Raw genomic sequence first — 225000 nt, forward strand, 5'->3', positions numbered from 1 at the left:
CCAGGCGGCGGCTGCGGCGGGCCTTTCGCGGGGCCTCGTCGCCGGTGTCGGCGTCTTGAGTGACGACCGCCGACATTTCAGCGGGCCACGTGCTTGCGGTTGCAGACGGCGGACACCAGGCGCGAGCAGACCGACTCGAGCGTGTCGACCAGCTCGGTGGTGCGGCTCTGCAGCCAGGCGTGGATCAGCAGCGAGGGGATGGCGACCATCAAGCCGAAGGCGGTGCAGTTCATCGCCTCGGAAATGCCGGCCGACAGCAGGTCGGCCTTTTCGGCCGGGTCCGCATTGCCCAGCGCGGCGAAGGCGCCGATCAGGCCGAGCACGGTGCCGAGCAGACCCAGCAGCGTGGACATGTTGGAGAACGTGGCCAGGTAGTGCGTGCGGCGCTCAATGGCGGGCAGCACTTCCATCAAGCCTTCTTCAGTGGCGATCTCGACTTCGGAGCGACGATTGTCGATGCGGGCCTGGGCGAAGCCGGTTTGGATCAGCTTGCCGATGGCGGTATCGGAGCCGGCGGCGAGGGCTTCGGCCTGGGCCAGGTCACCGGACTTGAGCAACGGCGCCACGCGCGCCCACAGCGAACGATTCTCGGACTCGGTCTTGCGCAGGAAGATCATGCGCTCGACCGCAACGGCCACCGCCATCGCCAGCACCAGCGCGATCGGATACATAAACGCGCCGCCACCTTGAAAGAACCGGATGACGTGATTGAAAAACTCCATGGCGACGCTAGCCTCTGTGGTGGTGGGTCAATCGCGGCGCAGGCCGGCACGGCGATACGCTGCAATCGCCTCGTCGGTGATCACGCGTTGGCGGAATGCTTCGGTGTCCAAGGGCTCCAGGCTTTCCTGGCGATGCGTGGGGCGCGCATTCAGCGTGGCCGGTTGGTCGGCTTGCCACGGCATCAGCACCAAACCGACCGGCGCTTCCTGCTCACCGATGATCTGTGTGCCGGCATGGGCAGTTGCGGGTGCGGGAGCGTCGGCGGCATGCAGTGGCGCTGCGCCGAGCGCACTGGCAGCGACGATGATCACAACGGAACCGCTGCGGATCATCGACATCATGGCGTTGTGCCGGCGGCCGCGACGGCTGCAGCAGCGGTGCGCTGCGTGCTCGACGCTTCGAGTTCCTTGATCCACACCGCGACCATCAGATTGCGGTCGCCGCTGAGCCGCTGATACTCGCGGTACTCGCGCAGCGCATCCTGCGGTCGATGCAGCGATACGTCGTACAAGATGCCCAGATTCAAATGCGCGGCCGCGTAGTCGCTGCGGGCGGCAATCGCGCGTCGATAGGCGTCTTCGGCGCCCGTGTGATTGCGTGCTTCGCGGTAAAGCGAGCCAAGCCAGGTCCAAGCCACGGCATTGGCAGGGTTGGCCGCTACTGCCTTGGCAAAGCTGGCCAATGCCGTGTCGCGCTTGCGGCCTTGCGCATACAGGATGCCGAGCGCCGTCAACGGACCCGAGAATTCAGGATAGTCGTTGGCCAGCGACTGGAATGCGGCTTGAGCTTCCGCGACCTGCTGCTGCTTCATCAATTGCAATGCGGCGTCGAAGCGCGCGTTGGCGTCGCGCGTGTCGCGTGCAACGGCGGCTTTGGCGGCCGGGATGCTGCGGACCACGGCCGGCGGAGCGCTCGCGCGAGCGGCCGTGCTACCGGGCGGCTTGTGCGCGGCGGGGCCACTGCAAGCGACGATCAGCAAGATCAGCGACCACAGCGCCAATGGAGTGCGCAGGCGCACGAAACTAGAGCAGAGAGTCATACAGAGCATCACGTTGGTCGTTCTTGCCATAGCGGCCGGGCGCCAGTTCCATCAGCGCGCTGGCGCTGCGCCGAATCCAGTCGTTCCAGACGCCTTGGCGCATCCGGCCCAGATTGGCTTCATGCGCCTGGATTGCTTTGACTTCGAAAGGATCAGCCTGTTCTTCGAGCAGCAGCTCGTACTCGGCCAAGGCCTCGCCGCTGAGTGTTCTCGGACGCGTGGATTCCAGAATCGCGCGGCCGAAATCGCGATAGACGCTGCCGAGTTCAAACGTGGCGGCGGTCGTTACATCGGCAAACCCGTAGCGGGCCGCCTCGTCGAGACGTGCGATCGCCGCTTCGGTTGCCTGCTTGCGCTGCATCAGCGTCTTGTCCAGCGGCAGCGCCAGTGCGATCTGTCTGGCGCTCTTTGCTTGCTTGCGGCCCAGGTCGAGGCTCGCTTGCGCCGCCAGTAGACGGGACCGATCACTGCTCGCATTGCCGGCCTGGCGATCACGACTGACGATCTGCTCAAGCCAGCTTTGCTGGCGCTGCGGATCGTGCGTGATGTTGCCGGCGATATCCGCCAGTCGACGCCGCGCTTGTTGCGCTTGATCAAGCGGCGCGCTTGCATCGGCCAGAAACCGTTCGTACGCCTGCTGGCTCATGATCGGCTGGTTCGCGCCGTCGTAGAGTAGTGCTGCTGACCATGCGGCGTCGCGACGCTGAGCCGGCGTCCCGGTGTCGCGCTGCGCGAGCCGCATGTAGGCATCGGCTGCGAGCTTGGGCTTGCCATCCTGCTGATAGGCGTCCGCGAGTCGACGGTCGACATCGCCGATCAAGCGGTGTTGCGGATCGCGTTGACGGAAGCCTTCGAGTACATCGGCTGCCGATGCCCATTGCTTCAGCGCCGCATAGCATGCAGCTGCGTCGTAGTCGGCATTGGCGCGGATCGCGGTCTGCGGCGCCACCTTGCCGACCCGAACGAAGTGAGCCGCAGCGGCCGCGTCGTTGCCGGCATCGCGCGCTTGCTCGGCCTGGCGGTAGATCGCCGCGGCCAGTTGGTCGCGAGCGAGCATCGCCTCCGACGTGTCGTCCGGGCCGGAACTCAGCAGCGCGGTGTAATCGCGCTCGGCTTGCGCATAGTCGCCCTGAGCGAAATGCGCATCGGCGACCACGGCCAGATCGTAGCGGCGCAGTTCGGGGCTCAGACCTTTTCCGTCGTCGAGCGCGCGTTGTGCAACGGCCGCTGCTTGTGGGTAGTTCTTCAAGGCCATCAAGTCCTGCGCTGCTTGCGTCAGCACCGGCCCCGATTGCGGATGATCGCGATAACGGTCGGCCAGCTTGAGACTGGCGGCAATCGAGCGCTGGCGCGCTGCGTTGAGCGCGGCGGGTGCCGACTCGCGTTCAAGCCGCTGGTAGGCCTGCACGGCAGCGAACGCCGCTTCTGCGGATCGTGCATGAGGTCGCTGCTGATAGGCGGCGTTCTCATACTGCTGCGCCGCTGCGGCGATGCGCCCGCTGTCATACAGGCAATCGGCTTGCAGCAGCGATCGCTCGCCGGCTTTCGGGTCATCGGGGAACCATTCAAGCGCCAGCCGGTATCGATCGGCCGCTGCCAAAAAGGCAGCGCTGCGCGTCGGATCGTCTGGTGGTAGCTGCTGGGCAACCGCCTGGTAATGCTGCGCGATCTCGTCGATCTGCGACTGTACCTGTGCGAGCACGTCGGCACGCGGCGGCCCTCGCCAGTAGTCGCTGTCCGGCGCGTAACGGCGGACGTACTGCTCCTTGGCTTGCAGCATCAGCTCACTGAAGCCGCCCTGCTGGTAGCTGGCAATGATGCGGCTTTGAAACTCCGGTGCTTGCGGGCTACGCGGATGACGTTGCAGGTAGGCGATATAGACGCCGGCAGCATCGGTGTAACGCTGGTGCTCGACCAAGTGACGCGCCAGGCCGTCGTAGATCAGCCGTGCGTAGCGTGGCTCTCCGTTGCGGCCATAGTGATCGTTGACGGCTGGGCCACCGCCCAAGGCTGCAAAACTGCGGTACGTGAGTCGCAGCGCATCGCCGACCACATCGCGGCGGCGTGCAGTGACGTGCTCCAACGCTTGGCGGGCGTCGTCGAGTTCACCCGGCGGCAATTCGCGGTCGAGAATGCCGGCGAACACCGGCAGTGCCTGCGGATACTGCGCTTGCTGGTACAGCGACCAACCGAGCTTGAACTCGGCCGTCTCGAAGAAGGGTGTCTTGCTTCCCAGCGCCAACACGCCGCGATAGGCGCGTTCGGCTTCGGCATAGCGCCCGCGCGAATACAGCAGTTCGGCGGCGCGGAATCCGCCGTCGCCGGTCAACGCCGATTGAGGAAAGCGCTCCATCAGTTGTTGCAGGCGGCTGATCGATGCATCGCCATCGCCGAGCACTTGGTACGCATGTGCGAGCTGATACAGCGTGCGATCGTTGCCGGGGTCCTGCGGCGTTTCCTTCAGCAGTTGCTCGTACAACGCGACCGCGCGGCGGACGTCGCGCGCGTCGTAAGGCCCGGCTTCGACGCGCTGCAGTCGTAGATACGCCGCGCGTCGCATCGCTTCGGCTCGTCGGACGGTATCGACGGCCGGCAAGGCGACGATCCGCTCGTAGTGCTCGATGGCCTGGTTCAGGTCCGGCGCGACCGGATCGGACGGCTCGACCCGCAGGATGCTCGGCGTCTTGACGATCGCCCAGCCGTTCTTTTGCAGGCCGTTGTCTTCGGCCACGGAACCGACTGTCGCGGGCTCTTCTGCGCCGTATGCAAAGCCCGGCGCCAGCATGATCGCCGACCACAGCATCGGCGCACCGATGACGATGCGCTTCATGGCGTGGCGCCGGCTGCGATGGTGGTCGGCTTGTCGTGCAGGCGCGCCATCGCGAAATGCGCTTCCACCAGGTAGCGCTCGGTTTGTTCGAGCAGCAGCGCAAGCTGGGCTTGGGCCAGTGCGTTCAACGCGGCGCGCTGCGGTTGCTCCAGCGAGGCGATGCGCTGCTGCAGCGCGGCGCTGTCGCTGTGGTTGCGCAGTGTGTGGCGCAGTTGGTGCAAGCGGTGGCAGTTGTCCAACTGCTGACGGAAATCGGCGTCTTCCAGCAGACGCTCGACGTAGAAATGGGCTGGCGCTGCCGGCGGTGCGGTCAGCCACCAGCGCGGCTCCGGCAGCGCTGCATACCACGCGTCCCAGCCATCGCCGGTGTCGCGCTCGCGCTCGACCAGCCAACGCAGCATGGCGCCGCTGGCGACATGCTGCTGCGCGCTCTGCAGATGGCCGCGCAGGCTTTCGAGCTGGTCGATCGCGTACTGTGTGCGTTGCTGGGCCTGGCGATGCGCGCCGAGGCGCTCCAGCGCATAAGGGACGGCGAGCATGCTTTCCTGCACGGCGGCTTGCGTCGGGTCGCGCCCGATCAGTTCGGTCCATGGCACGAGTGCGCGCCGCAGTGCATCGGTATTTTTGGTGTCGGCGTCGGCTTGGGTATCGGCATTGCCGATTTGAGCCCAGCCCAAGCCCAGCAGCGCGGTTTCGGAGTACGGGCCGGGGCTGCGCACGCGACGAAACGCAGCATCGGCCTGCGACGGCTGGCCGCTGGCGAGCAGCTGGTAACCGAGCGCAGCATTGGCCTTGTCGCGAACCGCCAGCGCTTCCGGCGACCCGCTGGCCGTATCGGCGGCCAGTTGGCCGATGCTGGCGATATCGCCGCTGGTGATGGCGCTCTGATAGCGCTGCAGCGTCGCCGACGCCGCCTCGACGTGGCCGGGTCGGCCCGACTGCAGCTGCTGCAGGGCTTGATCGAGCCGCAGCCGATACGGCTCGGGCATCGATGTGCCTTCGCGGCTTTGTCTTGCATACAGCGGCAGCGCGACCGACAGCGGCTCGCCGACGCCGAGCAGCAGATCGTAGGCACCCAGTTCGGGGTCGTCGCTGCTGCCGGCTTGCGGTGTCCAGCGCCGCACGACGATTTGGGGCTCGCGTGACCAGCCTTGCGGACTCAGTGCAATCTCGACGGCCTGCGTTCCGGCGGCCTGTTCGAACGACTGCGTGATCCGCGACCGCCGTCGCGGCGTCCCGGGACGATCCTGTGCGTAGCGGCCGACATACTCGGCGTACAGCTGATGAGGCCCCTGCGTGAGTTCGACGACCGCAACACGGTGCAGGGCCTGCCCGAGCATTGCCTGGCTTTCAGCGTCGCCGTAGCGGTAACGGATCGGCGCTTGGCGGTCGACCTGCAGCGTGATCTGCAGCAACTGCAGACCGGGCTGACGATTGTCGATATAGAAACGCGTCGCAGCCTCGGAGGTTGCGGTCGCATCCGGCGAGGCTGCTGCCGCGAGTACATCGGCGACCAATGACGGCGGCAGTTGCAACGGGGCAACCGCCGCTTCCGCTGAGCCGATCGCCGCTGTCAGCAGCACGGTGAGTCCGGCGAATCGTCGAATCAGATTGAGCAGCGTCTGCATATAACGTTGCCGCGGTGGCCCCCAGGCTTGAACGGGCTGTAGGCCCGAACACGGCGCTCAGCGGCGCCAGATGAAAGTGGGAGGACCACCGTTAGTCCCGGGTCGCCATGCCAGCGGCAGCAAGTGCCGAGCGACGGTGACGGGTCGGGCGACGCAACCATCGTGCCGACGCAAGGGCTGCAATCAAGCGCTGTCTAGCACGGCCATCAGCCGTTGTCGGCGGCATCGTTAATGGCATATAGATTGCTTTTTATTGTGACAGCCGCGTCATCGCGGCAACGCCATTTCAGTGGCGTGGGACCAACGGCGGTCCCGCCTGACAAAGACGTCCACCTGTACTTCGAGCGGTTTCGGAGTCGGTGGATTTTTTTTGTCTCGCGGAAACGCCGGCCTTGACGCTCGACAGGACCAACACAAATGCCGATGGCATCGAAAACTAGAGAAGGGAACCTCGCATGAATGCATTTCGCCTTGCCCTGATACCGACGATGATTGCCGCAACGTTCGGTACGGCCCGCGCTGCCGTCGAGGACACGCGCTTCTATGTCGCGCCCATGTTCTCGTATGCGCTGGAGGACGATGATCGCCACGCCGACGACGGAATGGGCGGCACGCTGGCCATCGGCGCGATGCTGACTGAGACCATCTCGCTCGAGTTGCGCGGTTATTACCTCAACTATGGCGAAACCGATACCGTCGCCTGCGGCGCGTTCAATGCGAACACCTGCAAGCTCAGCGACTCGAAGAAGAACAACTATTTCGGCGGTGCGGGCGTCAATTTCTACCTTGCGCCCAGCGGTAGTGGCCCGTATCTGCATGCAGACGTCACGGCCGGCACCAACACCGCGTTCAACGCGGGCCTGGGCTGGGACCTTGCATTCAGCCCCGGCGGCTGGGGTCTGCGCGCCGAAGCGCTGTATCACGTGCAGAAAAGCGAAGATGCCGGCAACGGCACGCATGACTTCAACGAGCCGCTGTTCAACATCGGCTTGAGAATTCCGTTCGGGTCGGCGCCGCCGGCGCCGCCACCGCCGCCGGAGCCGGTTCAGATCGTCCCGCCGCCACTGCCGCCGCCGCCGCAGTGCAGCGACGGCATCGACAACGACGGCGACGGACAGATCGACTATCCGTCCGACAAGGGTTGCACCGACGCCAACGACAACGACGAATACAACCCGATCTGCAAGGCGCCCGAAGCCGGTCAGCCGATGACGCTCGAAGGTTGCGCTGCCGGTGACACCATCGTGTTGCAGGGTGTGACGTTCGAGTTCGACAAGGCGCGCCTGACGCCCAATGCCAAGGTGATTCTCGACGGCGTGGCCTCCGCGCTGGAAGGGCGTCCCGATATCAAGATCGAAATCGGCGGCCACACCGATGCCAAGGGCTCCGATGCGTACAACTTGAAGCTGTCGGATCGTCGCGCTGCGTCGGTCGTGCAGTATCTGGTCGGGAAGGGCATTTCACCGGCGCGGATGACGTCGCGTGGTTACGGTGAAGCGATTCCGGTTGCTGACAATGCCACCGACGAGGGTCGCGAGTTGAACCGTCGTGTTGAATTGAAGGTGACCGAATCCAGTGGCAGCGTGATGGTGGCGCCGACCGTTCGGACCGCTGAAAACGCAGCGCCGCTGCCGGCAGAAAGCGTTGTGGCGCCGGTCGCCACAGCCGAACCGGATGCAGCGGTCGCCGCTGGCAGCACCGTGACGATCAAGGATTTTGCGTACTCGCCGGAGACCTTGACCGTCGCCGTCGGCACCACGGTGACGTGGATCAACGACGACGGCTCCAATCACTTCGTCGCATTCCCGGACGAGAAGAGCGGTCGTCTGAAGATGGGGGCGCTCTACACGCGCACCTTCGACAGCCCGGGTGTCTATGAGTACGTCTGCACGCTGCATCCGACGATGAAGGGCAAGATCGTCGTCCAATGACGAGCAGGCCGCGCTAGCGGGTCATGGTCGACCCGCTGCTGCATCCGACCCAGCCCTAGCAACGCAAGTTGCCAGGGCTTTTTGTTGCCCGCCGATGTCGCTCATCGGTAGCCTGAGCCGGTGACACGGATGAAAAAGCCGGCTTGCGCCGGCCTGATTTTCTGAGGCTGCGTTGCGGACTGCGATCAGCTTGGGCTGTAGCCGGCACCGTCGAAGAAGCGGTCGGCGCCGAGCTCGATCGTGTGATCAGGGCTCAGCGTGTGGATGCCGGTATGCTGACCTTCGCTCTTCAGATCGACGGCGGGACAGGGCATGCCGAACTGGGCTGCGGCAGCCCGGTACAAGTCCGGCCGATAGCTCGCGCGCGCGAGCGCATCACCATCGATACCGGGCGGTAGTTGGTTCCAGCGACGCATCTGACCGACGAACCAAAGCGCATGAGAAACCCATGGAAACGTCGCTGCACCAGCATGAAACACCAAGCCTGCGTTTTCGGGCTTGCCTGGTGCGCCTACCGCTAGACTTTCGTGCACGGTCTCCGGCGTGGCTTCGACATAGTGGCCTTCAACGATCAAGCGTGCGGCTTCACTGCGATTGGCGGGCTGATCGAGCCACTGCGCGGCACGAATCAGCGCGGCGATCAGTGCCAGATGCGTTTGAGGATGCGCCTCGGCCCATGCGCGGGTGACGCCGAGCACTTTTTCCGGGCTGTTGTTCCAGATTTGATATTTGTTCAGCACCACGCGGCCAATGCCGGCGGCTTGCGCGACCGCGCCCCAAGGAGCGCCGACGCAGAAGCCGTCGATACTGCCGTCGCGTAGCGCCCGGACCATCTGCGGTGGCGGGATCACGACCAATTGCAGATCGCGGTCGGGGTCGATATCGCAGCCTGCAAGCCAATAGCGCAGCTCGTAGTGGTGGGGCGAAAACGGGAACACATGGGCAAATACCCGAGGCGGCGCACCCGCGGCGCGATCGGCTTCGAGTACCCGCTTGAGTCGCTCGCCGACGGATATCGGTGTCAGTTCGTCGAGTTGCAAGCGCCAGTACAGTGACTGCGAAACCGCGATCGCGTTGCCGTTCAGATTCAACGACAGCGCGGTCATCATCGGCACGCCCACGCCGTCGATACCTGCGGTGGCGGCAATCGGCATCGGCGCCAGCATGTGGGCCGCGTCGAGCAGGCCCGCCGCGACTTTGTCCCGGATGCTGGCCCACGACGCTTCGACCGACAGCGTAACGTTCAGCCCCTGTTCTTCGAAGAACCCCTTTTCCTTGGCGACGATCAACGGTGCCGCGTCGATCAGCGGAACCAGGCCCAGTTTGATGTCGTTCTTTTCGAGTGCCATGACGGTCTAGAGAAGTTCAGCCGCTGCTATCAGCGTGCGCGCTGCATCGCCGAGTTTCAGGTTGCGATCCATCGCCATCCGTCGGAGTAGTTCGTAAGCGCCGTTTTCATCCAGATTCCGGCGTTTCATCAGCAGACCCTTCGCCTTTTCGATATCGCGGCGATCCGCCAGTTTGCTGCGGGTTTCTTCGAGTTCGTTGCGCAGCGCCTGGAATTCTTCGAAACGGGCGATGGCCACGTCGATGATCGGCTTGAGCCGCGCGGGGTTCATGCCGTCGACCACGTACGACGAGACGCCGGCTTGCAGTGCCTTGCGTATCGTCTCCGGTTCGCTGTGACTGGCGAACAGCACGATTGGCCTGGGGCGATCGCGTGTGACTTGGCCTAATGATTCGAGCGTGTCGCGTCCGGGTACGTCGACATCGACCAGGATCACATCGGGTTGATGCCGCTTGACCGCAGCCGCCAAGTCCGATGTCGACGTGCTGAATCCCACGACTTCGTGGCCGAGCAGGCGTAACGGCGCTTCGGTGGCCGCACGCCGTTCCGGCTCGTCGTCGACGAGCATTACGCGCATGACGTTGAAGTCCTGGGTTGATGCACCGGTGCGATCCCTCGCTTTGTGACCTAGCATTGCAAACGAATGTGCTTGCAATGGTGTTTGTCATAAAGCCGCAGGATTCATGCCACGAGGGATCAACGCGCGAGTTGCCAGATCGCGTTCGACAGCCTCGCCAAAACGCGATGCGAGCCTAAGTGTTGCTGCGCGCCGCCATCCGATCGACAGCGACGGCAACACCGCGCAGCCAAGCGGTGTGCAGCACGCCAGCGACGAAGTTGCCGACCAGTGGCCAGCGTGAGTCGAACTCGATCTGGTAATCGAGTTGCGTGCCGCCGGGCACTTCACTGAATTCCATCTGACCGACGTGGTTTTTGAAGGGCCCGCCGCTGGTCACGCGATACTCGATCCGCTGCGGCGGGTCGAAGGCGGTGATCGTCTCCTGGAAACGGATCGTGCCGATGCGCATCTCACGTACCGATCCGATGCCACCCGGTTCTTCGGTTTCGCCGCGGCGCAATACCTTGCAGCGTGCCGGCCACCACAGGCGTCCAAAGTTGTCGTGGTCAGCGAAGTGACGGAACACCACGACGCGAGGAGCGGCGAAGAACTGTTGAAGCTTGATGTTTTGCTGTGCCATCCGCCGAAAGGTCCGTATTGCTGCCCAATATCAGAAAGAGGATAACGGCTCGCCAGTACTGACTTCCTGGTGACGTGGATCGCGCGATTTGCGCGACAGACTCAGCGTATGGATCTGCGGCGTTCCCGCCGCGCGGTCGGCGAAGAAATACTTGAGGCTGTGCCACACCGTCGGGAATGCGATTTCGTCCCAGGGTATCTCGGCCTCGGTCATCAGCCGCGTCTCGCTGCTTTCGGGCGTCGGTCCATGGTGAGGGGAGCGCATGCGGCCGCGGTGCACCATGTAGACCTGCGATACGTATGGCACGTCGATGACGGCGAGCAGCGAGTGGACGTCGACGTCGGCCTGGGACTCTTCCATCGCTTCACGGGCGGCGCCTTGCGCTGTCGTTTCGTCGAGCTCCATGAAGCCGGCCGGGAACGTCCACAGTCCGCGTCGCGGCTCGATGTTGCGCCGGCACATCAGGATGCGTCCGTCTTCCCATTCGGGCACCACGCCGACGATGACGCGCGGGTTGAAGTACTGGATGTGCGAGCAGGCGGGACAGATCGCCCGCGGCAGATGGTCGCCGTCGGGAACGCGATGTTCGACTGCGTGACCGCAGTTGTTGCAGAAATTGGCCGTCATGGTCGATCGTTGCCGTCGTAATGGAGCGGTCCGTGGCGTGGACGCCGCCGTAGCGTGAGCCGCCATTGTGCATCACGTCGCCGTCTGAACGGGGGTGTCGCCCCGGAGCGCATACCGGGCCGTGCAACTGCGTATGCTGCGGCCGGAGCATGGCAGACAGTAGAATCGGCCGCGCAGCCGCCTAGATAGGCGGAGCGTCCATACAAGGGAGGAGTGCATGTCGAAGACGATCATCTCGCTGGGCTTGGCCATGATGTTGGCCGTACCCGCCACCGCTTGGGCCCAGGAGGAGGTCGCACCGTCTGAAGCCGATAGCAGCGCCGACGCCTCGGCCGCTGAAGGCAGCACCAGCGATGCCATGGCGGAAGGGGCGGACGAGGCCTCGGCAGCAACCGACGCCGACACCAGCAGCGACGCGAGCGCCGATGCCGGCAGCGAGATGAGCGCGGAGGCTAGCGCCGATTCCAGCGCCGACGCGGGTGGCGAGGACACCTCGGGCTCCGATACCGCGAGCAGCGACGGCAGCTCGTACTCCGACACCTCAGATGAAAGCGGATCGAGCGATGACGGCGACAGTGGCGACGGGCTGCGCTTCTACGTCGGCGCCGAGCGCGCCGAAACCACGCTCGACCTCTCGGGCGAGACCCTTCAGAACCGTTACGGCCGGGACCAGCTTGACGGTGGCTCGTACCTGGGTCGTGTCGGCGTGCGCATCGCCGAGGGCATCAGCATCGAGGGCATCGGAAGCTTTGCGCCTGACGACGACAAGGGCGGCCGCGACGCCAAGTTCACGCAGATTTATGGCGCCTATCTGGTGACGACCGGCACCGTGATGGAAACGGTCGAGGTCAGTGGTCGGGTCGGGTACGCCTTGGTTCGCGCGGAGAACGCCACGGCCGACGAAAAGTTCGACAACGTCAGCTACGGCGTCGAGATGGCGCTGCCGCTCAGGGTGTTCTCCGATTCGCTGCCCAATGTGCGTCTGGTCGGCGGCGGCACGGTGTACTCGCAAGAGCGGCAGGCCCGGATCTACGGCTGGCACTACGGCCTGCGCTACGACTTCGGTTTTTGACCGCAAGCCGTTGCTGGCGACCCGGTGGGCGGCTATGATCGCCGCCCACTTGCCTGAGTGGCGGAATCGGTAGACGCAGCGGACTCAAAATCCGCCGAGGTAGCCCCTCGTGAGAGTTCGAGTCTCTCCTTAGGCACCAAGCTGCACCCGCAGCCCTGCAGACACTCTGCATCAGGGCCGCAGCATCCAACCCCGCATCGCGGGGTTTTTTGTTTTCGCGCATCGCACTGTGATGGCGGCGTTAGAATCGCCGGCCTTTGTTGGTGAGAGTCCGATGCGCCGTTCCGACTTCAGTTACGACCTGCCCCCCGAGTTGATCGCGCAAACGCCTGCGGGCCAGCGCAGCGGCAGCCGCTTGCTCGACGTCGGGTTGGATGGCGACGCGCCTCTGGCCGACCTCCGCATGACCGACCTGCCGGACCTGCTCGACCCGCGCGATCTGTTGATCTTCAACGACACGCGGGTGATCCCGGCGCGCTTGTTCGGCCGCAAGCCGACCGGCGGGCGCGTGCAGATGCTGGTCGAACGCGTGCTCGGTGAGCACGAGATGCTGGCCCAGATCGGCGCGTCGAAGACGCCCAAGCCGGGCGGCACGATCCTGATTGATCTGCCCGACGGCCGGATCGCCGAGCTGGTGATGATCGGCCGTGACGACGATTTGTTTCATCTGCGCCTGAGCAGCGGTGGCACCGTGATGCAACTGCTCGACACGGCGGGCCGCTTGCCGCTGCCGCCGTACATCACGCACAGCCCCGGCAGCGAAGACGCCGAGCGTTATCAAACGCTGTTCGCCGCCAAGCCAGGCGCGGTGGCCGCGCCGACCGCGGGTCTGCACTTCGACGATGCCTTGCTGCAGCGTTTGCGCGAGCGCGGGTTGCGCATCGAAACGCTGACGCTTCATGTCGGCGCCGGCACGTTCCAGCCGATGCGAGTCGATGATCTGAGCGAGCACCGGATGCATGCCGAGCGGTATGAGATTCCGCCCGCGCTGGCCGATGCCATCGCGCAGACCCGCGCCAACGGCGGTCGCGTGGTCGCCGTCGGCACCACGGTGGCGCGCGCGCTCGAATCCGCTGCCACGGCGCCGGGCATCGTTGCCGTGGGCGAGGGCGAGACGCGGTTGTTCATCACGCCCGGCTATCGTTTCCGCATCGTCGACCGGCTGGTGACCAACTTCCATCTTCCGGAAAGCACCTTGCTGATGCTGGTCAGCGCGTTCGCCGGCTACGAGCGCATCTTCGATGCGTATCGCCATGCGGTTGCGCAGCGTTACCGCTTCTTCAGCTATGGCGATGCGATGTTGCTCACCCGCGCCGAGCCGGCGCATCCGACGGAGTAGGATATGAGTATTTACGACTACCAAGCGGTCGACATCAGCGGCCAGCCTCGGTCGCTGGCGGACTATCGCGGCAAACTGCTGCTGATCGTCAACGTCGCCAGCAAGTGCGGGCTCACGCCGCAGTACGAGGGGCTGGAGGCGCTGTACCAGCGCCATCGTCAGCAGGGCTTGGAGATTCTGGGCTTCCCTTGCGATCAGTTCGGGCATCAGGAGCCCGGCACGGAAGCCGAGATTGCCGAGTTCTGCTCGGTCAACTACGGCGTCAGCTTTCCGCTGTTTGGCAAGATCGAGGTCAACGGCGAGCAGGCGCATCCGTTGTATCGCTACTTGCGTCAGCAACAGCCTGGCCGCTTCGACGACAGCGTGCCCAACGCCGAGCGCCTGCTGGCGCATCTGCGCAAGACCTATCCTGAGCTGCTGGGGACTGATGCGGTGAAGTGGAACTTCACCAAGTTTCTCGTCAGCCGTGACGGTGTGGTGCAGGCCCGCTTCGAGCCCGTGGTGACGCCGGCTGAACTGGAAAGCGAGATCGCGGCGCGTCTGTAGCGCAGCGCCAACCATCGGTGACGCTGCCGCGGGCCTGACGGCCGGCGGCAGCGTCGATACTGGTGTCAATCGATGTCGAAATCGTCGCCGACGCGCTTGCGCAGTTCACGCATTTCTTTGTAGCGCTCGACATCTCGCCAGTCGCGCGCACGCGTCGCCGGCATAACCTCGACCGGTTCGACGGTCACTTCGTCGTCGAGCACCTCGGCATCTTCGACGAACTCGTCAAAACTTTTTGCAGGTTCCGCCTGGGGTTTCGGTTTCGGCTTTCGGGCCATCTCGGTCTCTCAAAAACAGTCGCCATTGGAATGCGCTCAGCGAGCGCGCGGCGCCTATTTAGCAGGGTTTTTTGCGAGCGGGAAGAGTCTGCCGATCCGCCCGTCGGAACGACCGTCCTGACGCGCTGCGGCAAGCGTCCAGCGCGCGCGCCGTCGCAGGGCCGCCATCAGCGCCAGCCCGAGCGAGACCATCACGTTCCAGCTGCCGCCGCCCCCGCCGCCGCCATCATTGCCGGTGTCGGTCGTGACGCGACCTTCAGGGCCGCAGACGTTGGAGCCGTACACGCTGATCCGGTAGGGCAGCGCTTGCTGCAGTTGTGCGAAGTTGACGGCGACGATGTGGTAGGTGCCGATCTGCGGATTGCTGAAGCAGACGCGTTCGATTCCGCTGGCGGTCTCACCGCCGATCAAGGTGTCCGGATCTTCGCAGTTGGCGGCGGTGCCGCTGGTGCAGAAAAAACCCTGGGCTTCGTCGTCTTCGGGATCGATGCCGACGGTGATCTCGTACTGCGGTGGCACATCGCGCTTCACCAGCAAGTCGACGTCGTCGGTTGAATCCGTTTCGACGACCAGAAAGCGCGGACCGCTGCGCGCGACATCGACATGCCAAGCCTGGAATTCGTCGTATAGGTTGCTGGACGGCGAGGCGAAGCCGGCTTGGATGTCGGCGCCCAGCGGGATCGCGGCGATCTCGTCCTGATAGTCGCGTGTGGTGCTGTAGCCCCCATCCGCCGTCAGGGTGAAGCGGAACTGCACGTAGCGATGGCCGCTCAAGCCTGGCGGTACGGTGACCGGCAGATCGACGGTCGTCCGGCCGCCGCGATCCAGGGTCGCCACCAGCGCTGGCGTCGCGCCGCCGCCGACCTCCACGCCGTTGTCGGCGCTGCCGCTGATGCGCACGTTGCGGGCCGGCTGCCAGAGGTTGCGGATGGTCAGGCGCAGCGTCGTGGTTTCGCCGGGGTCGAGCACGCCGTTGCCCGCGGCGTCGACGACGACCGATTCGATCACCAGCGACGGTCGCGGCGCGAGGTCCAGCGCCGCATCGGCATCGACGCGGCCGCCGACGGTCAGGCGCTTGGCGTTGCTGCCGTTGACGCCGCTTTCGATCAGCCGTGCCTTGACCTCGTCGACGGTCGCCTGCGGATACTGGCTGCGGATCAGCGCCGCGATGCCGGCTACGTAAGGCGCCGAAAACGACGTACCCGAAATGCCATTGAGCGTGTAGTCGTTACCGACGAAGGTCGTGACGATCTGTAGTCCCGGCGCGGCGACGTCGGCGCTCAGCGGACCGTACTGGCTGAAGCTGGTGATCTGGCCCTGACGGCTGATCAAGGCCACCGATACGATGTTGTCGGCGTCGTAGTGCGCCGGGTAGTTCAGTTGGCCGCGGTCGATATTGGAATCGTCGTTGCCGGCCGATGCCACATACAGAATGTCGCGGGCACCCAGGTCGCGGATCGCTTCCAGCTCGGTCCGCGAAAAACCGGGCCCGCCGAAGCTGGCGTTGACGATCGATGCACCATTGTCGCGCGCGTATTCCAGCGCTGCGACGTGCGTGACGACGTCGTAGTCGAAGCGCAGCGGCATGATCCCGACGTTCCAGGCGGCCCCGGCGACACCGATGTTGTTGTCGCCGACCGCGCCGATGCAGCCGGCGACGGCCGTCCCGTGAAAGTCGTCGGCACTGGATGGATTCGGGTCGTTGTCATCGTCAGCCGCGTCGTAGCCAGCGACGATGTTCGCGGCCAGGTCGTCATGCGTGGTCTCGACGCCGTCGTCGACGACGGCGACGACCACTGAGCGCTGGCCGGTCCGGTCGGGGCGTCCGTCCTCGTCGGCGTCCCATGCCTGGGTCATGTTCAGATCGGCGCCCGGCACGCCGGCTTGTCCGCCCGTGACGAAATTCGCCTGCCCGGTGTTGCGCAAGCCCCATTGCCGGTCGAACAGCGGGTCATTGGGCACGTAGGCCGATTTGCGCCGCAGGAAGTTGGGCTCCGCGTACGCCACGCGCGGGTCGCGCTGCAGCAGTTCGATGGCCTGGGCGACCGTGGTCATCGACGGCAGGCGCAGCAGTTCGATGCGGCCCTGGTGCAAGCGTCGCTGCACGCCGACGCCCAATTCGCTGCGCAGCGCGGGGCCGGCGACATCGTCGCGGTAGCGCACCAACACTTCGCCTTCCCGGTAGTCGGCGCGCGGCTGTCGCGCCGTGGCGGGCGTGACCACGACGGCGGTCAGCAGTCCGAGCAAGGCTATCGCGGTCGGGTTGTTCATGGCGGGCATCGAGGGGTAGATGGCCCAGCATACGGCCGCGATGATGAAGCTGATTCAGTGCGTCACGGGGGCTGTTATCTGGCGCGGGCTGTCGCTATACTGCGCGCCCCTCGATGGGGCGGTAGCTCAGCTGGGAGAGCGTCGCGTTCGCAATGCGAAGGTCGGGAGTTCGATCCTCCTCCGCTCCACCAATCGAGGCCTTAATTCTTGTACGCGGTCATCAAAAGGCCCCGCCTCCGGCGGGGCCTTTTGCGTTGGCGCGGCGGCAGGCTCATCCGCACAGAGTAGGCCGCCGCCTGGCCGTCTCCGCATAGTGGCTCCGTCGATCTTGGACGGGGGCGTACCGATGGCGGGCAAAGCGGACTGGAATCCAATCGTGTGGTCGTATCTGCTGTGCATCGGCGCCGGCGCTGCCGTGCTCGCCTATGCCGGCCTGCCGCAGCCTTGGGATGCGCTCGTGGCGGACCTGGTGGCGACGCTGGTGATCTTCGCGTTCAGCCTGCGCTACCGGAACTCCAGCTTCTACGACGCCTATTGGAGCGTGATTCCGCCGCTGCTGGCCGTGTACTGGATGGCCATGCATGCGCCGGCACTGGACAGCCCGCGTGCGATGTTGGTGATGGTGCTGGTATGGCTGTGGGCCATCCGGCTGACGACGAACTGGGCCGTGCACTGGGGCGGTTTGTCGCATGAGGACTGGCGCTATCCGATCGTCCGCGCACGCGCTGGCAAGGCCGCGGTGCTGGCCGACTTGTTCGGCATTCATCTGTTTCCGACCGTGCAGGTGTTTCTCGGCTGCCTGCCGATCTACGCAGTGATGTCGCGCGCCGACGTGCCGCTCAATGCGCTCGATGCGCTGGCCGCGATCGTCACGATCGGCGCCATCGCAATCGAAACCCTGGCTGACCTTCAGTTGCATGCGTTCATCGCCAAGCGCCGGCCGGGAGAATTCATTACCACCGGCCTGTGGGCGTGGTCGCGCCATCCGAACTATTTCGGTGAGCTGTCGTTCTGGTGGGGCTTGATGCTGTTTGGCCTGGCGGTAGCGCCCGATCAGTGGACCTGGATCGTGCCCGGCGCGCTGGCGATGACCGGCATGTTCGTGTTTGCCAGCATTCCATTCATGGACCAGCGCAGCATCGAACGCCGGCCGGCGTATCGCGAGCATATGCAGCGCGTGTCGGCGCTGGTGCCGCTTCCGCCGAAGCGGCCGCATTCCAGCGGGGAGCGTCGCGCATGAGCGGCCAGTGGAATCGCTTTGCCGCGATGCTGATGCGCGATTTGTTATTGATCGCCTTCACCGGCTGGTTGTGGCGGCTGGCGATCGAACACGGCGCACCTGAGGCGGCGGGCGGCTATGCGCTGCATGTGGCGACGGCGCTGATGACGGTGATCGCCGCGTATCTGGTACACGAATGGGGTCATCTGATCGGCGCCTGGATCAGTGGCAGCCGCTTCTTTCTGCCGGCGCACATCGCCGCCAGCCCGTTTCTGTTTCGCTTCGACAATGTGCGCAATACCCGCCGCCATTTCGTGTGGATGGTCTGGGGCGGCTTCGTGTCGAGCATCGCGCTGGTGATCTTGCTGGTGGCGCTGCTGCCGCGCGGACTGCTGGCAGCGCAGATCGCGCTGGGCATGACGGCGCTCGGCGTGATCGCGACCTTTGTGATCGAAGTGCCCGAGTTTTGGCGCGTCTATCGCGGCGCGCCGCTGCCGGACGGCGCTGCGTTCGTATCGCCGCCCGAGGTCTGATTGCCGGGCAGCGGCGGGTACGCGTCCCGCCCGTAAACCCAGACCGTCTGGTAGCCATCGCTGTCGTCCGGGGCAACCAGCACTTCAGCCTGAAAGCCGCGCTGACCCGCTTGGTGAGCGCTGTCGATCGCCGCTGTCAGCGCGGCGTGTTTCGAGCCGTCGTCGTAGGGCCCGTAATGTCGGAACTCATACAACACGACCCACTGGTCGTGGTCGCGTGTGACGAAGTATTGGGCTCGCATCGCCATTTCCCTGAAGACCGGGTTGCGACGGTAGCGATGCGGCGCTGAACCGCCGCTGCAGCCTGCCGCTAGTGGGCTGGGGTCGCAGGCGCCGGTGTTGTGGTTGGCGGCGCTGCGTTCTGCGGGAACTGGCTTTCGTCCAGCGGCAGCAGCTTCAAAAAGAACACCTTTTCGGGCGCATCGTCACTGCGCAGATAGATCACCGCGACCACCAGCAGATGCAGCGCGATCGTGAACGCGATGCCGATCAGCGGCAGCTTGCGATTGCGCGGCAGCGGCGTGTGCATCGCCTGCGAGCGCAGCAGCGGCGGCAGATGGTCCCAGCGCGGGTCCGGCTTGTTGCGAGAGTCGTTCACGGGCAGGGCGCGTGGGGGGCAGGCGTCGATTATCGGCGATCGTTGGCGATCAGCGCGCGCGCGGCGCCAGTCGACGCACGGCGGGCGATTCGCGGCCCGGGTTGAACTGGTTGACGGGGTGCGCCGATGCATAGCCGATCGACACGCCACTGATCAGCTTGTACTGCGCCGGCACGTCGAATGCTTCGCGGACCGGCCCGGCCCAGGTCGCAAGCGCCCCTTGCGCGCAGGTGGCCAGACCGTGCGCCTGTGCCGACAGCATCAGCGTCTGCAGGAAGATGCCGGTGTCGAGCACCGCGAATTCCTTCAGCCCCGCATGCGCGAACAGGAAGATTGCGGTTGGCGCGCCGAAGAACTCGAAGTTGCGGCGCATCTGGCGATCGCGCGCGGCATGGTCGTGCCGGTCGATGCCGAGCACCTGGTACAGGCCGCGCCCGGTGTCGCGACGCCGCGGTTGCAGGTCGGCCGGGTAGGCGAGCTGCGTGTTGAAGTCACCGTCGGGCAGTCCGCGCCGCGTCAGCAGTAGCCGCAGCTTGCCGGCCCATCCGCCGTTGAGCGCCGCAGTGCCGCGGTCGTAGCGGTCGCACAAGGCAGCGGCGATCTGGTCGCGAACGGCACCCGACGCCACCGCGATCCGATACGGCTGGGTGTTGGACCAGCTCGGCGCCTGATTGGCATCGGCCAGCACGGCATCCAGCACCGCCTCGGGAATCGGCCGTGAGTCAAAGTCGCGGACACTGCGGCGTTGGCGCAGCAGCGCGGAAAAGTCGTCAGGGGTCATGCGGCGCTCGTGCTGTTCTGGGAAGGTGTTGTCGAACCTGCGCGCAGGTTAAGTCAATCGCAGGCTGCTAACACCCTCCATGCTGGACCGGCTCAAAGTGGCCGACCCGGTGCCGCGATCGAGCCAGCGGCCGCAGCGCGCGCGATTGACCCCGCAACTCCATCTTCACGCGTCGCCGGGTTCCTGCATCCAAGCTGGGATGTCTCGCTGCCCGTGCAACACGCGCCAAACGGCGACGTGATCTGACCGCTCGACAAAGAAGACGAGGTAGAGGGGTAGTGCGTCAGCGGCCAGGAGCGCAAGCCTGACGGATTCAATTCATTCGCATGGCGAGTTGATCCAGGCGCAGGATGACGTCCGATGTGCGAGTAGGCCTGCTCCGGGGCGTCGATGAAGCCCAGCGCGGCAGACTCGGCGTGTTCGGTCATGTCGTACGCGAGTGCATCCTCGACGTCCCGCTGGGCCTGCTCGTACGGGACGACCAGCTGTGTGTTTTGGCGGTCGCCTTGGCCGTGCCGCTTGCCGGCTCGCGCAAGCCTTCGAAGTAGGTCTCGGTCAACGGCGCCGCGGGCGCTGACGATGCGCCCGCGCGCAGCAAGTTGCGTAGCTGGAGCCGGTCCTGATCGCGGCGGATGAGTTCGCGCCCGTATTTGCTGCTGGTGCCGTAGCCGCGCAGGCTGACCTGCTCGTCGACGAAGGTCTTGAGGCTGTCGGGCAGGGAAAAGTCATCGTGCTCATGCGGGCAGCTTGATGACTTGGCAAAAACGGGCAAAACGGTCTTGCAGCAGGCCTGGCTCGGTGTTCGGGATGGCGGCACACGACAATGGCATTGGGGGCAACTCTGCGGCGGGCCGCTGAGTTGCCCCCAAAGTTGCCCCCAGTTGCCCTCGGCTTGCAAAGGATTCCGACGCACGTCGGCGGACTCCGGGCAATAAAAAACCCCGCGTTTCGGCGGGGTTAGTAGACTTCTACGGATGTTGCCGTACTGGTGTTTGGTGGAGGCGGGGGGAATTGAACCCCCGTCCGCCAATGCTCCGCCTTCGGTTCTACATGCTTAGCCTAGTCTTTGGTTTTCATCCCCAGCTCCCGAACAGGCACGGATCGCTGGAACCTATCCCCTTGGGGTTTTCGAGCATCGGCGAAGGGCGCGCGTCAGCCTTATTCGGTAAGAGTCGACGTTTGATTCCGGAGTACCGACACTGCCGGGTCAAACGCTCACCGGAGTTTAGGCGGCGAGGGCGTAGTTGGAGTCGTTCGCAACTAGCTTTTTTGCAAACCGTTTAACGAGCAGATTTGCAGCTCGGCATGCCCCTCGGGTTTTGCGATCGACGTCGAAACCATGTCGCCCCCGTTGAGTCTCGATAAGACTACCACGTTGCCGCCGAGTTCCCGAGCCTTTAGCGGCTGCGCATGATCCGGTCTTTCTGGCGATTCCAGTCGCGCTCCTTGATGTCGGCGCGCTTGTCGTGCTGCTTCTTGCCCTTGGCCAAGCCGATCTGGATCTTGGCGAAGCCACGCGTCCAGTGCAGGTCGAGTGGCACCAGCGTATAGCCGGCGCGCTCGACCTTGCCGATCAGCTGCGACAGTTCGCGCTGGTTCAGCAGCAGCTTGCGCGAGCGCAGCGGGTCGGTGACGACATGGGTGGACGCCGACAGCAGCGGTGAGAACTGCGCGCCGATCAGCCAGGCTTCACCCTTCTTCAGCACCACGTAGGCCTCGGCGATGTTGCCGTGGCCGGCACGCAGGCTTTTGACCTCCCAGCCGACCAGCATCAAGCCGGCCTCGTAGGTTTCTTCGATGAAGTAGTCGTGCCGCGCGCGCCGGTTGACGGCGATCAGGCGGTCGGCGTCCTTCTCGTCTTTCTTCTTGCTCATCGGACGATTATAGGCCGGCGCCGGGCAGTGCCGTTGTCATGCGGCTAAGCCTTACACTCCAGCGGTGAATATCCGCGAAAGCAGCTACGGCTATTGGAGTTCGGCGCGCGCCTTTGTGTGGGTCGCGTCCGGCGCCTGCATCGGCATCGGCAACATCGCGCGTCTGCCGTACTTGATGGGCCAGTACGGCGGCTGGGTGTTTTTGCTGGTGTATCTGGCGGCGCTGCTGGTCATGGGCCTGCCGCTGCTGGTGGCCGAATGGGCGCTGGGCCGCTGGATGCGCGACGACATCGTCAGCGGCTTTCGGCGGCTCGCCGAAGTGGCGGACACGATGCGCTGGTGGCGTCTGGCCGGCGTCGCGGCGCTGATCGGCGCGGCGATGATCCTGTCGTACTACAGCGTCGTCGCCGGTTGGAGCTTGGGCTATGTGTTCCGCGCGGCCAGTGGCTCACTGGTGCCGCTGGCCGGTGACGGGGCCGCCGCGACGCGACGCTTCCTCGACCTTGCGCAAGACCCGGAGCGTTCGCTGGCCTGGCACACGCTGTTCATGGTCACCACCTGCGCCGTCGTCGCGCAGGGCTTTCGCGAAGGCATGGAGCGTGCGGCTGGCTACTTCATGCCGGCGGCGTTCGTGGCGCTGGTGGCGATCGTGCTGGTTGCCGGCCGCTACGGCGATACGCCTGCCGCCGCCGAATACATGTTCGTCGGCGATCCGTCCAAGCTCGGCTGGCGCGGCGTGCTCGAAGCGCTGCAGCAGGCGTTTTTCACGCTGGCGCTGGGCTTCGGGTCGATGATGACGCTCGGCGCTTACCTGCCGGCGAGCCTGCCGCTGGGCCGGCTTGCGCTGACCGTGATCCTGCTCGACACCTTGTTCAGCCTGTTGTGCGGCTTGGTGCTGCTGGCTTTCGTGCTCGGCGCCGGGCTCAAGCCGTCGCCCGGCTTGGGCATGATCTTCCAGACCTTGCCGCAAGCGCTGCCGAGCGGCTGGCTTGGCATTGCGATCGCCACGCCGTTCTATATCGTGATCTTCGTCGTCACGCTGTTGGCCGCCGCGGCGCTGCTGGAGCCGCTGACGCGCTACTTGATGGAAAGCCGCCGGCTGACGCGCGTGTTTGCGGCAACCACGTCGGCCGTTGTGGTCTGGTATCTGGGCCTGGGCTCGCTGCTGTCGTTCAGCATGCTGGCCGAACTGCGCCTGCTGGGGCAAAACTTCTTTGAATGGATGCAGTGGCTCAGTGCCACGCTAATCGCGCCCTTGTCCGGGCTTCTGCTGTGCGTGCTGATCGGTCACGGATTGCCGGCCGAGTTGGCGCGCGCGGTGGCCGGGCCGCGCGAGCAACGCTGGACCGGGCTCTGGGTGTTCATGCTCAGTTACCCGGCCCGGATCGCGGTGCTGGCGATCCTGCTGTATGCGCTCGGCGCCTTCGACTGGCTCGCCGGCTTGTGGTCGGCCTGAGCTGCGCGACGCCGACCTGCCCCTTTTTTGAGAGATTGGCTGGATGAGAAAGCTGGAACGCTCGGCGCTGATGCCGTTTGCCGCCGACGACTTGTATGCCCTCGTGGCCGACGTGGCGGCTTATCCGACGTTTCTGCCCGGCTGCGTGTCGGCGCAGATCGAAAGCGACGAAATCGATGCCGACGGGCAGCGGCTGGTGCGGGCCCGCGTCGGCTTTCGGGTCAGCGCCTTGTCCGACAGCTTCGCCACTGAGAACCGGATGCAGCCGGGCCGGCGCATCCAGATGCGCTTGGTCCAAGGCCCATTTCGGCAACTGGAAGGCGTCTGGGAGTTCATCGTGCTCGACGAGCGTGCCTGCAAGGTGTCGCTGGCGCTGACCGTGGATTTCGCCAACCGGCTGATGGAAGCGACGCTGGCGCCGTGGATGGACCGCGCCGTCAACGGCATCATCGAGGCGTTTCGGCAGCGTGCCGAGCAGCGTCTGGTTCGAGGCTGAACCGATGCCACCGATCGACGTGTCCGTGGTTTACGCGGGCGAGAACGACGTCGTGCGTGTCGCCCTCGTGTTGCCGGATGGCGCCTGTCTGGGTGATGCGCTGGCCGCCTCAGGCTTGGTGGAGCGTTACGCGCTGGGCGATGTCACCGGTCGAACCGGTGTCTACGGCCGCCTGCGCGGCAACGATGAGCCGCTGCAGCAGGGGGATCGCGTCGAGATCTATCGGCCGCTGCGGGCCGATCCGAAGGTGTCGCGACGCCAGCGGGCGAAACGCCGCCCGCGTTGACGGCGAGCGTCGCCCAAGCGGGCGCGCTGCCAAGCCAGGCCTACGGCGTGCCGCCCGGCACCGGCCGCTGCGAATCGCCCATCGGCGGCGGATCGTTGGCGCGAATGGCCTCGATGCGGTCACGCTTTTTTTCGGACTCGACGAAGTTGAGGTCCGGCTTGGCAAGCTCGTCGGTTTTGTTGGACGCCACTTGATCAACACCTTCCATCTTCACCAGATGGTTGGCGGTGTCGAAGTACAGGCTGACGGTGCGCGTCGTGACGTCGCCGCGTGGCGACTTGTAGTAGCCGAAGTAGTCCCAGCGGTCGTCGCGGAACGGGTTGCCGGCCACCGGCGTGCCCATCACGTACTTGACCTGCTCGCGCGTCATGCCGACCTGCAGCTTGGCCAGATCGCGCTGGTCGATGACGTTGCCCTGACGCGTCGGCAGCCGGTACAGCAGGGAGCAGGCGGAGAGACTCAGGGCCAGAAGGCCGAGCAGCAGAATGCGCATGAGGGGACGGAGGCTCGTTGTTTGCAACAGATATAGTTGCTGGAAGACTGCAACAAGACTGCGATAATACCGAATCGTTCAAGGCGGCGGGCGTCCGACGCTCCAGCATCACCGCCCCAGCCCCAGGAGTTGTCGAGTGGAATCGTCCGATCTCAGAAGCGTCGGCCTCAAAGTCACGCTACCGCGCCTCAAGATCCTCGAGATGCTGGAGAAAAGCCCCACGCGGCACCTGTCGGCCGAAGACATCTACCGCAAGCTGATGGACGGCGGCGAAGACATCGGCCTGGCCACGGTGTATCGCGTGCTGACGCAGTTCGAATCGGCCGGCTTGGTCACGCGCCACCATTTCGAGGGCGGCCACGCGGTGTTCGAGCTGGAGCGTGGGCAGCATCACGACCATCTGGTGTGCATGAACTGCGGTCGCGTCGAGGAGTTTGAAGACGAGACCATCGAGAAGCGTCAGCGCGACCGCGCCCGCGAGTTGGGCTTCAAGATGACCGAGCACAGCCTGATCATCTACGGTGAGTGCCAGCGCGAAAACTGCCCGAATCTGAAGGCGCTGCGGCCGCTGCGTTAGCTGTCGCCGCCGACCGCGCGGCCCGGCCTAGTCAGGGCTTGGCGGCGCGCTGCAGCAATTCCCGCGCGGTGGCCTGGGTCTGGGCCGTGATCTCGACGCCGCCCATCATCCGCGCCAGTTCCTGCACCCGGTCGCCGTCGTCGAGCGGCCGCACGCGGGTGAAGGTCTTGCCGGCCTTGACCTCTTTGGCGATGCCATGGTGCGCCACGCCTTGTGCCGCGACTTGCGCCAGATGCGTCACGCACAGCACCTGACGGTCGGCGCCGAGCGCGCGTAGCTGCTGGCCGACGATCTCGGCGACGCCGCCGCCGATGCCGGCATCGACTTCGTCGAAGATCATCGTTGCCGCGCCGGCCGCATGGCGCCCGGCCACCTGGATCGCCAGCGACAGCCGCGACAGTTCGCCGCCGGAGGCGACCTTGGCGATCGGCCGTGGCGGCTGACCGGGGTTGGCCGAAAAGTCGAAGCGCACCTCGTCGGCGCCGTGAACGCGCGGCGCACACTGTGCGTCGTGTTCGACGGCGATCACGAATTCGGCGTTGGCCATGCCCAAGCCGCGCACACCACGCGTGACGTTCTCGGCCAGCTTGGCGGCAGCCTTGTGCCGCTGCTTGCTCAACTTGAGCGCGGCAGCGCGCCACTGCGCTTCGACGTCGCGTTGCTGCGCCAGCAGCCGATCGGCGCCGCCGGCCGCCAGCTCGGCCTCTTCGAGCTCGGTGCGCAGCGTCGCGGCGCGCTCAGGCAGTTCGTCGGCGCGAAGCCGGTGTTTGCGCGCCAGGTCGTGAATGTCCGACAGCCGCTGTTCGACCTGCCGCAGTTGGTCCGGGTCGAGTTCGAGCCGGTCGAGCAGGCGCTGCAGCGCTTGGGCGGATTCGCGCAATTGGTTCTGCGCGTTGCCGACGCTGCCTTCGATGTCGCCGAAGCCCGCATCGACGCTGGACAATGCGCCAAGCAGTTGGCTGGCGCTCGACAACTGGTCATAGGCGCTGGCTTCGCCGCCGTACAGCAGTTCGAGCGCGCGGCCACCGTCTTCGAGCAGGCGGCCAGCATTGGCCAGACGCCGATGGTCGGCGTCGAGTTGCTCGAGTTCGCCGGGCTGCAGGCCCAGCGCGTCGAGCTCGCGAATCTGGTGGCGCAGATAGTCGAGCTGCGCCGGGTCGCGCGTCGCCGCGCGGCCGAGCTTGTCGATCTGCGCGGCCAGTTGCTGCCATTGCCGCGCCAGCTCGGCGACCTTGCCGAGGTCGCCGGCATAGTCGCCGTAGCCGTCGAGCAGGCTGCGCTGCGTGTCGGCGCGCACCAGCGTCTGGCTCTGGTTCTGGCCAAAGACCTCGATCAGCGTCTCGCCGATGTCGCGTAGCGCCGCGGCCGACACCGGCGCATTGTTGACGAACGCACGCGTACGGCCTTCGGCGTAGACCACGCGGCGCAGCACGCAGGCGTCGGGGCTGTCGGTGTCGAGCAGTTCTTGTGCTTGCAGCCAATCGCGGGCGGTCGGTGCGTCGCGCAACGAGAATTCGGCGCTGATCTCGGCGCGCTCCTGGCCGCTGCGGACCAACGAGGCTTCAGCACGCGTGCCGATGGCCAGGCCGATGGCGTCGATCAGGATCGACTTGCCGGCGCCGGTCTCGCCGGTGAGCACGGTGAAGCCGGGCCCGAACTCGAGGTCCAGAGCATCGATGATCGCGAGGTTCTTGATCGAAAGGCCGAGCAGCATGGGGCGTCAGAGTACGAGGGAAAGGAGGCTTGCCGGCATTGTAGGGCGGCGACCCTCGCCGCCGCGCGACATCAGCGTTCGATGACCGCTTCCTGGCCGCGGCCCCAGCGCAGTTTGTTGCGCAAGATCGCAAAGTAGCTGTAGCCGACCGGATGGATCAGCCGCAGCGGCGCGTCGCCGCGCGTGACTTCCACCGCATCGCCGACCGCCAGCGACTCGCTGATCTGGCCGTCGATCGTCATCGTCGCCTGCAGGCTGGTGGTCGGCATCTGTTCGTCGCCGCCGACGACCAGCCGCACGCGCTGCTCGCCGCCGACGACGATCGGCCGGTCGGACAGCGTATGCGGGCAGATCGGTACCAGGGCCATGGCCTGCAGGCTAGGGTGCATCAGCGGGCCGCCGCCCGACAGCGCGTAGGCGGTCGAACCGGTCGGGGAGCAGATGATCATGCCGTCGGCGCGATGGAGGCTGATGAAGTCGTCGTCCATCCAGCTTTCGAATTCGAGCATGCGGATCGACGCCTGATTGCGCAGCACGACGTCGTTGATCGCGATTCGCGGCGGTGCTGCGTCGGCCGTGGACCCGCCGGCGCGCAGCACGCGCGCGCTGAGCACCATCCGGTCTTCGGTTTCATATTCACCCTGGATCACGGCCGCCAGCGATTCGGCCAGGTGCTCGGGCAGCAAGTCGGCCATGAAGCCGAGCCGGCCCTGATTGACGCCGAGCAGCGGCACCGCGGCCGGTGCCATCGAACGGCCTGCGTCGAGCAGCGTGCCGTCGCCGCCGACGACGACGACCAGGTCGACCGACCGCGCCAGTTCGTCGCGGGACACGCGACGACCGGCCGGCGCATCGGAGAGCGCCGGGTTATCTTCGACCAGCACCTCGCAGCCCTGGCTGCGCAACACTTGGCAAAGGCTGGCCAAGGTCGGCAGATGTGGCTCGCGGCGCTTGCCGATCACTCCGATGCTGCGAAATGGCGTCATGGTGGCAAAGCTCGCTCGGGAAGCCGCTACACGATACAGGATGCCAACTTCGGCAGCGCTGCTCGGATTGCCTCACACGAGCCTGTCTTGACAGCATTTTTTGCAGTCACTAGCGTCAATCATCGTCACAGGAATCCCCATGGCCGAGCCGCTGGAACAACGTGCCGCCGATCTGCTGAAGCTGCTGGTCGAGCGCTATATCGCCGACGGGCAGCCGGTTGGCTCGCGGACGCTGTCGCGCGCGGCCAGCCTGAATCTGTCGCCGGCGACGATCCGCAACGTGATGGCCGACCTCGACGAACTGGGCCTGGTCGTGTCGCCGCACACGTCGGCCGGCCGCGTACCGACCACGCGCGGCTACCGCTACTTCGTCGACGCGCTGCTGGCGCCCGAGCCGCTGTCCGACGCCGAACGCAGCCGTATCGCCGAAGACCTGCTGCCGCACGGACGCAGCCCGCAAGACATGGTGCAAGCCGCGTCGGCGTTGCTGTCGCGGCTGTCGAAGATGGCCGGCGTGGTCACCACGCCGCGGCGCAATCTGGCGATCCTGCGACGCATTCAGTTCATGCCGCTGTCCGATCGCCGCGTGCTGGTGATCCTGGTCGTCAACCAGAGCGAAGTGCAAAACCGCATCGTCGCCACCGAGCGTGCCTACGGCGCCGATGAACTGGAGCGCTACGCCAACGTGCTCAACGAGCATTTCGCCGGCCGCGATCTGGTCAGTCTGCGCACTGCGCTATGGCAGGACGCCAACGACACCCAGGCGCGCGTCAATCAGACGCTGAAAGATGCGGTGTTCATGGCCGAACAAGCGTTCAAGGGCGATCGCCCCAGTGGCGGCGACTATGTGTACGCCGGCAGCGGCAATTTGCTCGGCTTTCAGGAGCTGGCCGACGTCGGCCGGCTGCGTGGCTTGTTCGACGCGCTCGACCGCAAGCGCGACCTGCTGCAGCTGTTCGACTCCTGCCTGGCCGCCGAAGGCCTGCAGATCTTCATTGGCGAGGAGAGCGGCTACCGCGTGCTCGACGAAGTGAGCGTCGTTACCGCGCCGTACTTCGTCGACGGCCAGATTGCCGGCGTGCTCGGTGTGATCGGCCCGACGCGGATGGCCTACAGCCGCATCATTCCGCTGGTCGCCGAGACGGCGCGCCAACTGACGGCTGGCCTCGACAACTAGGCGCTCGGCGTCGCGCTGCAGGGAAAGCCGCAGTTCAGCGGCGGCCGATAAGGTCGATCCACCCACCGTGAATATCGGCACCGCGATACGCGCGGTGCGCCGGTGGGCGACACGGATGTCGTTCAATGGAATCAAGCTCCGCAAGCAAGCCGCGCACGACCGTGTGGCCGGGCCGCTCGTATCCGCTCGGTGCCACCTGGGACGGCGAGGGCGTCAACTTCGCACTTTTCTCGGCGCATGCAGAAGCTGTCGACCTGTGTCTGTTCGATGCCACCGGCCAGCACGAGGTCGCTCGCGTGCGTCTGCCCGAGTACAGCGATCAGATCTGGCACGGCTACCTGCCGGATGCGCGTCCCGGCCAGCTCTATGGCTACCGCGTGCAGGGTCCCTACAACCCCGAGGCCGGCCATCGCTTCAACGCGCACAAGTTGCTGCTCGACCCGTATGCCAAGTCGATCGCCGGCGAACTGACCTGGGTCGATGCCCACTTCGGCTACAAGATCGGCCACGCCAAGGACGATCTGTCGTTCGATAAACGCGACAACGCGCGGCACATGCCCAAGTGCCGTGTGGTCGATACCTCGTTCACTTGGGGAGAAGAGCGCCGTCCGCGCACACCCTGGGAAGAAACGGTGATCATGGAAACCCACGTCAAGGGTTTCACCCAGCGTCATCCGGGCGTCGACTCGGCACGGCGCGGTACGTTTGCCGGTCTGGTCGCACCGCCGGTGCTCGATCATCTGGTGCGCAGCGGCATCACTTCGGTCGAACTGCTGCCGATCCACCATTTTCTGAATGATCGACATCTGACGCAGCGCGGGCTGACCAACTACTGGGGCTACAACTCGATCGGCTTTTTTGCGCCGGATCCGCGATTTCTGTCGAGCGGACAGATCGAGGAATTCAAGACCACGGTCAAGCGGCTGCATGGTGCCGGCATCGAAGTGATTCTCGACGTGGTCTACAACCACACGGCCGAAGGCAATCAGATGGGGCCGACGCTGTCGCTGCGCGGTATCGATAACGCCAGTTATTACCGGCTGGCTGACGATCCGCGCTATTACATGGATTACACCGGCACCGGCAATATGCTCAACGTCGACCATCCGCGCGTGCTGCAGATGGTCATGGACTCGCTGCGCTACTGGGCCGGCGAGATGCACGTCGATGGGTTTCGTTTTGATTTGTGTTCGACGCTGGCACGCGAGCACGGCAACTTCGATCCCGGCGCTGCGTTTCTCGATGCCGTGCGCCAAGACCCGCTGCTGAACACGGTCAAGATGATCGCCGAGCCTTGGGATATGGGGCCTTACGGCTACCAGGTTGGCGGCTTTCCGCCCGGCTGGGCTGAATGGAACGGGGCGTTCCGCGACACGGTGCGGCGCTTCTGGAAGGGCGACGGCGACCTGCTGGCGGAAATGGGCAACCGCGTCACCGGTAGTTCCGATCTCTACGATCGCAACGGCCGCAGGCCGTGGGCGTCGATCAACTTCGTCACGGCGCATGACGGATTTACGCTGCAAGACTTGGTCTCGTACAACGACAAGCACAACGATGCCAACGGCGAACACAATCGCGACGGCTCCGATGACAACTTGTCGTGGAACTGCGGCGTCGAAGGGCCCACCGATGATGCGTCCATCGTCGCGCTGCGCGACCGTCTCAAGCGAAACCACTTGGCGACACTGATTCTGTCGCTGGGTGTGCCGATGTTGCTCGCCGGTGACGAGATGGGCCGCAGTCAGAACGGCAACAACAACGCCTATTGCCAGGACAACGAGCTGTCGTGGACGCAGTGGGAAGACCTGCGTCCCGAAGACTTGCGCCTGCAGGAATTCGTGCGGCGCGTGATCGCTCTGCGACGCCAGCACCGGGTCTTCTCGCGCCCCGGCTTCTTTCGGGGCCGTCGTATGGCGGCGGACGGACTCAAGGACATTACCTGGCTCGCCCCTAGCGGCGACGAACAGACCGAGCAGGATTGGAATAACGGCATGGCGCGCTGCTTTGGCTGGGTCCTCGGCGGCGCCGCCGGCGAGTACTACACCACGGGCGGGCAGCGCGACATCGACGACACCTTCATGGTGCTGATGAACGCGCACCACGAAGCGGTCGACTTCTGTATGCCCAAGATGACCGCGCATCTGCGCTGGGAACTGTTGATCGACACCGCCCTCGATAGCGGCTTCGCCGAGCAGCCGACGTTCTTTGATTCCACGGATTGCTTCACGATCCAAGGCCGCTCGATGGCCTTGCTGATCAATCGCGCCCAAGCAGCCGATGCGAGCCAGATCACGATCGCCGACACGCTCGAGATGTCCGCGCCGCTGACCGATGTACCTGCCAATGATGAGCAGTCCGTTCCGGTCGAGCCGGCCGTCGCAGTGCGAAGCAGCCGGAGCCCACCATGAAGCGCCAGCGGCATTTGCCGTTTGGCGCTGAATGCGTCGCCGACGGCGTCCGCTTTCGTCTGTGGGCACCCGGCGTCGAGCACGCCGAGCTGGTCATCGACGAAGGCCCGACGCTGGCGATGGATCGCGACGCTGATGGATTCTTCGAGATCAGCACCGATCAAGCTCAAGCGGGAACGCGCTATCGCTATCGCGTCGACGACACGCCAGTGCCCGATCCGGCCTCGCGGTACCAGCCTCTGGGTGTGAACGGGTCAAGCGAGGTTGTCGACAGCGGCGCCTTCGACTGGCAGGACGCGGATTGGCGCGGCCGCGCGTGGCACGAGTCGGTGATCTACGAGCTGCATGTCGGCACGTTTGCCCGCAGCGGTACCTTCGACGGCGTGATCGAGCATTTCGACCATCTGTTGTCGCTGGGCGTCAACACGATCGAGCTGATGCCGGTAGCCGAATGCCCGGGCCGCTGGAACTGGGGGTATGACGGCGTGCTGCTGTTTGCCGTTGAAGAGCGCTACGGTGGCCCGGATGCGCTCAAGCGCATGGTGCAGGCCGCGCACCAGCGAGGGCTGTCGGTGCTGCTCGACGTGGTTTACAACCACTTCGGTCCGGACGGCAATCATTTATCGCGTTACGCCCCGGCCTTTTTCACCGAGCGTCACCGCACGCCCTGGGGTGCTGCGATCAACTTCGACGGCCAGCATTCATCGATCGTTCGTTCTTTCTTTATCGAGAACGCGCTGTACTGGCTACAGGAATACCATCTCGATGGCTTGCGCTTGGACGCGGTACACGCGATCCATGACGACAGTGACCCGGATATCGTCGTTGAACTGGGCCGGCGCATCCGCGAGGACATCACGGACCGACCGATACACCTAATTCTCGAAAACGACCGGAACCGCAGCAGCGTGCTCGGCCACGGGCGTGGCGGCAACGGGCCCTACGATGCGCAGTGGAACGATGACTTTCATCACGTGTTGCGCGTGGCGCTGGCCCATACGCAAGGTGGTTACTACGACGACTACCGCGGTACCGGGCTGATGCCGCAGCGCCATCTGGCGCGCGTGCTCGCTGAAGGTTTCGCCTATCAGGGCCAGTCATCGGCGCATCGCGATGGTGCGTCGCGCGGCGAGCCCAGCGACGCCTTACCGCCGACGGCGTTCATATCGTTCATCCAGAACCACGATCAGGTTGGCAATCACGCCTATGGCTGGCGCTTGAGCCAGTTTGCCGGCTGCGAAGCGATCCGCGCCGGCGCTGCCGTGTTGTTGCTGTCGCCACAGATTCCGATGCTGTGGATGGGGCAGGAATGGAACAGCGAGCGGCCGTTTCCGTTCTTCTGCGATTTCACCGGCGATCTGGCCGACGCGGTGCGCAAGGGCCGCATCGAGGAGTTCCGCTCGTTCCCGGAGTTTCAAGACCCGGAAGCCGTGAAGCGAATTCCGGACCCGTTGGCGCTCAGCACATTTGCCAGTGCCTTGCTGGACTGGAACGAACCGGCCCGCAGCGCCGACTGGCTGGCGTTGTATCGGCAGTTGATCGGGCTGCGCCGCGAGCACATCGTGCCGCGCTTGGCAGTCGGCGGCGGCAGCGGTACGGCGCAGGTCAGTGATCAGGGGCTGGTTAGCGTCCAATGGCGCTTTGCCGACGGCAGTCTGCTGCAATTTGTTGTCAATCTGTCGGACCAGCCGGTTGCGGCCGACACCGGTTCGGTGCTCGGGCGTTGCGTCTATGCCACAGCGCCGCTGTCCGGTGACCTCGTGCCGCCGTGGTACGTCGCGCTGCAGGTCCTCGACCAGGAAGGGGCCGTCGGATGAGCCCGCCGCCGTTGCCGCGCGCCACGTATCGCGTTCAGCTGCATGCCGACTTCGGTTTCGACGACGCCGCGGTGCTGGCGCCGTATCTGGCGGATCTGGGCTTTTCTCACCTGTACGTGTCGCCGGTGATGGCGGCGCGTCCCGGCTCGACGCATGGCTACGACATCGTCGACCACAACCGCTTCAACCCCGAACTCGGCGGCGAAGCCGGCTTCGACCGGCTGGTCGCCGCACTGCGTGAGCAGGGCCTGGGTCTGGTGCTCGACATCGTGCCCAACCATGTCGGCATCGGGCCGGACAACGCCGCCTGGATGGACGTACTCGAATGGGGGCCGCAGTCGCCGCATGCGGCCGACTTCGATATCGATTGGCAGTCGAGCCGGCGCAATTTGCAGGGCAAGGTGCTGTTGCCGGTGCTGGGTAACGCATTCGGCGTCGAGCTGGAATCGGGCCATATCGAGCTGCGGCTCGATGCGGCGGAAGGCTCGATCAGCGCGTGGTATCACGACAGCCGTCTGCCGATTTCGCCGATGGATTACGCGCCGCTGCTGCAGGACGCACTGGCATCGGCGCAGGGTGAAGGTACGCGGCGCCTGGCCAATCTGGTACGGGATTTCGATGCACTGCGCGAGCATCCCGGCAGCATCGCCGCGCGCCGCGACACGGCGGCATCGCTGCGCGAGCAACTGGTAGAACTGCTCGCCGACGAACCCGAGCTGATCGATGCAATCGGTCGGGGGCTGCGTCGGGTCGGCGGTGATGTCGGTGATGCCGACCGTTGGCAGCGGCTCGGCGAGTTGCTCGACCGGCAGGCCTATCGTCCGGCGTTCTGGCGCGTGTCGTCCGACGAGATCAACTACCGGCGCTTCTTCGACATCAACGATCTTGCCGGTTTGCGCGTTGAGCGCGCCGAGCTGTTCGAGGCCATGCACCGTCTCGTGCTCGCCCGTGTTCGCTCCGGGGATGTCCAAGGTTTGCGCGTCGACCATATCGACGGCTTGTACGACCCCCGCCAGTACTGCGAGCGGCTGGCCCAAGCCTGCGTCGCGGCGCCGGTGCCGACCTGGATTTTGCTGGAGAAAATCCTCGCCCCGCATGAAGAGCTACCCGGCGACTGGCCGGTGGCCGGCACCACTGGGTATGAGGCCTTGAACTTGATCGGCGGCTTGTTCGTCGACCCGGCATCGGAGCGTGCGCTGACGACGATCTACCGCCGCATCAGTGGCGAACGTCGCGAGTTCGACGCCGTTCTGTATGAGTCCAAGAAGCACATCGTGCAGAACAATCTGGCCAGCGAAATGGGCGTACTGGCCAATGCCGTGCAGACGCTGAGCGCCAGCCAATGGCGATCGCGCGACTTCAGCTATGCCGCGATCCGCAAGGCCCTCGAAGAGTTGGTCGCGCGCTTTCCGGTCTATCGCAGCTATCTGGATCCGACGCATCCGCTGTCGATGGCCGACCGCCGCCATATCGAATGGGCGGTGGGGCTTGCGCGCAAGCACGCCGGACCGGTCGATACCTCGGTCTACGACTTCATTGCCTCGATCCTGACCGGTGAGCTGGCCGAGCCCGGCACCCGCTATCCAGCGGAGCCGGTGCGGCAGGCGGCGATGCGGTTCCAGCAATTGTCCGGTCCGGCGATGGCCAAGGGCCTGGAAGACACCAGCTTTTATCGTTACCTGCGATTGCTGGTCCATAACGAAGTCGGCGGCGATCCGCGGCGCTACGCCGTGTCACCGGCCGCCTTCCACAAGGCCAATGTGCAGCGCCAGCTGCAGCATCCGTTGGCGATGCTGGCGGCCAGCACGCACGACACCAAGCGCGGCGAAGACGCACGGACGCGGATCGCCTGCCTCAGTTCAGTGCCGCGGCGCTGGGCGCAGCATCTGGCGCTGTGGTCGCGACTCAATCGGCGGCTGCTGGCCAAGCTCGATGGCGAGCCGGCGCCCGACGCCAATCACCAGTACTACCTGTACCAGACGCTGATCGGTGCATGGCCTGCCGACCTGGATATCGACGATGCGCCCGCGCTGGCGGCCCTGGCCGCACGCGTCGAGGGCGCCGTGATCAAGGCTGTGCGCGAAGGCAAGCAGCGCAGCAGCTGGACGCACCCGGACGCCGACTACGAGCAGGCCGTCGGGCGCTTCGTCCACGGCATGCTGGCGCCGGGTGCGCGCAATCTGTTCCTGGCCGACTTCCAGACGTTTCTGCGCCCACTGGCATGGTGGGGCGCGCTGACCTCGTTGTCGCAGACGTTGCTGCGGCTGACGATGCCGGGCGTGCCCGACATCTATCGCGGCGCCGAGGGCTGGGAGCTGTCGATGGTCGACCCGGACAACCGACGCCCGGTCGATTACGCCGCGCTGCGAGCGGCCGCCGTCGATGTCGCCGCGATCGCGGGTGATCCGGATGCGGTCGCCGCACTGCTGCCGCACTGGGCCGACGGCCGCGTCAAGCTGCACTTGATCCGGAGCGTGTTGCGGCTGCGTCGTGAGCAGCCCGCGTTGTTCAGCGAGGGCCTGTATCAAGCGGTGGACATCAGCGGCGATCGGCCAGAGCGCGTGTTGGCCTATCAGCGCCGGCATGGCGAGCACGAACTGCTGGTGGTCGCACCGCGGCTGTGGCCGCAGTGGGCCCCGGAGTTGCCGCAATCGGCAGAGGCAGCCAGTGCCGCGCTGGCGGGACTGACGATCGATCTGGCTCCGGGCCGCTATCGCGACGTCATCGCCGGTCGGTCACTCGACGTCGGCAGCGCCGGCCCCGTATCGGTGGCGGAATTGCTGACGTACTTCCCGGTCGGCTTGCTGCTACGAGGCTGAAGCTCGTTACAATCGCGCGCCTTTGCAGCGCCCCGGCACCCCGGCGACCCTTGGGTGCGCGGTGCCTGCGCCCTTGAATGCCGGGCCCACGCCCCCAGTTCAGCCCCACGACTGTTGAAGTCACGCGTCTTTCACCCGATCCCCGAACCCAGACATGACGGCAAGCCCCGAAGCCCCGAACGAAGAAACCCTGTCCGCGACCGACGCTGGCGCCGACCTGCAGCCGCCCGATCCAGCCACGTTGGCGGCACAGATCGAAGAGCTGCGCGCCCAGGCGCAGGCCGCCAAGGAAGGGCATCTGCGGGCACTGGCCGAACTGGACAACGTGCGCAAGCGCGCCGAGCGCGAGATCAGCTCGGCGGCCAAGTTCGGCGCTGAAAAGCTGCTGTCGGAGCTGCTTGGCATTGCCGACTCGGTCGAGTTGGGCCTGAACGCGGCGCAAGCGCCGGACGTGCAGGTCAAGACCATCGTCGAGGGTCTGGACCTGACGCGGCGCCAGCTGATCGCGCTGCTCGAAAAGCAGGGCGTCAGCCAACTCGACCCCAAAGGGCAGCCGTTCAACCCGGATTTCCACGAAGCCGTGAGCATGGTGCCGTCGGCCGAGGTCGCCCCGAATCACGTTCTGAACGTGATGCAGAAGGGTTACAAGCTGCACGAGCGCTTGCTGCGCCCGGCCATGGTCATCGTCGCCCGGGCACCGTAAACCGATGCTCCGGTGGCCCCGTCGGCGCGCGCTGGCGTTGGCTTGACCGGCATCAATCCGGCGAGGCGCCGGTATCAACGTCCTCTTGAAAGCCGCGACAACAGCAATAGATAGGCTTGCAGTCGTCGGCGTCAAACAAACCGTCACGCGAACCGTCACGCACACAGCACCGCATTTTCCGGAGTATTTCAATGGCAAAGATCATCGGCATCGACCTCGGCACCACGAACTCGTGTGTCGCCATCATGGAAGGCAACAGCGTCAAGGTCATCGAGAACAGCGAGGGTGAGCGCACCACGCCGTCGATCGTCGCCTATGCCGATGACGGTCAGATCATCGTCGGCCGCGCTGCCAAGCGTCAGGCCGTGACCAATCCGCACAATACGGTCTATGCGGTCAAGCGCCTGATCGGTCGCCGCTTTGAAGACAACGTGGTGCAGAAGGACATCAACATGGTGCCCTACAAGATCGTCAAGGCCGGCAACGGCGACGCTTGGGTCGAAGTCAAGGGCAAGAAGCTTTCGGCGCCGGAAATCTCCGCGCAGACGCTGTTGAAGATGAAGAAGACCGCTGAAGACTATCTGGGCGAAACGGTCACCGAAGCGGTGATCACGGTGCCGGCCTACTTCAACGACAGCCAGCGTCAGGCGACCAAGGACGCCGGCAAGATCGCCGGCCTGGACGTCAAGCGCATCATCAACGAGCCGACCGCCGCCGCACTGGCGTTCGGCCTGGATAAGGTCAAGGGCGATCGCAAGATTGCCGTGTACGACCTGGGCGGCGGTACGTTCGACGTGTCGATCATCGAAATCGCCGAAGTCGACGGCGAGCACCAGTTCGAAGTGCTGTCCACCAATGGCGACACCTTCCTCGGTGGCGAGGACTTCGACATGCGTGTCATCGAGTACATCGCCGACGAGTTCAAGAAGGAGCAGGGCATCGACCTGCGCAAGGACCCGCTTGCGCTGCAGCGTCTAAAGGAAGCGGCCGAAAAGGCCAAGATCGAGCTGTCGAGCACGACGCAGACCGACATCAACCTGCCGTACGTGACCGCTGACGCGACCGGCCCGAAGCATCTCAACCTGAAGCTGACCCGCGCCAAGCTCGAGTCGCTGGTGGATGAGTTGATCGCCAAGACCATTGAGCCCTGCAAGATCGCGCTCAAGGACGCCGGCCTGAAGTCGTCCGACATCCAGGAAGTGATCCTGGTCGGCGGCCAGACGCGCATGCCCAAAGTTCAGGATGCGGTCAAGGATTTCTTCGGCCGCGAACCGCGCCGCGACGTCAACCCCGACGAAGCGGTCGCCGTCGGCGCCGCGATTCAGGGCGCCGTGCTGTCGGGTGACGTCAAGGACGTGCTGCTGCTCGACGTCACCCCGCTGAGCCTGGGTATCGAAACCCTGGGCGGCAAGATGACCAAGCTGATCGAGAAGAACACGACGATCCCGACCCGCAAGTCCGAAACCTTCACCACGGCCGACGACAACCAGACCGCGGTGACGATCCAGGTCTACCAGGGCGAGCGCGAAGTGGCTTCGGCCAACAAGATGCTGGGTCGCTTCGACCTGACCGACATCCCGCCGGCCAGCCGCGGCATGCCGCAGATCGAAGTCACGTTCGACATCGACGCCAACGGCATCCTGAACGTGTCGGCCAAGGACAAGGCGACGGGCAAGAGCCAAAGCATCGTCATCAAGGCCAACTCCGGCCTGTCGGACGCCGAGATCCAGCAGATGATCAAGGACGCCGAAGCGCACGCCGAAGAAGACAAGAAGTTCAATGAGCTGATCGGTGCGCGCAATCAGGCCGACCAGCTGATCCATGGCGTCGAAAAGTCGCTCAAGGATCTGGCCGCCGACGTGCAGGCCGACGAGAAGACCAAGATCGAAGCGGCGATCGTCGAACTGCGTGAAGCGATCAAGACCGGCGACAAGGAGGCGATCGACGCCAAGAGCGCCGCGCTGTCCGAAGCGGCGTCCAAGCTGGCTGAGCGTGCTTACGCCAAGGCCGGTGCGGCAGAAGGCGGGGCCGGCAGCTCGCCCAACGCCAAGAACGCGAACGCGAAGGACGGCGACGTCGTCGACGCCGAATTCACCGAAGTCAACGACGACAAAAAGTAAGTCGTCATCCGTGAACGAGAGACGGGCGAGCAATCGCCCGTCTCTTTTTGCGTATTCGAGCCCGGTCCTTGCGTGCCAAGGAGCGGCGCCATTGCCCCTTACTTCCCGGATGTGCTGGTTCCATGAGCAAGCGCGACTACTACGAGGTCCTCGGCGTTAGCCGGCAGGCCACCGACGACGAACTCAAGAAGGCTTACCGCCGGCTGGCGATGAAGCTGCACCCGGACCGCAATCCGGGCGATGCCAGCGCCGAAGAGAAGTTCAAGGAAGCCAACGAGGCCTACGAAGTCCTCACTGACCCCAACAAGCGCGTTTTGTACGACGAGCATGGCCATGAGGGCCTGCAGCGCGGCGGCGCTGGCGGCGGCTTCGGTGAAGGCGGGTTTGGCGACATCTTCGGCGACGTGTTCAGCGACATCTTCGGCGGTGGCGGTGGCCGCCGCAGCGGCCCGCGCCGCGGCTCGGACCTGCGCTACATGATGGAACTGTCGTTGGAGCAGGCGGTGTTCGGCTCTGCTGAGACGATCCGCATTCCGACGCTCGACGACTGCGCGACCTGCAATGGCCACGGCACCGCCGACGGCAAGGCGCCACCCAAGTGCAGCACCTGCGGCGGCTCAGGCCAGGTCCGTGTCCAGCAGGGCTTTTTCGTGCTGCAGCAGACCTGCCCGCACTGCCGCGGCCGCGGCACCCAGATCACCGATCCGTGCCGCAGCTGTCGCGGCGCCGGCAAGCTGCGCCGCGAGAAGACGCTCGAGGTCAAGATTCCGGCGGGCGTCGATACCGGCGACCGTATTCGTCTGACGGGCGAGGGCGAAGCCGGCGAGCGCGGCGCACCGCCGGGCGATTTGTACGTGCAGGTCAACGTTAAACCCCACGAATTCTTCGAGCGCGACGGTAGCGATCTGTACTGCACGGTGCCGATCGACTTCGTCACGGCGGCGCTCGGCGGCGAGCTCGACGTGCCGACGCTCGGCGGCAAGGCTCAGCTCAAGCTCCCGGAGGAAACGCAGACCGGCAAGGTGTTCCGCTTGCGAGGCAAGGGCGTCAAGTCGGTTCGCGGTGGAGCGGTCGGCGACCTGCTGTGCACCGTCGTCGTCGAGACGCCGGTGCGTCTGAACAAGCGCCAGCGCGAATTGCTGCGCGAGTTCGGCGCGTCCTTGCAGGGGGACAGCGGCGGCGGACACAACCCCGAGGCGGCCGGCTGGCTTGACCGCGCCAAGAAATTCTTCGGCGCCGACTGATCGGGTTTCTGCAGCCCTGCTGCCCGCGCTGTGGAGCAAATAGCCCACAGCCGCGCGATCTTTGTCGTTAGCGGTCATCATGTGACGGTAGCTTGTTGCGGCCGACGGTCGGCGCTGCTCGCCGTGCGGCATTGATGCCAGGGTGTTTCCACTTTAAGTTAGCGACCAACGTCACGTCTGCGTAAATGCGCGGCCGATCGAATCGATAGGGATCGAATGAGCGAGTTGGAGCAGGGCAGTCTCCAGTACTTCCACAGCCGGGCGTCATTCAGTTTGTGGCTGCCGCTGCTGCGTTCGATGGCCGACGAGCTCAATGCGCAGATGCCGGCTGAAGACCTGCGTTCGTTCTTTTTCGCGATCGGCGGCCGAATCGCAGCGGCCGATCCTTTGCCGGTCGGAACCTCGCTGGCCGATCTCGAACGCAGTGCCAACGACTTCTTCTCCCGCTACGGCTGGGGCTGGGTCAAGATTCGCGACCTGCACGCGGCGCTCGAATTCGTCCACGCTTGCGCGCCGCTGCGCCAGGCATTCGGCGATGCCTCGATGAGCTGGGCACCCGCGCTGTTCGAGGGCATCTACGCAGCCTGGCTCAAGCGCATCGGCGCCAGCAGCCAGCTCGAGTTGCATCAGGTTGGCGGGCTCGAGGGCTCGGTCGACGTGATGCGCTTCCGTCTGGCCCACCCCAGTTACTTCGTCTAGGCCCACCGCCAGCCCATCGCCATGGCCGACCGCAGCGACGACATCAAGCAGCTGTTCTCGCATTTGGGATTAAACCCTGGCGACTACCAGGAACTGCGCGACCGCAATGCGGCCACCCGCAGCGAGACCCGGCAGCCGACCGTTGCACCGGCAGCACCGCCGGCCCCGCCGGTCGCCCCGCCGACGCGGCAGATGCCCACGGTCAAGATCGCGCCGGTGGCTGCAGACCCGCAGCCCGCGGTCGAGCCGGTAGCGGCGCGCTCCGCGCCGGCGGCAGCTGAGGTTCCGGCGCCTGTTCCGGTTACGGTGGCGCCTGCGGTTGCCGCTGCGGTAGACGGCAGCACGCGCTGGTCTCTGCTGCGCGCCGCCGTCGAAACGCCGACCCGGGTCGCGCAGATCGACCGGGCTCCGGCGCCACCCGAGTCGGCACCGACGCGCCGGCTGTTCGACGAGCTGAGCCGGCGCCCGGCCGGCGATGCGATCGACCAATTGGCCGACGCTGCCCGTCGTCGCTGGCATGATGCCGCTGCGCCTGTGACCCCGACGGCAGCCCCGGCGCCTGCACCGGCGGCATCGCAACCGGTCGTGGCCGCGACGGTTGCCGCGCCGACAATCCCGCAGTTCGAGCCTGCCGAACCGTTGGTTGAGGGCGAGTTGCTCGACACGTTTCGTCGATTGGTGGCGCCGCCCGCCGTGGTGCCGCCCAAGCCGGCGCGGCTGCACTTCAAGTACTCGGGCGAATCGGCGGCAGCGCGCCCCCGGCAGCCGCGCGAGGAGAATCTGGACGACGTCTTCAGCCGGATTTCCGATCCGCGTCCTCCGCGCTGACCCCGCTCGGCGCCGTTGCCCGTGACCGCAGCTTCTACGGTGATCGCCGTCGTCTCCCCGAAAGGCGGCGTCGGCAAAACGACGCTGGTCGCCAATCTGGCGATGGCGCTGGTCGACCGCGAGCGCCCGGTATTGGCGGTCGACCTCGACCCTCAAAATGCGTTGCGGCTGCATCTGCGGATGCCGGTCGATGACAGCGGCGGCTTGGCCGTGAACGGTTTGGCGCGTCGTCCGCTGGCCGATGCCGAATTCCTCAGCCCTTATGGCATGCAGGTGTTGCCCTACGGCTCGCTGTCCGAGGCGCACCGGCGCGAGTTCGAGCGCGCGCTTGACGGCGATCCGCTGTGGCTGGCCAGACAGCTGGCGTCCGTCCCGCTGCCGGAGCGCACGATCACCTTGATCGACACGCCACCCGGCGGATCGGTTTATCTGCAGCAGGCACTGCTGGCAGCGGATGTGGCGGTGATGGTGATGCTGCCCGACGCAGCGTCGTTCGTGACGATCGCGAGCATGGAGCGTTGGCTCGACGAATACTGCCGCCCGCGTCCCGCGTTTGGCGGTGCGCATTATTTGGTGAACCGGATGAATGCCGCGCGCCCGCTGTGCCGCGACGTGCTGTCGGCGCTACAGCGCGAGCTGGGGCCCCGGCTGATGCCGTCCGTGATCCGCTTCGACGCCACGGTCGAGGAGGCGATGGCCTGCCAGTCACCAGTGTCGCGCTATGCACCCGACGCCATGGCCGCGCGTGATGTCGGCGATGCCGCCGACTGGCTGCTGGCGAGGATCGCCTGATGTCGATGAGCGGCAATCTCGATCGCAACATCGAGCGCCTGGTCGAGCGTCCGCTGTGGGAGCACCCGTGGGCGATGTGGGGGGTGTTGCTGGTCTGCGTGCTGCCGGCCTACGTCGTCGTCACGGTGCCGCTGTCGCTGACCTGGCAGGCGCTGTTCGGCGTGTCGATGTTTCTGGCCGCGACCTGGCTCAACCGGATCGAAGGCCGGTTGATCTCGCTGATGATGATGGGCATCTCGGTGCTGGTATCGACGCGCTACATGTACTGGCGCCTGACCGAGTCGGTCGGCTTCAGCTCGCGCGACTTCATCGACACGTTTTTCGCGATCGGCCTGATTCTCGCCGAGGCGTATGCGTTCGTCGTGCTGGTGCTGGGTTACTTCCAGGTGCTGTGGCCGTTGCAGCGCAAACCCAGCCCGATGCCGGCTTCGCCGACGCAGTGGCCGACCGTCGATATCTACATCCCGACCTACAACGAGCCGCTCAAGGTCGTGCGGCCGACCGTGCTGGCGGCGCTGGCGATGGACTGGCCCAAGGACCGCTTCAACGTCTACGTGCTCGACGACGGACGTCGTCAGGAGTTCAAGGACTTCTGTGCCGCGGTCGGTGCCACGCACATCACCCGTAACGACTCCAAGCATGCCAAGGCGGGCAACTTGAACCGGGCCATGGAGAAGACCCACGGCGAGTACATCGCGATCTTCGACTGCGATCACGTGCCGACGCGCTCGTTCCTGCAGATCACGCTGGGCTGGTTTCTGCGCGACCCGAAGCTGGGCATGCTGCAGACGCCGCACCACTTTTTCTCGCCTGACCCGTTCGAACGCAACCTCGGCACGTTCCGCCGCGTGCCCAACGAAGGTGAGCTGTTCTACGGCCTGCTGCAGGACGGCAATGACTTCTGGAACGCGACGTTCTTCTGCGGGTCCTGCGCCGTGCTGCGCCGGACCGCGCTCAAGGAAGTCGGCGGCATCGCGGTGGAAACCGTCACCGAGGACGCGCACACCTCGCTGAAGATGCACCGCCGTGGCTGGAACACCGCCTACATCAACCTGGCCCAAGCCGCGGGACTGGCCACCGAATCGTTGTCGGCGCACGTCGGCCAGCGCATCCGTTGGGCGCGCGGCATGGCGCAGATCTTTCGCGTCGACAACCCGATCCTGAAGCGCGGCCTCAAATGGGGCCAGCGTCTGTGCTACACCAATGCGATGCTGCACTTCTTCTACGGCTTGCCGCGACTGGTGTTCTTGACCGCGCCGCTGTCGTACCTGTTCTTCCAGGCGCACATCATCCAAGCCGGCGCATTGCTGATCCTGGCCTACGCCGGGCCGCACATCATGCACGCCAACCTGACCAACTCGCGCTTGCAGGGGCCGTTCCGCCACTCGTTCTGGGCCGAGGTCTACGAGACGGTGCTGGCCACCTACATTCTGGTGCCGACGCTGCTGGCCTTGATCAACCCCAAGCTGGGTACGTTCAACGTCACCGCCAAGGGCGGCTTGGTGTCGCATGAGTATTTCGATCGCGACATCGCCAAGCCGTATGTGACGATTCTGGTGCTGAACATCATCGGCATCGCCGTCGGCATGATGCGGCTGCTGTTCTGGAACACCCACGAGATCGACACCGTCGTGCTGAATCTGCTGTGGACGACCTACAACATCATCATTGTCGGCGCCGCGCTGTCGGTGGCCTGGGAATCGCGCCAGATTCGCCAGGCGATCCGTGTTTCCACCGATATCAGCGCGCGCGTGCGCGTGCCGGGCGGCCCCGAAATCGGGGCAACGACGATCGATTTGTCAGAAGGCGGGACGGCACTCAACCTTGTTCAGCCGCTGCATCTGCCGCTGGATTCGGTGGTGCAGGTGGCGCTGGCGCCCGAGTACAAGACCGTGTGGATCGACGCGACCGTCACGCGCTCGACCGGCGATGTACTGGCGGTGCAGTTCGCGGAAATGAATCTGCGGCAGGAAAGTCAGCTGATCTATGCGATCTTCGGACGCGCCGATGCCTGGGTCCACTGGGCCGAGAATCGTCCGATGGACGACATGCAGAATTCGTTCAAGCAGGTTTTGACGCTGGGCGTGGTGGGGACGTTAAGGATGGCCAACGTGGGTTTTGCAACAGCGGGAAGCGAAATGAAACAGCTGCTCAAGAAACTGGTCCGCTCGGCGCGGCCGCGCAAGGCGATCGGCGCCGGTCTGCTGATCGGCCTGGCCTGCGGCAGTGCAGGGTTCAGCCCTGACAGCCGCGCGCAGGACAGCAGCCGGATCGACGCGATCGCGCCGATCAACAGCAGCGCGCCGATCGTCAGTGCCACGCGCACCGAACTGCGCAGCCTCAGCTTCAAGGACCTGGGCGTGCAGAAGCCGATCCGGCTGCGCGGCGTGCAGGGCGAGTTCGCGATCCCATTGTCGGTGCGCGACGACGAGGTGGTGTCGCGGGCCAAGCTCAAGCTCAAGTTCGCGCATTCGCCGGCGCTGTTGTTCAACAGCTCGCACTTGAATGTGCTGGTCAACAGCGAGTTGGTCGGCACGATCCGCATCAATGAGCAGACGGCGGCCGGCGCCGAACGCGAAATCGACATCGATCCACGCCTGTTCGTGCAGTACAACCAGATCGGCCTGCAGGCGATCATGTCGTACACGCTCGATTGCCAGAATCCGGTCGACTCGACGCTGTGGAGCATCGTCAGCAACACCTCGACGCTGGAACTCGAAGTGCAGCCGCTGGCGCTGGCGAACGACCTGAAGACGCTGCCGCAGCCGTTCTTCGACCCGCGTGACTCGCGTCCGCTGACATTGCCGTTCGTGTTCACATCGCCACCGGGTTTGGCCGAGCTTGAAGCCGCCGGCGTGATCGCGTCATGGTTCGGTTCGATCGCGACCTATCGCGCGGTCAGCTTCCCGGTCTACGTCAACCAGCTGCCGACCGGGCATGCCGTGGTGATCTCCAGCAACGGCGCGCTGCCCGACGGTTTGTCCGTTCCCGGCGGTGGTGGCGGTGCCAAGGTCAGCATGCTGGACAACCCGCGCGGCCGCGGCGCCAAGTTGCTGGTGGTGTCGGGTAACGACGGTGCGTCGCTGAACATGGCGGCGCGTGCGCTGACGCTGAGCACGCAGGCACTGGCCGGCGATAGCGTCGCCGTACGCGAGTTTGCCGAGCCGGAGCCGCGCAAGCCCTACGATGCCCCGCGCTGGATTCCGACCGATCGCCCGGTACAGGTCGGTGAGCTGGTCGAGTCGTATGCGCTGGAATCCACCGGCCTGTATCCGGAGCCGATCAGCGTGCCGTTCCACGCGCCGCCCGATCTGTTCACGTGGCGCGGCGAAGGCATGAAGCTCAAGCTCAAGTACCGCTACACGCCGACGGTCGGCTCCAAGTCCACGCTGAACATCAATAGCAACGGCGAGTTCGTTTCGGCCGTCGCCTTGTCGTCGACCGGCGAAGATCAAGCAGCGGCCGACCGCATCAATCTGCCGTTTGTGGGAACGACGACCTCGATCAACAGCGCCACCGTCTACGTGCCCGACTACAAGTTCGGCGCCGACAACGGCCTGCAGTTCCAGTACTACTTCGAACGCAAGAAGGAAGGCCCCTGCAAGGACGTCGTGCTCGACAACTTGCGTGGCTCGATCGACAAGGATTCGACGATCGACCTGTCAGCCTATCCGCACTTCACGTATCTGCCGGAGTTGTCGCTGTTTGCCAACGGCGGCTTTCCGTTCAGCAAGTACGCTGATCTGTCGCAGACCGGCATCATCCTGGCCGACCAGATGGGTGCCAAGGACGCCGAAGCGTTCCTGATCGTGATGGGTCACATCGGCAAGGCGACGGGCTACCCGGCGCATCGCTTCAAGCTCGGGCATGCCGCCGACGCCGACGCACTGTCGGATCGCGACATCCTGGTGCTCGGCAGCGGCAGCAGCCAGCCGATGCTCGATATGTGGGCCGAGCAGATGCCGATGACCTTTACCGGTGGCGTCACCCGTCTGCGCGTGATCGGCCCGGTCGAGCGCTTGCGCGCCCGGTGGGAAGGTCGCGACGTCGACGCTGCGATCGGCCACGCCGGCAACGTGATTCTGCAGGCCGGCCAGTCGCTGGCGGCGATGATGAGCTTCCAGTCGCCGATGGACTCCGACCGCACCGTGGTCGTGCTGACCGCGGGTGATGGCGAGCGTCTGGCCAAAATGGCCGGCATGCTGGCCGATACCGGCAAGACGCAGTTCGTCCGCGGCGATCTGGTGCTGCTCAATGACGACGAGATCAACCACTACGTGATGGGCAGCCAGTACACGGTGGGCCATTTGCCGTTCTTCACCGCGCTGCGCTGGTGGTTCGCCCAGCAGCCGGTCGTGCTGGCGTTCGTTGCCTTGCTGGCGGCCTTGCTGGTCGCGGTCGTCATGTATCGCACGCTGCGGCGCATGGCCGTGGTCCGCAAGAACGGCGGCGGACACTGATCGCAGCGAGCGGATACGGGCACGACAGCAGGCATTGCCGGTGAAGGGCTTGGTCGGGATCACCGGGGCGCTGCTGCTGACCCTCGTCGTTGGCCTGGGCTGGCTGTGGCAGCGAGCGCATGCGCCGTGGACGCAGTGGCAGGCCTACGCCGAGCACTTTATCCAGCCCGACGGCCGCGTCGTCGACATCACAGCCGGCCGGCGCAGCACGTCCGAAGGGCAGGCGTACTCGCTGTTCTTCGCGCTGGTCGCCAACGACCGTGCGCGCTTCGACCAGATTCTCAACTGGACGCGCGACAACCTGTGCGACGGCGACTTCGCCAAGCGGCTGCCGGCCTGGTTATGGGGGCAGCGCGACGACGGTAGCTGGGGCGTGCTCGACCCGAACGCCGCCGCCGATGCCGACTTGTGGATCGCGTACACACTGCTGCAAGCGGCGCGTATCTGGCAGGACCCGGCGCTGGCCCAGACCGCGCGTTTGCTGTTGTGGCAGATCAAGGCGCAGGAAGTGGTCGTGATGGGCGCCAGCGGCAAGTTGATGTTGCCGGCGCCGCTGGGTTTCGTGCTCGACGGCTCTCGCTGGAAGCTCAACCCCAGCTACTACCCGCGCTTCCAGTTCCAGGGTTTGGCCAGCGACGATCCCGAAGGACCCTGGCTCGAGCTGTGGCAGAACTACGAACGACTGCTGCCACAGATCGCGCCGCGCGGCGTGGTGCCCGACTGGTTCGTACTCGACGAGGCCGGCCGCGTGATGCCCGACGTGACCGCTCCCAACCTTGGCAGCTATGACGCGATCCGCGCTTATCTGTGGCCGGCGCTGTCGGTGGCGATCGACGCTGCGGGCTTGCAGCGCTACGGCGGCTATCTCGATGCGATTCGCGCAGGCGGCCTGCCGCCCGAGAAGATCGACATCGTCACGGGTGCCGTCAGCGGCACGCCGCCGGTGGGCTTCAGCGCCGCCGTGTTGCCTTGGCTCAAAGGCTTGAGTGAAGATGCTGCGGTACAAAATCAACTGCAGGAACTGCAAAAGCGGCGACATGCAGGTCTGCTGGGGCAGCCCGCCCATTACTACGACCAAGTGCTCGCGCTGTTCGGCGAAGGCGGGTTCGACGGGCGTTACCGATTCGATGCGGATGGGCGCCTGATACTCAGATGGGAGAGGCTATGGTTCGGGCGGTGAATTCGACGGCCGCACGGCGGCGTGCGTTGCTGACGGCGCTGTGGCTGTCGGCCTCGCCGTGGATGCTGCCGTCACTCGCGTACGCCCAGGCCTCCACCGATCAGCTGGTGACGCAGGCCCAGTACTGGGAAGACAAAGGTCGTTACGACCTGGCGCGCGAAGCTTGGCTCAAGCTGCTGCGGGTGGCACCGGACAATGCCGATGCACTCGGCGGACTGGCGATCTCCGAAGCCCAGAGCGGGCGGGGTGCCGCCGCCCAGGTGTATCTCGACCGGCTGCGTGAAAAGCATCCGGGCTCTCCGAACCTGCGCAAGATCGAAGACGCGATCCGCACCGGCAGCTACGACCAAGAAAAGTTGCAGGGGCCTCGCGCACTGGGCCGCGACGGCAAGTTCGACGAAGCCGTGGCCGCGTATCGCCAAGTGTTCAGCGACCAGATTCCGGACGGTCGCCTCGGCCTCGAGTACTACCAGACGCTGGCCGGCGCCAAAGATGGCTGGCAGCCGGCGCGCGACGGTCTCGAAAAGCTGGTCAAGGCCAACCCGGATGAACCGCTTTACCAGCTCGCGCTGGCCCAGCACCTGACGTATCGCGAAGAAACGCGCCGCGACGGTATTGCCAGCCTGGCCCGGCTCAGCACGCAGGCCAGCGTCGCGACACCGGCCGAACAGGCTTGGGCTCAAGCCCTGATCTGGCTCGGCGCCAAGCCGGCTGACGAGCGCCTCTATCAGGCGTATCTGGCGCAGCACAAGAACGCGCAGGTCAGCGCCAAGCTCGACACGCTGCGCAGCGGCCAAGCGTCAGCGGCGGCACCGTCTGGGTATCCCGGCCGCGCCGAGCAGGCCAAGGCGATGACCGCCGAGCAGTTGCGCGCCCAACAGGTGCAGCAGGCTTACGACCAGCTCAACAGTGGCGACATCGCGCAAGCCTCGTCGGCGTTCGAACAGCTGTTTGCCGCCTATCCCGACAGCGACGATGCGGTCGGAGGCCTTGGCATCGTGCGCTTGCGGCAAGAGCGTTACAGCGAAGCGCGCCAGTACCTTCAGCAAGCGACATCGATGGCGCCCAAGCGCGCCAGCCGTTGGAAGGAAGCACTCGGCAGCGCACGCTTCTGGGAGCAGGTACGCGCAGCGCAGGCCGCGCGTACCGCTGGAGACACCGCAGGTGCCGAGACGATGCTGCGCCGCGCGATCGCCGCCGATCCGGGCATCGCCGCCAAGGAAACCTCGGTCAAGGTGTCGTTGGCGGACTTGCTCGCCGAGAACGGGGACGCCGACGCGGCCGACACTGTATACCGCGAGGTACTCGCCAGCCGGCCCGACGACGTCGGCGCGATGCGCGGATTGATCGCCACGCTGGTCAAGCGCAACCGGCTGCCGGAAGCCCTGAACCTGGCCGACCGTCTGCCACCGCAGCAGCGCGACGAACTCGGCAACCTCGGCGCGCTCAAGGGCCAGTACCTGCGCGAGCAGGCCAAGCTCGCGACCGATGCCAAGGACGATGCCCAAGCTGAATCACTGCTCAAACAAGCGCTGCTGGAAGACCCGGAAAGCCCGTGGACGCGGCTGGAACTGTCACGGATCTACCAGCGCCAGCACCGCACCCGCGACGCCAACACGCTGATCGACGGCCTGCTGACCGGCGGCAAGGCGATGCCGGACGCGCTGTACATCAAGGCACTGCTGGTCGCCGAACAGGAAAGCTGGCTCGAAGGGCTGCAGATTCTCGAACAAGTGCCGTACGAGCAGCGCACGCAGCCAATGGCCGACCTGCAGCGTCGCCTCTGGGTGCGCTACCAGACGACGCGCGCCGGCGTGTTGACCCGCTACGGTCGGCCTCAGGACGCGGCGGCGATCCTGGCTCAGGTCGAGCCCTACGCGCAGGACACGCCCGAGATGCTCGGCGCGATGGCCACTGGGCTTGCCGACATCGGCCAGGACGGCCGCGCACTCAACTACATCCGCCAGGCGCTGTCGCGGCAGGCAACACCGGACCTCGGTCTGCGGCTGCAGTACGCCGGCTTGCTGTTCAAGCTGCGCCAGGACGCCGAGTTCGAAGTGGTGATGGAAGAGCTGGTCAAGTACCGCAACCTAAGCGAACAGCAGTCGCTGGACTTGGCTAATTTGCGCATCGCCTATCGGCTGCGCCAGGCCGACCTGGTCCGCGAGGAAGGCAATCTGGCGCGGGCCTACGAGTATCTGGAGCCGCTGCTGCGGGTCAACCCGAACGACCCGCGCCTGGTGATGGCACTGGCGCGGCTGTACAACGACGCCAAGGAATACGACAAGGCGGCCGAGCTGTATCGCCGCGCACTGCAGACCGACCCGAACAACCTTGACGCCTACAAGGGCGCCATCGGCGCGGCGCTGTCGCTGAACCAGCCCGAACAGGCGCAGACCCTGCTCGACGATGCGATCCGGCTCGATCCGCAGAACCCGAGGCTGTACGCGCTGGCCGCGCGCGCCGCGCGTGCCCGTGGCGAAGACGGTCGCGCATTGCAGCTATACCAGCAGGCACTGCGGCTCGACCAGGAACGCGGCGGCGATTCGGAATTTGGCGACGGCCGCTACACACCCAAGCTGTATCTGCTCGATCCGGCCAGCAGTCCGGTCAACGCGCCGTCCTATGGGCAGCCTGCGGCGCCGGGCTACGCGCCGCCGACGCCGGATGCCTACCCACTGCAGCCGCCGGCGACGATGATGCCGCGGCGGATCGGATCAGCTGCGCCGACCGGCCGCCGCGTTGCGGCGGCGACGACGGTCAAAGTGTCGCGTCCACTGAGCGACCGGCATCCCGCTGCCGGTTTGAGCCGCGCGCAATGGCGTGTGGCACTGCTGCAGGCAGCGCAGCGCGCCGGCTGGCGCGTGACGCCGGCGACGATGGCGCGAGCTGCCCGCGCCGGCGTCTCGCGCGGTGCGCGCGCGATCAAGGTGTCGACGCCGCCCGAGCGCGGTGTCGTCGCCGCGCCGCCTCCCGCTGTACCGCCGGCCGCCACGGCCGCGCCGGGCTGGGTGCAGACCGCACCGGACCGCTACAGCTTCAGCATCCAGCCGCCGGCTCAGCCCGCGTCGACGTCGACGCTGCAAGCGCCGCCCGCGACGCTGCCGTCTTATGTGCCTCGAGCCCTGTCGCCGAGCATGCAGCTGAGCACGCCACCGCGCGCTGGCACCGCACCGCGGACCACGCTGCGCCAGGACGTGATTCGCGACATGAGCGACATCACCGGCGAGCCGGTGACCACGCAACTGCTACCGGGCGCCGCACCGGCCGTCGCGCCATCGCTACAGACGATCCCGCCGTCAGCCGTGGCGCCGGCCGTTCCGCCGCCCGCCTATCCGGGCGCCGCGCTGCGCGCCCAGCAGCAGATGCAGCCAGCAGCGCCGGGCATCAGCACGCAGCCGTATCCGTACACCTATCCGCAAGTTGGCGGGTCGGCACCCCCGGTCACAACGGCGCCGCCGGGCGTCGGCGCGACCGAGGCTGAATACCAGCGCCAGGGCTGGCGCGTGCTGCCCGGCAATCCGGCCGGCAGCGCGCCGTCGGTGCCGGTCTATGCCGCGCCGCCGGTCGCTGCGCCGGCACCGCAGGCGCCGATGCCGGCCTACGTTCCGGCGCCGATCCAGCCGATGATGGCGGCGCCGACGATGCCGGGCCTGCAGCTGCGCGCCGACCCCGTGTTGTCGACGCCCGATTTCGTGCTGTCGCGCCGTCGACCGAGCGCCGACCGGCCCAACGAAGTGCTGCGCGAGATTGCCGACATCAATGCCAAGCGCAGCGCCTATGCGTCGTTCGGCTTGAATCCGCGCAGTCGCGACGGTCAGCCCGGCCTTGACCGACTGACCGATCTGGAAACGCCGGTCGAGTTCAGCGTGGCCGGTGTCGAGGCGGGCCGGTTTCGAGTTCGCGCGGTACCGGTGTTGCTCGACGCCGGCTCGGTGTCGGGCTCGCGGCTGCCGCTGTTCGGCGCGCTGGGCGCGGTCGATCCCGACGTCGTCGATTACACCGGCAACCGCTACGAGCAGAGCGAGTCCGGCGTAGCACTCGGCGTGGCGTACCAGATCGGTGACTTCCGCGCCGACTTCGGCTCGTCGCCGCTCGGCTTTCCGGTCGAAACGCTGGTGGGCGGGATCAACTGGCAGCCGAAGATGGACCGTCTGAGCCTGAAGATCGACCTGTCGCGTCGCTCGATCGCCGACAGCTTGCTGTCGTATGCCGGTACCGTGGACCCGGCAACCGGCAACACCTGGGGCGGCGTGGCCAAGACGGGTGGTCGGCTCGACGTGGCCTACGACTTGGGCCAGTTCGGGATTTATGCCGACGGCAGTTACCACGTGATCGACGGCGAGAACGTGGCGCGCAACAGCGTCTACGAGATCGGCGGCGGCTTTTACGCGCGTGCGCTCGAGCGCCGCGACATGCGCATTACTTACGGCATCAACCTGACGACCTTTTTCTACGACAAGAACCTGCGCTATTTCACCTACGGGCATGGTGGCTACTTCAGTCCACAGAGCTACTTCGCGGTCGCCGTTCCGGTGGAATGGTCAGGCGGCCGTAACCGCTTCTCGTATCGGCTGAGCGCCGCGCTGGGCATTCAGTCGTTCCGCGAAGACGGTAGCGCCGCGTTCCCGAATGATCCGGACCTGCAGGCGAGGATCGAGACGCTGGCGACCGACCGGCCCGATGACTCGACCATCGTCACGGGTTTCAGCGGCCAAAGTTCGACCGGCATTGGCTTCAACTTTGGCGGCGCATTCGAATACTTGCTGGCGCCGAATCTGATCGCCGGCGCGCGCTTCGGTGTCGACAATGCTCGCGATTACGAAGAGTCGCAGGCGCTGGGCTACATCCGCTTCTCGTTCTTCGGGCAGCGCTCGGTATCGTCACCGCCCGCGCCCCTGTTGCCGTACTACGACTTCGGAGATCCGACGCTATGAACGTCGCCCGTCCGCTAACGAGCCTGATGCTCGCCGTGAGCCTGAGCGCCTGTGCGATCGGTGAAGTCGGTCCCGGCGAGCCGCGACCCGGCGCTCCGTTCGTCGCTGCCACGGCCGACGCCGGTCCCGCGTATGCACCGGGTGGCGTCGACAGCACGGCGCGCAAGAGTCTGGCGGCCGGCGATGTCGCCGGTGCCGAGGCCGGCTTCGGCCAGGCGGTCAGCGTCAATCCGTTTGATCCGATCGCCTTGAACAACCTGGCCGTGGCCAAGACCGAGGCCGGGCAGTTCCACGAAGCGCTGGAGCTGTTGCAGCGTGCCGAGCGCTTGGCACCGCAGAACACCGAGGTCGCCGCCAATCTCGCCCGACTGCGCAGCTGGAACCAGAATTACGCGATGCAGGACGGTCGCACGCTCGGCTCGACCGACACTGTTGGTGGCCTGGTTGAGTTCAAGAACCTGCCGCCGCCGCCGCCGGCGTTGTGGGATACGCGAACCAGCGCCGAAAAGTAGCGCCGGCAATAGCGCGTCGCCGCCTCGATTGAGCGGCTGAGGTAACGGATCTCGCGAGCGACGCGTCCGTCACGGCCCTGGTGAAGGCCGCCTGTTAGACCGAGCGTCGGCCTTACGAGAACGCGCCACGATCAAGCAGGACGCTCGGCACGTGATCGATCAGCGGCCCGAGGATTCAACTCGGGAGGTGTGATCGAGGTGGCGCGGCGCCCCGATGCCGGCGACCGTGCCTGGTTCTAGTCTTCGAAGCGCATCGACAAATCGACCGCCCGCAGGTGCTTGGTTAGGCTGCCGATCGCGATCCGGTCGACGCCGGCTTCGGCATAGGGACGCAGGTTCTGCAGCGTCGCGCCGCCGGAGTATTCGATCAGCGTCACGCCGCCGGCCGCGCGATGCGCGCGGGTCAGCCGTACCGCCTCGCGCAACATGTCGTGGTCAAAGTCGTCGACCAGCAACAGATCGACGTTCTCGGCGATCGCGATCCGGGCTTCGTCCAGCGTCTCGGCTTCGGTCATCAGCGGCACACCGGCATTTAGCGCGCGCGCTTGGGCGATGGCCGCCGCGATGCCGCCGGCCGCCGCGATGTGGTTTTCCTTGATCAGAATGCCGTCATACAAGCCGATGCGGTGGTTGTGGCCACCGCCGCACAGCACCGCGTACTTCTGCGCGCGGCGCAGGCCGGGCAGGGTTTTGCGCGTGTCGACGATGCGCGCACCCGTGCCGGCCACAGCGTCGACGTAGGCACTGACCGTGGTCGCGGTGCCCGACAGCGTCTGCAGAAAGTTCAGCGCGCTGCGCTCGCCGGTCAGCAGCGCACGTGCGGGGCCGTGCAGCGTGAACAGGCGCTGGTCGGCGACGACGCGATCGCCCTCGTCGACCTGCCATTGGATCTGTACGCGCGGGTCGACTTGGCGAAACACTTCGTCGACCCAGGCGCGACCGCAGATCACGGCGGGTTCGCGCGCAATGACGCGGGCGCGGCCCACGGTCTGTTCATCAACCAACCTCGCCGTAACGTCGCCACTACCGATGTCTTCGGCCAAGGCGTGCGCGACGCTGTCGGCGATGCCCTCGGGCAACGGGAACCGGATGCTCATCGGACGCGTCTCCGCTCAGGCTGCCAGCAGGAATTCGAGCAGCGCCATCTGCGCCCACAGCCGGTTCTCGGCTTCGTCGAAGATCACCGACTGAGGTCCGTCGATCACCTCGGCGGCGACTTCTTCGCCGCGATGCGCCGGCAGGCAGTGCATGAACAGCGCATCGGGAGCAGCGCGACGCATCAGGGCTGCATCGACCTGATAGTTCGCGAAGTCACGTAGCCGGCGTTGCGTCTCCGCTTCCTGGCCCATGCTGGTCCAGGTGTCGGTGACGACCAGATCGGCGCCGGCGGCGGCATCGGCCGCGCTACTGCAGATCTGCACTGCCGCGCCAGCAGCAGCCACCAGATCGGTCTTGGGCTCGTAGCCGACCGGCGTGGCGATGCGCAGCGTGAACCCGAACAGCGTCGCGGCCTGGATAAACGAATGGCAGACATTGTTGCCGTCGCCGATCCAGGCGGCCGTGCGGCCCGCGATCGTGCCGCGATGCTCGATCCAGGTCTGCATGTCGGCGAGCAACTGACACGGATGATGCAGATCCGACAAGCCGTTGATGACCGGCACGCGCGAGTACGCCGCCATTTCGGCCTGGTCGGCCTGTGAATCGTTGCGGATCATGATCGCGCTGCACATCCGCGACAGCACGCGTGCGGTGTCGGCAATCGGCTCGTCGCGGCCGAGCTGCGTGACGCCCGAATGCAAAAACAGCGCGTGGCCACCGAAGCGCGCCATGCCCGATTCGAAGCTGACGCGCGTTCGCGTCGAGTTCTTGCTGAAGATCATCGCCAGCGTCTTGCCGACGAACGGGCGGTAGCCCGGGTCGGGCTGCGCGCGCAGGGCGCTGGCGCGGTGCACCACCGCAAGCGCTTCGGCAGGGGACAGGTCGGTCAATTGCAGGAAATGGCGCGTCATGGCGATCAAACGGTGGTGTTGCGGCCTCGACTGGGGTCGAGGCTGAAAATGAAACGGGCCGCGCAGTGAGCGCGGCCCGCGGGTGCAAATGGTCGGGTGTCAGTTCAGACGATCACACGCGACCATGGTCAAGCGTGGCGATCAGCCGAGATTCTTCTCGACGAAATCCCAGTTGACCAGCGCCCAGAAGTGCTCGACATAGTTCGGGCGCGCGTTGCGGTAGTCGACGTAGTAGGCGTGCTCCCAGACGTCGCAGGTCAGCAGCGGCGTCTTGCCTTCGGTCAGCGGCGTCTGCGCATTGGACGTGCTGGTGATCGCCAGCGTGCCGTCGGCGTTCTTGACCAGCCAAGCCCAGCCCGAGCCGAAGGTGCCGATCGCGGTTTCGGTGAACTGCTTCTTGAAGTCTTCGACGCCACCAAATGCCTTGACCAGCGCATCGGTCAGCTTCTTGCCGGGGGCGCCCTGATTCGGCGTCAGGCAGTTCCAGAAGAACGTGTGGTTCCACACCTGCGCGGCGTTGTTGAAGATCTTGCCCGAGGACTTCTTGACGATGTCTTCCAGCGACATGTTCTCGAACTCGGTGCCGGCAATCAGCTTGTTGCCGTTGTCGACGTACGCCTTGTGGTGCTTGCCATAGTGAAATTCGAGCGTTTCAGCCGACATGTGCGGCTGCAGGGCATCTTTGGCGTAAGGCAGTTCGGGGAGGGTGAGGGCCATGTGGGTTCCTTGTCTTGCGGGTGCCGGATATGCCGGACGGCTGGCTCGATGACGCGGCCATTGGATCGCGTGGGCGGCCAAGATAAGCCGCAGTTCCGACAGATTCAATATTGCCGGCCTGTGCGCGTCGCCACCCGAGCGCGGTTTACGCGACTGAGTTTGCGGCGCGGTGACCGTCCGGGGAATGAATCTTGCTGCCTGCCCTGCAGGAAAAACCGGGCCGCGTATAATCCGCGGCTGCCAAACCGCCCACTCATCACCGGAGGGTGCCCATGGATGCTCTCGAACGCATCAAGAAGCAAGTGACCGACAACCCCATCATCATCTACATGAAGGGGACGCCCGACTTTCCTCAGTGCGGCTTCTCGGCGCGTACCGTACAGGCGCTCAACGCGTGCGATGTCGAATACGCGTACGTCAACATCTACGAAGACGAAGAGATCTACCGCGCGCTGCCCAAGTTCGCCAACTGGCCGACGTTCCCGCAGCTGTACGTCAAGGGTGAGTTGGTCGGTGGCTGCGACATCACGCTCGACCTGTATCAGTCCGGCGAGTTGGCCAAGATGCTGCAGGAAGCGGCGACCAAAAAAGCAGCCTGAGCCTTCCGGTCTGTGCCGATACGATGCCCGCGCAAGCGGGCATCGTCGTTTTGGCGGCCTATCCGCTCGACCGTACGCCTGGGTTTTGAATCGTGCTGAGCGGGGCCCGGTGCTACAATCGAGATCGAATCTCGGCGCGTCCGATTGTCGTCGCGCCATCCTTGCGATGCAGAACAATACGGAGCCCGGATTGGTTATGAGCGCGTCTTACCGTCACATCAAAGTCCCCACCAGTGGTGAGAAGATCACCTACGTCGACGGCAAGCTCTCGATGCCCGACCAGCCCATCGTCGGCTACGTGGAGGGCGACGGCATCGGCCCGGACATCACGCGCGCCTGCTTGCGCATCTGGGATGCGGCGGTCGAGAAGGCCTATGGCGGCAAGCGCAAGATCCACTGGTGCGAAGTGTTTCTCGGCGAAAAGGCGGCCGGTCTGTACGACGGCAACTACTGCCCTGACGAAACCATCGAAGCCCTGCGTGACTTGGTGGTGTCGATCAAGGGTCCGCTGACGACGCCGGTCGGCGGCGGCTTCCGCAGCTTGAACGTCGCGCTGCGTCAGGATCTGGACCTTTACGCTTGCGTGCGCCCGGTGCGTCACTATGCCGGCGTGCCGAGCCCGCTGAAGAATCCGGGCAAGGTCGACGTGGTGATCTTCCGCGAGAACACCGAAGACGTTTACACCGGTATCGAGTTCAAGTCGGGCTCGCCCGAAAACGAGAAGCTCGCCAAGTTCCTGCGTGAGGAGCTCAAAGCGAAGTTCTTCGAGGGCGCGGGCCTGGGCGTCAAGCCGATCTCGGCGTTCGGCACCAAGCGCCTGGTCCGCAAGGCGATTCAGTACGCGATCGACAATGGCCGCGAGTCGGTGACGCTGGTCCACAAGGGCAACATCATGAAGTTCACGGAAGGCGCCTTCCGGAACTGGGGCTACGAAGTCGCCCGTGAAGAATTCGGCAACGTCACGATCACCGAAGAGCAGCTGTACAGCGAGTACAAGGGCAAGCAGCCGGAAGGCAAGATCGTCATCAAGGATCGCATCGCGGACATCATGTTCCAGATGATGCTGCTGCGCCCCGAAGAGTTCGACGTGCTGGCCACGATGAACCTCAATGGCGACTATCTGTCCGATGCGATCGCGGCCGAAGTCGGCGGCGTCGGCATCGCCCCGGGCGCCAACATCGGCGACGGCGTGGCCGTGTTCGAAGCCACGCACGGCACCGCACCCAAGTACGCAGGCCTGAACAAGGTCAATCCCGGCAGCTTGTTGTTCTCGGGCGTGATGATGCTCGAGTACATGGGCTGGTCCGAGGCGGCCGACCTGATCACGCTGGTGTATCCGGAAGTGGTCAGCGACGGCATTGTCACCTATGACTTCGCCCGCCAGATCGACGGCGCCAAGGAAGTCAGCACCTCGGCCTTCGCCGACGCACTGATCGAGCGCATGCAGGGCGGCGTCGATCTGAACGCCAAGCGCAAGGCCCAGCAGGAGCAGCTGATCAAGGAGCGCAAGCAGCGCGAAATCCGCCGCTTGCTGCAGCCGACCGAGGAGATGATCTCGACCGGCCGCGTTCCGCATACGGTCGGCGACTTGATGACCCGTGCGCTGATCACCGTGTCCGAGGATGAGACCATCGAAACGGTGATGGGCGTCATGGCCGATAACAGCGTCAGCTCGGTGGTCGTCGACCCGAATGCGGCTGGCCAGTGGGGCATCCTGACGCGTCGCGACATCGTCACCAAGGTCGTGCAGGGCAACAAGAACCCGGCCACGGCCAAGGTCAAGGATCTGGCCTCCCGACCGGTGGTGTCGGTGCCGGCCGAAACCACGATCCGCGATGCGGCCGCGATGCTGTCGGCCAAGAACTTCAGCCGCCTGCCGATCTCGCAGGGCGACCGCATTATCGGCATCGTCACCGAGACCGACCTGTTCAATGCGATCAAAAAGTTCGGCTGGACGGCTGAATAAGCGTCCGCTGACGCCGTAACGTCGTAATCGAGGGGCGGCCCTGAGCCGCCCCTTTTTTGTTTCAGCTGGAGGCTAGCGTATGGGCGTAACGCTGTTGATCGTCGGAGACGAGATCCTGTCCGGCAAGCGCCAGGACCGTCACTTGGCCAAAGTGCGCGAGTTGCTGCAGGCGCGCGGCATCGAGCTGGCCGAAGTGCGCATCGTCGGCGATGACGAGGAGCGGATCGCGCAAACCGTGTCTCAGCTGCACGCGCGCGGTGATACGGTGCTGAGCTGCGGCGGCATCGGTGCCACGCCCGACGATCGCACACGACAGGCGGTGGCACGCGCGTTCGGCTTGGCGGTGGTGCGGCATCCGGAAGGCGAGGCGCTGATCGTCAACGAATACGGCGACAAGGCCTATCCCAACCGGGTGCTGATGGCCGATTTCCCGGCCGGTGCGGCGCTGATCCCGAACCCGGTCAATCGTGTCGCCGGATTTTCGATCAATGGGGTCTACTGCGTGCCCGGCTTTCCGGAGATGGCGTGGCCGATGCTGGAATGGGTGCTCGACACCCAGTTGCCGCATCTGCATTCCGCCACGCCGCCGGTCGAGTACAGCTTGCGTGCCACGGGCACCAGCGCGGAGGGCGACCTGCTCGACTTAATGGAGCAAGTACTGCGCGACTTCCCGGGGGTGTCGCTGTCGAGCCTGCCGTCACGCGGCGATGCTTCCCGGCCGCGCCACATCGAATTCGGCATCAAGGGGCCGGCGGCGATCGCGGCGCCGGCCTTTGTCTGGTTCCGCCAGCAGCTGGTCGACGGCTATCCGGTCGAGGTTGCCGATCTGCGCGCGCCTTGAGCGCTGTCAGGTCACAACGCTGGGCGCCTTGCGGCCGGTCAGCTCGCTGATGCGAACCAGTGAGTCGGCGATGTCGGCCAGGGCCGCGAGGGCGTCGCCCGTTGCCCAGCCGAGCCGGTCGGGTGCCGTTTCGTAGCGCTCGAGATACAAGCGCAGCGTGGCGCCCTGCGTACCGGTGCCGGACAGTCGCACGATGATCCGCGCGGCATCGCCGAACACCACGCGCAAGCCTTGGTTGCGCGCCTCGCTGCCGTCGACCGGATCGAGATAGCCAAAGGAATCTGCCTGGCTCACGGTCCAGTCGCCGAACTGGCGGCCCACCAGCGCCGGCAGCGCCGTCGTCAGCGCGGTCATGACCGCGTTGGCGTTGTCCACCGGCAGTTCGTCGTAGTCGTGGCGCGCGTAGTAGTGGCGGCCGTACTGCTTCCAATGCGCCTCGGCGATCTGCTGGACCGACAGACCGGTAACCGCCAGCACGTTGAGCCAGGCGAGCACGGCCCAGACGCCGTCCTTCTCGCGTACGTGATTGGAACTGGTGCCGAAGCTTTCCTCACCGCACAGCGTGATGCGGCCGGAGTCGAGCAGGTTGGCAAAGAACTTCCAGCCGGTCGGTGTTTCGTAGCAGTCCAGTCCACGACCTTGCGCCACCTTGTCCAGCGCCCGACAGGTCGGCATCGACCGCGCCACGCCGGCCAAGCCCTGCCGATAGCCGGGCAGCTTGTCGAGGTGTGCCGCCAGCATCGCCAGCGAATCGCCGGGCGAGATGAAGATGCCGCGACCGAGAATCATGTTGCGGTCGCCATCGCCGTCGGAGGCGCCGCCCAGATCCGGCGCTGCCTCGGCGTACATCAGATCAACCAAGGGCTTGGCGTAAATCAGGTTGGGGTCGGGATGGCCGCCGCCGAAATCCTCCAGCGGCGTGGCATTGATCACGCTGCTGGCCGGCGCGCCGAGCTGCTCGACGAACAGCCGCTGGGCGTAGGGGCCGGTGACCGCGTGCATCGCGTCGAAGCTGAGCCGGTGGCCCTTCTTGAACCAGTCACGGATGCGGTCGAAGTCGAACAGGGACTGCATCAGGCGGGCGTACTCGTCGACGCAGTCGACGACCTCGACCGTCATCGTATCGACCGTCTGCGTGCCGCGGCGGTCGAGATCGACGTCGACGTTTTCGATGATCCGGTACTTGGTGATCGCCTTGCTGGCCGCGTAGATGCGGTCGGTCAGCGCTTCGCCGGCCTGACCGCCGCCAAAGATATTGAACTTGATGCCGAAATCGCCGTCTTCACCCGCGGGGTTATGGCTGGCAGTGAAGACAAAGCCGCCGGCGGCACCGGTCTGGCGGATCAGGTGGCTCGACGCGGGCGTCGACAGAATGCCGCCTTGGCCGACGATCACCTTGGACACGCCGTTGGCGGCGGCCATCGCGATGGCCGTCTGGATCGCCGTGCGGTTGTGATAACGCCCGTCGCCGCCCATGACCAGCGTCTTGCCCTTCAGCGAGGGCTCGACGTCGAAGATCGATTGCAGAAAGTTTTCCAGGTAGTGCGGCTGCTGGAACACCACCACCTTCTTGCGCAGGCCGGCCGTACCGGATTTCTGGTCGGGGTAGGGTTTGGTGGCGATCTCGCGGACAGACATGGGCTCTCGATGGACGGACCTTGGGGCCGGGCACTGTAGCCCGTGCCACCGCGCCATTGGAAGCCGCCAAATCAACACTTGAAAGCGACCGTTGAGGCCTTATAGTCCCGCAATGCCAGTGACTTCCCATCCCGACGCCGGCTCCTTCCACAGCGGAGCCCAGACCCGGCGCCTCGCGCAGCTGCTCGATCTGTACGAGCGCAACTATCGGTTGATCGAACGCCTGATTCCGGAGCTCGAGATCCCGTTCGACGAAGCCGTTTCCAAATCGGCCTCGGATTTCCCGCTGCACCTGACCGTCCGCGAGCGCGACCGCTATACGGTCACGTTCAAGCTCACCTACGAATTCGTCGATGCCGACGGCGTACGCCGCCAGCCCGACATCTGGGTGCGGGTGTATCGCGACGCGACGATGGCCGAGGCGCTGGAATGCAGTCATCGCCCGCCTTGGCAGGCCGAAGACGATGCTGATCCGAAGGCCTGGCAGTTCCTGAACGAGCAGTGGCGCCGCAACCTGATGCTCGGCAAGTGGCTGGAGTATCTGCTGGCCCATGGTCACGGCTTCACGCTGACAGCGCGCCCGCGCCAGCGGGGAAAAAGCGCCGGCGCCGCTGCGGCCGCGGCCGCCGGCTGACCGCCGGCGACCGGCATCCGCTTTAACCGGCGTCGATCAGCGCCAGGATTTCATCGGTCCGAGCCTGCATCAGCGCCGCGTCTCCCCGTGACTCGACGTTGAGCCTCAACACCGGCTCGGTATTGGAGCCGCGCAGGTTGAACCGCCAGCGGCCGAAGTCCAGCGAAATGCCGTCGGTCCGGTCGATCGCGTTGGCCTGGGGCGCGTAGGCCGCTTCGACGCGCGCGATCATCGCCTTGACGTCGGCGACCTTGCGGTTGATCTCGCCGCTGGCCGGAAACGCCGCCATCCGCTCCTCGACCAGAGCCGACAATGGCTTGCCCGTTTCGCAGATCAGTGCCGCGACCAGCAGCCACGGAATGTTGCCGTTGTCGCAGTAAGCGAAGTCGCGGAAATAGTGGTGGGCACTCATCTCGCCGCCGTAGATCGCGTTTTCCAAGCGCATGCGCTCCTTGATGAACGCATGGCCGGTCTTGGACATCACCGGCTCGCCACCGACGGCCCGGACCATGTCCACCGTGTTCCAGCTCAGCCTCGGGTCGTGGATGATCTTGCCGCCCGGTTGCTGGCGCAGCAGCGCGACCGCGAGCAGGCCGACGATGTAATAGCCCTCGATGAAGCGGCCGTGCTCGTCGAATAGAAAGCAGCGGTCGAAATCACCATCCCAGGCCACACCGAAGTCGGCGCCATGCGCTTTGACGGCATCGGCAGTCGGCGCGCGCATTTCGGGCAGCAGCGGGTTGGGGATGCCGTTCGGAAAGTCCCCGTCCGGCGTGTGATGGACCTTGATGAACTCGAACGGCAGCTGGGGTTCGAGCGCATCGACCACCGCGCCGGCCACGCCGTTGCCGGCATTGACGACGATCTTGAGCGGCTTGAGCTTGGCCACGTCCACATAGCCGAGCAGGTGCCGAACGTAAGCAGGGCGATAGTCGACCGGCGTCATCAGCGGCTCGCCGACCGGGCAGCGTGCATCCGATGCGGCGACCTGGGCTTCGATTTCGCGAAGGCCGGTGTCGCCGGACACCGGGATCGCGCCACCCCGCACCAGCTTCATGCCGTTGTAGTCCATCGGATTGTGGCTGGCGGTGACCTCGATGCCTCCGTCGACCCCCGGCTGCTGCGCGGCCCAATAGACCTCTTCGGTGCCGCACAAGCCCAGGTCCAGCACTTCGACACCGCGCGCATTGAAGCCGTGCGCCAGCGCCTTGAGCAACGGCAGTGACGAATGACGGATGTCGCGGCCCAGCGCGATGCGCTTGGGAGCGAAGCGCTCGGCGTAGGCGATGCCGAGACGATACGCAAGATCGGGGTTGAGTTCGTCCGGAACGCGGCCGCGGATGTCGTAGGCTTTGAAAGCGGGCAGATGCGAGGTCATGGTGATGGTGTGGATAGGTTCGGCGCCATGCTATGCGAGCGCGCTACGGCCGGGTACTGTCTCCAGCTTGCGACAGCCCCGCGCCCGCAGTGGCGCCGACCTCGGTACGGACCCCAATTGATGATCTATCAACTCGATTCCTTGCAGCCGCAATGCCTCGGTGACAACTTCGTTGCCGACAGCGCGCAACTGATCGGCAACGTCGTGCTCGAACGCGGCGCCAGTGTCTGGTTCAACGTGGTCATCCGGGCTGACAACGATGAGATTCGCATCGGCGAGAACAGCAACGTTCAAGACGGTGCGGTGCTGCATACCGATCCCGGTATCAAGCTGCACATCGGCCGCGACGTGACGGTCGGCCATCTGGCCATGCTGCATGGTTGCAGCGTTGGCGATGGCTCGCTGATCGGTATGAAATCGGTGCTGCTCAACGGCGCCCGGATCGGGCGTAACTGTTTGGTCGGCGCCAACAGTCTGATCACCGAGAACAAGCAGTTTCCCGACGGCGTGATGATTCTCGGCGCACCGGCGAAAGTCGTGCGCGAGCTGACGCCTCAGGAAATCATCGGGCTGCAGGCGCCGTCGAAGATCTACGTCGCCAACGCGCAGCGCTATCTGAAAGGGCTACGGCCGCTGTAGCCGACGTGGCCCCGAGTGGATGCCGGGCAAGCGCTCCGGCATGGCTGCCGGCGGAGTGTGCTACTGGCGTTCCTTGGGGAAGGTGTAGGCCAGCAGCCGGCCGCGGCCCGGTGCCAGATCTCGCCAGTGCATCAAGTCGAAGTCGATGCGCGCGATCGCGCAGGTCGGCATGTCGTCGAAGTCGCAGCGCGCCAACTGATGGCAGAAGTCGCTGATTCCGGGGTTGTGACCAAACAGCACCGCGTTGGAATGCTGATCGTCCAAGCTGCGGACCACGGCCAGCAGTGCGTCTGCATCGGCGTCGTAGATGCGCTGATCGAACCGGATTGACGCGGGTGGCTGCCCGAGCGCCTCGGCAAAGATCCGCGCCGTGCTCGTGGTGCGTACCGCTGGGCTGGCGACCAACTGCACGTTGATCTCGCCGTCGAGCAAGTGCACCAGTCGCTGCGCCATCAGCGGCGCATCGCGACGCCCGCGGTCGTTCAAGGGGCGGTCGAAGTCGGACAGGGCTGCGTTGTCCCAAGATGATTTGGCGTGTCGTACCAGCGTCAGCGAGCGCATGCAGCCTGTCACGAAGTCGGGTTCAGATAGATATCGTAACGCGCTTGCGTGCCGCTCAACTGATGCGCCGGCTTGAGTCCTCCCAGCCATCCGGCCTTGGCGTCGCGCTTGATCGCCACGCGCCGCGCGCCGCTGGCCAATGCAGCCTGCAGCAGTTGGTCGGCGTCGGCGTCTCCGCCGGTCAGTGCCCGCAGCATCTGCATCGCTTTCTGCGGCAGTGCGCGCTTGCCGTCGTCGGGGTACATCGGGTCCAGATGGACAGCGTCGATCGGTGGGTGGTCCGAATGCTGTCCGGCTTGTCGGAGCCATGGCAAGGCATCGGACTCCACGATACGGACGCGCTGCGCAGCTTGGCTGAGGTGCGGCAGCTGCAAGGCGCGCTCGCGGGCGTCGCGCAGCAGTGCTGCGATCATCGGTTGGCGTTCAACCAGCGTGACCGTCGCACCAAGTGCGGCGAGCGTAAATCCATCGCGACCCAGTCCCGCCGTCGCGTCGACGATCTGCAGGTCGGGCTTCTTGTGCAGTCCCAAGGCACGCGGCAGCAGTTGCTTACGTCCGGCTTGAATCCGGCGCCGTATGTCGGCTGAGTCCCAATCCAGGCTCATCGGCTCCCAGTCGCTGCGGTGCAATGCACACAGCGACAGGCGCCCGTCGAGGGTCTGCAGTGCAAACGAAAAACCCCGGGTGTCGCCACCCGAGGTCGTTGTCGCTGCAATGGCACTGGGGCCGGAGCGGCCCTGGCGATCAGGCAAGCTTGCCGGCGTCGAAGATCGTGGTCATGCGCTGGGCCAGCATCAGGTCGCCGTCGACCGACAGCTTGCCCGTCATGAACGCGGTCATGCCATTGAGCTCACCGCTCATCAGCGCGACAAAATCGTCGTCTTCCATCGTGATGGTCACATCGGCGGCGGCGGCGTTGCCTTCGTGCGTCTCGCAGCTGCCGTTGGCGATCACCACGTACATCGGCGTGGAGATGTTGAACTGGATCGTGCAGTCGGTACCGGACGCCGCGTCGGCATCGAAGGCGGCGGGCATCTTTTTGATCAGGTCGGTTGCGGCGCTCATGGTTCGTCTCAGGGTTGAAATTCAGGTCCGCCGGATACTACGGAGCGCGCCGGGCCGCGGCAACCGTCTGTTGGGATGACCCGCGGACGAGCCGTCGAGCGCAGACGATACAATGGAGGCGATCTCCGACGAGCCCCAAGATGAGCCACGCTGCCGAAGTGTTTCGCAAGGATTACCGTCTGCCCGCATTCCTGGTCGATCAAGTCGACTTGGCGTTCGATATCCGCGAGCGCACCACGGTTCAAGCGCGCTTGCAGCTGCGCCGCAATCCAGCCGTCGCGATCGCAGACGAGCCGCTGGTCCTCGATGGGCGTGGCTTCGACTTGCTCGAAGTGGCGGTCGACGACCGTCGACTCGGCGTGGGCGACTACCAGCGCACTGACGACCGGCTGCAGATCGCGGTCGTGCCGGATCGGTTCACGCTGCGCATCGTCACGCAGCTCGACCCGGAACAGAACACCACGCTAGAAGGCCTGTATCGCTCGGGCTCGATGCTGTGCACGCAGTGCGAGGCTCGCGGGTTTTCGCGGATCACGTACTACCCGGACCGGCCCGACGTGCTGTCGCGCTTCAGCGTTCGTGTCGAGGCCGATGCACAACGCTTTCCGGTACTGCTGTCCAATGGCAACCCCGTCGAGTCTGGCGCTCTGCCGGACGGACGCCATTACACGGTCTGGGACGATCCGTTCCTGAAGCCCTGCTATTTGTTCGCGCTGGTCGCCGGTGATCTGGCCTGCATCGAGGATCACTACACCACGGCCTCGGGCCGCGACGTGGCGTTGCGCTTTTATGTCGATCACGGCAACGAGGCTCGGGTCCCGCATGCGATGGCCTCGCTGAAGCGCGCGATGCGCTGGGACGAGCAGGTGTACGGTCTGGAGTACGACCTCGACCTGTACATGGTCGTTGCCGCCCGCGACTTCAACATGGGCGCGATGGAGAACAAGGGGCTGAACCTGTTCAATGCGCGCTACGTGCTGGCATCGCCTCAGACCGCGACCGACGCCGACTACGACGGCATCGAGTCCGTCATCGCTCACGAGTACTTCCACAACTGGACTGGAAACCGGGTCACGTGCCGCGACTGGTTCCAGTTGTCGCTGAAGGAGGGCCTGACGGTGTTCCGCGATCAGTGCTTCTCGCAGGACCTGAACGGTGAAGCGGTGCATCGTATCCAGAGCGTACGGCAGCTTCGCACGGTCCAGTTTCCGGAAGACGCCGGCCCGATGGCTCATCCGGTGCGCCCGGACTCCTACGTCGAGATCAACAACTTCTACACGGCGACCGTCTACGAGAAGGGCGCCGAGATCGTCCGCATGATTCAGACGCTGCTCGGCCGCGATACCTTCATCGCCGGCGTGCAGCGTTACTTGCGTGAACATGACGGTTCGGCTGCGACGATCGAAGACTTCCTGGCCGCGCACGAGGCCGAATCGGGACGCAACCTCGACGGCTTCCGGCGCTGGTATTCGCAGCCCGGAACGCCGCTGGTGACGATCACCGACGAGTACGACGCGCGCAGCCGCGTGTATCGCCTGCGGCTCAAGCAGTCTCATGCTCCGTCGCCGAACGGCGCTCCCAAGCAGATGGTGCCGATCCCGATCCGGTTTGCGCTGCGCGACCACGATGGTCGTCGGATCAGCGTTTCGCCGCAGCCGCCGCTGCTGCCGGCGCCCGATCTGATTCTGCTTGAGGACGAGGAGGCTGTGCTGAACGTGCCGGACATCGGCTCATCACCGAACCCGTCGTTCCTGCTGGGATTCTCGGCGCCGGTTCGCCTGCAGTTTGCGTACACATCCGACCAGTTGGTCAGCTTGCTGCTCGACGAGGAAGACGGCTTTGCGCGCTGGGAAGCGGCGCAGCGGCTGATGCTGAACGCATTCTTCGAACTGCAGGCATCGGGCCCTGGTGACGACACCCGTGCCTTGCTCGACGCGCTGCAGCGGCTCGCAGCCCGGCCGGTCGAAGACCGCGCATTGCTGGCCGAACTGCTGCGCATGCCGTCGGAGAGCTATCTGGCATCGCAAGTGCAGCCGCTGGACGCGGCGCGACTGACGTCGGCGCGTGACGCACTGCGGCTGCGGATCGCACAGGCACTGACCGGACCGCTGTCGGTCTGGAGTGCGGCTGCGCCTGAGGAACCGGGCGCCAGCAACGCGGCGCGGCGCGCGCTCGCCAATGTGTCGCTTTGGTATTTGATGTCGACACGCGTCAATCGGGTGCTCGACATCGGCCTGAAGCAGGCGGCATCGCCGAACATGACGGTTGCCTTCGGCGCTCTGACGGCGCTCAATGACATCGACTGTCCGCAGCGGGAAGCGGCGATGGACGCTTTTCTGCAACGCTTCCGACACGAGCCTTTGGTGCTCGACAAATGGTTTGCGCTGCAGGCCGGCTCGGCAATCGGGCAGGGAGTCGAGCGCGTCCGCTCCCTGCTGCAACATCCCGACTTCACGCCCAACCCGAACCGGCTACGGGCGGTCCTCGGTACGTTCTGGCGTGAGAATCTGCGCGCCTATCATCGTGCCGACGGTGCGGGATACCGCTTGCTGGGGGATCAGATCGCACACTTGGACCGCAGCAACCCGCAGATCGCGGCGCGGCTTTGTGACGGTCTGCTGGGCTGGAAAGACATCGTCCCGCCACAAAATCAGCTGTTGCGCGCCGTACTGGTGGATCTGTCGCAACAGCCGCTGTCAGCCGATGTGGGGGAGAAGATCGGCAAGGCCCTGCTGTAACCGCGAGGTCATATGACAGCGGCGCCTGTCAAAAAACCGTAATGGCTTGCAATTAGCATCGGGCGACTTCTTAAATAGTACATGAGCATGCCCAACAAGCAGATCCTCGTTGTAGAAGACGAGGCGCCGATCCGCGAAATGCTCAAGTTCGCGTTGGAACGCGCCGATTTTCGGGTGTCACTGGCGGGTAACGCTGCCGAAGGGCGCCTGCGTATTGCCGACCAGCAGCCTGACCTGATCTTGATGGACTGGATGATGCCCGGAGTTTCGGGCGTCGAATTTGCCCGCGAGCTGAAGAACGGCGCAACGACCCGCGATGTGCCGATCATCATGGTCACGGCCCGGGCCGAAGAAGAAGACAAGGTGCGCGGCTTGAACACCGGCTGTGACGACTATGTGTCCAAGCCATTCTCGTTCCCCGAGTTGATGGCCCGCATCAATGCGGTGCTGCGGCGCTCGACGCCGGGCGGTGAAGAGGAAACCTTGTCGGTCGCCGGCCTCGAAGTGAATGCCGCCAGCCAGCGCGTGACCGCGCGCGGCGAGCCGGTCAAGCTCGGCCCGACCGAGTATCGTCTGCTGCACTTTTTCTTGAGCCATCAGGACCGCGTCTACACCCGCGAACAGGTTCTTGACCGGGTCTGGGGCCAGAGCGTCTACGTCGAAGAGCGTACCGTCGACGTGCATATCCGCCGTCTGCGCAAGGCGCTGGAGCCGCATGGGTTCGATGGGATGATCCAGACCGTGCGGGGCACGGGCTACCGCTTTTCCGAGAAGGTTTGAGGTCGGATGGCGAACGAGCCGGCGACGCAGACGACGGCTCGGGCCGCCGCCGAGCCGCGTCCGGCGGACGTTTCCCGCAGCAGCAAGCGCCGGCCATTCCGATCGGTGGTCTGGCGGCGCGAACTCACCAAGTTACTGATTCTGGTGGCCGTCGGAGCGCTGCTTGGCAGCTTCTTCGGCCGCAGCTTGCTTGGCTGCACGCTGGCATTGAGCGCTTACCTGGCCGTTCATTTGCGGTATCTGCGCAGCCTGCGGCAGTGGTTGGCCGCGCCCAAGCTCAATCCGCTACCCGAGCCGAGCGGCATTTGGGGTGAGGTGTTCGAAGCGCTGCTGGCCTTGGAGCGCCGTAACCGCAAGCGCAAGAAAAAACTGGCCGAGATCTTGGCGGAATTCCAAGCGTCGACCGCGGCTCTGCCCGACGGCGCGGTGGTGCTGGGCGAGCACGGCATCATCTTGTGGTTCAACCGGGCAGCGCAGGCGATGCTGGGCTTGCGGCCCAGTCACGACGTCGGCATCCGCGTCGCCAATCTGATCCGTCATCCGACCTTTACGCAGTACATCGCCAGCGAAACCTACGAGGGCGAAGCGGAAGTCCCGTCGCCGATCAACCGTGCGGTTTCGTTGGCGCTGCGGATCATCCCCTACGGCAATAACCAGAGACTGATGATCGTGCGCGACGTGTCCGAGATCCGCCGGCTGGAAACCGCGCGACGCGACTTTGTGTCCAACGCGTCGCACGAACTGCGCACGCCGCTGACCGTGTTGCGCGGTTATCTCGACATGCTCGACCCCGAAACGCGGGAAGGCCGCGGCTTGGCCGCGTGGCGCATGCCGGTGTCGGAGATGCGCCAGCAAGCTGCCCGGATGGAGTCGCTGATCAACGACATGCTCAAGTTGGCGCGACTGGAGTCGGACGTCTACGAGCACAAGCAGGAGCTGCTCGATGCGTCGGCGCTGCTGCACCGCGCGGTCGAGGAAGGCCGTGCGATGTCGGCCGGGCAGCACCGCTTCGAAGCCAGCATTCAGCCCGGCTTGAAGCTGTACGGACGTGAAACCGAAGCGCTGAGCATCTTTTCGAACCTGATCACCAATGCCGTGCGCTATACGCCGGCCGGCGGCTCGATCCGGGTCAACTGGTGGGACGACGACGACGGCGCTCATCTGTCGGTGGCCGACAGCGGCATCGGCATCGCCGAGGACGACATCCCACGGCTGACTGAGCGCTTCTACCGCGTCGATGTCGGTCGTTCGCGTGCCAGCGGCGGCACCGGCTTGGGCTTGTCGATCGTCAAGCACGCTCTGGAGCGGCACGAGGGCACGCTGCGGATCGAAAGCGAGCTGGGTGTCGGGACGACGTTCTTCTGCGACTTCCCGCCGCATCGCGCTCATCGTGACGAATCAAGTCCGGCGCTTGGCGCACGCGCGTCATAGTCACGCGACGATCCGCAGCGGATTTCCTTAGACTGTCGATTCGCGGGTCTGCCGCGCGCCACATCGGCGCCGGGACCTGTCGTTCCGATCCCGACATTCGAGAACCATGCAAAGACGAGATTTTTTGCGCACGGCCGCCGCGCTGTCGGCCGCCGGCCTCGGCGCTCCCGCTGCTTTTCTGAGCTTGACGGCCGATGCGGCCGACCTGAAGCGGCTCGGTAAGGCGGAGACCTTCAGCTACGCCGCGCTCAAGGGACAGGCGCGTGCGTTATCCCAGCAGCCCTACAAGTCGCACGCTGGCGAGTTGCCCAAAGAGGTCGCCGCGCTGGACTGGGATCAATACCAGGCGCTGCAGTTCCGCAATGACCATGCGCTGTGGGGCGAGGAGGCGCTGCGGTTCAAGGCCAAGTTCTTTCATCTCGGGCTGTTCTTCAAGAGCCCGGTCAAGATGTACGAAATCGAGAACGGCCAAGCCACCGAGATCGCCTATGACCCGGCGATGTTCGATTACGGCAAGAGCGGCGTGAACGGCAAGAAGCTGCCCAAGGATCTCGGTTTTGCCGGCTTCCGGTTGAACTTCCACACCGACGACACCCGCGATGTCGCCGCGTTTCTGGGGGCCAGCTACTTCCGTGCGGTCGGTGGCGAATGGCAGTACGGTCTGTCGGCGCGCGGCCTGGCCATCGACTGTGGCGCTCCGACGCCCGAAGAGTTCCCGAACTTCACGTCGTACTGGCTCGAGCGCCCTGCCAAGGGCAGCAACACGCTGACGATCTACGCGCTGCTCGATTCGCCGAGCACCACGGGCGCCTATCGCTTTCTGCTAACGCCGGGCGGCACGCTGGTGATGGACATCGACGCGGCCCTGTATCCGCGCAAGACCATCGACCGTCTCGGTATCGCGCCGTGCACCAGCATGTACCAGACCGGCGAGAACGACCGCCGCATGGCCAACGACTGGCGCCCCGAAATCCACGATTCCGACGGTCTGTGCATGAACACCGGCGCCGGCGAGTGGATCTGGCGCCCGATCGCCAATCCGCGCAACCTGCGATTCAACGCCTACCAGGACGAGAATCCGCGCGGTTTCGGCCTGCTGCAGCGTGACCGCAACTTCGACCACTATCAGGACGACGGCGTGTTCTACGACCGGCGGCCGAGTCTTTGGGTCGAACCCAAGGCGGGCTGGGGCAAGGGCTCGGTGCAGCTGGTTGAAATCCCGACCAACGACGAAACCTTCGACAACATCGTCGCGTTCTGGAACCCGGCCAAGAAGCCGCAACCGGGCGAGGAACTGCTGTTCGGCTATCGGCTGCATTGGGGTGCACGGATGCCGAGCAGCCCGCCGTCGGCGATCTGCGTTGCAACGCGGACGGGCCTGGGCGGTGTCGTCGGCCGCCCGCGCCAGTATTTCTCTTGGCGTTTCGCGGTCGATTTCGCCGGCGGCGACCTGCCGTTGATCAGCGGCAAGGCCAAGGTCGAAGCGGTCATCAGCGTGTCGCGCGGCAAGGTTGAGATCACGTCGGCGCGCCCGCTGGACGACATCCGTGGCTACCGCGCGATGTTCGACCTCGTACCGCCGGATGACAGCACCACGCCGATCGACATCCGCCTGTATTTGGCGGCCAATGGCCAGCCGATGACCGAAACCTGGCTCTACCAGTACACGCCGCCGCCGAAGGAAGATCGCAAGCTGGTTTGATCGGCGTTGTCGCCAACCAAAATGCCGCCCTAAGGCGGCATTTTGGTTGTGACGATCCTCGGTGCCGGCTCGGTCAGCGGATGTACACCGGCCCGTGCAATTCGGTGCCGAGCGTCTGTCCGGCCTCGTTGGCCAGCTGTGGCGACACGATCACCGTATAGCGTCCTGGTTTGAGATTCTTGAACAGCAGCATGCGGCGGTTGCTGTTAAGCACCCACTGTCCCGGCGGCGTGCTGCCGTTGCTCGCCAGCAGACGGATCGTGGCATCTCCTCGCAGATCGACATCGGCTGCCATCGGCGAATCAAACAGCAAGCCGACGATGCGCTCGTTGGCCGCCTGACCTGCATAGATCAAATTCAGACGCCCGGCGCGACGCTGTTGTGGCCACCACTGCGTCAGGGCATCGGCTTGCGGCGCGACACGAGCAGCGGGCCGCGGCGCAGCTGCTGCCGGCTCGACATCGGCGGTTTGCGGCGCCGTCGGCGCCGGAGCGGCTTCCGGCTCGCTGACTTCGGCCGGTTCGGCGACATCGGCCGGTGTAGCGCCAGCGCCGATGACGGGATCAGGACGGGGACGGGGCAGCGCGGCGGATGCGACGCTCACAGCCTCGGTGGCCGCGGGCGCCGTTGCCGGCACGGATTCTGTTTCGATTGCATCGGCCGGCGCGGGCTCGGCTGCCGGTTCCGGTGCCGGCCCTGTGTCCTGCGCGCTGGCGGTATCGGTTTCGTCGGTGGGAGCCGTGTCAGCGGCGGGTGCCTCGCTGCTCGATGAAGCCGGTGCCAGCACCGGGTCGGGCTGGGGGCGCGGCAGGTTGGTCGGCACGTAGGCCGTCATCGCTGCAGGGGCCGGCGCGGGCGGCTCGGCCGGTGCGGGCGTTTCGGCAATGACCGGCGCATCGGCCGCTTCGCCGTTGCCGGCGCTCTCGGGTTCGTCGGTCGGCATCGGGAAGTCCGATGCTCCTTCGATCTCGACGCTGGAATCACCGGTGTCGGGCGCGGCGACGGCGGGCTTGGGCGGTGAGACCGAGTCCGGCGGTGTGGCGATGTCGCTGGCCACCATGCCAGCGTCGGCCGCAACAGCCGGCGCTTCGAGCGAGGCCGGCTCGCCGGACTTCATCTGCTGGAGCCCCCAATAGGAACCCGCTGCGATCACGGCCGCGATACCGGCGATCGCGACAACCTTGTTGCTCATTCCAGACTCCGCATCTTGTTGGATTAATCGGGGCCACGCGGGCCTGCCGCGAGCGAAACACTATTGGCCAGCGACGCGCGAGGCGTCAATTGCCATATGGACGAGGTCGGGTGATCCCGGCTTTGCATTTGCTCAAGCGCGGACAACGCTCTGGCCGCCGCGCCAGTGCGGCGACCGGAACCTCACAGCGATAATGGTCGTCTTGATGATTCGATTCCGCGTCATTTTCCTTTTCTCAACTGATCTTCTGGAGCTGTCATGAGCGATCGTCTGCTGGATTTCACCCAATCGCCGCTGGGCAAGCAGATTGCCGGCTTCCTCGGCATGCCGACGCCGCCGAAGCTGCGCCGTGCCAAGGCCGGCTACGCCGCTCAGCCGTTGCAAGGCAAGACCGTGCTGCTCGGCGGCGGATCGGCCGCGCAGTTGTCGTCGGCGCTGGTGCAGGCGCTGAACCAGATGGGCGCGACGATCACCGTCAGCTCCGAGCTGCCGGGCCTGGCGCCGGTCAAAAAGGCCGCGACGGACGCCAAAGTCCCGCTGAAGACCGAAACGGTCGGCGAGGGCGCGTATGCCTACGTGTTCGATGCCAGCGGCATTGAAGGCACCGACGGCCTGCGTCAGTTGTACGACTTCCTGCAGCCGCGCATTTCCAAGCTGGCCGCTAACGGCCGCGTGCTGCTGCTGAGCCGCGCTGCCGCCGACGCCGGCTCGGTTGCCGGTTACACCGCCTCCATGGCGTTGCGCGGCTTCACCAAGTCGCTCGGCAAGGAAATCGGCAAGAAGGGGGCGACGGTCAACCTGATCGAGGTCGGCGCCGGTGCTGAGCCGACGATTGAAGGCGCGCTGCGTTTCCTGCTGACCGAGCACTCGGCGTATGTCGACGCGCAGTTCCTGGCGCTGACCAAGCCCGCCAAGGGCGCCGTGGTCGACCAGTTCGTGTCGCCGCTGTCTGGCAAGGTTGCTGTTGTCACCGGTGCGGCGCGCGGTATCGGCGCGTCGATTGCCGAGACGTTGGCACGTGAAGGCGCGACCGTGATCGGCGTTGACCGTCCGGCTGAAGAGGGCGCGCTGGGCCTGACGATGTCGCGTATCGGCGGTCGTGGCCTGGCTCTCGACGTGACGGCGCCCGACGCTGGCGAGCGCCTCGCCACCGAGGTGGGCAAGATCGACATCGTCGTGCACAACGCGGGCGTCACCCGCGACAAGATGCTGCGCAACATGCCGACCCATTGGTGGGATCAGGTGCTCGAGATCAACCTCGGCGCGATCATGCGGATCAACGAGCGCCTGTTCAAAGGTGCGCTCAACGAAGGCGCGCGCATCATCTGCATCTCGTCGATCGGCGGCATCTCCGGCAACGCGGGCCAGACCAATTACGGCGCCACCAAGGCCGGCATCATCGGCTACGTCGAAGCGCTGGCACCGCAGATGGCCAAGAACGGCGGCGCGATCAACGCCGTGGCGCCGGGCTTCATCGAGACCCAGATGACCGCCGCGATGCCGGCCGTTCCGCGCGAAGTGGGCCGTCGTCTGGCCTCGCTGAACCAGGGCGGCCAGCCGGTTGACATCGCGGAAGCCGTCACGTTCTTTGCCAGCCCCTTGGCGGCCGGCGTGAATGGGCGCACGCTACGCGTCTGTGGACAGAATTTCATGGGTGCTTGATGGAACCCGTCGCCTCAGCGCGAACGACGAAACGCTTACCGCTGGTCAAGATTGCCGAGTCCAAGTTGCCGACGCCGTTTGCGGAATTCCGCATCACGGTGTTCCGGGCAGCCGACGACAAAGAGCATGTCATTGTCTCGCTCGGTGATCTCGCCAACGGCGAACCGCCACTGGTACGCGTCCACTCGGAATGTCTGACCGGCGACGCGCTGTTCTCGCTGCGCTGCGACTGCGGCTTCCAGCTGCAGTCGGCCTTGGCCACGATTGCTGAGGCGGGCCGCGGCGCCGTGCTGTATCTGCGACAGGAAGGGCGCGGCATCGGTCTTGGCAACAAGATCCGCGCCTACGCGCTACAGGATCACGGCCGCGATACGGTGGAAGCCAATCATCAGCTTGGTTTTCCGGCTGATGCACGCGAATACGGCTTGGCCGTCGATCTTCTGCACTTCCTCGGCGTGCAGAAGATCAAGCTGATGACCAATAACCCGCTGAAGGTCGATGCCCTGGTTACGCATGGCATCGAGGTCACCGAGCGCGTGCCGGTGCAGTCCGGGCTCAATCCGCACAACGAAAGCTATCTGCGGACCAAGGCCGACAAAATGGGGCATTGGCTGACGCTGCCGTGACCGACGAGTTGCCTCCGCCGGGCGGCTCGCCGCCCGCTCGTCGCGGCGGCCTGCTGCGCGAACTGGGCTCGTTGACCGTCTCGACGTACCGGCTCACGCAGAGTCTGAGTCCTCTGCTCAAGCAACTCGGCACTGATCGCGATACCACGCGCGAGGAGTTGTCGGCGTCGATCGACGTGATCTTCGATGCGCTGTATCGCCATCCGTTGCTGCGCTCGACGGAGAAAATCACGTCCTACCTGCGGCAGCGACGGCTGATTCCAAACGAGGAATCGACCGAGGAGCTGATCCGCTTCGTCGTGGCGCAGGGCGTCGCGCGCAGCCCGGTCCAGGTGCCGGACACGATCGTCAATGAGTTCTGGCGATTCTTCGACGAACTGTTCCAGAGCCCGGAGCTCAAGGGCTTGGGCGAGTTGTCGCTCGACATGATCCGGCTGGTGGTGCGGACCTACGAGCCGCTGCTGGTCGAGATCGTCAACGTCCTGAAGGCGGGGCGGCGCTACAACGAATTTCAGGTGCGCGAGCTGATGCTGCGTGCCGCTACGGTCCGCAGCGACGTGGCCATCGTCAAGCGCCAGATCCGTGCGCTGCGCTACATCAAGCCGTTCTTCAGCACCGACGCCAAAGACTTCAAGGCCCAGGCCCAGATCATCGCCAGTATGGTCCGGGAGTTTGGGCCGTTCTTCGTCAAGATGGCGCAAGTCGCTGCGGCCAACGCCGACTTTCTTCCCGAGGAAATTGCGCGCGAGCTGGCCGTGTTCCACGAAGATGTCCCGCCGATGAGCGAGGACGAGGTCGTCGCCGCCTTCATGGAGTGTTACGGCCGTCCGCCGTACGAGCTGTACATGGACTTCGACGCATCCCGGCCGATCAAATCCGGATCGATCGGCAGCGTCTACGTGGCCAAGAAGCCGTTCCTCGATAACGGGCTCGAAGTCCTGCGGCCGGTGGTCATCAAGGTGGGGCGCCACAACATCGATCGAGAGTTCGCGATCGGCAAGATGGTGCTGGGCCTGGCGATCATGTCGAGCCAGTACTGGGCGCCGCACAGCAAACTCACGCCGTTTCTGCGCGCGATGCAGGAGCAGGTCGACGAGTTCGTCGCCGGCTTCATGGAAGAGCTGGACTTCGAGCAAGAAGCGCAGAATCACGCCCGCTTCTACGACCGCAGCTTGCGCAGCGGCTTGTGGAAGGTGCCGGAGCTTTACGGCCATACCCATCGCATCATCGAGATGGAGTATCTGTCCGATGCCACTGGCCTGACGCGCGCGCTGCGCCGCATGAACCGCCGTGATCGTCGTCGCTTCCAGATGCGTCTGGCCGAGCGGCTGCTGTATGCGGTGCTGTATCACGGGCTGATCTACGGCGAAATTCACGGCGATCTGCATCCGGGCAATGTCATGGTCGGATCGGACGGCGCGCTGCACCTGATCGACTGGGGCAATGTCGTCAAGCTCGACGGCAAGGTGGGCGCGGTCTGGGACTATCTGGCCGCCGCCGTGCTCGCCGATACCGAACTGCTGACCGACACGCTGATCGAAATGTCGACGCACCCCGAAGCCAACCGTGAGCGCCGCGGCGAGATTCGCGCCGCGCTTGACGAGACGCTGTCGCGCAAGGGCGTCACCCCACTAACGCGCCGCAACTTTATCGTCGAGCTTCAGCGAGGCGGACTCGACGGCTTGTACCGCCGCGGCCAGACCGTGCTGCACTTGATGGCCAACACCCAGCAGGCGGGCCTGGTCTTGCGCCGCGACTATCTGCATTTGTCGCGCGCCCTGTTCGCGGCGGCCGGCAGCATCGGCAGCCTGTACGAAAACGATCCCAAGAAGCTGCTGGCCCGCGATATGGCGATGTCGTTGGCGCGGCTACCGCTGCGCGCCAGCCAGGACTGGCTGCGGCACGAGGCGCGCGGCATCGCGGCGACGCTGGCGGGCCGGATCCCGATGCCACGCCGGCTGCGCGCGCGGCTTGAACAACCTCCCGTTGTGCCTCGCCCGGAGCCGGTGACGCCGCGCGTGCTGTTCCCGCTGCCGACCCGGCCGGGTGACGCTGCGGGCCGCGCCATGCCGGGCGAACATGACATCTCGCGGCGCGCTGCAGCGACGTCGCAGCCCCCATCCAAAAAGCCGCGCCGGCCGCGGCCTAGTCGAGGCGAAGCATCCTGATGAGCGGTTTGTATACGTTGGCGCGAACGGCGCTGTTTTCGATCGACGCCGAGCGCGCCCACGATCTGACGTTGGAATTGTTCCGTCGTGCGCCTCAACTGGCGACCGCGCCGTTCGCGCGAGCGGCCGTCGATGACCCGGTCGAATTACTCGGCCTCGAATTTCGCAATCGAGTCGGTCTTGCAGCCGGGCTCGATAAAAACGGTGCGTGCCTGCGCGCCTGGGACCGCCTGGGCTTCGGCTTCGTCGAAGTCGGTACGGTGACGCCGCGACCCCAGCCTGGCAATCCGAAACCCCGCATGTTCCGGCTTCCGGAACATCAGGCACTGATCAACCGGCTCGGCTTCAACAACCTCGGCGTCGACGCTTTGCTGCGCAACGTCGACGAAGCGGACTTTGGTGGTGTGCTCGGCATCAACATCGGCAAGAACGCGACCACGCCGATCGAGAATGCGGTCGATGACTACCGTTTATGCCTGCAGAAGGTCTACGCCGCTGCCGACTACGTGACGGTCAACATCTCATCGCCCAACACCAAGAATCTGCGTGACTTGCAGGATGAGTCGCGGCTGCATGCCTTGCTGTCGGATCTGGTCGCCACGGCAGCCGGGTTGGCGCAGCGCCATGGCAAGCGCGTGCCGTTGCTGGTCAAGATCGCGCCCGATGTCAGCATCGAGCAACTCGACGGAGTCGTGACCGCCGCGCGCGAGGCGGGCGTCGATGGGCTGATTGCGACCAACACCACGATTGACCGTGCTGCGGTGCAGGGCAGCGAACATGCGTCCGAGGCGGGAGGCCTGTCCGGTGCGCCGTTGCGGACCGCATCGACGGAAACGCTCAGGAGGCTGCGTCATCGCGTTGGTTCCGACTTCGTACTGGTTGGTGTCGGTGGCGTGATGTCAGGTGCCGACGCGAGAGCCAAGCGCGAGGCGGGGGCCGATCTGGTGCAGCTCTACACCGGTTTCATTTATCGGGGTCCGTCCTTGATCGCGGAAGCGGCGCGCGCACTCAAGAGCTGATCCAGGTATCGGATTGAAGGGTGCTACGGCCCGCCTTACAGTGGGCCCGTGTCTTGCAGGGGCGATCGGCGGGATTCGCGGTCGTATGGGAACAAACATTAGAAGGCCGCGATTCAGTGGCCGCAAAAAGGGATTGACCAATGAACAAGCTTGCAATCGGAATGCTGCTGTCCTGCGTGTCCGGGCTTTTATCGCCGTTGGCATGGGCTGATGAACCGGCAGCGTCAAAACCGTCGGTCAGTGCAATGGGGCTGTTTGAATTGCCGGACAACGCGCGCGATTCCGATGACGGCGTGGGCGGCAGCCTGAGTTTTTACTTGCCGCTGACCAGCCGCACCGGCGAAGGCCTCGAGTTTGATTTCTACGGCGTCAAGCGCGATGCAGACGCTGGCAGTAGCGATTCGCAGCTGGGCTTGTTCGTCAATTACACCAAGAGCTTTGGTGTCTATGGCTGGGATGGCGAAGCGGGCTTCGAGCAGTATTTGCCGCCGTTTTCGCCCTATGTTCTCGCGGGCGTGGGCGTGGTTCGCGACGTCGTTGCGACCGGTGACCACTACGCTCCGGGCTTGAACCTGGGGGCCGGCATTGCATTCCCGATTGGCGCTAGCGGCATGGCCCTGCGCACCGAAACCCGCGTCGTCGGGCAGGTCAACGACGAGTCCGTGCCGGGCGAGGACTACTTGGTCGACGTGCAGTTCCGCGTCGGCTTGTCGATTCCGCTCGGTGAGGCCGCGGCATCGTCGGGCGATCCGGCGCCGGCCGAGGAGTGCGGTGTCGCCGTGGTCGATCCGATCACCGGTCGCAAAGACTGCTCGGTCGACTCGGATCGCGACGGCATTGACGACAATGCGGATCTGTGTCCCGGCACGCCGTCCGGCACACCGGTTGATCTCAATGGCTGCACCGCAACGCCGAACCCGGACGCCGACGGCGATGGCGTACCCGATGAGGCCGACACCTGCCCCGACACCCAGTCCGGCGTCACCGTCGACATGAGCGGCTGCGTGCTCCCGCAAGGCGAAGGCGCAACGCCGCCGCCGGCCGACGCCAAGCGCGTCGTGCTGAGCAATGTGCGCTTCGAGATGAACTCTGCTGACCTGACGGCGCAAGCCAAGGACGTCCTTGATCAAGCGGCTCAGGGCTTGTCCGCGGAAACGGAGATCGTGGTCGAGGTGGCCGGCCACACCGACGGCGCAGGCCGCGGCAACTACAACCTGATGCTGTCGTTGCTGCGCGCTGAAAACGTTCGCCAGTACCTGATCAGCAAGGGCATCAGTCGCTATCGCTTGTTTGTCGAGGGCTACGGCGAAACCCGCCCGGTTGGTCCGAACGATACGGCCGAAGGGCGCGCTGCCAATCGCCGCGTTGACCTGGACAAGCTCGACGTCAAGGTCATCGAGAGCAAGTAAGGCCACGGTACCGGCCGCGGCTTGGTGTCGCGGCCGGTACTGTTGATGCCGTCTTATCTCAGATGGCGGCCCGGCTGGCGCGACTGACGCGCCGATACGTCCGACATGCTTTCGCGCCGCACCAACAAGTGCGCGCGAAAGCTGTCGTCGGTGGCGGTATAGGCCTGGTTTCCAAGCCGCACCGTCCCACCCTGACCGTTGTAGTCGGGTAGATAGAGGTAGTAAGCGTCTTCGATCTGGTCATCGCCCAGCCAGGCCGAGCGGTTCGCGTTTGACACGAAGTACAGATAACTACCGCGTTCGAAGCTGACCGCCATCCAGTTGGAGCCGCTGGCCAGTACCACACCGGGCGTGCCGCCATCGATGACGATCTGTTCGATGTCGCGGGCCGAACGGCTGACCAGACGACCATCGCGGACCCCCGTTTCGCCGCCACTGCGGCTGCGCACCAGCCGGATCGTGTCTGAAACGTAGTACTGCAGTTGCCGTTTGTGCTCGCCGCTCAAACGGTATTCGGCCGACAGCCCGTCGGTGAATGGCAGTCGCTCCGCATACCGTTGACCGGCGCAGCCTGCCAGCAAGCCCATGCCAGGCAGCAGCAGCGGGATCAGCCAATGTCGGGTGTGGCGAAGGACGCGCATGGGACGTGGTGTTGGATCAAACAAGGCGCGAGTGTAGCGGCAGGCCACGGTCGCGTTCCCGTGTTTAAATGCACTATGCACTTCCCATCATTGGCTCCCGAACCGGCTCCGGCATCGCCCTGCATTGGCGTCTGCCTGTTGAACGAGGCCGAAATCTGTACTGGTTGCGGTCGCTCGATCGGCGAAATCGTGGAATGGTCGGCCGCTGCACCGCAGCGCCAGCAGCAGATCTGCGCCGCCGCTGCGCAGCGCCTGTCTATAATCGAGTCAATCCCCGCGCCCGGAGTGGTATCGCGATGAGCCGCCTGTTGAGCAGCCTTGGTTTGCTGTCTTATGTGTTGCTGGCGGCGCTGGCGCTGTTGTGGTGGGCGCCCAACTTCTTCGCGGTCAACCTTCATCGGTGGCCGGATCTGGACTATCGCTACGTCGCCGCCACCGGCGTGCCGTATGCGCTGCTGTTGATTTCGGTCGCCGCGCGTCAGTCGTTGATGCCGCGATTCTCGGTGCAGCTGGTGTTCCAGGTGGTGCTGGCCGGCCTGGCACTGTTCCTCGGCATCATCGCCTTTGACTACCTGCCGCAAGCCGTCTTCTTCTGCGCAATGCACTTGCTGCTGTGCGCGGCCTCGCTGCTATGGAATCTGGTTCAGTACCGCCGCGAATTGATGGCTTGGAACAAGCGTCAGGCTGCGCTACGGGCCTGAGTCACCGGCTAGATCTGCAGGTCGGTGAAGTCGCGCGCCGGCGGAGCACCAGCCCAAGTTCGCTCGAACGCCAGCAGTTGTTCGCGCGCCAGCCCCGGGGCGTCGGCGTAGTACGACGCTTCCAGTTCGCCAGCGTCAGGCCGTATCAGCAGTCGCCGCTGGTCGACGATGACGTAGTCACCGCTGTCGATGGCGGTGTCCGGCTTTCGAAACTCGATGCGGCTCGACAGCGTCCGCGACAGTTCGACCAAGCGGTGAGCGCCGCGCATCGCCGAGCGCGTGTCGATCACCAGCCCGCGCAGCCGGCCGCGCCGGTGTTCGAGCAGGAACCGACGCAGCACATCGATCAGCGTCGCGTCGCCATAGATGCGACGGTCCAGGTCGAGGCTGCAGATCACCACTTCCTGGCGCGCGTTGCGCGCCATATCGACGATGCGCTCGGCAAACTCCAAGTGCCCGAGCACAGACTCGGGCGTGGGAACGGAGCTGTTGGGCGGGACCTCGCCGCTCATGTGCGCAGCTTGGCTTGCTCGGCAGCGTTACCGACGTAGGCGGCGGGCGTCATCGACAACAGCCGCTGCTTGTCGGCTTCGGGGATCTGCAGTTGCAGCACGAACGCGCGCAAATCGTCGCGACCGACGCGCTGGCCTCGTGTCAGCCGCTTGAGTTGCTCGTAGGGTTCCGGCAGGCCGTAGCGGCGCATCACCGTCTGGATCGCTTCGCCCAGCACTTCCCAATTGTCGTCAAGATCGCGGCCGAGCTTCCAGGCATCGGCTTCAAGCTTCTTCATGCCTTTTTCGATGGCCTGATAAGCGATCAGCGAATGGGCTGCACCGACGCCGAGATTGCGCAGCACCGTCGAGTCGGTCAGGTCGCGCTGCCAGCGCGAGATCGGCAGCTTCTCGGCCAGATGCTGGAGGATCGCGTTGGCGATGCCGAGGTTGCCTTCGCCATTCTCGAAGTCGATCGGGTTGACCTTGTGCGGCATCGTCGAGCTGCCGACTTCGCCTTCGACCGTCTTCTGACGGAAGTAGCCGACCGAGATGTAACCCCAGACATCGCGGCAGAAATCGATCAGGATCGTGTTGAGCCGCGTGATCGCGTGGAAGTACTCGGCGATGTAGTCGTGCGGCTCGATCTGCGTGGTCGCAGGCGACAGCTGCAGACCCAAGCGGGTCACGAACCCGGCGGCCAGTGCCGGCCAGTCGACGTCCGGGTAGGCGGCCAGATGCGCGCTGTAGTTACCGACCGCGCCATTGGCCTTGCCCAGCAGCGGAACGTTGGCGAGCTGGTCGCGCTGGCGGCGCAGACGCTGAACGAACACAGCCATTTCCTTGCCGAGCGTCGTCGGCGAGGCCGGCTGGCCGTGCGTGCGCGCCAGCATCGGCTGTTCGGCGAGCCGCTGTGCGCTGGCCCCGATCAGCCGGATCAGGTCGTCGATGGCCGGCAGCAGCACGTCGCGGCGCGCGTCGGCCAGCATCATGCCGTGGGCCAAGTTGTTCATGTCCTCGGACGTGCAAGCGAAGTGGATGAACTCCTTCATCGCCGCCAGTTCGGGGTGGTGGCCGATCTTCTCCTTCAGGAAGTATTCGACCGCCTTGACGTCATGATTGGTGGTCTGTTCGATCACCTTGACGCGCTGGGCGTCCTCGATGTTGAAGCCCTGCAGGATCTTGTCGAGCCGCTCGTTGGCGCTGTCCGACAGCGCCGGCACCTCCGGAATGCCAGGGTGTTCGGCCAGCGCTTGCAGCCAGCGCACTTCGGCGATCACGCGGTAGCGCATCAGCCCATACTCGCTGAAGATCGGGCGGAGGCGAACGGTTTTTTCGGCGTAACGGCCGTCAACCGGTGAAATCGCGGACAGAGAGGTCAGATTCATTGCATGAGCGGCAGCAGGAGGCAGGAACGCATTCTAGCCGACGCGGTCCGCGATCAGGCTGCGGCAGCGCCAATTCACGCTGTAGGAGCAAGGATTGATCATGGCCAGCAAGCAGCAGTCACCGGCGGTATCGGGCGGGGCAGGCGCATTCCGCACCGAGCACGACAGCATGGGTCCGCTGCAGGTGCCGGCCGATGCGCTCTGGGGGGCACAGACGCAGCGGGCGATCGACAACTTCCCGGTGTCAGGACTGGTGCTGCCGCGCGGCATCGTCCGCGCGCTGGGCTTGATCAAGGCCACGGCGGCCGAGGTCAACCTAGGACTCAAGCTGCTCGACGCGCCGCGCGCCGGCGCGATCGTGACCGCCGCGTTGGCGGTTGCCGACGGTGATCACGATGCGCAGTTCCCGATCGACGTCTTCCAGACCGGCTCGGGTACGTCGAGCAACATGAACGCCAACGAGGTGATCGCGCACCTGGCGTCGCGCGCGCTGGGTACCGACGTGCACCCAAACGATCACGTCAACATGGGCCAGAGCTCCAACGACGTGTTTCCGACCGCGATCCACGTCGCCGCGAGTCTGGCCATCGTCGAGCAGTTGCTGCCGTCGCTGCGGCAGCTGAGCAAAACGATCCGGCGCAAGGGACGGCAACTCAAAGACATCACCAAGACCGGGCGCACGCATCTGATGGATGCGATGCCGCTGCGCTTCGATCAGGAGTTGTCCGGCTGGGCACAGCAGATCGACAACGGCATCGCCCGCGTCGAGTCGGCTCTGCCGCGATTGCAGGCGCTGGCGCAAGGCGGGACGGCGGTCGGTACCGGCATCAACGCCGAGCCGCGCTTTGGCAAGCGCTTCGCCAAGGCGCTGGCGCGGCGTACCGGTATCGCATTCACCCCGTCACCGAATTACTTTGAAAGCCTGTCCTCGCAGGATGCGGCCGTCGAGGTCAGCGGCCAGCTCAAGACCGTGGCCGTATCGCTGATGAAGATCGCCAACGACCTGCGCTGGATGAACTCCGGACCGCTCGCCGGCCTGGGCGAGATCGAGCTACCGGCGCTCCAGCCGGGTTCTTCGATCATGCCGGGCAAGGTCAACCCGGTCATCGCCGAAGCGGTGGCGATGGTCTGCGCCAAAGTCATCGGCAACGATGCCGCGATCACGATCGCCGGCCAGTCGGGCAACTTCCAGCTCAACGTGATGCTGCCGTTGGTAGCGCACGATCTGCTGCAGTCGATCGGGCTGCTGTCCAGTGCATCGCGACTGCTGGCCGACCGCGCAATCGCAGGGTTCACGGTGCGCCGCGATCGGGTCGAGGCGGTGCTCGCGCAGAACCCGATTCTCATTACGGCCGCCAATCGAGTGATCGGCTATGAAGCCGGTGCCGCGATCGCCAAGCAGGCCTATCAGGAGCGCCGGCCGGTACTGGATGTCGCGTTGGAGCGCACTGGGCTCGACCTCGCCACGTTGCGCCGGCTGCTCGACCCGGCCACGCTGACCGAAGGCGGCATTCCGGACCCACAGCGGCGAGGCGGCGGCGGCTGAGCCGGCGTGCGCCGCTGATCGGCGGCATTCTCGGTTTGATCGGTTGTCGCTAACGCTGGAGGCGAGGGTGACGTTACCTTCAGCCTCGTACAATCGTGCAGCACGTTCGGGGGACGGATTCATGCTTGGACTTGGGAAGAAGGTCAGTCGGGAGGCCGAGGCGGCACCCAGCGCCAGCGCGGCGTTCTTGCAGGTGGTCACGCCGACGCTGTTGCAGGCCGATGCCGACGTTCGGGCGTTGATTGACCGGCAGTTGCCGGCGCCCAACCAGTGCCAGATCGTGGCCGGCAGCGCGGCGTTGCGTATCGAATCGCCGTTTGTTCTGAGTCTGTTCGTCGACCCGTCTTCGCTCGATCCGATCGCCGACGCCGTGCTGCGTCGCCGCCAGGCCGGGCACGCCACCACGCTGATCGTGGCCATCAATCCCACGCAACTCGCTGCGCTTGGCCGCTGGCTCGAAGCGCGCGCCAACGCCTCGACCCTGGTCGGTACCCGCTTGATCCTGGCGCCGACCGTCGACGGCGTCGTCCGCCAACTGGCGGACCGGCTGGCCCAGGTCACCGAGGACAACGTGATCCGCATGCCGGTCTCGCCGGAGATCGAGAACACCGACTACAAGAACTTTTTCGTGTTCAGCCCGCAGCTGCATCGGCTGGCCGCGCGCATCCGCGGCTTCACGCAGAACGGCATCAGCCGCGCCTATCTGCTGGGTGGACCGGGTTCGGGCAAGACCTCGTTCGCGTTCTATTTCTGGCTGATGCGCAACAAGGGTCGGTTCGTATCGGTGAACCTGGCCGCCGAGTCGACCGGCGACAAGGCCGCGATCAAGTCGCTGCTGTGCGGCCACGTGTCGGGCGCGTTCCCGGGCGCCGGCGCGCGCACCGGTGCGTTTCTCCATGCCCGTGACGGGGTCTGCTTCATCGACGAAAGCCATGGCGTCACCGGCCCCGTGATGGAGGTCTTGATGGAGGCGCTGGACAACGGCCAGTACCTGCCGTTTGGCGCATCGGCCAAGCAACCCATTCAGTGCGCGATTGTGTTTGCCAGCAACCGCAGCTGGGAGCATCTGCAGAGCGCGGTGAATCTGGACGAGTTCACCCGTATGGGCGCGGCAATCCTCGAAGTGCCCGAGCTGCACAAGCGCGAAGAAGACATGATCGCCGTCGTCGCCACGACGCTGGCGCGTTTGGGTCAGCGCTGCTCCACGTGGACGGCGCCGCTGGGTCTGTCGGAAGCCGGCTGGAAGGCGATCCGCGAATGCCGCTGGCACGGCAACGTGCGCGCGCTGGTACGCGTGCTGGAAGCCGCGTTCGTCGATACGGCTTCGGCCGGCGGCGGCGAGCTGATCCAGGCCGACGAGATCGAGCACGGCATCGCACTGTGGGAGCCCAAGGCGCATCACAGCCACCAGATCTACGCGGCTGCCTGAGCCTGGCCGCAACGCACCAGACCCGGCCGATGGCCGGGTTTTTTGTGCATGCGGGTCATGGCCGACGGCGGACGGACCGCGCTGAAGTCCGGTAGCATTTGCGCCGCCTTCACATGCCCTGATCCCAGCCCATCATGACCACGATCCGCCAGGAAGACTTCATCACGTCGATCGCCGACGCCTTCCAGTACATCAGCTACTACCATCCGCTCGACTACATCCAGGCGCTCGGTCAGGCGTACGAACGCGAGCAGAACCCGGCGGCCAAGGATGCGATCGCGCAGATCCTGACCAACTCGCGGATGAGCGCCGAAGGTAAGCGGCCAATCTGCCAGGACACCGGCATCGCCACCGTGTTTCTGAAGATCGGCATGGACGTGCGCTGGGACGCCAAGATGAGCGTCACCGACATGGTCAACGCCGGCGTCAAGCGCGCCTACGACCACCCGGACAACAAGCTGCGCGCCTCGGTGCTGGCCGACCCGGCCGGCAAGCGCACCAACACCAAGGACAACACGCCGGCGGTGATCCACTACGAGATTGTCGAAGGCCACCACGTCGAAGTGATCTGCGCGGCCAAGGGCGGCGGATCCGAAGCCAAATCCAAGCTGGCGATGCTCAATCCCAGCGATTCCATCGTTGACTGGATTCTGAAGACGATCCCGACGATGGGCGCCGGCTGGTGCCCGCCCGGCATCTTGGGTGTCGGCATCGGCGGCACGCCCGAAAAGGCGATGCTGCTGGCCAAGGAATCCCTGATGGCGCCGGTCGATATCCACGAACTGATCGCACGCGGCCCGAAAACGCGCGCCGAAGAACTGCGTCTGGAGTTGTACGAAAAGGTCAATGCGCTGGGCATCGGCGCGCAGGGCCTCGGCGGCCTGACCACCGTGGTCGACGTCAAGGTGCTCGACTACCCGACGCACGCGGCCAACCTGCCGGTGGCGATCATCCCGAACTGCGCGGCGACGCGGCACGTGCACTTTCACCTCGATGGCTCCGGCCCGGCGGTGCTGCCGACGCCCAAGCTCGAAGACTGGCCCCAGGTCACCTGGAAGGCCAATCTTGAAACCTCCAAGCGCGTCAACCTCGACACGCTGACGCAAGAAGAAGTCGCCAGCTGGAAGCCGGGTCAGACGCTGCTGCTCAACGGCAAGATGCTGACCGGCCGTGACGCGGCCCACAAGCGCATCGCCGACATGCTCGCCAAGGGCGAAAAGCTGCCGGTCGATTTCAAGAATCGCGCGATCTACTACGTCGGCCCGGTCGATCCGGTGCGCGACGAGGTCGTCGGTCCGGCCGGCCCGACCACGGCCACGCGCATGGACAAGTTCACCGAGATGATGCTGGCGCAGACCGGGCTGATCACGATGATCGGCAAGTCCGAGCGCGGCCCCGGTGCGATCGAATCGATCAAGAAGCACAAGAGCGCCTACCTGATGGCGGTCGGTGGCGCGGCGTATCTGGTCGCCAAGGCGATCCGCAGCGCCAAGGTCGTCGGCTTTGAAGACCTGGGCATGGAAGCGATCTACGAGTTCGAAGTGCAGGACATGCCGGTCACCGTCGCCGTCGACGCCAAGGGCGAGTCGGTGCATGAAACCGGACCGAAGATCTGGCAGGCCAAGATTGGCAAGATTCCGGTCGCGGTGGCCTGATGGCTTCGTATCGCACGCTGAATCTGCTCGGCTTTGCCGGCTGCATCGGCGGCTTGCTGTTCGCGATTCTGTTCCTGCAGCAGGCGCTGGGCTATGAGCCGTGCCCGATGTGCATCTTCCAGCGCGTGGCGATGCTGGCGACCGGCTTGCTGTTTCTGCTCGCCGCTTTGCATGCGCCGCACGGCGGCGGGCGCTGGGTCTATGCGCTGCTGACGCTGCTGGCGGCCGGCGCTGGCGCCGGCATCGCCGGCCGTCACGTCTGGCTGCAGTCTCTGCCGGCCGATCAGGTTCCGGCCTGCGGCCCGACGCTCGACTATCTGATGGACATGTTCCCGCTGCGCGAGGTGGTGACGATCATCCTCAAGGGTGACGGCAACTGCGCGCGCATCGACGCCCAATGGCTCGGCGTGTCTTTGCCCGGCTGGACGCTGGTCGCATTCGTCGTGCTGGCCGTCTGGGCGCTGGCAACGCCGCTGCTGGCGCGGCGTTTGCGGGCGACGACGCTGCAATGACTTCAAGCCAACCCGAGACTGCTGCAATGAGCTACGCCACGACTGATCTTTCCGACGCCCACCCTGATGCGCCCGTCTGCGCGCCGATCTTTCGCGACTTCGGCGGCAAGCTCGCGTTTCACGGGCCGATCAAGACCTTGAAGGTGTTCGAAGACAACGCCAGCGTCCGCGCCACGCTGGAAACGCCGGGCGAGGGCCGTGTACTGGTCGTCGACGGAGGCGGTTCGGATCGGTGTGCGCTGGTCGGCGGCAACCTCGGCGTACTGGCCGTCAAAAATGGCTGGTCCGGCATCGTCGTCTACGGCTACATCCGCGACTCCGCCGAAATCGCCACGCAGGCCGTCGGCGTCAAGGCGCTGGGCCTGCATCCGCGCAAGAGCGAGAAGGGCCTGCACAGTGCGGTCGCCGACAAGGTGGTCACGTTTGCCGGCGTCCACTTCCATCCCGGCCATTGGCTCTACGCCGACCGCGACGGCATCGTCGTGTCCGACAAGCCGCTGCACGCCTAGCGCGGGCCGCCGCTCGCGGGCAATGCCCGCCGAGGGTTGATCATGGCATTGCACGACTTGAGCAGCGGCCCGGTTCGCGGGCACCTGCTGCGCATGAGCGCCTTCATGCTGGTGACGATGGTCGTGCAGACCGTCTACGGCCTGATCGACTTGTTCTGGGTCGGTCGCCTCGGCCGTGACGCGGTCGCTGCCGTCAGCCTGGGCAGCAACCTGATGATGGCGACGATGGCGGTGTCGCAAGTGTTGGCCGTCGGCGCCACCGCGCTGGCGTCCCAGGCGATGGGCCGCAAGGACATGCCGGCCGTCGCGCAGTTGTTCAATCAAGCGCTGCTGATTGCGGCGATAGCGGGGCTGGGTATCGGCGGCCTGTTTTTCAGCTTACGCCACGGCTATGCCTCCGCACTGTCGCGCGACCCCGCGACGATCGCGCTGACCGCCGAATTTCTGTCCTGGTTCGCTCCGGCTATGGCGTTGCAGATTCCGGTGATGGTGCTGACATCCGCGCTGCGCGGCGTCGGCAACATGCGCATCGCGACGTTCACGCAACTGGGCACCGTGCTGCTCAATATCGTGCTCGCGCCGCTGTTGATCTTCGGCTGGGGAACGGGCCGGCCGCTGGGTGTCGGCGGCGCGGCGCTGGCGACGTTGCTGGCCATGCTGATCGGGTCGGGCGCCATGCTGTGGCATGTCGTGCGCAGCCCGGTTTATCTCGCGCGCGGCGCGGGGGCCTGGAAGCCGCAACCGTTGCTGTGGCGCCGAATGGCCGGGATCGGCCTGCCGTCGGGGCTGGAAATGGCGCTGATGACGGCCTACATGGCCGCGGTGATGGGCCTTTTGCAGCGCTTCGGTTCGGCAGGACAGGCCGGCTTCGGCATCGGCATGCGGGTTCTGCAGGCCGGGATGATGCCGTCGATGGCGCTGTGCTTTGCCGCCGGCGCCATCGTCGGGCAAAACCTCGGCGCGCAACGTCCGGACCGCGTCCGCGAAACCTTCTGGCTGTGCTTGCGCTACGCGATCACTACGGCGGCGGTATTCGTCGTGCTGTTCCATATCGCGCCGCATTGGCTGATCGAGCCGTTCTCGGCAGACCCGGCGGTCATTGTCGCCGGCTCGGACTTTCTGCGGTTGATCTCCTGGAACCTGATCGGCTCGGCCGTGGTGTTTGCCTGCTTCGGCATGTTCAGTGGGTTGGGCGACACGCGTCCGTCGCTGATCAGCTCCGCGGTGCGCATCGGACTGATCCTGTTGCCGGCGACGTGGCTGGCCCAGCGCGACGGGTTTGCGCCTCTGTGGATCTGGTATCTGTCGGTCGCCGCCACCGCCGTTCAAGCGGCTCTGAACCTGTGGTTTCTGCGAGGCCGCTTGCGGCATCTCAGGTCGGACAGCGGCCCAGCGGTGGCGGCGGCCTGAGCCCGCTGCGACCGTACCGTTCGCAATGCTGCCGGTATGCGTCGTCTGCCATATTTTATAAGTATCGAACCTGATAGCGGCGACAATGCTGCGTTGCAAAAGTCACAAACGCTCCGCTATGATTCGCGCCCTCAAACGACCCTTGGGTCGGCGCCACTCCGGCAAACGGATGGCATGGTCTGGAGCTTTCATGATGGCGGTGGCGGTGCTGCAAGCGTCGGATGGTCTCGCTCCGATGCCCGGTTCCCTGATCCTGACGACTGCGACGTCGAGCTTGCTCCGTCGCGTCGAGCGGATCGTCGTCATCTCCGGTGCGCCGACGGCGCGCTGCTCGTATCCCGGCACCGTAACCCGCGCGCCGGCGCTGTAACTGTTTTGATCCCAAACTGTTTGTATTGACCCACAGGAAGCTGACATGACCCGCGAAGAGCAAATCAAGGCCCTCGAACTCGATTGGGCGACCAACCCCCGCTGGAAGGGTGTGAAGCGCACCTACACGGCCGCCGACGTCGTTCGTCTGCGCGGCAGCCAGCAGATCGAATACACGCTGGCCAAGCAGGGCGCCGAGAAGCTCTGGGCCAAGGTCAACGGCGGCGCCAAGAAGGGCTACGTCAACGCTTTCGGTGCGATCACCGCCGGTCAGGCGATGCAGCAGGCCAAGGCCGGCCTCGAAGCCGTGTACCTGTCCGGCTGGCAGGTTGCGGCCGACGGCAACACCAGCGAAACCATGTACCCGGACCAGTCGCTGTACGCGTACGACTCCGTGCCGACGATGGTTCGCCGCATCAACAACACCTTCAAGCGCGCTGACGAAATCCAGTGGAGCCGCGGCATCGAGCCGGGCCACAAGGATTACGTCGACTACTTCCTGCCGATCGTGGCCGATGCCGAAGCCGGCTTCGGTGGCGTGCTGAACGCGTTCGAGCTGATGAAGAACATGATCGCCTCCGGCGCCGCCGGCGTGCACTTCGAAGACCAGCTCGCTGCGGTCAAGAAGTGCGGCCACATGGGCGGCAAGGTGCTGGTGCCGACGCAGGAAGCCATCGAGAAGCTGGTCGCCGCGCGTTTTGCTTCCGACGTGATGGGCGTGCCGACGATCGTGCTGGCTCGTACCGACGCCGAAGCTGCCAACCTGCTGACCTCGGACCACGATCCGAACGACAAGCCGTTCCTGACTGGCGAGCGCACCCCGGAAGGCTTCTACCGCGTCAAGAACGGTCTGGAGCAGGCGATCAGCCGCGGCGTCGCCTACGCGCCGTACGCCGACCTGGTGTGGTGCGAAACCGGCGTGCCGGATATCGGCTTCGCCCGTGAGTTCGCTCAGGCCGTGCTGAAGGACAACCCCGGCCAGCTGCTGAGCTACAACTGCTCGCCGTCGTTCAACTGGAAGAAGAACCTCAACGACAGCCAGATCGCTTCCTTCCAGGAAGAGCTGAGCGCGCTGGGTTACAAGTACCAGTTCATCACGCTGGCCGGCATCCACATCAACTGGTTCAACACCTTCCAGTTCGCCCACGCCTACGCTCGCGGCGAAGGCATGAAGCACTACACGCAGATGGTGCAGGAGCCGGAATTCGCGGCTCGCGAGAAGGGCTACACCTTCGTGTCGCACCAGCAGGAAGTCGGCGCTGGCTACTTCGACGACGTGACCACCGTGATCCAGGGCGGCGCCTCCAGCGTCAAGGCTCTGACGGGCTCGACGGAAGAAGAGCAGTTCCACTAAGCCTCATGGTCGTCGGGCGTCGCTGAATCATGGCGCCGCCCGTCGACTGGCCGTAGCATGAACCCCCGCCTCGGCGGGGGTTTTTTGTGAGCGGGACCGTCGTTCGGGGTGGGCGATGGTCGGGTATCTGCCGTGCGGATGTTGCAGCCTAGGGAGGGATGGCGATGCGGATTCTGAAGACGCTGTTGGTGCTGTTGGCGGTGCTGGCAACCGTATTTCTCGGTGTGGGCTTGGCGCTGCCGGACCGCGCCCGTGTTGAGCGCAGCGTTCTAATCGATGCCAGCCCCGCCACCGTCTACACCGTGCTCAACGGATTCCGGCAGTTCAACCGCTGGTCGCCATGGGCCGATATCGATCCGCAGACGGTCTACACCTACAGCGGTCCGCCGACCGGTGTCGGCGCGCGGCAACGCTGGACCAGCCAGAACCCGGCAGCCGGCTCCGGTAGCCAGGAAATACTCGAGGCGACGCCGTATGCGGCGGTCAAGGTTCGGCTGCAGTTCGACGGCATGGACGTCGACAATCTGCTGACGTATTCGCTGTCGGCCGACGGCAGCGGCACACGGCTGGTTTGGACTTACGAATCCGACTTCAATGGCAACGTGCTGAATCGCTACTTCGGCTTGCTGCTGGACAAAATGATCGGTCCCGATTTCGACAAAGGCCTCGCACGGCTCAAGCCGCTTGCGGAGAGCTTGCCGCGGACGGACTTCACCGCGGTTCAACCGGAGGTGGTCGAGGTCGACAGCCTGCCGATCGCCTATGTCGCCGGCGAGGCGCCCTATGATGGTGCCGCGCCGCTCGTGCAGGACGCGCACGCCCGCATAGCGGCTTTCATTGCCGGCGCTGGCCGTCGAGCCAGCGGCGAGCCGCTGCTGATCACCGAGTCGCTCGATGCTTCGACGCGACTGTGGAAGTTCATCGCCGCGATCCCGCTCGACGCGGCCTGCACGCCGCCCGATGAAGCGAGCGCAGTGCGCTGCGGCAAAACCTATGCGGGCTGGGCGATCCGTGGCCGTCACGTTGGTGCTGATGCTGCGATAGAGAGTAGTGTTGCGGCGCTGACCGCATTCAAGCTGACTGCGGGGCTGGAGGACAATGGAGCGCGCTGGCAGCAGCGGCTATCCGATCCAGGTGTCACCACGTCCGAAACATCGCTTGCGCAGCTGGTCCAGCCGGTCAAGTAGAGCCGGCGCAACTCAACAAACAGGGTCGAATTAGATGATCAAGATCATGCTGGTGGACGACCATCGTCTGGTCCGCGCAGGTTTGCGCCGAGTGCTGCAGGAAGTGGCCGATATGTCGGTGGTCGCCGAGGCCAGCAATGGAGAGGATGCGCTGGAGTTGGCGCGTCAGACCAATCCCGACGTGGTGCTGATGGATATCAACATGCCGGGCATCGGTGGATTGGAGTGCACGCGGCGGCTGTTGCAGCGGTCGCCGTCGACCAAGGTCATCGCGGTCTCGATGCATTTGGAAGAGCCGTACCCGAGCCGCTTTCTGGCCGGCGGCGCGGCTGGCTATCTGAGCAAGGACTCGGCTGCCGACGAAGTCGTATCCGCAATCCGCCGCGTCTACGCCGGCGGACACTACGTCGCCGCTGACGTCGCCGGCAATCTGGCCGCCAGCTTGGTTCGCGGCGCCAGCAACAGTCCGTTCGAGCAGCTGTCGCAGCGGGAAACCCAGGTGATGCTGATGGTCACCAAGGGCTACGGCACGCAAGAGATCTCCGACCGGCTGCACTTGTCGCCCAAGACCGTCAGCACCTACCGCTATCGGCTGTTCGAAAAGCTCAACGTCACCAACGATGTCGAGCTGACACGTATGGCGATGCGCTATGGTTTGCTGGAGGACAAAGCCGAGCCCGCAGCGCGCTGATAACGCTCACCGACTCGCGCTGGGAAAGTCTGGCGCGCATCGCCGAGTGAGCGTCTGCAGCATGGCGACGAACGCGTGACCTTCTGAGCGTCGCGCCGCATTCGATCGCTGATCAAGAGCGCAACTCAAGCGCGTTAAACTAACGGCCTATGGCAGCCAACAGCGAGAGCTTCGATTCCCGCGCCTTTCTGTCGCAGCTGACGACGCATCCGGGCGTTTACCGCATGTACGGCGGCGCCGACGAGCTGCTTTACGTCGGCAAGGCGCGCAATCTCAAGAAGCGGGTCGGGCAGTACTTTCTGCGGGCGTCAGGCGATCCGCGCATCGAGTCGATGGTGTCGCAGATCCGCCGTATCGATATCACCGTCACGCGTACCGAAGACGAAGCGCTGATCCTTGAGAACAACCTGATCAAGGAGTTCGGGCCGCGCTATAACGTGATGTATCGCGACGACAAGAGCTACCCGTACGTTCGTTTCTCGTCGCACGCCTATCCGCGCATCAGCTACTACCGTGGAGCCAAGTCGCCAGGCGATCGGTACTTCGGGCCCTTTCCGAGTGCATCGGCCGTCCGAGAAACTCTGTACACGCTGCAGAAGTTGTTTCGCTTGCGGCCATGTCGCGACAGTTTTTTTGCGCACCGCGAGCGGCCCTGCCTGCAGCACCAGATCAAGCGTTGCTCGGCGCCCTGCGTCGGCTTGATCGACGCTGCCGATTATTCGCGCGACCTGGCCAAGGCGGCGCGACTGCTCGAGGGGCGTGGCGACGAGTTGGCGCGTGAGTTGTCGACCGAGATGGAGCAAGCGGCCGAGGAACTGCAGTTCGAGCGCGCTGCGCGGCTGCGCGACCAGATCGCGGCACTCAAGCGGGTTCGCGAAAACCGCGTGATCAGCGGCGGTGCCGAGGCGTTGGACTTGATCGCCGTGGCGCCGCATGCGTCCAGCAGTTGCGTGGTCGTGATGAGCGTCCGTGACGGCGTCAACCTCGGGCATCGCAGCCATTTTCCGAAACATCCGCCACATACCGACGTTGCCGAGCTGCTCGATAGCTTTGTCAGCCAGCACTACAGCCAGCAGCCGTGCCCGCCGGAGATTCTGATCAGCCACGAGGTCGAAGACCTCGACTGGCTCGAAGCCGCGCTCAGCCAGCACGCGGGTCGCCGCGTCAGTCTCAAGCAGCCACAGCGCGGACCCAAGCAGAAGCTGATGGAGATGGCGCTGAACACGGCGGCGCAAGCACTATCGACCCGGTTGGTCGAAGCGGCGAGCATGGACTCGCGTCTGCTCGAACTGCAGCGCGCGCTCGACTTGGATCATCCGCCGCGTCGCATGGAATGCTTCGATATCAGCCACACGCGCGGTGAGAAGGCGGTGGCGTCCTGCGTCGTGTTCGGTGAGGACGGTCCGCTGAAGACGCATTACCGGAAGTTCAATATCGACGGCATCACGCCGGGCGACGATTACGCTGCGATCAAGCAGGCGGTGGCGCGACGCTTCGCCCGCGTTAAGTCGGGCGAAGTGCAACGTCCCGACGTCCTGTTCATCGACGGAGGCAAAGGGCAGCTCGGCTCGGCGCTCGAAGCGCTCGATGAATTGGGTGTCGACGATCTGCGTGTCGTGGCGATCGCAAAGGGACCGACGCGCAAGCCCGGACTCGAAGAACTGATCCTGCCCGAGATGGAGTTTCCGCTGCGGCTCGCGGCCGATTCGCCGGCGCTCCATCTGATTCAGCGCATCCGCGACGAAGCGCATCGTTTTGCGATCACCGGCCATCGCGGCCGTCGCGACAAGGCGCGCGTGACGTCGGATCTTGAAACCATCGACGGGCTGGGGCCGGCGCGACGTCGCGCGCTGCTGAAGGCTTTCGGTGGGACCGCGCAGCTGCGGCGTGCAACGATCGAGCAGCTGACCCAGGTCGAAGGTGTCAGCCAGACGCTGGCCGAGCGCATCTACGCGCACTATCGCAACTGACGGCAACCGGCCTGTGCGGCGCGCGACCTGAACCGGGCTGCGCCGACGCGGGAAAACGTCGATACTCGGCGCATGCGAATGAATCTACCCAATGTTCTGACTCTGCTCCGGGTTGCGGTGATCCCCGTCGTGCTGGGTCTGTTCTATCTGCCGTACCCGTATGCACGTCAGGTGGCGTTCTGCCTGTACGCCGCTGCTTGCGTGACCGATTGGGTCGACGGCTACCTGGCGCGGCTGTGGGGGCAGACGTCGAAGTTCGGCGCGTTTCTGGACCCGGTTGCCGACAAGCTGTTGGTGGCGGTGTCGCTGGTGATGATTCTCGAAGCAAGGCCGGGTGGGATTCTGGCAATGCTCGTGGCGATCATCATCGGTCGCGAGATCACGATATCGGCGCTTCGCGAGTGGATGGCAGAGCTGGGTCAGCGTACCAGCGTCGCTGTTGGCTGGGTCGGCAAACTCAAAACGATATTCCAGATGGTCGCCATCGGCTGCATGCTGTGGGAAATCCCGCTGCTCGGCATTCCGATCTACGAGATCGGCTTCGTGCTATTGTTCGCCGCCGCCGCGCTGACGGTGTGGTCGATGTTGCTTTATCTGCGCGCCGCTTGGCCTTTCATGAAGGAAGATCATCCGGTTCGCTGATCGCTTCAACGGTTCGTAAAAAAAGCGTTCGCAAGGTGTTGACAGCCTGCTCGCAAACGCTAAAATGCGCGCCTCTTCGCGGGAATAGCTCAGTTGGTAGAGCGCGACCTTGCCAAGGTCGAGGTCGCGGGTTCGAATCCCGTTTCCCGCTCCAGGCTTCCAAAAAACCCCGAGCTGCACCGGGGTTTTTTACTTTCTACGCACCACGGCGTGAGTAGAATCTTCAACCAGGGCTGCGTGGCAGAACGGTCATGCAGAGGACTGCAAATCCTCGTACGTCGGTTCGACTCCGGCCGCAGCCTCCATCTTGATTGTCCGGGCCCATCGCGGCCTGTCGCTTCCACTCTTGTTGGCCTCCGGCGCCGATTCACAGTGGTAGCATCGCGTCCGTTCGCGACCGTGGCGGAATTGGTAGACGCATGAGACTTAAAATCTCCCGCCTTCTGGGCGTGCCGGTTCGATTCCGGCCGGTCGCACCACTTGATTTGTCGACGTCGGCGCCGCACTCCCGATAGCGCGCCGTTCTCCTGTCCTTGCGCCGGTCTCTGACACCTTGAATCCCTTGCTTCGAGTAGACGGACTCAGCGTCGGTCGCGGCGACCGCGTGCTGCTAACCGACTTCGCGTTGAGCCTCGATGCCGGCGTGCTGCTGCATCTGCGCGGCCGAAACGGTGCCGGCAAGACCTCGCTGCTTGAAGTGCTCGCAGGCCTCAGGGCGCCGCTGCGAGGGCAGGTGGTTCGCCCCGAAGCCGGTCTGCATTGGCTCGGGCATAAAAACGGGCTCAATGGAGACTTGAGCCTGATCGAGAATCTTCAGTACTGGTGTGCATTGCAGCAGTGCAGTGCGGCGCCGATCGTGACCTCGCTCGAGCGTTTGGGCTTGGCGCGGCTGCGCTACCGGGCCGCGCGAACCTTGTCGGCTGGACAGAAGAGGCGAGCGGCTCTGGCGCGCCTGCTGGTCGCGCCACGTCCGCTATGGTTGCTGGACGAGCCGCTGGCCGCACTCGACGTGGCGGGCCTGGACGATGTGGGCTGCATGTTCGACCAGCATCTGCAGCAAGGCGGAGCGGTGATCGTCACCAGCCACCAGCCTTTGCCGCTGGCCGACGGACGCATGCGCACGATGGAGCTGAGCTGATGTTCGCGGTATTCGCAGCGGCGTTGCGTCGCGAGCTGAGGCTGGCAGCGCGCCACAAGGGTGACTGGCTGCTGCCGCCGCTGTTTTATCTGATCGTGGTCACGCTGTTCGCACTCGGCGGGAAGCCCAACGACCCGCAGTTGTCGGCCTTCGCCCCGGCGGTGTTGTGGGTCGGTGTGCTGCTGTCGGCGCTGCTGAACCTCGACCGGCTGTTCCGGGCGGACTTCGACGATGGCACGCTCGAGCAATGTTTTCTCGGCGCGCAGGGCGCGATGCCCGTGGTGTACGCCAAGCTGATCGGTCACTGGCTGCTGGGCGGCTTACCGTTATCGCTGATTGCCGCGCCGCTGGCGCTGCAGTTGGACGTGCCTGCGACGGTGCTGCCGACCTTGTTGGCGGGTTTGCTGCTGGGGACGCCGATGCTCAGCTTGATTGGTGGCTTTGCTGCGGCCCTGACCGTCGGCTTGCCGCGCGCGGCCGTGTTGTTGCCAGTGCTGGTGCTGCCGCTGATCGGTCCGGTGGTGATCTTCGGGGCCGGTGCTGCGCGTGCCGCCGCCGCCGGTCTGTCGGCGGCCGGTCCGTTATACTTGCTCGCATCGCTGCTGGTCGCCGGGCTCTGTCTGCTGCCGCTGGCCGCCACCGTCGCCCTGCGCAACAGCTTCGACTGATCCCACCGAATACGACCCCATGTGGACCTGGTTTCACCGGCTGGCATCGCCTCCGACGTTCTATCGTCTAGCGGACCGCTATTCGCCGTGGCTCGCCGTGTTGTCGTTGTTGCTGATCGGCTATGGCCTGGTCGGCGGACTGTGGCTGGCACCGCCTGATTACCAGCAAGGCGATGCGTTCCGCATCATCTACGTCCACGTGCCGGCCGCTTGGCTGTCACTGTCGGGTTATGTGGCAATGGCTGCCGCCGCTGCGGTGGCCATCATCTGGCGGATCAAGCTCGCCGAGTGCGTCGTCGTGGCGATCGCGCCGGTGGGCGCTAGCTTCACGGCGCTGGCGCTGATAACCGGCATGCTGTGGGGCAAGCCGATGTGGGGCAAATACTGGGTGTGGGACGCGCGCCTCACCTCCGAGTTGGTGCTGCTGTTCCTGTACTTGGGGGTGCTCGGGCTCAACCGGGCATTCGAAGACCCGCGCGCCGGTGCCCGAGCCTGCGGACTGCTGGCCTTGGTCGGCGTGGTCAACGTGCCGATCGTCCATTACTCGGTCGAATGGTGGAACAGCCTCCACCAGGGCTCGACGGTGTCGCGGATCGGTAAGCCGGCGATCGCAGCGTCGATGCTGTGGCCGCTGTTGTCGATGACGTTCGGCTGCATGGCGTTCTTCGGCTGGGCCGTGCTGCGCCGCGTACAGAACGACGTGCTGCTGCGCGAGCGGCGCAGTACCTGGGTCGCCGCTCTGCTGGGTGAACGCAAGGCCGCCGGCCATGTCTGAGTTCTTCGCAATGGGGGGCTACGCCGCCTACGTTTGGTCGAGCTTCGGCGTGTTTGCCGCCGTGGTCGTCTGGAACGTGATCACGCCGCGCGTCGAACGCACGGCGGTGCTGCGCAAGCTCATCGAAGACGAACCGCAATCGGGAGATCGCGAGTGACCAAGCGTCAGAGTCGGATGGTCTGGGTCGGAGTGCTGTTGGGCGGCGTCGCCTTGGCGGCGGTGCTTGGCTTCAAGGCGCTGCGCGAGAACATGATGTACTTCTACACGCCGACCGACCTGGCGGCGAACGATGCACCGCGCAATGCACGCGTGAGACTCGGCGGCCTGGTCGAGCGCGGCAGTCTGGTGCGCGGCGAAGGTCTGCTGGTGACGTTCACGCTGGCTGATTGCGCCCAGAAGGTGTCAGTGCGCTACGAGGGCATACTGCCGGACCTGTTCCGCGAGGGGCAGGGCATTGTCGCGACCGGCGCGCTGGGTGACGACGGCGCCTTCACCGCCGACGAAGTGCTGGCCAAGCACGACGAAAACTACATGCCGCCTGAGCTGGCCGAAGGCCTCAAGAGCGCTGACGGCCGCCATAACTGCGCGCCGTTCAAGTCGGTCAACGGCAACCTGGCCAGCGCCGACGCGCCGGCGCTGGCGCGCTGAGCCATGGCCGAAATCGGGCATTACGCGCTGATTCTGGCACTGGCCGTGGCGATCGCCCAAGGCGTGCTGCCGGTGCTCGGCTACTGGCGAGGTGACCAGCGCCTGCTGGGCATCGGCGTCAGTGGCGCACAGACGCAGTTCGCGCTGGTGGTGCTGGCCTATGCCGCGTTGTCGCTGGCGTTTGTCGACAACGACTTCTCACTGACCTACGTTGCCAGCAACTCGCACAGCCAGTTGCCGCTGATCTACCGGTTATCGGCCGTCTGGGGCGCCCACGAAGGCTCGCTGCTGATGTGGTTGCTGATGCTGACCGGCTGGGGCTTTGCAGTGTCGCTGTCGAGCCGCCGTCTGCCGCCGGATATTGCCGCGCTGGTGCTGGCGACGATGGGCGCGATCAGCGTCGGCTTTCTGCTGTTCATGCTGGCCACCAGCAATCCGTTCGAACGCCAGTTTCCAGTGCCGGCTGAAGGTCGCGATCTGAATCCGCTGCTGCAGGACCCTGGGCTGATCATCCACCCGCCGATGCTCTACATGGGCTACGTCGGGTTTTCGGTCGCATTTTCGTTCGCGATGGCGGCGCTGATCACCGGCAAGCTCGATCTGGCATGGGCACGTTGGACGCGTCCGTGGACCACGACGGCCTGGCTGTTCCTGACGATGGGTATCACGCTCGGCTCGTGGTGGGCGTACAACGAGCTCGGCTGGGGCGGCTGGTGGTTCTGGGATCCGGTCGAGAACGCTTCGTTCATGCCCTGGTTGGTCGGTACCGCGCTGATTCACTCGCTCGCGGTCACTGAAAAGCGCGGCGTGCTGAAGAGCTGGACCGTGCTGCTGGCGATCCTGGCATTCGCCCTGTCGTTGCTGGGTACGTTCCTGGTACGTTCGGGCGTGTTGGTGTCAGTGCACGCGTTTGCGACCGATCCGGCGCGTGGCGTGTTCATCCTGGCATTCCTGACGATCGTGCTCGGCGCGGCCTTGCTGCTGTACGCGTGGCGGGCGCCGCGGCTGGTATCGGACGGTGCCGTGCAGCTGGTGTCGCGTGAAGGCCTGCTGTTGCTCAACAACGTGTTTCTGGTAGCGGCCGCCGCGGCGGTACTGATCGGCACGCTCTACCCGCTGGTGATCGATGCGCTCGGTCTAGGCAAGATTTCGGTCGGCCCGCCGTACTTCAATGCGATCTTCCTTCCCCTGATGGTGCCGCTGGCGGTGCTGGTCGGCCTGTCGGCCCGGATCGGCTGGAAGCGCGCCAAGCTCGGCGAAGCCTTGTGGAGCTTGCGCTGGGTCGCGCTGACCACGCTGATCGCGGCCGTGCTGCTGCCGTATGTGCTGGAGCGTTCGTTCGCGTGGTTGGCGATCGCTGGGACGGCGCTGTCGGTCTGGCTGATGATCGGTGCGCTGCTCGATGTGACGCATCGGGTTCGCTCACGCCGCGATCGCTGGCAGGGTCTGCGCTCGATCCCAGCGGCCACGTGGGGCATGACGCTTGCGCATTTCGGCCTGGGTGTCTGGACGCTGGGCGTCACATACGCTGGCCTGTTCAGCGTTGAAAAAGATGTGCGCCTGGGTCCTGGCCAGTCGGCCGAAATCGGTGCCTATACGTTTACGTTCCAGGGCACCGAACATCGCGAAGGTGCCAACTACCAGTCCGACCTCGGCACCGTTTTCGTCGAGCGTAGTGGCCAGCCGATCGCGACGCTGAACCCTGAAAAGCGGCTGTATCCGTCCCAGCGCAGCGTCATGACCGAGTCGGCCGTCGACCACAATCCGCGACGCGATCTGTATGTCGCACTCGGCGAGCCGATCGGCGATGCCGACTGGGCACTGCGGCTTTACTACAAGCCGTTCATGCGAATGGTCTGGTTCGGCGGCGTGCTGATGTTCTTCGGCGGCATTCTCGCCGCCAGCGATCGGCGCTACCGCCTTGAGCGCAGTGCGCTCAACGCGCCCGTCACGTCGGCGCAGACGGCTGCGACCTGACATGCTGCGCTTTGCGATCCCGGTGGTCGTGCTGCTGGGTCTGTTGGCCCTGCTCGGCATCGGCCTGCGGCTGGACCCGCGAGAAGTGCCGAGCCCCTTGATCGGCAAAATGGCGCCGGCTTTCGATCTACCCAACCTCGACGGCAGCGCGCGGATCACCCCGCTGGACCTCCAAGGGCGTCCGGTGCTGGTCAACTTCTTCGCCAGCTGGTGCGCCGGCTGCCAGGTCGAGCATCCGGTGTTGATGAAGCTGGCCCGTGAATACGGCGTCGAGATCGTCGGCATCGACTACAAAGACACGCGCGAAGCGGCCGAGCAGTGGCTGGCGCGGCATGGCAACCCGTATCGCATCATCGTGGCGGATGCGTTGGGCCAGGCGGGCCTCGACTGGGGTGTCTACGGCGTACCGGAGACCTTCGTGCTCAGTGCCGACGGCCGTGTGGTGTACAAGCAGATCGGCCCGATGACTGACGCGGCTTGGCGCGACAAGATCGCGCCCTTGCTCGCCCAAGGCAGTGCGTCGCGATGATCCGTCTGTTGCGTGGGGTTCACGTTCTGTCGTTGTGGCTGCTGCTTGCCGCTGCGATCGTGCCGACTTTTGTGTCGGCGCAGCCAGCGGCGCCGACGCCAACACCGCCCGCGCCGCTGGCCGGTGAACAGCAGCAGCGCTACGACACGATGATCAACCAGCTGCGCTGCTTGGTCTGCCAGAACCAGACGATTGCCGATTCGTCTGCACCGCTGGCACTGGACCTGCGCGACCAGGTTCACCGGCAGATCGCCGACGGCCGCAGTGATGACGAGATTCGCGACTACCTGACGCATCGCTACGGTGACTTCGTGCTGTACAAGCCGCGTCTTGCGGCGCGCACGCTGGCCTTGTGGATCGGCCCTTTCGCGTTGCTCGCGATCGCCTTGATCGCCGCCGTGCTGTTCATGCGGCGCTCGTCGGCGCGCCAGCCGGCGACACCGGGCGTCGCCGATGCCGAGCGCATCCGGCGCTTGTTGCAGGAACAAGAGGGTTCTGACTGATGTCGGGCACAGCTGTGCTGATCGCGGTTATGTTGGTGATCACCGTACTGGCCGCGTTGAATCTGGCGCGTCCTCTGTGGACGCGTCGCGACCCGCAAGCCGCGCAGCGGCGCGCCAGCAATATCGCGGCATACCGTCAGCGGCTGATCGAGATCGATCAGGAGTTGGCGGCGGGCCTGATTCCGGCTGATCAGGCGCAGGCCGTTCGCGACGAAGCCGGCGCACGCCTGCTCGACGACGTCGATCATCGCGATCTACCCGCGTCGCCGGTCGGTAATCGGCCCGTGCCGCCGCGACGTCGAGCGGCGGTGCTACTGCTGCTGGTGGTGGCCGTGTTTTCAGCGGGCTACTACTACTCGCAAGGCACTTGGCAGCAGCAGCGCTTGGTCGCCGGTGAGGTGCAGCCACCGCCGGTGACCGCCGAAGACGTCGAACAGATGCTGGCCACGCTGCGTGCGCGCCTCGACTCGGCGCCCGATGATGCTGAAGGTTGGGCGATGCTGGGTCGTGCCTACTTCATGACGCGCCGCTACCCCGAATCAGCGCAGGCCTACGCGCAGGTCAACCGCATCACGCAATCACGCAATCCCGACGCACTGACCGGCGAGGCCGAGGCGCTGGCGATGGCGGGCAATCGCGAACTGTCCGGCAGGCCGCGTGAGCTGTTCGAGCAAGCGCTCGCGTTGGAGCCGCAGCAGCCCAAGGCGCTGTGGTACGGCGGATTGGCTGCCGCCCAGGCCGGCGACACGGCGCTGGCGCGACAGCGCTGGACGGCACTGCTGCAGCAGCCGCTGCCGGACGAATTGCGAACGGTGCTGACCGAACAGTTGGCGGCGATCGACGGCAGCGCGCCGGCCTTGACCGCTGCGCCAGCGATATCGCCACCGTCAGCCACACCGCCCGCCGTGCGCCTGCGGGTACAGTTGCTGCTTGCGCAAGGGATGCTCGCTCAGGTTCCGGCCGATGCGGTGCTTATGGTGTTTGCCCGTGCCGAACAAGGGCCGCCGATGCCGGTGGCGGTCTATCGCGGTGCCGCGACGCCGCTGCCGAGCGAAGTGATTCTCGACGACAGCATGGCGGTGATGCCGACGATGAAGCTGTCGCAGTTCGATCGGTGGATCGTGACGGCGCGCATCGGGCGCACGGGGCAGGCCAAGGCCGAAAGCGGTGACCTGCAGGGTAGTGTCGTGGTGGGTCGAGACCAGGCGGGCGAGCCGCTGACGTTGACGATCGACCAGCGCATCCCCTGAGTCGCGGGCCGCGGCACGCTCTTGCCGCAGCCACTTAAAAACTTACGCCTTCATATTGCGCCCGCCGGCGCACAGGACCCGTCGCATGACCCAGACACTGCCCAAACTGCCCGATGCCCGCCCGCTGCTGCTCAAGGCGCTGAAGACGATCAGCCGAAAGGCCGACGCCTCGGCCAAGATTCCGCCGCTGTCGGTCAAGGTGTCTGGCGTCCGCGCCGATGCCAAGCTGGTGGACCGCTACCGTGACGTTTGCGGCTTTGCCCCGTCGGACGTGATGCCGATTACTTACCCGCAGGTGCTGGTGACGTCCTTGCACCTGTGGCTGATGACCCAGCCTGAGTTTCCGTTCGCACTGCTGGGTCTGGTGCACCTTCGCAACAAGATCGAGCAGGCCCACGGCCTGCCGGTCGACGGTGTCTACGACGTGGTCGCCAGTGTCGGGCCAGCACGTCGTATTCCCAATGGCATCATCTTTGACCTGATCACCGAGTTCACGGACGCCTCTGGTGAGGTGGTCTACAAGTCCGTGACCACGCCGCTGGTGCGACTCAAGACCGACATGCCGAAGGGCAAGATGCCCGAGCCGGTGCTATCTGGCCTCGCCGACTACAAGTCGGTCAGTGCGCCCGCCGACACCGGCCGGCGCTACGCGCAGGTGTCGCAGGATTACAACCCGATCCACTTGTATCCGATCACGGCGCGCCTGTTCGGCTTCAAGCAGGCGATCGCGCACGGCATGTGGACCGTGGCGCGCTGCGCGGCACTGCTTGAGGGTGACCTCGGCGGCGCGCCCAAGGAACTCCAGGTGCAGTACCGCGCGCCGGTGATGCTGCCGACCAAGGCGGTGGTCAAGCGCTCGGTGACGACCAAGGGCCATGAGTTCCTGATGCTGGCTGCCAACAAGGACCGCACCTACCTCAGCGGCCTGATCCGCTGAGCCTGCCGAATCGCGAATTCCGAATGAGGCGATAGCCTCAAAACGCATGCATTTGTAGTCCCGAGCGCCTAGACTATCGCGCGCTGCGGGACTCACCGGGCATGGTCATTGCCTACCGGGTCGGTCCCATCGACCAACCTAGGAGTGATGCATGCGTATTCGTAAGGCGGTGTTTCCTGTTGCCGGTCTTGGCACGCGGTTTTTGCCCGCCACCAAGGCCAGCGCCAAAGAAATGCTGCCGGTCGTCGACAAGCCCCTGATCCAGTACGCGGTTCAGGAAGCGATCAGCGCAGGCGCCGAAGAGCTGATCTTCATCACCGGCCGGTCGAAGAATTCCATCATGGATCACTTCGACAAGGCCTATGAGCTCGAAGCCGAGCTCAGCCAGCGCGGCAAAGAAAAGCTGCTGCAGATCATTCAAGAGATCCTGCCGCCGGGCATCACCTGCATCTTCATTCGCCAGGCCGAAGCGCTCGGCCTTGGCCACGCGGTGTTGTGCGCCTGGCCGGCGGTTGGCGACGAAGACTTCTCGGTGATCCTGGCCGACGACTTGATCGACGGCAAACTGCGTCCTTGCCTGGCGCAGATGCAGCGCGTTTATCAGGAGTACGGCACCAGCGTGATTGCCACGCAGCGCGTGCCCAAGGAAGACGTGTCGAGCTACGGCATCGTCGAGACGCAGCCGGTCGGCCCGGGCCTGGGCGAAATCCGCCGCATCGTCGAAAAGCCCAAGCCCTCGGAAGCCACGTCCAACCTCGCCGTCGTCGGCCGCTACATCCTGACGCCGCGCATCTTCAAGCTGCTTGAGCGCACGCCCCGCGGCGCCGGTGGCGAGATTCAGCTGACCGATGCGATCAGCATGATGATCCAGGAGCAGACGGTACTGGCCTACGAATTCGAAGGCACGCGGTATGACTGCGGCTCCAAGATCGGCTACCTGAAGGCGAACGTCGAGTACGGCTTGAAGCACCCTGAACTGGCCGACGAATTCCGTGACTACCTGACGGCGCTGCAGATCGATCTGAAGAGCGCCGAAAAGTCCGACAAGGCGCCCTCCAAGAAATAAGCCTCAACCTCCCGTGCGGGGCGGCTCTGCCGCCCCTGTCTCTGCCGCGATCCCTCAGGCGGCTCACTCGTCCCGCACGGTGTGTTCCTCCAGCCTCAATGCAGAGCATCGCGGCAGTTATAACAATGAGCGGTAACAAATATCAGAGCTTGATCGAGTCCAGCTCGATCCAGGGTGCCAACGCCAACTACGTTGAAGCCTATTACGAGCAGTTCCTCGAAGACCCCGAGTCGGTCGACCCGTCGTGGCGAGCGTACTTCCGGCTGATTCAGGACCAGAACGCGCCCCGCGAGATTGCGCACAGTGATGTGCTGGCCCGCTTCGAGAAGCTGGCGCGCGAGAAGAAACCGGGCATGGTCGTCAGCAGTGCCTCGGCGGCCCAGAGCAGCTTCGATGCACGCGCTGCCGAAAAGCAGGCTGCGGTGCTACGGCTGGTCAACTATTACCGGGTGCGCGGCCATCAGGCGGCGCGTCTTGACCCGCTGAATATCTCCCCCCAAGTCATCGTCCCCGATCTCGATCCGGCATTTCACGGACTCGGTGCCGACGACATGGACACCGTGTTCAACACCGGGTCCCTGATGCACGGTGGCCCCGACCGCCTACCGCTGCGCGAGATCATCCGTATCATCAAGAACGTGTACACGGACACCATCGGTGCCGAGTACATGTACATCACCGAAACGGCGCAGAAGCGCTGGATTCAGAAGCGGCTCGAAGGGCAGGCATTCAAGCCCAAGATCGCCGTCGAAGCCAAGCGCGACGTGCTCAAGCAGCTGGTCGCGGCCGAAGGTATCGAGCGCTACCTGCACAATAAGTACGTCGGCCAGAAGCGCTTCTCGCTCGAAGGCGGCGATGCGCTGATTCCGGCGATGGACGAGGTGCTGCGTGGCGCCGCCGTGCGTGATGTCGAGGAAGTCGTGATCGGCATGGCCCATCGCGGCCGACTCAACATGCTGGTCAACGTCCTGGGCAAGTCGCCCAAGGACTTGTTCGCCGAGTTTGAAGGCAAGTACAGCGCTGAAAGCCTGTCGCGCGCTGGCGACGTCAAGTACCACATGGGCTTTTCGACCGACGTTGAAGTCGCCGGCAAGCGGCTGCACATGGTGCTGGCGTTCAATCCGTCGCACTTGGAAATCGTCAACCCGGTCGTCGAAGGCTCGGTCAAGGCGCGGCAGACGCGCCGCAATGACGAGCGCGGCGATCGCGTGGTGCCGGTGCTGATCCACGGCGACGCGGCGTTTGCCGGCCAGGGCGTCGTCATGGAAACGATGCAGCTGTCGCACGCCAAGGGCTACGGCACGGGTGGCACGCTGCACATCATCGTCAACAACCAGATTGGCTTCACGACGCCCAATCCGATCGAAGCCTTGCCGGGCCACGATTCGCGCACCAGCCGTTACTGCACCGACTTGGCCAAGATGGTCGAAGCGCCGGTGTTCCACGTCAACGGCGATGACCCCGAAGCGGTGGTGTTCGTCACGCGCTTGGCGATGGACTTCCGCAACGAATTCCACAAGGACGTCATCGTCGACATCTGCTGCTACCGGCGTCTGGGCCACAACGAGGCCGACGAGCCGAGCGTGACCAGCCCGCAGATGTACGAAGCGGTCAAGAAGCAGCCGACGACGATGGCGCTGTACGCCCGCAAGCTCGAAGAAGAAGGTGCGATCGCCAAGGGCGAGATCGACACGCTGGTTCGCGCCTATCGCGAAGGCTTGGACAACGGCGTCAACATCGCGCGTACGACGCTGGGCTTGGTCGGCAACAAGTACACGGTCAACTGGGCCAGCTACACGCAAGGGCAGTGGGATTCGCCGGCCGAAACTGCCGTAAGCGTCGACACGATCCGCGCTGCACATGCGCGCATCGCCAAGCTGCCCGATGGCTTCACGCTGCACCCGCGCGTCAAGAAGATCTACGAGGACCGCGCCAAGATGGCGGCGGGCGAGTTGGCAATGGACTGGGGCTTTGCCGAGACCATGGCCTACGCAACGCTGGTCAACGAAGGTTTCTCGGTGCGACTGTCGGGCCAGGACGTGCGGCGCGGTACGTTCTTCCACCGCCACGCAACCGTGCACGATTCGGTCACCGGCGACAGCTACACCGCGTTGCGCCACCTCGATCCCGACAAGAACCGCTTCGTCGCCACCGACACGCTGCTGTCGGAAGAGGGTGTGCTCGGCTTCGAGTACGGCTATTCGACGACCGATCCGGACTGCCTGGTGATCTGGGAAGCGCAGTTCGGCGACTTCGCCAACGGTGCTCAGGTTGTGTTCGACCAGTTCATCGCCTCAGGTCAAGCCAAGTGGGGACGCGCCTGCGGCTTGGCCGTGTTCCTGCCGCATGGTTATGAAGGGCAGGGGCCGGAGCATTCGTCCGGACGTCTGGAGCGCTGGCTGCAGTTGTGCGCCGGCAATAACCAGCAGGTCTGCGTGCCGTCGACGCCGGCACAGATGTTCCACATGCTGCGCCGCCAGATGAAGCGCGGCCTGCGTCTGCCACTGATCGTGATGACGCCCAAGTCGCTGCTGCGCCACCCGCTGTCGGTGTCGACGCTCGACGATCTGACCCAGGGCCGCTTCCAGCCGATCATCGCCGACACCGAGGTCGATGCCAGCAAGGTGACCCGCATCGTGCTGTGCTCGGGCAAGGTCTACTTCGACCTGTATCAGGCGCGGCTCAAGGAGCAGCTCGACAATGTTGCGCTGGTGCGCATCGAGCAGCTGTATCCATTCCCGCGCGCCGATTACGAGCAGGTGCTCGCCGCTTATCCGAACGCCAAGGAAGTGGTCTGGTGCCAGGAAGAGCCCGAGAACCAGGGCGCGTGGTACCAGATCAAGCACCGGCTCAGCGCCTATCTCAAGCCGGAGCATGCACTGCTGTACGCAACCCGCCCGGGTATGTCGACGACCGCCGTCGGCTATCTGAAGGTGCACAACCAGGAGCAGGACGCGGTGATCCGCGGAGGTCTGACCGGCGGCAAGCCGGCCGGCCACAACGCCTGAGTCGCCGCCGCCCCATACTGCAGAAAGACCAGCAGACCGAACACAAGGACAAGCACGTCACATGAGCATCGAGATCAAAGTACCGACCCTGCCGGAATCAGTGTCGTCCGCCACCATCGCCACCTGGCACCTGAAGGCCGGCGAGCCGGTGAAGCGCGAGCAGAACCTCGTCGATCTGGAAACGGACAAGGTGATGCTGGAAGTGCCGTCGACCGTCGACGGCATTCTCAAGGAGATCCGCATCCAGCCGGGCGCGACGGTCAACGCCGGCGACGTGATCGGCATCATCGAAGAAGGTGCCACGGCCGCCAGCCCGCCGGCCGCCGAACCGCCGGTGATGACCAAGGGTGATGCCAAGGCCGCCTCGGCAACGTCGACCACCACGCCGGCGCCGTCGGCAGCCGATGACGGTCAGAGCCCGGCCGTGCGCAAGCTGCTCAGCGAGATGGGTCTGACGGCATCGGCGATCCCGGCCAGCGGCAAGGGTGGTCGGCTGACGATCGAAGACGTCAAAGCTTATGCGTCCAAGCCGGCGCCGGCAGCCACGCCTGCGGTCAAGGCCGAAGCGCCCGTGGCGCGCGCTCCGGCCGGTGCGCGCGAAGAGCAGCGCGTGCCGATGACCCGCATCCGCGCCCGCATCGCCGAGCGCCTCAAGGAATCGCAGAACACGGCGGCGATGCTGACCACGTTCAATGAGGTCGACTTGAAGGCGGTCAACGATCTGCGCGCCAAGTTCAAGGACAGCTTCGAGAAGACCCACGGCACCAAGCTCGGCTTCATGTCGTTCTTCGTCAAGGCCTCGATCGAAGCGCTGAAGAAGTATCCGCTGGTCAATGCCTCGATCGATGGCAACGACATCGTCTATCACGGTTACTACGATATCGGCGTTGCGGTCAGCAGCGACCGCGGTCTGGTCGTGCCGATCGTCCGTGATGCGGACACGCTGAGCTTCGCCGAGATCGAAAAAACCATCGCGGGCCTGGGCGCCAAGGCCAAGGCCAACAAGCTGACGATGGAAGACCTGACCGGTGGTACGTTCTCGATCACCAATGGCGGCATCTTCGGCTCGATGATGTCGACGCCGATCCTGAATCCGCCGCAGGCCGCGATCCTGGGTATGCATGGCATCTTCGACCGTCCGGTCGTCGTCAACGGCGAGATCGTGATTCGCCCGATGATGTACCTGGCGCTGACCTACGATCACCGCATCATCGACGGCCGTGATGCCGTGCTGTTCCTGCGGACGATCAAGGAAGGTCTGGAAGATCCGAGCCGTCTGCTGCTGCAGATCTGATCGATCCGCGTTATACAAAAAGCCCGCTTTCAGCGGGCTTTTTGTTGTGCGTCGGTCCTTGGTTCAACGGGGCTTTGCCACTACTGGTAGCCGTCCTCGCGCCAGGTAAATCCGTCGCGCGTGATCAGCGTGCTCGCGGCTGTCGGTCCCCATGTGCCAGCGGCATAACCCTTGGGCGGCTCGCCGAGCGCATCCCAGCCATCGCGGATCGGGTCGATCCAGCGCCATGCCGCGTCGAGTTCGTCGCGACGCATGAACAGCGTCAGTTTGCCGAGGATCGCGTCCATCAACAGGCGCTCGTAGGCGTCCCATTGCCGCGTCTTGAACTCCTGTTTGAAGTCCAGATTCAGGTCGACCGGGCGCACCTTCATCTCGGCGCCGGGGACTTTGACCATCAGGTACAGCATCACTTCTTCATCGGGTTGCAGGCGGATCACCAACCGATTGCCTTCGCTGGCCGACACGGGAAGGATCGCGTGCGGCACCGGCCGGAAGTTGATCACGATCTCGGCCACGCGTTCTTGCATGCGCTTGCCGGTCCGCAGATAGAACGGCACGCCCGACCAGCGCCAGTTCTCGAGTTCCGCCTTGATCGCGACAAAGGTTTCGGTGCTGCTGTCGGCTGGAATACCGTCTTCGTTCAAGTAGCCGGGCACCGCCTTGCCGTCGATCGCGCCCGCGCGGTACTGGCCGCGAACGGTCTTGGTCTTGATCGCGTCCATCGTGATTGGCTTGAGCGCGCGCAGCACTTTGAGCTTCTCGTCGCGCACCGCGTCCGGGTCGATGCTCGACGGCGGCTCCATGGCCAGGATGCACAGCAGCTGCAGCAGATGGTTCTGCACCATGTCGCGCAGCGCGCCGTAACGATCGTAGTACTCGCCACGGCCTTCGACGCCGACGGTCTCGGCGATCGTGATCTGCACGTCCTGAATGTTCGACCGCCGCCACAGTGGTTCGAAGATCGAGTTACCGAAGCGCAGCGCGATCAGGTTCTGCACCGTCTCCTTGCCCAGGTAGTGGTCGATGCGGAAGATCTGGCGCTCTTCGAAGATCTTGCCGACGGCCTCGTTGATCTCAAAGCTCGACGCGCGGTCGCGGCCGAGCGGCTTTTCCAGCACGACGCGGGTTTGCGGCGTCACCAGGCCGGCGGCCGACAGGTTCTGGCAGATCTGCGCGAACAGGCTCGCGGCCGTCGACAGGTAGAACACGCGCACGCGGTCCGTTGAATGCTGCAGGCGCCGCGCCAGCTCGGCGTAGTCGTCGGCGAGCAGGCCGTCGAGCTTCAGATATTCCAGATGCGCGGTGAACGCGGTCCAGGCCACCGCGTCGAACTCGCCATGCGGGATGAACTGCCGGCAGTGTTCATTGACCAGGTTCAGGTAGTCGTCTCGGCTCATGTCCTGGCGCGCGACGCCGATGATGCGCCAGCCCTGGGTGTGCTGGCTGTCGCGGAAGCGGTTGTACAGCGCCGGCAGCAGCTTGCGCATCGCCAGATCACCGGTGCCGCCGAAGAAGATCAGATCGAACTCTTGCAAGCTGGTATTCGGACTGCCGCTCACCTTGGGGTCCTGCATGATGCCTCCGCGCACTGAAATCGTTTTCAATGCGGTCAGTTTTGCATAGAATCCCATCACGATGCGATAGCGCCGTGAACCGTAGGCCTCAGCCGGCGGTCCGCTCTCCACCGGGCGCGCATGCGTGCCCGACCCACCAATCCGGTCTACCGGACAGGGAACCGCGATGCCCAACGTCGAACTGCACCCCGTCATTGCCGCCGTCACTGAGCGCATCCGCAAACGAAGCGCACCGCTGCGCGCCGCGTACCTCGAGCGGATGCGCGCCGCGCGCCACGCCGGCACGGTGCGGTCGCGGCTGTCCTGTACCAACCTGGCGCATGCGTTTGCCGCCTTCGACGCCGACGACAAGCAAGTGCTGCGGCAAGCGCGCTGGCCGAGCATCGCCATCGTCTCGGCATACAACGACATGCTGTCGGCGCACCAGCCGCTGCAGCACTTCCCCGAGATCATCAAGCAGGCCGCGCGTAAGGCGGGAGCGGTCGCCCAGTTTGCCGGTGGCGTACCGGCGATGTGCGATGGCGTCACGCAAGGCGAGGCGGGCATGGAGTTGTCGCTGTTCTCGCGTGATGTGATCGCGATGTCGACGGCGGTGGCGCTGTCGCACAACACCTTCGACGCGGTGTTGTGTCTGGGCGTCTGCGACAAGATCGTGCCGGGCCTGCTGATGGGCGCGCTGCACTTCGGGCATCTGCCGGTGATCTTCGTGCCGGCCGGGCCGATGACCTCGGGCATCTCCAACGATGCCAAGGCCAAGACCCGCCAGCTGTACGCCGAAGGCAAGGTCGGCCGCGATGAGTTGCTCGAATCCGAGGCGCAGTCGTATCACGGGCCCGGCACCTGCACGTTCTACGGCACCGCCAACAGCAACCAGATGCTGATGGAGATCATGGGCCTGCACCTGCCGGGCAGCGCCTTTATCAACCCGTACACGCCGCTGCGCGACGCATTGACCGCAGCCGCGGCCGAGCGCATCGCCGGGCTGACCGCGCTGGGCACCGACTACCGGCCGCTGTGCGACATCGTCGACGAGCGCGCGATCGTCAACGGCATCATCGGCCTGCACGCGACGGGCGGCTCGACCAATCACACGATCCACATGGTCGCCATCGCCCGCGCGGCCGGCATTTTGATCAACTGGGACGACTTCGCCGATCTGTCGGCCGTGATTCCGTTGATGGCCAAGGTTTATCCCAATGGCAAGGCCGACGTGAATCACTTTCACGCGGCAGGTGGCGTCGGCTACCTGATCGCCAATCTGCTCGAACACGGCCTGCTGCACGGCGACGTGCAGACCGTCACCGGTCACGGCCTGGCTCACTATGCCCGTGAGCCATATTTGGAGAATGGAGCGCTGCAATGGCGCGCGGCGCCCGCTGCAAGCCTCGATGCCACCGTGCTGCGCCCGGCCGACGATGCGTTCAGCGCCGACGGTGGCTTGCGCTTGCTGACCGGCAATCTCGGGCGTTCCGTGATCAAGGTGTCGGCGGTCAAACCCGAGCACCGGATCGTCGAAGCGCCGGCCATCGTGTTCGACAGCCAAGAGGCGGTTCAAGCCGCGTTCAAACGCGGTGAACTCAAGCGCGACTTCGTCGCCGTGGTGCGCTTCCAAGGGCCGCGCGCCAACGGCATGCCCGAGTTGCACAAGCTGACCCCACCGCTGGGCATCTTGCAGGACGAGGGCTTCAAGGTCGCGCTGGTCACCGACGGTCGCATGTCGGGTGCCTCGGGCAAGGTGCCTGCGGCGATTCACGTGACGCCGGAATGCCTCGCCGGCGGGCCGCTGGCGCGGGTCCGCGACGGCGACATCATTCGGCTGGACGCGGATGCTGGTGAACTGTTCGTGAGGGTCGATGAGGCCCAATGGCAAGCGCGCGAGCCGGCCACGGCCGACGTCAGCGGCAACGATCACGGCAGCGGTCGCGAACTGTTTTTCAATGCGCGAGCCCATGCGGCCGGGGCAGAGCAGGGTGCCCAGATTTATGCGCCGTACGAGCTTGGCGCGCTGCCGTCGCCGGTCACGGCCTGAACCCATCGCTGCCCATCACATCACCATGAACATCCACGACATCCTCGCGTTGGGCCCGGTCGTTCCGGTCATCGTCATTCAGCGGATCGAGCACGCGGTGCCGCTGGCACGCGCCTTGGTAGCCGGCGGCGTGCGCGTGTTGGAAGTCACGCTGCGCACGCCGGTTGCGCTCGATGCAATACGGCGTATTGCCGACCAGGTGCCCGATGCCGTGGTCGGTGTCGGTACGATCACGCGCGTTCAAGATGTTCACGATTCGATCGCCGCTGGTGCGCGTTTCGGCGTCAGCCCAGGAATGACGGCACCGCTGATCGACGCGATCCACGCCGCGTCGTTTCCGTTTCTGCCCGGGTCGATGACGCCGTCGGAAGTGATGCTGCGACGCGACGCCGGATTTACTGCGATGAAGTTGTTCCCAGCGCAGCAGGCGGGCGGCATCGGCATGCTCAAGGCGCTCGGTGCGGTGTTCCCCGATGTGCGCTTCTGCCCGACCGGTGGTGTCGATGTGCTGAGCGCGCCGCAGTATCTGGCGCTACCCAACGTGGCCTGCGTCGGCGGTTCGTGGATCGCACCGACGGCGCTGGTCGACCAGCAGCGATGGGACGACATCACCGAACTTGCCCGTCAGGCCACGGCCCTGGCACCTACAACGTAGGCCGCGCTGCGCAGCGAGACCCACAATGAGCTGCGCGCTTATCACTGCATGAAATCGGCTTCGACGTCTTCTTGCGACAGCAGGCGCACCGGCACTTTGTCGACGTTCCAGATTTCGCTGCAGTACTGCCGGATCGTGCGGTCCGACGAGAACTTGCCAGAGCGGGCGCTGTTGAGGATCGCCATTCGGGCCCAGCGGTGTTTGTCCTTGTAGACGGCACTGACCTCGTCCTGACAGGCGACGTAGGAATCGAAGTCGGCCAGCAGGAAGTACGGGTCGTATCGCAGCAGCACGTCGATTAGCGGTTTGAACACGCTGCTGTCGCCGCGGGCGAAGTAGCCGCTGCCGATCAGGTCGATCACTTCGCGCAGCGCCGGGCTGCGCTCGTAGCATTCCTGCGGCCGGTAGCCGCGCGCCTGCCAGGCGTAGACCTCGGGTGTCAGCAGACCGAACTGGAAGAAGTTTTCCTTGCCGACTTCTTCCATGATCTCGATGTTGGCGCCGTCCATGGTCCCGATCGTCAATGCGCCGTTCATCTGGAACTTCATGTTGCCGGTGCCGGATGCTTCTTTGCCGGCCGTCGATATCTGCTCCGACAGATCGGCGGCTGGATAAATGCGCTGGCCGTTGGTGACACTGAAGTTGGGCAGGAATGCCACTTTGAGTCGGCCGCGCACGTCGGGGTCGAAGTTCACGACGTCGCCGATGGCCGTGATCAGTTTGATCATCAGCTTGGCCATGTGATATCCGGGCGCTGCCTTGCCGCCGAAGATGAAGGTGCGCGGCACCATTTCGATGTTCGGATTGGCTTTGATGCGGCAGTACAGCGCCACGATGTGCAGCGCTGCCAGATGCTGGCGCTTGTATTCGTGGATGCGCTTGACCTGCACGTCGAACAAGGAATCCGGGTCGATGCTGATCTGCAGACGCCGCTCGATGTGCGTCGCCAAGTCGGCCTTATTGGCGCGCTTGACCGCCTGCCAGCGCTGCACGAAGGCCGCATCGTCGATGTGCGACTCGAGTCCGCGCAACAGATCAAGATCGCGGATCCAGCCGTCACCGAGCGTCTCGGTGATCAGCGAGGTCAGCCTCGGATTGGCCAGCACGATCCAGCGACGCGGCGTCACGCCATTGGTCTTGTTGCTGAATTTTTCGGGACACAGCTCGTAGAAGTCTTTCAGTACGTCCTGCTTCAGCAACTCGGTATGCAGATCAGCGACGCCGTTGATTGCATGGCTACCGACGCAAGCGAGGTTGGCCATGCGCACATAGCGCGGGCCCTGCTCCTCGATCAGCGACAGCCGCGCGATTCGCGCCTCGTCGCCGAAGAAGCGGATCCGCACTTGGTCGAGAAAGCGTGCGTTGATCTCGTAGATGATTTCCAGATGGCGCGGCAGCACGCGCTGGAACAGCGGCAGAGACCAGCGCTCGAGCGCCTCGGGCATCAGCGTGTGATTGGTATAGCCGAAGCTTTTGCAGGTGATGTCCCAGGCGGTGTCCCAAGCCAGCAGCTGCTCATCGACCAGCAGTCGCATCAACTCCGCCACGCCAATCGACGGGTGCGTGTCGTTCAACTGCACGGCGAACTTCTCGTGAAATTTCTCGACCGGAATGCGCTGGATCTGCAGGATGCGCAGCATGTCCTGCAATGAGCACGACACGAAGAAGAACTGCTGCTGCAGCCGCAACTCCTTACCCGCTTCCTGCTCGTCGTTGGGGTACAGCACCTTGGACAGGTTTTCGCTGACGATCTTCTGGGTTACCGCGCCGGCATAGTCGCCGCGGTTGAACTGGCCAAAGTCGAACGATTCGGGTGCTTCGGCCTTCCACAGCCGCAGCGTGTTGGCGGTGTTGACGTGATAACCGAGGATCGGCGTGTCGTAGGGCACGCCGTTGACGATGCGCGCTGCCACCCAGCGCACGCGCAGCCGCTGATGCTCGTCGGTGTACTGCTCGGTGTGACCGCCGAACTTGATCTCCACGGCCCACTCGGGACGTGCCAGCTCCCAGGGATTGCCGAAGCGCAGCCATTTGTCGGTTTTCTCGACTTGCCAGCCGTCACTGAGCGTCTGGTGGAAGATGCCATATTCATAACGTATGCCATACCCCAGTGCCGGCACTTCCAGCGTCGCCAGCGAATCGATGAAGCAAGCCGCCAGCCGCCCCAGGCCGCCGTTGCCGAGCCCGGGCTCTTCTTCCTGGTAGAGCAGGTCTTCCAGGTCCAGTCCCAACTCACCAACGACCTCGGCAGCGACATCGTAGATGCCGAGATTGATCAGGTTATTGCCCAGATGCGGGCCCATCAGGAACTCGGCCGACAGATAGCAGACGGTGCGCGAACACTGCGTGGTGTAGGCGGCGGCCGTGCTGATCCAGCGTTGCATCAAGCGGTCTCGCACCGTGTGCGCCAGCGCCAGGTAGTAGTCGTTCTTGGTCGCCAGCCGGGGAAACTTGCCCTGGACGTAAAGCAAGTTGTCGAGAAACGAGCGCCGCAGTGCACGCTTGTCCAGTGATGCACGCTCGCTGATGCCGCGGCGCTCGCGGTCGTCTTCTTGGCCCGCGGAACTGCTGTCCATTACTGGCTCCGGTGTTGGTTCTCGTTTGATATCCAGACCTCGCAAGTTTCATGCGGATGTCGAATACGCCCCAGGGCCTGCCCAAGCGCTACAATACGCGCAGCCATACGAGAGGGAAAAATGAGCGAAACCTATGACGTCATCGTGATCGGCGGCGGCCCGGCCGGTTATCCCGCTGCGATCCGCGCTGCCCAGCTTGGCTTCAAGACCGTCTGCATCGATGCCTGGCTCAACATGGACAACACGCCGGCATTCGGCGGCACCTGCTTGAATGCGGGCTGCATCCCGTCCAAGGCGCTGCTGGAGTCGTCGGAGCTGGTGCATCGCGCCCAGCACGAGTTCGACAAGCATGGCATCAGCACCGGCCCGGTCAGCTTCGACCTCGCCAAGATGCAGGCGCGCAAGACCAAGGTGTCGCGCGATCTCACCGGCGGCATCAAGGCGCTGTTCCAGGCGAACAAGGTCACGGGCCTGTTCGGCTACGGCCGCCTGCTCGGCGACGGCAAGGTCGAATACAAGGACCACGACGGCAAGACCTCGGAGCTGGTCGGCAAACACATCGTGATCGCGACCGGTTCGGCGCCGGTCAATCTGAAGATCGCGCCGTTCGACGGCGACAAGATTATCGACAGCTGGGGCGCGCTCGACATGACCGAAGTGCCCAAGCGCCTCGGCGTCATCGGCGCCGGCGTCATCGGCACCGAGCTGGGCAGCGTGTGGAACCGCCTGGGCGCCAAGACCGTCGTCATCGAAGCCATGCCGACCTTCCTGCCGATGGTCGACCAGGCCATCGCCAAGGAAACGCTGAAGCACCTGACCAAGCAGGGTCTCGATATCCGGCTGGGTGCCAAGGTGCTCGGTGCCAAGACCGGTGCCGATGGCGTCACGGTCGAGTACGAGCAGAACGGCGAAACCAAGTCCGAAGTGTTCGACAAGCTGATCGTCGCGGTCGGCCGCCGTCCTTACACTGACGGCGTCGGTGCCAAGGAATTGGGCGTGGCGATTGACGAGCGTGGCTTCGTCAAGGTTGACGCGCACTACAAGACCAACGTGCCGGGCATCTACGCCGTTGGCGACGTGATCGGCAATCCGATGCTGGCGCACAAGGCGATCGAAGAAGGCGTGGCGCTGGCCGAGCAGCTGGCCGGTCACCACACGCAGCTGAACTACAATGCGATCCCGTCGGTGATCTACACCTCGCCGGAAGTGGCGTGGGTCGGTTTGTCGGAAGAGCAGGCCAAGGCGGCGGGTTATGAGGTCAAGACCGGCACCGCGTCGTTCGTGCCGTCGGGGCGCGCCAAGGCGATGGAGATGAATGTCGGCCTGTGCAAGGTGATCGCCGACGTCAAGACCGATCGCATCCTGGGCGTTCACATGGTCGGCCCGCACACCTCGGAGATGATCGCCGAGTCGGTGCTGGCGCTCGAGTATTCCGCCACTTGCGAAGACATCGCGCTGACGATGCACAGCCATCCGTCGTTGTCGGAAACCTTCCACGACGCCGTGCTGCTCGTCGACGGTCGCGCGGTTCATGCCGTCAACAAGCCGGCTCGCAAGGCCTGATCCAGATTCAATCAATGAGGGTATCGATGACCAAGTTCCAAGGACTGGTTGCTGCACTGCTGTTGTCTGCCAGCGCGTTGCCGGCGCAAGCCGAAACGCTGGACCTCAACATCAACGACGACGCCGTGCGCGGTGTGTTCAGTGGCCCGCTGTCGCATTTGTTCGGCGACGCCGACGGCGAGTATCAGCTCGGGGCGCTGTATAGCGACGACAAGAATGCCGAGTTGCTTAATCTGCACACCGGCGTGTTGCTGACCGGCGATGCGGGTGCCGACGATGCCAAGCTGACCGCTGGCGTCGGTTTGCGTGGCCAGTATACCGAAACCGAGTTCGACGAAGGCGGCGGTTTGGCCATCGGCGGCCAGTTCGATTTGCGCTTCGTTGGCTTCGAACGGCTGGGCCTGCAGGGCTATGCCTGGTATCAGCCCAAGGTGCTGGGTCTGGGCGACATCGAAGACCAGCTCGAATTCGCGCTGACGGCGGATTACCAGATCCTGCGCAACGCTTCGGCTTATGTCGGCTATCGCCGCTTCCGGCTGGATCCGGATGACGGCAAGGCTTACACCGCCGACAGCGGCGCGATCTTCGGTCTGCGTCTGACGTTCTGATCGCCGCTTTCACCCGCACACTAGAAGGAAGTCGGTATGGGTCGTGGTCCGAGTATCGAAGGCCGCAAGAACGCGGCAGACGCGCAAAAAGCCAAGGTCTTCACCAAGCTGATCCGCGAGATCGCACTGGCAGTTCGCGCTGCCGGCCCCGACCCGGCCGGCAACCCGCGGCTGCGTCTGGCCGTGTCCCGCGCGCTCGACGTCAACATGACCAAGGACCGCATCGAGGCTGCGATCAAGCGGGCCAGCGGTGAGGGCGCCGAGGCGGCGCAGGAAGTTCGCTACGAGGGCTATGGTCCCGGCGGCATCGCGATCCTCGTTGATTGCGTCACTGACAACCCGACCCGTACCGTCGCCGACGTGCGCCATGCGTTTTCCAAGCATGGCGGCAATATGGGCACCAGCGGATCGGTGGCGTTCCAGTTCGCCGAGGTCGGCCAGCTTTGGTTCGACATCAGCACCGATGCGGCACTGGAGGAAAAAATTATCGAGGCGGCGCTCGATGCGGGTGCCGACGACGTGCAGGCCGATGCCGGTTGGTGCGAAGTGCTGACCAGCCCGGAAGCATTCGAGTCGGTCAAGAAGACGCTGACGGCGGCCGGCCTTGAGCCCGCCCAATCGCGCGTGCTGTTCCGTCCTTCAAACCGAGTCGCCGTGGCGGGCGACATTGCCGAGGCTCTGCAGAAGCTGCTCGACAAAATGGAAGAGCTCGACGACGTTCAAGAGGTCTACCACAACGCCGATCTGCCGGACTGATCGGCTTTGGGGGCCCCGGTCCGCATTCTCGGTATCGACCCCGGCTCGCGTCATACCGGCTGGGGCGTCATCGATTCAAGCGGCCACAAGAGCCAGTACGTTGCCCATGGTTGCTTGAGCGTCGGCGACGGTGAACTCCCGGCGCGATTGCTGCAGATCCTTCAAGGGCTGGCCGCCGTGATTGCCGAGTTCGGGCCGCAGGAGATCGCGCTCGAAGAAACCTTCGTCAACCGCGCCAACCCTCAAAGCGCGCTGGTGCTAGGCCAAGCGCGCGGGGCGGCGATCTGCGCCGTCGCCGGTGCCGGCTTGCCGTTGGCCGAGTACGCCGCGGCGCAGGTCAAGATGGCCATCGTCGGCAATGGGCGCGCTGACAAGGCGCAGGTCCAGCATATGGTCAAGGTGCTGTTGAACCTGCAAGCCAAGCTCGGCGCCGATGCATCCGATGCGCTTGCCGTGGCGCTGACCCACGCCCATGTCCGCGGTACGCGGATTCGTGCCGGCATGGCCTTGAGCAAGAGTTGGGGTTGATCGCGCCTTGCCTTCCGTGGCCCGTGGCACAAGCCTCATACTGCACCCATGATCGGAAGACTCAGCGGCAAACTCATCGCCAAGCAGCCACCGCTGCTGCTGGTCGACGTCGGCGGCGTCGGTTACGAGCTCGAAGCGCCGATGTCGACGTTCTACAAGCTGCCGCCTCTGGGTGACATGGTCACGCTGCACACGCATCTGACGATCCGCGAGGATGCGCATCTGCTGTACGGCTTCGCGTCCACGATCGAAAAGAGCCTGTTTCGCGAGCTGATCAAGGTTTCGGGCGTCGGGCCCAAGCTGGCACTGGCGCTGCTGTCGGGCACCAGCGTCGACGATTTCTGGGCCACGGTTCGTGCCGGCGACGTCGTCCGGCTGACGAAGATTCCGGGCGTCGGCAAGAAGACCGCCGAGCGCCTGATCGTCGAGATGCGCGACAAGGCCGGAGCGGGCGGGGATGTCGTCGCACTGCCAGGCGCCGGGCCTGCCGTTGGTGCCTCGCCGCTGCAGGAGGCGCGCACCGCGCTCGCTGCGCTGGGCTACAAGCCTGTGGAAATTCAGCGATTCACCGAGGCGGTGCACAAGGACGGCATGACCACCGAGCAGATCATTCAGGAGGCACTGCGTCGTGCCGTCCGCTGATACCAGGACCGTCTCCGCTCGTGTTGGCGGCACCGACGAAGAGCGCATCGAGCGCGCGATACGTCCGAGCCGGCTCGCCGACTACGTTGGCCAGCCCGCTGTCCGCGAGCAGATGGGTATTGCGATCGAAGCGGCGCGGCGCCGCAACGAAGCGCTCGATCACGTCCTGATCTTTGGCCCTCCGGGCTTGGGCAAGACCACGCTGGCGCACATCCTGGCCGAGGAAATGGGTGTCAACCTGCGGCAGACCTCGGGGCCCGTGCTGGAGCGGGCCGGCGATCTGGCCGCGCTGCTGACCAATCTGGAGCCACGCGATCTGCTGTTTGTCGACGAGATCCACCGGCTATCGCCGGTCGTCGAAGAAGTGCTGTATCCGGCGATGGAGGACTACCAGCTCGACATCATGATCGGCGAGGGGCCGGCCGCGCGGTCGATCCGGCTCGACCTGCCGCCGTTCACGCTGGTCGGTGCCACGACTCGCGCTGGCGCGCTGACCTCGCCGCTGCGCGATCGCTTCGGCATCGTCCAGCGGCTGGAGTTTTATTCGATCCCGGATCTGGTCAGCATCGTCGAGCGCTCGTCGAGCATCCTGCGCACGCCGATCGATCCGCAAGGCGCCCAGGAAATCGCCCAGCGATCACGCGGCACGCCGCGTATCGCCAACCGCCTGCTGCGCCGTGTCCGTGACTATGCCGAGGTGCGCGGGCAGGGTGTGATTACGCAGCAGATGGCCTGCGAGGCGATGAAACTGCTCGACGTCGATACCAACGGCTTCGACATTATGGATCGCAAGCTGCTGATGGCCTTGATCGAACGTTTCGACGGCGGGCCCGCCGGCATCGACAACCTGGCGGCCGCGATCGGCGAGGCGCGCGACACGATCGAGGACGTAATCGAGCCGTACTTGATCCAGCAGGGCTACCTGATGCGCACCCCGCGTGGCCGTATCGCAGGGCGGATGGCCTATCAGCATTACGGGCTCAAGCCGCCACGCGAGCTCGAAGCGCGCATCGCACCGGACCTGTTCGGGAGCGGCAACCCATGACGATGGCGGCCGATGGCGCCCCGACGCACGTGATGCCGCTGCGCGTCTACTGGGAAGACACCGATGCCTCCGGCGTGGTCTATCACGCTAATTACCTGCGCTGGTTCGAGCGCGCCCGAACCGAATGGCTGCGCGCGCTGGGGTACAGCCAGGAGCGGCTGATGTCCGAGGTCGGCATCGCGTTCACGGTGGCCAGCATTGAGATCCAGTATCGGCGCCCGGCACGTCTCGACGACCTGCTCGACGTCGTGACCCGGATCAGCGAGATCCGCAATGTGAGCCTCAGTTTCACCCAGTCGCTGCAGCGTCCGGATGCTCCGGGACAGATCTTGACCCAAGCCCAGGTGCGGGTCGCCTGCGTCGACGCCAAAACCTTCGTTCCGCGGCGAATTCCGAACCTCGGCTGGTGACGGCTCCGATTCACACGCGATTCATCACAGAAACCCCAGTGTTCCGCCTATAATTCGGCCGCTTTTGCGCGCGGCCGCCCAAGGCCGCGCCGGGCCATCAAATCCATCACCTGAAGGTAAATCCGGGAATGAATGCCAATCTGTCGCTGGCGCAGCTGATTCTGCAGGCGAGTGTTCCGGTCCAGTTCATCATGGCGTTGCTGATCCTGGCATCGGTTTCATCCTGGGCCGTGATCTTTGCCAAGCGCAGCTTGCTGTCGCGCACGCGCAAGCAGGCTGAAGCGTTCGAGAACCGGTTCTGGTCGGGCGGCACGCTGGTCGACCTGTACGAGAGCACGCGTCGCAGCAAGGAAGACGAGGGCCTGGTGCCGATCTTCGTTGCCGGCTTCGAGGAGTACAGCCGTCAGCAGCAGGGTGGGCGCATCGACCCCGAAGATGTGATCGCCGCGGTGCAGCGGCAGATGCGTGTCGCCCATGTCCGCGAAATCGAAAAGCTCGAAGGCGGTTTGTCGATGCTGGCCACGGTAGGCTCGGTGAGCCCCTACGTCGGCCTGCTCGGCACGGTGTGGGGCATCATGAGTGCGTTCATTGCCATCGGCAGCGCCAAGAACGCATCGCTGGCGATGGTGGCTCCTGGTATTGCCGAAGCGCTGATCGCAACTGCGATCGGTCTGTTCGCGGCAATCCCGGCCGTTGTCGCGTACAACTTTTTCACGCGCTCGGTCGAGAGCCTGGAAAACCGCTACGCCACGTTCACTGACGAGATGATCGGCATCATCGAGCGCGCGCTGCGCAGCGCAAAGGCCTGACATGGGCGCTTCGGTAAGTCCACGCGGTGGCAAGCGCCGGCTCAATGCCGAGATGAATGTCGTCCCGTATATCGACGTGATGCTGGTGTTGCTGATCATCTTCATGGTGACGGCGCCGCTGCTGACGCAAGGGATCGAGGTGCAGTTGCCCGAGACCGACGGCGAGAACATGACCCAGGGCGACGAGCCGATCACGCTGTCGATCAATCGGGACGGTCAGTTGTTCTTGAACATCGGCGACAAGCGCAGCGAGCCCTTGACCGACGATGAAGTGATCCAGCGGGCCGGCGCGATCGTGCGCAACAAGCCGCAGGAGATGTTCCTCGTCGAAGGTGATGCCAAGGTGCCTTACGAAGCGGTGGCGCGTGGCATGGCGCTGCTGCAGTCCGCTGGCGTGCAGAAGATTGGTTTCGTCACCACGCCCCCGAGCCCCGCTCAGCAGAAGAAGCGCTAAACGCGCATGCCAGCGACCTCCCGCCACTTTGCGTTCGCGCTGGCCGCGCACGTCGTCCTGTTCTTTTTCATGATCGTGGGCGTCCAGTGCACCACGCCGATGCCGCCACCGACGCCGATCGCGGCGGTCATGGTCAACCCGTCGGCGCCGCGTGCCCAGCCGACCCCGGCGCCGGCCGTGGTTGACGAGCAGAAGCGGCAAGATGATCTCGACGAGATCAAGGCCGAGCAGGCGCAGAAGCGCGAGGACGAGACTCGCAAAGTCGAGCAGAAGCGTCAGGAAGAAGCGCGCAAGGCCGAGCAGCGCCGCGAGGAACAGAAAAAGCAGCAGCTCGAGGAACAGCAGAAAGCCGACGACGCCAAGAAGGCGGCCGACGCCGAGAAGAAAAAGCAGGCCGACCTGGCACTCCGCAAGGCAGCCGAAGAAGAGGCCAAGCAGAAAGCGGATGCCGAGGCCAAGGCAAAGGCCGAAGCCGATGCCAAGGCAGCGGCTGTCGAAGCTGAGCGTAAACGCGCCGAAGAACAGGAGCGCGCCAAGGCTGAGCAGGAAGCCAAGCGCAAGCAGGAAGAAGCGCGCAAGGCGGCAGAAGAAAAGAAGCGTCGCGAGGAAGCCCAGCGTCGAGCGCAGGAAGACCTCGCGCGTCAGGCGATGGCCGAAGAAGCGGCTCGGATCGAAGGCGAGCGCATCGCCGGCGTGCAGGCCACATGGGCGCAGCAACTGGCGGCTTACATGCGCCCTTACTGGACGCGCCCTGAAGGCTTGCCGGACAACATCCGCTGTCAGGTGGAAATCACCTTGTTAACCAGCGGCGCCGTCGCCGACGTCCGGGTGCTGCGCAGTTCCGGCAACCCGGTGTTTGACGAGTCGGTGCTGCGCGCGGTGCGCAAGGCCAGTCCGCTACCGCTTCCGAGTGATCCGAAGGCCTTCGTCCGCATTCTGCAACCGACGTACAGCCCCGCCAGTCTTCAGTGAGAAAGCCCGAGAAAGCCATGATGCTCATTCAACGTGTTCTGTTGGCCGTACTGCTGATCGTGCCGATCGCTGCCCAAGCGCAGCTCCAATTCGACGTGCAGAGCAACCAGACCGGAGCGGTGCCGATCGCCATCGCACCGTTCTCGAGCAATGACGGCCTTCCCACCGATGTCGCCAGCGTCATCGATGCCGACTTGGTCCGCAGCGGCCTGTTCACGACGCTGCCGCGCGGTGACATGCTCGAGCGACCCGATGACCCCAGTCGCGTCGATTTCCGCAATTGGCGTGCGGTCGGCATGGATCATCTGGTCGTCGGCCGCCTCAGCCGGGATGCCGGCACCGATCGCGTCGCAGCCCGCTTTTACTTGCTCGACGTGTTGCGCGGGCAGCAGTTGATTGCCTATGACATGCCGGCAGTGGCGCCTGACCAACTGCGTTATGTCGCGCATCAGATCGCCGATTTGATCTTCGAGCGGCTGACCGGTATTCCGGGCGTGTTCAACACCAAGATCGCGTATGTAACGTCGTCCGGTATGGGGCCGACGCGCACTTATCAGCTGATCGTCGCCGACGCCGATGGATATAACCCGCGGACGATCGCGAGCTCGAAGGACACGCTAATGTCGCCGTCGTGGTCCCCGGACCGCCGCAAGCTGGCTTATGTCGGCTATGAGCGCGGCCGGTCGGGTATCTACGTGCACGAGATCGCCACGGGCCAGGTCAAGAAGATCCTGTCCGAAAAGGGCATCAACGGCTCACCGGCCTGGTCGCCCGATGGCACCAAGCTTGCTGTGACGCTGTCGTTCGAGACCAACCCGGATATCTATCTGTACGACTTGCAAACCGGCCGTCGCCAGCGTCTGACCGACCACTACGGAATCGACACCGAGGCATCGTTTGCGCCCGACGGGCAATCGATCGTGTTCACGTCCGATCGCGGCGGTCAGCCGCAGATCTACCGCATGCCGGCGACCGGTGGCGAAGCACAGCGGCTGACATTCCAGGGCCGTCAGAACCTGGATGCCAGCTTCTCGCCCGACGGCAAGTTCCTCGCGCTAGTCAACCTTGACGAAGGACGCTATCGTATTGGGCTATTGGATTTAGGCTCAGGCAACCTTCGTCTGCTCAGCGACGGCGGACTTGACGAGAGCCCCAGCTTTGCTCCCAACGGTGCCGTCATCATTTACGCCACTCAGGTGCGCGGCGGTGGTGCTGAGTTGGCGACGGTTACCACCGATGGTCGCGTCAAGCAGCGGTTACGCCAGCCGGGCGAGGTTCGAGAGCCTTCGTGGTCCCCGTTGTCGAAATAGTCCGCTTTTAGACGTAGTACAGCACCTATTCTTTTTATTTCAGATCGATTTCAGGAGTTATTTCAATGTTCAAGCAGATTCTGGTTACGTCCGTCGTTGCTGCCGCTCTCACCGTGTCGGGCTGCGCCAGCAAGGGCAAGAAGGCCGCTCCGCTGCCCCCGCCGACCAACAACAGCGGCATGTCCAACTACGGCGCATCCGATAGCAGCGTCACGGGCACCGGCCTGGGCGCCGGCGGCATCACGGCCGCTGATCTGGCCAACAAGAAGACCGTTTACTTCCAGTTCGACAGCAGCGACCTGACCTCCGAAGGTCGCGCCGTCGCGGCCGCTTGGGCGTCCTACCTGTCGGCGAACCCGAGCGTCCGTGTCCGTCTGGAAGGCAACGCTGACGAGCGCGGCACGCGCGAGTACAACGTCGGCCTCGGCGAGCACCGCGCCAATGCCGTGCAGGCTGCGCTGACCTCGGGCGGTGCCTCGGCCAGCCAGATCAGCGTCGTCAGCTACGGCGAAGAGCGTCCGGTCGCTGCCGGTCATGACGAAGCGGCTTACTCGCTGAACCGTCGCGTTGATATCGTCCAGCAGTAAGCTGGGCGCCTTCAAAGTCGATTCCTGAAGGAGCGAACCGATGATGTCTCACCGACTTTCTGCGCTGATGGCCATGTCGCTGCTGGCGCTTACTGGCTGCGCGGATTTTGGTGGGCCCATCAGTGGTTCCGGGCAGCCGGTGCTCTCACCTGAAGAGCGCCGGCTGCAGGATCTGGAAAACAAGACGGCGCAGATGTCGCGCCGGCTCGAAGCGATGAGCGCCAGTGGGTCTGATCAGGACCTGATGCGACTTCGCGATGAAGTCCGCGAATTGCGCGGCATTGTCGAGAAACTTCGTTACGACAGTGATCAGCGTGACCGCGGCACCAAGGAATACCTGCAAGATCTGAACAGCCGCCTGCAGCGTTTCGAAGGCGCCATTCCCCCCGTGGTAGGTGCCTTCCCTGGAACGATTCCGGGTGCAACGCCGGGCACGATGGCGTCGGTACCGTCAGCGGCGCAGCGGCCCGCAGTGGCATCGCCAGAAGAGGAATCGGCATACCTGGCAACGTTCGACCTGCTGAAGAATGGCAAGTACGACGACGCCATCCGGGGTTTCAAATCAATGCTCGCTGAGTGGCCGCAGGGCCGCTATGCCGACAATGCCTGGTACTGGATGGGCGAGGCGAACTACGTCAAGCGTGACTACACGGCGGCGCTGAGCAGTTTTCAGTCACTGGTCGACCGCTTTCCGACCAGCCCGAAACTGGCGGATGGGCTCTACAAGGTCGGTCTTTGCCAGATCGAATTGAAGCGCTCCAGCGAAGCCAAGGCGACGTTGCAGCGTGTGACACGGGAATTCCCGACGTCCAATGCGGCTAATTTGTCGCGGCAAAAACTGGAACAAATCGGCGGTTGATGCATGACTTCGGCCGTTGCGCAGCCGGCGCCGGCGGCGCGAACGAGCCGGCTGAAAATCACCGAGATTTTTCTCTCGCTGCAGGGTGAGTCGTCGACGGCCGGATGGCCGACCGTTTTCGTCAGACTCACCGGTTGCCCGTTGCGCTGTGTCTACTGCGACACCGAGTACGCGTTCTACGGGGGGCAGTGGCGTGACTTAGAGGCGATCCTCGCAACAGTCGATAGCTATGGCGCACGCCACGTTTGTGTGACCGGTGGCGAGCCCTTGGCTCAAAAGACGTGCCTCGAGCTTATGACCCGGCTTTGCGACGCGGGCAAGCAGGTTTCGCTCGAAACCAGCGGTGCGCTTGACGTTACGGCCGTCGACCCACGAGTCATGCGGGTCATCGACATCAAGACGCCCGGCTCGGGTGAACAGTCGCGGAACCTGTGGAGCAACCTCGACCATCTGCGTCCGCACGACGAACTCAAGTTCGTGATTTGCAGCCGCGAAGACTATGACTGGTCGTGCAGCATGGTGGCCCAACATGAGCTGACGCAGCGCTGTTCGGTGCTGTTCTCGCCAAGCCATCGGCAGGTGACACCGCGCCAACTCGCTGACTGGATCGTTGAGGATCGGCTGCCGGTGCGCTTCCAAATGCAGTTGCACAAACAGTTGTGGGGCGAGGAGGCGGGGCGATGACGGTGGCGCGGCGCGCTGTTGTGTTGCTGTCCGGAGGCCTTGATTCGGCGACGGTGATGGCCATCGCGCGTAGCGAGGGTTATGAGCTGTATGCGATTTCGGTGGCCTACGGTCAGCGCCATATGGCCGAAATCAAGGCATCGGCCGACGTCGCGCGCAGTCTCGGCGCGCGCCGGCATCAAGTGATGCACGTCAATCTCAACGACGTCGGTGGTTCGGCGCTGACCGATACATCGATCGACGTTCCGGAAACACCCAGCGAGGGAATTCCGGTCACCTACGTGCCTGCCCGAAACACCTTGTTTCTATCGCTAGCGCTGGGTTGGGCCGAAGTGGTCGGGGCCACCGATATCTTCATCGGCGTCAACGCAGTCGATTACTCGGGCTATCCCGACTGTCGCCCCGAGTTCGTTGCCGCATTCGAGCGGCTCGCCAATGTCGCCACCCGGGTTGGTATCGAGGGTGGAGGGATTCAAATCCATACGCCGCTGATTGACTTGAGCAAGGCGGATATCGTGCGGATCGGGACGCAGCTCGGCGTCGACTATGCGCAAACGGTGTCCTGCTATCAGGCGGACGATCAGGGGCGAGCCTGCGGCCGTTGCGATTCGTGCCGACTGCGCCGCGCTGGCTTCGAAAGCGCCGGCATCACCGACCCGACACGTTACTATTAGGTGCCGCCGACGCTGTCGGAAGTCGAGATGTGCCGATATCGCTGTTATCAGCATCGAAACACTATTCAATGCCGCGTTGTCATCCAGTATGATGCGCGCCCCGACGGCTGCAATTGCCGTCGATCTGTTGCGGGTCGTTAGCTCAGTCGGTAGAGCAGTTGACTTTTAATCAATTGGTCGATGGTTCGAATCCATCACGACCCACCATCTTCTGAGGCAGCATCGCGCTGCCTGTGAAGCGGTGGTGATTCCATCCGCGGGGCCCAAGCTCTGCACGCGTTCGCAATCACGTCTGCAGCGTGCGACCGCGATGTCCGCTGAATTCTGAGTATCACCGACTGCTAGTGCTGGCATTGCTCGCGGTGCGCCCTGCAGCGCGGCGCCCAACAAATGTCAAGCCGCTTCGATGCCTTCGGATGCGCTTCCAGCTGGTGGGTCCCTATGGTCGTCAACGACCGGGATGCAGCAGGCTGAGTTCTTTGCTCGGCGATCGTTGACGTTTAAGCGAGGCCGTCTGCGTCCGTGTCAGGGAACGGCGGCGTCGAAAGCTTTCGCAGCCGAGCAAGGCGGCCTGTACTGAAAGATCCCGGAGCGTCAGCCTAGCTCCGCGCACGCTGGCGCAAGGCGTGGCGATGGGACGTCAGCAAACGTTAGCCGAGGCGCCGGCGGACCGCTGGTTTGGTCGTCGCACCGGACGACGCCGTGTTGCCGGAGCGCGGCAGTGCCACGACCTTAGTGTTGTTTCCCGGATCGCTGACTTGATCCAGTTCAAGCTCGGCAACGCTGCTGTATTGGCCAGCCGAAGCCCAACTCGCGAACAGGTTGGACAAACCTGGAAATAAGCGTTTCATGATCAAACTCCCGATAGGGGTACCGCTGCACAGGGCTCACCCGAGGCTGCGATAGGGGTCAATCTAGTCGCAGCATTGCTGAATTCCCAATCACCACTTGTGATCCAGAGCATCATGCTGACTTATTTAATAGTCAGTTATGTGAACGGTGGCTTTATGCTGCGCCGCACAATCAAAAGACTGCTGATATTGCTGAACTAATTCAATGCTGCGGCCGGTGCCGGCGCATGTTGGTCCAGCCTGGCCGGTTCCGGGCCGTACCCACGGCGTAAGAAACAAGCGCGAGTAGATTCCCACTTCGCTTTTCCGCTTGAGAAGATTGGCGCTGCCCCGTAGAGTCACAAGCTCAGTCGGGGCGTCCTGCCACCGTCCGGGTGGCCTGGCGACAGGAGCCCGCTGTTTCGTCACTCGCTCTAATACTCGATGAGTCGAATCGCTTCCTGCCTCGCCGCCGTTAAATCTCAGGGCCGCAAGGCGCTCATTCCGTACATCACGGCCGGCGATCCTCATCCTCGCGACACCGTCTCGCTGATGCGGGCACTGGTTGACGGCGGCGCCGATATCATCGAGCTGGGTGTGCCGTTCTCGGACCCAATGGCCGACGGCCCCGTCATCCAGCTCGCCTGCGAGCGCGCCTTGGTTCACGGCACGAGCCTCCGGCAGATACTGGGAATGGTGCGCGAGTTCCGGGAGTCCGACACCAAAACGCCGATTGTTCTGATGGGCTATCTCAATCCGATCGAACACATCGGCGTTGCCGCGTTCGCCGATGAGGCGCGGTCGTCCGGGGTCGACGGCGTGCTGATCGTCGATTTGGCTATTGAAGAGGCCGCCGACTTCTCCAGCCCGCTGCGCGCGGCGGGCATTGATCTGATCTTTTTGCTGGCGCCGACCAGTCCGCCAGAGCGTATTCAGGCGGTGGCTGCCCAAGCGAGCGGCTATTTGTATTATGTTTCGGTGAAAGGTGTGACGGGTTCGTCAAAGTTGGACGTCAGCGACGTCGAGACGAAGTTGCAGCAGATCCGGCGCTACACCGATTTGCCGTTGGCCGTGGGCTTCGGTATTCGCGACGCGGAATCGGCCGCCTTGGTTGCCCGTGTTGCCGACGGTGTCATCGTGGGCAGTGCGCTGGTCACCGAAATCGATAAACACCAGGCGCAGCCGGAAGTGCTGCCTGGATTGCTCAGGGAAAAGCTCGGCGCAATGCGTCAGGCAATGGATAACGAGGGAAGACTGTCATGAGCTGGCTCGACAAGATCGCGGGTTCGCAGCTGTTGACCTATGGCGTGCGCAAGCACAACGTGCCCGAAGGGCTGTGGGTCAAATGCGATGGCTGCGGCTCGGTGTTGTACCGCGCCGAGTTGGAACGCACGCTGGAAGTCTGCCCCAAGTGCAGCGCCCATCGTCCGATTCCGGCCCGAGCCCGGCTCAATCAGTTGCTCGACGCCGAGGGGCGCGAGGAAATCGCCAAGCACCTTGCGCCCGCCGATCCGCTCAAGTTCAAGGACTCGCGCAAGTACACCGATCGCATCAAGGAAGCGCAGGCCGACACCGACGAGAAAGACGCGCTGGTGGTGATGCGGGGCCGCATCATGGAGTTGCCGGTCGTCGTGTCGGTGTTCGAGTTCGGCTTCATGGGCGGCTCGATGGGCTCCGTCGTCGGCGAGAAGTTCGTCCACGGCGCCAATGCCGCCTTCGAAGCGGGCCTTCCGTACGTGTGTTTTTCTGCATCGGGCGGCGCGCGCATGCAGGAGTCGCTGTTTTCGCTGATGCAGATGGCCAAAACCTCGGCAGCACTGGCGCGCCTGTCGGACCGCGGGCTGCCGTTCATCTCGGTGCTGACGCATCCAACAATGGGCGGTGTTTCGGCGAGCCTGGCGATGCTGGGCGACGTCATCATCGCCGAACCGCGGGCGCTGATCGGCTTCGCCGGACCGCGTGTGATCGAGCAGACCGTGCGGCAGAAGCTGCCTGAAGGCTTCCAGCGGGCGGAGTTCCTTCTGGAGCACGGCGCGATCGATATGATCGTGGACCGTCGCGAACTGCGAGAGAAGATCCACCGCTTGCTGGCGATGATGACCCATTGGGCGCCGTCGCCGAAGGCTTGATTCAGGTCGCGATGCCGTCCCGGATGGCGCCCCCGGCAACGGCGCCTTCCGCTGATGCCGGTCTGGATGCCTGGCTCGACTACCAACAGCAACTGCATGCCCGGCCGATCGAGCTGGGCCTTGATAGGGTGCGTGCGGTCGCCGAGCGCCTCGGTCTGCTCGAACGCTGCCCGCTGACACTGACGATCGCCGGAACCAACGGCAAGGGTTCCAGCAGCACGCTAGCGGCGCTGATTTACCAACACGCTGGTTACCACGTCGGGCTGTACCGCTCGCCTCATCTGCTGCGCTACAACGAGCGCATATCGATTGATGGCGCCGATGTCGGCGACGACCGGATCGTGGCGGCGTTTGTCGCTATCGAGCATGCCCGCCGTGATGTTCCACTGACTTACTTCGAATTCGGCACACTCGCGGCCCTGTGGTGCTTCAGGCAGGCGCGGGTCGACGTCCAAGTGCTCGAAGTGGGACTAGGCGGGCGACTGGACGCGGTCAACATCATCGATGCCGACGCTGCGGTCGTAACCAATATCGGGCTGGACCATCAGGACTGGCTGGGTGAGGGCCGCGAGGCGATCGGTCGCGAGAAAGCAGGCGTGTTTCGTGCGGGCCGGCCTGCGATCGTGGTCGATCCAGCGCCACCTGCCAGCTTGATCCAAACAGCGCGCGACCTTGGCGCGCTGCTGTATTGCGTCGGCTCTGACTACGACTTCCGCCCCGTCGGATTGGATCGGTGGCAATGGTCGTCGTCATCGCGTCTGTATCCGGACCTGCCGTTGCCGGCGCTGCCGGGGCCTGCACAGTTGCGAAACGCGGCCGGCGTCATCGCCGCGGTCGAGTCGCTCCAACCGCATCGTCCGGTTCCCGATTCGGCGTTCCATAGCGCGCTGCCAGCGCTGCAGTTGGCGGGGCGTTTCGACCGGCGTGGCCGCTGGTGGTTTGATGTCGCGCATAACGCGGAGGCGGCGGCAGCACTCGCCGAGACGCTGCAGAGTCAGATCGGCCAAGACCGACCATGGCTGGTACTCGGAATGTTGTCCGACAAGCCGGTGGAGGCGGTTGCGGCGGCGCTGGTCAGCTCGGTTAGCGGCGTCAGCTTCGTGAGCTTGCCAGGCCCCCGCGGCTTGCCGGGTGCCAGCTTGCAGGCGCGCGCGGCGTCGACAGGGCTGGTCGGCACCGCATTCGACACGATCGAAGCGGCCCTCGACGAGGCCAGTGCTGGCCATCCAAGCCGGCCCGTTCTGGTGACGGGCTCGTTTTTGACGGTTGAAGTGGCGCTGCGGTACCTGCACCAGAGCGGCCGCTTATGAGCGAGGTGTTGCTGCGCCGCTTAATTGGCGCGCTGGTCTTGCTGTTCAGCGTGTTCGTGCTCAGTTTGCTGCTGCCTCCGCCCTCGGGTCCAAAGCCCGCTGAGCCAGGAATGCAGCGGGTCGAGTTGTCGGTCGACGACCGCATCCCGGACTTGAACGCGACCGACCGCATCGACGCGTCGCAGCCGGTGGCCATAGAGGGCGATCCTGACGTGGCAGCGCCGGCTGCCGCGGTGGCCGAGATCGGTCGCCAGCCCGACGCGGAAAAGCCTCGATTGAAGCTGGACACGCGCTTGGCCTCCGATCGCGACGATGCGGCTCCGCCAGCTGAAACCCCGCCAATGCCGGCCAAGCCGGTGTCAAAGCCCCAACTCAAGTCCGAAGTGCAGCTGGACAAGCCGGTGCAGGCGCTTAAGGCGCCGGCTAAACCGGAGTCGCAATCCAGTTCGACAGCCTCGCCCAAGCCCAATGCGCGGCGTTCACCCGAAACGATGGCCGAATCACCGTTGAATTCGCCACCAAGCAATGGCGCCAAGCCAGCGGCCAAACCAGAACCGAAAGCCGCATTGGCCAAGCCGCCGGCCGGTGGAACGGGGCAGTGGCTGGTCCAGGCCGGTAGTTACGCCGATATCGCCAATGCGCGCGAGGTGGAAGCCAAGCTCAAGCTGATCGGCTTGACCGCGACCTTGTCGCTGGTCGAGTCGCCGGGCGGCGTTCGCTATCGGGTACGCAGTGGTCCCTATTTGACCCGCGACGCCGCCGACGGCGCACGTCAGCGCATGCAGCAGAACGGCATCGCCGCCACCATCGTTGCCGATGGGCGTTGAGCGGCGACCCATACGCCGGCGTACCGTGCCGGATCACCGGCTGCCGCCCGCGCTACATCCAGTGCTGCAGCGGGTCTACGCCGCACGTGGATTGGTCGATCCGGATGACATCGGTGTCGATCTAAGCCAAATGCTGCCACCCGAGTCGCTGCTGGGTCTGGCGCGCGCCGTCGAAATAGTCGCCGATGCGATCGGCCAGCAACACAAGATCGTCATCGCCGGCGACTACGACGCCGACGGCGCGACCGGTGTCGCGCTCGGCGTTCTAGGCTTGCGCGCCCTGGGTGCCGCCGCGGTCGACTATGTCGTGCCGCATCGGGTCACCATGGGCTACGGCTTGTCGCCGGCGCTGGCGCGCACTGTGCATGCGATGCAGGCGCGGGTGCTGATCACTGTCGATAACGGCATTGCCAGTGTCAGTGGTGTCGCGGAGGCTCGTGCGCTGGGCATGCAGGTCGTCGTCACTGACCATCATTTGCCGGGCCCCGTACTGCCGGAGGCGGATGCGCTGATCAATCCGAACCAGCCGGGCTGTGGGTTCCCAAGCAAGTCGCTGGCGGGCGTCGGCGTGATGTTCTACTTGTTGGCGGCGTTGCGCGCTTACTTGCGGGATCGCGGTGCTTTCGTATCGCGCCCCGCGCCGAGGCTTGCCGATTGGCTCGATCTGGTGGCGCTAGGCACCGTCGCCGACGTCGCACGGCTAGACCGTAACAACCGCATTCTGGTCGCACAGGGTCTTGCGCGGCTGCGCAGCGGCCGGGCGAGACCTGGCTTGCTGGCGATGCTCGCCAGTGCCGGTCGCTCCGCTGATACGCTGACCTCGACCGATCTGGGCTTCGTTCTGGGCCCGCGCATCAACGCGGCCGGACGTCTGGCCGACGCGCGTATCGGTATTGAATGTCTACTGGCCGACGACCCGCTGCGCGCCGCCGAGCTGGCGGCCACGCTGGAGCAGATCAATCGGGAGCGCCGCGATATACAGCAGGGTATGACCGAGGCTGCGATCACGATCGCGGAACGCCTCGACCCGGATCAGCGCCACGGTGTTTGCGTATTCGATCCTGACTGGCACGAGGGCGTTGTGGGTCCTGTTGCATCACGGCTCAAGGAACGGCTGCATCGGCCGGTCATCGCATTTGCACCATCACAGCAAGCCACGGTGCTGAAGGGGTCGGCGCGCTCGGTACCCGGCCTCAACATCCGTGATGTGATCGCCGCTGTCGACGCCGCTCACCCGGGTCTGGTCGAGCGTTTCGGCGGGCATGCGATGGCGGCCGGCCTGAGCCTGCATAAGAGCGCGTACCCCGTGTTTCGCGAGGCGTTCAATCAGCACTGTGCCGCCGCCATGGACCCGCAACTGCGGCAGGGCTGGCTCGACAGTGACGGACCATTGCACGCGGCCGAGCTTGATCTGGATACGGCGCTGTCGCTGGAGCGGGGCGGCCCTTGGGGCGCCGGTTTTGGCGAGCCTCGTTTTGATAATCGCTTCGAGGTCCTCGACGCGCGGATCGTCGGTGGCGACGGCAGCCACGCCAAGTATCGACTGAGACTGGCCGGCAGCGGCGGTCCTGAACTGAACGCCATCCACTTTGGAGGCGCAGATCGGCTCTGCCGACGGGGGCAGTTGCATGCCTTGTATGGCCTCGGCATCAATCGCTTTCGCGACCGTGAAAGCTTGGATCTGCGGATCGATTACCTGGACGCGATCAGCACCTGAGGCTGCGCGGCCAGGCGGTCAGCCGCCCGGTGCGTAGAACACCACGGGCGACGGCTTGGCGATCGCAAGACCCAGCAGATAATCAGCGCCGAGCCGTCTCCAAGCGTCGAGCGTGCCGGCATCGCCCAGGTTCGTCACGATGACGCGCTTGCGCAGCGTGCGCGCCAGACGCACGAGCGATTCGGCAAGCAACTGTTCCACGGGGTCGGTGCCAAGGCTGCGGAACTGCAGGGCGTCGATCTTGACGAAGTCGATGCTCAAGCGCCGTATCAACGCGATGTCGGACGCGTTTCGACCGCCGAAATGATCAACGGTGATCCGGACACCAAGCGACCGCATCGCCTCGCAGAGGATTTGCGCTTGGTTCGGGTATTCCGATATCGCGTCCTCGCGCAACTCGAAGCACAGCTTGCGCGCCGGTACGTCGGGATGCCGCTGGAACTGCTCGGCCAGAAATTCCACCAGTGAATGGTCGGCCAGCGTGCCAGACGACAGGCTGATGGAGCAGAACGACAGACGCTCAACGGTGTCCGGGGATCGAGCCAGGTACTCCAGCGTGTTGCGGATCACCCACCGATCCATCTCCGGCACCAGGTGATGACGCTCGGCAACCGGCTGGAATGCGTTCGGAGACGCCCAAAAACCTTCTTCGTCTTCCAGTGCGAGCAAGATGTCGAACACATGGCCTTCAAGCTGATGCGTCTGTGCTGGCATCGCCCACTGCGTCGTCAAGTGAAACAGACTCTGCTCCAGGCCGGCGCGGATCCGCCGGACCCACAGAGAATCGTCGACGCTGCGCTCCGCACGATCGAGGCTGCTTTCATAGATCGTGACCGAGTTGCGGCCGGCACGTTTGGCTGCAGCGCAGGCATCCTCGGCGCGCCTGATCAAGTCGACGGGGCCATGTGTGTCGTCGGTGATCGCCGTCAGACCGATGCTGACCGTGACGCTGATCGGCTTGGATTCCCAGTAGATCCTTGAATTGCCCAGCAATTCGCGCAACGCCTCGGCGAACACCCGTCCGCGTTCCTCATCGAAATTGTTCAGCAGCACGCCGAACTGATCGGCACCCATGCGGAATACTTCGCCAGCGCCACCGACCCGCGATACGATCGACTCGCCCAGGCGCGTCAACACTTCGTCGCCGGCCTGCTGGCCAGCCGTATCGTTGACCCGTTTGAGATGGTCGACATCGATGACCAGCAGCACATGCGGGCGTGCCGTCAGCCGCACATTGTCGATCAACGCACGCAGCGCACGATCGCAGGCGATGCGGTTGGGCAATCCCGTCACGCTGTCGATGCTGCGCCGGTCGGGCAACAGGTTGTCGCCTTCGGCCAGTTTGGTGATCGGCCGAAACACGACAATCGCCCCAATCACGCGATTGAGCCGGGTGCGGATCGGTGTCACGGACACGTACAGCTCGACGTCACGCTGCGACTCGGTCTGCAGATAGACACCGCCGTGGTATTCGAGGCGAGTGCCGCGCTGGATGGCCAACTCGGCCAGATTGGGTAACGCCGCGTCGGCCGCAACATCGTCGCGCGTCGTCAGTACTTTGAACACATCGTTGAATACGCGACCGCGGGCTGTGCGCGTATTGACGCCGACCAGTTGCTCGGCAACCGGATTGATGTCTTCGACGATGCCGCGCTCGTTGGTCATGATCACGCCATCGGCGACGGCCTGCAGCGCCAGTGTCGCGCGCTCCTGTGCCTTGGCGAGCGCTTCTTGCGCGGTACGACGTTCGTCGGACTCGACCACGAGCTGCGAGTTGGTCGCGATCGTCCGCTCCATCATTTCGCGCAGTTGGCGGACGCGTTCGTTGTGCCAGTGCGACAGGATGCCGATCTCGTTGTCTGCATTTTCATCGAACTGGACGTGCAGCGAATCTTCAGCGGTATCCGCATGGGCCAGGTCGTTGGTCATGCGCCGCAGCGGACGCAGCACCAACCAGTTGATGGTCAAGTAGATCAGCAGCACTGCGACCAGCGCGGCGCCGCCGACGACGAGCAAGGTCTGGCTGAAGAAATAATGCACACCGTTGAAACCCTCGCGCTCCGAGGTCACCCGCGCCAGTCTCCAGAACGTCTGCGGCAACTCGATCAGCGTGACGAACGCGGGCTCGTGCATCACGGCATCATCGTTGACGCGCAGCAGCAGCGGTTTGTCTCCGGCCGCATCGCGCCGCGTTGACTGGTTCCAGATCGACGCGAGCGCCAGCTCGGATTCCTGGCGTGAAAAGTCTCGCGTGCCTTCCTTGAGCGCGGACACCGTGGCGGCGTCATACGCCGCGGACTGCACCGACGCGCTGATGAAGGCTTCGTCTTGCTGATGGAGGGTCAGCGCCAGCGGGTTGAAGGCCGGCATCTGCTGCGCCAGTTCGACCAGATTCGACGGCGCTTTGCTGCCGAACTGGCGTGCTGCGTTGTCGGAGATGCCCAGCAGGCGGGCGTTGCTGCCGATCAACAGGCTGTAGCCAGTGCTGCCGGCGGTGAACCGGGCGAATAGCTCGTTGAGCCGAATCACGGACAAGCTGACCGTGACAGCGCCGATGAAGCCGCGACCATCGTGGAGCGGCAACGTGCATGACACGACTTCCTGACGCGTCAGTGCTTCGCGATAGACCGGCGTCCAATAGCAGCGATTGGCTGCCGCGTAGCGCGCGGGAGTGAACCAGCTTTCTTCGTAGTAGGGCGCTGTGCGGGCATCGTTGTAGTCACTGCGCGGGTTGAATACGCCGGCAGCATCGCGCTGCAACAGCGTGCTGGCGCGGTCGAGGGCAGGGTCGAGCATCTTGGGCAGCGGCCAGATGCCGACAGCGACGATCAAGTTGCTGACCGCACTACGCTCGACCAGTACTGGCGCGACGGCAGCGAACTGCGCGCGAGCGGCCGGCGTTACCTGTACGGCAAGTGTCGCAAGCGTATTGGATAGCTCCTGCACTTGATCCGACAGTCCAGTCAGGCGGTCCGCGATACGCTGTGCGCTTTCGCGCTCGTAGCGGAAGCTGTCCGCCATCAACTCGGCGCGCACCAGGTAGTCGCCCGCCAGCCACGTTGAAATACCGAGCACCATCAGGCCGGCCGTGAGCAACAGGGCGAGCTTAAACTGCAGCCCCTGGCGCCAATGAAGCGGCCGCACTCGCGCGGGCGCTCGCATCGGGATGCTGGGTCGGGCGTTGCTCATAGGGCACTATGTCTCGGTCACCATCCCCTTATCGGCATGGTTCCCGGAATAATTACACAGGCACGGGCGTTTTTCGCATCGATTGCGTCAAAACGATGTCCAAGCCCCCACGAACCTGAATCTAGCGCAGCAGGCGGCACGCCTTTCGCAGCGCGGTGGCCAGCTGATCGATGTCGTCCCGGCCGTTGTAGACGGCCAGCGAGGCGCGAATCGTCGCGGGCACGCCAAAGCGATGCATCAGCGGCATCGTGCAATGGTGGCCGGTGCGTACCGCCACGCCATCCTGGTCGAGAATGGCTCCGACATCATGCGGATGGGCTTGGTCGATCACGAACGACAAGATGCCGGCCTTGTGCCGCGCGGTTCCGATCATCCGCAAACCGTCGATTTGGGCGAGCGCTGCGGTGCCGTACTCGAGCAGCTCGTGCTCGTGCGCAGCGATCGCATCCAAGCCGACTTGTTCGATCCAGTCCAGCGACGCGGCAAAGCCGATCGCGCCGCTGATGTCCGGCGTGCCCGCTTCGAACTTGTAGGGCACTTCATTCCACGTGCTGTGTTCGAAGGACACGGTGCGGATCATGTCGCCGCCGCCGAGCCAGGGAATCATCGATTCATAATGCTCGCTGCGTGCCCACAGAAAGCCGCAGCCGGTCGGGCCGAACGTCTTGTGCGCCGAGCCACAGTAGAAATCCGCGCCAAGTGTCGACAGGTCGACACGGCTGTGCGCGATCGCCTGCGCGCCGTCGACCAGCACCGGGATGCCGTGCGCCTTGGCGGCGGCGATCATGTCGGCGATCGGGTTGATCGTGCCCAAGGAGTTCGACACTTGAACCACCGAAATCAGCTTGGTACGCGGGCTGATCAGCCCGCGCCAGGCATCGAGGTCCAGGCTGCCGTCATCCAGCACCGGAGCCGCAACGACTTTGGCGCCCACTAGCTGCCATGGCACGATGTTGGAGTGGTGCTCCATGCCGGTGATCAGAACTTCGTCACCCGGTGACAGCCTCGGCAGCAGAAAGCACCGCGCCACGATGTTGATGCTCTCGGTGGTGCCGCGGGTGAACACGATCTGTTCGCGCTGCGTGCTGAAGAAGGCCGCAATGCGGTCTCGTGCGCCTTCGTACCGGCTGGTAGCGCGTGCCGCCAGCTCGTGAACCGCGCGGTGGACGTTGGCGTTGGCGTGACGATAGTAGTCGTCCAGCGCGTGCAGCACCGCCAGCGGCTTTTGCGTGGTCGCCGCGTTGTCCAGGTAGGCCAGGCGCTTGCCGTGGATCGGCTCGGCGAGGATCGGAAACTGGGCGCGGATCGTGTCCAGGTCCAGCGTCGGCGCCGCGATCGGCGCAGGTCCCAAGTCGTTCATGCGATCAGTCCTTCCATCAAGCCCTCGTAAGCCGCCGAGCCGGGCAGGCGCGAGGCGAGGCGGCGCTCCATTTCCTGGCGTGCCGCATCGTCGATGACATGGGCCAGCACATCGTGTGCGAAGGCGAACAGCAGCAGATTGCGCGCGGTATCGGCATCCAGACCCCGCGAGCGCAGGTAATAGATCGCCATGTCGTCGAGCTGCCCGCAGGTCGCGCCGTGCGCGCACTTGACGTCGTCGGCGTAGATCTCGAGCTCTGGTTTTGCATTGATCTCGGCGCCCGGCGATAGCAGCAGCGACGCGAGGTTTTGCTCGGAATCGGTTTTTTGCGCTGCTTTCTCGACCACGATGCGCCCGTTGAACACCGCATGCGCGCGCCCGCCGACCAACCCGCGATAGATTTCGCGGCTGGTGGTATGCGGCGCCTGATGCAGGATCCGGGTATGCGTATCGACATGGCTGCGGCCGCTGGGCGCGAACACGCCATGAACCTGGGCCTGCGCGCCGGGTTCGGCCAGCTGAACGTTCAGATCGTGCCGAACCAGGGCGCCGCCCAAGTCGAGGCCGACGTATTCGACGCGCGCATCGCGGGCGACGCGTATCTGCGTTCGACTCAGGTCCGTCGCGGACGTCCCGATGTCTTGTATCCGCAGCAAGCGAAGATGCGCATTGGCGCCGATCTCGACTTCAAGCACGCTGGTGGTCAGCGTCGCGGAGTCGTCGCCCCGTGTATCGATCAGCAGCGTCGCCTCGCTGCCGGCTTCCAGCACGACGCGATGGCGGAGGTGGCTCATCGTGCGGCCACTGTCCAACGTCAGCAGGTGCAGCGGAGCGGATTGCTGGCCGCGTCCCACGTGAAGATTCAAGCCGTCGCGGCACAAAGCGGCATTGAGCGCGGTGATGCCGTCGTCGGCCAGCGTAGCCTGCGGCGCTTGAACCGCGCCTTCGATCCGTTCGCCATTGCAGAACACCAGCCGCTGCCAGCCTGCAAGGGCCGCCGGCGTCGTGATCGACACGCTGGCATCGGCCGCGTAGTCGGCATCGTTCAGCGCGCTGAGGTCGGTGTAGCGCCAGTCTTCTTCGCTGACGCGCGGAAAGCCGTGCTGTTCGAAGTGCCGCCAAACGGCGTCACGCTGCGCGCGCAGAGCCTCCGGCAGCTGCTGCCAAACCTGAAGATAGGCCAGGGAAGCGCTCATGCCGCGTCCAGCCAGCCGTAGCCGCGTTCTTCGAGTTCGAGCGCAAAGTCGGGGCCGCCGCTTTTGACGATGCGGCCGCGAGCGAGCACGTGAACGAAGTCGGGTTTGACGTAGTCGAGCAGCCGCTGATAGTGCGTCACCAGGACGACCGAACGCTCGGGGGAGCGCATCGCATTAATGCCGTCCGACACCATCTTCAACGCATCGATGTCGAGGCCGGAGTCGGTTTCATCGAGCACCATCAGCTTGGGCTGCAGCACCAGCATCTGCAGAATTTCGTTGCGCTTCTTCTCGCCGCCGGAAAAGCCTTCGTTGACGCCACGCTGCAGCATGGCCGGCTCGATACCGACCTTCTTGATCTGCTGGCGGACGAACGCCAGGAAGTCGGTGGCCTCGATTTCGGATTCGCCGCGGCGCTTGCGCTGTGCATTGAGCGCGGCCTTCAGGAAGTACATGTTGGAAACGCCCGGAATCTCGACCGGGTACTGGAATCCAAGGAAAACGCCCGCCGCTGCGCGCGCCTCCGTTTCGAGTTCCAGCAGATTCTGCCCGTCGAACGTGACCGAGCCTTCGGTGCATTCATAGCCTTCACGCCCGGCCAGGATGTGTCCCAGCGTCGACTTGCCGGCGCCGTTGGGGCCCATGATCGCGTGGACCTCGCCCGGGTTCACGGTCAGGCTCAAGCCCTTGAGGATTTCCTTGTCGCCGACTTTGGCGTGCAGGTTGTCGATCGTCAGCATTTAGTTCTTGCTCGGTAGCTTGTCGGCCTGCAGCACACCGCCGCTGGCCCAGTTGGTTTTGGCGACGTCGTCGATGACGACGGTCACGCTGTCGCTGTTGCACAGGCAGATGCGCGACAGCTCGCGCGTCAGTGCCGCAGCCAGTTCACGTTTTTGTTCAAGGCTGCGGCCTTCGAGCATCTCGACCCGGATGATCGGCATCGTCAGCTTCTCGGCCGGCGGAGGAGCGGCGAACGCGTCATCCGACCGCGCCTTCCAGCGACACTTGCAGCAGCTTCTGCGCTTCGACGGCGAACTCCATCGGCAGCTCCTTGAACACGTCCTTGCAGAAGCCGTTGACGATCATCGACACCGCGTCTTCTTCCGACAGCCCGCGCTGGCGCGCGTAATACAGCTGGTCTTCGCCGATCTTGCTGGTGGTCGCCTCGTGTTCGAGTCGGGCGCTCTTGTTGCGCACCTCGGTGTAAGGGAACGTGTGCGCGCCGCACTCAGCACCGATCAACAGCGAGTCGCACTGCGTGTAGTTTCGCGCGTTCTCGGCCGACGCCAGGATCCGCACGAGGCCGCGATAGCTCTGGTCGCCGCGTCCGGCCGAAATGCCTTTGGAGATGATCGTCGAGCGCGTGTTCTTGCCGACATGGATCATCTTGGTGCCGGTATCGGCCTGCTGACGATTGTTGGTCAGCGCCACCGAATAGAACTCGCCGACCGAGTCGTCGCCGCGCAGGATGCAGCTCGGATACTTCCAGGTGATCGCCGATCCGGTCTCGACCTGAGTCCAGGAGATCTTGGCGCGCTTGCCGCGGCAGTCGCCGCGCTTGGTCACGAAGTTGTAGATGCCGCCACGGCCTTCTTCATCGCCGGGATACCAGTTCTGCACGGTCGAATACTTGATCGTTGCATCGTCGAGCGCCACCAGTTCCACGACGGCCGCATGCAGCTGGTTTTCGTCGCGCTGCGGAGCCGTGCAGCCTTCCAAATACGAAACGCTGGCGCCTTCTTCGCAGATGATGATCGTGCGCTCGAACTGCCCGGTATTGCGCTCGTTGATCCGGAAGTAGGTGGACAGCTCCATCGGGCAGCGCGTGCCCTTGGGCACGAACACAAACGAGCCGTCGGTGAACACGGCCGAGTTCAGCGCCGCATAGTAGTTGTCGCCAAACGGCACGACGCTGCCCAGATACTTTTTCACCAGCTCGGGATGTTCGTGTACCGCCTCCGAGATCGAGCAGAAGATCACGCCGGCCTTGGCCAGCGTGGCCTTGAACGTGGTGCCGACCGACACCGAGTCGAACACCACGTCGACGGCAACGCCCGCGAGCATTTCCTGCTCACGCAGCGGAATGCCGAGCTTCTTGTAGGTTTCGAGCAGCTTGGGGTCGACCTCGTCCAGCGACTTGGGCCGGTCCTTCATCGACTTGGGCGCCGAGTAGTACGAGATCGCTTGGTAGTCGATCTTCGGATAATGCACGTGTGCCCAAGTCGGCTCGGTCATCTTCAGCCAGCGCCGATAGGCTTTCAGGCGGAAGTCGAGCAGCCATTGCGGCTCGTTTTTCTTGGCCGAGATCAGACGGATCGTCTCCTCGGACAGGCCCGGCGGGGCGCTTTCGGACTCGACATCGGTGATGAAGCCCGCTTCGTACTTGCGGGCCTTCACCAGATCCTGCATTTGCTGAGTGGCTGCCATGAGGGTTGCCGTTGGGTGCTGGGAGCGCGGCGGTCAGTCCGCCGCAGGGCGGGTGGCCGGGATGGGGGCGTCGCTGTTGCGCTTGGCCTTACGCGGATGGAACGTGATTGGATTCTCCGCCGGCATCGTGCCGGCGCGGCGCATCGGTGCTGCGATCTGCGCCAGCGTCACTGCGGCCAGCGCCTGGCGGATGGCCTCGTTGATTAAGCGCCAGTTGGCACGCGTGCCGCAGCTGCTTTCGATGCTGCAGTCACCGGCGTGGATCGAGCAGCTGGTGACGGCGATCGGGCCTTCGACCGCGTCGACGACGTCGGCCACCGTGATCGATTCGGGTGAGCGCATCAGCCGGTAGCCGCCTTGTGCGCCGCGCGTGGCTTCGATCAACCGGGCCTTGGCCAGCATCTTGAGCAGCTTGGACACGGTGGCGGCCGGCAGGTGCGAGCGATCGGCCAGCTCTTGCGCACTGTGCAGCTGCGCCGGCTCAGCCGCGATCGCGGTCATGACGACCGTCGCGTAGTCCGTGAGCTTGGCGAGCTTGAGCATCGGAATCCATACAGGACCAAATTGGTACGATTTGGATTTTAGGCGCTGATGCTGCCCCCTACAAGCCCACAGCGACGATCGTCAGGATTCGGGAAGCAGCGCTTGCGGTGTGCGCGGCTGCGACAGCAGATCGAACAACACGCGCCAGCGTGACCATAGTGGCTCGTCAGGGCCCGCATTGCGGTCGACGTAGTCCTTAATGACGGTTTTGCCGTGCGAGTAATTGATGATGTACGCGCCGTACTGATCGAAGAACTTGAGGCGCTGCCGCGCCCGCTCGGGCGTCGCCAGCGCGTATTGCTGTAACCACTCGACCGTCTCGTCGGCGTTGAGCTGGCCGTCGCGGTAGCGCCGCGCGGCTTCCAGCGTGGCCGGCCCGGCCAGCGTCGCGGCCTGGATTACGGCGTCGTAGGTGTCGACTTCGAGCGGGTCCAGGCCCGCCAGTTCGAACAGCTGCCGTTCCAATGCCACCCGTTCGGCGGCTGGGAACGCCAGCGTTACGCCGAAATCAGCGGTGCCCTCGGCGATGAAGGACTGCGGCGAGTTCAGCGGATACACGGTGAATTCCTTCCAGCCTCGGCCGTTCACCAACTGATCTTCGAGCAGCACGTTGTAGACGTGATGGCCGGGATAGCCTTCGTGCGAGGCCAGCTCGATGGCGCGCGCCACCGTCAGCGGTTGGTCGGTGTTGATCTCGATGCGGCTGACGTACTGCCCCTGGTACCAGTTGTAAGCGCTCCACGGCTTGTCGCGAACCAGCGACAGCTCAAAGCGTTCCCCTTCGGGCAGCTTGAAGAACTTCAGCGTGCTGGCCCGGGCCGCCTCGATCGCCGCGCGCATGACCGGCTCGATGCGGTCCGCTGGGATCGCGAACTGCTGTAGGTAGCGGTTGTAGCGGTCCGACACGCTGCCGTCGCCGGGCGGCAGCAGGCGGTCCAGCGTGTCGAGCATCGGCTTGAAGTCTTCGCGGCCGTAGAACGGCGCCGATATGTCGTACAGCGCCAGTGACTCGTCATCGAAGCTGGGCTGCCAGCCTTCGAGCATCCGCGCACGCGCCTCGACGGCGCCGAGCTGGTTGCGCAGAAAGCGCTTGCGTAGCTCCCACAGTTCCGGGGGAACGGTGGGATCGACCGGCGCGGTTTCGATGTCCTTGACCAACCGGGCGTTGAGATTGCGGATCGCCAGCGGCGAGCGCTTTTCGAGCTTTTCCTGCTCGCGCCAACGTGCCGGGCCGTAGTAGGCGTCGACGTAGTTCGGGTCCAATTCGCCGAGCGCGAGCACCTGGCGGACATAGCCTTCGGCGATCTTGTCCATGCTCAATTGTGGCGGCGGAATCGCCTTGCGGGGGCCTGAGATGCTGCAGGCGGTCAGGGTTGCAACGCAGATCGCGGCGGTCAGTGCGATGAGCCGATGATTCAACGAAAGTCTCCGGAAGTCGATGCGCGAGTGTAGAGCGCGCGCCAGCCAACAGGGCGGCTTTCGCCGCCCCGTTTCTCTATCAAAACGAAGCTGATTACGCGGCGGCCATCTGCCGCAGCATGTATTGCAGCACACCGCCGTGAGCGTAGTAGTCCCACTCCTTTGGCGTGTTGATGCGGACGCGGACCTTGAATTGCACGACGTGGCCGTCGGCCTTACGGGCGATGACGTCCAGTTCGCTGGCGCCTGGCCTCAGGTCGCCGAAGTCGAACACTTCGGTACCGTCCAGCCCCAGGCTCTGCGTGTTCTGGCCGTCGACGAAGTTCAGCGGCAGCACGCCCATGCCGACCAGATTGGAGCGGTGGATGCGCTCGAAGCTTTCGGAAATCACGGCGCGGACGCCGAGCAGCAGCGTGCCCTTGGCGGCCCAGTCGCGCGATGAACCGGTGCCGTATTCCTTGCCGGCCAGCACCACCAGCGGCACACCGTTGGCCTTGTACTTCATCGCCACGTCGTAAATCGGCTCGACCGGGCCGATCCCGCCGTTGATGTGCCGCGACACGCCGCCTTCGACGCCCGGCGTCATCGCGTTCTTGATCCGCGTATTGGCGAAGGTGCCGCGCATCATGATCTCGTGGTTGCCGCGGCGGCTGCCGAAGCTGTTGAAGTCAGCCTTGGCGACGCCGTGTTGTTCCAGGAACTTGCCGGCCGGGCCGTCCTTCTTGATGTCGCCGGCCGGGCTGATGTGGTCGGTGGTGATCGAGTCGCCGAGCACTGCCAGCACACGGGCATTGCGGATGGGCTGGATGCCGGGCGGCGTCATCGTCATGCCGTCGAAGTACGGCGGATTGGCGATGTAGGTCGAGCGGCTGTCCCAGGGATAGGTTTCGGACCGCGCGACCTGGATGCCCTGCCAGCGCGCGTCGCCCTTGAGCACGTCGGCGTAGCTGGCCTTGAACAGATCGGCAGTAACAGCCTGCGCCACGACGTCGGAGATTTCCTTGTTCGACGGCCAGATGTCCTTGAGGTAGACGTCGCGGCCGTCAGCGGCGCGGCCGATCGGCTCGGCGCTCAGGTCCAGGTCGGTGGTGCCGGCGATCGCGTAGGCGACCACCAGCGGCGGCGAGGCGAGATAGTTCATCCGCACGTCTTGGTGGACGCGGCCTTCAAAGTTGCGATTGCCCGACAGCACGGCTGACACGCTCAGCGTGTGGTCCTGGATCGCCTTGCCGATCGGCTCGTTCAGCGGGCCGGAGTTGCCGATACAGGTGGTGCAGCCGTAGGCGACGACGTGAAACCCGAGGTATTCCAGGTCGTCGATCAAGCCGGCCTTGCTCAAGTATTCGGTAACGGCCTTGGACCCCGGCGCCAATGAGGTCTTGACCCAGGGCTGGGTCTTCAAGCCGAGTGCGCGCGCCTTGCGGGCGAGCAGGCCGGCGCCGATCAGTACGCTCGGATTGGACGTATTGGTGCAGGAGGTGATCGCCGCGATGACGACGGCGCCGTCCTTCAGCGCGTACGTCTGACCGTTGTCGGTCACGGTCGCTGGGCCCTTGCTGGGGCGCTGCTTCTGCTCGGCTTCGAAGGCCTTGCGGAAGTTGGCTTTGACGTCGGTCAGCAGCACGCGGTCCTGCGGGCGCTTGGGTCCGGCCATCGACGGCTGGATCGTCGCCAGGTCCAGATGCAGCACGTCGGTGTACTCGGCTTCAGGCGCCTCGGGCGTCCACCACATGCCTTGGGCCTTGGCATAGGCCTCGACGACGGCGATCTGTTGCTCGCTGCGGCCGGTCAGTCGCAGGTAGTTGAGCGTCTCGTTATCGATCGGAAAGATGCCGCAGGTGGCGCCGTATTCGGGCGCCATGTTGCCGATCGTGTTGCGGTCGCTGGCCGACAGATTCGCCAGACCCGGGCCGAAGAATTCCACGAACTTTTCGACGACGCCGCGCTTGCGCAGCATCTCAGTGACGGTCAGCACCAGATCGGTCGCGGTGGCGCCCTCGGCCAGCCGGCCCGTGACGCGCACGCCGATCACTTCCGGCATCAGCATCGACGAAGGCTGGCCGAGCATCGCGGCCTCGGCTTCGATGCCGCCGACGCCCCAGCCGAGCACGCCGATGCCGTTGACCATCGTCGTATGGCTGTCGGTGCCAAAGCAGCTGTCCGGGTACAGCAGGCCCTCGCTGTTTTCGAACACGACCCGCGCCAGGTACTCGATATTGACCTGGTGCACGATGCCGGTGTCGGGCGGCACGGCCTTGAAGTTCTTCAGCGCTTCCTGGCCCCAGCGCAGGAACGTGTAACGCTCCTCGTTGCGCTGGAATTCGATCTTGGCATTCAGGTCCAGCGCGGCCTTGCTGCCGTAGTGGTCGATCATCACCGAGTGGTCGATCACCAGTTCAACCGGGCATAGCGGGTTGACCTTGGCCATGTCGCCGCCGAGGTTCTTCATCGCGTCGCGCATCGCCGCCAGGTCGACGACGCAAGGCACGCCAGTGAAGTCCTGCAGCACCACGCGCGCCGGCGTGAAGTCGATGTCCTTGGCCGGCAAGCGGCGCAGGTCGGCGCCAGCGAAGGCTTCGATGTCGGCGCGGGTGATGTTCAACCCGTCTTCGTGCCGCATCAGGTTTTCGAGCAGGATCTTGTACGAGTACGGCAGTCGGTCGATGCGGAACTGCGGTTCCAGCGCCTTGAGGCTGACATAACGGTAGGACTTGGGTCCTACGTCCAGCGTGGCTCGGGCCTTGAAGCTATCCGTCATGGTGATGATCTCCGTTGTGGCGGCCAGGACCTGCGGCAGAGCAAGTCGCGGTGGCTGGTTGAATGGGGAGCGCGTCCTGCGGTTTCCAGACGATCGGCCGTCAGTATCGCTGATGGCAGCTGACGGCGCGCCGACACAAAAAAAGCCCGCCGGCTTGCGCGGGCGGGCTTGTGGATCGTCACCGACGCACCGTTGCAGGTTCGCCGGCGAGATCGACCATCACGATGCTCAGGCCACCGTCACCGAATTGGCCGCGTCGACGTACTCGTCGATCTGGTTGAAGTTCAGATACTGATAGATCTGATCCGAACCCTTGGTGACGATGCCCATCTCGGCCAGATACTCGGCCGGCGTCGGCAGCTTGCCCATCTTCGAGGCGATCGCCGCGAGTTCCGCCGAGCCCAGGAACACGTTGGTGTTCTTGCCGAGGCGGTTGGGGAAGTTGCGGGTCGACGTGGAGATGGCCGTTGCGCCTTCCTTCATCTGCGCCTGGTTGCCCATGCACAGGCTGCAGCCCGGCATTTCGGTGCGCGCACCGGCCGTGCCGAAGGTGTTGTACACGCCTTCCTGCGTGAGCTTGGCGGCATCCATCTTCGTCGGCGGCGCGACCCACAGGCGGACCGGGATGTCCTTCTTGCCTTCGAGCAGCTTGCCGGCGGCACGGAAGTGGCCGATGTTGGTCATGCACGAGCCAATGAAGGCTTCGTCGATCTTGGTGCCGGCGACTTCGGACAGGAACTTGGCGTCATCCGGGTCGTTCGGGCAACAGACGATCGGCTCCTTGATGTCGGCCAGATCGATCTCGATCACGGCGGCGTATTCCGCATCGGCGTCGCCTTCCAACAGGCTCGGCTTGGCCAGCCACTCTTCCATCTTGTTGATGCGGCGTTCCAGCGTGCGCGCGTCCTGATAGCCCTGGGCGATCATGTTCTTCATCAACACGACGTTGGACTTCATGTACTCGATGATCGGCGCCTGATTGAGCTTGATCGTGCAGCCGGCGGCGGACCGTTCGGCCGAGGCGTCGGACAGCTCGAACGCCTGCTCGACCTTCAGGTCCGGCAAGCCTTCGATTTCGAGGATGCGGCCGGAGAAGATGTTCTTCTTGCCCTGCTTGGCGACCGTCAGCAGACCGGCCTTGATCGCGTACAGCGGGATCGCGTGCACCAGGTCACGCAGCGTGACGCCCGGCTGCATCGTGCCCTTGAAGCGCACCAGCACCGATTCCGGCATGTCCAGCGGCATCACGCCGGTGGCGGCGCCGAAGGCAACCAGGCCGGAGCCGGCCGGGAACGAGATGCCGATCGGGAAGCGCGTGTGCGAGTCGCCGCCGGTGCCGACCGTGTCGGGCAGCAGCAGGCGGTTGAGCCAGGAGTGGATCACGCCATCGCCGGGGCGCAGCGAGACGCCGCCGCGGTTGCTGATGAACGCCGGCAGTTCGCGATGCGTCTTGACGTCGACCGACTTCGGATAGGCCGCCGTATGGCAGAACGACTGCATGACCAAGTCGGCCGAGAAGCCGAGGCAAGCGAGGTCCTTGAGCTCGTCGCGCGTCATCGGACCGGTGGTGTCCTGTGAGCCGATCGTGGTCATCTTCGGTTCGCAGTAGGTGCCGGGGCGGATGCCCTTGCCTTCCGGCAGGCCGCAGGCGCGACCGACCATCTTCTGCGCCAGCGTATAGCCCTTGCCCGAATCCTTCGGCGTGGCCGGTAGACGGAACAGGGTGGAGGCCGGCAGGCCGAGGAATTCGCGGGCCTTGGCGGTCAGCGAGCGGCCGATGATCAGATTGATGCGGCCACCGGCGCGCACTTCATCGAGAAGCACCTGGCTCTTGAGTTCGAAGGTCGCGGCGACGGCGCCGTTCTTCTCGATTTTGCCGTCGTAGGGGTAGATGTCGATCACGTCGCCCATCTCGAACTTCGAGACGTCGACTTCGATCGGCAGCGAGCCGGAATCTTCCTGGGTGTTGAAGAAGATCGGCGCGATCTTGCCGCCGAGCGTAACGCCGCCGAAGCGCTTGTTCGGCACGAACGGGATGTCTTCGCCGGTCGCCCAGATCACCGAGTTGGTCGCCGACTTGCGCGAGGAACCGGTGCCGACCACATCGCCAACATAAGCAACCAGATGGCCCTTCTTCTTCAGGTCATCGATGAACTGGATCGGGCCGCGCTTGCCGTCTTCTTCCGGCTTGAACGCCGCGTCCGGGCGCGTGTTCTTCAGCATCGCCAGGTAGTGCATGGGGATGTCCGGGCGGCTCCACGCGTCCGGTGCCGGCGACAGATCGTCGGTGTTGGTTTCGCCCGGCACCTTGAACACGGTGACGGTGATCTTCTTGGCCACTTCCGGGCGGCTGGTGAACCACTCGGCCTCGGACCAGGACTGCATCACGTCCTTGGCGTTGGCGTTGCCGGCCTTGGCCAACTCGGCCACGTCGTGGAAGAAGTCGAACATCAGCAGCGTCTTCTTCAGCGCCGCTGCGGCGATCGAGCCGACCTCGGCGTCGCCGAGCAGGTCGATCAGCGGCTTGACGTTGTAACCGCCGACCATCGTGCCGAGCAGTTCGGTCGCCTTGGCGCGCGAGATCAGACCGCAGGCCAGCTCGCCGTCGGCAACGGCGGTCAGGAACGAGGCCTTGACCTTGGCCGCATCGTCGACACCCGGCGGCACGCGGAACGTCAGCAGGTCGACGAGGAAGGCCTCTTCGCCAGCAGGCGGATTCTTGATCAGCTCGATCAGCTCAGCGGTCTGCTGGGCGGACAGCGGCAGCGGCGGAATTCCGAGTGCAGCGCGCTCGGCAGCGTGTTGGCGATAGGCTTGCAGCATGTGGTGTCGGTCCGGTGGGGGAGGAGCGGTGAGGTACGGCGGGCACGAACACCGCGCGACCATGGCCAATAGCCAGCCTTGGGTCCGCTCGGGGTATGCACCTAGCCCGTTATGATAATTCAATCATCGGACCAACATCACCCGACCTTGGTCGTGGCACGGGCCGAAACCCTGCCAGACCCGCCGGCCTCAGGCCGCGATCGTGGACCCTGCCTGGCCGCTCGGCGTGATCCGCGCGTCTTTGACGGCGTTGGCGCGGGTTTCGGTGATCTCGAACAAATAGCCTTCGATTTCGATCTGCCGGCCGGGCTGCGGAATCTGTTCGAGCCGCTCCATGACAAGCCCGTTGACCGTCTTGGGGCCGTCGAGTGGCAACTTCCAGCCCAGATGGCGGTTCAGGCTGCGCAGCGTCACCGAGCCGCTAACGCGATAGCTGCCGTCGGCGTCGGGATGGAAGCTCTTGACCCGAAGGCCAGGGTCGGTCGTGAATTCGCCGACGACTTCTTCGAGGATGTCGTCGAGCGTGACCAAGCCCCGGATATCGCCGTATTCATCGACGACGAAGCCCATGCGCCGGCGCTGGTTCTGGAAGTTCAGCAATTGCTGATTCAGCGGTGTGCCTTCCGGGATGTAGTAGGGCTCGCGCACATAGTCCATCAAGGTGTCGAGGTTCAGGCGGTTCTCGGCGGCCAGCCGCATCAAGCGCCGCAAATGAACCACGCCCAACAGATGGTCGATCGACCCGCGGTACACCGGCAGGCGCGTGTGCTGGGATTCGATGATCTGGTGGCGCACCTCGTCCCAGGGTTCGGACACGTCGACACCGACGATATCGTTGCGCGGCACCATGATGTCCTCGACCGTACTGTGTTCTAGGTCGAGGATCGATAGCAGCATTTTCTGGTGCCGCTGCGGGATCATCGCGCCGGCCTCGGCGACCACGGTCCGCAGTTCCTCGGCCGACAGGGAGTGCTGCGCCGCATCCTCTGGCGATACCCCGAACAGGCGCAGGATCCGGTTGCCGACGATGTTCACGAGGTCGACCAGCCAGCCGATCGCCCGTAGCAGCGGCCAATACAAGAACGCGGCCGGCAACGCGATCCGCTCAGGGTGCAGCGCGCCGAGTGTTTTGGGCATCGACTCGGCGAAGATGAAGATCAGCAGCGCCGTGCCCACCGTGGCCGTCAGCACCGCGGTTTCGGTGTCGCCGGTCAGCCGCAGCGCGATGCCGACCAGCAGCATCGGAACCAGCGCTTGGACGATGTTGTTCAGTAGCAGAATCAGGCCGATCAAGCGGTCCGGGCGGCGCAGCAAGTCTTGCGCCATGCGGGCACCGCGCTGGCCTTGCTGGGCGCGGTGTCGCAAGCGGTAGCGGTTGAGCGTCATCAACCCGGTTTCGGAGCCGGAGAAGAAACCCGACAGCACCAGGCAGACGACAAGCGCAACCAGCAGTACGGCGAGGGGAATATCGTTCAAGCGTCAGGCAGTCGGCCGGGGTAGGGGCTTGTTACTGAATCGGCTTTGACGCTGTCAACCGCGCGAGCTTTAAGAACCCGGCCAAGCCCAATGTTTTTGAAGGACTTGTTCAAGAATAATCTTGGTGCCGAAGTAAGCCAGAATCAGGATTCCGTAGCCCGAGAGCGCCCAACGGATCGCAATGCGTCCGCGCCAGCCATAGCGCCAGCGGCCCCACAGCAGCACGCCGAACACGATCCAGGCAATGATCGACAGCACGGTCTTGTGGGCCAGGTGCTGTGCCATCCAGTCCTCGACGAACCACAGGCCCGTCAGCAACGTCAGCGACAGCAGGCCAAAGCCAACCGCGACCATCTGGAACAGCAGACGCTCCATCAGTTGCAGTGGCGGTAGATGGGAACTGCGGGAGGCCAGCGCGTGGCGGCGCAGCAGACGCTCTTGTATGGCCAGCGCAGCGGCCTGGACGGCCGCCAGCGTCAGCACGCCCGCCGCCAGCAACGAGATCAGGATATGCAGGCTCACCTGCCAGCTCAGCGGCTCGACCGCGCTGCGCGGCGAGGGCAACACGGCGGCGGCGGCAGCCAACATGCCCGCCAGCGGATAGATCAGCACGCCGTTGACGGCCACCGGCTCGCGGAAACTGAAAACCCACAGCAGCAGCGCCGATTGCCATGCGAACAGGGACAGCGCCTCGCTGACGCCGATATGCAGCGCACCGTCCAAAAACAGCTCGATCGACAGCGCGCCAGCATGGCTGGTCAAGGCCAGCGCCGCGGCCACCGTCAGCAGGCGCTGCCGGCGCCACGCCAACACGGCGGACGTCGCGTACAGGGCGCAGGCGAGGACGGTCAGGACGGAGGGTGACGGCATCAGATCAGAATACCGGTTTTTGATCGTCATTCGAGCCGGATTGGCGATGCGCGGCCCGGCGCGGGCCTGCTAGCATCCACACCTCTCAATTGCCCGGCCCGAACCCGGAGTTCAATGCGCATCAAGGTGCTGGGCTGCAGCGGCGGTGTGGGTCCTGGCCTGCGCACCACCAGCCTACTAATCGACGACAGCATCCTGATCGACGCCGGAACCGGCGTCGGCGACTTGTCGCTTGCCCAGATGAGTGCCGTCACCGATTTGTACCTGACGCACTCGCATTTGGATCACATCTGTGGCCTGGCGTTCATGGCCGACAACTTATTCGACCTGATCGAGCATCCGATCCGGGTCCACGCCAGCGCGCAGACGCTGGTGGCGCTGCGCAAGCACATCTTCAACTGGATCATCTGGCCTGATTTCAGCCAGTTGCCGGACCCGGACCGGCCGATCATGCAGTTTCTGGAACTTGCGCCGCTTTCGCCGCAGTCGACTCCCGGTGGTCTGACGGTGACCGCGTTCCCGGTTCATCACACGGTGCCGGCCGTCGGCTACAGCGTCGCGGGCCCCGGTGGGGTCTTTGCGTTCAGCGGCGACACGGATGCCTGCGACGATCTATGGACGTCGCTGAACGATCTGCCCCGCTTGGACCGCCTGATGATCGAAATCGCGTTTCCGAACGAGCAGGCCGAGTTGGGTATCGCATCGCGTCACTTCACGCCGGAACGGCTCGCAGCGCAATTGGCCCGGCTCCGCCACCGTCCGCAGCTGCTGCTGACCCATCACAAACCGGGTTATGAAGCGGTGATCGAAGCGCAATGCCGCCAAGCACTGGCGCACTGGGACTACCATCATCTGCGCCGCGGGGACGTCATCGATCTGTAGCCCTCGTCGCGTCGCGCGCGGTGAGGGTGGCCCTCGCCGTCGCGTACACTGCCGCCATCTACTGAAGCCGAGTTAGCAGCCCACGTGTTCGAAAATCTGACCTCCCGCCTGACCCGCGTGCTCGATTCGATCCGCGGCCAAGGCCGCTTGACCGAAGAGCAGATCGCTGCCGCCGCCCGCGAATTGCGCATGGCGCTGCTGGAAGCCGACGTTGCGCTGCCGGTGATCAAGGACTTCATCGACAAGGTCAAAGAGCGGGCACTGGGTGCCGAGATCACCCAGTCGTTGACCCCCGGTCAGGCATTTCTACGCGTCGTCCAGTCCGAGCTGACGGCGACGCTCGGCGGTACCGCCGAGCCTTTGAATCTGCGTGCTCAGCCGCCGGCCGTGATCCTGATGGCCGGCTTGCAGGGGTCGGGCAAGACCACCACCACCGCCAAGCTGGCGCGTCGTCTGAAGCACGACGAAAAGAAGAACGTGATCGTCGTTTCCTGCGACGTGTACCGACCGGCCGCCATCGAGCAGCTGCGGATCGTCGCGACGGCCGTCGGCGTCGACGTGTTTCCGTCCAGCGTCGGCCAGTCGCCCGTCGACATTGCCACCGCGGCACTGGCGCACGCCCGGCTGCAGTACGCCGACGTGCTGATCGTCGATACGGCCGGCCGTACGACGGTCGACCAGGACATGATGGCCGAGATCGCGCAGCTGCACGCCGCGCTCAACCCGGTCGAAACCCTGTTCGTCGTCGACTCGATGACCGGCCAGGATGCGGCCAAGACCGCACGCGCATTCGCCGATGCGCTGCCGCTGACCGGCGTCATTCTGACCAAGATCGACGGCGACTCTCGCGGCGGCGCTGCACTGTCGGTGCGCCAGGTCACCGGTCGACCGATCAAGTTCCTCGGCGTCGGCGAGAAGTCCGACAAGCTCGAAGTCTTCCACCCCGACCGCATCGCCAACCGCATCATCGGTCAGGGCGACATGCTGTCGCTGATCGAGGAAACCGCTAAGAAGGTCGACGCTGAAAAAGCCGCCAAACTCGCCAACAAGCTCAAGAGCAAGAAGAGCTTCGACCTGGAAGACTTCCGCGAGCAGATGCAGCAGGTTCAGAACATGGGCAGCATGGAATCGCTGATCGAGAAGCTGCCCGGCGGCGCCCAGATTCAGGCGCAGATGAAGAACGTCAACACCGCCAAGGAAATGGGCAAGGTCATCGCGATCATCAACTCGATGACGCCACAGGAACGAAAGTTCCCCGACCTGATCAAGGCCTCGCGCAAGCGCCGCATCGCGGCCGGCAGCGGCGTTCAGGTGCAGGACGTCAACAAGCTGATGCGCCAGTTTGAGACCACGCGCGACATGATGAAAAAAGTCATGAGCGGCGGCATGGCCAAGATGATGCGCAGTCTGGCGGGTCGGATGCCGCCGGGCATGATGCCGCGGCGGTAGCCGCGCGGCTGCCATGATGAGAGCCCGCACCCGGCTGGCTTTTGTGTTGGCGGCCTGCATCGTCGGCAGCGCCGAAGCGGCGGCACCGTTCGTCGTCGGCATCGGCGACAAGGCACCCGAGGCAGCGGGCATCGTGCTGCAAGGGCCGCCCGGGACCAAGCTCAGCAGCTTGCGCGGCAAGATCGTGTTGGTGGATTTCTGGGCTTCTTATTGCGGGCCCTGCCTGCAGTCCATGCCGGAACTCAATGCGATGCGCGCCGAACTGTTCCGCGAAGGCTATGCCGGGCAGTTCGAGATCCTCTCGGTGGCCACCGACAGCGAGGTCGAAAAAGCGCGGCGATTCCTGCAGCGCGTGCAGGTCGATTTCCCGGTGGTGGCCGACCAAATCGGCATCGCGATCCAGACCTATAAATTGTGGCGCCTGCCGGCGACTTATCTGGTCGATCGCCGCGGCCACGTCAGCATGATCTACGCCGGCTACGGCCCGGGCTACACCGCCGACGTCAAGCAGCGCGTACTGGCCTTGCTCAAGCAGCCCTCGTGATCGCGGGTGGTCTGACGCAGCTGGTCCGGACACGGGTTTGTGTCATTAGCTTCACATTTGCGGATTAGTCGCTACAATACGCGCCCTTTGACGGCCCGGACCGGGTTGTCGGCATGGTTTACAGAGGCTGGATTGACGATGGTAAAGATTCGTTTGGCTCGCGGCGGCGCCAAGAAGCGCCCGTTCTACCACGTGGTGGCGACCGAGAGCCGTAGCTCGCGCGACGGCCGTTTCATCGAACGCCTCGGCTACTACAACCCGAGCGCCCGCGGCGGCGAACAGAAGCTGGTGCTGGATACGGCCCGCGTCGACTACTGGACCCAGAACGGCGCCCAGGTGTCCGAGCGCGTTGCCTATCTGGTCAAGACGGCTCCGGCCGCGACGCCGGCAGCCTAAGGTCTGATGCCGTGCGGCGGCTGGTGCTGGGCCGCATCGCCGGCGTCTACGGTGTTCGGGGTTGGGTCAAGCTGCGTTCATCGACCCGACCGATCGAAAACCTGCTGGATTACCCGCGCTGGTGGTTGGTGCATCAGGGGCGGGAAATCGAGACGACCCTGATCGAAGGCCGTAACCATGGTGACGGCTTGGTGGCCCAGATCGGCGATGCCAATGGCAAGCTGATCGACGACCGAGACGTTGCGGCCAGCCTGATCGGTGCCGAGATTCACGTGGCACGCGACGAATTGCCCGAGCCGGAAGAAGGCCAGTACTACTGGTTCGATCTGATCGGTCTGGCCGTTGTCAACGAGGAAGGGGTCGACTTGGGCCGGGTCGACAGCTTGACCAGCAACGGCGCACAGGACGTGCTCGTCATCAAGCAGGGAGAGGTCGAAAGGCTGATTCCGTTCGTCAAGGGGCCGATCATCAAGTCGGTGTCGCTCGACGAGCAGCGAATCGTCGCCGACTGGCAGCCGGATTACTGATGAAGATTGAAGTGCTGACGCTGTTCCCCGAGTTGGTGGAACAGGTCGGAGCCTTCGGCATGCCGAGGGTAGCGGTAGAGCGGGGTGCGTTGCAGTTGAGCGGTCGGCAACTGCGCGATTTCAGCGGAAACCGCTGGCGTCGCGTCGATGAACGCACCTACGGCGGTGGGCCGGGCATGGTGCTGCAGGCCGAGCCGCTGGCGCAGGCGATCGAGGCAGCGAGAGTTGCCGTCGGACCTGCCAAGGTGGTGTTGATGTCGCCGCAGGGCGAGCGCTACGACCAGGCTTGGGCGGAGCGCCTGAGTCGCGAGCCCGCGTTGATTCTGGTTTGCGGTCGCTACGAAGGCATCGACGAGCGGGTAATGCCGCAGGTTGATGTGGAGTTGTCGGTAGGCGACTACGTGCTCAGCGGTGGGGAACTGGCCGCCATGCTCGTGGTCGACAGCATCGCGAGATTGCTGCCGGGTGTGTTGGGAGACGAGCAGTCTGCCGCGAGTGATTCGTTTTCGGACGGCTTGCTCGACCACCCGCACTATTCGCGGCCGGAAGTCTGGCGTGACCAAGCGGTGCCCGAGATTTTGATGAGCGGTGACCACGCGGCGATTCGTCGCTGGCGCCGGAAGCAAGGGCTGGAGCGGACGCTGTTGCGTCGCCCGGACCTACTGGATTCACTGAAGTTGGATGCGGAACAGATCAAACTGCTCCGTGAAATCATTACTGAGCAGTTGCACGAGCAGGAAGGCAGAACATGAGCATGAGCATGAGCAAGATCATCCAGGCGATCGACGCCGAGCAGATGAGCAAGGTCGTTCCGGCGTTCAACCCGGGCGACACGATCGAAGTCAAGGTCAAGGTCAAGGAAGGCGACCGCGAGCGTCTGCAGGCGTTCGAAGGCGTCGTGATCGCCAAGCGCTCGCGCGGCCTGAACTCGGCCTTCACGGTCCGTAAGATCAGCCATGGCGAAGGCGTCGAGCGCGTGTTCCAGACCTACAGCCCGCAGGTCGCCGAAATCACCGTCAAGCGCCGCGGCGACGTGGTTCGCTCCAAGCTGTACTATCTGCGTAACCTGCAGGGTCGCGCTGCCCGCATCAAGGAAAAGCTGGGCTAGTCCACGGCGGGCGGCGATATTGCCGCTCGCTGTTGGCCCCGTTGTTCTGAAGCCCGCCCGGCTTGCCGGTGCGGGCTTTTTGCGTGTTTGCGGTGTTCATCCAGCCTGGTGCCCCCTCTTGAATGACTTCGCCGGGGCCCCATTCAGGCTGCACCCTTATCGTTGACGGAGAAACGACCCCCCATGACCGCCGAACGCCACGAATTCCAGGCTGAGACGCGCTCCCTGCTGCGCCTGATGATCCACTCGATGTACTCGAACAAGGAAATCTTCTTGCGCGAGTTGATCAGCAATGCCAGCGATGCCTGCGACAAGCTGCGCTTCATCGCCACGCAGAATCCGGAGCTGATCGGCGACGCGGAGCTGGCGGTCGAGCTGGTGGCCGACAAGTTCACCAATACGCTGACGATTCGCGATAACGGCATCGGCATGTCGCGAGAGGATGTGGTCGACAACCTCGGCACGATCGCGCGTTCCGGTACCAAGAAGTTCATGGAATCGCTGTCGGGCGATCAAGCGCGGGATACGCAGCTGATCGGCCAGTTCGGCGTCGGCTTTTACTCGGCGTTCATCGTCGCCGACAAGGTCACCGTCAACACGCGGCGTTATGACGCGGCCGAGGCCGTGGTCTGGGAGTCCACCGGCGAGGGCGATTACACGATCGGCGTTGGCGACAAGGCCGCGCGTGGCACCGAAGTCGTGCTGCATCTGCGCGACGATGAAAAGGAGTTTCTCGAAGAGCCGCGGCTGTCGGAGATCGTCCGCAAGTACTCCGACCATATCGGCTTGCCGATCAAGCTGATCCGCAAGGAGGGCGAGCCCGAGACGATTAATCAGGCGCGCGCGCTGTGGACGCGGCCCAAGTCCGAAATCAGTGACGAGGACTACACCAGTTTCTACGAGCATCTGAGTCACGACTACGAGGCGCCGCTGGCCTGGACGCACCAGAAGGTCGAAGGCAACCTCGAATACACGTCGCTGCTGTACATCCCCAAGCGCGCGCCGTTCGATATGTGGGATCGTGAGCAGCAGCGCGGTGTGAAGTTGTACGTCAAGCGCGTCTTCATCATGGACCGCGCGGCCGAGCTGCTGCCGCCTTACCTGCGCTTCGTGCGTGGCTTGGTCGATACGGCCGACCTGCCGCTGAACGTGTCGCGCGAAATCCTGCAAGGCAACCGCACCGTCGACAAGATTCGCGCCGCGCTGGTCAAGCGCGTGCTCGACCTGCTCGACGACTTGGCAGCCAACAAGCCCGATGACTTCAAGACCTTCTGGAGCCAGTTCGGCAAGGTGCTCAAGGAAGGTATCGTCGAAGATCACGCCAATCGTGATCGCATCGCCAAGCTGCTGCGCTTTGCCAGCACCACGGCGCCGGATACGGCCAGCGTATCCCTGGACGAGTATCTGGGCCGCATGCCCGAAGCGCAGGAAAAGATCCTGTATCTGACCGGTGAGAGCCTCAGCGCACTGCGCAACAGCCCGCATCTGGAAGGCTTCCGGAAGGCCGGCTTCGAAGTGTTGCTGTTGTCGGACCGAATCGACGAATGGGTCGTCGGCCACCTGACCGAGTATCAGGGCAAGAAGCTGGAATCGGCCGCGCGCGGTGATGCGGCGGCTGCCGGCAAGATCGAAACCTTCGACAAGGCCAAGCACGAACTCGAATTCAAGGACGTGCTCGATCGTCTGCCCAAGGCGCTGAACGAGCGCGTCGCCAGTGCCCGCGTTTCGGCGCGACTGACCGAGTCGCCGTCGTGCTTGGTGGCACCGGAGCACGGCCTTTCGCGCCAGTTGATCGAAATCCTCAAGCAGAGCGGCGAGGGCGCGCCCGACATCAAGCCGATCCTCGAACTCAATCCCGAACATCCGCTGGTGGGGCGACTGAAGGATGCGGGTAGCGACGAGGCGGCCTTCGTCGATCTGGCGGAGATTTTGTACGGCCAGGCGGTGCTGGCCGAGGGCGGGCAGCTGGAAGACCCGGCCGGCTTCGTCAAGCGGCTGAACAAGCTGATCCTCGGCCAGACCGGCACCAGCAAGATCCTGCTCGGCTGACCGATCGCAGATTCCGGGCGGCGGCTCGTCAGAGCCGCTTCCCGGCACGCGCCGCTACGGGATCACGCGGACGACGTCGACGAAACGCTTGGTCCACGACGGATCGTCGACGCGGGCAACCATCACCTTGCGGCCGTTCACCGGCGCATGCACGGCTTTGCCTTCGCCCAGATAGATCGCAACGTGGTCGACGCCCCGTCCGCGGCCAAACCGATAGAACAGCAGATCGCCCGGTTGCGCCTGCTTCAGTGGTACGGTCTTGCCGAACGCGTGCTGCTCCGACGTCGAACGTGGCAGTCCGACGCCGGACTGTCCATAGACATAGCGGGCCAAGCCACTGCAATCGAAGCCATCCGGAGTCGTACCACCGTAGCGGTACGGACGCCCGACCTGACCGAGTGCCTCCAGCACGATCTCGCGACGTGTCTCGCTGATCTCGTTGGGCAGCGGTCGATGGCCAAAATTGGCGCAACCGCCGAGCAGGCCCAGCGTCAACAGCAAAGCGATCAGGAGGGCGCGGTGAAGCAAGGCGCTAAACCACCGGCGGCTGGCTTCGGACCATCGCCGCGCGCTGGGCGAACGCGGTATACCACGAGGCCAACGGCTCACGGCCACGGCGCCATTCGATGTACGGCATGCGCAGATCGAGATAACCCAGCGCCACGCCGATCGTGATCTCGACGATGCTCGGCGCCTCGGGTTCGAAGTCGGCCGTTTCCTGGTTGAGCAAATCGAGCGCGCGCTCGATCAGCGCAGCCTGGCGATCCAGGAACACCGTGTACACGATGCTTTCAGGGCGACGCTTTTCCATCACCGTGGCCACGGCGGCATCGATGATGCCGTCGGCGATCTTCTCGCGCCGCAGTGCCGCCCAGCGCTTGCTGCCGCGCGGCAGCGCGGTCACACCACGGCCGCGTGTCAGCAGGTACTCGACGATCAAGCCCGAATCGGGCAACGCTTCGCCGCGTTCGGTTACCAACACGGGGATTTTCGACAGCGGATTGATGCTGAGCAGTTCGGGTGGAGAACCGTGTGGGTCGACCTGGATCTCATCGATCAGGTCGGTAAGCCCCAGTTCGGCAGCGACAACGCGGACCTTGCGTGCATAGGGAGACGTAGGGCTGCTGTACAGCTTCATCTTCATTGATGGATCTTCGGGAGCCGCGCTGCACGGCGCAAACCCGAAGGCTGCCGGTCGCGCCGTCTTTTGACAAGACTTGCCTAAATTAAAAGCGCTCGCACCTGACGCCTGAACCGTGCCCCCAAACGAAGAACCCCGGCCAAGGCCGGGGTTCTGAGGCTGCTGGATCGTCGCTTCAGCGGCTGGCGTCGAGTTTGTCGAGATAGCGCTCTGCATCCAGCGCGGCCTGGCAGCCGGTGCCGGCGCTGGTGATCGCCTGGCGATAGACATGGTCCATCACGTCGCCTGCGGCGAACACGCCTTCGATGCTGGTCTGCGTCGCTGCGCCGCCCGTGCCGCCCTGAACCTTGATATAGCCGCCGTCCATCTTCAGCTGGCCTTCGAAGATGGCGGTGTTCGGGTGGTGACCGATGGCGATGAACACGCCCTTGAGGTCGACGTCGCGTGTCTGACCCGTCTTGACGTTGCGCGCGCGCATGCCGGTGACGCCGCTGGCGTCGCCGAGCACTTCATCGAGCTCGCTGTCCCACAGGATTTCGACCTTGCCTTCGGCGACGCGCTTGAACAGCTTGTCGTGCAGGATCTTCTCGCCCTTGAACTTGTCCCGGCGATGGACGACGGTGACCTTGTTGGCGATGTTGGACAGATACAAAGCCTCTTCGACGGCCGTGTTGCCGCCGCCGATCACGGCCACGTCCTGACCCTTGTAGAAGAAGCCGTCGCAGGTCGCGCAAGCACTGACGCCCTTGCCGCGGAACGCTTGTTCCGACGGAATGCCCAAGTACTTGGCGCTGGCGCCGGTGCAGATGATCAACGCGTCGGCGGTGTACTCGCCCTGGTCGCCACGCAGTTTGAACGGCCGGGTCTGGAGGTCGACTTCGTGAATGTGGTCGTAGACGAAATGGGTATCGAAGCGCTCGGCGTGCTTATACATGCGTTCCATCAGCGCCGGCCCCATCAGTCCTTCGACGTCGCCGGGCCAGTTGTCGACTTCGGTCGTCGTCATCAGCTGGCCGCCCTGCTCAAGGCCGGTAATCAGCGTCGGTTTCAGGTTGGCGCGCGCGGCGTAGACGGCAGCGGTGTAACCGGCGGGGCCGGAGCCGAGGATGATCAAGCGGTGATGCTGGCTCATGATGGTCTCTATTTGGAGGGCGATGACGGGTCCTTGCAGCGGGCCGCGCGGATCGCCAGCGCGCAGGACCGGCGTGGGGTAAGGACCGGTCGGGCCGTCATTCTATGGACCCCGGCGATGCCGGGCTAAGTAAATTCGATGATGCGGTGAATAGGAGTGCGCTATGAATCGGCTGACCCTTGGGTTGCTGGCCGGCCTTGTTGTGCTGCTGGTGCAAGGTGGTTCCATCGCGGCCGAATTACAAGGCCTGCCGACCCTGATGCTCCCGCCCGGATTCAAGGCCGAGGTCTGGGTCGACGGCGTCGACAATGCGCGTGCGATGGCCTACGGCGACAAGGGCACGCTGTTCGTCGGCAGCCGCAAAGCGGGCAAGGTGTACGCGCTGAGCGACACCAACGGTGACGGACGGCCCGACCGCGTCCGCGTCATCGCAGAAGGCTTGAACATGCCCAGCGGCATCGCGTTTCGCGACGGTGATCTCTACGTCGCCGAAGTGCAGCGCATCTTCAAGCTGGTCGGCATCGAGTCTCGTCTCGACGCACCGCCATCGCCAACCCGCGTCCGTGACGACCTTCCGACCGAAACCCACCACGGCTGGCGCTTCATCGACTTCGGCCCGGACGGCAAGCTGTACGTCGCCATTGGCGCACCCTGCAACGTCTGCCCGCTGGCCCGGTTCGAGCGCGACGGCCGCACGCTGCGCTACGGCTCGATCACGCGCATGGACGCCGACGGCCGCAACTGGGAGGTCGTCGCCGACGGCGTGCGCAACTCAGTCGGCTTCACCTGGCATCCGCAGACGCAGAAGCTGTGGTTTACCGACAACGGCCGCGACATGCTCGGCGACGACACGCCAAGCTGCGAACTGAACGTGCTCGACCGCAGCGGCGAGGATTTCGGCTTCCCGTACTGCCATGCCGGCAGCGTGGCCGACCCCGAATTCGGTGCGCAGGGTCGCTGCTCGTCGGCCAAGGCGCCGGCGGCGCTGTTGGGGCCGCATGTGGCGCCGCTGGGGCTGGCGTTCTATACCGGCACGCAGTTTCCGGCCGAGTACCGCGGCAATCTGTTCATCGCCGAGCACGGCTCCTGGAACCGCTCTGAAAAGATCGGTTACCGGATCCAGCGTGTCCGGATCGACGCCAGCGGGCAGGTGATCGACCAGCAGCCGTTTGCCGAAGGCTGGCTTGCCGGATCTCAGGTCAGTGGCCGTCCCGCTGATGTGCTGGTGGCACCGGACGGTGCTTTGCTGGTCGCCGATGACCTTGGTGGCAGGATCTGGCGCATCCGCTACGCGCCGTAGCGGCGCGCGGCGAGGAGAGGCCGGCCAGCGCGCGGCCCCAAAACAGCGCGCGCATTGAAAGCGGGGGGCGCGACCTCGATAATGTCCGCCCCTCGCGGCCGCCGGCCGCGTCGAGCCTCTCCTCCCACCACCTAAGCGAGTGTCGTGAAAGCCAACTTTCCGCGCATCCAGCGCCTGCCGCCCTATGTCTTCAACATCGTTGGTGACCTCAAGGCCGCAGCCCGAGCTCGTGGCGAGGACATCATCGACTTCAGCATGGGCAACCCCGACCAGCCGACGCCGAAGCACATCGTCGACAAGCTGGTGGAGGCCTCTGTGCGCGGCACCGACAGCGACTACGTTCGCCCCGAGTTGATCGACGAGGACGGCACGCACACGCACCGCTACTCGCTGTCCAAGGGCGTGCCGCGCCTGCGGCGTGCGATGTCGCGCTGGTACAAGAACCGCTACGACGTCGACGTCGACCCCAACTCCGAAGTGATCGCCACGATCGGATCCAAGGAAGGCCTGGCGCATCTGGCGTTTGCGACGCTGGGTCAGGGCGACGTGGTGCTGGTGCCCAATCCGGCGTATCCGATCCATCCCTATGGCGTCGTGCTGGCGGGCGCTGATGTCCGCCACGTCAAGATGACGCCGGATGTCGACTTCTTCGAAGAGCTGCAGCGCGCCATCAAGGAAAGCTGGCCGGCGCCGAAGATGCTGATCCTGAACTTCCCGGCGAACCCAACGACCGAATGCGTCGATCTGGCGTTCTTCGAGAAAGCCGTTGCGATCTGCCGCGAGCATCAAATGTGGCTGGTGCACGACTTGGCCTACGCCGACATCGTGTTCGACGGCTATCAAGCGCCGAGCGTGCTGCAGGTGCCGGGTGCCAAGGACCTCGCCGTCGAGTTCTTCACGCTGTCGAAGAGCTACAACATGCCGGGCTGGCGCGTCGGCTTCATGTGCGGCAACCCGACGCTGGTTGCCGCGCTCGCGCGGATCAAGAGCTACCTCGACTACGGCATGTTCACGCCGATCCAGGTGGCGGCGATTGCGGCGCTCGAAGGCCCGCAGGACTGTGTCGCCGAGATTGCCGAGATGTATCGCAAGCGCCGCGATGCCTTGTGCGAAGGCCTGTGCTCGATCGGCTGGAATGTCACCAAGCCCAAGGCGACGATGTTCGTCTGGGCCAAGATTCCCGAGCCGTTTGCCGCGATGGGCTCGATCGAATTCGCCAAGCTGCTGCTGGCCGAGGCCAAGGTGGCGGTGTCGCCCGGCGCCGGCTTCGGCGACTACGGCGACGACCATGTGCGCTTTGCGTTGATCGAGAACGAACACCGCACGCGTCAGGCAATTCGCGGTATCAAGAAGCTGCTGCAGAAAGGTGCTGCGGCGATCAGCCCGCCGGCACCGAAGGCAGGTGTGGCATGACGACCGCGCCGCTGCGTGTCGGCCTGCTCGGCCTGGGCACGGTCGGGCAGGGCGTGATCCGCGTGCTGCGCACCAACGCCGACGAGATCACGCGTCGCGTCGGCCGCGCCGTCGTCGTCACGCATGCGTCGGCGCGCGACCCGCACCGGGCACGCGACGTGTCGCTGGACGGCATCCAGATCGTCGCCGACCCGATACGGATCGCCGCCGAAGCCGATGTCGATGTCGTCGTCGAAGCCATCGGCGGCCTGTCGCCGGCCAAGGAACTGGTGCTGGCTGCGCTGCGTCGCGGCAAGCCGGTGGTGACCGCCAACAAGGCGCTGCTTGCGCTGCAAGGCAATGAAATCTTCGAGGCTGCACAGGCCAGCGGCGTGATGATCGCGTTCGAAGCCAGCGTCGCCGGCGGCATTCCGGCGATCAAGGCAATCCGCGAAGGCTTGGCCGGCAATCGCATCGAAGCCTTGGCCGGCATCATCAACGGCACCTGCAACTACATCCTGACGCAGATGAGCGAGAAGGGGCAGGCGTTCGCCGATGCGCTGGCCGACGCGCAGCGGCTCGGCTATGCCGAAGCCGATCCGACGTTCGATGTCGAGGGCATCGACGCCGCACACAAGCTGACGATCTTGGCCAGCATCGCGTTCGGCATGCCGCTTTCGTTCGATAAGGTGTCGGTCGAAGGCATCACCAAGGTGACGCCGCAGGACATTCGCATCGCGCAAGCGCTCGGTTACCGGATCAAGCATCTGGGTATCGCCAAGCGAACCGACGCCGGCGTGGAGTTGCGGGCGCACGCCACGCTGGTGCCTGAGGACCGTCTGTTGGCCAAGGTCGACGGCGTGCTCAACACCGTGCTGCTGCAGGGCAATGCCGTCGGCCAGATCGGCCTGTACGGCCGGGGCGCCGGTGGCGACGCCACGGCATCGGCTGTCGTTGCGGACCTGGTCGACGTGGCGCGTGCGCTGGGTTCCGACGCGCGCCACCATGTGCCGTCGCTGGCGTTCCAGCCTTCGGCCGTTCGCGAACTGAACGTGTTGCCACTGGCCGACGTGGTCAGCTCGCACTATCTGCGCATCACGGTCGCCGATGAGCCGGGTGTGCTCAAGGCCATCACGTCGATCCTGGCCGAGTTGGACATCAGCATCGAAGCGATCCTGCAGAAGGAGCCGCAAGGCGGCGCCGACGCCAGCGTCGCGGTCATCACGTCAGTGATTCCGGAGCGGCGCTTCAACGAAGCGGTGGCGCGCGTGCGCCAGCTGCCGTTCGTGCGCCACGACATCTCACGGTTTCGTGTCGAGCATTTCTAATCTGCATGACCCAAGCCGGGCGGCATGTCGCTCCCGGCAACCGATTACACGCCGTCATCCACTGGTTCTGATTCCATGACCCGCTATACCGGCCTTGTCGACCACTACCGTTCCCGCTTGCCGCTGACGCCGAATCACTGCGCGATCAGCCTGGGCGAAGGTCGCACGCCGCTGATCCGCATCTACAACACCGAGCGCGAGATCGGTTTCGAAGGCGAGCTGTACGTCAAGTTCGAAGGCCTGAATCCGACCGGCTCGTTCAAAGACCGCGGCATGACGCTGGCGGTGACGCAAGCCGTACACGAAGGCGCTCGCGCCATCATCTGCGCGTCCACCGGCAACACCTCGGCCGCAGCTGCTGCCTACGCTGCGCGCGCCAGCATCACGGCGTTCGTGCTGATTCCCGAAGGCAAGATCGCGCTAGGCAAGTTGGCTCAGGCGATCGTGCACGGCGCGGTCGTCGTGCAGATCCGCGGCAACTTCGACGATGGCATGCGCCTGGTCAAGGAAGTCGCCGAAACGGCGCCGGTGGCCATCGTCAACTCGATCAACCCGTTCCGTTTGCAGGGCCAGAAGACGGCGGCATTCGAAATCGTCGAAGCGCTTGGCCGCGCGCCGGACTACCACTGCATTCCGGTCGGCAACGCCGGCAACATCAGCGCGCACTGGCTCGGCTATGCCGAGGTCAGCAACTTCCCGACGACGATCAACCGGCTCGCGCCGGAGTTGCAGCACTACTCGCGCGAAACGCTGACCGACACGCGTCCCAAGATGGTCGGCTATCAGGCTGCCGGCAGCGCGCCGTTCATGCGCGGCGCCGCCGTGCGCAATCCCGAAACGGTCGCCACCGCGATCCGTATCGGCGACCCGCAGTCCTGGGACCTCGCATGGGCCGTTCAGCAGGAATCGGGCGGCTGGTTCGACGAATGCACCGACGAGGACATCCTGCGCACGCAGCGCCGCTTGGCCGAGCTCGACGGCGTGTTCTGCGAGCCGGCATCGGCTGCCTCGCTGTGCGGTGCGATCCGTGACATCAAGAGCGGCAAAATCGCGCCGGGCTCGAAGGTGGTTTGCACCCTGACCGGCTTTGGTCTCAAGGACCCCGACATCATCGTCAAGGGCGGACTCAGCGGCGTGGTCGAAGTCGACGCCGAGCGTTCCGCCGTCGAGAAGGCGCTGCTCGATCGCCTGTCCTGAGCAAGCCAGCGGCATCGCCGATCACCGCTTGCCGATCGGGTGGTACGCATAGCCCCATGCCAACGATGGCGGGTGCGGCAATGCTAAAATGTCAGTCTCGTTGCGAGCCGGGCGCGTCATGATCTGGGTGGATTACTGCATCGTGGGCGTACTGGCGGTCTCGACCTTGATCGGCGTCATCCGCGGCTTCGCGCGCGAAACCCTGGGCTTGCTGACATGGGTGCTGGCGATCTGGCTCTCCGCTGCATTCGCCCCGGTCGTTGCCGATTCGCTGGCGGACTATCTCAGCGCACCGTCGGTGCGCTCGATCGCAGCTCATGTGTTGTTGTTCTTCGGTGGGTTGCTCGTCGGCGGCATCGCGACGGCGCTGCTGGTGCGCCGCCTGCGCGAAAGCGTGCTGTCATCGACCGATCGCACGCTCGGCGCCGGCTTTGGTTTGATGCGCGGCGCCGTGCTGGTTGCGATGTTTGTACTCGTGGCGCAGGGAACCGCGGTGCGGCAAGACCCGTGGTGGCGTCAGTCGCTGTTGCTGAATCGCTTCGAGTGGCTCGCCGATGCAATCGGCATCGTCGTGCCGTCGCGCTGGCTCGATCGCTTGCAACGGCAGGGCGACGATGCCGACAACGCGGTCGAAGCGTCGTATTAGTGGGTCTGTTTTTAACCGTCGTCTGATTCGCTTCCGAGGTCACCATGTGCGGCATTGTCGGCATCTACTCGCATCAAAGCGCCAATCAGGAACTCTATGACGCGCTGACGATGCTGCAGCATCGCGGTCAGGACGCGGCCGGCATCATCACCAATGAAGGCCATCGTCTGCACTTGCGCAAGGACAATGGTCTGGTGCGCGACGTGTTCAACAAGGACGAGCACATGGCGCGGCTGCGCGGCCCGATCGGTATCGGCCACGTCCGCTATCCGACGGCCGGCGCTAGCAGCTCGGCCGAAGCCCAGCCGTTCTATACCAACATGCCGTTCGGCATTTCCCTGTCGCACAACGGCAACCTGACCAATGCCGAAGAGCTTAAGCAGGAACTGTTTGCCGAAGACCGTCGGCATCTGAACACCGAGTCCGACTCGGAAGTGCTGCTCAACGTGTTCGCGCACGAGCTGCAGATTCAGAGCAAGCTCAAGTTGATGCCTGACGACATCTTCGCTGCGGTATCAGGCGTGCATCGTCGCTGCCGCGGGGCTTACGCGGTCGTGGCGATGATCAGCGGTTACGGTTTGGTCGGCTTCCGCGATCCGTTCGGTATCCGCCCGGTCTGCTATGGCTGGCGTGACTCGCCGAGCGGCAAGGAATACATGATCGCATCGGAGTCGGTCGCGCTCGACGCGCTTGGCTACGAGTTCCTCGACGACATCGCACCGGGTGAGGCGATCTACGTCGACATGGAAGGCAAGCTGCATCGCCGTCAATGCGCGGTCAATCCAGTGTTGTCGCCTTGCATCTTCGAGTACGTGTACCTGGCGCGGCCCGACTCGGTGATGGACGACATCTACGTTTATAAAGCGCGTCTGCGCATGGGAATCAAGCTCGCCGAGAAGATTCTGCGCGAGTGGCCCGAGCACGATATCGACGTCGTGATTCCGATTCCGGACACCTCGCGCGTCGCCGGGGCCGAAGTCGCAGCGCGATTGGGCGTCCACTACCGTGAAGGCTTCATCAAGAATCGCTACATCGGCCGCACCTTCATCATGCCGGGGCAGGCGCAGCGCAAGAAAGGCGTGCGCCAGAAGCTCAATCCGGTCGATGTCGAGTTTCGCGGCAAGAATGTGTTGCTGGTCGACGATTCGATCGTGCGCGGCACCACCAGTCAGGAAATCATCCAGATGGCGCGAGATGCCGGCGCGCGCAAGGTGTATTTCGCGTCGGCGGCTCCGCCGGTGCGCTACCCGAACGTCTACGGGATCGACATGCCGACGGCCTCGGAGTTGGTGGCACATGGCCGCACGCACCTGGAACTGCAGACGCTGCTCGGTGCCGACCGGCTGATCTTCCAGGACTTGAACGACCTGATCGACGCCGTGCGCCACAAGCATTCGAGCATTCAGCGCTTCGACTGCTCGGTGTTCACTGGCGAATACATCACCCAAGACATCAGCCCGGAATACTTGAATCAGCTCGAGCTATTCCGGTCCGATGCGGCCAAGGCCAAGCGTGACGTGGCCTCGCAGTCGGTCATCGAGCTGGACAACGCGGCGGCGCGCTGACCGCCAGCCGCGCATTGCCTGCCGCGGCGCGCGGTTCTACACTGCCGCCCAGCGCCGATTTGTATTCCTGCTTGCGGGCGCTTAATAAATGTCGCTAAACGGGTTGCAAGCAGGCTCGTTTGGCGTCGCGCGGTATAGGTAGCAACGGTTGCCCGACACCATGAGCCACGATCCTTCGCTGGACCTTCCCGACGCCGAATACGGCTTTGCCACGCTGGGCATTCGTCACGCCGAGCTGCGTAGCGCCGAGCGTGAACATTCGCCGTCGATGTATCTGACGTCGAGCTTTACGTTCGGCAGCGCCGCCGAAGCGGCGGCGATTTTCTCAGGCGCGCAAGCCGGCAACATCTACGGCCGCTTTACCAACCCGACCGTGCAGGCCTTCGAGCAGCGCTTGGCGCGACTCGAAGGCGGCGAAAGCTGCGTCGCCACGGCCAGCGGCATGGCGGCGATCCTGACGCTGGTGCTGACGGTCATGAAGGCCGGCGATCACCTGCTGGTGTCCAACGGCCTGTTCGGTTCGACGATCAATCTGTTCAACAACTACATCGCCAAACTCGGCATCGAGGTCGGCTACGCCGACCTGACCGACATTGAATCCTGGCGCCGTGGTTTGCAGCCGAATACGCGGCTGCTGTTCATCGAAACGCCGTCCAATCCACTGACCGAGATTGCCGATATCGCAGCGCTGGCGGAACTCGCTCACGCGCACGGGGCTCAGCTCGCGGTCGACAACTGCTTTCTGACGCCGGTCTTCCAACAGCCGCTGAAGCTGGGGGCCGACTACATCATTCATTCGGCGACCAAGTTCATCGACGGACAAGGCCGTTGCCTCGGTGGTGCGATCGTCGGCGACGCGCAGCGTGTCGGCAAAGACGTGTTCGCGTTCATGCGCACGGCCGGGCCGTGCCTATCGCCGTTCAACGCCTGGGTTTTTTTGAAGGGCTTGGAAACCTTGGCGGTGCGGATGAGGGCGCACGAGCACAACGCGATGCAGATCGCGCAGTGGCTGCAGCAGCAGCCGCAGGTTGCCCGCGTTCACTATCCCGGCTTGCCAACGCATCCGCAGCATGAGCTGGCGTTGCGCCAGCAGCGCGGCTTCGGCGCGATCGTGTCGTTCGATGTGCACGGCGGTCGCGAGGCAGCGTGGAAGCTGATCGACGGCACGCGCCTGTGCTCGATCACGGCCAACCTCGGCGATACCCGTACGACGATCACGCATCCGGCGACCACAACGCATGGCCGCATCACGGCCGAGGCGCGTGCCAAGGCCGGCATCGGCGAAAGCCTGGTGCGCTTGTCGATCGGGCTTGAAGATGCGGTTGATCTGATCAATGACTTGCAGCGCGCAATGCGCTCGCTCTGAGGACCTGCAAAATGCTGGATCGTATCTGTCTGATCTTTGTCGTCGCCTGGTTTTTGTTTGGCGGTGCAGGGCACTTCATCAGCGCGGATTTCTTCATTGGCATTGTGCCGCCGTACATTCCGCGCCCCGAGTGGGTGGTCGCCGTCAGTGGTGTTTTCGAGCTGCTCGGCGCCGCCGGTTTGCTATATCGGCCGACGCGACGCGCAGCGGCCGTTGGTCTGTTTCTGCTGACGCTGGCGGTAACGCCGGCGAATGTCTACATGTGGCAAAACCCGCAGCTTTTCCCGCTGTTTCCGCCAGTTCTTCTCGGCGTTCGTCTGCTGGTGCAAGTGGTGTTGCTCGCCGCTATTGCACGCTTGGCATGGTCATCACGTCAGATGCGCTCGCTCGCCTGAATCGTATCCGCTCGCTTTTGCGCGAGCGATGATGTCGTGTACAAGGGAGCACGCCGCCGCGTGCCCGTGTAAGCTTGCGCACCGCAACGCATGCGGCACGAATTGCAGCACCGATCGAAACACCTTTTACGTAATAGGAGATTCAGCATGGCCACCAAGCAAGGCGAAGGCGCCGCGACCCCGAAAGCCGCTCCCCGCGGCGGTATTTCGCAGACGGTCAAGCCCGACGCCGCACTGGCCGAGATCGTGGGCGCTGACCCGATCACGCGCGCCGATCTGACCAAGAAGGTCTGGGACTACATCAAGAAGCACGACCTGCAGGACGCCAAGAACCGTCGTGCGATCAATGCCGACGCCAAGCTCAAGCCGGTGTTCGGTGGCAAGGACCAAGTGACGATGTTCGAGATGACCAAGCTGGTCAACGAACACGTCAGCAAGTAAGCCTCGCGCCGTACGCTTCGAAAGACGCTGTAAACCGCATTACGCGCATCGTCTTCGTCGCGATATGTTCCTGCAGCCGGCGACCGCTCTGAGCGCCATCGACCGGCTGCAGCAGGTGCTGCAGTTGCAAGACCCAGCCGATAAATGCGCTGCGGTTGCTTCGCTCGTCATCGACGACGACTCTTTCATTCATCAACCGCGTCAGCGTGTTGCGCCGGGCCGCCCGGAACGACTGCAGCTGGTGCGTCCGCGTGACGTACCGATGCGCGGGCTGGGCACGGCAGAAGGGCGCGCTGCGCTCGTTCACGCGGTTGCCCACATCGAATTCAACGCGATCAATCTGGCACTCGACGCCTGTCTGAGTTTTGCCGGCATGCCGGCGTCGTACTACGACGACTGGCTCAGCGTGGCACGCGATGAGGCACGACACTTTGCAATGCTCGCGTCACGCTTGCGCGAGATGGGCCACGACTACGGCGATTTCCCGGCGCACAACGGCCTGTGGGAACAAGCCGAGAAAACCGCAGATGACGTCATGGTGCGGATGGCACTCGTGCCGCGCGTGCTGGAAGCGCGTGGCCTGGACGTGACGCCAGGCATGATCGCGCGCCTGCAAGAGGTCAAGGATCACGCCACCGCCGCGGTGCTGCGCGTGATTCTCGACGAAGAAGTGCGCCATGTGGCGATCGGCACCCAGTGGTTTCGCTGGTGCTGCGAGCAGCGCGGCCTGGACCCGACACCCACCTTTCTGCGCCTGCTGGACGACAGTCAGACCCGGATACGGGCGCCGCTGAACTGGCCGGCGCGTCGCGCGGCGGGGTTCGATCCCGATGAGATGCCGGCCGAGCTGATCGCCGGTCACTAGTGCTGCCGTGATGGATTGTCGCGTGGCACTCAGGCGCGCCGGCGAGTTCAGTCGGTCAAGCGCAGCGTTTTTATCGAATCGCGATCGATTACGAGCACTTCGCAGCGATCATCGTGCCAGTCCGGCAGTACGATGCGTAATCCCGGTCGGCCATCGATCTCAAGGCGATGCTGAGCCGGCCGATGCGTGTGGCCGTGAATCATTTGCGTGACGCCGGCGCTGCGCAGCGCCGCGATCACGGCGCTGGGATTGACGTCCATGATCGCGCTGCTTTTGCCGGCCTTGGCTTGCTGACTTCCGCGGCGTAAACCACCGGCGATTTGCTCGCGCCAGCGACGCGGCAAATGCGTGAACGCGGTTTGCACGACAGGACGATGCGCAAACCAACGCCAGCGCTGATAGCCGACATCGTCGGTGCACCACAGGTCACCGTGCGACAGCAGCCAGGATCGGCCTTCGATCCGGGCGACGCTGGGGTCGGGCAGCAGGTGCACGCCGCTCTCACGCTCAAAGCGTTCACCCAGCAGAAAATCTCGATTGCCCCGCATCGCGTACAGCGCCACGCCGCTGCGCGCCAGGCGCGCCAGCGCCGCGATTTCATCGGCATAGACGTCCAGGCCGATGTCATCACCAACCCAGTACTCGAACAGGTCACCGAGCAAGTACACCGCTTGGGCGTTGCGTGCCGGCCCATCGAGCAAGGCCTTGAACTGCTCGCGCAGCGGTGAGGGCTGCGCAGGCAGATGCAGGTCCGACAGCAGCAGCGTGCTCATGCTCGCGATCGCGGTCGGGCCTGCGCCTGCAAGTCGGACCTCAGATCAGCGTGGCCGACGTGATGATGATCTGGGTCACCGGCACGTCGCGGCCAAACGGACGGGCCGAGCCGGTCGGTGTGTTGGCGATCTGATCGACGACGTCGAGCCCTTCGGTCACGGCGCCGAACACCGCATAGCCCCAGCCGTCCTGTCCCGGATAGTCGAGAAAGTCGTTGTCGCCATGATTGATGAAGAACTGGCTCGACGCGGAGTGCGGCTCGCCGGTGCGCGCCATCGCGATCGTGCCGCGCTTGTTCTTCAAGCCGTTCTTGGCTTCGTTCTGGATCGGCGCGCGCGTGCGCTTCTGGTTGTATTCGGCGTCATAGCCGCCGCCCTGGATCATGAAGCCCTTGATCACGCGGTGGAACACCAGGCCGTCGTAGTGGCCGGCCTTTACGTATTCGACGAAGTTGGCGACGGTCTTGGGTGCCTTCTCGGCGTCCAGCGACAGCGTGATGTTGCCGGCGGAGGTGCTCAGCAGCACGCGAACGGGGGTGGCGGTGTCGGTCATCGTATAGCTCAGGTTGGGTTGTTGAATGCGGCGGCGCGCGTCAGCGCATCACGGCGGACAGTTGCGTGGCTTTCATGATCACCACCGGCTGCTGCGGTACATCGGTCGGAAACGGACCGCCGCGACCGGTCGGAATCGCGGCGATCTTGTCGACGACGTCCATGCCGCTGACGACGCGCCCGAACACCGTGTAGCCCCAGCCGTCGGGGTTGGGCGAATCGAGCATGCCGTTGTCGACCAGGTTGATATAGAACTCGCTGGTGCCGGAGTGAGGGCGCGCATCACGTGCCAGTGCGATCGATCCGCGCAGGTTCTTCAAGCCGTTGTCGGCTTCATTGGGCGTGCCGGGGCCGGCCTCGCGATGCTCGAAGCGCGTGTCGTAGCCACCGGCCTGCGCCATGAAGCCGGCAATCACGCGATGAAAGATCAGCCCGTCGTAGAAACCGCGATTAACGTAGCCGATGAAGTTCGCCACCGTCTTCGGTGCGCGGACGGGGTCGAGCTCGACGACGATGTCGCCTTGTGTGGTGCGCAGTTGCACGCGCGGCAAGGCGGCGGCCGGCGCGGTGGTGGCCGGGACGGCTGTCGTCGGGGCGTTGGCCGCATCGACGCGCAACGTGATCGACGACAGCAGCAGTGCGGACAGCAGCAGATTGCGGATCATGGCGGGGGCGTTCATTGCGAGCCGGGCAGCGATGCCCGGCTGAGGGGAGCGCATTATGCCGCGACCGACGTGGACTCGGCGCTGCCCGCGACCGGGATCGCGTCGAGCAACACGTCGATGCCGGCACCGGGTGCATGGGCCCGCTCCGACAGCAGGCGACGAAATTGCCGGCCGCCGGGCTGACCCCGATACAAGCCCAGCAGATGCCGCGTGATGTGCTTCAGCGGCGTGCCCGAGGCCAGCTGGCGTTCCACATACGGGCGATAGGCCTGCAGCACCGCTTCACGGCTCGGCAGTTGCAGCGCGGCGTCGTCGCATTCTGTTGCGGCTGCGTCACCGGCCGCCGCGCGCGCGGTGTGCGTGAACAGCGCCGCGTCCATCGCCGCCAGTGAATACGGGTTCTCGTAGGCTTCGCGACCGATCATCACACCGTCGACCTGCAACAAGTGTTGCCGACATTGCTCGACGCTGCGGATGCCGCCATTGATGACCACGGTCAGCTGGGGAAATTCTTGCTTGAGCCGGTACACATGCTCATAGGTCAGCGGTGGGATTTCGCGGTTTTCGCGAGGCGACAAGCCCTGCAGCCAGGCCTTGCGCGCGTGCACGATGAACACCGTGCAGCCGGCAGCGGCCACCGTTTCGACGAAGTGCTTCATGAACGCGTAGTCCTCGCAGTCGTCGACGCCGATGCGGTGCTTGACCGTCACCGGCAGATCGGTGGCGCGGCGCATCGCTGCGACCGACGCGGCGACGCGCTGCGGATCTCGCATCAGGCAGGCGCCGAAGCTGCCTTCCTGCACCCGGTCCGACGGGCAGCCGCAGTTCAGATTCACTTCGTCGTATTGCCAGGTCGCGGCCAGCTCGGCGCAGCGCGCCAGCGCCTCCGGGTCTGAGCCGCCGAGCTGCAGCGCCAGCGGATGCTCGCTGGCGTCGTAGCGCAGGTGCCGCGCCACGTCGCCGTGCAGCAGTGCGCCGGTCGTCACCATCTCGGTGTACAGCAAGGCGTTGGGCGCCAGCAGTCTATGAAAGCTCCGGCAATGCGTGTCCGTCCAATCCATCATCGGGGCGACGCACAAGCGGTGCAGGGCAGGGGCGGCGGGCGGTGGCGCCGCGTTGGGAGTTGTCATCGAGATACACACCACGGAAGCAGGCGGATCGCTCCGCCCCGGTCGGTTCGGCGCTCAGTGTCGCATAGCGCCGGTGCCGGCCCTATGGCCGCGCCTACGGCGCAACACGCGTTCAGCTCGATCCCCGATAATCCGGGCAGACCCTCCGGAGCGTTATTCGATGATCAAAGGCAGCCAGACCCGTACCGCCGACCACGCAGTCGAGCCGTTGTTCGTCGACCGCTGGTCGCCCCGCGCGATGTCGGGTGAGGCGATCGAGCCCGCGCAGCTGATGCGCTTGTTCGAGGCCGCACGCTGGGCGCCGTCCGCAATGAATGCGCAGCCCTGGCGTTTGCTGTATGCGCGCCGCGATACCCAGCAGTGGCCGCTGTTCTTTGACCTGCTGGTGCCGGCCAACCAGCTGTGGGTGTCTCAGGCTGCTGCGCTGGTGCTGATCGTGTCCGACAAGGCGCAGGGCACCCACAGCTTCGACACCGGCGCGGCGTGGCAGAACCTCGCACTGCAGGGCATGGCGCAGGGCTTGGTCGTGCACGGCATGGCCGGTTTCGACTACGCGGCCGCTGCGACCCGCTTGCAGATTCCCGAAGGCTTCAAGGTCGAGGCGATGGTCGCGATCGGCAAGCCGGGGCCGCTGAGCGCACTGCCGGAAAAGCTGCAGTCACGCGAATCGCCGAGCCCGCGGCGTCCGCTGTCCGAGACGATCTGCGAAGGCGTATTCACGTTCCAGTAGTGTCGTCGGCACTGCGCGGCGGCTGCATACTCATTGCGGCTCGAACAGCTGCATAAAGCGGACGAAGTCGAGCTTGCTGCCGCGCTCCATGTCGAAGTCTCTGGCGATCGCCATGGCCGGGCTGCGCAGCCCGGCCAGTGTTTCCTTGAACACCTGCGTCGGCACGCGCACTTGCAGCGCCACGTCGTCGGCAATGCCCGCCTGCAGTTCGCTGACGCCGCGCCGCACGGTATAGGTGTAGCGCGCATCGGGGTCGGTGAAGATCAGGCCGACGCGGATCACTTGGTCGAGCGTGTCTTCGGCGTGCAGGTTCACCGCCATGCCGTCGAAGAACACACGCAGTGGCATGCCGGCCAGCATCGCGGCGCTCGGCTTGCCTTCGCGTCGCGGCACGCTGAAGTCGCCGGCCAAGGTATGCGCGCTGGTGTAGTACCAGTCGCGCGCGGGTGGGTTGGTTTCGGCGTCGGCCAGCGCACGCAGCGCGGCGATCCGCGCATCACGCGCGGCAGCGTGCTGCGGCGCCACGCGCAGTGCATAGCCGCTCAGTTGTAGCGCCCACTGCCAGTCTTTTGCCTCGATGGCGGCTGTGATCTGCCGGTCGACCGCCTCGAGCCCGCCTGCGAGCGCGACGATCCGCTGTGCTTGCGCATCGGGCGGCAGCGGTTGCAGCTCGGCCGGGTCGCCGCTGTACCACCCGAGATTGCCGGCAAAGATCGACTTGGCGCTCCACGACGGCTTGCCATAGAACGGCTGCAAGTACGGCGATGCCGCCAGATGTGGCGGCAGTTGCAGCTGCTGGGCGATCTCATCCGGCAGCAGGCCACGGTTCATCAAGCGCAGCGTCTGGTCGTGAACGTAGCGGATCGCGTCGCGGTAGTCGGTCAGCACGCTGGCGATCGGGTCGGCGCCGCTCAAGGGTCGTGAATGGCTCGGCACCAGGTAGCGCGGCTGCAGCGCGCGCATCGCATCCAGCGAAGCCGCCCAGCGCTTCGGATCGCGATACCGCGTGCCGCGGATCGTGTACAGGTTTGGAAATGCCTTGTAGAAGTTGTCGCCGCACAGCAACACGCCGCGCTGCGGCAGCCATACCAGAATCTGGTCATCCGTTTCGCCGGGCGCGTGGCGCAGTTGCAAGTCGATGCCGGCGATCCGCAGGTCGAGTTGTTCGCCGAACGTCTGGGTCGGGCGCACCGTATCGAGCGTGGACTCGGCGTCCAAGTTCAGAAAGCCGCCGATGCCGATGTTGACGCGCTCGCCTTGCGGCAGCTTGGTGCCGTACATGTGCAGCGAGCGCTGCGTGATGACCGGCTGCAACTCGCTGGCGAGTTGGTCCATGTGGGCGCCGACGTCATCGTGGGCGATCACCGCAACGCCCGGCCCGGCGAACTCGGCGGCGCCACCGATATGGTCGGGGTGAGAGTGCGTGTAGATCACGGCCTTGATCGGCTTGCGGCTGATCGCGGCGAACTCGGCATGCACCTGTGCGGCGGCCTGACGGGATTCCATCGTGTCGACGATCACCAGGCCGTCGTCGCCTTCCAGCAGGATCGAATTGGCGATGCCGTAGCCGATCGCGACCCAGACGCCATCGGTGACCTTGATCACCTCGCGGCGAAACTCGGCGCTGTGTTCGGTCAGCGCCTCTGGGCTCGGTGCATCGACCGCCGCTGCCGGCGCTGCACCGCGCTCGCAAGCGGCAAGCATCACACACAGGCTGGCCGTCAGCGTGGCTGTCAGCATCGACTTCATCGAGTATCTCCGTCAGACGGGGCACGCGTCTTGGGTGCATGCCAATGGGTGCCGGTAAAGAAGCGGCGCAGTCGTTCGGCTGCGCCGTATCGGCGCGGTCTGCAGACCGGCGGCGTTACGTCGTCATACAAGCCGGACGCGATCGTACCGTCGGCGAGCAATACATCGAGCGCGCCGGCCTGCTGCAAGCGTGCGTCGACGAGCGCGCGCACGGCCTCGGGTAGCGCGGTGCGGTGCTGCTGCAGCCGTTCGCGGCACCAGACGCGGTACTGCACGACCGGCAAGCGTCGATACAACGTGCCTTGAATCTCGACGTCGAATCGACGCCGCCCGTCGCGCCACGCGCGCGCATTGGCCAGCAGATAGGGCAGGTAGCCGCTGCCGACGTCATCCAGCAACGGACCCCAGCCGTCGGGTAGCGTACCGGGCGCGCACCAAGAGCCGAGCCGGGCGTCGTCGTAACGCGCGTTCCACATGCGAGCGACCCAGGCCAGCACGGCCGGAGCGCGCTGCTGCATGATCAGGCTCGGCGTCGGGTCGAGGCTAAAGTGGCGGAACATCGACGCAAAAAAGCCGAAGTCGGCCAAGCTCGGACGCCCGCCCAGCAGATAGTCCTGCTGCTCGAACAGCGCATGAAGGCGGTCCAGTGTATTCAGGTAGATCGACTCGACGTGCGCCCGCGTCGAGGCCGTCACCCCATCGCCATCGACGTAGATCCGCCGCTGGCGGCGACGCACCATCGCGGCGATCAGCGGGGCCGGCAGCGGATGCCGCGATAGAAAGGTCTCGGCGAAACGCCGCGACAGCGCATGCGAATCGCTGGCGTAGCTCCAGCGATAATGCAGCGCCGGGCGCCACAGCCACTCGTCAGCGTAGTCTTCGAGCAAGCGGCTGAAGAACGCCTGGTACGCATCCTCCGGTATCACGCTGCCTTGCGGATGGCGCGCTTCGAACCAGTCGATCATCGGCGTCGTGTCGGCCAGCCATTGACCTTGCGGCGTGCGGATCGCCGGGACCTTCATCAAGCCGGTGTTCGGCAGCACATCGCGCATCAACTCGCCGCTCCACTGCGCTTCGATCTCGACGTGCGCGATCCGCTTGTAGCGCAGGTATGCCTGCATCTTGCCGCTGAAGTACGAGATCCAGAACAGGTACAGCGTATACGGTTGCTCGGGCTGGCTCATGCGTCGGTGACGACCAGGCGATTGTGCTCGCGACCCAGTCGATGGCGCGGATGGATGTCGAGCGCGCTGCGGTCGCCAAGTGCGTGCAGCAGGTCGTCGACCGCTGCGCGCGGTACGGTCGGCAGCCCGGCGCAATAGTCGAGCGGGCGCTGCAGCATCCATTGAGCGTATGGGAAGATCGCGCGCTCGGCTTCGATATCGCCGAGCCGAAACCGATGCCGGCCGATCACGCGCGGGATACGCCGTCCAGGGTGATCGTCGATCCACTGATCGAGCCGGCTGACGGTGTCACGCAGGATCGGCAGATAGTCGGTGAACAGGTCACGCAGCACCGGCATCAGCGTTTCCGGGATCGCATCGTTCGCGACGTAGTCACCGATCGGCGGGGTGCTGGTGTTCATCCGCTGCACCCAGGCGTAGACCTGCGGAGCACGCTGCCGCATCAGCGCCAGCGGGTAGAAGTCGCGACCCAGATGTGCGTACAGCGGCCCGATCAGTCCGAAATCGCCGATGCCGGCGCGCTCGCCCAGCAGATAGCGGTGTGCGCTGAAGTGGGCGTTGAGTTGGTCGAGCAGGCGCTCGTAGCGCGCTTCGATCTCGGGGATCGTCTCATTCGTAATGCCCAGCATCGGCAGCGCGCCAGCGAACGGACGGCAAGCGCGGCGCCCGAAGAACCGACGCAGCCAGCGCGGCGCATGGGGTGACAGCAGTAAGCCGAAGTGTTCGAGTACATCGTCGATGTGCTCGCGTTCGTGCCAGAAGCTCCAGCGGTAGTGCATACCCGGCATCAGCATCCATTCGTCGCCGAGAATCTCCAGCAGCAGCGCAGCCAGATGCTGGCGCGGCGTGTCCGGATAGACCGACCGCTGCGGATAGCGCGACTCCAGCGCATCGATGATCACCGTGCTGTCCTGAATGAACTCGCCATCTCGCGTCTCGATCACCGGGATGTACTTGACCCCGGTACGCGGCACGATCACGCGGCGGAACACGTTCAGCGTCGACAGTGTTTCGCGATACGCGATGCCCTTGTAGCGCAGATAGCTGCGTACCTTGCCGCTGTAGTAGGAGTGCGGCAGCGCGTACAACGTGATGTCGGGCGTAATGTCGGGCGCGACCTCGGCGGCGCGGCTCATCGGCTCAACCCCGAATCATGCGCGCCAGCAGGCCGGGCACGATCCGATGCATCAGCGCGGCCATCCGCGCTTCCCGGCCGGGATACACGAGAGCCTGATTGCGTTCGATGGCGCGCAGCGTGCAGCGCGCCACTTCGTCCGGCATCAGCGTCGACCGGGCGAAGTCGCGGTCGACGCGGGCCCGGGAGCGCGGCGTATCGAGCGCGCCCACGAGCTTGACCTTGGACTGGATCGGTGTGCGCACGAAGCCAGGGCACACGGTGCTGACGCCGATCTGGTAGCGGTGCAGGTCGGCGCGTAGGGATTCGCTCAAGCCGACGACGGCGAATTTGCTGGCACTGTAGGTGGCCATGCCGCCGACGCCGACGAAGCCCGACACTGAGGCCATGTTGACGATGTGCCCGCCGCCGCCGCGCTGGATCATCAGCGGCACGAATGCGCGGATGCCGTGAACCACACCCATCACGTTGATCTCGTGCAGCCTTCGCCAATCGTCGGGCTCGACTTCCCAACACAAGCCGCCCATCACCACGCCGGCGTTGTTGATCAGAATGTCGACCGGCTGATTATTCTGCTGCATCTGTGCGGCCAGCGCTTGCATCGCGGAGTCGTCGGCCACGTCGGCCGCATGAACCTGTGCCTGCGCGCCCAGTGCCGAGCAGCGCGCTTGCACAGCAGCCAGGCGCTCGGTATCGCGTCCGCACAGCACGACGCTGGCACCCGCGTGCGCCAATGCCACGGCGATCGACTCGCCGATTCCGCTGCTGGCGCCGGTGATCACGGCCCGCTTTCCTTGAATGCGACTCACGTCGTGCTGCTCCTGATGGTGTCTTGATGGGATGGCTCGACGCGGTCAGCGCGTGGCACTGGCGTCGTACCAGATCGGCGAGGCCCAAGCGCGCTCTTCGATCGTGTTGAATGTGCGCGTGCCGCGAAAACGCCCCGGCTCGCCGCTGACCGCGCAGCAGCCTTCGAAGCCGCGCAGTCCGCTGTCGGCGGCGAATTCGCCGTTGGCCGGGTCGATCCGGCTGCAGTCGACCGGCTGGCTCTGGCACAGCCGCTCACTCCACCTGCAACTTGGGATTTCGACCGCACGGGCGTAGTAGAACGCATCGCGGGACGACGCGAAGTCGGAGTCGCTCCAGACCGCGCACAGCTGCTCGGGATGGCGGCCGACCGCGAGGCTGCAATCGCGCGTCGACGGCAGTTGCACCGGCTCGCTGGTGCGCGCGATGCCGCTGAACACCTGCACCTTGGGCTGACGCGCCGCATCGATATAGCCCTTGACCAGATCGAGCCGCTGCAGCGGCGCGCCGGGATTGCGGCCACCGGCATCCTGCATCGCCCACACCGCGATCTGCGGTGCGGTGCGGCCCGGTGGCGCGGGCGGCAAGGCGCCGCCCATGCGTGCACCTCGCAGGCCTTGGTCGATCAAGTCGTCGCCGCGCGCGAGGCGCTGGCAGATGTCGCCCGGCAGCGGGTCCCAGCTGGCAAAGCTGCGGATGCGCATCCGTGGTCCGGAGGTCGCAAACGTTTCGCCGCGATGCACCGCATTCCAGATATCGCCGCGCGTGTTCTGTTCGGCCCAGACACCGGCCAGTCCGCCTGGGTTGAACGCCCGCGCACGATCCAGAAACTGGCGATTGCTGCAGGCGGCTGGATCGTGCGGGTCTTCGCGTGCGTTGTCGCAGCTCCACAGGCCGAGCTGGTCGCTGGGTTCGTCATCGAGTACGCCGCCGTGGCCGCCCCAGCCGACTTCGTCGACATATCCCGCGACGCCGTTGTGCGTGTCCGACGAGCCGATGAAGCCCATCTGGTACGGATTGATGCCGCCGAGTTCCTGCTTGACGCGCAAGCCTTCCGCCAGCGCGTTGCGGACCATGTCGAGCGGCGCCGTGCAGTTGACGCTAGGGCCGGAGCCGCCATTAGGGCCGACGGTCTGGCACGGTGCCACGGCGTAGGTCGGCTGCTGGCGCAAGCCGCAAAATGGCGGATCGCGGCCCGGATCGCCGCTGCAATAGCGCGCGCAAACGGGCGGGTCGGTCGGCAGCCCGGTGCAAACGCTCTTGGCCAGTTCGAACGTGCACGCGTCTTCCTCGCCTTGCAGATACGGGCCTTCCAGGCCGGCGGCGCATTCTGAGTTGCCCTTGTGCTGGTGGATTTCGATCGAGCGATCCATGTCGGCGCGCAGCTGCGCGTCGCTGCGCGTCAGCGTCAGGCCGTCGCGGCCGACGGGCAGACCGGTCTGAGGGTCCGGCGGCAGAAACATGCGCCCGTCGGACAGATTGGCGCTGTGCGGGATCGTCAGCGCGCGGCAGCCATCGGCCTCGACGCAGTGGTCGCGCAAATGGTCGAACAGCCGCCACTCATCGTTGGTGTTGTTGTCGATCAGCAGGTCGGTGATCTGCTCCGACCCGAACACGTCGGCGGGCAGCGCATCGCCGAGAAACAGCACGTTACGATGCAGCATCTGGCCGGTTTTCTGCGACGTGTACTCGTAGCCGTGCAGCGTCGTGAATGTGCAGGGCTGGTTTTCTTCGTCGGTGATGCGGATCTGGTTCTGCCAGGCGATACGCGGCAGCGGCAACACGGTCAGGCCGGTCAGCAACACTTGCGTGGCGAACGGCGTATCGCCATTGACCAGCGCGTTGATGTTGCGCCGGGTGTTCTGGCCGATCAGATTGCAGGCCGGATTGACGCCCGATGGCAGCGCGCCACCGGCCTCGCAGATCGTCGAGAACTCGCCCAGGTATTCGGCATGGTCGGTGACAGCCGTGAAGTCGAGCGGACGGTCGAGCTGGATCTGGCGCGTCGCGGTATTCGGATCGGCATCGCCTGAAGGCAGGCCCGCGACCTCGCCCTTGGCGAACCGATACGCTTCACGCGGACCGTTGATCGAGTTGAAGAAGTAGGCGTCGAACGAGTCGCTGGTATGGATATGCAAGTCGCCGAAGTACGCGTTCTTATGCCCAGCGACGCGATTGCTGCAGCCGCCGTCGGGGAGCGGTGTCGGCGCGACTGCCTCAATCGGCGCCGTCGGCGAATTGGCAGCGCCGCAAGCCGACAGCGCCAGCGCGATCGCCGTCGTCATCGTCATTGATCTGAGCAGAGCAGGGGTCTGGATCATCACCGTCAAGCTCCCAAAATCAGCGTGAGTCTTTGCAGGAACCAGGCAGCCGACAGGGCGCCGATCATCGTCAGCGGCAGGCGTCGCAGCAGGGGCGGCGGCGATGCGTGGCGCAGCAAGCGCAACGCGATCAGCGCCGAGGCTGCAAACAGCAGCTGTCCGATCTCGACGCCAACGTTAAACAGCAGCAGCGCCCACAGCTGCGCCCCGTCCGGCAGGCCGGTTTGCTGCAAGCCGCCGGCAAAACCCAGCCCGTGCAGCAGCCCGAATACGAACGCGATCAGCCACGGTTGGCGCTGACTCAGGGTGGTAAGCGGCAGCGCGCCACGTGACAGCTCCACGGCCAGCAGCAAGATCGACGCGGCGATCAGTGCTTCGACGCTGGCCGATGGCAGTGACAGACCAGCGAGCACGGCCAGCGCCATCGTCAGGCTGTGCGCCAGCGTGAAGGCAGTGATCGTGGCCAGCAGCGGCCGTAGCGGCACTGCGCCATCGGTGGGTGCGCGAGCACGAACCAACAGCAGCAAGCACAGCACGAACAGCAGATGATCCCAGCCGCCCAGTACGTGCTCAATGCCGATCGGCAGATAAGCGCCCAGCGTGGTCGTCGGTGATGCGACGCCGGGGTCGCCGATGTCGATGCGGGCATGGTCGCGGTTGACCGCGTAATCGACGCGTGTGCCATCGGCGCGCCGCAGCGATACCAGCCCGTCAGGTACCAGCGCGCTGAATCCGTTGATCTTCAGGGCGCGCCCGCTGAGTCCACCGCTGCATTGCAGTGCAAGGCTCTGCAACAGACTGTCGCCTTGGGCGTCGATACGCGCGCCGGGAAGGGGCTGACACGCGGGCTCGATGTCGAGCTCGATCGCGGCGACATCGCCGCTGCGGAACTGCGGCAGCTTCAGCCGTAGTTCGACACGTCCATCGGCGTGTTCGTCGATGCCGGCGAAGAACGGCCGGATCTCATGACCGTGGGCGGGGCTCGCGACGGCCATCAGCAAGGTGGCGATCAAGCCGGTGACGCCGCGCATCGGGCGCGACGTCATGACGCGTCGCCGGCTTGATAGACCACGTCGTAGCGCGCGCGTAGTGCGTCGAGTGCGCGACGGTTGGCTTGTTCGCGACGCGCTTGACGGCAGTCGATCAACACTTGGCGACGCACAGTGTCCAGACTCGCAGGGCGCCACGGCTGGCGTTCGATGACGCGCACGCGATGCAAGCCCAGCGCGCTGGTGATCGGCGTCGACCAAGCGCCGATCGGCTGCTCAGAAACGACTTTTGCAAAGGCCGAACCGAAGTGTCGCTGCAGATCGGCCTGGCTTTGCCGTAACCAGCGCGTGCCGCCCGGTAGCGGGTCACTGAGTGCATCCAGATCCGGTGCGTCGTGCAGCAGCGCCACGTTCAGTGCCGCAAGCCGCTGCTCGACGCTGATGCCGGCTGGTTGCGCGCGGCTGATGAAAACCTGCTCGAACGACATCCTGGCCGGTTCACCGTAGCGTTCCGCGTGCTGGTCCAGCCACTGCTGCAGGTCAGCTTCGGTGGGTTCGTCGATGGGGTGCGTGTCTTCAAGCAGAAAGCGCAGCTTCTGCTGCAGTTCGCGGCGCACGATGGGGTCGGACTCATGCAGCCGCAGCGCCAGCGCCTCGCGTACCAGCACCTCGTCGTCGATCCAGCGCTGCGCCAGTGCATCGAGTTCGGTGGCGTCGGGCAGACGTCCGCTGGCTTCGCGGAAGCGCTGTTCCAGTTCCAGCCGCTGCGCGGCCGGCACGACGATCCGCGTCGCCGCCGTGGCACCGGGTGTACGCGGCCATAGCGCTTGCACGCCGAGCAGCAGCGCGCCCAGCAGTAGAAACTGCGGTAGCGGATCGGACAGCCAGCGGCGCAGCCGGGTCATCGCGCGCGTCGACTACAGCTGGAACATCAGCGTCGGTCCCGGATGCTCGCGGCCATCGTCGAAGCCGATCTCATCCTCGATCAGCGCATTGATCTTGGCATTCAGCGCCAGGATCAGCTCGCGATGTGCTTCGGGCTCGTGCGCGAGATTGGTGATCTCGTCCGGGTCGGTCTGCGTGTCGTACAGCTCCAACTCGTTATGCGCCAGCAGCGTCTGCCAGTCCTTCGGTACGTGGTGCTGGTCGGGCCGGAAGTAGCGCGCGAACTTGTAGCGGCCGTCGTGTACGCCGCGGAACAGGCCGGGATGGTCGAGCCGCGGCGATAGCCGCCCTTGCGCAAGGTTGGCTTTGATCAGCGACAGCCATGTCGCGTCTTCGCCGCGCTTGAAGATCGCCGCTGCGGCTTCCGGGTCGACGTAGAGCATCGTGTTGTAGTCATACAGCAGGCCTTTGTCGTCGCGTGCTGTGCGCGCCTTGGCATCGGCAAGCGCCGGCGTCAGATCGACGCCTTTCAGCGCGGGGTAGCGCGCCTGGCGCTGTGCATCGTCGACGCCGGCCACGCTCAGCAAGGTCGGCAGCAAGTCGATCGGTCCGGCCAGTGCTTGTGTCTGAATGCCGCTGCGATAGGCCGGGTGGCGCACGATCAACGGCACGCGCACGTTTTCCTTGTACATGGTCGGGCCTTTCTGACGCAGCCCGTGCGCACCGAGCATGTCGCCATGGTCGGCGGTGTAGACGATCACCGTGTTGTCGTCCAAGCCCAGCTTCTGCAGCGTGTCGAGCACGGTCATCGCATGCGCGTCGACGTCGCGGATACAGTTGTAGTAATAGCTCTGGTAGCGCCGCCAGCGGCGCTCGTCATCGCGGTCGATGCGGCCGTACAACGCGTTGCAGAACTCGACGTACGAGCGCTGCGCCCAGGGCTTGGTGGTCAGATCGTCGGCGTAATAGCTGCGCGGCAGCGGAAGATCCCAGTCGGTCTTGTAGACCCCTTCGGCCGGCGGCGGTGCCAGTGGCGACAGAAAGTCGCGGTGGAGTCGCGTGCGCGTTTGCTGGAGGTCGACATCGTCGAAGAACACGATGTCGTGGGGGTTGACGAAGTTGACCGCCAGCAGCCACGGTTGGTCGAGATGGCGTCCGGTCTGGTGCAGCCACTGGCTGGCCGCCGACGCGACTTCGGCGTCGAACTTGAAGCCGCTCCAGGTCGCACCATCGGCGATACCAACGTCGCTGTAGTCGGCAAAGCCGAATGGCTCGAGCACGTCGCGCGCGCTGCGGAATGGCCCGTAGCGGACGCTGACTTCGGTCGGCACGTCGGACAGATGCCATTTGCCTTTGTACGCGGTGTAGTAGCCCTGCTCGCGCATCAAATGACCGAGCGTCGGCACCGGCGCCAGCTTCGGAAACGGCGGCGCCCCGATGTTCGAGGTCATGCCGTTGATCTGCGTGTGCAGCCCGGTATATAGGCAGGCGCGCGACGGCGAGCACGGCGTGGTGTGCACGTTGTAGTTCGAGAAGCTGGTGCCGCGCTCGCGCAGCCAGTCGTGGGCGCTGAGTCCGAGATTGTTGGGCAGATCTTCCCAGCCGCGTTCCTGGTCCGACACGATCAGCAAAATGTTCGGGCGGCGCTGCGTGGTGCTGGCCGGCGTCACTGGCCGGTCGGCGCCGGTGCTTGGCGTTGGCGGCTTGGGTGAGCAGCCGCCAAGTGCGGCGCTACCGGCTAGCGCGGCGCTGCCCAGCGCCAGGCGCCGCGCAAACTCGCGCCGGCTCAATGGGGGGTCGGAACGGTCGGTCATGCGGACTCCTGCAAAGCGGTGGCAGCGGTCGGACGGCGCGCTCGCATCGGCTTAGCGCAGCGGCGCAAGGTCGAAACGCATGCCGTCTTCTCCCAGCACGCGTTCGCCGGCAAACATCTCGGCGGTGCCGGCCATGAACAAGCGACGTGCAACGGCATTCGGAAGCGGTGGAAACACGTGTGTCAGCACCAGCGTCTGCACGCCAGCGTCGGCGGCGATCTGCGCGGCCTGGATCGGTGTGGTGTGGTAATTGCCGACGTCGAGCGCGAGCTTGGCGACCCGGCTCATGCCCAGCGATGTGGCTTGTTCCGACGCGCGTTCGGTCAGGCGCGTGTCCAGCGCCTCGTGCAGCAGTAGATCGGCGCCTTGCGCGTTGCGACGCACCGACGCCGATGGCTTGGTGTCACCACTGACGACGACGACGCGGCCGCGATACTCGATCCGGTAGCCGTAGGCGACGTCGACTGGCGCGTGATCGACGCGGAACACCGATACGCTCAAGCCGTCGCGCTCGAACACCGGGCTGCGGTCAGTTCCCACCGGTAGCGGTAGTACGTTCGCAGTGGCGGCCGCCGCGGCATGCGGCATGTAGGCGTCGTCGTGGTGTGTGACGCGGTAGCCGACGTCGGCGCCGTAGGCTTGAGCAAAGCCGTTGACGACATGGTCGATGCCGGGTGGTCCGTAAACCGGTAGCGGTTCGCTGCGGCCAGCGATCCAGCTTTGCTGGATCGCTTCGCCCAATTCACCGATGTGGTCCGAGTGCAGATGCGTAATCAGCACCGCCGACAACGCTGCCACCGGCAGATTCAGACCGTCGACGACGCGCCACGAGCCTGGTCCGGCGTCGATCAGCACCAACTGCCCGCCAGCGACGATGGCCGTGCAGGGCCCGGCCCGGTCCGGGTCCGGTAGCGCAGCGGCAGTGCCGCACAGCCAGACATGCAAGTGCCCGTCAGTGAGCGTGCTGCGGTCGACGCGCGTCAGCGTCGCTGCGCTGCGTTGCGCGACGACGGCATCGATCAAGGGCCCGCGTAAAACATAGCCGGTCGTGCCGATTAACAGCAGCAAGGCCAAGCCTGCGACGATGAGGCGCTTCATGCCGACACCCTGCGTCGCGGCGACGCGCTTGCACCCTGCAACAGTCCGGCCTCGCGTAGCGCGTGTTCGAGATCGACGATCCGGTCCTGTCCCCAGTACAGCTCGCCGTCGAACGCGAACGTCGGCACGCCCCAGTGTCCGAGTTCGGCCAGCCGCGCCGTGTTGCACTCGACGCGCTCGCGGTAATCACTGCGTTCGATCGCCATCAGGCAGGCGGCACTGTCCAGGCCTGCCGTCCGGCACAACTCGACAAAGGCATCGTCGCGGCGCACATCGACACCGCGTCCCCAGATCGCCGTTGCGGCGGTGATCACCCAAGCCGCGAGGCGGTCATGCTCGGCCGCGTATTCGGCCACGCACAAGCAGCGCCAGACGCCTTCGCCGATCGGGTCGTACATCGGGCCGAATGGCAGGTCCAGCGCGTCGGCTTCGCGCGCCGCATCACGCAGGATGTACAGCTGCTTGGCCAGCGGCAGCGGCTGGCCGCGCATCGCCATCGGGCGCACGCCGCGCCACACCAGTTCGATGTCGTACTGCTGCGGCAATGCGAACGCGCGCGCAGCAGCGAGATACGAGTAAGGGCTGCGGAACGAAAAGAAGAACTCCACCGTGGCCGATGCCGGCCCGTGATGATGGCTCATGCCGGGGCTCCGACGCGGTATTGATCGAGCCGCTGCGCGATCTGCGCGAGGCGTTCGTGTGCAAAGAACCATTCGCCGGCGAGGCAGGCGGCCGGTGATTCCCAGTGACCTCGCTGGCGTAGGCGCTGGGCGTTGCGCGCCAAGGCCGCGCCCTGCGCATCACCGGATGCCGGTAGCTGACCGGTCAATTGGCGGTGCAATTGCGCAAATGCCTCGCGTTGAAGCCCGCTTCGGCCATCGCACCACAGCGCCTCGAGCGCGGCGCTGGCAAAGCGCAGCCGATCAGCCGGCATCGCCAGCGCTTCGCACCAATGCGCTAGGAATGCCACGGCGTCGGCGGTGACGGGTTCGCATCGGAGCAGGCCGGTATGATCGCCGCGGCGCGACAAGCGCGTGGCGTCCTGCAGTGCATGGAGCGCGCGTACGCCGGCTGCCGGGTCGTCGGCGATGCCGCGCTGCAGCAGCGGATACACCCTCAAATCGACCGCTCGTGCGCTGCACAGCCGTGCCAGTCCAGGCACCGCGATCGCGGCGTACGGGTCGTCGAATGCGAAGTACAACTCGACCCGCAAGGGCTGCCCGAGCCACTGGCGACAGCGCATCCGCCATCGCGCCGGTCCGCGCCGACGGGACGTGGCGATGACGGTGCTCGGCACCAGTCGACGTTTCAAGTAATCGCGCAGCGAGCCGATCAAGGTCGACCTCCGGAGACGGTTGGATCGCGCGGCCGGCGATGCGGTGCAGGCCATTGGCGAATGTGGCGACCTTAGGCCGCAGCCCGGGCAGCGTCTTGTCCTTCGCGGTCAATGAATGGTCGTCGCAGGACAGTCGACGCTGTCCCATTGCGTCCAACGAATGTCTCGTCCGGACAAGACGGTGTCGTTGGCGCCGCCTATCGTGGCGTGATTGCGATCTAGGGAGGCGGCGCTATGAAACGGATGGTTCTGTTGTGCCTGTTGAGCCTGTACGGACACACCGCGACCGCGGGGGTATCGCCGGCCGAGGCGGCTCGCTTGGGCAAGGACCTGACACCGACCGGCGCCGTGCGTGCGGCCAATGCCGACGGCAGCATTCCGGAATGGACTGGCGCGGCGGCATTCACCGATGCCCAGCGCGCGATGACCCGCGCCCAGCTCGAAGACCTGCGCAAGAACCGACCCGCCGAGCTAGAGAACTTTGGTGGCGCCTCGGCCGACCAGCCGCTGTATACGGTCGACCGCAACAACATGGCGCGCTACGCCGACAAGCTGACGGCCGGCCACAAGGCGATGTTGACGATGTACCCGGACTACCGGATGAAGGTGTACCGGACGATACGGCCGTCGTTCTTCCCCAAGGAGATCAACGAGGCGACCGCCGTCAACGCGGTCAAAGCCAAGCTGACGGGCACCGATGACGTGACCGGTGCGGTACTCGGTTTTCCGTTCCCGATCCCCGGCAGTGGCGCCGAGCCGATCTGGAATCACAAGCTGAAGTTTCGCGGCTCGGCCGTGCGGCGCTTCAACAACCAGGCGATCGTCAAGGCCGACGGCAGCTTTTCGCTGAGCAAGCTGACCGAAGACCTCAAGTTCAAGTACGCCAACGTCAAGCAACCGGCCGGGCCGGACAACAAGCTGCTGTTCTACTTCTTGGCCACGGTGCTGTCGCCGCCGCGCGTGGCGGGTCAGCTGACCTTGGTCCACGAAAGCATGGACAGCATTGGTGCCGGACGTAGCGCGTGGATCTTCACGCCGGCGCTGGGCCGCACCAATCGTGCGCCCGACGTGGGCTACGACAATCCCTCGGTCGGCTCCGACGGCGAGCAGTTCAACGATCAGGTCGACGTGTTCAACGGCTCGTTGAATCGCTACGACTGGAAGCTGCTCGGCCGCAAGGAAATGCTGATCGCCTACAACGCGTACGCGATCAACAGCCCGCGCCACAAGTACGCTGATATCCTGCGCCCGCACCACATCAACCAGGACTTGGCGCGGTACGAGCTGCACCGCGTCTGGGTCGTGGAGGCGACCGTGCGTGCCGGGCTGCGCCACAGCTTGATTCGTCGCACGTTCTACTTGGATGAAGACAGCTGGTCGATTGCTGCCGTCGACGGCTACGACGGGCAGGGCAAGTTGTGGAAGGTGCAAGAGGCGCACTTGGTGACGCTGCCGTTCCTGCCGACCACCACGGGTAGCCCCGAAGTGATTTATGACCTGCGCAGCGGCCGTTATTTCGTCACCGCACTGTCGAACGAAGACGCGATTTCCGACTTCGAAATCAGCTTCGAAGACGACGCGTTTGCGCCGGCCAGCTTGCAGCGCAAAGCCCGCAAGCGTTGATGCGTCGCGCCGGCGTCGCGCTCGGTGCCGTGGTACGCAGCGCGCTGCTTGCGTGGGGTGGCGTGATCGCGGCATCGCTGCTGCTGGCAGCATGCGGCGCCAGCGGCGTGCCAACGTCGCCGGCCAGCAGCGTGCCGTCCGACAGCGGCGCCGCACGCGACGAGCGTGACTGCCTGTGGTTGCTCGACTCGCGGATCAACACGCTGTTTCCCGACCGCTACGCGCAGTACTGGGTCGCGGCGCTGGTGATTCCACCCGGCGGCGCCGTGACGATCGACGGTGAGTTCCCTGCAGCTCGCTATATCTCGTTCAACTTGTACGACGAGCAGCTGGCGCCGATCGACGCACTGACCGATGTCGAGATCGTGCCCGCTGCCGGCTCGACCAACCCGTTCGTCGAAGCGGCCGACCGCAACGCCAGCCCACGCGCCTACCAGCTGCGGCTGATCGCCGCCGTGCCGCCGGCCGATACAGCGCAGCGCGCACCCAACACGCTCTACAGCGCCCGCACGCTCGGCCCCGTGTCGGTTCCGGCGAATCTCGCGGTGTTGTTCTATCGCCGCTACGTGCCTGATGTCGGCCGTGAAGCGGCCGCGTTGCCGCGAATCCGCTTTGAGCTGGCCGACGGCCGCAGTATCAGTGGCCCAGCGGCTTGCGGTGCGCTTGACCGCCTCAGCTTCGCGATCCCCGATCTTGCGGCCTTGCCCGATCCGGTCGCCGACTTGCCGGTCAACACGGCCGCGTTCGTCGACCTGTTGTGGCTGAAGTTTTTCTCGGCGGTGTCATCGCAGGGCAACCGCGTATTCGCCACGCCGCTGGGGCCGGCCGTCTACGAAACGATAGGGTCGCCGACCGAGGGCGGCGGCGGCTTCGCCAGCAATCGCGACAACCGTTACATCTACGCGTCGATTTCGCGGCAGCTCGGTCCCGTGGTGGCTTTGCACGGCCGCTTTCCAAGCGCACCGGTCACATCCGATGGCCGCAGCCCGATGCCCGGCGGATCGATGCGTTATTGGTCGATCTGCACCAACGACGGCAACACGCTGGCGGTGTTCAGCTGCCTATACGACGAGCAATTGCGCACGGACGTCGCAGGCCGCGGCATCATCGTCGTCAGTCGCGACGGCGACCGCCCCGACAACGCCACCGAAGCCTGCGGCATCAGCTGGCTGGACTGGGGCGCCGCCGACAACGCCGTATTGATCTACCGGCACATGCTGCCGCAGCCCGAAGCGGTGTTCCCGCAGGCCATCCAGTACATCCCGGGCCCGCCAGGGCAGTTCGAAGCATCGGTGATGGGGGAGTACTTCCCGTACGGCCACCACATGAGCCGCGCCGAATTCGAAGCGCTGGGCTGCCCGGTCGACGCGCGCCGTCTGCCGGCCGTGGTGACGCCGCCGCCGACGGCGGGATAAACGCCCGGCTGCAGTCGTCGCGGCTTCCGCGTTTGATATCCCGCTCAGGCCGCCTGCAGCGCTCTGGCGCGGTATTCGCCGGGTGTGGCACCGGTCCAGCGGCGGAACGCTCGGGTGAAGCTGCTCTGGTCGGAGAAACCGAGCATGAAGGTCATCGAGCACATCGACATGCGCCCATCACTCAAGTACTGCAGCGCCATTTTGCGGCGCACTTCGTCCAGCACTTGCTGATAGCTGGTGCCTTCGCTGCGCAGTCGGCGCTGCAGCGTTTTTTCCGACAGATTCAATGCCGATGCGATGTCGCCGCGCGTGGGTTCGCCGGCGGGCAGGCGGCTGATCAGCTCGGCACGAACTTTCTCGGTCAGGCGGGCGCCGTCGAAATGGGACAGGTAGTCCATCACCACCAGATCGGTCTGGCGTGCCAGTTGCGGGTTGGCCATAGGCAAGGGTCTTTCGATCCATTCGTTGGGAATGAACAGCGCGTTTTCGTCGGCGCCGAAGTGCACCGGGAATCCGAAGTGGCGTTCAAACTCCGCATGCATTGCGGCATCGCCGCTGCGTCGCAGCCACAGTTCCAGCGGACGTGGATTGCGCGGGTCTTCACCGAGTAGCAGCAAGCCCATCTTGACGCTCGACGCCATCAGCAGATCGATCGCTTCAGTGACCACCGGCATGTCCACCAGCCAGCGCGCCTTGAGCTTGACGCCGCCGGGGCATGCTTCGGTGTAGACGTCGGCGACATTGCTGACGATGCGAGAAAACCGCGCCATGCGCTTGAGCGCGTCCTCGAGATCTTGGCTGGCGAGCAACGCAAGGCCCAAGCTGTGAAATGTGGCGGGCTGTACGAATGCAGCGGCCTTGAGCCCAATGCAAGGATCGCCGGTCGCTTCGACCGCGAGTTGCCATAAGCGGCTCATGCCGCTGACCGGCGCGCGGCCGTTGGGGTCTGTCAGCAGCTGCGCATCGAGCCCGGCGCGCAGCAGCAAGGCGCGCCCGTCGCAGCCGTGTGCGTCGAGCGTGCGGACCAGCGCGATGGCCCAAGTGTTAATTGTGGTGGCTTGGTCGTTCATGAACCCTGTCCGACGCCGTTCTTATGTTCTCCTGCGACAACAGTATGTCCCGCGAGGCCAAGATTGCACAGCGCGCTTGGGTTACAAGCTAAGAAGGACTCAGCGCTCGGTGTATCGCGCTGCCGCATCTCGGGGGAGAGCTCATGGAAATGGATCGCGAGCCGCGTCAGCGGCCGATGTGGAACGTTTTGCTGTTGAGTACGGTGATGATGTCGGCCAGTACGGTCGTGCGGGCTGATGAACTCCAATGGCCGTTGATGGGCGGCACGTTCGGCGTCACCGGATTACTGACGTCGGGCGTCGCCGTCCGGCTCGAGGATCGTGATCTGGATCTACTCGGCAAGACCAATGTGCCGGGTCAGCAGAACCTATGCGCCCCTGATGACTGCATGTCGCTGAGCGGTAATCCGGAGCCCAACCAACGTCTCATCAATGCGCGCGGCCAGTTTTCGGGCGTCAACACCGATAGTGGCAACCAGAATTACGACCAGTACGATGTGATTGCCGCCACCACAAAGTTGACGCCGGTGGTCAGCTACGAGAACGGCCCGGTGCTGGTCAAGCTGCGCGGCATTGCGTTCTATGACCCCGTCAACGACGGCTTTCGTGAAACCCGCAGCAATACCTTGTACCAGCCGGCACGCGGCCCGCGTGGTGACGACCTGAACTCGCGGTTCGCGCACGGTTTCAAATGGCGCGAAGCCTTTATCGCACTCAGCAACGATCGCGGCACGCTGACGGTCGGTAATCAATTGCTGCCGTGGGGTGAAGCGTCGCTGACGCAATTCAACACCTTGGCCGCGATCAATCCGATCGACGCCAACGTGGCGCGGATGCCGGGCTCGCAGATCAACGAGTTTTTAAAAGCGGTCCCTGCAGTCACGCTGAGCGGCGACTTGGGCCGTGGCTTTTCGGCGGAGCTGTTCTACCAGTTGCAGTGGGTCAAGCTGGAGCCCGATACCGTCGGCAGCTACTTCTCGACGAACAATGTCGTCGGTGGCGGCGAGCACGTGATCATTGGCTTGGGGCAATACGTGCATGACCCGAATCGTCAGTACCAGCCTCCGTTCCCGAACTCGCTAATCAGCAGTTCGACGCGTACCGCGTATCTGATGGGCGAGAAGTTCGGCGAGCCGCGTGACCTCGGCCAGTATGGCGTGCAGCTGAAGTACTACGCCGAAGACTTTAACAACGGCACCGAGTTCGGCTTTCAGTTTTTGAACTATCACAGCCGCGTGCCCTACGTGAGCGCGATCGCGGCCAATGCCAGCTGCACGCGCCAAGGAATCGCCGGCTCGTTCACCAGCGCGCTGGTTGCTTGCCGCGGGTTCAATGGATTGGCTGGCGGGCTGGAGCCGCTGCCGGTCGATACGCTGCGTCCGTTCATCGACTATCCCGAAGACGTGCAGGTGTTCGGGCCCAGCTTCAACACGACCGTCGGTGCATGGTCGCTGGCCGGCGAATACGCGTACCGGCCGAACATGCCGCTGCAGATCCTCGTGAGCGACGTGGTCTTTGCCGGTTTGTCGCCGGCTTTTCCGGAGCAGAACATCCCGGTGCCGCTGGGTGCGCTCGGCGACGCCGCTCCGTTCACGATCCCCGGCGCGCGCACCTCGGTGCCGGATTTCATCAGCGGCTATCGCGGCATCACGATCGGCGCCAACGACCGTATCCGTGGCTACGAGCGCTTTGATGTCGGGCAGTTCGCGCTGATCGGCATCCGCCAATTCGGTGCCACCGAGAACGGTATCGGTGCCGATGCGCTGACGCTGGCGATCGAGGTGAGTGGCAGCAACATCTTCGACCTGCCGGATCGGGACCAGTTGCAACTCGAAGGGGCGGGTGACCGCACCCACTTCAGCCCCGGTGCCGACGGTACCGGCGATCCAAATGGCCAGCCCAACAGCTTGCGGATCAACCCGACGCAGCAGACCAGCGGCTTTGCGACCGCGTTTGCGTGGGGCTATCGGATGTTTGCGCGGGCGACGTTCAGCAACCTTTACCGCGGCATCAGCCTGGTGCCGACCTTGCTCTGGTTCCACGACATCAACGGCGTCTCATCGGCCAATACGCCGAACTATCTGAAGGGCCGCAAGATGGCGATCAGCGTGCTCGAAGCGCAGATGACGCAGAACTTTCGCATCAGCCTTCAGCACCAGATGTTCAGCGGTGGTGGCGCGTACAACCTGATCAGCGACCGCGACAACGTGGCGCTGAGTCTGGCGTACGCGTTCTAGCGATCTGCGTCAGCGCACCTTGAAAAGGCCGCGCTGAGCCGGCACCCACCACAGCAGGCCATACAGCAGCGTCAGCACCAGCAGCCTCAGCGGCTGCGGGTTCAGCGCGCGCAGACGCAGCCACGCCAGCGGCAGTTCCAGTGCGTGCGCTGCCAGCAGCAGTGCCGCGCCATAGACGGTCCAGTGCTGCGTCTGGCCGTTGGCTGCGAAATACGCGGCCACCAGATAGAACAGCGTCAAACCTGCGATCTGCGCAAGCCAAAACCCTTTGTTGCTGGTCATGCTGAGAACTCCCCCCGATAGTGAGATTGACGTCGGCATCGCCGCTTGATTCAGTGCGATACCGCGCGCTGCAAGGCTAGCAGCAGACGACGGCGCTGCGCTCCACCTGGTGCGTCGCAGCGCACCGCTCAGACCGCCGACGTGGCGCTGGCCGTGGTCAGGATGTCGGCGCCCTGCAGTCGCGTCGCTTCGCCGGTGCTGAGCCAGCGCTGCACGTGCGCCGGCGGGTAGTGGAAGATCTGCCCGTTCATCGGCTTGGGCATCGCCCACAGTTCGTCGGGGCTCATGCCTTCGAGTTGCAGCCGAAGCGCGCGGATCACGAAGCCGTGCACGATCAACAGCACGCGTCGGTCGGGAAAGCGCTGCGCGACCTCGCGCAGCCCGTTGCCGGTACGGTCGACCAAGGCCTGCAGCGGTTCGGCGCCGGGCGGCTGCTCGTCGAAGCGGAAGATGCCGCCGCGGTCGAACAAGGCCGGGTCGAGTGCGCGCGCCTCGGCGTAGGTCAGGCCCTCCCAGCGACCGAAGCTGCGCTCGCGGAACGCCTCGTGCGTGATCGACGGCACACCGAGCGCCGCAATGACCGGCTCGGCGGTCTGCTGGGCGCGCCGCATCGGCGACACCACGATCTGCTCGATAGTGCGCGGCAGTGCAGCGGCCAGTTCCCGCGCTTGCTGGTGGCCGCGCGCATTCAGCGGCTCGTCGTAGGTGCCTTGATAGCGATCGCCGACATTCCAGTCTGTCTGCCCATGCCGGGCCAGATAAAGTTCCATGCGCGCTTGATTCCGTTCCCGCCTATGCGGTGCGCGATTATCCGCCAGGCAGGGCCGTGACGGCGACGGCCGCATCGGGCAGGGGTGGCCGTTAGCGCGCCGCCGGACGGCGCAGTTGACCGCATCGCGTCGGCTGCCTAGCGTGATCCCTCACTTTGACCACGGAGCGGACGATGGCCCGAATCACGATCGGTGGCGCCTTGGCGATGGAGTACCAGCTCGACGGTCGCGCTGACGCCCCGGTGCTGGTGCTGTCGAATTCGCTCGGCGCAACGATGGCGATGTGGGACGCGCAGGTCGAAGCCCTGGCGCCGTACCTGCGCGTGCTGCGCTACGACACGCGCGGTCATGGCGGGTCGTCGTCACCGGCCGGCGACTATACGATCGAGCAGCTTGGCCGCGATGTGCTGGCGCTGACCGAAGCGCTGCATATCGATCGCTTCGCGTTTTGCGGGCTTTCGATGGGCGGCGTCATCGGCCAGTGGCTCGGGGTTTATGCAGCCGAGCGGCTGACGCATCTGGTTTTGTGCAACACCGGCGCCAAGATCGGCAGCGCCGACAGCTGGAATACGCGGATCGACACTGTGCGCCGCGATGGTCTGGCGACACTGGCCGACGCGACCATGGCGCGCTGGTTTACACCGGCTGCCGCGGCGGCCGATCCGCTCAAAGTGGCCAGCACGCACGCCGAGTTCCTGCGCTGTGATGTAGCCGGCTATCTGTCGTGCTGCGCCGCGGTGCGCGATGCCGACTTCCGCGGTCACTTGGCGCGCATCAACCGGCCCGTGCAAGTCATTGCCGGTCTGCACGATCCGGTGACGACGGTCGACGATGCACAAGCGATCGTCAGCGCCGTCCCCGGCGCGCGCTTGCAGGTGCTCGACACCGCGCACTTGTCCAACCTCGGCAATGTCGCGGGCTTCAATCGAACGCTGAAGACGTTTCTGCTGCCACCGGCTTAACAGCCGCTGCTTCGCCTGCGCTCAGTTGCCGGCGCCACTGGGCCGCGATGCTGACCATCCGCTGCAGTGCGGCCTCGGTTTCCGGCCACGCGCGCGTTTTGAGCCCGCAATCGGGGTTGACCCACAGGCGTTCGGCCGGAATCACATCGAGTGCGCGACGCAGCAGCGCGTGCAGTTCGTCCGGCGACGGCAGCCGCGGTGAGTGGATGTCGTACAAGCCGGGCCCGATGTCATTGGGGTAGGCGAACTCGGCGAAGGCGTCGAGCAAAGCCATCCGCGAGCGTGAGGTTTCGATCGTGATCACATCGGCGTCGAGTGCGGCGATCGCCGGCAGAATGTCGCGGAATTCCGAATAGCACATATGCGTGTGAATCTGCGTGGCGTCGTCGACGCCGCAAGACGTCAGACGGAACGCATGCACGGCCCAATCCAGATACGCCGCACGGTCGGCTTGTTTCAACGGCAGGCCTTCGCGTATCGCCGGCTCGTCGATCTGGATGATGCCGATGCCGGCCTGTTCCAGGTCCTGTACTTCGTCGCGCAGTGCCAGCGCCAGCTGCAATGCCACCTCGTGTCGCGGCACGTCGTCGCGCACAAAACTCCAGCACAGCATCGTGATCGGTCCGGTCAACATACCCTTCAGCGGCTTGTCGGTCAGGCTCTGCGCATAGCGGGTCCATTGCAGCGTCATCGGCGCGGGTCTGGAGACGTCGCCGTAGATCACCGGTGGTTTGACGCAGCGCGACCCATAGCTCTGCACCCAGCCATGCGCGGTCAATGCAAAGCCGCTGAGTTGCTCGCCGAAGTATTCGACCATGTCGTTGCGCTCGGCTTCGCCGTGGACCAGTACGTCGAGCCCGAGTGCATGCTGGCGCTCGATCGCGTCGCGAATCGCGTGCTGCATCGTGGCCTCGTAAGCGGCGCGATCGATGCGCTGCTGGCGGTACGCGGCACGCGCGGCGCGGATCGGGGCCGTTTGCGGGAACGAGCCGATCGTCGTCGTCGGCAGCAGCGGCAAGTTCAGCGCCGCGCGCTGCTTTGCGGCCCGCTGCGCGAACGCGCTGGCGCGTCCGGCGCGCCGTTCGCCGCTGCGGGCGCAGCGCTCGCGCACCTCGGCGCAATGGGTCGTCGCCGCGCGGCGTCGCTGGTCGAGAGCGCGGTCGGTGTCGTTCAGCGCATCGGCGATGGCCGCGTCGCCGTGGATCAAGCCGCGTCGCAGTGTGGCCACCTCGTCGAGCTTTTGTGTTGCAAACGCCATCCAGTCGCGCAACTCGGGCGCAAGCTCTTGCTCCTGTCGAAGATCATGCGGTACATGCAGCAACGAGCAGGAACTGCCGATCCACAGCCGGTCGAGCGGATGCCGCTGCGCCGCGCGGCGCAGCGTCGCCAATGCGGCGCGCAGATCACAGCGCCACAGATTGCGGCCGTCGACAACGCCCAGCGACAACACGCGCTGCGCCGGCCAGTGGTCGAGCAGTGCATCGAGCTGGTCGGGGCCGCGCACCAGATCCAGATGCAGGCCGGCGATCGGCAGCTCCGACAGCCGAGCCGCGTGTTCGGCCACGCTGCCGAACAGGGTCGCCAGCAGGATCGGCGGCGCCACCGGCGCCAGTTCGCGGTAGACACTGCGGTAGGCATCGAGCCAGGCGTCGGGCAGATCCAGCGCCAGAATCGGCTCGTCGAACTGCACGCTGGCGACGCCCAGCGCATTGAGTTCGGCCAGCAGCACGAAGTACGGATTCAGCAGCAGCGACAACAAGCTCAGCTTGTCGAACGCGGTTGGCGCCGAGGCCAGCCACAGCCAGGTCAGCGGGCCGGGCAGTACGACCTTGACCGCATGCCCGAGCGACAGCGCCTCGCGCACCTCAGGCAGCAGCCAGTCGCGGTTGAGCGCAAAGCGCGTGGACTCATCGACCTCCGGTTGCAGGTAGTGATAGTTGGTGTCGAACCACTTCTTCATCGCCAGCGCCGGCTGCGCTTCAGTGCCACGCGCCATCGCAAAGTAGCCGGCGAGGTCGATCGACCGGGGCAGCCCAAACCGCGTCGGCGCCGCCGAGAACAGCGCGGTCGCGTTGTGCAGGTGGTCGTACCAGGCAAAGTCGCCGACACACACCAGGTCGAGGCCGGCGTCGCGCTGCTGCTGCCAATGCTCTCGACGCAGCTGTGCGCCGACCGCGCGCAGGCCGGTTTCGTCGAGCCGGCCCTGCCAGTGCGCCTCCAGCGCGGTCTTCAGTTCGCGCTGCGCGCCGATGCGGGGAAAGCCGAGGATGTGCGCCTGAGTCATGGCCAGTCGATGGTGGGAGAGGGGCGACCATCGTCGTCGGCATGCCAGTATGATTCAATCTCACTGATTTACGACGTAAGGTGAAAAGTATTCATGCCCCAGTCGCCACTAGAGCTGCGCCACTTGCAGACGTTGGTCGCGCTAGCCGACACCGGCTCGCTGGCCAAGGCGGCTGAGCGGGTGTTTGTCACGCAGAGCGCGCTGTCGCATCAGATCAAGGCGCTCGAAAGCCATTACGGCGCGCCGCTGTTCGAGCGCAACACCAAGCCGCTGCGGTTCACGCAGGCCGGTGCGCGCTTGCTGGCGGCCGCGCGCGACGTGCTGACGCTGACCCGCGAAGCCGAGCGCGATGTCGCGCAGTGGGTCAGTGGCCGTGGCGGCCAGTTGCGCATCGCCGTGGAATGCCACACCTGCTTCGACTGGCTGATGCCGGCGATGGACGCACTGCGCGAGCACTGGCCCGACGTGGAACTGGATCTGGTTGGCGGCTTTCAGACCGAGCCGATGACGCTGCTGGAAACCGGCGCTGCCGACTTTGCCGTGATGCATGATCCGCCGGCGGCGCGCGCCGGCATCACGGTCGAGCATCTGTTCAGCTACCAAACCCGCGCGATTCTGTCGCCGCGCCATCCGCTGGCGCGCAAGCCGTATCTGCAGCCCGCCGACTTTGTCGACGAAACCTTGATCGCGTATCCGGTCGACGAGGCGATGCTCGATGTCGTCCGGCATTTTCTGGCGCCGGCCGGCGTGCGTCCGCGGCGCCGCAATGCGGAATTGACGGTGGCGATTCTGCAACTGGTCGCCAGCGGTCGCGGCATCGCGGCACTGCCGGAGTGGACCGTGGCTGAATACCTCCGTCGCGGCTACGTGGTCGACAAGCCGCTGGGCCCCGACGGTCTGCGTTGCGAACTGTACGGCGCGATGCCCGATAGCCTTGCCGGCAAGGCTTATATGCGCGATTTCATCGAGCAGATCCGAGCGCGCTGAGGGCGGCTTGCGATCGACGCTCAGCCAGCTTGCAACTCGGTATCGATCGCGGCGACGGCCTGCAGCGAGCGGACGCGGACGAACAGCGCCTCGGCGTCGGCATAGTTGCGGCCTAGCCATTTGAGCCACTGCTTCAAGCGGCCCGGCGCGTGGTGTCCGGCGCCGGGGCGAGCGCACTGCTGATGCCAGAAGTCGCGGACCATCGGCAGGATCGCCTGCCATTGAAGCGGTGCGTAGGAGCTGCCGCGAGCGGCCGCTGCAATCTGCAATGCCAGATCGGGGCAGGCGACCAAACCGCGTCCGAGCATGTAGTGCGCCGCGCCGCTGATCTGCCGGCAACGACGCCAGTCGTCCACCGACCAGATTTCGCCGTTGGCATAAACCGGCACGGGCACCACGTCGGCGATGCGTGCGACCCATTCCCAATGCGCGGGTGGGCGATAGCCGTCGGTTTTGGTGCGGGCGTGAACGACGAGTTGAGCGGCGCCGCCATCGGCCAGCGCTCGCGCGCAGTCCAGGGCTTGATCGGTGTTCTCGTAACCGATCCGCATCTTGGCCGTCACCGGAATCGATGCCGGCACCGCCTGGCGAACCGCGCGCAGAATCGCGTGCAGCAGTTCGGGCTCTTTCAGCAGCACTGCGCCGCCGCGCGAGCGGTTGACCGTCTTGGCCGGGCAGCCGAAGTTCAGGTCGATCACCGGTGCACCAAGTTCGCAGGCCAGTGCCGCATTGTCAGCTAGCACCGCTGGATCGGAGCCGAGCAGCTGCAGCCGCAGTGGCGTGCCGGCTGCCGTGTAGGCGCCGCGGCGCTGCAACTCCGGCGCGAAGCGATGGATCACATGCGCCGGCAGCAGTTGATCGTTGACGCGGATGAATTCGGTCACGCACCAGTCGATGCCGCCGACGCGCGTCAGCACGTCGCGCAGCGGTTCATCAACGAGGCCCTCCATCGGGGCAAGTGCCAGCTGCATCGAGGCTCGTACGACGGGGTTAGGGGGCCGCGCAGCTTACCCGATGCCCGGTTCCCACCGTCGGCGTGCGCTGAACGCGCGCAAGCCGGCACGAACGCTGCACTACACTGCGGCGATGACATCGAGCGCGCTACCACGATCGCTGCGAACCGCTGCCAGCCTGCTGTTGCTGCTGGCCGGCTGCCGTAGCGTCGATTTTGACGGGGGCACGCTGGGTTTCGATACCGCAGCGGTGACAGCGGCCGAAGGTCAGACGGTGACCTTGATCGTCACCCGGCCGGCCGATTCGGCGCGCCGGCCAGCCAGCCTGCGGTATCGCAGCGTCGATGGCAGCGCCCGCGCCGGCGAAGACTATGCGGCGGTCGATGGCCGCTTGCAGTGGTCCGCAGGCGATACGGCGCCCAAGACGATTCAGGTGTCGCTCGCGGCCGATGGCGTGTTCGAAGACGCCGACGAGACGCTGCAACTGCAGCTGTACGACCCGCAAGGCGCCGCGCTCACCGATTCCGTTGCCATGATCCGCGTGCTCGACCAGGATCCGGTGCCGATGCAGTTGCTGGCGTTCAACGATTTTCACGGCAACTTGAAGCCGCCTACGGGCGGCCTGCGCGTACCCGATCCGGACGATCCCGCCGCGACGCTGCTGCTGCCGGCCGGCGGCGTCGAATATCTGTCGACGCAGATCAAGCAGTTCAAGGCGCAGAACCCGCGCAGCACCGTGGTCGCGGCCGGCGATCTGATCGGCGCCAGCCCGCTGATCTCGTCGCTGTTTCACGACGAGCCGGCGATCGAGGCGCTGAACCAGCTCGGCCTGGAATTCAGCTCCGTCGGCAACCACGAGTTCGACGACGGCAGCAGCGAGTTGTTGCGCGTGCAGCGCGGCGGCTGTTTCGGTCAGGGGCAGGCAAGCGCCACCAGCTGCGTGCGCGGGCCGTTTGCCGGTGCGGCCTTCCAGTATCTGGCGGCCAACGTGCTCGATGCGCGCAGCGGTCGGAGCTTGCTGCCGGGCTATGCAATCAAGCGCTTCGACGTCGGCGGCGGCCGCAGCTTGAGCGTCGGCTTCATCGGACTGGTGCTGAAGACCACGCCGGCGATCGTCACGCCGACCGGCGTCGACGGCTTGCGCTTCGTCGACGAGGCGAGCGCTGCCAATGCCCTGGTGCCCGAGCTGCGTGCGGCAGGCGTCGAGGCGATCGTCGTCTTGATTCACGAAGGCGGCATGACCAGCGGCGCTTACAACGACAAGCGCTGCCCGGATCTGTCGGGCGATGTGCTTCCGATCGCTGATGCGCTCGATCCGGCGATCGACATCATCGTCAGCGGCCATACCCACAACGCCTACAACTGCCGCCGCAACGGTCGTGTGCTGACCAGCGCCAGCTCGTTCGGCCGCGTGCTGACACAGATCCGGTTCAAGCTCGACCGGATCACGCGCGACGTGATCGTCGACAGCGTCGATAACCAGGTGATCGTCAACGACACCGCGCCCAATCCGGCACCGCAGCACTATCCGGTGCTGGCGCGCGATCCGGCGCAGACCGAGATCGTCGACTTCTATCGCGATCGCGTCGCACCGCTGGAAAACCGCGTGGTCGGGCGTATCAGTGGCGACCTGCTGCGCGCGCCGAATGAGTCGGGTGAATCGACGCTGGGCAACGTGATTGCCGATGCGTTCCTGGCGGCGACGCGCGAACGGCGCTCCGGCGGTGCGGTGCTGGCGTTCACCAATCCGGGCGGGTTGCGGACCGACTTGTTGGCGGCGCAGATCAGTGGTGGTGAGGCGCCCGGCGAGGTCACCTACGGCGAGCTGGCCGCCGTGCAGCCCTATGGCAACACATTGACGACGCTGACGCTGACCGGCGCGCAGATCAAGATGCTGCTCGAACAGCAGTTCCCACCATGGCAGACCGCGCCTAAGTTTCTGCAAGCGTCGGCTGGTTTGCGTTATCGCTACGACCCCAGCCGCGCCGACAATGACCGCATCGACGCGGCGAGCCTGACCATTGCCGGCAAGCGCGTGCAGCCCAAGGCGCGGTATCGGGTGACCGTCAACAATTTCCTGGCCGCGGGCGGCGATGGATTTACCGTGCTGCGCAACGGTCGCGATGCACTCGGCGGTCCGCTCGACATCGATGCGCTGCTGGCTTACTTCGCCGCCAGCGGCGGGCGCCTCGACGTACCGACGCTGCAGCGCTTCGAGCGACAGCGCTAGACGTAACCCTGCCGCTGATAGTCGTCCCAGGCGGTTCGGGTCAGCGTCGCCAGTTCCTTGAGCAACGCGGGTTCCGGCGCCTTGAAATTGAAGCAGGACTTGCCCTGCATCCGCTGCCGTAGCTCGTCGGATATCGAATCCAGCAGCGCCGGGTTCAGGTAGACCGGCATCAGGTGATAACTGACGAATGACTTCTTCAGCTGTACCGCGCCAAAGAACAAGGCCTTGCCGTTCTTCTGCCGATGTCGCGTGTCCAGATACAGCTCGGCTTCGTCGTCTCGGATCGCATCCAGCTTGGAGGCGTAGGGAGCGAGCACGGCGCGGCATTCAGAAAACACGGCGTCAAGATTCGGCATGAAGAACTCCGTTGTGACCCGGCGGGAACGGCGATGGGCGGGCCGGCGTGACCGCATTGCTCAGCCCCGTGCCCCGATCGTAGCGCAGGCCGGCGCAAGGGCCGAGCCCCGCGTTGCGGCTTGGCCGCGTTTTGGCGGCACCCTGTTTTGATTGATCACAGCGGCGACTGAACCATAATGCGGCCCATGTCCGACTCCGCCCTGCCGCGCAGCACCTTGGTGCCGCTGATCGTTGCCTGTGCTCTATTCATGGAGAACTTCGACGCGACGGTGATCGCCACCGCGCTGCCGGCGATCGCCGCGTCGATGGGTGAAGACCCGCTGCGGCTGTCGTTGGCGATCACCGCCTATTTGCTGAGCTTGGCGATCTTCATTCCGCTGTCGGGCTGGATGGCGGACCGCTACGGCGCGCGCCGCGTGTTCCGCAACGCGATTCTGATCTTCGTGCTCGGCTCGCTTGCTTGCGCGGCGTCGCAGACGATCGGCCAACTGGTCGCCGCACGGCTGTTCCAGGGCCTCGGCGGCGCGATGATGGTCCCGGTGGGGCGGTTGGTCCTACTGCGCTCGGTCGACAAGCGTCACCTCGTCACGGCGCTGAGCTATCTGACGATTCCGGCACTGATGGCGCCGATCATGGCGCCGCCGGTTGGCGGGCTGATCGTCACCTACACCTCGTGGCGCGTGATCTTCCTCATCAACCTGCCGATCGGCGCGCTGGGTTGGTATCTGGTGAACCGCTACATCCATGACACGCCGGACGACGAGCAGCCGCCGCTCGACCTGGCCGGCTGGATGCTGCTCGGCGGCGGTCTGGCCGGCCTGGTGCTCGGTTTCGAGAACATAGGCAAGCATGTGCTGCCGGACTATGTGGCGCCGGCGCTGTTGGCGGCGGGCACGCTGCTGTTGGGCTTGTATGCGCTGCATGCGCGGCAGGAGCGCGCACCGATCCTTCGGCTGTCGCTGCTGCGCGTCGCTACGTTCCGTACATCGGTCACCGGCGGTTCGCTGTTTCGTATCGGCGTCGGTGCGTTTTCAGTGCTGATGCCGATGATGCTGCAGCTGGGCTTTGGACTGAGCGCGGTGGAATCGGGCTTGATCACGTTCGCCAGCGCCGTCGGCGGGCTGATGATGAAGACGTTGGCCAAGAGCCTGACGCGCCGCTACGGCTTCCGGCGCTTGCTGGTCAGTAACACGCTGATCTGCGGTACCGCGTTGATCTTGTGCGGCTGCCTGCGACCGTTCATGCCGTACGCACTGATGATCGGTTTTCTCGGCATCACCGGTTTCTTGCGCAGCCTGCAGTTCACTTGCGTCAACGCGATGGCGTTCGCCGACATCGACGAGGACGACATGAGCCAGGCGACCAGCTTCTCGGCCACCGCGCAGCAGCTGGCGCTGAGCATGGGCGTCGGCATCGGCGTGCAAGTGCTCAACATCAGCTTGTGGGCGCGCGGCGCCACCGTGCTGCAGAACCTCGATTTCACGATCGCGTTTCTGGTTGTGGGCCTGATCTCGCTGAGCAGCTGGTACAGCTTTCGACTGCTGTCGCCCGATGCCGGCAGCAGCGTCAGTGGCCATCGGCTGGCGTTGGCGCATCAAGGGCCGGCGCCTGCCGGGCATTAGCGGTGTCATCGCGATGGCCGGCATCGCAGGGGGCGGGCGCGTCGGTCGTTTGTCAGACCGCCGCCGTCGCGAACCGACGTCAGTAATCAACCTGGGGTGCAGCATGGCAACGGTGAAGCAGGGCTGGAACACGCGCGACATTCCCGACCAGAGCGGTCGCGTGGTGATCATCACCGGCGGCAACAGCGGACTCGGCTACGAGGCCGCGCGGGCCTTGGCCGGTCGTGGTGCGCAAGTAGTGTTGGCCTGTCGCTCGATGCCTAAGGCCGAGGCGGCGATGCAGCGCATCGCGGACGAGCCGGGCCATCGGTCGCCGATTCCGATGCAACTGGATGTCGCCGATGTGGACAGCGTTCATGCCTTCGCTAAAGCGTTTCGCAGCCGCTATGACCGTCTCGACGTGCTGATCAACAATGCTGGGATCATGGCGATCCCCCGGCAGTTGTCGCGAGACGGCTTCGAGATGCAGCTGGCGACCAATCACCTGGGTCACTTCGCGCTGACCGGGCTGCTGCTGCCGCTGCTGCAGGCCACGTCCGGCGCCCGCGTGGTGCCGGTGTCGAGCATCGCCGCGCGCTATGCCCGGATCGCATTCGATAACCTGATGGGCGAACGCGGCTACTCGACCTGGCATGCTTACAACCGCAGCAAGCTGGCCAATCTGCTGTTCGGGCTCGAGCTGCATCGGCGGCTGCAAAGCGTCGGGTCGGGCGTGATGTCGGTGACCGCGCATCCGGGCGCGTCGATGACCAATCTGTTCGCATCACCGGGGGCGCGCATCACCAAGCGGCTGCTGGCCCCGCTGGCCGGCCCGCTGTTTCATTCGGCCGACCGGGGTGCGCTGCCGATTCTGTATGCCGCGACCTCGCCCGACGCCCAGTCGGGTGGCTACTACGGTCCCGACGGCTTTCAGGAAACCAGCGGTGACGTGGCTGCGGCGCACGTGCCGCGCGCTGCACGCAACCGCCAAGTCGCAGCGCGGCTGTGGCGCGCATCCGAAAGCCTGACCGGCGTGTATTACCTGCCGGACTGAGCGCCGCGTGAGCGGCTCGCAGCGGGCGGCGCACGCCCGGCCGGCCGCGACTATCATCGGCCGCTCACCAACCCTCGTTGGAGGCACCCGATGAACACCACCGCGCCGCGGATCAACCGCTGCTTCAAGCTCGCCGCACGCCCGGTCGGCCTGCCCAAGCGCAGCGACTGGCATTACGAGCAGCATCCGGTGGCCGAGCCCGCCGAGGGTCAGATCCTGGTCCAAGTCAGCCATATCTCGCTGGACCCGGCGATGCGCGGCTGGATGAACGAGGGCAAGTCGTACATCGAGCCAGTGGCGATCGGCGACGTGATGCGTGCCGGCGCCGCCGGCCATGTGATCGCGTCGCGCCATCCGCGTTTCGCCGTCGGCGATGCCGTTGTCGGCGTGTTCGGCGTGCAGGAATACGCGCTGTCGGACGGCAAGGGCGTCAACAAGGTCGACACGCAATTGGTGCCGTTGCCGGTCTACATCGGCACGCTCGGTATGCCGGGCATGACCGCCTACTTCGGCCTGCTCGACGTCGGTCAAGCGCGTGAAGGCGACACCGTGGTGATCTCCGGCGCTGCGGGCGCGGTCGGCAGCGTCGCCGGGCAGATCGCCAAACTCAAGGGCTGCCGCGTCGTCGGCATCGCCGGTGGTGCCGACAAATGCCGATACCTCGTCGACGAGCTCGGCTTCGACGCTGCGATCGACTACAAAGCCGACGATCTGCGTAAAGCGCTGCGCCAGCATTGCCCCAAGGGTATCGACGTGTACTTCGACAACGTCGGCGGCGAGATTCTCGACCAGTGCCTCGCACAGCTGACGCGCGGCGCACGCGTGGTGATCTGCGGCGCGATCTCGCAGTACAACAACACCACGGCGGTGAAGGGCCCGAGCAACTATCTGTCGCTGCTGGTCAACCGCGCCAGCATGACCGGCATGGTGGTGTTCGACTACGCACCGCGCTACGGCGAGGCGATGCGCGAGATGGCGGGCTGGATGGCGGCCGGCAAGCTCAAGAGCCGCGAATACATCGTCAACGGCCTCGACACGTTCCCCGAAGCTTTGCTCAAGCTGTTCGCCGGCGAGAACACCGGCAAGCTCGTCCTGCAGGTCGCCGATTGAACAAGCCCGCTACGCCCAAGTCGTACAAAGGCAACAAGGCATCGCTGCCGAGCAAGCCCTGCGTGGTCTGCGCGCGCGAGATGACCTGGCGCAAAAGCTGGGCGCGCAACTGGGACGAGGTCAAGTACTGCTCCGAGGCTTGCCGACGTCGGCGCGACACGGTGCTGAGCCATGACTGAGTTGAGCAAGCTGCGCTCGCTGGTGATCGTGCTCGGTGACCAGCTAGACCATGACGCGGCGGCTTTCGACGACTTCGACGCGGCGCAAGACGCCGTCTGGATGGCCGAAGTCGCCGAGGAGTCTGAGCACGTCTGGTCGAGCAAGCCGCGTATCGCGATGTTTCTGTCGGCCATGCGCCACTTCGCCGCCGAGCTGCGCGCTCGCGGCGTCACCGTGCATTACACGCGGCTCGACGATGCCGGCAACGCTGGCTCACTGGCCGGCGAGTTGGCGGCTGCGATCGTGCGCCTGCGGCCCGCGCAGTTGGTGATGACGGCGCCGGGCGACTACCGCGTATGGCAGTCGATCAAGCGCGTCGCCCGCGAGCAGGACCGGCCGCTGGATGTGCGCGATGACCGGCACTTCTACGCCACGGTTCGAGACTTCGCCGCGCATGCCAAGGGCCGCAAGCAACTGCGGCTTGAATACTTCTATCGCGAACTGCGCGAAAAGCACGGCGTGCTGATGCGCGACGGAAAGCCCGCGGGCGGCCAGTGGAATTTCGACGCCGACAACCGCCAGGACTTTGGCAAGGACGGGCCAGGGCGGCATTTCCCAGGCCCCGACTTTGTGCCCGACGCGATCACCCGCGACGTGATCGCGCTGATCGAATCGCGCTTCGCCGCACATCCGGGCAGCCTGCAGTCATTCGCCTGGCCGGTGACGCGCGATCAGGCACTCGAGGCCTTGCAGCGCTTCATCGACGAACGCTTACCCAAGTTCGGGCCCTACCAGGATGCGATGTGGAAGGGTGAACCCTGGCTGTATCACTCGCTGCTGGCCGCAGCGCTGAACCTGAAGTTGCTGAACCCTCGCGAAGTCGTCGCTGCTGCCGAGCGCGCCTACGAGCAGGGCCATGCTCCGCTGGAGAGCGTCGAAGGCTTCATCCGCCAGATCATCGGCTGGCGCGAGTATGTGCGCGGCATCTACTGGACGCGGATGCCCGATTACCTGGAATCCAATGCGCTGAATGCAACCGAGCCGCTGCCGGCCTGGTATTGGACCGGCGACACCGACATGGCTTGCCTGCGCGACGCGATCACGCAGACGCTGACGCACGGTTACGCGCACCATATCCAGCGCCTGATGGTCACCGGCTTGTATCCGCTACTGCTGGGCGTTGCGCCGCGCCAGGTCCATGAGTGGTATCTGGCGGTCTACGTCGACGCGGTGGAATGGGTCGAGTTGCCGAACGTACTTGGCATGAGCCAATACGCCGATGGCGGATTGATGGCCAGCAAGCCGTATGTGGCCACTGGTAAATACATCGAGCGGATGGGGCACTACTGCAAGGGCTGCCGCTATAAGCCGGCACTGAAGACCGGCGAACAAGCCTGCCCGTTCACGACCTTGTACTGGGACTTTCTGATGCGCCACGAGGCCTTGCTGTCGCGCAATCAGCGGATGGCGCTGCAGGTGAAGAACCTTGCAAGGCTGAGCGACGAGGAGCGAGCCGCGATCCGCGCGCAAGCGACCGCGATCCGCGCGTCGTCGTCGGCTCCAAGCTGAATCGCGCTGCGCGATCACGACCCACAAGGTCGAGCCGGTCCGTCGGTCTGACGCCGGCACTCGCCGGCCCGACAAGCTGCGCGATGCTGGGCGATCCGAGTTGTCACGTCATGCGGAGTCTTCGCCGCGTGATGTCCAGCACGCTGGTTCCGGATGGCACTGCTGTCATCCTTCAGTCGTGGTCCGGCGCCGAGCGCCGGTGGGCCTGAACCGCGCAGCACGCGGCGTCGTCGGTGGGGCTGCGTGCAGATTGCAGCCGTTGTCGCCCGGGCGATGGTTGCAGCGTTGGCGACGACCGCAGGTCATTGGGCTCTTGTGTCGGGCTATCGGGCCGTGCCGATCGAACGCGGGCACGGCGCTTGCGGATCTGTGGGGCTCCTGCAACCTGGAGCCACGATATGAAGACCTTGAAGACCCTGGCCGCTGCATCGCTGATGTGTTTGCCCTATGCAGCGGCAACCGCTGCGGAGCCGATGAAGCCGTCGGGCGTGATGGAGGCGATGATGTCGAACGATCAGAAGGATTTTTTTGAAACGGCGGCATCGGCCAATCTGTTCGAAATCGAAGCCGGCAAGCTGGCGCAGACCAAGGCGACTGACCCGGCGCTACAGACCTTTGGTGCGCAGATGGTCAAGGACCACACCGAAGCCAGCGCCAAGCTGGCGGCCTTGGCGTCGACCAAGAGCGTGCCACTACCGACGGCGATGCTGAAGCGGCACCAGTCGATGTACGACGCGCTGGCCAAGGACAAGGCCGGCAAGGACTTTGACGAAGATTTTCGCAACAAGATGGTGATGAGCCACAAGGAAGCCGTGTCCTTGTTCGACCAGACCGCCCAGAAGGCGAAGGACCCTGAGGTCAAGGCGTTTGCCGCGATGATGCTGCCGAAGCTGCAGATGCATGGCAGCGCGGCAATGGAGTTGAACGAAGGGCACTAGGCCTTCGCGACGACAGCGGCGCGGTGATGCGCCGCTGTCGTTGCTGCTGGATGTCGCCGTCAGTCGATGAACAGCGTTGCCGGATGTTCGAGTCGCCCGCGTATCGCCTGGATAAAGCTGGCTGCATCCCAGCCATCGACGATGCGGTGATCGAAAGAGGACGACAGGTTCATCATCAAACGCGGTAACACGCTGCCGTTGCGGATCATCGGTCGCTCGACCATTTTATTGACGCCGACGATCGCCACTTCGGGAGCATTGATGACCGGCGTCGTCGTGATGCCGCCCATCGGACCGAGACTGGTGATCGTGATCGTCGATCCGCTGAGTTCGTCGCGGCGTGCTTTGCCGCTACGCGCTGCCTCGGCCAGTCGGCGAATCTCGGCCGCCATGGCCCACAAGTCGAGTTGCTGCGCATCGCGTAACACCGGTACGACCAGACCCTGTGGAGTTTGCGTCGCGATACCGACATGGACGGCGCGATGCTGATGCAGCACGCCCGCTTCGTCGTCGTAGCGGGAATTGATTTGCGGAAAGTCCTTGCGGACCTGTACCAGCGCCTTGATCAGAAACGGCAGCAGCGTCAGCTTGCCTCGTGCGGCACCGTGTTGCTGGTTCAGATGCTGTCGCAAGCTTTCGAGTTCGGTGACGTCGAGTTCTTCGACATAGCTGAAGTGCGGGACGCGTTGCATCGTGCGCTGCATCGTTTCCGCGATGCGGCGTCGCAAGCCGACGATGCGGATCGATTCCACGTCGCCGGTCGTGGCTGGTGTCGGTGATGGGCGGGTGTCGACCCTGTCGTGTCGATCGTCGCCGCCAGCCACTGGAAGATCGTCGAGCCGGATGCGACCACGCGGCCCGCTGCCGCGGATCTGGGCGAGATCGATCCCAAGCTCACGCGCCCGCTTGCGTACGGCTGGCGAGGTCTGCGGTCGATCGGCATCGCGCTGCGGATCGGCCGGGCTGTGGGCCGACGGGGCGGGGATGCCGCTCGCCTGCGGCAGAGACATTGTCGCATTCGTCTGGCCCGATACGTCGGCCGCTGCCGTATCGCCGGCAAAGTCGGTTTCAATTTCGACCAGCACGCCGCCGACGGCGATCTTGTCGCCGACCGCGCCGCGCAATGCGACGACGACGCCAGCCACCGGCGAGGGAATTTCGACGGCCGCCTTGTCGGTCAGCATGTCGACCAGCGCTTGGTCTTCGCTGACCTGCTGACCGGTGGTCACGCGCCACGCGGCGATCTCGCATTCGGCGATGCCTTCGCCGATGTCGGGCAGCTTGAATTGATAAAGCGCCATATCAAGCCTCCAGCGTGCGTTGCAGGGCTTTGATCACGCGGGCCGGCCCGGGGAAATACGCCCATTCGAGCGCATGCGGGTAGGGCGTATCCCAGCCGGTGACGCGCTCGATCGGTGCCTCCAGGCACCAGAAGCAATGCTCCTGGACGACGGCGACCAGTTCGGCACCAAAGCCGCAGGTTCGCGTCGCTTCGTGGACGACGATGCAGCGCCCCGTTTTGCTGACCGACTCGACGATCGTGTCCAGATCCAGTGGCAGCAGCGAGCGCAGGTCGATCACTTCGGCGTCGATGCCCGCTTCGGCCACGGCGGCGAGGCAGACGTGAACCATCGTGCCGTAGCTGAGCACGGTAATGCGTCGGCCGGGCCGCACGATCGCCGCCTTGCCGAGCGGGATGCGGTAGTAGTCGTCCGGTACTTCGCCCATCGGGTGCTTGGCCCAGGGCGTCAGCGGCCGATCGTGGTGGCCGTCGAACGGGCCGTTGTAGATACGCTTGGGTTCGAAGAACACGACGGGATCGTCGTCTTCGATCGCCGCAATCAGCAGCCCCTTGGCGTCGTAGGGATTCGACGGTACGACGGTCTTCAGTCCGCAGACGTGGGTGAAAATGCTCTCCGGGCTCTGGCTATGCGTCTGCCCGCCGAAGATGCCGCCGCCCGACGGCGCGCGCACCGTCAGTGGTGCATGAAACTCGCCGCCGCTGCGGTAGCGTAGCCGCGCGGCTTCGGATACCAGCTGGTCGAAAGCCGGGTAGATGTAGTCGGCGAACTGGATTTCGGCCACCGGCCGCAAACCGTAGACGCCCATGCCGATGGCCGTACCCATGATGCCGGCCTCGGAAATCGGGGAATCGAACACCCGATGATGTCCATACTTCTTCTGCAGCCCGGCCGTGCAGCGGAAGACGCCGCCGAAATAGCCGACGTCCTCGCCAAACACGACGACGCTGTCGTCGCGCTGCATCATCGTGTCGAGCGCCGAGTTGATCGCCTGGATCATGTTCATCGCGGACATGGCTCAACCCTCCCGCATCTGCTGGCGCTGCCGCAGCAGATGCGGCGGCACTTCCTTGAACACGTCTTCGAACATCGAGTCGGGGTCGTGCTCGCTGGTGCCGAGCAGCCCGTGGCTCTCGGCTTCTTTCAGCGTGGTCTTGACCAGGTCGTCGAGTTCGCTCGCCAGCGCGTCGTGCTGTTGTTCGGTCCAGTGTCCGGTAGCGATCAAGTGCTGCTTGAGCCGCTCGATCGGATCGCCGAGCGGCCATTGCGCGGCCTCGGCTTGCGGACGGTACGCCGACGGATCGTCGCTGGTGCTGTGCGGCGCGGCGCGGTAGGTGACCAGTTCGATCAGTGTCGGCCCCAGGTTGCGCCGCGCACGCTCGGCGGCCCAGCGGGTGACCGCGTGTACGGCCAGAAAGTCGTTGCCGTCGACGCGCAGGCCGGGAATGCCGAAACCCAGTGCGCGGGCAGCGAAGGTTGCGCGTTCACCGCCGGCAATGCCCTGGAACGAAGAAATCGCCCACTGGTTGTTGACCACGTTCAGCAGCACCGGCGCCTGGTAGACGCTGGCAAACGTCAGCGCATGGTGAAAGTCACCTTCGGCCGTGGTGCCATCACCGACCCATGCGGCAGCAATGCGGGTGTCACCGCGGATCGCCGATGCCATCGCCCAGCCGACCGCTTGCGGAAACTGCGTGCCGAGGTTGCCGGATATCGAAAAGAAGTTGGACGCGCGCGATGAGTACATCACCGGCAGCTGGCGTCCCTTGAGCCGGTCGCGGCGGTTGTTCAGGACCTGGCACATCATGTCGAGCAGGGAATGGTCGCGGGCGATCAGCAGGCCCTGCTGGCGATAGCTGGGGAACAGCATGTCGCCGCTGTCCAGCGCCATTGCTTGCGCGACGGCCACGGCCTCTTCGCCGGTGCACTTCATGTAGAAACTGGTCTTGCCCTGACGCTGCAGCCGGACCATGCGTTCGTCGTAGGTGCGGGTCAGCAGCATCGCGCGCAGCCCGCGCAGCAGGTGATCGGTGTCCAACGTGGGTGCCCAGTCGCCGACGGCGTTATGAGCATCGTCGAGCACGCGGATCAGTTCGTACGGGTAACGGCGCAGCACCGACTCGTCGCTGTCGATGGCCGGGCGGGGTACCGCCCCGGCCGCCGACAATGGGACACCACTGAAGTCCGGTACCTGGCCGGGCCGGGCCTTGGGTTCGGGAATATGCAGCGACAGCGGCAGCTGGCTCATGGCGCTCCTCCCGCAGGCTCGGTTGGCCTGCATGTCGAGCCCAGTGTAGGCCGGTCGCTGCGGAACAGGATTCCTTTGTTCTAGGATTCGGCGCGATACGGGAAACAATATTTCGCGGAGAGCCCAATATGAGCGAAGACGTTCCGGCGCTGGACGCACTCGACGTGCGCATCCTGCAGTCGCTGCAGTCGGATGACGCGCTACCGGTCGCGGAATTGGCCGAGCGCGTGTCCTCGTCCAAGACCGTGGTTTGGCGCCGCATCCAGAGAATGGAGCAGTTGGGGGTGATTCGGGCCCGGGTCGCGCTGCTGGATCACCGCAAGGTGGGGCTGCCGATCATGATCTTCGCCCACGTCAAAATGACCCGGCACGATCGCGACGTGCTGCCGAAGTTCATCGAGGCGATCCAGCTGCTGCCGCAAGTGGTCGAGTGCCATACGCTGATGGGTACGGTCGACTTTCTGCTGAAGATCGTGATCGCCAGCTTGGGCGAGTACGAACACTTCGTCTGGCAGAAGCTGTCGCAGATCGACGGCGTGCGGGAAATCAGCTCGTCGATTTCGCTGAGCCAAAGCGTCTATACGACGCAGTTGCCGCTACGCGCCGGCTGAGCCGCCAGCGCGTGTGGCGATACAGGGCGAAGATCAGTCGTGCCGCAGCTCTTCGAGGCTGCGGTTGATACGCAGCGCCAGCAGCGTGCCGATCGCACCTGACAGCATGTACAGGCCGACGTAGCCGACGCCGAAGCGCGAGGTGATGCCGAGCGCGACCAGCGGCGCGAAGCCGGCGCCGATCAGCCATCCCAGGTCGGAAGTAAGCAGCGCGCCGCTGTAGCGGAAGCGCGGGGCGAAGCTGGAATTCACGGCGCCCGCGGCCTGCGCATGAGAGAAGCCGAGCAGCGCGAAGCCGACCAGAATGAACAGATAGGCGCCAGTGTTGGTGCCGTGCGAAAACACCGGCAGCATGCCGACCAGGCTGAAGATCGCAATCAGCACCGCGCCGACGCCGAGCGTCGTGCGCCGGCCGATCCGGTCGGCGACCAATCCCGAGATCAGCATGGTCACGATCGCGATCGCCGCGCCGGCCATCTGCACCAGCAGATATTCGAAGACCGATTCCTGGGTAAACAGCGTGACCCACGACAGCGGGAACACCGTGACCATGTGGAACAGCGCGTAGCTGGCCAGCGGGGCGAAGGCGCCCAACAGGATGTTCGCGCCTTGGGTCTTGAGCAGCTCGCCAACCGGTGAGGGCACCAGTTCGCGGGTCTTCAGCAGCTCGGAGAACTCCGGCGTCGCCACCAGGCGAAGCCGGGCGAACAAGGCCACGACGTTGATCGCGAACGCGACGTAGAACGGATAGCGCCAGCCCCAGGTGTTGAAGTCGGCGGGTGCCAGGCTGGTGTACAGATAGGCGAACAGGCCGGCGGCCAGCAAGAAGCCAAGCGGCGCGCCCAGCTGGGGGATCATCGCGTACCAGCCACGCTTCTTTTCCGGCGCGTTCAGCGCCAGCAGCGACGGCAGGCCGTCCCAGCTGCCGCCCAGGGCGATGCCCTGGCCGATACGAAACAAGGCCAGCAGCACGATCGAGTAGTGGCCGATGTCGTCGTAGCGCGGCAGGAACGCGATACCGGCCGTCGAAGTGCCGAGCATGAACAGCGCGATCGTCAGCTTGCTGCCGCGGCCGTACCAGTCGTAGATCAGGCGGAACAGCGCCGAGCCGACCGGGCGGGCGACGAACGCCAGCGAGAAGATCGCGAACGAATACAAGGTGGCATCGAGCGGCTGGGCGAACGGGAAGCACACCGCCGGGAACACCAGCACCGACGCCAGGCCGAACACGAAGAAGTCGAAGAACTCCGACAGGCGACCGATGACGACGCCGATCGCGATCTCGCTCGGATGAACCCGGTGCGCGCCGTGGGCGCCGGCAGCCGAGTTGACTTGGGATTCGGGGTGGGCGGTGGACATGCTGCTGTAGGCCTCTGCGTAGGGTGGCGCACTGTACCGGCCTGCACCTTCGCACGGCCGGACCCGGACGACGATAGGACAAAACGTCCAATCGCGCGCAGGGAGGCGTCTCCTTACAGTCGCTACTCCCAAAGACCCGATGCGATTGGCCATGCTCGTCAGAATGCTGCCCAAACTGCTCCTTCCCGTACTGGCCCTGCTGCTGGCCGGCTGCGAAACCGTGGTCATGAGCCCGTCGGGCGACGTCGCGGTCCAGCAACGCAACCTGATCGTTGCTTCGACGATCCTGATGCTGCTGATCATCGTGCCGGTCATCGCGCTGACGCTGTTCTTTGCCTGGCGCTACCGCGCGTCGAACACCGACGCTCCCTACGACCCGGAGTGGAACCACTCGACCGCCCTTGAGCTGGTGATCTGGTCGGCGCCACTGCTGATCATCATCGCGCTCGGTGCGCTGACCTGGATCGGCACGCACACGCTGGATCCGTACCGCCCGCTGGATCGGATCGAAGCGGGTCGTCCGCTGGCGCCCGACGCCAAGACGCTGAAGGTGCAGGTCGTCGCGATGGATTGGAAGTGGCTGTTCCTCTATCCCGACTACGGCGTCGCCAGCGTCAACGAGCTGGCCGCACCGGTCGACATGCCGATTCAGTTCCAGATCACGGCGTCGACGGTGATGAACTCATTCTTCATCCCGGCGCTCGCGGGCCAGATCTACGCGATGCCCGGCATGCAGACCGAACTCAACGCGGTGATCAACCGCGCGGGCGACTTCGAAGGCTTCTCGGCCAACTACAGCGGCGCGGGCTTCTCCGGCATGCGCTTCCGCTTCAAGGCACTCGATGCGGCCGGCTTCGACGCGTGGATCGCCAAGGCGCGTGCCGAAGGCGGCTCGCTGCAGCGCGAAGACTATCTGCAGCTTGAAAAGCCCAGCGAGCGCGACCCAGTGCGCTGGTACGCCAACGTCCCGGCCGACTTGTACCCGGCCATCCTGAACATGTGTGTCGAGAAGACCAAGATGTGCATGAGCGAGATGATGGCCATCGACGCCAACGGCGGCATGGGCAAGGAAGGCTTGTTCAATGTGTCGCACTTGATCTACGACCAGCCGCGTGCGCGCGGAGCGCACGCCACGATCAAGGGCAAGGATTACGTGTCCGCACTGTGCCCCGTTCCGGGCGCCCCCGCACCGAGCGAGCACGCTGCTCGCCTGGCTCCTTAAGCCGGACTGCCCGGCAACTCCTACGCAACGCCGCGAGAACCGACGATGCACGAAGAACGTTCACAACTGATGCAGACCTTGTTCGGTCGCCTGAGTCTTGAGGCGATCCCGTACCACGAGCCGATCCTGCTGGCGACGTTTGCCGTTGCAGCGCTGCTCGGCGGCAGCCTGTTCGGCTACGTCACGTATCAGCGCAAATGGGGTTATCTGTACCGCGAGTGGTTCTGCAGCATCGACCACAAGAAGATCGGCATCATGTACATGGTGCTTGGCATCGTGATGCTGATTCGCGGCTTTGCCGACGCGATCATGATGCGCTTGCAGCAGGCGATCGCGTTCGGCGATGCGGCCGGTTATTTGCCGCCGCATCACTACGACCAGATCTTCACGGCCCACGGCGTGATCATGATCTTCTTCGTTGCGATGCCGCTGATCACCGGCTTGATGAACTACATCGTGCCGCTGCAGATCGGCGCACGTGACGTTGCGTTCCCGTTCCTGAACAACTTCAGCTTCTGGATGACCTCGGCCGGTGCCGCGCTGGTCATGGTGTCGCTGTTCATCGGTGAATTCGCCAAGACTGGCTGGCTTGCATACCCACCGCTGTCGGGTGTCGCGTACAGCCCGGACGTCGGCGTCGACTACTACATATGGTCGCTACAGATCGCCGGCGTCGGAACCTTGCTATCGGGCGTCAACCTGCTGGCGACGATCGTCAAGATGCGCGCGCCCGGCATGACGCTGATGAAGATGCCGATCTTCACGTGGACCGCGCTGTGCACCAACGTGCTGATCGTCGCCGCGTTCCCGGTGCTGACCGCCGTGTTGGTGCTGCTGTCGCTGGACCGCTATGTCGGCACCGCGTTCTTCACGAACGACTTCGGCGGCAACCCGATGATGTACGTGAACCTGATCTGGATCTGGGGTCACCCAGAGGTCTACATCCTGATCCTGCCGGTGTTCGGCGTGTTCTCCGAGGTGGTGTCGACGTTCTCGCGCAAGCGTCTGTTCGGCTACGCGTCGATGGTCTACGCCACGGTCGTGATCACTATCCTGTCGTACCTGGTGTGGCTGCACCACTTCTTCACGATGGGCTCGGGTGCCAGCGTCAATTCGTTCTTCGGCATCACGACGATGATCATCTCGATCCCGACCGGCGCGAAGATCTTCAACTGGCTGTTCACAATGTACCGTGGCCGCATCCAGTTCGAAGTGCCGATGCTGTGGACGATCGGCTTCATGGTGACCTTCGTCGTCGGTGGTATGACCGGCGTGCTGCTGGCGGTGCCGCCGGCTGACTTCGTGCTGCACAACAGCCTGTTCCTGATCGCGCACTTCCATAACGTGATCATCGGCGGCGTCGTGTTCGGCGTGTTTGCCGGCATCAACTTCTGGTTCCCGAAGGCCACCGGCTTCAAGCTCGATCCGTTCTGGGGCAAGACCTCGTTCTGGTTCTGGTTCGTTGGCTTCTGGTTCGCGTTCATGCCGCTGTACGTGCTCGGCCTGATGGGCGTCACCCGCCGCCTCAGCCACTTCGACGACCCGAGCCTGCAGATCTGGTTCCAGATCGCGGCCTTCGGCGCCGTGCTGATCCTGTTCGGTATCGTCGCCTTCCTGGTGCAGATCTACGTCAGCATCCGTGACCGCGAGAAACTGCGCGATCACACGGGCGACCCATGGGGCGGCCGCACGCTGGAATGGAGCACCTCGTCGCCGCCGCCGGACTACAACTTCGCGTTCACGCCGGTCGTACGTGAGCAGGACGCCTGGTGGGACATGAAGGCGCGTGGTCACCAGCGTCCGCTGCAGGGCTACCTGCCGATCCATATGCCCAAGAGCACCGGCGCTGGGCTGCTGCTGGCTGGCTTGAGCGCGGTGTGCGGCTTCGCGTTCATCTGGCACATCTGGTGGCTCGTGGTGGCGTCGTTCGTCGCGCTGATCGGTTCGGCGATCGCGCACACGTTCAACTACAACCGCGACTTCTACATCCCGGCCGACGTGGTGACCCGCGTCGAAAACGAACGCACGCGCCTGTTGGCGCAGCAGGGCTGATCCATGGCACATAGCGCAACTCAGGCTCTCGGCACCGCCGACACGAGCGGTTTCTATGACCTCAGAGGCGAGCATCATCCCGAGAACGGGACGATGCTCGGCTTCTGGCTGTACTTGATGAGCGACTGCTTGGTCTTCGCCGTACTGTTTGCGATGTACGGCGTCGTCGGCGGCAGCTACGCGGCGGGTCCGAGCCCCAAGGACCTGTTCGACTTGCCGCTGGTCGCCGTCAATACCTCGATGCTGCTGTTCTCGTCGATCACCTACGGCTTTGCGATGCTGGAAATGCAGCGCAACCGGCAGAGCGCGACGCTGCTGTGGCTGGCGGTAACCGGGCTGTTCGGCGTGGCGTTTGTCAGCCTCGAAATCTATGAGTTCCTGCACTTGATTCACGAGGGCGCCGGCCCGCAGCGCAGCGCGTTCCTGTCGGCGTTCTTCACGCTGGTCGGCACTCACGGCCTGCACGTCAGCTTCGGCATCATCTGGCTGATCACGCTGATGGTGCAGGTGACGCGCCGCGGCCTCAGCGTCGAGAACCGTCGCCGGCTGAACTGCCTGAGCCTGTTCTGGCACTTCCTCGACGTGGTATGGATCGGCGTGTTTACCTTTGTCTATCTGATGGGAGTGCTGCGATGAGCGCTGCTGCTGACCACGATGCACATCACGCGGACGAACGCCACGTCCACAGTCACGACCATGGCCATGATGACGGCGCGGGCCACGGGACGTTTAAGGGCTACATGACCGGCTTCGTGCTGTCGGTGATCCTGACGGCGATCCCGTTCTGGCTGGTTATGGGCGGCGTGTTCGACAACAAGCAAACCACCACGCTGTTGATTCTGGCGTTTGGTGCCGTGCAGATTCTGGTGCACATGGTTTACTTCCTGCACATGAACACCAGCTCCGAAGGCGGCTGGAACATGCTGGCGCTGATCTTCACCGTGGTATTGGTCGTGATCACGCTGAGTGGCTCGCTGTGGGTGATGTACCACATGAACACCAACATGATGCCGATGTCGGTGCATGACATGCGCAACATGCCCTAATGAGCGCCAAGGCCCGTCACGATGCAGCGCCGCGATCACGGTCCGTGCTGTTCGTGCTGGGCCTGCTGTGCATTTCGTTGATGGCCGGGCTGCTGTACCTAGCCACCTGGCAAGTGCAGCGTCGCGCTTGGAAGCTCGACCTGATCGCCCGAGTCGAGCAGCGGGTTTCGGCAGCCTCAGTGCCCCTGCCGGACGGTACGTCCGCGCGCCGCGATGACGAATATCTAAAGGTCGTCGTCGACGGTCGATGGCTCCGTGACCGAGAGGTCCGCGTGCAAGCGGTGACCGTCAAAGGCCCCGGCTTTTGGGTGATGACGCCGCTGCAGGTGCCGGACGGCCGCCTGGTGCTCGTCAACAGGGGCTTCGTCACGCCGCAATGGTCGGCAGCAGCCGAGCAGCCCGCGTCGATCGATGCGGACGCGCCCGTCCGAGTCACCGGGCTGCTGCGGCTCAGCGAGCCGGGCGGCGGGTTTCTGCGCGACAACGATGCCGGCGCCCAGCGCTGGTACTCGCGCGACGTTCAGGCCATCGCCTCAGCCCAGGGGCTTCCCCTGGACAAGCTCAGTCCCTGGTTCGTCGATGCCGATGCCCGCACCAGTCCGTCGGCTGATCCGGCGCTGGGACCGGTTGGCGGGCTGACGGTGCTGCGCTTTCACAATAGCCATCTCGTCTATGCGATCACCTGGTATACGCTGGCGCTGATGGTGGCTGCTGCCGGTTGGATGGTCGGCCGCCAGGAATGGAGCCTGCGCCGCCGGTTGCCGAGCTGAGTCGCGGCTGCCGGGGCTCGTCACTCGAGGTCACTGGTCCGATGTCCACCGAAGCGTCGACTGCAAGTGTCAGCGCGAATGCCAAGCCGCTGATGCGGCTCAGTGGCGGCACGGTTGGCCAGCAGAACATGCTGCAGCTGATCCAGCTGCGGTGGCTCGCGGTGAGCGGGCAGGTGCTGACGATCCTGTTCGTCTCGCTGGTGTACCGGATCGAGCTGCCGCTGCTGCCGATGGCAGCCGTGCTGTGCTTCCTGGTTGGCCTGAATCTGTTCAGCTTGTATCGGCCGCGCCCGGGCGGCGACATCCGCAATGGGTCGCTGATGCTGGCGCTGTTGCTCGACATCTTGTCGCTGACCGCATTGCTGTACATGAGCGGGGGCGCGACCAATCCCTTCGTATTCTTGTACCTGTTGCAGGTGACGCTGGCCGCTGTGCTGCTCGAGGCCTGGTCAACGTGGGTGCTGGTGGTCGTCACCAGCCTATGTTTCCTCGGGCTGACCCGCTTCTTCATCCCGCTCGACGTGCCCGCATCCCACCCGAGCACGCTGTTCGATCTGCATATCCTCGGCATGCTGATCTGCTTCGTGCTCGACGCGGGCTTGCTGGTCGTGTTCGTCACGCGAATCAACGCGATCCTTCGCAGGCGCGATGCACGTCTTGCCGACCTGCGCCAGCGCGCAGCCGAAGAGGACCACATCGTCCGGATGGGACTGCTGGCATCCGGTGCCGCACACGAGCTGGGCACGCCGCTGGCCACGCTGTCGGTGATTCTGGGCGATTGGAAGCGGATGGCCGTGTTCCGTGAGCGGCCTGAGCTGCTCGATGAGATCGCCGATATGCAGGCTGAAGTGCAGCGCTGCAAGACGATCGTCACCGGCGTGCTGATGGCGGCGGGCGAGGCGAGGGGCGAATCGCTCGCGGTGACGAACATACCGGGCTTCCTCGATGAGCTGGTCCAGGAATGGCGCAGCACGCGTCCGGTCGGCAGCTTCGAATACGACTACGATCGCAAGTCGGTCGATGAGAGCTTTTTGATCGTGTCCGACTCGGCGCTCAAGCAAGTCATTCATACGGTGATGGACAACGCATTCGAGAGCTCGCCCGAATGGGTCGGCCTGTCGGCCTGGTGTCGGGACGACGTACTCTCGCTATGTGTCCGGGATCGCGGGCCCGGATTTCGGCCGGACATGCTGGCGCAGATCGGTAAGCCCTATAACTCGACCAAGGCGAGACCGGGAAGCGGATTGGGCTTGTTTCTGGTCGTCAACGTGGTTCGCAAACTCGGCGGCAACGTCAACGTCGAAAATGCCTTCATCGGCGGAGGCGCCATCGTGACGCTTGAACTGCCGCTGTCGTCGCTGTCGATCGAGCGCCGGCAGTCATGAGTACCGAAACCGAGCGCTTGTTGTTGATCGTCGAGGACGACGAGGCGTTTGCCAGGACGCTGAAGCGCTCGTTCGAGCGCCGCGACTACACCGTCGTGGTCGCCTCCAGCGCCAAGGAAGTGCAGCAGCGACTCGGCGAGCGCACACCGGCGTTTGCTGTCGTCGACTTGAAGCTTGGGGCCGAGTCCGGCCTGAGCGTCGTCAACCTGCTGCACCAGCACGACAGCCAGATGCTGATCGTCGTACTCACTGGCTTTGCCAGCATCGCCACCGCGGTTGAGGCGATCAAGCTCGGTGCCTGCA

200 protein-coding genes, 6 tRNA genes, 1 other RNA gene, 1 pseudogene and 1 riboswitch (1 of these 209 only partly in view) are annotated in these 225000 nt (G+C 64.8%); of the genes and pseudogenes, 132 read left to right on the forward strand and 76 right to left on the reverse strand.

Going from position 1 to position 225000, the window contains the following annotated elements; all coding sequences use genetic code 11:
- Positions 1 to 77 precede the first annotated feature (77 nt).
- The 5 genes from BUB09_RS15025 to BUB09_RS15045 are packed head-to-tail and all read right to left on the reverse strand — an operon-like array spanning position 78 to position 6220.
- On the reverse strand, positions 78 to 722 hold the full coding sequence (locus BUB09_RS15025; RefSeq protein ID WP_072898955.1) for a MotA/TolQ/ExbB proton channel family protein: 645 nt from the start codon (positions 720 to 722) through the stop codon (positions 78 to 80).
- Between the two features lie 27 nt (positions 723 to 749).
- Positions 750 to 1064, reverse strand: coding sequence for a hypothetical protein (locus BUB09_RS15030; RefSeq protein ID WP_072898957.1), 315 nt, complete (start codon positions 1062 to 1064; stop codon positions 750 to 752).
- On the reverse strand, positions 1061 to 1762 hold the full coding sequence (locus tag BUB09_RS15035) for a tetratricopeptide repeat protein (RefSeq protein ID WP_072898959.1): 702 nt from the start codon (positions 1760 to 1762) through the stop codon (positions 1061 to 1063). Before BUB09_RS15035 ends, BUB09_RS15030 begins: the two co-directional genes overlap by 4 nt.
- Positions 1746 to 4592, reverse strand: coding sequence for a tetratricopeptide repeat protein (locus tag BUB09_RS15040; protein WP_072898961.1), 2847 nt, complete (start codon positions 4590 to 4592; stop codon positions 1746 to 1748). The genes BUB09_RS15035 and BUB09_RS15040 overlap by 17 nt, the downstream gene beginning before the upstream one ends.
- On the reverse strand, positions 4589 to 6220 hold the full coding sequence (locus tag BUB09_RS15045; RefSeq protein ID WP_072898963.1) for a hypothetical protein: 1632 nt from the start codon (positions 6218 to 6220) through the stop codon (positions 4589 to 4591). Before BUB09_RS15045 ends, BUB09_RS15040 begins: the two co-directional genes overlap by 4 nt.
- Before the next feature lie 455 nt (positions 6221 to 6675).
- Between BUB09_RS15045 and BUB09_RS15050 the strand changes: the two genes are divergently transcribed.
- A complete protein-coding gene (locus BUB09_RS15050) occupies positions 6676 to 8151 on the forward strand; it encodes an OmpA family protein (RefSeq protein ID WP_072898965.1) in 1476 nt (491 codons plus the stop codon).
- Positions 8152 to 8336: 185 nt separating this feature from the next.
- On the opposite strand, the gene BUB09_RS15055 is transcribed toward BUB09_RS15050, so the two are convergent.
- The 4 genes from BUB09_RS15055 to BUB09_RS15070 all read right to left on the reverse strand — a co-directional run bounded on the left by BUB09_RS15055 (position 8337) and on the right by BUB09_RS15070 (position 11325).
- The gene (locus BUB09_RS15055; RefSeq protein WP_072898967.1) at positions 8337 to 9500 is read right to left on the reverse strand and encodes a CmpA/NrtA family ABC transporter substrate-binding protein; all 1164 of its coding nucleotides are present in this window, start codon (positions 9498 to 9500) and stop codon (positions 8337 to 8339) included.
- Positions 9501 to 9506: 6 nt separating this feature from the next.
- Positions 9507 to 10076: an ANTAR domain-containing response regulator gene (locus BUB09_RS15060; RefSeq protein ID WP_072898969.1), complete on the reverse strand. Its 570-nt coding sequence runs from the start codon at positions 10074 to 10076 to the stop codon at positions 9507 to 9509.
- A gap of 175 nt (positions 10077 to 10251) precedes the next feature.
- Positions 10252 to 10698, reverse strand: coding sequence for an SRPBCC family protein (locus tag BUB09_RS15065; protein ID WP_072898971.1), 447 nt, complete (start codon positions 10696 to 10698; stop codon positions 10252 to 10254).
- A gap of 30 nt (positions 10699 to 10728) precedes the next feature.
- The gene (locus BUB09_RS15070; RefSeq protein WP_072898973.1) at positions 10729 to 11325 is read right to left on the reverse strand and encodes an NUDIX hydrolase; all 597 of its coding nucleotides are present in this window, start codon (positions 11323 to 11325) and stop codon (positions 10729 to 10731) included.
- A 217-nt stretch (positions 11326 to 11542) separates the two neighbouring features.
- Between BUB09_RS15070 and BUB09_RS15075 the strand changes: the two genes are divergently transcribed.
- The 4 genes from BUB09_RS15075 to BUB09_RS15090 all read left to right on the forward strand — a co-directional run bounded on the left by BUB09_RS15075 (position 11543) and on the right by BUB09_RS15090 (position 14282).
- Positions 11543 to 12397: a hypothetical protein gene (locus BUB09_RS15075; RefSeq protein ID WP_072898975.1), complete on the forward strand. Its 855-nt coding sequence runs from the start codon at positions 11543 to 11545 to the stop codon at positions 12395 to 12397.
- Between the two features lie 51 nt (positions 12398 to 12448).
- A tRNA-Leu gene (locus BUB09_RS15080) sits at positions 12449 to 12536 on the forward strand.
- A 135-nt stretch (positions 12537 to 12671) separates the two neighbouring features.
- The gene (gene queA / locus BUB09_RS15085) at positions 12672 to 13736 is read left to right on the forward strand and encodes a tRNA preQ1(34) S-adenosylmethionine ribosyltransferase-isomerase QueA (RefSeq protein ID WP_072898977.1); all 1065 of its coding nucleotides are present in this window, start codon (positions 12672 to 12674) and stop codon (positions 13734 to 13736) included.
- Positions 13737 to 13739: 3 nt separating this feature from the next.
- Positions 13740 to 14282, forward strand: a complete 543-nt coding sequence (locus tag BUB09_RS15090) for a glutathione peroxidase (RefSeq protein ID WP_072898990.1) — start codon at positions 13740 to 13742, stop codon at positions 14280 to 14282.
- Positions 14283 to 14347: 65 nt separating this feature from the next.
- On the opposite strand, the gene BUB09_RS15095 is transcribed toward BUB09_RS15090, so the two are convergent.
- On the reverse strand, positions 14348 to 14560 hold the full coding sequence (locus BUB09_RS15095) for a hypothetical protein (RefSeq protein ID WP_072898992.1): 213 nt from the start codon (positions 14558 to 14560) through the stop codon (positions 14348 to 14350).
- A 54-nt stretch (positions 14561 to 14614) separates the two neighbouring features.
- Positions 14615 to 16831: a S8 family serine peptidase gene (locus BUB09_RS15100; protein WP_175550222.1), complete on the reverse strand. Its 2217-nt coding sequence runs from the start codon at positions 16829 to 16831 to the stop codon at positions 14615 to 14617.
- A 115-nt stretch (positions 16832 to 16946) separates the two neighbouring features.
- Here BUB09_RS15100 and BUB09_RS15105 point away from each other — a divergent pair.
- The 3 genes from BUB09_RS15105 to BUB09_RS15115 all read left to right on the forward strand — a co-directional run bounded on the left by BUB09_RS15105 (position 16947) and on the right by BUB09_RS15115 (position 18583).
- A tRNA-Ala gene (locus tag BUB09_RS15105) sits at positions 16947 to 17022 on the forward strand.
- 155 nt (positions 17023 to 17177) lie between these two features.
- Complete coding sequence (locus BUB09_RS15110) at positions 17178 to 18071, forward strand: DUF1295 domain-containing protein (RefSeq protein ID WP_072898996.1); 894 nt, start codon at positions 17178 to 17180, stop codon at positions 18069 to 18071.
- Positions 18068 to 18583, forward strand: coding sequence for a hypothetical protein (locus BUB09_RS15115; protein WP_072898998.1), 516 nt, complete (start codon positions 18068 to 18070; stop codon positions 18581 to 18583). Before BUB09_RS15110 ends, BUB09_RS15115 begins: the two co-directional genes overlap by 4 nt.
- Here the strand turns inward: BUB09_RS15115 and BUB09_RS15120 are convergent.
- The 7 genes and pseudogenes from BUB09_RS15120 to smpB form a co-directional block, all read right to left on the reverse strand.
- The gene (locus BUB09_RS15120; protein WP_139250313.1) at positions 18526 to 18825 is read right to left on the reverse strand and encodes a DUF2188 domain-containing protein; all 300 of its coding nucleotides are present in this window, start codon (positions 18823 to 18825) and stop codon (positions 18526 to 18528) included. The genes BUB09_RS15115 and BUB09_RS15120 overlap by 58 nt on opposite strands.
- Before the next feature lie 68 nt (positions 18826 to 18893).
- Complete coding sequence (locus BUB09_RS15125) at positions 18894 to 19181, reverse strand: hypothetical protein (protein WP_072899002.1); 288 nt, start codon at positions 19179 to 19181, stop codon at positions 18894 to 18896.
- A gap of 49 nt (positions 19182 to 19230) precedes the next feature.
- Positions 19231 to 19962 carry a nitroreductase gene (locus BUB09_RS15130; RefSeq protein ID WP_072899004.1) on the reverse strand — a complete coding sequence of 244 codons (732 nt, stop codon included), beginning with the start codon at positions 19960 to 19962 and terminating at the stop codon, positions 19231 to 19233.
- Between the two features lie 165 nt (positions 19963 to 20127).
- A pseudogene (locus BUB09_RS17710) lies at positions 20128 to 20447 on the reverse strand (type II toxin-antitoxin system RelE/ParE family toxin).
- Positions 20387 to 20734, reverse strand: coding sequence for a ribbon-helix-helix domain-containing protein (locus BUB09_RS15140; protein ID WP_217650325.1), 348 nt, complete (start codon positions 20732 to 20734; stop codon positions 20387 to 20389). Before BUB09_RS15140 ends, BUB09_RS17710 begins: the two are co-directional and overlap by 61 nt.
- Before the next feature lie 221 nt (positions 20735 to 20955).
- Positions 20956 to 21312: a transfer-messenger RNA gene (gene ssrA / locus BUB09_RS15145) on the reverse strand.
- 47 nt (positions 21313 to 21359) lie between these two features.
- Positions 21360 to 21836 carry an SsrA-binding protein SmpB gene (smpB, locus tag BUB09_RS15150; RefSeq protein ID WP_072899006.1) on the reverse strand — a complete coding sequence of 159 codons (477 nt, stop codon included), beginning with the start codon at positions 21834 to 21836 and terminating at the stop codon, positions 21360 to 21362.
- A 64-nt stretch (positions 21837 to 21900) separates the two neighbouring features.
- Here smpB and BUB09_RS15155 point away from each other — a divergent pair, with 64 nt between their 5' ends.
- From BUB09_RS15155 to BUB09_RS15165, 3 genes are read left to right on the forward strand one after another with little or no spacing between them, the layout of a single operon-like run.
- On the forward strand, positions 21901 to 23292 hold the full coding sequence (locus BUB09_RS15155) for a sodium-dependent transporter (RefSeq protein ID WP_072899008.1): 1392 nt from the start codon (positions 21901 to 21903) through the stop codon (positions 23290 to 23292).
- Positions 23293 to 23335: 43 nt separating this feature from the next.
- A complete protein-coding gene (locus BUB09_RS15160) occupies positions 23336 to 23788 on the forward strand; it encodes a type II toxin-antitoxin system RatA family toxin (RefSeq protein WP_072899010.1) in 453 nt (150 codons plus the stop codon).
- Positions 23789 to 23792: 4 nt separating this feature from the next.
- A complete protein-coding gene (locus BUB09_RS15165) occupies positions 23793 to 24074 on the forward strand; it encodes an RnfH family protein (RefSeq protein ID WP_072899366.1) in 282 nt (93 codons plus the stop codon).
- Positions 24075 to 24114: 40 nt separating this feature from the next.
- Here the strand turns inward: BUB09_RS15165 and BUB09_RS15170 are convergent, their stop codons facing one another.
- Positions 24115 to 24567 (reverse strand): outer membrane protein assembly factor BamE, encoded by a 453-nt coding sequence (locus tag BUB09_RS15170; RefSeq protein ID WP_072899012.1) that lies wholly within the window; start codon positions 24565 to 24567, stop codon positions 24115 to 24117.
- Positions 24568 to 24703: 136 nt separating this feature from the next.
- Between BUB09_RS15170 and fur the strand changes: the two genes are divergently transcribed.
- Positions 24704 to 25144, forward strand: coding sequence for a ferric iron uptake transcriptional regulator (gene fur / locus BUB09_RS15175; protein ID WP_072899014.1), 441 nt, complete (start codon positions 24704 to 24706; stop codon positions 25142 to 25144).
- A 31-nt stretch (positions 25145 to 25175) separates the two neighbouring features.
- Here fur and recN read toward each other — a convergent pair whose 3' ends face one another.
- Positions 25176 to 26858, reverse strand: a complete 1683-nt coding sequence (recN, locus tag BUB09_RS15180; protein WP_072899016.1) for a DNA repair protein RecN — start codon at positions 26856 to 26858, stop codon at positions 25176 to 25178.
- 71 nt (positions 26859 to 26929) lie between these two features.
- Entirely contained in the window at positions 26930 to 27844 is a 915-nt protein-coding gene (locus tag BUB09_RS15185; RefSeq protein ID WP_072899030.1) for an NAD(+) kinase, read from the reverse strand.
- Positions 27845 to 27983: 139 nt separating this feature from the next.
- Between BUB09_RS15185 and hrcA the strand changes: the two genes are divergently transcribed.
- From hrcA to BUB09_RS15255, 14 genes are all read left to right on the forward strand, one after another.
- Positions 27984 to 29021 carry a heat-inducible transcriptional repressor HrcA gene (gene hrcA, locus BUB09_RS15190; protein WP_072899032.1) on the forward strand — a complete coding sequence of 346 codons (1038 nt, stop codon included), beginning with the start codon at positions 27984 to 27986 and terminating at the stop codon, positions 29019 to 29021.
- Between the two features lie 125 nt (positions 29022 to 29146).
- Positions 29147 to 31429, forward strand: coding sequence for a glycogen debranching protein GlgX (gene glgX / locus BUB09_RS15195; protein WP_084083489.1), 2283 nt, complete (start codon positions 29147 to 29149; stop codon positions 31427 to 31429).
- Positions 31426 to 33246 carry a malto-oligosyltrehalose trehalohydrolase gene (gene treZ, locus BUB09_RS15200; protein ID WP_072899034.1) on the forward strand — a complete coding sequence of 607 codons (1821 nt, stop codon included), beginning with the start codon at positions 31426 to 31428 and terminating at the stop codon, positions 33244 to 33246. The genes glgX and treZ overlap by 4 nt, the downstream gene beginning before the upstream one ends.
- Entirely contained in the window at positions 33243 to 36065 is a 2823-nt protein-coding gene (gene treY / locus BUB09_RS15205; protein WP_072899036.1) for a malto-oligosyltrehalose synthase, read from the forward strand. Before treZ ends, treY begins: the two co-directional genes overlap by 4 nt.
- Before the next feature lie 154 nt (positions 36066 to 36219).
- On the forward strand, positions 36220 to 36768 hold the full coding sequence (gene grpE / locus BUB09_RS15210; protein ID WP_072899045.1) for a nucleotide exchange factor GrpE: 549 nt from the start codon (positions 36220 to 36222) through the stop codon (positions 36766 to 36768).
- Between the two features lie 191 nt (positions 36769 to 36959).
- Positions 36960 to 38888 (forward strand): molecular chaperone DnaK, encoded by a 1929-nt coding sequence (dnaK, locus tag BUB09_RS15215; protein ID WP_072899046.1) that lies wholly within the window; start codon positions 36960 to 36962, stop codon positions 38886 to 38888.
- Between the two features lie 122 nt (positions 38889 to 39010).
- On the forward strand, positions 39011 to 40132 hold the full coding sequence (dnaJ, locus tag BUB09_RS15220) for a molecular chaperone DnaJ (RefSeq protein WP_072899048.1): 1122 nt from the start codon (positions 39011 to 39013) through the stop codon (positions 40130 to 40132).
- A gap of 216 nt (positions 40133 to 40348) precedes the next feature.
- Positions 40349 to 40831: a cellulose biosynthesis protein BcsD gene (bcsD, locus tag BUB09_RS15225; protein ID WP_084083490.1), complete on the forward strand. Its 483-nt coding sequence runs from the start codon at positions 40349 to 40351 to the stop codon at positions 40829 to 40831.
- A gap of 21 nt (positions 40832 to 40852) precedes the next feature.
- Complete coding sequence (locus BUB09_RS15230; RefSeq protein WP_072899049.1) at positions 40853 to 41659, forward strand: BcsR/BcsP family cellulose biosynthesis protein; 807 nt, start codon at positions 40853 to 40855, stop codon at positions 41657 to 41659.
- A gap of 21 nt (positions 41660 to 41680) precedes the next feature.
- Entirely contained in the window at positions 41681 to 42451 is a 771-nt protein-coding gene (bcsQ, locus tag BUB09_RS15235; protein ID WP_175550223.1) for a cellulose biosynthesis protein BcsQ, read from the forward strand.
- On the forward strand, positions 42451 to 46911 hold the full coding sequence (gene bcsA / locus BUB09_RS17070) for a UDP-forming cellulose synthase catalytic subunit (protein ID WP_139250314.1): 4461 nt from the start codon (positions 42451 to 42453) through the stop codon (positions 46909 to 46911). The genes bcsQ and bcsA overlap by 1 nt, the downstream gene beginning before the upstream one ends.
- A gap of 40 nt (positions 46912 to 46951) precedes the next feature.
- The gene (gene bcsZ / locus BUB09_RS15245) at positions 46952 to 48091 is read left to right on the forward strand and encodes a cellulose synthase complex periplasmic endoglucanase BcsZ (protein ID WP_175550224.1); all 1140 of its coding nucleotides are present in this window, start codon (positions 46952 to 46954) and stop codon (positions 48089 to 48091) included.
- The gene (locus BUB09_RS15250) at positions 48088 to 53028 is read left to right on the forward strand and encodes a cellulose synthase subunit BcsC-related outer membrane protein (RefSeq protein WP_175550225.1); all 4941 of its coding nucleotides are present in this window, start codon (positions 48088 to 48090) and stop codon (positions 53026 to 53028) included. The genes bcsZ and BUB09_RS15250 overlap by 4 nt, the downstream gene beginning before the upstream one ends.
- Entirely contained in the window at positions 53025 to 53540 is a 516-nt protein-coding gene (locus tag BUB09_RS15255; protein ID WP_072899057.1) for a tetratricopeptide repeat protein, read from the forward strand. The genes BUB09_RS15250 and BUB09_RS15255 overlap by 4 nt, the downstream gene beginning before the upstream one ends.
- A gap of 236 nt (positions 53541 to 53776) precedes the next feature.
- Here the strand turns inward: BUB09_RS15255 and nadC are convergent, their stop codons facing one another.
- The 3 genes from nadC to BUB09_RS15270 form a co-directional block, all read right to left on the reverse strand.
- Positions 53777 to 54637: a carboxylating nicotinate-nucleotide diphosphorylase gene (gene nadC / locus BUB09_RS15260; protein WP_072899058.1), complete on the reverse strand. Its 861-nt coding sequence runs from the start codon at positions 54635 to 54637 to the stop codon at positions 53777 to 53779.
- Between the two features lie 15 nt (positions 54638 to 54652).
- On the reverse strand, positions 54653 to 55549 hold the full coding sequence (gene argF / locus BUB09_RS15265) for an ornithine carbamoyltransferase (protein ID WP_072899060.1): 897 nt from the start codon (positions 55547 to 55549) through the stop codon (positions 54653 to 54655).
- A 141-nt stretch (positions 55550 to 55690) separates the two neighbouring features.
- Positions 55691 to 56266 carry a superoxide dismutase gene (locus BUB09_RS15270; RefSeq protein WP_072899062.1) on the reverse strand — a complete coding sequence of 192 codons (576 nt, stop codon included), beginning with the start codon at positions 56264 to 56266 and terminating at the stop codon, positions 55691 to 55693.
- 272 nt (positions 56267 to 56538) lie between these two features.
- Here BUB09_RS15270 and grxD point away from each other — a divergent pair, with 272 nt between their 5' ends.
- From grxD to BUB09_RS15285, 3 genes are all read left to right on the forward strand, one after another.
- Positions 56539 to 56865 carry a Grx4 family monothiol glutaredoxin gene (gene grxD / locus BUB09_RS15275; protein WP_072899064.1) on the forward strand — a complete coding sequence of 109 codons (327 nt, stop codon included), beginning with the start codon at positions 56539 to 56541 and terminating at the stop codon, positions 56863 to 56865.
- A 196-nt stretch (positions 56866 to 57061) separates the two neighbouring features.
- On the forward strand, positions 57062 to 58831 hold the full coding sequence (icd, locus tag BUB09_RS15280) for an isocitrate dehydrogenase (NADP(+)) (RefSeq protein ID WP_072899066.1): 1770 nt from the start codon (positions 57062 to 57064) through the stop codon (positions 58829 to 58831).
- A gap of 79 nt (positions 58832 to 58910) precedes the next feature.
- Positions 58911 to 59672 (forward strand): competence/damage-inducible protein A, encoded by a 762-nt coding sequence (locus BUB09_RS15285; protein ID WP_072899068.1) that lies wholly within the window; start codon positions 58911 to 58913, stop codon positions 59670 to 59672.
- Between the two features lie 6 nt (positions 59673 to 59678).
- Here the strand turns inward: BUB09_RS15285 and BUB09_RS15290 are convergent, their stop codons facing one another.
- Positions 59679 to 61310 (reverse strand): alpha-D-glucose phosphate-specific phosphoglucomutase, encoded by a 1632-nt coding sequence (locus tag BUB09_RS15290; protein WP_072899069.1) that lies wholly within the window; start codon positions 61308 to 61310, stop codon positions 59679 to 59681.
- Positions 61311 to 61422: 112 nt separating this feature from the next.
- Between BUB09_RS15290 and BUB09_RS15295 the strand changes: the two genes are divergently transcribed.
- Entirely contained in the window at positions 61423 to 61944 is a 522-nt protein-coding gene (locus BUB09_RS15295) for a DUF1249 domain-containing protein (RefSeq protein ID WP_072899071.1), read from the forward strand.
- Positions 61945 to 61966: 22 nt separating this feature from the next.
- Here BUB09_RS15295 and BUB09_RS15300 read toward each other — a convergent pair whose 3' ends face one another.
- Positions 61967 to 63322 carry a phosphohexomutase domain-containing protein gene (locus BUB09_RS15300; protein ID WP_072899073.1) on the reverse strand — a complete coding sequence of 452 codons (1356 nt, stop codon included), beginning with the start codon at positions 63320 to 63322 and terminating at the stop codon, positions 61967 to 61969.
- A gap of 117 nt (positions 63323 to 63439) precedes the next feature.
- Here BUB09_RS15300 and BUB09_RS15305 point away from each other — a divergent pair, with 117 nt between their 5' ends.
- Positions 63440 to 63961 carry a gamma carbonic anhydrase family protein gene (locus BUB09_RS15305; protein ID WP_072899075.1) on the forward strand — a complete coding sequence of 174 codons (522 nt, stop codon included), beginning with the start codon at positions 63440 to 63442 and terminating at the stop codon, positions 63959 to 63961.
- A gap of 60 nt (positions 63962 to 64021) precedes the next feature.
- Here BUB09_RS15305 and BUB09_RS15310 read toward each other — a convergent pair whose 3' ends face one another.
- Genes BUB09_RS15310 through BUB09_RS15320 form a run of 3 tightly spaced genes read right to left on the reverse strand, consistent with a single transcriptional unit; the run spans position 64022 to position 65587 of the window.
- Positions 64022 to 64522 carry a SixA phosphatase family protein gene (locus BUB09_RS15310; RefSeq protein WP_072899077.1) on the reverse strand — a complete coding sequence of 167 codons (501 nt, stop codon included), beginning with the start codon at positions 64520 to 64522 and terminating at the stop codon, positions 64022 to 64024.
- An 8-nt stretch (positions 64523 to 64530) separates the two neighbouring features.
- Complete coding sequence (locus BUB09_RS15315) at positions 64531 to 65274, reverse strand: class I SAM-dependent methyltransferase (protein WP_084083494.1); 744 nt, start codon at positions 65272 to 65274, stop codon at positions 64531 to 64533.
- Positions 65267 to 65587 (reverse strand): SCP2 sterol-binding domain-containing protein, encoded by a 321-nt coding sequence (locus BUB09_RS15320; protein WP_072899079.1) that lies wholly within the window; start codon positions 65585 to 65587, stop codon positions 65267 to 65269. Before BUB09_RS15320 ends, BUB09_RS15315 begins: the two co-directional genes overlap by 8 nt.
- Before the next feature lie 140 nt (positions 65588 to 65727).
- Between BUB09_RS15320 and pepN the strand changes: the two genes are divergently transcribed.
- The 4 genes from pepN to BUB09_RS15340 all read left to right on the forward strand — a co-directional run bounded on the left by pepN (position 65728) and on the right by BUB09_RS15340 (position 72238).
- Positions 65728 to 68325: an aminopeptidase N gene (pepN, locus tag BUB09_RS15325; RefSeq protein ID WP_072899081.1), complete on the forward strand. Its 2598-nt coding sequence runs from the start codon at positions 65728 to 65730 to the stop codon at positions 68323 to 68325.
- An 81-nt stretch (positions 68326 to 68406) separates the two neighbouring features.
- Complete coding sequence (phoB, locus tag BUB09_RS15330) at positions 68407 to 69105, forward strand: phosphate regulon transcriptional regulator PhoB (protein WP_084083495.1); 699 nt, start codon at positions 68407 to 68409, stop codon at positions 69103 to 69105.
- A gap of 6 nt (positions 69106 to 69111) precedes the next feature.
- Positions 69112 to 70536: a phosphate regulon sensor histidine kinase PhoR gene (phoR, locus tag BUB09_RS15335; RefSeq protein ID WP_084083496.1), complete on the forward strand. Its 1425-nt coding sequence runs from the start codon at positions 69112 to 69114 to the stop codon at positions 70534 to 70536.
- Between the two features lie 106 nt (positions 70537 to 70642).
- Complete coding sequence (locus BUB09_RS15340; protein ID WP_072899094.1) at positions 70643 to 72238, forward strand: OpgD/OpgG family glucan biosynthesis protein; 1596 nt, start codon at positions 70643 to 70645, stop codon at positions 72236 to 72238.
- A gap of 73 nt (positions 72239 to 72311) precedes the next feature.
- On the opposite strand, the gene BUB09_RS15345 is transcribed toward BUB09_RS15340, so the two are convergent.
- Entirely contained in the window at positions 72312 to 73430 is a 1119-nt protein-coding gene (locus BUB09_RS15345) for a hypothetical protein (RefSeq protein ID WP_072899096.1), read from the reverse strand.
- Positions 73431 to 73688: 258 nt separating this feature from the next.
- On the opposite strand from BUB09_RS15345, the gene BUB09_RS15350 reads away from it, so the two are divergent.
- The 5 genes from BUB09_RS15350 (at position 73689) to BUB09_RS15370 (ending at position 80314) form a co-directional block, all read left to right on the forward strand.
- On the forward strand, positions 73689 to 75092 hold the full coding sequence (locus BUB09_RS15350) for a 3-oxoacyl-ACP reductase (RefSeq protein WP_072899098.1): 1404 nt from the start codon (positions 73689 to 73691) through the stop codon (positions 75090 to 75092).
- A complete protein-coding gene (ribA, locus tag BUB09_RS15355; RefSeq protein WP_072899100.1) occupies positions 75092 to 75718 on the forward strand; it encodes a GTP cyclohydrolase II in 627 nt (208 codons plus the stop codon). Before BUB09_RS15350 ends, ribA begins: the two co-directional genes overlap by 1 nt.
- Positions 75715 to 77886, forward strand: coding sequence for an AarF/UbiB family protein (locus BUB09_RS15360; RefSeq protein WP_084083497.1), 2172 nt, complete (start codon positions 75715 to 75717; stop codon positions 77884 to 77886). Before ribA ends, BUB09_RS15360 begins: the two co-directional genes overlap by 4 nt.
- On the forward strand, positions 77886 to 78905 hold the full coding sequence (locus tag BUB09_RS15365) for a quinone-dependent dihydroorotate dehydrogenase (protein ID WP_072899102.1): 1020 nt from the start codon (positions 77886 to 77888) through the stop codon (positions 78903 to 78905). The genes BUB09_RS15360 and BUB09_RS15365 overlap by 1 nt, the downstream gene beginning before the upstream one ends.
- 140 nt (positions 78906 to 79045) lie before the next feature.
- Positions 79046 to 80314, forward strand: coding sequence for an OmpA family protein (locus BUB09_RS15370; RefSeq protein ID WP_084083498.1), 1269 nt, complete (start codon positions 79046 to 79048; stop codon positions 80312 to 80314).
- 53 nt (positions 80315 to 80367) lie between these two features.
- Here BUB09_RS15370 and BUB09_RS15375 read toward each other — a convergent pair whose 3' ends face one another.
- A complete protein-coding gene (locus tag BUB09_RS15375) occupies positions 80368 to 80955 on the reverse strand; it encodes a hypothetical protein (protein WP_072899106.1) in 588 nt (195 codons plus the stop codon).
- Positions 80956 to 81030: 75 nt separating this feature from the next.
- Here BUB09_RS15375 and BUB09_RS15380 point away from each other — a divergent pair, with 75 nt between their 5' ends.
- Together BUB09_RS15380 and BUB09_RS15385 are read left to right on the forward strand one after the other, a co-directional pair.
- Positions 81031 to 81255, forward strand: a complete 225-nt coding sequence (locus tag BUB09_RS15380) for a DUF1289 domain-containing protein (RefSeq protein WP_072899108.1) — start codon at positions 81031 to 81033, stop codon at positions 81253 to 81255.
- Positions 81252 to 81656: a hypothetical protein gene (locus BUB09_RS15385; RefSeq protein WP_072899110.1), complete on the forward strand. Its 405-nt coding sequence runs from the start codon at positions 81252 to 81254 to the stop codon at positions 81654 to 81656. The genes BUB09_RS15380 and BUB09_RS15385 overlap by 4 nt, the downstream gene beginning before the upstream one ends.
- Positions 81657 to 81664: 8 nt before the next feature.
- On the opposite strand, the gene BUB09_RS15390 is transcribed toward BUB09_RS15385, so the two are convergent.
- Positions 81665 to 82168 carry a DUF7931 domain-containing protein gene (locus tag BUB09_RS15390; protein ID WP_072899112.1) on the reverse strand — a complete coding sequence of 168 codons (504 nt, stop codon included), beginning with the start codon at positions 82166 to 82168 and terminating at the stop codon, positions 81665 to 81667.
- Positions 82165 to 83535, reverse strand: a complete 1371-nt coding sequence (gene purB / locus BUB09_RS15395; protein ID WP_072899114.1) for an adenylosuccinate lyase — start codon at positions 83533 to 83535, stop codon at positions 82165 to 82167. The genes BUB09_RS15390 and purB overlap by 4 nt, the downstream gene beginning before the upstream one ends.
- A gap of 100 nt (positions 83536 to 83635) precedes the next feature.
- Here purB and BUB09_RS15400 point away from each other — a divergent pair, with 100 nt between their 5' ends.
- From BUB09_RS15400 to odhB, 28 genes are all read left to right on the forward strand, one after another.
- Positions 83636 to 85081: a class II fumarate hydratase gene (locus BUB09_RS15400; protein ID WP_072899116.1), complete on the forward strand. Its 1446-nt coding sequence runs from the start codon at positions 83636 to 83638 to the stop codon at positions 85079 to 85081.
- Positions 85082 to 85202: 121 nt separating this feature from the next.
- Positions 85203 to 86510: a sigma 54-interacting transcriptional regulator gene (locus tag BUB09_RS15405; protein WP_072899118.1), complete on the forward strand. Its 1308-nt coding sequence runs from the start codon at positions 85203 to 85205 to the stop codon at positions 86508 to 86510.
- Between the two features lie 134 nt (positions 86511 to 86644).
- Complete coding sequence (locus BUB09_RS15410; RefSeq protein ID WP_072899120.1) at positions 86645 to 88165, forward strand: fumarate hydratase; 1521 nt, start codon at positions 86645 to 86647, stop codon at positions 88163 to 88165.
- Positions 88165 to 88677, forward strand: coding sequence for a disulfide bond formation protein B (locus tag BUB09_RS15415; protein ID WP_072899122.1), 513 nt, complete (start codon positions 88165 to 88167; stop codon positions 88675 to 88677). Before BUB09_RS15410 ends, BUB09_RS15415 begins: the two co-directional genes overlap by 1 nt.
- Positions 88678 to 88703: 26 nt before the next feature.
- Positions 88704 to 89186 (forward strand): ribonuclease E activity regulator RraA, encoded by a 483-nt coding sequence (gene rraA, locus BUB09_RS15420; RefSeq protein WP_072899134.1) that lies wholly within the window; start codon positions 88704 to 88706, stop codon positions 89184 to 89186.
- Between the two features lie 42 nt (positions 89187 to 89228).
- Positions 89229 to 90596 (forward strand): MATE family efflux transporter, encoded by a 1368-nt coding sequence (locus tag BUB09_RS15425; RefSeq protein WP_084083499.1) that lies wholly within the window; start codon positions 89229 to 89231, stop codon positions 90594 to 90596.
- Positions 90597 to 90831: 235 nt separating this feature from the next.
- The gene (locus tag BUB09_RS17600) at positions 90832 to 90966 is read left to right on the forward strand and encodes a hypothetical protein (protein ID WP_281249933.1); all 135 of its coding nucleotides are present in this window, start codon (positions 90832 to 90834) and stop codon (positions 90964 to 90966) included.
- A 45-nt stretch (positions 90967 to 91011) separates the two neighbouring features.
- Positions 91012 to 92319 carry an isocitrate lyase gene (aceA, locus tag BUB09_RS15435; RefSeq protein ID WP_072899138.1) on the forward strand — a complete coding sequence of 436 codons (1308 nt, stop codon included), beginning with the start codon at positions 91012 to 91014 and terminating at the stop codon, positions 92317 to 92319.
- A gap of 164 nt (positions 92320 to 92483) precedes the next feature.
- Positions 92484 to 93506, forward strand: a complete 1023-nt coding sequence (locus tag BUB09_RS15440) for an SRPBCC family protein (RefSeq protein ID WP_175550226.1) — start codon at positions 92484 to 92486, stop codon at positions 93504 to 93506.
- A gap of 34 nt (positions 93507 to 93540) precedes the next feature.
- Positions 93541 to 94197, forward strand: coding sequence for a UvrY/SirA/GacA family response regulator transcription factor (gene uvrY / locus BUB09_RS15445; RefSeq protein WP_072899142.1), 657 nt, complete (start codon positions 93541 to 93543; stop codon positions 94195 to 94197).
- 149 nt (positions 94198 to 94346) lie between these two features.
- Positions 94347 to 96167, forward strand: a complete 1821-nt coding sequence (gene uvrC / locus BUB09_RS15450; RefSeq protein ID WP_072899144.1) for an excinuclease ABC subunit UvrC — start codon at positions 94347 to 94349, stop codon at positions 96165 to 96167.
- A 72-nt stretch (positions 96168 to 96239) separates the two neighbouring features.
- The gene (gene pgsA / locus BUB09_RS15455) at positions 96240 to 96809 is read left to right on the forward strand and encodes a CDP-diacylglycerol--glycerol-3-phosphate 3-phosphatidyltransferase (protein WP_072899145.1); all 570 of its coding nucleotides are present in this window, start codon (positions 96240 to 96242) and stop codon (positions 96807 to 96809) included.
- 78 nt (positions 96810 to 96887) lie between these two features.
- Positions 96888 to 96963 (forward strand) — tRNA-Gly (locus BUB09_RS15460).
- Between the two features lie 77 nt (positions 96964 to 97040).
- Positions 97041 to 97114 (forward strand) — tRNA-Cys (locus BUB09_RS15465).
- An 88-nt stretch (positions 97115 to 97202) separates the two neighbouring features.
- Positions 97203 to 97288, forward strand: a tRNA-Leu gene (locus BUB09_RS15470).
- Positions 97289 to 97362: 74 nt separating this feature from the next.
- The gene (gene ccmA, locus BUB09_RS15475; RefSeq protein ID WP_084083500.1) at positions 97363 to 97947 is read left to right on the forward strand and encodes a heme ABC exporter ATP-binding protein CcmA; all 585 of its coding nucleotides are present in this window, start codon (positions 97363 to 97365) and stop codon (positions 97945 to 97947) included.
- Positions 97947 to 98615, forward strand: a complete 669-nt coding sequence (gene ccmB / locus BUB09_RS15480) for a heme exporter protein CcmB (protein ID WP_072899169.1) — start codon at positions 97947 to 97949, stop codon at positions 98613 to 98615. Before ccmA ends, ccmB begins: the two co-directional genes overlap by 1 nt.
- A gap of 19 nt (positions 98616 to 98634) precedes the next feature.
- Positions 98635 to 99390 carry a heme ABC transporter permease gene (locus BUB09_RS15485; RefSeq protein WP_072899171.1) on the forward strand — a complete coding sequence of 252 codons (756 nt, stop codon included), beginning with the start codon at positions 98635 to 98637 and terminating at the stop codon, positions 99388 to 99390.
- Entirely contained in the window at positions 99383 to 99547 is a 165-nt protein-coding gene (gene ccmD, locus BUB09_RS15490) for a heme exporter protein CcmD (RefSeq protein ID WP_245793307.1), read from the forward strand. Before BUB09_RS15485 ends, ccmD begins: the two co-directional genes overlap by 8 nt.
- Complete coding sequence (gene ccmE / locus BUB09_RS15495) at positions 99544 to 100038, forward strand: cytochrome c maturation protein CcmE (protein ID WP_072899175.1); 495 nt, start codon at positions 99544 to 99546, stop codon at positions 100036 to 100038. The genes ccmD and ccmE overlap by 4 nt, the downstream gene beginning before the upstream one ends.
- A gap of 3 nt (positions 100039 to 100041) precedes the next feature.
- Entirely contained in the window at positions 100042 to 102015 is a 1974-nt protein-coding gene (locus BUB09_RS15500; protein ID WP_072899177.1) for a heme lyase CcmF/NrfE family subunit, read from the forward strand.
- Position 102016: 1 nt separating this feature from the next.
- Positions 102017 to 102544 carry a DsbE family thiol:disulfide interchange protein gene (locus BUB09_RS15505; protein ID WP_072899179.1) on the forward strand — a complete coding sequence of 176 codons (528 nt, stop codon included), beginning with the start codon at positions 102017 to 102019 and terminating at the stop codon, positions 102542 to 102544.
- Positions 102541 to 103047 (forward strand): cytochrome c-type biogenesis protein, encoded by a 507-nt coding sequence (locus BUB09_RS15510; protein WP_072899180.1) that lies wholly within the window; start codon positions 102541 to 102543, stop codon positions 103045 to 103047. Before BUB09_RS15505 ends, BUB09_RS15510 begins: the two co-directional genes overlap by 4 nt.
- Entirely contained in the window at positions 103047 to 104297 is a 1251-nt protein-coding gene (ccmI, locus tag BUB09_RS15515; RefSeq protein WP_245793308.1) for a c-type cytochrome biogenesis protein CcmI, read from the forward strand. Before BUB09_RS15510 ends, ccmI begins: the two co-directional genes overlap by 1 nt.
- A gap of 85 nt (positions 104298 to 104382) precedes the next feature.
- The gene (locus BUB09_RS15520; protein ID WP_072899182.1) at positions 104383 to 105234 is read left to right on the forward strand and encodes a MaoC family dehydratase; all 852 of its coding nucleotides are present in this window, start codon (positions 104383 to 104385) and stop codon (positions 105232 to 105234) included.
- A gap of 151 nt (positions 105235 to 105385) precedes the next feature.
- Entirely contained in the window at positions 105386 to 106300 is a 915-nt protein-coding gene (gene galU, locus BUB09_RS15525; protein ID WP_072899184.1) for a UTP--glucose-1-phosphate uridylyltransferase GalU, read from the forward strand.
- A 125-nt stretch (positions 106301 to 106425) separates the two neighbouring features.
- The gene (locus BUB09_RS15530; RefSeq protein WP_072899186.1) at positions 106426 to 109308 is read left to right on the forward strand and encodes a 2-oxoglutarate dehydrogenase E1 component; all 2883 of its coding nucleotides are present in this window, start codon (positions 106426 to 106428) and stop codon (positions 109306 to 109308) included.
- Positions 109309 to 109369: 61 nt separating this feature from the next.
- Positions 109370 to 110602 (forward strand): 2-oxoglutarate dehydrogenase complex dihydrolipoyllysine-residue succinyltransferase, encoded by a 1233-nt coding sequence (gene odhB / locus BUB09_RS15535; RefSeq protein ID WP_072899188.1) that lies wholly within the window; start codon positions 109370 to 109372, stop codon positions 110600 to 110602.
- Between the two features lie 80 nt (positions 110603 to 110682).
- Here odhB and zwf read toward each other — a convergent pair whose 3' ends face one another.
- Positions 110683 to 112176: a glucose-6-phosphate dehydrogenase gene (zwf, locus tag BUB09_RS15540; protein WP_072899190.1), complete on the reverse strand. Its 1494-nt coding sequence runs from the start codon at positions 112174 to 112176 to the stop codon at positions 110683 to 110685.
- 166 nt (positions 112177 to 112342) lie between these two features.
- On the opposite strand from zwf, the gene edd reads away from it, so the two are divergent.
- Positions 112343 to 114205 (forward strand): phosphogluconate dehydratase, encoded by a 1863-nt coding sequence (edd, locus tag BUB09_RS15545; protein WP_072899192.1) that lies wholly within the window; start codon positions 112343 to 112345, stop codon positions 114203 to 114205.
- Between the two features lie 25 nt (positions 114206 to 114230).
- Positions 114231 to 114860 carry a bifunctional 4-hydroxy-2-oxoglutarate aldolase/2-dehydro-3-deoxy-phosphogluconate aldolase gene (gene eda / locus BUB09_RS15550; RefSeq protein WP_175550227.1) on the forward strand — a complete coding sequence of 210 codons (630 nt, stop codon included), beginning with the start codon at positions 114231 to 114233 and terminating at the stop codon, positions 114858 to 114860.
- Between the two features lie 41 nt (positions 114861 to 114901).
- Here eda and BUB09_RS15555 read toward each other — a convergent pair whose 3' ends face one another.
- Positions 114902 to 117436: a glycogen/starch/alpha-glucan phosphorylase gene (locus BUB09_RS15555; protein ID WP_072899194.1), complete on the reverse strand. Its 2535-nt coding sequence runs from the start codon at positions 117434 to 117436 to the stop codon at positions 114902 to 114904.
- A gap of 120 nt (positions 117437 to 117556) precedes the next feature.
- On the opposite strand from BUB09_RS15555, the gene lpdA reads away from it, so the two are divergent.
- From lpdA to BUB09_RS15635, 16 genes are all read left to right on the forward strand, one after another.
- The gene (gene lpdA / locus BUB09_RS15560) at positions 117557 to 118999 is read left to right on the forward strand and encodes a dihydrolipoyl dehydrogenase (protein ID WP_072899196.1); all 1443 of its coding nucleotides are present in this window, start codon (positions 117557 to 117559) and stop codon (positions 118997 to 118999) included.
- Between the two features lie 26 nt (positions 119000 to 119025).
- The gene (locus BUB09_RS15565) at positions 119026 to 119607 is read left to right on the forward strand and encodes a YfaZ family outer membrane protein (RefSeq protein ID WP_072899198.1); all 582 of its coding nucleotides are present in this window, start codon (positions 119026 to 119028) and stop codon (positions 119605 to 119607) included.
- Positions 119608 to 119643: 36 nt separating this feature from the next.
- Positions 119644 to 120363 carry a YebC/PmpR family DNA-binding transcriptional regulator gene (locus BUB09_RS15570; protein ID WP_072899200.1) on the forward strand — a complete coding sequence of 240 codons (720 nt, stop codon included), beginning with the start codon at positions 119644 to 119646 and terminating at the stop codon, positions 120361 to 120363.
- A 6-nt stretch (positions 120364 to 120369) separates the two neighbouring features.
- Positions 120370 to 120891, forward strand: a complete 522-nt coding sequence (gene ruvC, locus BUB09_RS15575) for a crossover junction endodeoxyribonuclease RuvC (protein ID WP_072899202.1) — start codon at positions 120370 to 120372, stop codon at positions 120889 to 120891.
- Positions 120892 to 120939: 48 nt separating this feature from the next.
- A complete protein-coding gene (ruvA, locus tag BUB09_RS15580) occupies positions 120940 to 121533 on the forward strand; it encodes a Holliday junction branch migration protein RuvA (RefSeq protein ID WP_072899204.1) in 594 nt (197 codons plus the stop codon).
- Entirely contained in the window at positions 121520 to 122578 is a 1059-nt protein-coding gene (gene ruvB, locus BUB09_RS15585; protein ID WP_072899206.1) for a Holliday junction branch migration DNA helicase RuvB, read from the forward strand. Before ruvA ends, ruvB begins: the two co-directional genes overlap by 14 nt.
- Entirely contained in the window at positions 122575 to 122988 is a 414-nt protein-coding gene (gene ybgC / locus BUB09_RS15590; RefSeq protein ID WP_245793310.1) for a tol-pal system-associated acyl-CoA thioesterase, read from the forward strand. The genes ruvB and ybgC overlap by 4 nt, the downstream gene beginning before the upstream one ends.
- Positions 122989 to 123116: 128 nt before the next feature.
- On the forward strand, positions 123117 to 123797 hold the full coding sequence (tolQ, locus tag BUB09_RS15595; RefSeq protein ID WP_072899208.1) for a protein TolQ: 681 nt from the start codon (positions 123117 to 123119) through the stop codon (positions 123795 to 123797).
- 1 nt (position 123798) lies between these two features.
- Entirely contained in the window at positions 123799 to 124251 is a 453-nt protein-coding gene (gene tolR / locus BUB09_RS15600; protein ID WP_072899210.1) for a protein TolR, read from the forward strand.
- Between the two features lie 6 nt (positions 124252 to 124257).
- Positions 124258 to 125223 carry a cell envelope integrity protein TolA gene (gene tolA / locus BUB09_RS15605; protein WP_072899212.1) on the forward strand — a complete coding sequence of 322 codons (966 nt, stop codon included), beginning with the start codon at positions 124258 to 124260 and terminating at the stop codon, positions 125221 to 125223.
- A gap of 17 nt (positions 125224 to 125240) precedes the next feature.
- Positions 125241 to 126533, forward strand: coding sequence for a Tol-Pal system beta propeller repeat protein TolB (tolB, locus tag BUB09_RS15610; protein ID WP_072899214.1), 1293 nt, complete (start codon positions 125241 to 125243; stop codon positions 126531 to 126533).
- Positions 126534 to 126598: 65 nt separating this feature from the next.
- Positions 126599 to 127120 carry a peptidoglycan-associated lipoprotein Pal gene (gene pal, locus BUB09_RS15615; protein ID WP_072899216.1) on the forward strand — a complete coding sequence of 174 codons (522 nt, stop codon included), beginning with the start codon at positions 126599 to 126601 and terminating at the stop codon, positions 127118 to 127120.
- A 40-nt stretch (positions 127121 to 127160) separates the two neighbouring features.
- Positions 127161 to 127979: a tol-pal system protein YbgF gene (gene ybgF / locus BUB09_RS15620; protein WP_084083502.1), complete on the forward strand. Its 819-nt coding sequence runs from the start codon at positions 127161 to 127163 to the stop codon at positions 127977 to 127979.
- Between the two features lie 3 nt (positions 127980 to 127982).
- Positions 127983 to 128663: a 7-carboxy-7-deazaguanine synthase QueE gene (queE, locus tag BUB09_RS15625; protein ID WP_072899220.1), complete on the forward strand. Its 681-nt coding sequence runs from the start codon at positions 127983 to 127985 to the stop codon at positions 128661 to 128663.
- Positions 128660 to 129337, forward strand: a complete 678-nt coding sequence (gene queC / locus BUB09_RS15630; RefSeq protein WP_072899223.1) for a 7-cyano-7-deazaguanine synthase QueC — start codon at positions 128660 to 128662, stop codon at positions 129335 to 129337. The genes queE and queC overlap by 4 nt, the downstream gene beginning before the upstream one ends.
- Before the next feature lie 131 nt (positions 129338 to 129468).
- Positions 129469 to 129544: transfer RNA gene (locus BUB09_RS15635), tRNA-Lys, on the forward strand.
- 443 nt (positions 129545 to 129987) lie between these two features.
- Here BUB09_RS15635 and BUB09_RS15640 read toward each other — a convergent pair.
- A complete protein-coding gene (locus tag BUB09_RS15640; RefSeq protein ID WP_139250316.1) occupies positions 129988 to 130188 on the reverse strand; it encodes a hypothetical protein in 201 nt (66 codons plus the stop codon).
- Between the two features lie 423 nt (positions 130189 to 130611).
- Between BUB09_RS15640 and trpA the strand changes: the two genes are divergently transcribed.
- From trpA to recJ, 5 genes are read left to right on the forward strand one after another with little or no spacing between them, the layout of a single operon-like run.
- Positions 130612 to 131430 carry a tryptophan synthase subunit alpha gene (gene trpA, locus BUB09_RS15645; protein ID WP_072899227.1) on the forward strand — a complete coding sequence of 273 codons (819 nt, stop codon included), beginning with the start codon at positions 130612 to 130614 and terminating at the stop codon, positions 131428 to 131430.
- Entirely contained in the window at positions 131427 to 132296 is an 870-nt protein-coding gene (gene accD, locus BUB09_RS15650; RefSeq protein ID WP_072899232.1) for an acetyl-CoA carboxylase, carboxyltransferase subunit beta, read from the forward strand. The genes trpA and accD overlap by 4 nt, the downstream gene beginning before the upstream one ends.
- Complete coding sequence (gene folC / locus BUB09_RS15655; protein WP_245793311.1) at positions 132272 to 133606, forward strand: bifunctional tetrahydrofolate synthase/dihydrofolate synthase; 1335 nt, start codon at positions 132272 to 132274, stop codon at positions 133604 to 133606. The genes accD and folC overlap by 25 nt, the downstream gene beginning before the upstream one ends.
- Positions 133603 to 134433 carry an SPOR domain-containing protein gene (locus tag BUB09_RS15660; RefSeq protein ID WP_072899234.1) on the forward strand — a complete coding sequence of 277 codons (831 nt, stop codon included), beginning with the start codon at positions 133603 to 133605 and terminating at the stop codon, positions 134431 to 134433. Before folC ends, BUB09_RS15660 begins: the two co-directional genes overlap by 4 nt.
- Positions 134423 to 136150 carry a single-stranded-DNA-specific exonuclease RecJ gene (recJ, locus tag BUB09_RS15665; protein ID WP_072899236.1) on the forward strand — a complete coding sequence of 576 codons (1728 nt, stop codon included), beginning with the start codon at positions 134423 to 134425 and terminating at the stop codon, positions 136148 to 136150. The genes BUB09_RS15660 and recJ overlap by 11 nt, the downstream gene beginning before the upstream one ends.
- 18 nt (positions 136151 to 136168) lie before the next feature.
- Here the strand turns inward: recJ and BUB09_RS15670 are convergent, their stop codons facing one another.
- From BUB09_RS15670 to BUB09_RS15725, 12 genes are all read right to left on the reverse strand, one after another.
- On the reverse strand, positions 136169 to 139246 hold the full coding sequence (locus tag BUB09_RS15670) for an EAL domain-containing protein (RefSeq protein ID WP_175550228.1): 3078 nt from the start codon (positions 139244 to 139246) through the stop codon (positions 136169 to 136171).
- 214 nt (positions 139247 to 139460) lie between these two features.
- On the reverse strand, positions 139461 to 140699 hold the full coding sequence (locus BUB09_RS15675; RefSeq protein ID WP_072899240.1) for an aminotransferase class V-fold PLP-dependent enzyme: 1239 nt from the start codon (positions 140697 to 140699) through the stop codon (positions 139461 to 139463).
- A complete protein-coding gene (gene sufD / locus BUB09_RS15680; RefSeq protein WP_072899242.1) occupies positions 140696 to 141895 on the reverse strand; it encodes a Fe-S cluster assembly protein SufD in 1200 nt (399 codons plus the stop codon). The genes BUB09_RS15675 and sufD overlap by 4 nt, the downstream gene beginning before the upstream one ends.
- Entirely contained in the window at positions 141892 to 142635 is a 744-nt protein-coding gene (gene sufC / locus BUB09_RS15685; RefSeq protein ID WP_072899244.1) for a Fe-S cluster assembly ATPase SufC, read from the reverse strand. Before sufC ends, sufD begins: the two co-directional genes overlap by 4 nt.
- Complete coding sequence (locus BUB09_RS15690; protein WP_072899246.1) at positions 142636 to 142836, reverse strand: tautomerase family protein; 201 nt, start codon at positions 142834 to 142836, stop codon at positions 142636 to 142638.
- 37 nt (positions 142837 to 142873) lie between these two features.
- The gene (gene sufB / locus BUB09_RS15695; RefSeq protein WP_072899392.1) at positions 142874 to 144304 is read right to left on the reverse strand and encodes a Fe-S cluster assembly protein SufB; all 1431 of its coding nucleotides are present in this window, start codon (positions 144302 to 144304) and stop codon (positions 142874 to 142876) included.
- Between the two features lie 51 nt (positions 144305 to 144355).
- A complete protein-coding gene (locus BUB09_RS15700) occupies positions 144356 to 144865 on the reverse strand; it encodes an SUF system Fe-S cluster assembly regulator (RefSeq protein WP_072899247.1) in 510 nt (169 codons plus the stop codon).
- Positions 144866 to 144946: 81 nt separating this feature from the next.
- Positions 144947 to 146284 (reverse strand): hypothetical protein, encoded by a 1338-nt coding sequence (locus tag BUB09_RS15705; RefSeq protein WP_072899249.1) that lies wholly within the window; start codon positions 146282 to 146284, stop codon positions 144947 to 144949.
- 94 nt (positions 146285 to 146378) lie between these two features.
- Complete coding sequence (gene acnA / locus BUB09_RS15710) at positions 146379 to 149042, reverse strand: aconitate hydratase AcnA (protein WP_072899251.1); 2664 nt, start codon at positions 149040 to 149042, stop codon at positions 146379 to 146381.
- A 228-nt stretch (positions 149043 to 149270) separates the two neighbouring features.
- Positions 149271 to 151865: a bifunctional aconitate hydratase 2/2-methylisocitrate dehydratase gene (gene acnB, locus BUB09_RS15715; protein ID WP_072899253.1), complete on the reverse strand. Its 2595-nt coding sequence runs from the start codon at positions 151863 to 151865 to the stop codon at positions 149271 to 149273.
- A gap of 189 nt (positions 151866 to 152054) precedes the next feature.
- Entirely contained in the window at positions 152055 to 153341 is a 1287-nt protein-coding gene (locus BUB09_RS15720; protein WP_072899255.1) for an HlyC/CorC family transporter, read from the reverse strand.
- A gap of 69 nt (positions 153342 to 153410) precedes the next feature.
- Complete coding sequence (locus tag BUB09_RS15725; RefSeq protein ID WP_072899394.1) at positions 153411 to 154211, reverse strand: cytochrome C assembly family protein; 801 nt, start codon at positions 154209 to 154211, stop codon at positions 153411 to 153413.
- A gap of 114 nt (positions 154212 to 154325) precedes the next feature.
- Between BUB09_RS15725 and BUB09_RS15730 the strand changes: the two genes are divergently transcribed.
- The 8 genes from BUB09_RS15730 (at position 154326) to htpG (ending at position 161166) form a co-directional block, all read left to right on the forward strand.
- Positions 154326 to 155093: an MBL fold metallo-hydrolase gene (locus BUB09_RS15730; RefSeq protein WP_072899257.1), complete on the forward strand. Its 768-nt coding sequence runs from the start codon at positions 154326 to 154328 to the stop codon at positions 155091 to 155093.
- Positions 155094 to 155177: 84 nt separating this feature from the next.
- Positions 155178 to 156542, forward strand: coding sequence for a signal recognition particle protein (gene ffh, locus BUB09_RS15735; RefSeq protein WP_072899258.1), 1365 nt, complete (start codon positions 155178 to 155180; stop codon positions 156540 to 156542).
- Between the two features lie 16 nt (positions 156543 to 156558).
- Positions 156559 to 157086: a TlpA family protein disulfide reductase gene (locus BUB09_RS15740; protein WP_072899396.1), complete on the forward strand. Its 528-nt coding sequence runs from the start codon at positions 156559 to 156561 to the stop codon at positions 157084 to 157086.
- 138 nt (positions 157087 to 157224) lie between these two features.
- Positions 157225 to 157482: a 30S ribosomal protein S16 gene (gene rpsP / locus BUB09_RS15745; RefSeq protein ID WP_072899260.1), complete on the forward strand. Its 258-nt coding sequence runs from the start codon at positions 157225 to 157227 to the stop codon at positions 157480 to 157482.
- Between the two features lie 11 nt (positions 157483 to 157493).
- Positions 157494 to 158009, forward strand: coding sequence for a ribosome maturation factor RimM (rimM, locus tag BUB09_RS15750; protein ID WP_072899262.1), 516 nt, complete (start codon positions 157494 to 157496; stop codon positions 158007 to 158009).
- Positions 158009 to 158761, forward strand: coding sequence for a tRNA (guanosine(37)-N1)-methyltransferase TrmD (trmD, locus tag BUB09_RS15755; protein ID WP_072899264.1), 753 nt, complete (start codon positions 158009 to 158011; stop codon positions 158759 to 158761). Before rimM ends, trmD begins: the two co-directional genes overlap by 1 nt.
- Positions 158762 to 158769: 8 nt before the next feature.
- A complete protein-coding gene (gene rplS, locus BUB09_RS15760) occupies positions 158770 to 159117 on the forward strand; it encodes a 50S ribosomal protein L19 (protein ID WP_072899398.1) in 348 nt (115 codons plus the stop codon).
- Between the two features lie 183 nt (positions 159118 to 159300).
- Positions 159301 to 161166 carry a molecular chaperone HtpG gene (htpG, locus tag BUB09_RS15765; RefSeq protein WP_072899266.1) on the forward strand — a complete coding sequence of 622 codons (1866 nt, stop codon included), beginning with the start codon at positions 159301 to 159303 and terminating at the stop codon, positions 161164 to 161166.
- Between the two features lie 54 nt (positions 161167 to 161220).
- Here htpG and BUB09_RS15770 read toward each other — a convergent pair whose 3' ends face one another.
- From BUB09_RS15770 to trxB, 3 genes are all read right to left on the reverse strand, one after another.
- The gene (locus BUB09_RS15770) at positions 161221 to 161667 is read right to left on the reverse strand and encodes a C40 family peptidase (protein WP_245793313.1); all 447 of its coding nucleotides are present in this window, start codon (positions 161665 to 161667) and stop codon (positions 161221 to 161223) included.
- Positions 161668 to 161698: 31 nt separating this feature from the next.
- Entirely contained in the window at positions 161699 to 162310 is a 612-nt protein-coding gene (locus BUB09_RS15775; RefSeq protein ID WP_084083503.1) for a glutathione S-transferase family protein, read from the reverse strand.
- Positions 162311 to 162482: 172 nt separating this feature from the next.
- Positions 162483 to 163439: a thioredoxin-disulfide reductase gene (trxB, locus tag BUB09_RS15780; RefSeq protein WP_072899272.1), complete on the reverse strand. Its 957-nt coding sequence runs from the start codon at positions 163437 to 163439 to the stop codon at positions 162483 to 162485.
- A 163-nt stretch (positions 163440 to 163602) separates the two neighbouring features.
- On the opposite strand from trxB, the gene BUB09_RS15785 reads away from it, so the two are divergent.
- The 10 genes from BUB09_RS15785 (at position 163603) to BUB09_RS15830 (ending at position 173934) form a co-directional block, all read left to right on the forward strand.
- Positions 163603 to 164739, forward strand: a complete 1137-nt coding sequence (locus tag BUB09_RS15785; protein ID WP_072899274.1) for a PQQ-dependent sugar dehydrogenase — start codon at positions 163603 to 163605, stop codon at positions 164737 to 164739.
- Between the two features lie 144 nt (positions 164740 to 164883).
- Positions 164884 to 166152 carry an alanine transaminase gene (alaC, locus tag BUB09_RS15790; protein ID WP_072899276.1) on the forward strand — a complete coding sequence of 423 codons (1269 nt, stop codon included), beginning with the start codon at positions 164884 to 164886 and terminating at the stop codon, positions 166150 to 166152.
- Positions 166149 to 167459, forward strand: a complete 1311-nt coding sequence (locus BUB09_RS15795) for a homoserine dehydrogenase (protein ID WP_072899278.1) — start codon at positions 166149 to 166151, stop codon at positions 167457 to 167459. The genes alaC and BUB09_RS15795 overlap by 4 nt, the downstream gene beginning before the upstream one ends.
- 75 nt (positions 167460 to 167534) lie before the next feature.
- Positions 167535 to 168656: a threonine synthase gene (gene thrC, locus BUB09_RS15800; RefSeq protein WP_139250318.1), complete on the forward strand. Its 1122-nt coding sequence runs from the start codon at positions 167535 to 167537 to the stop codon at positions 168654 to 168656.
- A 118-nt stretch (positions 168657 to 168774) separates the two neighbouring features.
- Positions 168775 to 169302 carry a CvpA family protein gene (locus tag BUB09_RS15805; protein ID WP_072899282.1) on the forward strand — a complete coding sequence of 176 codons (528 nt, stop codon included), beginning with the start codon at positions 168775 to 168777 and terminating at the stop codon, positions 169300 to 169302.
- Between the two features lie 44 nt (positions 169303 to 169346).
- Entirely contained in the window at positions 169347 to 170867 is a 1521-nt protein-coding gene (gene purF, locus BUB09_RS15810; RefSeq protein ID WP_072899284.1) for an amidophosphoribosyltransferase, read from the forward strand.
- Between the two features lie 41 nt (positions 170868 to 170908).
- Positions 170909 to 170986: riboswitch (SAM riboswitch) on the forward strand.
- Between the two features lie 41 nt (positions 170987 to 171027).
- On the forward strand, positions 171028 to 172233 hold the full coding sequence (locus tag BUB09_RS15815) for an O-succinylhomoserine sulfhydrylase (protein ID WP_072899286.1): 1206 nt from the start codon (positions 171028 to 171030) through the stop codon (positions 172231 to 172233).
- 11 nt (positions 172234 to 172244) lie between these two features.
- Complete coding sequence (locus BUB09_RS15820) at positions 172245 to 172628, forward strand: DoxX family protein (RefSeq protein WP_072899288.1); 384 nt, start codon at positions 172245 to 172247, stop codon at positions 172626 to 172628.
- A 147-nt stretch (positions 172629 to 172775) separates the two neighbouring features.
- Positions 172776 to 173069: an SWIB/MDM2 domain-containing protein gene (locus BUB09_RS15825; RefSeq protein ID WP_072899290.1), complete on the forward strand. Its 294-nt coding sequence runs from the start codon at positions 172776 to 172778 to the stop codon at positions 173067 to 173069.
- 64 nt (positions 173070 to 173133) lie between these two features.
- Positions 173134 to 173934, forward strand: a complete 801-nt coding sequence (locus BUB09_RS15830) for a ferritin-like domain-containing protein (protein ID WP_072899292.1) — start codon at positions 173134 to 173136, stop codon at positions 173932 to 173934.
- Between the two features lie 47 nt (positions 173935 to 173981).
- On the opposite strand, the gene BUB09_RS15835 is transcribed toward BUB09_RS15830, so the two are convergent.
- The 4 genes from BUB09_RS15835 to dusA are packed head-to-tail and all read right to left on the reverse strand — an operon-like array spanning position 173982 to position 176988.
- Positions 173982 to 174707 (reverse strand): UDP-2,3-diacylglucosamine diphosphatase, encoded by a 726-nt coding sequence (locus BUB09_RS15835; RefSeq protein WP_072899294.1) that lies wholly within the window; start codon positions 174705 to 174707, stop codon positions 173982 to 173984.
- Between the two features lie 40 nt (positions 174708 to 174747).
- Entirely contained in the window at positions 174748 to 175260 is a 513-nt protein-coding gene (locus BUB09_RS15840; protein WP_084083505.1) for a peptidylprolyl isomerase, read from the reverse strand.
- A gap of 40 nt (positions 175261 to 175300) precedes the next feature.
- The gene (locus BUB09_RS15845; protein ID WP_245793314.1) at positions 175301 to 175939 is read right to left on the reverse strand and encodes a peptidylprolyl isomerase; all 639 of its coding nucleotides are present in this window, start codon (positions 175937 to 175939) and stop codon (positions 175301 to 175303) included.
- A gap of 38 nt (positions 175940 to 175977) precedes the next feature.
- Positions 175978 to 176988, reverse strand: coding sequence for a tRNA dihydrouridine(20/20a) synthase DusA (dusA, locus tag BUB09_RS15850; RefSeq protein WP_245793315.1), 1011 nt, complete (start codon positions 176986 to 176988; stop codon positions 175978 to 175980).
- Between the two features lie 226 nt (positions 176989 to 177214).
- Here dusA and BUB09_RS15855 point away from each other — a divergent pair, with 226 nt between their 5' ends.
- Positions 177215 to 177784 (forward strand): nitroreductase family protein, encoded by a 570-nt coding sequence (locus BUB09_RS15855; protein WP_072899300.1) that lies wholly within the window; start codon positions 177215 to 177217, stop codon positions 177782 to 177784.
- Between the two features lie 30 nt (positions 177785 to 177814).
- On the opposite strand, the gene BUB09_RS15860 is transcribed toward BUB09_RS15855, so the two are convergent.
- The 11 genes from BUB09_RS15860 to BUB09_RS15910 are packed head-to-tail and all read right to left on the reverse strand — an operon-like array spanning position 177815 to position 191102.
- Positions 177815 to 179533, reverse strand: a complete 1719-nt coding sequence (locus BUB09_RS15860; RefSeq protein ID WP_084083507.1) for an alkyl sulfatase dimerization domain-containing protein — start codon at positions 179531 to 179533, stop codon at positions 177815 to 177817.
- Positions 179530 to 180717: a glutathione S-transferase family protein gene (locus tag BUB09_RS15865; RefSeq protein WP_072899302.1), complete on the reverse strand. Its 1188-nt coding sequence runs from the start codon at positions 180715 to 180717 to the stop codon at positions 179530 to 179532. The genes BUB09_RS15860 and BUB09_RS15865 overlap by 4 nt, the downstream gene beginning before the upstream one ends.
- The gene (locus BUB09_RS15870) at positions 180714 to 181853 is read right to left on the reverse strand and encodes a glutathione S-transferase family protein (RefSeq protein ID WP_072899304.1); all 1140 of its coding nucleotides are present in this window, start codon (positions 181851 to 181853) and stop codon (positions 180714 to 180716) included. The genes BUB09_RS15865 and BUB09_RS15870 overlap by 4 nt, the downstream gene beginning before the upstream one ends.
- Positions 181854 to 181857: 4 nt before the next feature.
- Positions 181858 to 182661 carry an SDR family NAD(P)-dependent oxidoreductase gene (locus BUB09_RS15875; protein WP_175550230.1) on the reverse strand — a complete coding sequence of 268 codons (804 nt, stop codon included), beginning with the start codon at positions 182659 to 182661 and terminating at the stop codon, positions 181858 to 181860.
- Between the two features lie 45 nt (positions 182662 to 182706).
- Positions 182707 to 184950 carry a DUF3604 domain-containing protein gene (locus BUB09_RS15880; RefSeq protein ID WP_175550231.1) on the reverse strand — a complete coding sequence of 748 codons (2244 nt, stop codon included), beginning with the start codon at positions 184948 to 184950 and terminating at the stop codon, positions 182707 to 182709.
- Positions 184951 to 184985: 35 nt separating this feature from the next.
- Entirely contained in the window at positions 184986 to 186026 is a 1041-nt protein-coding gene (locus BUB09_RS15885) for a HupE/UreJ family protein (protein ID WP_084083511.1), read from the reverse strand.
- Positions 186023 to 186874 (reverse strand): peptidyl-prolyl cis-trans isomerase, encoded by an 852-nt coding sequence (locus BUB09_RS15890; RefSeq protein WP_072899310.1) that lies wholly within the window; start codon positions 186872 to 186874, stop codon positions 186023 to 186025. The genes BUB09_RS15885 and BUB09_RS15890 overlap by 4 nt, the downstream gene beginning before the upstream one ends.
- A gap of 12 nt (positions 186875 to 186886) precedes the next feature.
- A complete protein-coding gene (locus BUB09_RS15895; protein ID WP_072899312.1) occupies positions 186887 to 188668 on the reverse strand; it encodes a sulfatase family protein in 1782 nt (593 codons plus the stop codon).
- A 51-nt stretch (positions 188669 to 188719) separates the two neighbouring features.
- Entirely contained in the window at positions 188720 to 189766 is a 1047-nt protein-coding gene (locus BUB09_RS15900) for an MBL fold metallo-hydrolase (protein ID WP_072899314.1), read from the reverse strand.
- Complete coding sequence (locus BUB09_RS15905) at positions 189763 to 190407, reverse strand: 2-hydroxychromene-2-carboxylate isomerase (RefSeq protein ID WP_072899317.1); 645 nt, start codon at positions 190405 to 190407, stop codon at positions 189763 to 189765. Before BUB09_RS15905 ends, BUB09_RS15900 begins: the two co-directional genes overlap by 4 nt.
- The gene (locus BUB09_RS15910; RefSeq protein ID WP_072899319.1) at positions 190404 to 191102 is read right to left on the reverse strand and encodes a thioredoxin domain-containing protein; all 699 of its coding nucleotides are present in this window, start codon (positions 191100 to 191102) and stop codon (positions 190404 to 190406) included. The genes BUB09_RS15905 and BUB09_RS15910 overlap by 4 nt, the downstream gene beginning before the upstream one ends.
- A gap of 234 nt (positions 191103 to 191336) precedes the next feature.
- On the opposite strand from BUB09_RS15910, the gene BUB09_RS15915 reads away from it, so the two are divergent.
- Complete coding sequence (locus tag BUB09_RS15915; RefSeq protein ID WP_072899321.1) at positions 191337 to 192725, forward strand: DUF1329 domain-containing protein; 1389 nt, start codon at positions 191337 to 191339, stop codon at positions 192723 to 192725.
- Positions 192725 to 194140 (forward strand): hypothetical protein, encoded by a 1416-nt coding sequence (locus tag BUB09_RS15920; RefSeq protein ID WP_139250320.1) that lies wholly within the window; start codon positions 192725 to 192727, stop codon positions 194138 to 194140. Before BUB09_RS15915 ends, BUB09_RS15920 begins: the two co-directional genes overlap by 1 nt.
- Before the next feature lie 44 nt (positions 194141 to 194184).
- Here the strand turns inward: BUB09_RS15920 and BUB09_RS15925 are convergent, their stop codons facing one another.
- Positions 194185 to 195210, reverse strand: a complete 1026-nt coding sequence (locus BUB09_RS15925) for an AraC family transcriptional regulator (protein WP_072899325.1) — start codon at positions 195208 to 195210, stop codon at positions 194185 to 194187.
- Between the two features lie 143 nt (positions 195211 to 195353).
- Here BUB09_RS15925 and BUB09_RS15930 point away from each other — a divergent pair, with 143 nt between their 5' ends.
- Positions 195354 to 197447, forward strand: a complete 2094-nt coding sequence (locus tag BUB09_RS15930; protein ID WP_072899327.1) for a DUF1302 domain-containing protein — start codon at positions 195354 to 195356, stop codon at positions 197445 to 197447.
- Positions 197448 to 197456: 9 nt separating this feature from the next.
- Here the strand turns inward: BUB09_RS15930 and BUB09_RS15935 are convergent, their stop codons facing one another.
- Together BUB09_RS15935 and BUB09_RS15940 are read right to left on the reverse strand one after the other, a co-directional pair.
- The gene (locus BUB09_RS15935) at positions 197457 to 197729 is read right to left on the reverse strand and encodes a hypothetical protein (protein ID WP_072899329.1); all 273 of its coding nucleotides are present in this window, start codon (positions 197727 to 197729) and stop codon (positions 197457 to 197459) included.
- Between the two features lie 128 nt (positions 197730 to 197857).
- Positions 197858 to 198499, reverse strand: a complete 642-nt coding sequence (locus BUB09_RS15940; RefSeq protein WP_072899331.1) for a histidine phosphatase family protein — start codon at positions 198497 to 198499, stop codon at positions 197858 to 197860.
- Between the two features lie 173 nt (positions 198500 to 198672).
- Between BUB09_RS15940 and pcaD the strand changes: the two genes are divergently transcribed.
- Complete coding sequence (gene pcaD, locus BUB09_RS15945) at positions 198673 to 199461, forward strand: 3-oxoadipate enol-lactonase (protein WP_072899333.1); 789 nt, start codon at positions 198673 to 198675, stop codon at positions 199459 to 199461.
- Here the strand turns inward: pcaD and metE are convergent.
- A complete protein-coding gene (metE, locus tag BUB09_RS15950) occupies positions 199421 to 201745 on the reverse strand; it encodes a 5-methyltetrahydropteroyltriglutamate--homocysteine S-methyltransferase (protein ID WP_072899334.1) in 2325 nt (774 codons plus the stop codon). The two genes, pcaD and metE, sit on opposite strands and share 41 nt — an antisense overlap.
- 93 nt (positions 201746 to 201838) lie before the next feature.
- Here metE and BUB09_RS15955 point away from each other — a divergent pair, with 93 nt between their 5' ends.
- Positions 201839 to 202732, forward strand: a complete 894-nt coding sequence (locus tag BUB09_RS15955; RefSeq protein WP_072899336.1) for a LysR family transcriptional regulator — start codon at positions 201839 to 201841, stop codon at positions 202730 to 202732.
- A 20-nt stretch (positions 202733 to 202752) separates the two neighbouring features.
- On the opposite strand, the gene BUB09_RS15960 is transcribed toward BUB09_RS15955, so the two are convergent.
- Positions 202753 to 203703 (reverse strand): tRNA dihydrouridine synthase, encoded by a 951-nt coding sequence (locus tag BUB09_RS15960; protein WP_072899338.1) that lies wholly within the window; start codon positions 203701 to 203703, stop codon positions 202753 to 202755.
- A 43-nt stretch (positions 203704 to 203746) separates the two neighbouring features.
- Between BUB09_RS15960 and BUB09_RS15965 the strand changes: the two genes are divergently transcribed.
- Complete coding sequence (locus tag BUB09_RS15965) at positions 203747 to 205915, forward strand: 5'-nucleotidase C-terminal domain-containing protein (protein ID WP_217650326.1); 2169 nt, start codon at positions 203747 to 203749, stop codon at positions 205913 to 205915.
- Here BUB09_RS15965 and BUB09_RS15970 read toward each other — a convergent pair.
- Positions 205912 to 206271: a hypothetical protein gene (locus BUB09_RS15970; protein ID WP_072899340.1), complete on the reverse strand. Its 360-nt coding sequence runs from the start codon at positions 206269 to 206271 to the stop codon at positions 205912 to 205914. The two genes, BUB09_RS15965 and BUB09_RS15970, sit on opposite strands and share 4 nt — an antisense overlap.
- 186 nt (positions 206272 to 206457) lie before the next feature.
- On the opposite strand from BUB09_RS15970, the gene BUB09_RS15975 reads away from it, so the two are divergent.
- The 6 genes from BUB09_RS15975 to BUB09_RS16000 all read left to right on the forward strand — a co-directional run bounded on the left by BUB09_RS15975 (position 206458) and on the right by BUB09_RS16000 (position 212703).
- A complete protein-coding gene (locus BUB09_RS15975; RefSeq protein WP_139250321.1) occupies positions 206458 to 207894 on the forward strand; it encodes an MFS transporter in 1437 nt (478 codons plus the stop codon).
- Positions 207895 to 207997: 103 nt separating this feature from the next.
- A complete protein-coding gene (locus BUB09_RS15980) occupies positions 207998 to 208927 on the forward strand; it encodes an oxidoreductase (protein ID WP_072899408.1) in 930 nt (309 codons plus the stop codon).
- Positions 208928 to 209017: 90 nt separating this feature from the next.
- Positions 209018 to 210037, forward strand: coding sequence for an NADP-dependent oxidoreductase (locus BUB09_RS15985; RefSeq protein ID WP_072899344.1), 1020 nt, complete (start codon positions 209018 to 209020; stop codon positions 210035 to 210037).
- The gene (locus BUB09_RS15990; protein ID WP_072899346.1) at positions 210034 to 210216 is read left to right on the forward strand and encodes a DUF2256 domain-containing protein; all 183 of its coding nucleotides are present in this window, start codon (positions 210034 to 210036) and stop codon (positions 210214 to 210216) included. The genes BUB09_RS15985 and BUB09_RS15990 overlap by 4 nt, the downstream gene beginning before the upstream one ends.
- Positions 210209 to 211765, forward strand: coding sequence for a cryptochrome/photolyase family protein (locus tag BUB09_RS15995; protein WP_072899348.1), 1557 nt, complete (start codon positions 210209 to 210211; stop codon positions 211763 to 211765). Before BUB09_RS15990 ends, BUB09_RS15995 begins: the two co-directional genes overlap by 8 nt.
- Positions 211766 to 212163: 398 nt before the next feature.
- The gene (locus BUB09_RS16000; RefSeq protein ID WP_072899350.1) at positions 212164 to 212703 is read left to right on the forward strand and encodes a DUF4142 domain-containing protein; all 540 of its coding nucleotides are present in this window, start codon (positions 212164 to 212166) and stop codon (positions 212701 to 212703) included.
- 59 nt (positions 212704 to 212762) lie between these two features.
- On the opposite strand, the gene BUB09_RS16005 is transcribed toward BUB09_RS16000, so the two are convergent.
- The 3 genes from BUB09_RS16005 to BUB09_RS16015 are packed head-to-tail and all read right to left on the reverse strand — an operon-like array spanning position 212763 to position 216252.
- Positions 212763 to 214004, reverse strand: coding sequence for a dihydrolipoamide acetyltransferase family protein (locus BUB09_RS16005; protein ID WP_072899352.1), 1242 nt, complete (start codon positions 214002 to 214004; stop codon positions 212763 to 212765).
- Between the two features lies 1 nt (position 214005).
- On the reverse strand, positions 214006 to 215019 hold the full coding sequence (locus BUB09_RS16010) for an alpha-ketoacid dehydrogenase subunit beta (RefSeq protein WP_072899353.1): 1014 nt from the start codon (positions 215017 to 215019) through the stop codon (positions 214006 to 214008).
- A 3-nt stretch (positions 215020 to 215022) separates the two neighbouring features.
- A complete protein-coding gene (locus BUB09_RS16015; RefSeq protein WP_084083516.1) occupies positions 215023 to 216252 on the reverse strand; it encodes a thiamine pyrophosphate-dependent enzyme in 1230 nt (409 codons plus the stop codon).
- Between the two features lie 128 nt (positions 216253 to 216380).
- Between BUB09_RS16015 and BUB09_RS16020 the strand changes: the two genes are divergently transcribed.
- Positions 216381 to 216863 (forward strand): Lrp/AsnC family transcriptional regulator, encoded by a 483-nt coding sequence (locus BUB09_RS16020; RefSeq protein ID WP_072899355.1) that lies wholly within the window; start codon positions 216381 to 216383, stop codon positions 216861 to 216863.
- Positions 216864 to 216896: 33 nt separating this feature from the next.
- Here the strand turns inward: BUB09_RS16020 and BUB09_RS16025 are convergent, their stop codons facing one another.
- The gene (locus BUB09_RS16025; protein WP_072899356.1) at positions 216897 to 218222 is read right to left on the reverse strand and encodes an MFS transporter; all 1326 of its coding nucleotides are present in this window, start codon (positions 218220 to 218222) and stop codon (positions 216897 to 216899) included.
- Positions 218223 to 218373: 151 nt separating this feature from the next.
- Here BUB09_RS16025 and cyoA point away from each other — a divergent pair, with 151 nt between their 5' ends.
- The 7 genes in view from cyoA to BUB09_RS16060 are tightly spaced (at most 45 nt apart) and all read left to right on the forward strand, a layout consistent with a single transcriptional unit that may run on beyond the window.
- Positions 218374 to 219444 carry a ubiquinol oxidase subunit II gene (cyoA, locus tag BUB09_RS16030; RefSeq protein WP_084083518.1) on the forward strand — a complete coding sequence of 357 codons (1071 nt, stop codon included), beginning with the start codon at positions 218374 to 218376 and terminating at the stop codon, positions 219442 to 219444.
- A gap of 45 nt (positions 219445 to 219489) precedes the next feature.
- Positions 219490 to 221496, forward strand: a complete 2007-nt coding sequence (gene cyoB / locus BUB09_RS16035; protein WP_072899359.1) for a cytochrome o ubiquinol oxidase subunit I — start codon at positions 219490 to 219492, stop codon at positions 221494 to 221496.
- A 3-nt stretch (positions 221497 to 221499) separates the two neighbouring features.
- The gene (cyoC, locus tag BUB09_RS16040) at positions 221500 to 222132 is read left to right on the forward strand and encodes a cytochrome o ubiquinol oxidase subunit III (RefSeq protein WP_072899360.1); all 633 of its coding nucleotides are present in this window, start codon (positions 221500 to 221502) and stop codon (positions 222130 to 222132) included.
- Complete coding sequence (cyoD, locus tag BUB09_RS16045; RefSeq protein ID WP_072899362.1) at positions 222129 to 222542, forward strand: cytochrome o ubiquinol oxidase subunit IV; 414 nt, start codon at positions 222129 to 222131, stop codon at positions 222540 to 222542. Before cyoC ends, cyoD begins: the two co-directional genes overlap by 4 nt.
- Positions 222542 to 223312 (forward strand): SURF1 family protein, encoded by a 771-nt coding sequence (locus BUB09_RS16050; protein WP_072899363.1) that lies wholly within the window; start codon positions 222542 to 222544, stop codon positions 223310 to 223312. Before cyoD ends, BUB09_RS16050 begins: the two co-directional genes overlap by 1 nt.
- Positions 223313 to 223353: 41 nt before the next feature.
- Positions 223354 to 224697: an ATP-binding protein gene (locus BUB09_RS16055; protein ID WP_072899422.1), complete on the forward strand. Its 1344-nt coding sequence runs from the start codon at positions 223354 to 223356 to the stop codon at positions 224695 to 224697.
- A protein-coding gene (locus tag BUB09_RS16060; protein ID WP_072899364.1) for a response regulator transcription factor crosses the window boundary here: on the forward strand, positions 224694 to 225000 show its 5' portion. It continues 233 nt past the right edge of the window; the window shows 307 of its 540 coding nt (coding positions 1-307); it begins with the start codon at positions 224694 to 224696; its stop codon lies off the right edge, out of view. Before BUB09_RS16055 ends, BUB09_RS16060 begins: the two co-directional genes overlap by 4 nt.

Source organism: Hydrocarboniphaga daqingensis, from assembly GCF_900129825.1.
Lineage (GTDB): Bacteria > Pseudomonadota > Gammaproteobacteria > Nevskiales > Nevskiaceae > Hydrocarboniphaga > Hydrocarboniphaga daqingensis.

Bases quoted from the DNA above. Each gene is read 5' to 3' on its own strand.
- BUB09_RS15025 (WP_072898955.1), bottom strand. From the start codon at position 722: ATGGAGTTTTTCAATCACGTCATCCGGTTCTTTCAAGGTGGCGGCGCG.
- BUB09_RS15030 (WP_072898957.1), bottom strand. From the start codon at position 1,064: ATGATGTCGATGATCCGCAGCGGTTCCGTTGTGATCATCGTCGCTGCC.
- BUB09_RS15035 (WP_072898959.1), bottom strand. From the start codon at position 1,762: ATGACTCTCTGCTCTAGTTTCGTGCGCCTGCGCACTCCATTGGCGCTG.
- BUB09_RS15040 (WP_072898961.1), bottom strand. From the start codon at position 4,592: ATGAAGCGCATCGTCATCGGTGCGCCGATGCTGTGGTCGGCGATCATG.
- BUB09_RS15045 (WP_072898963.1), bottom strand. From the start codon at position 6,220: ATGCAGACGCTGCTCAATCTGATTCGACGATTCGCCGGACTCACCGTG.
- BUB09_RS15050 (WP_072898965.1), top strand. From the start codon at position 6,676: ATGAATGCATTTCGCCTTGCCCTGATACCGACGATGATTGCCGCAACG.
- BUB09_RS15055 (WP_072898967.1), bottom strand. From the start codon at position 9,500: ATGGCACTCGAAAAGAACGACATCAAACTGGGCCTGGTTCCGCTGATC.
- BUB09_RS15060 (WP_072898969.1), bottom strand. From the start codon at position 10,076: ATGCGCGTAATGCTCGTCGACGACGAGCCGGAACGGCGTGCGGCCACC.
- BUB09_RS15065 (WP_072898971.1), bottom strand. From the start codon at position 10,698: ATGGCACAGCAAAACATCAAGCTTCAACAGTTCTTCGCCGCTCCTCGC.
- BUB09_RS15070 (WP_072898973.1), bottom strand. From the start codon at position 11,325: ATGACGGCCAATTTCTGCAACAACTGCGGTCACGCAGTCGAACATCGC.
- BUB09_RS15075 (WP_072898975.1), top strand. From the start codon at position 11,543: ATGTCGAAGACGATCATCTCGCTGGGCTTGGCCATGATGTTGGCCGTA.
- queA (WP_072898977.1), top strand. From the start codon at position 12,672: ATGCGCCGTTCCGACTTCAGTTACGACCTGCCCCCCGAGTTGATCGCG.
- BUB09_RS15090 (WP_072898990.1), top strand. From the start codon at position 13,740: ATGAGTATTTACGACTACCAAGCGGTCGACATCAGCGGCCAGCCTCGG.
- BUB09_RS15095 (WP_072898992.1), bottom strand. From the start codon at position 14,560: ATGGCCCGAAAGCCGAAACCGAAACCCCAGGCGGAACCTGCAAAAAGT.
- BUB09_RS15100 (WP_175550222.1), bottom strand. From the start codon at position 16,831: ATGAACAACCCGACCGCGATAGCCTTGCTCGGACTGCTGACCGCCGTC.
- BUB09_RS15110 (WP_072898996.1), top strand. From the start codon at position 17,178: ATGGCGGGCAAAGCGGACTGGAATCCAATCGTGTGGTCGTATCTGCTG.
- BUB09_RS15115 (WP_072898998.1), top strand. From the start codon at position 18,068: ATGAGCGGCCAGTGGAATCGCTTTGCCGCGATGCTGATGCGCGATTTG.
- BUB09_RS15120 (WP_139250313.1), bottom strand. From the start codon at position 18,825: ATGCGAGCCCAATACTTCGTCACACGCGACCACGACCAGTGGGTCGTG.
- BUB09_RS15130 (WP_072899004.1), bottom strand. From the start codon at position 19,962: ATGACCCCTGACGACTTTTCCGCGCTGCTGCGCCAACGCCGCAGTGTC.
- smpB (WP_072899006.1), bottom strand. From the start codon at position 21,836: ATGAGCAAGAAGAAAGACGAGAAGGACGCCGACCGCCTGATCGCCGTC.
- BUB09_RS15160 (WP_072899010.1), top strand. From the start codon at position 23,336: ATGAGAAAGCTGGAACGCTCGGCGCTGATGCCGTTTGCCGCCGACGAC.
- BUB09_RS15165 (WP_072899366.1), top strand. From the start codon at position 23,793: ATGCCACCGATCGACGTGTCCGTGGTTTACGCGGGCGAGAACGACGTC.
- BUB09_RS15170 (WP_072899012.1), bottom strand. From the start codon at position 24,567: ATGCGCATTCTGCTGCTCGGCCTTCTGGCCCTGAGTCTCTCCGCCTGC.
- recN (WP_072899016.1), bottom strand. From the start codon at position 26,858: ATGCTGCTCGGCCTTTCGATCAAGAACCTCGCGATCATCGATGCTCTG.
- BUB09_RS15185 (WP_072899030.1), bottom strand. From the start codon at position 27,844: ATGACGCCATTTCGCAGCATCGGAGTGATCGGCAAGCGCCGCGAGCCA.
- hrcA (WP_072899032.1), top strand. From the start codon at position 27,984: ATGGCCGAGCCGCTGGAACAACGTGCCGCCGATCTGCTGAAGCTGCTG.
- glgX (WP_084083489.1), top strand. From the start codon at position 29,147: ATGGAATCAAGCTCCGCAAGCAAGCCGCGCACGACCGTGTGGCCGGGC.
- treZ (WP_072899034.1), top strand. From the start codon at position 31,426: ATGAAGCGCCAGCGGCATTTGCCGTTTGGCGCTGAATGCGTCGCCGAC.
- treY (WP_072899036.1), top strand. From the start codon at position 33,243: ATGAGCCCGCCGCCGTTGCCGCGCGCCACGTATCGCGTTCAGCTGCAT.
- grpE (WP_072899045.1), top strand. From the start codon at position 36,220: ATGACGGCAAGCCCCGAAGCCCCGAACGAAGAAACCCTGTCCGCGACC.
- dnaK (WP_072899046.1), top strand. From the start codon at position 36,960: ATGGCAAAGATCATCGGCATCGACCTCGGCACCACGAACTCGTGTGTC.
- dnaJ (WP_072899048.1), top strand. From the start codon at position 39,011: ATGAGCAAGCGCGACTACTACGAGGTCCTCGGCGTTAGCCGGCAGGCC.
- bcsD (WP_084083490.1), top strand. From the start codon at position 40,349: ATGAGCGAGTTGGAGCAGGGCAGTCTCCAGTACTTCCACAGCCGGGCG.
- BUB09_RS15230 (WP_072899049.1), top strand. From the start codon at position 40,853: ATGGCCGACCGCAGCGACGACATCAAGCAGCTGTTCTCGCATTTGGGA.
- bcsA (WP_139250314.1), top strand. From the start codon at position 42,451: ATGTCGATGAGCGGCAATCTCGATCGCAACATCGAGCGCCTGGTCGAG.
- BUB09_RS15255 (WP_072899057.1), top strand. From the start codon at position 53,025: ATGAACGTCGCCCGTCCGCTAACGAGCCTGATGCTCGCCGTGAGCCTG.
- nadC (WP_072899058.1), bottom strand. From the start codon at position 54,637: ATGAGCATCCGGTTCCCGTTGCCCGAGGGCATCGCCGACAGCGTCGCG.
- argF (WP_072899060.1), bottom strand. From the start codon at position 55,549: ATGACGCGCCATTTCCTGCAATTGACCGACCTGTCCCCTGCCGAAGCG.
- BUB09_RS15270 (WP_072899062.1), bottom strand. From the start codon at position 56,266: ATGGCCCTCACCCTCCCCGAACTGCCTTACGCCAAAGATGCCCTGCAG.
- grxD (WP_072899064.1), top strand. From the start codon at position 56,539: ATGGATGCTCTCGAACGCATCAAGAAGCAAGTGACCGACAACCCCATC.
- icd (WP_072899066.1), top strand. From the start codon at position 57,062: ATGAGCGCGTCTTACCGTCACATCAAAGTCCCCACCAGTGGTGAGAAG.
- BUB09_RS15285 (WP_072899068.1), top strand. From the start codon at position 58,911: ATGGGCGTAACGCTGTTGATCGTCGGAGACGAGATCCTGTCCGGCAAG.
- BUB09_RS15290 (WP_072899069.1), bottom strand. From the start codon at position 61,310: ATGTCTGTCCGCGAGATCGCCACCAAACCCTACCCCGACCAGAAATCC.
- BUB09_RS15295 (WP_072899071.1), top strand. From the start codon at position 61,423: ATGCCAGTGACTTCCCATCCCGACGCCGGCTCCTTCCACAGCGGAGCC.
- BUB09_RS15300 (WP_072899073.1), bottom strand. From the start codon at position 63,322: ATGACCTCGCATCTGCCCGCTTTCAAAGCCTACGACATCCGCGGCCGC.
- BUB09_RS15310 (WP_072899077.1), bottom strand. From the start codon at position 64,522: ATGCGCTCGCTGACGCTGGTACGACACGCCAAATCATCTTGGGACAAC.
- BUB09_RS15320 (WP_072899079.1), bottom strand. From the start codon at position 65,587: ATGAGCGCCGCAACCGACCTGATCAAAAAGATGCCCGCCGCCTTCGAT.
- pepN (WP_072899081.1), top strand. From the start codon at position 65,728: ATGAGCCACGCTGCCGAAGTGTTTCGCAAGGATTACCGTCTGCCCGCA.
- phoB (WP_084083495.1), top strand. From the start codon at position 68,407: ATGAGCATGCCCAACAAGCAGATCCTCGTTGTAGAAGACGAGGCGCCG.
- phoR (WP_084083496.1), top strand. From the start codon at position 69,112: ATGGCGAACGAGCCGGCGACGCAGACGACGGCTCGGGCCGCCGCCGAG.
- BUB09_RS15340 (WP_072899094.1), top strand. From the start codon at position 70,643: ATGCAAAGACGAGATTTTTTGCGCACGGCCGCCGCGCTGTCGGCCGCC.
- BUB09_RS15345 (WP_072899096.1), bottom strand. From the start codon at position 73,430: ATGAGCAACAAGGTTGTCGCGATCGCCGGTATCGCGGCCGTGATCGCA.
- BUB09_RS15350 (WP_072899098.1), top strand. From the start codon at position 73,689: ATGAGCGATCGTCTGCTGGATTTCACCCAATCGCCGCTGGGCAAGCAG.
- ribA (WP_072899100.1), top strand. From the start codon at position 75,092: ATGGAACCCGTCGCCTCAGCGCGAACGACGAAACGCTTACCGCTGGTC.
- BUB09_RS15365 (WP_072899102.1), top strand. From the start codon at position 77,886: ATGAGCGGTTTGTATACGTTGGCGCGAACGGCGCTGTTTTCGATCGAC.
- BUB09_RS15370 (WP_084083498.1), top strand. From the start codon at position 79,046: ATGAACAAGCTTGCAATCGGAATGCTGCTGTCCTGCGTGTCCGGGCTT.
- BUB09_RS15375 (WP_072899106.1), bottom strand. From the start codon at position 80,955: ATGCGCGTCCTTCGCCACACCCGACATTGGCTGATCCCGCTGCTGCTG.
- BUB09_RS15380 (WP_072899108.1), top strand. From the start codon at position 81,031: ATGCACTTCCCATCATTGGCTCCCGAACCGGCTCCGGCATCGCCCTGC.
- BUB09_RS15385 (WP_072899110.1), top strand. From the start codon at position 81,252: ATGAGCCGCCTGTTGAGCAGCCTTGGTTTGCTGTCTTATGTGTTGCTG.
- BUB09_RS15390 (WP_072899112.1), bottom strand. From the start codon at position 82,168: ATGAGCGGCGAGGTCCCGCCCAACAGCTCCGTTCCCACGCCCGAGTCT.
- purB (WP_072899114.1), bottom strand. From the start codon at position 83,535: ATGAATCTGACCTCTCTGTCCGCGATTTCACCGGTTGACGGCCGTTAC.
- BUB09_RS15400 (WP_072899116.1), top strand. From the start codon at position 83,636: ATGGCCAGCAAGCAGCAGTCACCGGCGGTATCGGGCGGGGCAGGCGCA.
- BUB09_RS15405 (WP_072899118.1), top strand. From the start codon at position 85,203: ATGCTTGGACTTGGGAAGAAGGTCAGTCGGGAGGCCGAGGCGGCACCC.
- BUB09_RS15410 (WP_072899120.1), top strand. From the start codon at position 86,645: ATGACCACGATCCGCCAGGAAGACTTCATCACGTCGATCGCCGACGCC.
- BUB09_RS15415 (WP_072899122.1), top strand. From the start codon at position 88,165: ATGGCTTCGTATCGCACGCTGAATCTGCTCGGCTTTGCCGGCTGCATC.
- rraA (WP_072899134.1), top strand. From the start codon at position 88,704: ATGAGCTACGCCACGACTGATCTTTCCGACGCCCACCCTGATGCGCCC.
- BUB09_RS15425 (WP_084083499.1), top strand. From the start codon at position 89,229: ATGGCATTGCACGACTTGAGCAGCGGCCCGGTTCGCGGGCACCTGCTG.
- BUB09_RS17600 (WP_281249933.1), top strand. From the start codon at position 90,832: ATGCCCGGTTCCCTGATCCTGACGACTGCGACGTCGAGCTTGCTCCGT.
- aceA (WP_072899138.1), top strand. From the start codon at position 91,012: ATGACCCGCGAAGAGCAAATCAAGGCCCTCGAACTCGATTGGGCGACC.
- BUB09_RS15440 (WP_175550226.1), top strand. From the start codon at position 92,484: ATGCGGATTCTGAAGACGCTGTTGGTGCTGTTGGCGGTGCTGGCAACC.
- uvrY (WP_072899142.1), top strand. From the start codon at position 93,541: ATGATCAAGATCATGCTGGTGGACGACCATCGTCTGGTCCGCGCAGGT.
- uvrC (WP_072899144.1), top strand. From the start codon at position 94,347: ATGGCAGCCAACAGCGAGAGCTTCGATTCCCGCGCCTTTCTGTCGCAG.
- pgsA (WP_072899145.1), top strand. From the start codon at position 96,240: ATGCGAATGAATCTACCCAATGTTCTGACTCTGCTCCGGGTTGCGGTG.
- ccmB (WP_072899169.1), top strand. From the start codon at position 97,947: ATGTTCGCGGTATTCGCAGCGGCGTTGCGTCGCGAGCTGAGGCTGGCA.
- BUB09_RS15485 (WP_072899171.1), top strand. From the start codon at position 98,635: ATGTGGACCTGGTTTCACCGGCTGGCATCGCCTCCGACGTTCTATCGT.
- ccmD (WP_245793307.1), top strand. From the start codon at position 99,383: ATGTCTGAGTTCTTCGCAATGGGGGGCTACGCCGCCTACGTTTGGTCG.
- BUB09_RS15500 (WP_072899177.1), top strand. From the start codon at position 100,042: ATGGCCGAAATCGGGCATTACGCGCTGATTCTGGCACTGGCCGTGGCG.
- BUB09_RS15505 (WP_072899179.1), top strand. From the start codon at position 102,017: ATGCTGCGCTTTGCGATCCCGGTGGTCGTGCTGCTGGGTCTGTTGGCC.
- BUB09_RS15510 (WP_072899180.1), top strand. From the start codon at position 102,541: ATGATCCGTCTGTTGCGTGGGGTTCACGTTCTGTCGTTGTGGCTGCTG.
- ccmI (WP_245793308.1), top strand. From the start codon at position 103,047: ATGTCGGGCACAGCTGTGCTGATCGCGGTTATGTTGGTGATCACCGTA.
- BUB09_RS15520 (WP_072899182.1), top strand. From the start codon at position 104,383: ATGACCCAGACACTGCCCAAACTGCCCGATGCCCGCCCGCTGCTGCTC.
- galU (WP_072899184.1), top strand. From the start codon at position 105,386: ATGCGTATTCGTAAGGCGGTGTTTCCTGTTGCCGGTCTTGGCACGCGG.
- BUB09_RS15530 (WP_072899186.1), top strand. From the start codon at position 106,426: ATGAGCGGTAACAAATATCAGAGCTTGATCGAGTCCAGCTCGATCCAG.
- odhB (WP_072899188.1), top strand. From the start codon at position 109,370: ATGAGCATCGAGATCAAAGTACCGACCCTGCCGGAATCAGTGTCGTCC.
- zwf (WP_072899190.1), bottom strand. From the start codon at position 112,176: ATGCAGGACCCCAAGGTGAGCGGCAGTCCGAATACCAGCTTGCAAGAG.
- edd (WP_072899192.1), top strand. From the start codon at position 112,343: ATGCCCAACGTCGAACTGCACCCCGTCATTGCCGCCGTCACTGAGCGC.
- eda (WP_175550227.1), top strand. From the start codon at position 114,231: ATGAACATCCACGACATCCTCGCGTTGGGCCCGGTCGTTCCGGTCATC.
- BUB09_RS15555 (WP_072899194.1), bottom strand. From the start codon at position 117,436: ATGGACAGCAGTTCCGCGGGCCAAGAAGACGACCGCGAGCGCCGCGGC.
- lpdA (WP_072899196.1), top strand. From the start codon at position 117,557: ATGAGCGAAACCTATGACGTCATCGTGATCGGCGGCGGCCCGGCCGGT.
- BUB09_RS15565 (WP_072899198.1), top strand. From the start codon at position 119,026: ATGACCAAGTTCCAAGGACTGGTTGCTGCACTGCTGTTGTCTGCCAGC.
- BUB09_RS15570 (WP_072899200.1), top strand. From the start codon at position 119,644: ATGGGTCGTGGTCCGAGTATCGAAGGCCGCAAGAACGCGGCAGACGCG.
- ruvA (WP_072899204.1), top strand. From the start codon at position 120,940: ATGATCGGAAGACTCAGCGGCAAACTCATCGCCAAGCAGCCACCGCTG.
- ybgC (WP_245793310.1), top strand. From the start codon at position 122,575: ATGACGATGGCGGCCGATGGCGCCCCGACGCACGTGATGCCGCTGCGC.
- tolQ (WP_072899208.1), top strand. From the start codon at position 123,117: ATGAATGCCAATCTGTCGCTGGCGCAGCTGATTCTGCAGGCGAGTGTT.
- tolR (WP_072899210.1), top strand. From the start codon at position 123,799: ATGGGCGCTTCGGTAAGTCCACGCGGTGGCAAGCGCCGGCTCAATGCC.
- tolA (WP_072899212.1), top strand. From the start codon at position 124,258: ATGCCAGCGACCTCCCGCCACTTTGCGTTCGCGCTGGCCGCGCACGTC.
- tolB (WP_072899214.1), top strand. From the start codon at position 125,241: ATGATGCTCATTCAACGTGTTCTGTTGGCCGTACTGCTGATCGTGCCG.
- pal (WP_072899216.1), top strand. From the start codon at position 126,599: ATGTTCAAGCAGATTCTGGTTACGTCCGTCGTTGCTGCCGCTCTCACC.
- ybgF (WP_084083502.1), top strand. From the start codon at position 127,161: ATGATGTCTCACCGACTTTCTGCGCTGATGGCCATGTCGCTGCTGGCG.
- queE (WP_072899220.1), top strand. From the start codon at position 127,983: ATGACTTCGGCCGTTGCGCAGCCGGCGCCGGCGGCGCGAACGAGCCGG.
- queC (WP_072899223.1), top strand. From the start codon at position 128,660: ATGACGGTGGCGCGGCGCGCTGTTGTGTTGCTGTCCGGAGGCCTTGAT.
- BUB09_RS15640 (WP_139250316.1), bottom strand. From the start codon at position 130,188: ATGAAACGCTTATTTCCAGGTTTGTCCAACCTGTTCGCGAGTTGGGCT.
- trpA (WP_072899227.1), top strand. From the start codon at position 130,612: ATGAGTCGAATCGCTTCCTGCCTCGCCGCCGTTAAATCTCAGGGCCGC.
- accD (WP_072899232.1), top strand. From the start codon at position 131,427: ATGAGCTGGCTCGACAAGATCGCGGGTTCGCAGCTGTTGACCTATGGC.
- BUB09_RS15660 (WP_072899234.1), top strand. From the start codon at position 133,603: ATGAGCGAGGTGTTGCTGCGCCGCTTAATTGGCGCGCTGGTCTTGCTG.
- recJ (WP_072899236.1), top strand. From the start codon at position 134,423: ATGGGCGTTGAGCGGCGACCCATACGCCGGCGTACCGTGCCGGATCAC.
- BUB09_RS15675 (WP_072899240.1), bottom strand. From the start codon at position 140,699: ATGAACGACTTGGGACCTGCGCCGATCGCGGCGCCGACGCTGGACCTG.
- sufD (WP_072899242.1), bottom strand. From the start codon at position 141,895: ATGAGCGCTTCCCTGGCCTATCTTCAGGTTTGGCAGCAGCTGCCGGAG.
- sufC (WP_072899244.1), bottom strand. From the start codon at position 142,635: ATGCTGACGATCGACAACCTGCACGCCAAAGTCGGCGACAAGGAAATC.
- BUB09_RS15690 (WP_072899246.1), bottom strand. From the start codon at position 142,836: ATGCCGATCATCCGGGTCGAGATGCTCGAAGGCCGCAGCCTTGAACAA.
- sufB (WP_072899392.1), bottom strand. From the start codon at position 144,304: ATGCAGGATCTGGTGAAGGCCCGCAAGTACGAAGCGGGCTTCATCACC.
- BUB09_RS15700 (WP_072899247.1), bottom strand. From the start codon at position 144,865: ATGCTCAAGCTCGCCAAGCTCACGGACTACGCGACGGTCGTCATGACC.
- acnA (WP_072899251.1), bottom strand. From the start codon at position 149,042: ATGACGGATAGCTTCAAGGCCCGAGCCACGCTGGACGTAGGACCCAAG.
- acnB (WP_072899253.1), bottom strand. From the start codon at position 151,865: ATGCTGCAAGCCTATCGCCAACACGCTGCCGAGCGCGCTGCACTCGGA.
- BUB09_RS15725 (WP_072899394.1), bottom strand. From the start codon at position 154,211: ATGCCGTCACCCTCCGTCCTGACCGTCCTCGCCTGCGCCCTGTACGCG.
- BUB09_RS15730 (WP_072899257.1), top strand. From the start codon at position 154,326: ATGCGCATCAAGGTGCTGGGCTGCAGCGGCGGTGTGGGTCCTGGCCTG.
- BUB09_RS15740 (WP_072899396.1), top strand. From the start codon at position 156,559: ATGAGAGCCCGCACCCGGCTGGCTTTTGTGTTGGCGGCCTGCATCGTC.
- rpsP (WP_072899260.1), top strand. From the start codon at position 157,225: ATGGTAAAGATTCGTTTGGCTCGCGGCGGCGCCAAGAAGCGCCCGTTC.
- trmD (WP_072899264.1), top strand. From the start codon at position 158,009: ATGAAGATTGAAGTGCTGACGCTGTTCCCCGAGTTGGTGGAACAGGTC.
- rplS (WP_072899398.1), top strand. From the start codon at position 158,770: ATGAGCAAGATCATCCAGGCGATCGACGCCGAGCAGATGAGCAAGGTC.
- htpG (WP_072899266.1), top strand. From the start codon at position 159,301: ATGACCGCCGAACGCCACGAATTCCAGGCTGAGACGCGCTCCCTGCTG.
- BUB09_RS15775 (WP_084083503.1), bottom strand. From the start codon at position 162,310: ATGAAGATGAAGCTGTACAGCAGCCCTACGTCTCCCTATGCACGCAAG.
- trxB (WP_072899272.1), bottom strand. From the start codon at position 163,439: ATGAGCCAGCATCACCGCTTGATCATCCTCGGCTCCGGCCCCGCCGGT.
- BUB09_RS15785 (WP_072899274.1), top strand. From the start codon at position 163,603: ATGAATCGGCTGACCCTTGGGTTGCTGGCCGGCCTTGTTGTGCTGCTG.
- BUB09_RS15795 (WP_072899278.1), top strand. From the start codon at position 166,149: ATGACGACCGCGCCGCTGCGTGTCGGCCTGCTCGGCCTGGGCACGGTC.
- thrC (WP_139250318.1), top strand. From the start codon at position 167,535: ATGACCCGCTATACCGGCCTTGTCGACCACTACCGTTCCCGCTTGCCG.
- BUB09_RS15805 (WP_072899282.1), top strand. From the start codon at position 168,775: ATGATCTGGGTGGATTACTGCATCGTGGGCGTACTGGCGGTCTCGACC.
- purF (WP_072899284.1), top strand. From the start codon at position 169,347: ATGTGCGGCATTGTCGGCATCTACTCGCATCAAAGCGCCAATCAGGAA.
- BUB09_RS15815 (WP_072899286.1), top strand. From the start codon at position 171,028: ATGAGCCACGATCCTTCGCTGGACCTTCCCGACGCCGAATACGGCTTT.
- BUB09_RS15820 (WP_072899288.1), top strand. From the start codon at position 172,245: ATGCTGGATCGTATCTGTCTGATCTTTGTCGTCGCCTGGTTTTTGTTT.
- BUB09_RS15825 (WP_072899290.1), top strand. From the start codon at position 172,776: ATGGCCACCAAGCAAGGCGAAGGCGCCGCGACCCCGAAAGCCGCTCCC.
- BUB09_RS15830 (WP_072899292.1), top strand. From the start codon at position 173,134: ATGTTCCTGCAGCCGGCGACCGCTCTGAGCGCCATCGACCGGCTGCAG.
- BUB09_RS15835 (WP_072899294.1), bottom strand. From the start codon at position 174,707: ATGAGCACGCTGCTGCTGTCGGACCTGCATCTGCCTGCGCAGCCCTCA.
- BUB09_RS15840 (WP_084083505.1), bottom strand. From the start codon at position 175,260: ATGACCGACACCGCCACCCCCGTTCGCGTGCTGCTGAGCACCTCCGCC.
- BUB09_RS15845 (WP_245793314.1), bottom strand. From the start codon at position 175,939: ATGAACGCCCCCGCCATGATCCGCAATCTGCTGCTGTCCGCACTGCTG.
- dusA (WP_245793315.1), bottom strand. From the start codon at position 176,988: ATGATGGATTGGACGGACACGCATTGCCGGAGCTTTCATAGACTGCTG.
- BUB09_RS15855 (WP_072899300.1), top strand. From the start codon at position 177,215: ATGATCAAAGGCAGCCAGACCCGTACCGCCGACCACGCAGTCGAGCCG.
- BUB09_RS15860 (WP_084083507.1), bottom strand. From the start codon at position 179,533: ATGAAGTCGATGCTGACAGCCACGCTGACGGCCAGCCTGTGTGTGATG.
- BUB09_RS15865 (WP_072899302.1), bottom strand. From the start codon at position 180,717: ATGAGCCAGCCCGAGCAACCGTATACGCTGTACCTGTTCTGGATCTCG.
- BUB09_RS15870 (WP_072899304.1), bottom strand. From the start codon at position 181,853: ATGAGCCGCGCCGCCGAGGTCGCGCCCGACATTACGCCCGACATCACG.
- BUB09_RS15880 (WP_175550231.1), bottom strand. From the start codon at position 184,950: ATGACGATGACGACGGCGATCGCGCTGGCGCTGTCGGCTTGCGGCGCT.
- BUB09_RS15885 (WP_084083511.1), bottom strand. From the start codon at position 186,026: ATGACGTCGCGCCCGATGCGCGGCGTCACCGGCTTGATCGCCACCTTG.
- BUB09_RS15890 (WP_072899310.1), bottom strand. From the start codon at position 186,874: ATGACCCGGCTGCGCCGCTGGCTGTCCGATCCGCTACCGCAGTTTCTA.
- BUB09_RS15895 (WP_072899312.1), bottom strand. From the start codon at position 188,668: ATGACCGACCGTTCCGACCCCCCATTGAGCCGGCGCGAGTTTGCGCGG.
- BUB09_RS15900 (WP_072899314.1), bottom strand. From the start codon at position 189,766: ATGAAGCGCCTCATCGTCGCAGGCTTGGCCTTGCTGCTGTTAATCGGC.
- BUB09_RS15905 (WP_072899317.1), bottom strand. From the start codon at position 190,407: ATGAGCCATCATCACGGGCCGGCATCGGCCACGGTGGAGTTCTTCTTT.
- BUB09_RS15915 (WP_072899321.1), top strand. From the start codon at position 191,337: ATGAAACGGATGGTTCTGTTGTGCCTGTTGAGCCTGTACGGACACACC.
- BUB09_RS15920 (WP_139250320.1), top strand. From the start codon at position 192,725: ATGCGTCGCGCCGGCGTCGCGCTCGGTGCCGTGGTACGCAGCGCGCTG.
- BUB09_RS15925 (WP_072899325.1), bottom strand. From the start codon at position 195,210: ATGAACGACCAAGCCACCACAATTAACACTTGGGCCATCGCGCTGGTC.
- BUB09_RS15930 (WP_072899327.1), top strand. From the start codon at position 195,354: ATGGAAATGGATCGCGAGCCGCGTCAGCGGCCGATGTGGAACGTTTTG.
- BUB09_RS15935 (WP_072899329.1), bottom strand. From the start codon at position 197,729: ATGACCAGCAACAAAGGGTTTTGGCTTGCGCAGATCGCAGGTTTGACG.
- BUB09_RS15940 (WP_072899331.1), bottom strand. From the start codon at position 198,499: ATGGAACTTTATCTGGCCCGGCATGGGCAGACAGACTGGAATGTCGGC.
- pcaD (WP_072899333.1), top strand. From the start codon at position 198,673: ATGGCCCGAATCACGATCGGTGGCGCCTTGGCGATGGAGTACCAGCTC.
- metE (WP_072899334.1), bottom strand. From the start codon at position 201,745: ATGACTCAGGCGCACATCCTCGGCTTTCCCCGCATCGGCGCGCAGCGC.
- BUB09_RS15955 (WP_072899336.1), top strand. From the start codon at position 201,839: ATGCCCCAGTCGCCACTAGAGCTGCGCCACTTGCAGACGTTGGTCGCG.
- BUB09_RS15960 (WP_072899338.1), bottom strand. From the start codon at position 203,703: ATGCAGCTGGCACTTGCCCCGATGGAGGGCCTCGTTGATGAACCGCTG.
- BUB09_RS15965 (WP_217650326.1), top strand. From the start codon at position 203,747: ATGCCCGGTTCCCACCGTCGGCGTGCGCTGAACGCGCGCAAGCCGGCA.
- BUB09_RS15970 (WP_072899340.1), bottom strand. From the start codon at position 206,271: ATGCCGAATCTTGACGCCGTGTTTTCTGAATGCCGCGCCGTGCTCGCT.
- BUB09_RS15975 (WP_139250321.1), top strand. From the start codon at position 206,458: ATGTCCGACTCCGCCCTGCCGCGCAGCACCTTGGTGCCGCTGATCGTT.
- BUB09_RS15980 (WP_072899408.1), top strand. From the start codon at position 207,998: ATGGCAACGGTGAAGCAGGGCTGGAACACGCGCGACATTCCCGACCAG.
- BUB09_RS15985 (WP_072899344.1), top strand. From the start codon at position 209,018: ATGAACACCACCGCGCCGCGGATCAACCGCTGCTTCAAGCTCGCCGCA.
- BUB09_RS15995 (WP_072899348.1), top strand. From the start codon at position 210,209: ATGACTGAGTTGAGCAAGCTGCGCTCGCTGGTGATCGTGCTCGGTGAC.
- BUB09_RS16000 (WP_072899350.1), top strand. From the start codon at position 212,164: ATGAAGACCTTGAAGACCCTGGCCGCTGCATCGCTGATGTGTTTGCCC.
- BUB09_RS16005 (WP_072899352.1), bottom strand. From the start codon at position 214,004: ATGGCGCTTTATCAATTCAAGCTGCCCGACATCGGCGAAGGCATCGCC.
- BUB09_RS16010 (WP_072899353.1), bottom strand. From the start codon at position 215,019: ATGTCCGCGATGAACATGATCCAGGCGATCAACTCGGCGCTCGACACG.
- BUB09_RS16015 (WP_084083516.1), bottom strand. From the start codon at position 216,252: ATGAGCCAGCTGCCGCTGTCGCTGCATATTCCCGAACCCAAGGCCCGG.
- BUB09_RS16020 (WP_072899355.1), top strand. From the start codon at position 216,381: ATGAGCGAAGACGTTCCGGCGCTGGACGCACTCGACGTGCGCATCCTG.
- BUB09_RS16025 (WP_072899356.1), bottom strand. From the start codon at position 218,222: ATGTCCACCGCCCACCCCGAATCCCAAGTCAACTCGGCTGCCGGCGCC.
- cyoA (WP_084083518.1), top strand. From the start codon at position 218,374: ATGCTCGTCAGAATGCTGCCCAAACTGCTCCTTCCCGTACTGGCCCTG.
- cyoB (WP_072899359.1), top strand. From the start codon at position 219,490: ATGCACGAAGAACGTTCACAACTGATGCAGACCTTGTTCGGTCGCCTG.
- cyoC (WP_072899360.1), top strand. From the start codon at position 221,500: ATGGCACATAGCGCAACTCAGGCTCTCGGCACCGCCGACACGAGCGGT.
- cyoD (WP_072899362.1), top strand. From the start codon at position 222,129: ATGAGCGCTGCTGCTGACCACGATGCACATCACGCGGACGAACGCCAC.
- BUB09_RS16050 (WP_072899363.1), top strand. From the start codon at position 222,542: ATGAGCGCCAAGGCCCGTCACGATGCAGCGCCGCGATCACGGTCCGTG.
- BUB09_RS16055 (WP_072899422.1), top strand. From the start codon at position 223,354: ATGTCCACCGAAGCGTCGACTGCAAGTGTCAGCGCGAATGCCAAGCCG.